This window comes from Ruegeria sp. YTSA108 (assembly GCF_059610185.1).
Genome location: NZ_JBXWND010000003.1, coordinates 112,274 through 338,827, shown reverse-complemented (window position 1 = coordinate 338,827; position 226,554 = coordinate 112,274). Strand labels below are relative to the sequence as shown.

General features: G+C 57.5%; 224 protein-coding genes, 2 tRNA genes and 1 pseudogene (2 of these 227 only partly in view). 108 read left to right on the top strand and 119 right to left on the bottom strand.

What is annotated here, in order from left to right; all coding sequences use genetic code 11:
* From AC2FHW_RS06950 to AC2FHW_RS06940, 3 genes are all read right to left on the bottom strand, one after another.
* Positions 1-409 carry the 5' portion of an HD domain-containing protein gene (locus AC2FHW_RS06950; protein ID WP_271948658.1) on the bottom strand. 182 nt of this gene lie to the left of the window's left edge, so 409 of the gene's 591 nt are visible here — the first part of the coding sequence; the start codon lies at positions 407-409; its stop codon lies beyond the left edge, outside the window.
* A gap of 108 nt (positions 410-517) precedes the next feature.
* Positions 518-1,657: an LPS export ABC transporter permease LptF gene (gene lptF / locus AC2FHW_RS06945; RefSeq protein ID WP_142635808.1), complete on the bottom strand. Its 1,140-nt coding sequence runs from the start codon at positions 1,655-1,657 to the stop codon at positions 518-520.
* Between the two features lie 161 nt (positions 1,658-1,818).
* On the bottom strand, positions 1,819-2,301 hold the full coding sequence (locus AC2FHW_RS06940) for a MarR family winged helix-turn-helix transcriptional regulator (RefSeq protein ID WP_142635806.1): 483 nt from the start codon (positions 2,299-2,301) through the stop codon (positions 1,819-1,821).
* A gap of 77 nt (positions 2,302-2,378) precedes the next feature.
* Between AC2FHW_RS06940 and AC2FHW_RS06935 the strand changes: the two genes are divergently transcribed.
* The gene (locus tag AC2FHW_RS06935) at positions 2,379-3,260 is read left to right on the top strand and encodes an EamA family transporter (RefSeq protein WP_496821680.1); all 882 of its coding nucleotides are present in this window, start codon (positions 2,379-2,381) and stop codon (positions 3,258-3,260) included.
* Positions 3,261-3,333: 73 nt separating this feature from the next.
* Complete coding sequence (locus AC2FHW_RS06930; RefSeq protein WP_496821679.1) at positions 3,334-4,353, top strand: hypothetical protein; 1,020 nt, start codon at positions 3,334-3,336, stop codon at positions 4,351-4,353.
* 145 nt (positions 4,354-4,498) lie between these two features.
* Here AC2FHW_RS06930 and AC2FHW_RS06925 read toward each other — a convergent pair.
* Positions 4,499-4,574: transfer RNA gene (locus AC2FHW_RS06925), tRNA-Trp, on the bottom strand.
* Positions 4,575-4,717: 143 nt separating this feature from the next.
* Here AC2FHW_RS06925 and AC2FHW_RS06920 point away from each other — a divergent pair.
* Positions 4,718-5,425 (top strand): lysophospholipid acyltransferase family protein, encoded by a 708-nt coding sequence (locus tag AC2FHW_RS06920; protein ID WP_496676363.1) that lies wholly within the window; start codon positions 4,718-4,720, stop codon positions 5,423-5,425.
* Here AC2FHW_RS06920 and AC2FHW_RS06915 read toward each other — a convergent pair.
* The 5 genes from AC2FHW_RS06915 to AC2FHW_RS06895 form a co-directional block, all read right to left on the bottom strand.
* Positions 5,422-5,667 carry a MoaD/ThiS family protein gene (locus AC2FHW_RS06915; RefSeq protein WP_142635798.1) on the bottom strand — a complete coding sequence of 82 codons (246 nt, stop codon included), beginning with the start codon at positions 5,665-5,667 and terminating at the stop codon, positions 5,422-5,424. The two genes, AC2FHW_RS06920 and AC2FHW_RS06915, sit on opposite strands and share 4 nt — an antisense overlap.
* Positions 5,660-7,915 carry a xanthine dehydrogenase family protein molybdopterin-binding subunit gene (locus AC2FHW_RS06910; protein ID WP_496676366.1) on the bottom strand — a complete coding sequence of 752 codons (2,256 nt, stop codon included), beginning with the start codon at positions 7,913-7,915 and terminating at the stop codon, positions 5,660-5,662. The genes AC2FHW_RS06915 and AC2FHW_RS06910 overlap by 8 nt, the downstream gene beginning before the upstream one ends.
* Positions 7,915-8,394 carry a (2Fe-2S)-binding protein gene (locus tag AC2FHW_RS06905; RefSeq protein WP_142635794.1) on the bottom strand — a complete coding sequence of 160 codons (480 nt, stop codon included), beginning with the start codon at positions 8,392-8,394 and terminating at the stop codon, positions 7,915-7,917. The genes AC2FHW_RS06910 and AC2FHW_RS06905 overlap by 1 nt, the downstream gene beginning before the upstream one ends.
* Positions 8,391-9,257, bottom strand: a complete 867-nt coding sequence (locus tag AC2FHW_RS06900; protein WP_142635792.1) for an FAD binding domain-containing protein — start codon at positions 9,255-9,257, stop codon at positions 8,391-8,393. Before AC2FHW_RS06900 ends, AC2FHW_RS06905 begins: the two co-directional genes overlap by 4 nt.
* Positions 9,258-9,385: 128 nt before the next feature.
* Complete coding sequence (locus AC2FHW_RS06895; protein ID WP_496821677.1) at positions 9,386-12,598, bottom strand: reductive dehalogenase; 3,213 nt, start codon at positions 12,596-12,598, stop codon at positions 9,386-9,388.
* A gap of 76 nt (positions 12,599-12,674) precedes the next feature.
* Here AC2FHW_RS06895 and AC2FHW_RS06890 point away from each other — a divergent pair, with 76 nt between their 5' ends.
* Complete coding sequence (locus AC2FHW_RS06890; RefSeq protein WP_271948216.1) at positions 12,675-13,580, top strand: LysR family transcriptional regulator; 906 nt, start codon at positions 12,675-12,677, stop codon at positions 13,578-13,580.
* Here the strand turns inward: AC2FHW_RS06890 and AC2FHW_RS06885 are convergent.
* Genes AC2FHW_RS06885 through AC2FHW_RS06870 form a run of 4 tightly spaced genes read right to left on the bottom strand, consistent with a single transcriptional unit; the run spans position 13,567 to position 19,280 of the window.
* Positions 13,567-14,835 carry an NAD(P)/FAD-dependent oxidoreductase gene (locus AC2FHW_RS06885; RefSeq protein WP_271948218.1) on the bottom strand — a complete coding sequence of 423 codons (1,269 nt, stop codon included), beginning with the start codon at positions 14,833-14,835 and terminating at the stop codon, positions 13,567-13,569. The two genes, AC2FHW_RS06890 and AC2FHW_RS06885, sit on opposite strands and share 14 nt — an antisense overlap.
* Positions 14,836-14,876: 41 nt before the next feature.
* On the bottom strand, positions 14,877-15,911 hold the full coding sequence (locus AC2FHW_RS06880; RefSeq protein ID WP_271948220.1) for an ACP S-malonyltransferase: 1,035 nt from the start codon (positions 15,909-15,911) through the stop codon (positions 14,877-14,879).
* On the bottom strand, positions 15,908-18,100 hold the full coding sequence (locus AC2FHW_RS06875; RefSeq protein ID WP_271948221.1) for a dehydrogenase E1 component subunit alpha/beta: 2,193 nt from the start codon (positions 18,098-18,100) through the stop codon (positions 15,908-15,910). The genes AC2FHW_RS06880 and AC2FHW_RS06875 overlap by 4 nt, the downstream gene beginning before the upstream one ends.
* Positions 18,101-18,110: 10 nt before the next feature.
* A complete protein-coding gene (locus AC2FHW_RS06870) occupies positions 18,111-19,280 on the bottom strand; it encodes a pyridoxal phosphate-dependent aminotransferase (protein WP_271948660.1) in 1,170 nt (389 codons plus the stop codon).
* A gap of 98 nt (positions 19,281-19,378) precedes the next feature.
* On the opposite strand from AC2FHW_RS06870, the gene AC2FHW_RS06865 reads away from it, so the two are divergent.
* On the top strand, positions 19,379-20,272 hold the full coding sequence (locus tag AC2FHW_RS06865; RefSeq protein WP_142635780.1) for a LysR substrate-binding domain-containing protein: 894 nt from the start codon (positions 19,379-19,381) through the stop codon (positions 20,270-20,272).
* Positions 20,273-20,327: 55 nt separating this feature from the next.
* On the opposite strand, the gene AC2FHW_RS06860 is transcribed toward AC2FHW_RS06865, so the two are convergent.
* Both AC2FHW_RS06860 and AC2FHW_RS06855 read right to left on the bottom strand, forming a co-directional pair.
* A complete protein-coding gene (locus tag AC2FHW_RS06860) occupies positions 20,328-21,485 on the bottom strand; it encodes an acyl-CoA dehydrogenase family protein (RefSeq protein ID WP_142635778.1) in 1,158 nt (385 codons plus the stop codon).
* 106 nt (positions 21,486-21,591) lie between these two features.
* Complete coding sequence (locus tag AC2FHW_RS06855) at positions 21,592-22,167, bottom strand: TetR/AcrR family transcriptional regulator (RefSeq protein ID WP_142635776.1); 576 nt, start codon at positions 22,165-22,167, stop codon at positions 21,592-21,594.
* Between the two features lie 296 nt (positions 22,168-22,463).
* On the opposite strand from AC2FHW_RS06855, the gene AC2FHW_RS06850 reads away from it, so the two are divergent.
* The 7 genes from AC2FHW_RS06850 (at position 22,464) to AC2FHW_RS06820 (ending at position 30,884) form a co-directional block, all read left to right on the top strand.
* The gene (locus AC2FHW_RS06850) at positions 22,464-22,928 is read left to right on the top strand and encodes a nuclear transport factor 2 family protein (RefSeq protein ID WP_271948226.1); all 465 of its coding nucleotides are present in this window, start codon (positions 22,464-22,466) and stop codon (positions 22,926-22,928) included.
* A 12-nt stretch (positions 22,929-22,940) separates the two neighbouring features.
* On the top strand, positions 22,941-23,561 hold the full coding sequence (locus AC2FHW_RS06845) for a pyridoxamine 5'-phosphate oxidase family protein (protein WP_142635772.1): 621 nt from the start codon (positions 22,941-22,943) through the stop codon (positions 23,559-23,561).
* A gap of 47 nt (positions 23,562-23,608) precedes the next feature.
* A complete protein-coding gene (locus tag AC2FHW_RS06840; protein ID WP_185956647.1) occupies positions 23,609-23,770 on the top strand; it encodes a hypothetical protein in 162 nt (53 codons plus the stop codon).
* 103 nt (positions 23,771-23,873) lie between these two features.
* Positions 23,874-26,354, top strand: a complete 2,481-nt coding sequence (locus AC2FHW_RS06835; protein ID WP_496728572.1) for a heavy metal translocating P-type ATPase — start codon at positions 23,874-23,876, stop codon at positions 26,352-26,354.
* Positions 26,351-26,740: a Cu(I)-responsive transcriptional regulator gene (gene cueR, locus AC2FHW_RS06830; RefSeq protein WP_271948231.1), complete on the top strand. Its 390-nt coding sequence runs from the start codon at positions 26,351-26,353 to the stop codon at positions 26,738-26,740. The genes AC2FHW_RS06835 and cueR overlap by 4 nt, the downstream gene beginning before the upstream one ends.
* Before the next feature lie 97 nt (positions 26,741-26,837).
* On the top strand, positions 26,838-27,710 hold the full coding sequence (locus tag AC2FHW_RS06825) for an NAD(P)-dependent oxidoreductase (protein WP_496821674.1): 873 nt from the start codon (positions 26,838-26,840) through the stop codon (positions 27,708-27,710).
* Positions 27,711-27,818: 108 nt separating this feature from the next.
* Entirely contained in the window at positions 27,819-30,884 is a 3,066-nt protein-coding gene (locus AC2FHW_RS06820) for an aminotransferase class III-fold pyridoxal phosphate-dependent enzyme (protein WP_496821673.1), read from the top strand.
* A 52-nt stretch (positions 30,885-30,936) separates the two neighbouring features.
* Here the strand turns inward: AC2FHW_RS06820 and AC2FHW_RS06815 are convergent, their stop codons facing one another.
* Positions 30,937-31,413 carry a hypothetical protein gene (locus AC2FHW_RS06815; protein ID WP_142635764.1) on the bottom strand — a complete coding sequence of 159 codons (477 nt, stop codon included), beginning with the start codon at positions 31,411-31,413 and terminating at the stop codon, positions 30,937-30,939.
* Entirely contained in the window at positions 31,410-31,577 is a 168-nt protein-coding gene (gene hemP / locus AC2FHW_RS06810; protein WP_142635762.1) for a hemin uptake protein HemP, read from the bottom strand. The genes AC2FHW_RS06815 and hemP overlap by 4 nt, the downstream gene beginning before the upstream one ends.
* A 220-nt stretch (positions 31,578-31,797) precedes the next feature.
* Between hemP and gph the strand changes: the two genes are divergently transcribed.
* Positions 31,798-32,463 carry a phosphoglycolate phosphatase gene (gph, locus tag AC2FHW_RS06805; protein WP_142635760.1) on the top strand — a complete coding sequence of 222 codons (666 nt, stop codon included), beginning with the start codon at positions 31,798-31,800 and terminating at the stop codon, positions 32,461-32,463.
* 324 nt (positions 32,464-32,787) lie between these two features.
* Here gph and AC2FHW_RS06800 read toward each other — a convergent pair whose 3' ends face one another.
* The 6 genes from AC2FHW_RS06800 to AC2FHW_RS06775 all read right to left on the bottom strand — a co-directional run bounded on the left by AC2FHW_RS06800 (position 32,788) and on the right by AC2FHW_RS06775 (position 39,003).
* Positions 32,788-33,543, bottom strand: coding sequence for an ABC transporter ATP-binding protein (locus AC2FHW_RS06800; RefSeq protein ID WP_142635758.1), 756 nt, complete (start codon positions 33,541-33,543; stop codon positions 32,788-32,790).
* A 9-nt stretch (positions 33,544-33,552) separates the two neighbouring features.
* The gene (locus AC2FHW_RS06795; RefSeq protein ID WP_142635756.1) at positions 33,553-34,308 is read right to left on the bottom strand and encodes an ABC transporter ATP-binding protein; all 756 of its coding nucleotides are present in this window, start codon (positions 34,306-34,308) and stop codon (positions 33,553-33,555) included.
* Positions 34,309-34,317: 9 nt separating this feature from the next.
* On the bottom strand, positions 34,318-35,523 hold the full coding sequence (locus tag AC2FHW_RS06790) for a branched-chain amino acid ABC transporter permease (protein WP_142635754.1): 1,206 nt from the start codon (positions 35,521-35,523) through the stop codon (positions 34,318-34,320).
* Between the two features lie 3 nt (positions 35,524-35,526).
* Positions 35,527-36,558 (bottom strand): branched-chain amino acid ABC transporter permease, encoded by a 1,032-nt coding sequence (locus AC2FHW_RS06785; protein ID WP_142635752.1) that lies wholly within the window; start codon positions 36,556-36,558, stop codon positions 35,527-35,529.
* A gap of 96 nt (positions 36,559-36,654) precedes the next feature.
* Positions 36,655-38,001, bottom strand: a complete 1,347-nt coding sequence (locus AC2FHW_RS06780; protein ID WP_142635750.1) for a substrate-binding protein — start codon at positions 37,999-38,001, stop codon at positions 36,655-36,657.
* 792 nt (positions 38,002-38,793) lie between these two features.
* Positions 38,794-39,003 (bottom strand): hypothetical protein, encoded by a 210-nt coding sequence (locus AC2FHW_RS06775; protein ID WP_496712057.1) that lies wholly within the window; start codon positions 39,001-39,003, stop codon positions 38,794-38,796.
* A gap of 117 nt (positions 39,004-39,120) precedes the next feature.
* On the opposite strand from AC2FHW_RS06775, the gene AC2FHW_RS06770 reads away from it, so the two are divergent.
* Positions 39,121-39,606, top strand: coding sequence for a helix-turn-helix transcriptional regulator (locus AC2FHW_RS06770; RefSeq protein WP_496821671.1), 486 nt, complete (start codon positions 39,121-39,123; stop codon positions 39,604-39,606).
* On the top strand, positions 39,606-40,097 hold the full coding sequence (locus AC2FHW_RS06765) for an A24 family peptidase (RefSeq protein ID WP_142635747.1): 492 nt from the start codon (positions 39,606-39,608) through the stop codon (positions 40,095-40,097). Before AC2FHW_RS06770 ends, AC2FHW_RS06765 begins: the two co-directional genes overlap by 1 nt.
* A 13-nt stretch (positions 40,098-40,110) precedes the next feature.
* Here the strand turns inward: AC2FHW_RS06765 and AC2FHW_RS06760 are convergent, their stop codons facing one another.
* From AC2FHW_RS06760 to AC2FHW_RS06720, 9 genes are all read right to left on the bottom strand, one after another.
* Positions 40,111-41,094, bottom strand: coding sequence for a type II secretion system F family protein (locus AC2FHW_RS06760; RefSeq protein ID WP_142635745.1), 984 nt, complete (start codon positions 41,092-41,094; stop codon positions 40,111-40,113).
* A gap of 13 nt (positions 41,095-41,107) precedes the next feature.
* Complete coding sequence (locus AC2FHW_RS06755; RefSeq protein WP_496821669.1) at positions 41,108-42,136, bottom strand: type II secretion system F family protein; 1,029 nt, start codon at positions 42,134-42,136, stop codon at positions 41,108-41,110.
* Positions 42,137-42,147: 11 nt separating this feature from the next.
* Positions 42,148-43,545, bottom strand: a complete 1,398-nt coding sequence (locus AC2FHW_RS06750; protein WP_271948247.1) for a TadA family conjugal transfer-associated ATPase — start codon at positions 43,543-43,545, stop codon at positions 42,148-42,150.
* A 48-nt stretch (positions 43,546-43,593) separates the two neighbouring features.
* Entirely contained in the window at positions 43,594-44,799 is a 1,206-nt protein-coding gene (locus tag AC2FHW_RS06745) for a CpaE/TadZ family protein (protein WP_142635739.1), read from the bottom strand.
* Between the two features lie 11 nt (positions 44,800-44,810).
* Positions 44,811-45,449: a TadE/TadG family type IV pilus assembly protein gene (locus tag AC2FHW_RS06740; RefSeq protein ID WP_142635737.1), complete on the bottom strand. Its 639-nt coding sequence runs from the start codon at positions 45,447-45,449 to the stop codon at positions 44,811-44,813.
* Positions 45,446-45,937: a TadE/TadG family type IV pilus assembly protein gene (locus AC2FHW_RS06735; protein WP_271948250.1), complete on the bottom strand. Its 492-nt coding sequence runs from the start codon at positions 45,935-45,937 to the stop codon at positions 45,446-45,448. Before AC2FHW_RS06735 ends, AC2FHW_RS06740 begins: the two co-directional genes overlap by 4 nt.
* Positions 45,934-47,418 (bottom strand): pilus assembly protein TadG-related protein, encoded by a 1,485-nt coding sequence (locus tag AC2FHW_RS06730; RefSeq protein ID WP_496821667.1) that lies wholly within the window; start codon positions 47,416-47,418, stop codon positions 45,934-45,936. Before AC2FHW_RS06730 ends, AC2FHW_RS06735 begins: the two co-directional genes overlap by 4 nt.
* A gap of 30 nt (positions 47,419-47,448) precedes the next feature.
* Positions 47,449-48,276 (bottom strand): Flp pilus assembly protein CpaB, encoded by an 828-nt coding sequence (gene cpaB, locus AC2FHW_RS06725; protein ID WP_142635731.1) that lies wholly within the window; start codon positions 48,274-48,276, stop codon positions 47,449-47,451.
* Positions 48,277-48,439: 163 nt separating this feature from the next.
* On the bottom strand, positions 48,440-48,628 hold the full coding sequence (locus AC2FHW_RS06720; protein ID WP_271948255.1) for a Flp family type IVb pilin: 189 nt from the start codon (positions 48,626-48,628) through the stop codon (positions 48,440-48,442).
* 381 nt (positions 48,629-49,009) lie between these two features.
* On the opposite strand from AC2FHW_RS06720, the gene AC2FHW_RS06715 reads away from it, so the two are divergent.
* Positions 49,010-50,008: a LacI family DNA-binding transcriptional regulator gene (locus tag AC2FHW_RS06715; RefSeq protein ID WP_496693635.1), complete on the top strand. Its 999-nt coding sequence runs from the start codon at positions 49,010-49,012 to the stop codon at positions 50,006-50,008.
* Here the strand turns inward: AC2FHW_RS06715 and AC2FHW_RS06710 are convergent, their stop codons facing one another.
* A complete protein-coding gene (locus tag AC2FHW_RS06710) occupies positions 50,009-51,142 on the bottom strand; it encodes a Gfo/Idh/MocA family protein (protein WP_496821665.1) in 1,134 nt (377 codons plus the stop codon).
* Positions 51,143-51,179: 37 nt separating this feature from the next.
* Positions 51,180-52,283 (bottom strand): Gfo/Idh/MocA family protein, encoded by a 1,104-nt coding sequence (locus AC2FHW_RS06705; protein WP_496728581.1) that lies wholly within the window; start codon positions 52,281-52,283, stop codon positions 51,180-51,182.
* A 126-nt stretch (positions 52,284-52,409) separates the two neighbouring features.
* On the opposite strand from AC2FHW_RS06705, the gene iolC reads away from it, so the two are divergent.
* Genes iolC through AC2FHW_RS06690 form a run of 3 tightly spaced genes read left to right on the top strand, consistent with a single transcriptional unit; the run spans position 52,410 to position 55,060 of the window.
* Entirely contained in the window at positions 52,410-53,378 is a 969-nt protein-coding gene (gene iolC / locus AC2FHW_RS06700; protein ID WP_282021694.1) for a 5-dehydro-2-deoxygluconokinase, read from the top strand.
* Between the two features lie 9 nt (positions 53,379-53,387).
* Positions 53,388-54,224 carry a 5-deoxy-glucuronate isomerase gene (locus tag AC2FHW_RS06695; protein WP_282021588.1) on the top strand — a complete coding sequence of 279 codons (837 nt, stop codon included), beginning with the start codon at positions 53,388-53,390 and terminating at the stop codon, positions 54,222-54,224.
* The gene (locus AC2FHW_RS06690) at positions 54,221-55,060 is read left to right on the top strand and encodes a class II fructose-bisphosphate aldolase (protein ID WP_496821663.1); all 840 of its coding nucleotides are present in this window, start codon (positions 54,221-54,223) and stop codon (positions 55,058-55,060) included. Before AC2FHW_RS06695 ends, AC2FHW_RS06690 begins: the two co-directional genes overlap by 4 nt.
* Before the next feature lie 49 nt (positions 55,061-55,109).
* Here the strand turns inward: AC2FHW_RS06690 and AC2FHW_RS06685 are convergent, their stop codons facing one another.
* The 9 genes from AC2FHW_RS06685 to iolG form a co-directional block, all read right to left on the bottom strand.
* On the bottom strand, positions 55,110-55,868 hold the full coding sequence (locus AC2FHW_RS06685) for an SDR family NAD(P)-dependent oxidoreductase (RefSeq protein ID WP_496821661.1): 759 nt from the start codon (positions 55,866-55,868) through the stop codon (positions 55,110-55,112).
* Positions 55,865-56,671, bottom strand: a complete 807-nt coding sequence (iolB, locus tag AC2FHW_RS06680) for a 5-deoxy-glucuronate isomerase (protein ID WP_496792729.1) — start codon at positions 56,669-56,671, stop codon at positions 55,865-55,867. The genes AC2FHW_RS06685 and iolB overlap by 4 nt, the downstream gene beginning before the upstream one ends.
* 39 nt (positions 56,672-56,710) lie before the next feature.
* Complete coding sequence (locus tag AC2FHW_RS06675) at positions 56,711-57,892, bottom strand: phytanoyl-CoA dioxygenase family protein (protein WP_496821658.1); 1,182 nt, start codon at positions 57,890-57,892, stop codon at positions 56,711-56,713.
* A gap of 48 nt (positions 57,893-57,940) precedes the next feature.
* Positions 57,941-58,840, bottom strand: coding sequence for a myo-inosose-2 dehydratase (iolE, locus tag AC2FHW_RS06670; RefSeq protein WP_271948269.1), 900 nt, complete (start codon positions 58,838-58,840; stop codon positions 57,941-57,943).
* Positions 58,837-60,669 (bottom strand): 3D-(3,5/4)-trihydroxycyclohexane-1,2-dione acylhydrolase (decyclizing), encoded by a 1,833-nt coding sequence (gene iolD, locus AC2FHW_RS06665; RefSeq protein ID WP_496821656.1) that lies wholly within the window; start codon positions 60,667-60,669, stop codon positions 58,837-58,839. The genes iolE and iolD overlap by 4 nt, the downstream gene beginning before the upstream one ends.
* 83 nt (positions 60,670-60,752) lie before the next feature.
* A complete protein-coding gene (locus tag AC2FHW_RS06660; protein ID WP_142635708.1) occupies positions 60,753-61,574 on the bottom strand; it encodes an ATP-binding cassette domain-containing protein in 822 nt (273 codons plus the stop codon).
* A 1-nt stretch (position 61,575) separates the two neighbouring features.
* Positions 61,576-62,682 carry an ABC transporter permease gene (locus tag AC2FHW_RS06655; protein WP_142635706.1) on the bottom strand — a complete coding sequence of 369 codons (1,107 nt, stop codon included), beginning with the start codon at positions 62,680-62,682 and terminating at the stop codon, positions 61,576-61,578.
* 68 nt (positions 62,683-62,750) lie between these two features.
* Entirely contained in the window at positions 62,751-63,671 is a 921-nt protein-coding gene (locus tag AC2FHW_RS06650) for a sugar ABC transporter substrate-binding protein (RefSeq protein WP_142635704.1), read from the bottom strand.
* A gap of 117 nt (positions 63,672-63,788) precedes the next feature.
* A complete protein-coding gene (iolG, locus tag AC2FHW_RS06645) occupies positions 63,789-64,802 on the bottom strand; it encodes an inositol 2-dehydrogenase (RefSeq protein WP_496821654.1) in 1,014 nt (337 codons plus the stop codon).
* A gap of 365 nt (positions 64,803-65,167) precedes the next feature.
* On the opposite strand from iolG, the gene AC2FHW_RS06640 reads away from it, so the two are divergent.
* From AC2FHW_RS06640 to AC2FHW_RS06615, 6 genes are read left to right on the top strand one after another with little or no spacing between them, the layout of a single operon-like run.
* Positions 65,168-66,595: a tyrosinase family protein gene (locus AC2FHW_RS06640; RefSeq protein WP_271948274.1), complete on the top strand. Its 1,428-nt coding sequence runs from the start codon at positions 65,168-65,170 to the stop codon at positions 66,593-66,595.
* 6 nt (positions 66,596-66,601) lie between these two features.
* Complete coding sequence (locus AC2FHW_RS06635; protein ID WP_496676427.1) at positions 66,602-67,303, top strand: copper chaperone; 702 nt, start codon at positions 66,602-66,604, stop codon at positions 67,301-67,303.
* Positions 67,290-68,897: a S8 family peptidase gene (locus AC2FHW_RS06630; RefSeq protein WP_271948278.1), complete on the top strand. Its 1,608-nt coding sequence runs from the start codon at positions 67,290-67,292 to the stop codon at positions 68,895-68,897. The genes AC2FHW_RS06635 and AC2FHW_RS06630 overlap by 14 nt, the downstream gene beginning before the upstream one ends.
* 7 nt (positions 68,898-68,904) lie before the next feature.
* Complete coding sequence (locus AC2FHW_RS06625; protein WP_496676432.1) at positions 68,905-70,713, top strand: S1 family peptidase; 1,809 nt, start codon at positions 68,905-68,907, stop codon at positions 70,711-70,713.
* A complete protein-coding gene (locus tag AC2FHW_RS06620; RefSeq protein WP_496676435.1) occupies positions 70,710-73,847 on the top strand; it encodes an ATP-binding protein in 3,138 nt (1,045 codons plus the stop codon). The genes AC2FHW_RS06625 and AC2FHW_RS06620 overlap by 4 nt, the downstream gene beginning before the upstream one ends.
* A gap of 36 nt (positions 73,848-73,883) precedes the next feature.
* Positions 73,884-75,866 carry a DNA/RNA non-specific endonuclease gene (locus AC2FHW_RS06615; RefSeq protein ID WP_271948284.1) on the top strand — a complete coding sequence of 661 codons (1,983 nt, stop codon included), beginning with the start codon at positions 73,884-73,886 and terminating at the stop codon, positions 75,864-75,866.
* 37 nt (positions 75,867-75,903) lie between these two features.
* On the opposite strand, the gene AC2FHW_RS06610 is transcribed toward AC2FHW_RS06615, so the two are convergent.
* The 5 genes from AC2FHW_RS06610 to hutC form a co-directional block, all read right to left on the bottom strand.
* A tRNA-Arg gene (locus AC2FHW_RS06610) sits at positions 75,904-75,981 on the bottom strand.
* A gap of 313 nt (positions 75,982-76,294) precedes the next feature.
* On the bottom strand, positions 76,295-76,429 hold the full coding sequence (locus AC2FHW_RS06605; protein ID WP_496676439.1) for a hypothetical protein: 135 nt from the start codon (positions 76,427-76,429) through the stop codon (positions 76,295-76,297).
* Between the two features lie 175 nt (positions 76,430-76,604).
* Positions 76,605-77,981, bottom strand: a complete 1,377-nt coding sequence (locus tag AC2FHW_RS06600) for a formimidoylglutamate deiminase (protein ID WP_496821651.1) — start codon at positions 77,979-77,981, stop codon at positions 76,605-76,607.
* Positions 77,982-78,025: 44 nt separating this feature from the next.
* Entirely contained in the window at positions 78,026-78,829 is an 804-nt protein-coding gene (gene hutG, locus AC2FHW_RS06595; protein ID WP_496821649.1) for an N-formylglutamate deformylase, read from the bottom strand.
* Between the two features lie 96 nt (positions 78,830-78,925).
* Positions 78,926-79,630 (bottom strand): histidine utilization transcriptional repressor HutC, encoded by a 705-nt coding sequence (gene hutC / locus AC2FHW_RS06590; RefSeq protein WP_246097191.1) that lies wholly within the window; start codon positions 79,628-79,630, stop codon positions 78,926-78,928.
* Between the two features lie 216 nt (positions 79,631-79,846).
* Between hutC and hutI the strand changes: the two genes are divergently transcribed.
* From hutI to hutU, 3 genes are all read left to right on the top strand, one after another.
* A complete protein-coding gene (gene hutI / locus AC2FHW_RS06585; RefSeq protein WP_496700799.1) occupies positions 79,847-81,055 on the top strand; it encodes an imidazolonepropionase in 1,209 nt (402 codons plus the stop codon).
* Complete coding sequence (hutH, locus tag AC2FHW_RS06580) at positions 81,052-82,587, top strand: histidine ammonia-lyase (RefSeq protein WP_271948295.1); 1,536 nt, start codon at positions 81,052-81,054, stop codon at positions 82,585-82,587. Before hutI ends, hutH begins: the two co-directional genes overlap by 4 nt.
* A 105-nt stretch (positions 82,588-82,692) precedes the next feature.
* A complete protein-coding gene (hutU, locus tag AC2FHW_RS06575) occupies positions 82,693-84,366 on the top strand; it encodes a urocanate hydratase (RefSeq protein WP_271948298.1) in 1,674 nt (557 codons plus the stop codon).
* Positions 84,367-84,467: 101 nt separating this feature from the next.
* Here the strand turns inward: hutU and glyA are convergent, their stop codons facing one another.
* Positions 84,468-85,775 (bottom strand): serine hydroxymethyltransferase, encoded by a 1,308-nt coding sequence (gene glyA, locus AC2FHW_RS06570; RefSeq protein WP_271948300.1) that lies wholly within the window; start codon positions 85,773-85,775, stop codon positions 84,468-84,470.
* 103 nt (positions 85,776-85,878) lie between these two features.
* Here glyA and AC2FHW_RS06565 point away from each other — a divergent pair, with 103 nt between their 5' ends.
* Positions 85,879-86,748, top strand: a complete 870-nt coding sequence (locus AC2FHW_RS06565; RefSeq protein ID WP_271948302.1) for a LysR family transcriptional regulator — start codon at positions 85,879-85,881, stop codon at positions 86,746-86,748.
* A gap of 8 nt (positions 86,749-86,756) precedes the next feature.
* On the opposite strand, the gene AC2FHW_RS06560 is transcribed toward AC2FHW_RS06565, so the two are convergent.
* Positions 86,757-87,233, bottom strand: a complete 477-nt coding sequence (locus AC2FHW_RS06560; RefSeq protein ID WP_142635670.1) for a GNAT family N-acetyltransferase — start codon at positions 87,231-87,233, stop codon at positions 86,757-86,759.
* Positions 87,234-87,545, bottom strand: a complete 312-nt coding sequence (locus AC2FHW_RS06555; protein ID WP_142635668.1) for an ETC complex I subunit — start codon at positions 87,543-87,545, stop codon at positions 87,234-87,236.
* 158 nt (positions 87,546-87,703) lie between these two features.
* Here AC2FHW_RS06555 and AC2FHW_RS06550 point away from each other — a divergent pair, with 158 nt between their 5' ends.
* Together AC2FHW_RS06550 and uvrB are read left to right on the top strand one after the other, a co-directional pair.
* Positions 87,704-88,183: an SRPBCC family protein gene (locus AC2FHW_RS06550; protein ID WP_271948305.1), complete on the top strand. Its 480-nt coding sequence runs from the start codon at positions 87,704-87,706 to the stop codon at positions 88,181-88,183.
* An 81-nt stretch (positions 88,184-88,264) separates the two neighbouring features.
* Positions 88,265-90,451, top strand: coding sequence for an excinuclease ABC subunit UvrB (gene uvrB / locus AC2FHW_RS06545; protein WP_496676451.1), 2,187 nt, complete (start codon positions 88,265-88,267; stop codon positions 90,449-90,451).
* An 833-nt stretch (positions 90,452-91,284) separates the two neighbouring features.
* Here the strand turns inward: uvrB and AC2FHW_RS06540 are convergent.
* Both AC2FHW_RS06540 and AC2FHW_RS06535 read right to left on the bottom strand, forming a co-directional pair.
* Complete coding sequence (locus tag AC2FHW_RS06540; RefSeq protein ID WP_142635662.1) at positions 91,285-91,575, bottom strand: antibiotic biosynthesis monooxygenase family protein; 291 nt, start codon at positions 91,573-91,575, stop codon at positions 91,285-91,287.
* Positions 91,576-91,850: 275 nt separating this feature from the next.
* Positions 91,851-92,297, bottom strand: coding sequence for a MarR family winged helix-turn-helix transcriptional regulator (locus AC2FHW_RS06535; protein ID WP_271948315.1), 447 nt, complete (start codon positions 92,295-92,297; stop codon positions 91,851-91,853).
* Between the two features lie 110 nt (positions 92,298-92,407).
* On the opposite strand from AC2FHW_RS06535, the gene AC2FHW_RS06530 reads away from it, so the two are divergent.
* The gene (locus AC2FHW_RS06530) at positions 92,408-92,632 is read left to right on the top strand and encodes a hexameric tyrosine-coordinated heme protein (RefSeq protein ID WP_142635660.1); all 225 of its coding nucleotides are present in this window, start codon (positions 92,408-92,410) and stop codon (positions 92,630-92,632) included.
* Between the two features lie 43 nt (positions 92,633-92,675).
* On the opposite strand, the gene AC2FHW_RS06525 is transcribed toward AC2FHW_RS06530, so the two are convergent.
* From AC2FHW_RS06525 to AC2FHW_RS06510, 4 genes are all read right to left on the bottom strand, one after another.
* Complete coding sequence (locus AC2FHW_RS06525; RefSeq protein ID WP_142635658.1) at positions 92,676-93,029, bottom strand: MmcQ/YjbR family DNA-binding protein; 354 nt, start codon at positions 93,027-93,029, stop codon at positions 92,676-92,678.
* A 38-nt stretch (positions 93,030-93,067) separates the two neighbouring features.
* Positions 93,068-93,469, bottom strand: coding sequence for an excalibur calcium-binding domain-containing protein (locus tag AC2FHW_RS06520; protein ID WP_246097187.1), 402 nt, complete (start codon positions 93,467-93,469; stop codon positions 93,068-93,070).
* 158 nt (positions 93,470-93,627) lie between these two features.
* Positions 93,628-94,035 (bottom strand): universal stress protein, encoded by a 408-nt coding sequence (locus AC2FHW_RS06515; protein ID WP_271948317.1) that lies wholly within the window; start codon positions 94,033-94,035, stop codon positions 93,628-93,630.
* A 71-nt stretch (positions 94,036-94,106) separates the two neighbouring features.
* Entirely contained in the window at positions 94,107-94,427 is a 321-nt protein-coding gene (locus AC2FHW_RS06510; RefSeq protein WP_271948319.1) for an antibiotic biosynthesis monooxygenase family protein, read from the bottom strand.
* Positions 94,428-94,550: 123 nt separating this feature from the next.
* On the opposite strand from AC2FHW_RS06510, the gene AC2FHW_RS06505 reads away from it, so the two are divergent.
* Positions 94,551-95,234 (top strand): hypothetical protein, encoded by a 684-nt coding sequence (locus AC2FHW_RS06505; RefSeq protein WP_246097186.1) that lies wholly within the window; start codon positions 94,551-94,553, stop codon positions 95,232-95,234.
* Between the two features lie 43 nt (positions 95,235-95,277).
* On the opposite strand, the gene AC2FHW_RS06500 is transcribed toward AC2FHW_RS06505, so the two are convergent.
* The 5 genes from AC2FHW_RS06500 to phhA all read right to left on the bottom strand — a co-directional run bounded on the left by AC2FHW_RS06500 (position 95,278) and on the right by phhA (position 101,016).
* Positions 95,278-97,566, bottom strand: a complete 2,289-nt coding sequence (locus AC2FHW_RS06500; RefSeq protein WP_271948321.1) for a glycosyl hydrolase family 28-related protein — start codon at positions 97,564-97,566, stop codon at positions 95,278-95,280.
* 141 nt (positions 97,567-97,707) lie between these two features.
* Positions 97,708-98,109, bottom strand: coding sequence for a DUF4864 domain-containing protein (locus AC2FHW_RS06495; protein WP_271948323.1), 402 nt, complete (start codon positions 98,107-98,109; stop codon positions 97,708-97,710).
* A 48-nt stretch (positions 98,110-98,157) separates the two neighbouring features.
* The gene (locus AC2FHW_RS06490; protein WP_271948325.1) at positions 98,158-99,732 is read right to left on the bottom strand and encodes a lysine--tRNA ligase; all 1,575 of its coding nucleotides are present in this window, start codon (positions 99,730-99,732) and stop codon (positions 98,158-98,160) included.
* A gap of 122 nt (positions 99,733-99,854) precedes the next feature.
* Positions 99,855-100,208 (bottom strand): 4a-hydroxytetrahydrobiopterin dehydratase, encoded by a 354-nt coding sequence (locus tag AC2FHW_RS06485; RefSeq protein ID WP_496707978.1) that lies wholly within the window; start codon positions 100,206-100,208, stop codon positions 99,855-99,857.
* A gap of 7 nt (positions 100,209-100,215) precedes the next feature.
* Positions 100,216-101,016: a phenylalanine 4-monooxygenase gene (phhA, locus tag AC2FHW_RS06480; RefSeq protein ID WP_496728605.1), complete on the bottom strand. Its 801-nt coding sequence runs from the start codon at positions 101,014-101,016 to the stop codon at positions 100,216-100,218.
* A 115-nt stretch (positions 101,017-101,131) separates the two neighbouring features.
* Here phhA and AC2FHW_RS06475 point away from each other — a divergent pair, with 115 nt between their 5' ends.
* Both AC2FHW_RS06475 and AC2FHW_RS06470 read left to right on the top strand, forming a co-directional pair.
* The gene (locus tag AC2FHW_RS06475) at positions 101,132-101,590 is read left to right on the top strand and encodes an Lrp/AsnC family transcriptional regulator (protein ID WP_142635958.1); all 459 of its coding nucleotides are present in this window, start codon (positions 101,132-101,134) and stop codon (positions 101,588-101,590) included.
* Between the two features lie 81 nt (positions 101,591-101,671).
* Positions 101,672-102,094, top strand: a complete 423-nt coding sequence (locus tag AC2FHW_RS06470; RefSeq protein ID WP_142635642.1) for a tellurite resistance TerB family protein — start codon at positions 101,672-101,674, stop codon at positions 102,092-102,094.
* 2 nt (positions 102,095-102,096) lie between these two features.
* On the opposite strand, the gene dacB is transcribed toward AC2FHW_RS06470, so the two are convergent.
* The 3 genes from dacB to AC2FHW_RS06455 form a co-directional block, all read right to left on the bottom strand.
* Positions 102,097-103,578: a D-alanyl-D-alanine carboxypeptidase/D-alanyl-D-alanine endopeptidase gene (gene dacB, locus AC2FHW_RS06465; protein WP_271948330.1), complete on the bottom strand. Its 1,482-nt coding sequence runs from the start codon at positions 103,576-103,578 to the stop codon at positions 102,097-102,099.
* Positions 103,579-103,644: 66 nt separating this feature from the next.
* Complete coding sequence (locus AC2FHW_RS06460; protein WP_271948332.1) at positions 103,645-104,265, bottom strand: nicotinate-nucleotide adenylyltransferase; 621 nt, start codon at positions 104,263-104,265, stop codon at positions 103,645-103,647.
* 32 nt (positions 104,266-104,297) lie between these two features.
* Positions 104,298-104,549: an MOSC domain-containing protein gene (locus AC2FHW_RS06455; RefSeq protein WP_416383917.1), complete on the bottom strand. Its 252-nt coding sequence runs from the start codon at positions 104,547-104,549 to the stop codon at positions 104,298-104,300.
* Between the two features lie 415 nt (positions 104,550-104,964).
* Here AC2FHW_RS06455 and AC2FHW_RS06450 point away from each other — a divergent pair, with 415 nt between their 5' ends.
* The 5 genes from AC2FHW_RS06450 to AC2FHW_RS06430 all read left to right on the top strand — a co-directional run bounded on the left by AC2FHW_RS06450 (position 104,965) and on the right by AC2FHW_RS06430 (position 109,208).
* On the top strand, positions 104,965-105,474 hold the full coding sequence (locus AC2FHW_RS06450; protein ID WP_496821645.1) for a DUF2059 domain-containing protein: 510 nt from the start codon (positions 104,965-104,967) through the stop codon (positions 105,472-105,474).
* 81 nt (positions 105,475-105,555) lie between these two features.
* Positions 105,556-107,211 (top strand): energy-dependent translational throttle protein EttA, encoded by a 1,656-nt coding sequence (gene ettA / locus AC2FHW_RS06445; protein ID WP_271948336.1) that lies wholly within the window; start codon positions 105,556-105,558, stop codon positions 107,209-107,211.
* Entirely contained in the window at positions 107,208-107,954 is a 747-nt protein-coding gene (locus AC2FHW_RS06440) for a hypothetical protein (RefSeq protein WP_142635632.1), read from the top strand. Before ettA ends, AC2FHW_RS06440 begins: the two co-directional genes overlap by 4 nt.
* Positions 107,955-108,264: 310 nt before the next feature.
* Positions 108,265-108,471 carry a cold-shock protein gene (locus AC2FHW_RS06435; protein ID WP_142635630.1) on the top strand — a complete coding sequence of 69 codons (207 nt, stop codon included), beginning with the start codon at positions 108,265-108,267 and terminating at the stop codon, positions 108,469-108,471.
* Between the two features lie 179 nt (positions 108,472-108,650).
* Entirely contained in the window at positions 108,651-109,208 is a 558-nt protein-coding gene (locus AC2FHW_RS06430; RefSeq protein WP_142635628.1) for a L,D-transpeptidase, read from the top strand.
* Here AC2FHW_RS06430 and AC2FHW_RS06425 read toward each other — a convergent pair whose 3' ends face one another.
* Positions 109,209-109,868 (bottom strand): arylesterase, encoded by a 660-nt coding sequence (locus AC2FHW_RS06425; protein ID WP_496728613.1) that lies wholly within the window; start codon positions 109,866-109,868, stop codon positions 109,209-109,211.
* 26 nt (positions 109,869-109,894) lie between these two features.
* Here AC2FHW_RS06425 and AC2FHW_RS06420 point away from each other — a divergent pair, with 26 nt between their 5' ends.
* Positions 109,895-110,590, top strand: coding sequence for an ABC transporter ATP-binding protein (locus AC2FHW_RS06420; protein ID WP_271948339.1), 696 nt, complete (start codon positions 109,895-109,897; stop codon positions 110,588-110,590).
* Positions 110,587-113,115 (top strand): ABC transporter permease, encoded by a 2,529-nt coding sequence (locus AC2FHW_RS06415; protein WP_496676479.1) that lies wholly within the window; start codon positions 110,587-110,589, stop codon positions 113,113-113,115. Before AC2FHW_RS06420 ends, AC2FHW_RS06415 begins: the two co-directional genes overlap by 4 nt.
* Positions 113,116-113,117: 2 nt before the next feature.
* Here AC2FHW_RS06415 and AC2FHW_RS06410 read toward each other — a convergent pair whose 3' ends face one another.
* A complete protein-coding gene (locus AC2FHW_RS06410; RefSeq protein WP_142635622.1) occupies positions 113,118-113,564 on the bottom strand; it encodes an RrF2 family transcriptional regulator in 447 nt (148 codons plus the stop codon).
* Positions 113,565-113,657: 93 nt separating this feature from the next.
* Here AC2FHW_RS06410 and AC2FHW_RS06405 point away from each other — a divergent pair, with 93 nt between their 5' ends.
* Positions 113,658-114,227, top strand: a complete 570-nt coding sequence (locus AC2FHW_RS06405; protein ID WP_271948342.1) for a gamma-glutamylcyclotransferase family protein — start codon at positions 113,658-113,660, stop codon at positions 114,225-114,227.
* 52 nt (positions 114,228-114,279) lie between these two features.
* On the opposite strand, the gene gltX is transcribed toward AC2FHW_RS06405, so the two are convergent.
* A complete protein-coding gene (gltX, locus tag AC2FHW_RS06400) occupies positions 114,280-115,605 on the bottom strand; it encodes a glutamate--tRNA ligase (RefSeq protein WP_271948343.1) in 1,326 nt (441 codons plus the stop codon).
* A 140-nt stretch (positions 115,606-115,745) separates the two neighbouring features.
* Between gltX and AC2FHW_RS06395 the strand changes: the two genes are divergently transcribed.
* Positions 115,746-116,678 carry an MBL fold metallo-hydrolase gene (locus tag AC2FHW_RS06395; protein ID WP_282021615.1) on the top strand — a complete coding sequence of 311 codons (933 nt, stop codon included), beginning with the start codon at positions 115,746-115,748 and terminating at the stop codon, positions 116,676-116,678.
* 3 nt (positions 116,679-116,681) lie between these two features.
* Here AC2FHW_RS06395 and AC2FHW_RS06390 read toward each other — a convergent pair whose 3' ends face one another.
* The 3 genes from AC2FHW_RS06390 to AC2FHW_RS06380 form a co-directional block, all read right to left on the bottom strand.
* Positions 116,682-118,010 (bottom strand): NAD(P)/FAD-dependent oxidoreductase, encoded by a 1,329-nt coding sequence (locus AC2FHW_RS06390; RefSeq protein ID WP_496821642.1) that lies wholly within the window; start codon positions 118,008-118,010, stop codon positions 116,682-116,684.
* Positions 118,011-118,164: 154 nt separating this feature from the next.
* Positions 118,165-118,404, bottom strand: coding sequence for a hypothetical protein (locus AC2FHW_RS06385; RefSeq protein ID WP_496821640.1), 240 nt, complete (start codon positions 118,402-118,404; stop codon positions 118,165-118,167).
* A 288-nt stretch (positions 118,405-118,692) separates the two neighbouring features.
* Entirely contained in the window at positions 118,693-120,351 is a 1,659-nt protein-coding gene (locus AC2FHW_RS06380; protein WP_496821638.1) for an NAD+ synthase, read from the bottom strand.
* Positions 120,352-120,497: 146 nt separating this feature from the next.
* On the opposite strand from AC2FHW_RS06380, the gene AC2FHW_RS06375 reads away from it, so the two are divergent.
* The gene (locus AC2FHW_RS06375; RefSeq protein WP_271948348.1) at positions 120,498-121,967 is read left to right on the top strand and encodes an MORN repeat-containing protein; all 1,470 of its coding nucleotides are present in this window, start codon (positions 120,498-120,500) and stop codon (positions 121,965-121,967) included.
* 6 nt (positions 121,968-121,973) lie between these two features.
* Here AC2FHW_RS06375 and AC2FHW_RS06370 read toward each other — a convergent pair whose 3' ends face one another.
* Positions 121,974-122,639 (bottom strand): SDR family NAD(P)-dependent oxidoreductase, encoded by a 666-nt coding sequence (locus AC2FHW_RS06370; protein ID WP_496821635.1) that lies wholly within the window; start codon positions 122,637-122,639, stop codon positions 121,974-121,976.
* A 283-nt stretch (positions 122,640-122,922) separates the two neighbouring features.
* On the opposite strand from AC2FHW_RS06370, the gene AC2FHW_RS06365 reads away from it, so the two are divergent.
* Complete coding sequence (locus AC2FHW_RS06365) at positions 122,923-124,494, top strand: 2-isopropylmalate synthase (protein WP_142635603.1); 1,572 nt, start codon at positions 122,923-122,925, stop codon at positions 124,492-124,494.
* 181 nt (positions 124,495-124,675) lie between these two features.
* On the opposite strand, the gene rlmJ is transcribed toward AC2FHW_RS06365, so the two are convergent.
* Positions 124,676-125,461 carry a 23S rRNA (adenine(2030)-N(6))-methyltransferase RlmJ gene (gene rlmJ, locus AC2FHW_RS06360; RefSeq protein WP_271948350.1) on the bottom strand — a complete coding sequence of 262 codons (786 nt, stop codon included), beginning with the start codon at positions 125,459-125,461 and terminating at the stop codon, positions 124,676-124,678.
* Between the two features lie 154 nt (positions 125,462-125,615).
* On the opposite strand from rlmJ, the gene AC2FHW_RS06355 reads away from it, so the two are divergent.
* Genes AC2FHW_RS06355 through AC2FHW_RS06330 form a run of 6 tightly spaced genes read left to right on the top strand, consistent with a single transcriptional unit; the run spans position 125,616 to position 132,179 of the window.
* Complete coding sequence (locus AC2FHW_RS06355; RefSeq protein WP_142635599.1) at positions 125,616-126,662, top strand: rod shape-determining protein; 1,047 nt, start codon at positions 125,616-125,618, stop codon at positions 126,660-126,662.
* A 55-nt stretch (positions 126,663-126,717) separates the two neighbouring features.
* A complete protein-coding gene (gene mreC, locus AC2FHW_RS06350) occupies positions 126,718-127,620 on the top strand; it encodes a rod shape-determining protein MreC (protein WP_281972515.1) in 903 nt (300 codons plus the stop codon).
* Positions 127,613-128,146 carry a rod shape-determining protein MreD gene (locus AC2FHW_RS06345; protein WP_496676512.1) on the top strand — a complete coding sequence of 178 codons (534 nt, stop codon included), beginning with the start codon at positions 127,613-127,615 and terminating at the stop codon, positions 128,144-128,146. Before mreC ends, AC2FHW_RS06345 begins: the two co-directional genes overlap by 8 nt.
* Positions 128,146-130,095 carry a penicillin-binding protein 2 gene (mrdA, locus tag AC2FHW_RS06340; RefSeq protein ID WP_271948353.1) on the top strand — a complete coding sequence of 650 codons (1,950 nt, stop codon included), beginning with the start codon at positions 128,146-128,148 and terminating at the stop codon, positions 130,093-130,095. Before AC2FHW_RS06345 ends, mrdA begins: the two co-directional genes overlap by 1 nt.
* Positions 130,092-131,231 carry a rod shape-determining protein RodA gene (gene rodA, locus AC2FHW_RS06335; RefSeq protein ID WP_142635590.1) on the top strand — a complete coding sequence of 380 codons (1,140 nt, stop codon included), beginning with the start codon at positions 130,092-130,094 and terminating at the stop codon, positions 131,229-131,231. The genes mrdA and rodA overlap by 4 nt, the downstream gene beginning before the upstream one ends.
* A gap of 15 nt (positions 131,232-131,246) precedes the next feature.
* Positions 131,247-132,179, top strand: coding sequence for a 2-hydroxyacid dehydrogenase (locus AC2FHW_RS06330; RefSeq protein ID WP_496676517.1), 933 nt, complete (start codon positions 131,247-131,249; stop codon positions 132,177-132,179).
* Here the strand turns inward: AC2FHW_RS06330 and AC2FHW_RS06325 are convergent.
* From AC2FHW_RS06325 to AC2FHW_RS06300, 6 genes are all read right to left on the bottom strand, one after another.
* On the bottom strand, positions 132,176-134,191 hold the full coding sequence (locus tag AC2FHW_RS06325) for a M3 family metallopeptidase (RefSeq protein WP_496676520.1): 2,016 nt from the start codon (positions 134,189-134,191) through the stop codon (positions 132,176-132,178). The two genes, AC2FHW_RS06330 and AC2FHW_RS06325, sit on opposite strands and share 4 nt — an antisense overlap.
* 59 nt (positions 134,192-134,250) lie before the next feature.
* Entirely contained in the window at positions 134,251-135,294 is a 1,044-nt protein-coding gene (locus tag AC2FHW_RS06320) for a HesA/MoeB/ThiF family protein (protein WP_496676523.1), read from the bottom strand.
* Entirely contained in the window at positions 135,294-135,749 is a 456-nt protein-coding gene (gene dut, locus AC2FHW_RS06315; protein WP_271948363.1) for a dUTP diphosphatase, read from the bottom strand. Before dut ends, AC2FHW_RS06320 begins: the two co-directional genes overlap by 1 nt.
* A 15-nt stretch (positions 135,750-135,764) precedes the next feature.
* Positions 135,765-136,961, bottom strand: a complete 1,197-nt coding sequence (gene coaBC / locus AC2FHW_RS06310) for a bifunctional phosphopantothenoylcysteine decarboxylase/phosphopantothenate--cysteine ligase CoaBC (RefSeq protein ID WP_496821631.1) — start codon at positions 136,959-136,961, stop codon at positions 135,765-135,767.
* Positions 136,962-137,024: 63 nt separating this feature from the next.
* The gene (locus AC2FHW_RS06305) at positions 137,025-137,840 is read right to left on the bottom strand and encodes a ChaN family lipoprotein (protein ID WP_271948367.1); all 816 of its coding nucleotides are present in this window, start codon (positions 137,838-137,840) and stop codon (positions 137,025-137,027) included.
* Positions 137,837-138,715, bottom strand: a complete 879-nt coding sequence (locus AC2FHW_RS06300; RefSeq protein WP_271948369.1) for an RNA polymerase factor sigma-32 — start codon at positions 138,713-138,715, stop codon at positions 137,837-137,839. The genes AC2FHW_RS06305 and AC2FHW_RS06300 overlap by 4 nt, the downstream gene beginning before the upstream one ends.
* Positions 138,716-138,815: 100 nt before the next feature.
* Here AC2FHW_RS06300 and cobU point away from each other — a divergent pair, with 100 nt between their 5' ends.
* The 4 genes from cobU to AC2FHW_RS06280 are packed head-to-tail and all read left to right on the top strand — an operon-like array spanning position 138,816 to position 142,412.
* Positions 138,816-139,337, top strand: coding sequence for a bifunctional adenosylcobinamide kinase/adenosylcobinamide-phosphate guanylyltransferase (gene cobU, locus AC2FHW_RS06295; protein WP_496821629.1), 522 nt, complete (start codon positions 138,816-138,818; stop codon positions 139,335-139,337).
* Entirely contained in the window at positions 139,334-139,912 is a 579-nt protein-coding gene (locus AC2FHW_RS06290) for a histidine phosphatase family protein (protein ID WP_496821628.1), read from the top strand. The genes cobU and AC2FHW_RS06290 overlap by 4 nt, the downstream gene beginning before the upstream one ends.
* Before the next feature lie 58 nt (positions 139,913-139,970).
* Entirely contained in the window at positions 139,971-140,855 is an 885-nt protein-coding gene (locus tag AC2FHW_RS06285) for a glutathione S-transferase N-terminal domain-containing protein (RefSeq protein WP_496821627.1), read from the top strand.
* Positions 140,856-140,900: 45 nt separating this feature from the next.
* Complete coding sequence (locus AC2FHW_RS06280; RefSeq protein WP_496821625.1) at positions 140,901-142,412, top strand: YifB family Mg chelatase-like AAA ATPase; 1,512 nt, start codon at positions 140,901-140,903, stop codon at positions 142,410-142,412.
* On the opposite strand, the gene gshB is transcribed toward AC2FHW_RS06280, so the two are convergent.
* Genes gshB through rsmI form a run of 3 tightly spaced genes read right to left on the bottom strand, consistent with a single transcriptional unit; the run spans position 142,409 to position 144,635 of the window.
* Complete coding sequence (gshB, locus tag AC2FHW_RS06275) at positions 142,409-143,341, bottom strand: glutathione synthase (RefSeq protein ID WP_496821623.1); 933 nt, start codon at positions 143,339-143,341, stop codon at positions 142,409-142,411. The genes AC2FHW_RS06280 and gshB overlap by 4 nt on opposite strands.
* 60 nt (positions 143,342-143,401) lie before the next feature.
* Positions 143,402-143,776 (bottom strand): YraN family protein, encoded by a 375-nt coding sequence (locus AC2FHW_RS06270; RefSeq protein ID WP_142635564.1) that lies wholly within the window; start codon positions 143,774-143,776, stop codon positions 143,402-143,404.
* Between the two features lies 1 nt (position 143,777).
* Complete coding sequence (gene rsmI / locus AC2FHW_RS06265) at positions 143,778-144,635, bottom strand: 16S rRNA (cytidine(1402)-2'-O)-methyltransferase (RefSeq protein WP_142635562.1); 858 nt, start codon at positions 144,633-144,635, stop codon at positions 143,778-143,780.
* 87 nt (positions 144,636-144,722) lie between these two features.
* Here rsmI and AC2FHW_RS06260 point away from each other — a divergent pair, with 87 nt between their 5' ends.
* From AC2FHW_RS06260 to murJ, 3 genes are read left to right on the top strand one after another with little or no spacing between them, the layout of a single operon-like run.
* Entirely contained in the window at positions 144,723-145,895 is a 1,173-nt protein-coding gene (locus AC2FHW_RS06260) for a penicillin-binding protein activator (RefSeq protein ID WP_271948380.1), read from the top strand.
* Entirely contained in the window at positions 145,855-148,674 is a 2,820-nt protein-coding gene (locus AC2FHW_RS06255; protein ID WP_496821621.1) for a [protein-PII] uridylyltransferase, read from the top strand. The genes AC2FHW_RS06260 and AC2FHW_RS06255 overlap by 41 nt, the downstream gene beginning before the upstream one ends.
* Positions 148,671-150,212: a murein biosynthesis integral membrane protein MurJ gene (gene murJ / locus AC2FHW_RS06250; protein WP_496821619.1), complete on the top strand. Its 1,542-nt coding sequence runs from the start codon at positions 148,671-148,673 to the stop codon at positions 150,210-150,212. The genes AC2FHW_RS06255 and murJ overlap by 4 nt, the downstream gene beginning before the upstream one ends.
* Here murJ and AC2FHW_RS06245 read toward each other — a convergent pair whose 3' ends face one another.
* Positions 150,213-150,899, bottom strand: a complete 687-nt coding sequence (locus AC2FHW_RS06245) for a rhomboid family intramembrane serine protease (protein ID WP_281995206.1) — start codon at positions 150,897-150,899, stop codon at positions 150,213-150,215.
* A gap of 86 nt (positions 150,900-150,985) precedes the next feature.
* On the opposite strand from AC2FHW_RS06245, the gene trpS reads away from it, so the two are divergent.
* The 13 genes from trpS to AC2FHW_RS06180 all read left to right on the top strand — a co-directional run bounded on the left by trpS (position 150,986) and on the right by AC2FHW_RS06180 (position 162,570).
* Positions 150,986-152,014, top strand: coding sequence for a tryptophan--tRNA ligase (gene trpS, locus AC2FHW_RS06240; RefSeq protein WP_142635552.1), 1,029 nt, complete (start codon positions 150,986-150,988; stop codon positions 152,012-152,014).
* Between the two features lie 60 nt (positions 152,015-152,074).
* Positions 152,075-152,938 carry a branched-chain amino acid aminotransferase gene (locus tag AC2FHW_RS06235; protein ID WP_496700865.1) on the top strand — a complete coding sequence of 288 codons (864 nt, stop codon included), beginning with the start codon at positions 152,075-152,077 and terminating at the stop codon, positions 152,936-152,938.
* Between the two features lie 60 nt (positions 152,939-152,998).
* The gene (locus AC2FHW_RS06230; protein WP_142635548.1) at positions 152,999-153,454 is read left to right on the top strand and encodes a universal stress protein; all 456 of its coding nucleotides are present in this window, start codon (positions 152,999-153,001) and stop codon (positions 153,452-153,454) included.
* Between the two features lie 10 nt (positions 153,455-153,464).
* Positions 153,465-154,052, top strand: a complete 588-nt coding sequence (locus AC2FHW_RS06225; RefSeq protein WP_496700867.1) for a 2-hydroxychromene-2-carboxylate isomerase — start codon at positions 153,465-153,467, stop codon at positions 154,050-154,052.
* Positions 154,053-154,127: 75 nt separating this feature from the next.
* On the top strand, positions 154,128-154,691 hold the full coding sequence (locus AC2FHW_RS06220) for a NifU family protein (protein ID WP_271948391.1): 564 nt from the start codon (positions 154,128-154,130) through the stop codon (positions 154,689-154,691).
* Positions 154,681-155,268, top strand: coding sequence for a tRNA (adenosine(37)-N6)-threonylcarbamoyltransferase complex dimerization subunit type 1 TsaB (gene tsaB / locus AC2FHW_RS06215; RefSeq protein ID WP_271948392.1), 588 nt, complete (start codon positions 154,681-154,683; stop codon positions 155,266-155,268). The genes AC2FHW_RS06220 and tsaB overlap by 11 nt, the downstream gene beginning before the upstream one ends.
* Positions 155,265-155,678, top strand: coding sequence for a GNAT family N-acetyltransferase (locus AC2FHW_RS06210; RefSeq protein WP_496821617.1), 414 nt, complete (start codon positions 155,265-155,267; stop codon positions 155,676-155,678). Before tsaB ends, AC2FHW_RS06210 begins: the two co-directional genes overlap by 4 nt.
* A gap of 159 nt (positions 155,679-155,837) precedes the next feature.
* A complete protein-coding gene (locus AC2FHW_RS06205; RefSeq protein ID WP_142635539.1) occupies positions 155,838-156,836 on the top strand; it encodes a BMP family lipoprotein in 999 nt (332 codons plus the stop codon).
* 92 nt (positions 156,837-156,928) lie between these two features.
* Positions 156,929-158,458: an ABC transporter ATP-binding protein gene (locus tag AC2FHW_RS06200; protein WP_496821616.1), complete on the top strand. Its 1,530-nt coding sequence runs from the start codon at positions 156,929-156,931 to the stop codon at positions 158,456-158,458.
* Between the two features lies 1 nt (position 158,459).
* Positions 158,460-159,551 (top strand): ABC transporter permease, encoded by a 1,092-nt coding sequence (locus AC2FHW_RS06195; protein WP_271948399.1) that lies wholly within the window; start codon positions 158,460-158,462, stop codon positions 159,549-159,551.
* Positions 159,552-159,554: 3 nt separating this feature from the next.
* On the top strand, positions 159,555-160,523 hold the full coding sequence (locus AC2FHW_RS06190) for an ABC transporter permease (protein ID WP_142635533.1): 969 nt from the start codon (positions 159,555-159,557) through the stop codon (positions 160,521-160,523).
* Positions 160,524-160,879: 356 nt separating this feature from the next.
* Positions 160,880-161,800, top strand: a complete 921-nt coding sequence (locus AC2FHW_RS06185; RefSeq protein WP_142635531.1) for a sulfite exporter TauE/SafE family protein — start codon at positions 160,880-160,882, stop codon at positions 161,798-161,800.
* A gap of 2 nt (positions 161,801-161,802) precedes the next feature.
* Positions 161,803-162,570, top strand: a complete 768-nt coding sequence (locus tag AC2FHW_RS06180) for a TIGR02186 family protein (protein WP_142635529.1) — start codon at positions 161,803-161,805, stop codon at positions 162,568-162,570.
* Positions 162,571-162,574: 4 nt separating this feature from the next.
* Here the strand turns inward: AC2FHW_RS06180 and AC2FHW_RS06175 are convergent.
* The 6 genes and pseudogenes from AC2FHW_RS06175 to AC2FHW_RS06150 form a co-directional block, all read right to left on the bottom strand.
* Positions 162,575-163,301 (bottom strand): annotated as a pseudogene (locus tag AC2FHW_RS06175) (SDR family oxidoreductase).
* Positions 163,298-164,830: an ATP-dependent DNA helicase gene (locus tag AC2FHW_RS06170; protein WP_496821614.1), complete on the bottom strand. Its 1,533-nt coding sequence runs from the start codon at positions 164,828-164,830 to the stop codon at positions 163,298-163,300. Before AC2FHW_RS06170 ends, AC2FHW_RS06175 begins: the two are co-directional and overlap by 4 nt.
* A 61-nt stretch (positions 164,831-164,891) precedes the next feature.
* Positions 164,892-165,530, bottom strand: coding sequence for an acyl-homoserine-lactone synthase (locus AC2FHW_RS06165; protein ID WP_496676560.1), 639 nt, complete (start codon positions 165,528-165,530; stop codon positions 164,892-164,894).
* 82 nt (positions 165,531-165,612) lie between these two features.
* Complete coding sequence (locus AC2FHW_RS06160) at positions 165,613-166,332, bottom strand: helix-turn-helix transcriptional regulator (protein ID WP_142635521.1); 720 nt, start codon at positions 166,330-166,332, stop codon at positions 165,613-165,615.
* A gap of 367 nt (positions 166,333-166,699) precedes the next feature.
* On the bottom strand, positions 166,700-167,986 hold the full coding sequence (gene ccrA / locus AC2FHW_RS06155; protein ID WP_142635517.1) for a crotonyl-CoA carboxylase/reductase: 1,287 nt from the start codon (positions 167,984-167,986) through the stop codon (positions 166,700-166,702).
* A 115-nt stretch (positions 167,987-168,101) separates the two neighbouring features.
* A complete protein-coding gene (locus tag AC2FHW_RS06150; protein WP_271948408.1) occupies positions 168,102-169,487 on the bottom strand; it encodes a 1-acyl-sn-glycerol-3-phosphate acyltransferase in 1,386 nt (461 codons plus the stop codon).
* A 129-nt stretch (positions 169,488-169,616) separates the two neighbouring features.
* Here AC2FHW_RS06150 and AC2FHW_RS06145 point away from each other — a divergent pair, with 129 nt between their 5' ends.
* The 3 genes from AC2FHW_RS06145 (at position 169,617) to deoD (ending at position 172,770) form a co-directional block, all read left to right on the top strand.
* A complete protein-coding gene (locus AC2FHW_RS06145) occupies positions 169,617-171,599 on the top strand; it encodes a protein meaA (RefSeq protein ID WP_281286264.1) in 1,983 nt (660 codons plus the stop codon).
* 125 nt (positions 171,600-171,724) lie between these two features.
* The gene (locus AC2FHW_RS06140; protein ID WP_271948410.1) at positions 171,725-172,042 is read left to right on the top strand and encodes an H-NS histone family protein; all 318 of its coding nucleotides are present in this window, start codon (positions 171,725-171,727) and stop codon (positions 172,040-172,042) included.
* Positions 172,043-172,059: 17 nt separating this feature from the next.
* The gene (gene deoD / locus AC2FHW_RS06135; RefSeq protein ID WP_142635510.1) at positions 172,060-172,770 is read left to right on the top strand and encodes a purine-nucleoside phosphorylase; all 711 of its coding nucleotides are present in this window, start codon (positions 172,060-172,062) and stop codon (positions 172,768-172,770) included.
* 39 nt (positions 172,771-172,809) lie between these two features.
* Here the strand turns inward: deoD and AC2FHW_RS06130 are convergent, their stop codons facing one another.
* The 3 genes from AC2FHW_RS06130 to AC2FHW_RS06120 all read right to left on the bottom strand — a co-directional run bounded on the left by AC2FHW_RS06130 (position 172,810) and on the right by AC2FHW_RS06120 (position 174,114).
* Positions 172,810-173,007 (bottom strand): hypothetical protein, encoded by a 198-nt coding sequence (locus tag AC2FHW_RS06130; RefSeq protein WP_142635508.1) that lies wholly within the window; start codon positions 173,005-173,007, stop codon positions 172,810-172,812.
* Positions 173,008-173,057: 50 nt separating this feature from the next.
* Positions 173,058-173,198: a hypothetical protein gene (locus AC2FHW_RS06125; RefSeq protein WP_185956642.1), complete on the bottom strand. Its 141-nt coding sequence runs from the start codon at positions 173,196-173,198 to the stop codon at positions 173,058-173,060.
* Between the two features lie 136 nt (positions 173,199-173,334).
* The gene (locus AC2FHW_RS06120) at positions 173,335-174,114 is read right to left on the bottom strand and encodes a succinate dehydrogenase iron-sulfur subunit (RefSeq protein WP_142635506.1); all 780 of its coding nucleotides are present in this window, start codon (positions 174,112-174,114) and stop codon (positions 173,335-173,337) included.
* Between the two features lie 254 nt (positions 174,115-174,368).
* On the opposite strand from AC2FHW_RS06120, the gene AC2FHW_RS06115 reads away from it, so the two are divergent.
* Positions 174,369-175,340, top strand: a complete 972-nt coding sequence (locus tag AC2FHW_RS06115) for a glycosyltransferase family 4 protein (RefSeq protein WP_271948416.1) — start codon at positions 174,369-174,371, stop codon at positions 175,338-175,340.
* Positions 175,333-176,199 (top strand): FkbM family methyltransferase, encoded by an 867-nt coding sequence (locus AC2FHW_RS06110; protein WP_271948418.1) that lies wholly within the window; start codon positions 175,333-175,335, stop codon positions 176,197-176,199. The genes AC2FHW_RS06115 and AC2FHW_RS06110 overlap by 8 nt, the downstream gene beginning before the upstream one ends.
* Before the next feature lie 78 nt (positions 176,200-176,277).
* Here AC2FHW_RS06110 and sdhA read toward each other — a convergent pair whose 3' ends face one another.
* The 8 genes from sdhA to AC2FHW_RS06070 all read right to left on the bottom strand — a co-directional run bounded on the left by sdhA (position 176,278) and on the right by AC2FHW_RS06070 (position 182,456).
* Complete coding sequence (gene sdhA / locus AC2FHW_RS06105) at positions 176,278-178,086, bottom strand: succinate dehydrogenase flavoprotein subunit (protein ID WP_142635500.1); 1,809 nt, start codon at positions 178,084-178,086, stop codon at positions 176,278-176,280.
* A gap of 25 nt (positions 178,087-178,111) precedes the next feature.
* Positions 178,112-178,483, bottom strand: a complete 372-nt coding sequence (locus tag AC2FHW_RS06100; protein ID WP_142635498.1) for a succinate dehydrogenase, hydrophobic membrane anchor protein — start codon at positions 178,481-178,483, stop codon at positions 178,112-178,114.
* Between the two features lie 11 nt (positions 178,484-178,494).
* Positions 178,495-178,878: a succinate dehydrogenase, cytochrome b556 subunit gene (gene sdhC, locus AC2FHW_RS06095; RefSeq protein WP_496676572.1), complete on the bottom strand. Its 384-nt coding sequence runs from the start codon at positions 178,876-178,878 to the stop codon at positions 178,495-178,497.
* 199 nt (positions 178,879-179,077) lie between these two features.
* Positions 179,078-179,740, bottom strand: a complete 663-nt coding sequence (locus AC2FHW_RS06090) for a DUF1194 domain-containing protein (protein WP_142635494.1) — start codon at positions 179,738-179,740, stop codon at positions 179,078-179,080.
* Positions 179,741-179,790: 50 nt separating this feature from the next.
* Complete coding sequence (locus tag AC2FHW_RS06085) at positions 179,791-180,819, bottom strand: MaoC family dehydratase (RefSeq protein ID WP_496821612.1); 1,029 nt, start codon at positions 180,817-180,819, stop codon at positions 179,791-179,793.
* A complete protein-coding gene (locus AC2FHW_RS06080) occupies positions 180,819-181,025 on the bottom strand; it encodes a DUF1737 domain-containing protein (RefSeq protein ID WP_142635490.1) in 207 nt (68 codons plus the stop codon). Before AC2FHW_RS06080 ends, AC2FHW_RS06085 begins: the two co-directional genes overlap by 1 nt.
* A gap of 12 nt (positions 181,026-181,037) precedes the next feature.
* Positions 181,038-181,592 (bottom strand): NnrU family protein, encoded by a 555-nt coding sequence (locus tag AC2FHW_RS06075; protein ID WP_271948422.1) that lies wholly within the window; start codon positions 181,590-181,592, stop codon positions 181,038-181,040.
* 6 nt (positions 181,593-181,598) lie between these two features.
* A complete protein-coding gene (locus tag AC2FHW_RS06070) occupies positions 181,599-182,456 on the bottom strand; it encodes an HpcH/HpaI aldolase/citrate lyase family protein (RefSeq protein WP_271948424.1) in 858 nt (285 codons plus the stop codon).
* A 171-nt stretch (positions 182,457-182,627) separates the two neighbouring features.
* Between AC2FHW_RS06070 and AC2FHW_RS06065 the strand changes: the two genes are divergently transcribed.
* Positions 182,628-182,927 carry a hypothetical protein gene (locus AC2FHW_RS06065; protein WP_496821610.1) on the top strand — a complete coding sequence of 100 codons (300 nt, stop codon included), beginning with the start codon at positions 182,628-182,630 and terminating at the stop codon, positions 182,925-182,927.
* Here the strand turns inward: AC2FHW_RS06065 and AC2FHW_RS06060 are convergent.
* Positions 182,924-183,679, bottom strand: a complete 756-nt coding sequence (locus AC2FHW_RS06060; protein WP_271948427.1) for a sulfite exporter TauE/SafE family protein — start codon at positions 183,677-183,679, stop codon at positions 182,924-182,926. The genes AC2FHW_RS06065 and AC2FHW_RS06060 overlap by 4 nt on opposite strands.
* A gap of 161 nt (positions 183,680-183,840) precedes the next feature.
* On the opposite strand from AC2FHW_RS06060, the gene mdh reads away from it, so the two are divergent.
* From mdh to lpdA, 13 genes are all read left to right on the top strand, one after another.
* The gene (gene mdh / locus AC2FHW_RS06055; RefSeq protein WP_496707986.1) at positions 183,841-184,803 is read left to right on the top strand and encodes a malate dehydrogenase; all 963 of its coding nucleotides are present in this window, start codon (positions 183,841-183,843) and stop codon (positions 184,801-184,803) included.
* Between the two features lie 69 nt (positions 184,804-184,872).
* A complete protein-coding gene (locus tag AC2FHW_RS06050; protein ID WP_185956640.1) occupies positions 184,873-185,721 on the top strand; it encodes a putative nucleotide-diphospho-sugar transferase in 849 nt (282 codons plus the stop codon).
* A 216-nt stretch (positions 185,722-185,937) separates the two neighbouring features.
* Positions 185,938-187,131, top strand: coding sequence for an ADP-forming succinate--CoA ligase subunit beta (sucC, locus tag AC2FHW_RS06045; protein ID WP_496696438.1), 1,194 nt, complete (start codon positions 185,938-185,940; stop codon positions 187,129-187,131).
* A gap of 214 nt (positions 187,132-187,345) precedes the next feature.
* The gene (locus AC2FHW_RS06040; RefSeq protein ID WP_281972548.1) at positions 187,346-187,594 is read left to right on the top strand and encodes a hypothetical protein; all 249 of its coding nucleotides are present in this window, start codon (positions 187,346-187,348) and stop codon (positions 187,592-187,594) included.
* 72 nt (positions 187,595-187,666) lie between these two features.
* Entirely contained in the window at positions 187,667-188,548 is an 882-nt protein-coding gene (gene sucD / locus AC2FHW_RS06035; protein WP_109312903.1) for a succinate--CoA ligase subunit alpha, read from the top strand.
* A gap of 36 nt (positions 188,549-188,584) precedes the next feature.
* The gene (locus AC2FHW_RS06030; protein WP_496700904.1) at positions 188,585-189,238 is read left to right on the top strand and encodes a hypothetical protein; all 654 of its coding nucleotides are present in this window, start codon (positions 188,585-188,587) and stop codon (positions 189,236-189,238) included.
* Positions 189,235-189,777: a DUF805 domain-containing protein gene (locus AC2FHW_RS06025; protein WP_496821607.1), complete on the top strand. Its 543-nt coding sequence runs from the start codon at positions 189,235-189,237 to the stop codon at positions 189,775-189,777. The genes AC2FHW_RS06030 and AC2FHW_RS06025 overlap by 4 nt, the downstream gene beginning before the upstream one ends.
* 57 nt (positions 189,778-189,834) lie before the next feature.
* A complete protein-coding gene (locus tag AC2FHW_RS06020) occupies positions 189,835-190,533 on the top strand; it encodes a sulfotransferase family 2 domain-containing protein (RefSeq protein ID WP_496821606.1) in 699 nt (232 codons plus the stop codon).
* Between the two features lie 37 nt (positions 190,534-190,570).
* Entirely contained in the window at positions 190,571-193,528 is a 2,958-nt protein-coding gene (locus AC2FHW_RS06015) for a 2-oxoglutarate dehydrogenase E1 component (RefSeq protein WP_496688989.1), read from the top strand.
* Between the two features lie 2 nt (positions 193,529-193,530).
* Complete coding sequence (gene odhB / locus AC2FHW_RS06010; RefSeq protein ID WP_496693571.1) at positions 193,531-195,033, top strand: 2-oxoglutarate dehydrogenase complex dihydrolipoyllysine-residue succinyltransferase; 1,503 nt, start codon at positions 193,531-193,533, stop codon at positions 195,031-195,033.
* 2 nt (positions 195,034-195,035) lie between these two features.
* A complete protein-coding gene (locus AC2FHW_RS06005; RefSeq protein WP_142635953.1) occupies positions 195,036-195,305 on the top strand; it encodes a hypothetical protein in 270 nt (89 codons plus the stop codon).
* Between the two features lie 43 nt (positions 195,306-195,348).
* Positions 195,349-195,738, top strand: coding sequence for an MAPEG family protein (locus AC2FHW_RS06000; protein WP_496700912.1), 390 nt, complete (start codon positions 195,349-195,351; stop codon positions 195,736-195,738).
* Between the two features lie 84 nt (positions 195,739-195,822).
* Positions 195,823-197,211 carry a dihydrolipoyl dehydrogenase gene (lpdA, locus tag AC2FHW_RS05995; protein WP_142635460.1) on the top strand — a complete coding sequence of 463 codons (1,389 nt, stop codon included), beginning with the start codon at positions 195,823-195,825 and terminating at the stop codon, positions 197,209-197,211.
* 16 nt (positions 197,212-197,227) lie between these two features.
* On the opposite strand, the gene AC2FHW_RS05990 is transcribed toward lpdA, so the two are convergent.
* On the bottom strand, positions 197,228-197,806 hold the full coding sequence (locus AC2FHW_RS05990) for a TetR/AcrR family transcriptional regulator (protein WP_271948447.1): 579 nt from the start codon (positions 197,804-197,806) through the stop codon (positions 197,228-197,230).
* A gap of 99 nt (positions 197,807-197,905) precedes the next feature.
* On the opposite strand from AC2FHW_RS05990, the gene AC2FHW_RS05985 reads away from it, so the two are divergent.
* A complete protein-coding gene (locus AC2FHW_RS05985; protein WP_142635456.1) occupies positions 197,906-198,499 on the top strand; it encodes an NAD(P)H-dependent oxidoreductase in 594 nt (197 codons plus the stop codon).
* 102 nt (positions 198,500-198,601) lie between these two features.
* Here AC2FHW_RS05985 and AC2FHW_RS05980 read toward each other — a convergent pair whose 3' ends face one another.
* From AC2FHW_RS05980 to AC2FHW_RS05960, 5 genes are all read right to left on the bottom strand, one after another.
* A complete protein-coding gene (locus tag AC2FHW_RS05980) occupies positions 198,602-199,654 on the bottom strand; it encodes a sterol desaturase family protein (RefSeq protein ID WP_142635454.1) in 1,053 nt (350 codons plus the stop codon).
* A 91-nt stretch (positions 199,655-199,745) separates the two neighbouring features.
* A complete protein-coding gene (locus AC2FHW_RS05975; protein WP_271948452.1) occupies positions 199,746-200,351 on the bottom strand; it encodes a pyridoxamine 5'-phosphate oxidase family protein in 606 nt (201 codons plus the stop codon).
* Positions 200,338-201,078, bottom strand: a complete 741-nt coding sequence (locus tag AC2FHW_RS05970) for a lysophospholipid acyltransferase family protein (RefSeq protein WP_142635450.1) — start codon at positions 201,076-201,078, stop codon at positions 200,338-200,340. The genes AC2FHW_RS05975 and AC2FHW_RS05970 overlap by 14 nt, the downstream gene beginning before the upstream one ends.
* The gene (locus tag AC2FHW_RS05965) at positions 201,078-201,980 is read right to left on the bottom strand and encodes a cell division protein FtsX (RefSeq protein WP_281995228.1); all 903 of its coding nucleotides are present in this window, start codon (positions 201,978-201,980) and stop codon (positions 201,078-201,080) included. Before AC2FHW_RS05965 ends, AC2FHW_RS05970 begins: the two co-directional genes overlap by 1 nt.
* Positions 201,977-202,654, bottom strand: a complete 678-nt coding sequence (locus AC2FHW_RS05960; protein WP_142635446.1) for a cell division ATP-binding protein FtsE — start codon at positions 202,652-202,654, stop codon at positions 201,977-201,979. Before AC2FHW_RS05960 ends, AC2FHW_RS05965 begins: the two co-directional genes overlap by 4 nt.
* Positions 202,655-202,836: 182 nt before the next feature.
* Between AC2FHW_RS05960 and AC2FHW_RS05955 the strand changes: the two genes are divergently transcribed.
* The gene (locus tag AC2FHW_RS05955) at positions 202,837-203,571 is read left to right on the top strand and encodes a zinc-ribbon domain-containing protein (RefSeq protein ID WP_496821603.1); all 735 of its coding nucleotides are present in this window, start codon (positions 202,837-202,839) and stop codon (positions 203,569-203,571) included.
* On the opposite strand, the gene AC2FHW_RS05950 is transcribed toward AC2FHW_RS05955, so the two are convergent.
* The 5 genes from AC2FHW_RS05950 to argH all read right to left on the bottom strand — a co-directional run bounded on the left by AC2FHW_RS05950 (position 203,572) and on the right by argH (position 209,286).
* Positions 203,572-206,109, bottom strand: a complete 2,538-nt coding sequence (locus AC2FHW_RS05950) for a TIGR02302 family protein (RefSeq protein ID WP_496821602.1) — start codon at positions 206,107-206,109, stop codon at positions 203,572-203,574.
* Positions 206,110-206,146: 37 nt separating this feature from the next.
* Positions 206,147-207,412, bottom strand: coding sequence for a diaminopimelate decarboxylase (lysA, locus tag AC2FHW_RS05945; protein ID WP_271948459.1), 1,266 nt, complete (start codon positions 207,410-207,412; stop codon positions 206,147-206,149).
* A 65-nt stretch (positions 207,413-207,477) separates the two neighbouring features.
* Positions 207,478-207,633, bottom strand: a complete 156-nt coding sequence (locus tag AC2FHW_RS05940; protein ID WP_185956656.1) for a hypothetical protein — start codon at positions 207,631-207,633, stop codon at positions 207,478-207,480.
* 82 nt (positions 207,634-207,715) lie between these two features.
* On the bottom strand, positions 207,716-207,898 hold the full coding sequence (locus AC2FHW_RS05935) for an argininosuccinate lyase (protein ID WP_281972558.1): 183 nt from the start codon (positions 207,896-207,898) through the stop codon (positions 207,716-207,718).
* Positions 207,898-209,286 (bottom strand): argininosuccinate lyase, encoded by a 1,389-nt coding sequence (gene argH / locus AC2FHW_RS05930; RefSeq protein ID WP_281972559.1) that lies wholly within the window; start codon positions 209,284-209,286, stop codon positions 207,898-207,900. The genes AC2FHW_RS05935 and argH overlap by 1 nt, the downstream gene beginning before the upstream one ends.
* Positions 209,287-209,307: 21 nt before the next feature.
* On the opposite strand from argH, the gene AC2FHW_RS05925 reads away from it, so the two are divergent.
* The 11 genes from AC2FHW_RS05925 to yddG all read left to right on the top strand — a co-directional run bounded on the left by AC2FHW_RS05925 (position 209,308) and on the right by yddG (position 217,671).
* Complete coding sequence (locus AC2FHW_RS05925) at positions 209,308-209,874, top strand: TlpA disulfide reductase family protein (protein WP_271948463.1); 567 nt, start codon at positions 209,308-209,310, stop codon at positions 209,872-209,874.
* A gap of 66 nt (positions 209,875-209,940) precedes the next feature.
* Positions 209,941-210,306, top strand: a complete 366-nt coding sequence (locus AC2FHW_RS05920; protein ID WP_281972561.1) for a hypothetical protein — start codon at positions 209,941-209,943, stop codon at positions 210,304-210,306.
* Positions 210,307-210,423: 117 nt separating this feature from the next.
* Positions 210,424-210,810, top strand: coding sequence for a hypothetical protein (locus AC2FHW_RS05915; RefSeq protein WP_281972562.1), 387 nt, complete (start codon positions 210,424-210,426; stop codon positions 210,808-210,810).
* Positions 210,807-211,778 carry a sterol desaturase family protein gene (locus AC2FHW_RS05910; protein WP_282021645.1) on the top strand — a complete coding sequence of 324 codons (972 nt, stop codon included), beginning with the start codon at positions 210,807-210,809 and terminating at the stop codon, positions 211,776-211,778. Before AC2FHW_RS05915 ends, AC2FHW_RS05910 begins: the two co-directional genes overlap by 4 nt.
* Before the next feature lie 88 nt (positions 211,779-211,866).
* The gene (locus tag AC2FHW_RS05905; RefSeq protein ID WP_281995235.1) at positions 211,867-212,055 is read left to right on the top strand and encodes a hypothetical protein; all 189 of its coding nucleotides are present in this window, start codon (positions 211,867-211,869) and stop codon (positions 212,053-212,055) included.
* Between the two features lie 85 nt (positions 212,056-212,140).
* Positions 212,141-212,974 carry an EAL domain-containing protein gene (locus AC2FHW_RS05900; RefSeq protein ID WP_271948473.1) on the top strand — a complete coding sequence of 278 codons (834 nt, stop codon included), beginning with the start codon at positions 212,141-212,143 and terminating at the stop codon, positions 212,972-212,974.
* A 179-nt stretch (positions 212,975-213,153) separates the two neighbouring features.
* The gene (locus AC2FHW_RS05895; RefSeq protein WP_142635424.1) at positions 213,154-214,329 is read left to right on the top strand and encodes an acetyl-CoA C-acetyltransferase; all 1,176 of its coding nucleotides are present in this window, start codon (positions 213,154-213,156) and stop codon (positions 214,327-214,329) included.
* A 7-nt stretch (positions 214,330-214,336) separates the two neighbouring features.
* Positions 214,337-214,723 (top strand): hypothetical protein, encoded by a 387-nt coding sequence (locus AC2FHW_RS05890; protein ID WP_496821599.1) that lies wholly within the window; start codon positions 214,337-214,339, stop codon positions 214,721-214,723.
* A gap of 113 nt (positions 214,724-214,836) precedes the next feature.
* The gene (gene phbB / locus AC2FHW_RS05885; protein WP_271948478.1) at positions 214,837-215,559 is read left to right on the top strand and encodes an acetoacetyl-CoA reductase; all 723 of its coding nucleotides are present in this window, start codon (positions 214,837-214,839) and stop codon (positions 215,557-215,559) included.
* A 301-nt stretch (positions 215,560-215,860) separates the two neighbouring features.
* Positions 215,861-216,808, top strand: coding sequence for a transcriptional regulator GcvA (locus AC2FHW_RS05880; protein WP_496821597.1), 948 nt, complete (start codon positions 215,861-215,863; stop codon positions 216,806-216,808).
* The gene (gene yddG, locus AC2FHW_RS05875; protein ID WP_496821596.1) at positions 216,805-217,671 is read left to right on the top strand and encodes an aromatic amino acid exporter YddG; all 867 of its coding nucleotides are present in this window, start codon (positions 216,805-216,807) and stop codon (positions 217,669-217,671) included. Before AC2FHW_RS05880 ends, yddG begins: the two co-directional genes overlap by 4 nt.
* Here yddG and AC2FHW_RS05870 read toward each other — a convergent pair.
* The 3 genes from AC2FHW_RS05870 to AC2FHW_RS05860 all read right to left on the bottom strand — a co-directional run bounded on the left by AC2FHW_RS05870 (position 217,668) and on the right by AC2FHW_RS05860 (position 218,939).
* A complete protein-coding gene (locus AC2FHW_RS05870) occupies positions 217,668-217,832 on the bottom strand; it encodes a YdcH family protein (protein ID WP_142635414.1) in 165 nt (54 codons plus the stop codon). The two genes, yddG and AC2FHW_RS05870, sit on opposite strands and share 4 nt — an antisense overlap.
* Positions 217,833-217,953: 121 nt before the next feature.
* Positions 217,954-218,727: a tRNA1(Val) (adenine(37)-N6)-methyltransferase gene (locus tag AC2FHW_RS05865; RefSeq protein ID WP_496821594.1), complete on the bottom strand. Its 774-nt coding sequence runs from the start codon at positions 218,725-218,727 to the stop codon at positions 217,954-217,956.
* Positions 218,724-218,939, bottom strand: coding sequence for a putative signal transducing protein (locus AC2FHW_RS05860; RefSeq protein ID WP_496696474.1), 216 nt, complete (start codon positions 218,937-218,939; stop codon positions 218,724-218,726). The genes AC2FHW_RS05865 and AC2FHW_RS05860 overlap by 4 nt, the downstream gene beginning before the upstream one ends.
* 56 nt (positions 218,940-218,995) lie before the next feature.
* On the opposite strand from AC2FHW_RS05860, the gene AC2FHW_RS05855 reads away from it, so the two are divergent.
* Positions 218,996-219,994: a polyprenyl synthetase family protein gene (locus AC2FHW_RS05855; RefSeq protein ID WP_142635408.1), complete on the top strand. Its 999-nt coding sequence runs from the start codon at positions 218,996-218,998 to the stop codon at positions 219,992-219,994.
* On the opposite strand, the gene AC2FHW_RS05850 is transcribed toward AC2FHW_RS05855, so the two are convergent.
* From AC2FHW_RS05850 to soxR, 4 genes are all read right to left on the bottom strand, one after another.
* Positions 219,987-220,808, bottom strand: a complete 822-nt coding sequence (locus AC2FHW_RS05850) for a 4-(cytidine 5'-diphospho)-2-C-methyl-D-erythritol kinase (RefSeq protein WP_496821592.1) — start codon at positions 220,806-220,808, stop codon at positions 219,987-219,989. The genes AC2FHW_RS05855 and AC2FHW_RS05850 overlap by 8 nt on opposite strands.
* Complete coding sequence (locus tag AC2FHW_RS05845; protein WP_496821590.1) at positions 220,798-222,606, bottom strand: tetratricopeptide repeat protein; 1,809 nt, start codon at positions 222,604-222,606, stop codon at positions 220,798-220,800. The genes AC2FHW_RS05850 and AC2FHW_RS05845 overlap by 11 nt, the downstream gene beginning before the upstream one ends.
* Positions 222,607-222,613: 7 nt before the next feature.
* Positions 222,614-224,260 carry an electron transfer flavoprotein-ubiquinone oxidoreductase gene (locus tag AC2FHW_RS05840; protein WP_271948491.1) on the bottom strand — a complete coding sequence of 549 codons (1,647 nt, stop codon included), beginning with the start codon at positions 224,258-224,260 and terminating at the stop codon, positions 222,614-222,616.
* A gap of 136 nt (positions 224,261-224,396) precedes the next feature.
* On the bottom strand, positions 224,397-224,852 hold the full coding sequence (soxR, locus tag AC2FHW_RS05835) for a redox-sensitive transcriptional activator SoxR (protein WP_142635400.1): 456 nt from the start codon (positions 224,850-224,852) through the stop codon (positions 224,397-224,399).
* Between the two features lie 86 nt (positions 224,853-224,938).
* Between soxR and AC2FHW_RS05830 the strand changes: the two genes are divergently transcribed.
* The 3 genes from AC2FHW_RS05830 to AC2FHW_RS05820 form a co-directional block, all read left to right on the top strand.
* Positions 224,939-225,319, top strand: a complete 381-nt coding sequence (locus AC2FHW_RS05830; protein ID WP_142635398.1) for a VOC family protein — start codon at positions 224,939-224,941, stop codon at positions 225,317-225,319.
* A 238-nt stretch (positions 225,320-225,557) separates the two neighbouring features.
* Positions 225,558-226,028 carry a transcription elongation factor GreA gene (gene greA / locus AC2FHW_RS05825; protein ID WP_142635396.1) on the top strand — a complete coding sequence of 157 codons (471 nt, stop codon included), beginning with the start codon at positions 225,558-225,560 and terminating at the stop codon, positions 226,026-226,028.
* A gap of 17 nt (positions 226,029-226,045) precedes the next feature.
* A protein-coding gene (locus AC2FHW_RS05820) for a hypothetical protein (RefSeq protein WP_496821588.1) crosses the window boundary here: on the top strand, positions 226,046-226,554 show its 5' portion. It continues 484 nt past the right edge of the window; the window shows 509 of its 993 coding nt (coding positions 1-509); it begins with the start codon at positions 226,046-226,048; its stop codon lies beyond the right edge, outside the window.

The following is a 226,554-nucleotide window of genomic DNA, read 5'->3' as shown; positions in this document are numbered from 1 at the left end:
GGGCGTTGCGGTCTCCGCCCAGGTGGTGATTGTAGTAATAGCCCTGGAACACGCAGTGATGTTTGAGGATCCAATGGGTTTTCTGGCTGACATAGGGCTTCATCATCGCCGCTGACAGCTCTCCATGGTTATAGGGAGACAGGATATCGCCGGTGTCGTGGATCAGCGCTGCGACGACCAGCTCTTCTTCCGCCCCATCCTCATAGGCGCGCGTCGCGGCCTGCAGGCTGTGCTGATAGCGGTTCACGGGATAGGGCGTCCAATCCTCGTCCAGCGAACGGATCGCATCCAGTATCCTGTCCGGCAACGCGGCGTTATAGGCCTCTTCGTATTCCATGACGGCGTCCCAATCGGCCTTGGTCGCCTCTTCAAAGCTGGTCCAGGTGGGTTTGTGGGTTTTGTCCAGCATGGTCCGGTCCTTTTGACTGATCATCCAACCGCAGCCTAACGCAGAAAACCTGAGCGAAAAAACGAATTAGCTTGGCCGAAGAACATTGCGCCGAAATGCGCCGTAGCTTCAGGCTTGGGACAATGCCCGCGAGTGTTTTCTTGCGCGCACGCGCAGAAGCGGACGACCTGCAATCAAAAGAAACAGGCACGAGATCAATATGCCCATGACAGCAGGCAAATAGAGCAATAGCCACAATTTCGGGTCTTCGATCACCAACGGAGACACAAAGCCGCGCATACCTTCCAAAAGGACCAGAATTATGAATGCTCCAAAAATCTGTGGCCACAGGCCAAATCTGGAAAAGCTGCCCAACATAAGGGTTGCATAGCCCGCCATCGCGACCGCGATACAAATGGTGATCCACGAAAATCGCTGATGCAGCTCGTCGATCAACGCGCCCTCAGTGAACCCTTCTGCAGCCGCGATCGCAGCCCGGTCGCGCAACAGCTCTGCGGTGGGAATGGCCTCGAGGCTTCGCTCGGCCGCGTTGTCGGTACTCGTCAATTCTGAGATGTCATAGGACGCGTCCTGAAACAGTGTAGACGACAGGGTACGTCCCTGCCTGTCCTGACGCAGGGCAACTCCGTCAACCATCACCAGATGAATGCCCGAGCCGTTATTGACCAGATAAGCTGTTTGGCTGGAATAGCTGACCGGGCTGGTTTTATCCCGCCGGTCCGAAACAAAAACTTCGCGCAAAGTCCCGTCCAGATCAATCCCCCCAATATAGACGGTCACGTCACTTGCAGGATGCAGGAATTCGCCTTCATTCAATAACTGCGCTGTGACGTCACCCGCCACTTCGGCCTGCCGTTTTTCCAGTAAATCGACCGAGGCCGGGCGCAGGAAAACACTGATCGAGGCCATCATCAGACCAGCAACAAGACCGAACAGAACCACAGCGCGAGCCAGCCGCCACGGGCTGGAACCTGTGGCCAGCATCACCGTAAGCTCGCTTTCACGGCTCAGGCGGTTGGTGGCATAGACGGCCGCTGCGAACACGGCCATGGGCATCACCGTACGGATCAGCGTCGGCAAAGTAAGAGCGGTAAATTCAAGAAACACCATGGCCGATTGACCACCGCTGATGACACGGTCAAACAGGCTTACCGAGCGGGTGATCCAGAAAACCCCCACCAGAATCAGAGTGAAAAAGCCGAACAGAATCAGCAGTTGCCGCAGGAAGTATCCATCGAAGCGCGACATGTATCCTCATCCGGCTACCTGAAATTCGTTTGAACAATATGCCAATCCCCTGACCGAGGAAACCGCATAGCCCAAGAATTATAGAAATTGAGCCGTGCGCACTAAAACGGCTATGCCATATCGGAATTGGCACCCCGATCCAGAATGCTTACCTGCCTGGATCAGTCCAGCGTTTCAGACAACGATCTGAGCAGGTGATTGAGTTGATCGCGCTGTTGCAGGGACAAACCCTGAACCAGGCGCTGCTGAGTCTCTATATGATCCGAAACGGCGGCCTCAATCGCTTTGAATCCGTTTTGGGTAAGACGGATCAGGAAGCCCCGGCCATCCTCAGGGTTTTGCACTCTTTCGACCATCCCCGCCTTAACCAGTTGATCGACGCGATTCGTCATTGTGCCGGACGTCACCATTGTAAGCTCCAAAAGCTCGCCAGGTGAAAGACCCTCTGGCTTGCCAGACCTTCGCAACGTGGCAAGGACATCAAAGCTGGCAGCGTTCATGTCATGAAGAGCCCAGGTATGCTCCATCGCCCTTCGCAACTGAACCGCCAACCGCGTCAGTCGACCAACGGTTTCCATCGGCCCCACATCCAGGTCGGGCCGGGCACTGTTCCACTGCGCGATAATTCGCTCCACATGATCCATGAGTTCTGGCTAGCCCAGATTTATCTTGACGTCAAGATTTTACAATATATCTTGACGTCAAGATAAAGGGATTCGCCATGAGATACCAAACCGACATCGCCCTAACTGCTGTTGCCCCTTTGATCTGGGGTAGCACCTATTATGTTACGACCGAATTTTTGCCCGTCGGATATCCGATCACGATGGCCGCGCTGCGTGCGCTGCCTGCCGGACTGCTGCTGCTAGTTTTGTCCCGTCAACTTCCAAGGGGTCATTGGTGGGGCCGCATATTCATTCTGGGCGCGCTCAATTTCACCGTGTTCTGGACCCTGCTTTTCGTCGCGGCTTACAGGCTCCCCGGTGGGGTCGCAGCCACTGTCGGCGCGGTACAACCTCTTATTGTAGTCTTCCTGTCGGCATTTCTGCTGAACACCCCGGTTGGGCTGAGATCGGTCGGCGCAGCGCTGCTGGGGGTGATCGGCGTCGGGTGCCTTGTCCTCGGAACAGCTATCAATCTTGATACGGTTGGCCTGATCGCTGGACTGGGTGGCGCCCTTTCGATGGGGGCAGGAACTGTCCTGACGCGCAAATGGCAACCGCCAGTGCCGCTGCTGACATTTACCGCTTGGCAACTAACCGCCGGCGGGCTGTTGCTGGTGCCGCTTGCACTGATGTTTGAGCCCGCCTTACCAGCGCTTGAAAAAAACAACCTTCTCGGAATTGGATATCTGAGCGTCATCGGGGCTGCCCTGACCTATATCCTGTGGTTCCGAGGCCTCGCCCGGATCGAACCCTCTGCGGTCTCGGCACTTGGCTTTCTCAGCCCGCTATCCGCCGTAATGATTGGTTGGGTCATGCTTGGGCAAAACCTGACCTTTGTGCAGATCGCCGGTGTCTGTATTGTACTTCTGGCGGTCTGGCTGGGGCAAATGGGCAAACGTACCGGCCGTTCGATTGTCACCATCAGAAAGCCCGCCTGAAACTCCAGGCATCGATGTACGAGTTTTGTGCTAAACTGTGTGCTGTGCAACGCCCGGGCTAGAAAGGTATCACGTGTCAAAAAGCCGAGTAAAACCGCGCTATTTTGCCATCGCCCTGCTGCCGGTATGTGTTTTCGCAATCCATAAACTGATCCAGAACCAAATGATCGCCAATGAACTGGACGTACCAGTGAACTTTGTGTTGAGCGGTAGCTCTTGGCAGGAAGCCGTTGGTCGGTTTCGGTTTCTTGCCGCGTCCTGGTTCTTTTTATCGCTGGCCTTGTTGCCCGTGGCAGTCTTGTTCCGGACCCTGTCACGCCCGATCGAAAAAAACACCCGGATCGCGGCAATCGCGATTGTAGTCGCCATCGTGTTTCTGGCTCTCGTGCCGACCATTCAAAAGCATATGACCGACCAAAGCCCGCAGATTTACCACCAGATCGGCAAAGCCGTTTTTGAAACAGCATTGTCGCAAGGCACCTTACCGGCATGTTCCGGTTCGGAAGATAGCTGGATGTTTGGGAAATGCGGGCAGGCCCCTGTTCTTTCACTGTTCAACCGTATTCTGGACCTGGTGAATGCAATGGCCGGCCTTGCGATCGGGTCGCTGATTGTCGGAATGATATTGTGTCTTGGACGGCATGAATCTCAGGACATCGAAGCAACAGCAGTTGAGCTGGCGCAAAACCTGCGGCATATGCGGCAGCAACTCTACCTGTCCAGTCTGGTGCTGACCTTCGGCATGTTCTTTGCCGCAAGCTGGATGTACTGGCCCTTGCCCATGATCGCTGAATCAGAAAGGGCCGCCTATAGCGCATTGCTCAACGCATCGGCCGTGTTCACCGGCACATATTTTTGCTTGCTAATGCTCAGCTACTTTCTTCCCGTGGCAGTCCTTCTGGACGGAAGAATTTCTAACCTCGCTTTGGCTGCCCGAAATCAGGGCGGCACAGACCAGGCATTCGACATTGATGACTGGAGATCGTCGCATAAGCTGACAGAAGGAACAGGTGACATCATCCGCGCCGGCTTCGCCCTGACGGCCCCAATCTTGGCCGCTTTTGCCGGTGGCATATCACCGATTTTGGGTTAGACCGTGATTTGTTGAGCAACCAGAACACGGTTTATCGCATCGGTCGAATGCTCTGCTGGTCCAAGTTGTAACAGCTAGGCTGCGCAAACGGTCACGCGTGTCCCATTCCGCCCAAGCTGGCACAAACTTCTGGCAATGGAGAGAATGGCAGGGGCAGCAGGGTTCGAACCCGCGACCTACGGTTTTGGAGACCGTCGCTCTACCAACTGAGCTATACCCCTAAGGTGCGCCTCAAATATGCCAGCCGCGCGGCGGACTCAAGAGGCTTTTTCAGATTCCTCCTTAGTTATGCGCACGACAAACAAGTTGCGTATGGCGTTGAGTTCTATAAGACACGGTTTGATCAATATGAGGGTCACCATTAGTGAGTATCCGCAAGAAAATCGCCGATAGCGAGGCCGTCCTGAATTGGACCGCCCGCCGCATCGCGAGCTATATTCGGATGGTCAACCGCAACACCCAATGGCAACGCATCGGCTATGAAGAGCTGGACCAGCTGGCCGATCAGGGCGAACCGGTCATCGTTGTCCTTTGGCATCAGCGGCTGGCGCAATCGCCCTATTTCTTCCCGCTGGACAAGGGGAGCATCTGCTCGATCACGTCTTCGGCACGCGCTGGCAGCATGGTTGGTCGGGTGCAGAAACTGTTCGGCATGGACACCATCGCCATGACCAGCAAAAACGCCAACAACATCGCGGTGTCACGCGAAGTGATCGGTAAGATCAAGCGGGGCATTTCCATCGGTATCGCCGCTGACGGCCCGCGCGGTCCGGAACGGGTGCTGTCGACAGTGCCTCTGGTTTGGGCACGCACCTCGGGCAAGCGAGTCTTCGGTATCACTTATTCCGCCCGCCACGGCAGCGAGGCCGGTACCTGGGATCGCCTGCTGATGCCGCGCCCCTGGCGCAACAAAGGCGTGTTTCTGTGCCGGGAATGGACCGAAAACGTTCCCCGCAAGGCCAGTGAAGAAGAACTCGAGGCCCTTCGCCTCAGCCTTGAGGCGCATATGAACGACATCACCGCCGAAGCAGACAGGATGGTCGGTCGCGAACCTTGGTCTCCCCAAGGCTAACCGCCGCGCAGCCTTTGCATCAGATACACTTCGCTGCCCTCGGGGATCGGTTCGGTCAGCCCGCTGGCGATCACGCGCCCGTTGATTGAGATGGAAACCCCGGCATCAATCGGCGCCTGAAGCTGCGGATGAACCCGCGCAAGTTCCCGCAGCAGCTCGCCGGTGGTTTTGGCCTCGACCTCGACCACCTGTTGACCCCCGGTCAGAGACCGGAGGCCGGACCAAAGGTGGACCTCAACCATTGTCCTTGAGCGCCGCCAAAATGCGCGGCGGTGACATTGGCAGTTGCTTCATCCGCACTCCTGCAGCGTTCGAAACCGCGTTGGCGATGGCTGCCAGCGGCGGCACAATGCCGGTTTCACCCACACCACGCACCCCAAACGGGTGGCCGGGGTTGGGAACTTCGACGATCACCGTATCGATCATCGGCAAGTCGCTGGCGACCGGGATACGATAATCGAGGAAGATCGAGTTCTGCAGACGACCATCCTCGCCATAGACATATTCCTCGTTCAGCGCCCAACCGATGCCCTGCGCCGCGCCACCCTGATACTGGCCTTCCACATAGGTCGGGTGGATCGCCTTTCCGGCGTCTTGAATGACCGTATAGCGGGTGATGCTGGTCTTGCCGGTTTCCGGGTCGACCTCGGCATCGACGATATGTGTGCCGAATGACACGCCTGCGCCTTCCGGGGTCGCTTCGAAATGGCCCGAGATCGGACCACCGGTCGCACCCATATCGGCGGTGATATCGGCCAGCGGCATCGGATCGAAATCGCCCGCATTGGGGCCCGAGGGCACCGCGCAGCCGTTTTCCCATTTCACCGCATCTACCGAGATGCCCCACTTGGCCGCCGCGCGTTCGCTCAGCTTTTCAACCGCATGCCGGGCCGCCTTGATCGTGGCCAGCCCTGAGGCATAAGTCACGCGCGAGCCGTGCGAAACGTCGTTATAGCCGAGTGTTGCCGTGTCCGCGATGGTTACGCGAATATTCTCGTAGGGAATGCCCAACACCTCGGCTGCCATCAGCGCCATCGACGCGCGCGAACCGCCGATATCGGGCGTGCCGACCATCAGCTGGGCCGAACCATCCTCGGACAGGGCCAGCGACACGGATGTCTCGCCCCCGTGATTGAACCAGAATCCACAGGATATCCCACGCCCCTGCCCTGGTTTCAGTGGCGCAGAATAGTGCGGATGCGCCTTGGCGGCCTCAAGCGTTTCGACCAGACCGATGCGTTCGTAGCGCGGGCCATAGCTGGCCTTGGTACCTTCGTAGGCGGCGTTTTTCAGGCGCACATCCACGGGGTCCAGCCCCAGCTTCTTGCACAGCTCGTCAATCACCGATTCAACCGCAAACGCCCCCATCGGCGCGCCGGGCGCGCGATAGGCGGCCTGTTTCGGGCGGTTGGCCATGACATCATAGCCCACCTGCTTGACGTTAGTCAGGTTATAAGGAGCAAAGGCACACATGGCCGTCATATCACCCGGCGCGCCGGGGAAGGCCCCACCCTGCAGGCGGAACACGCCTTGCGCTGCGGTGATCGTGCCGTCATTCTTCATCCCGATCTTGATATCCATCGACGCGGAGGCCGTCGGACCGGTGGCCCGGAATACCTCGGATCGGGTCATCACCAGCTTGACCGGGCGGTTGGCCTTGCGGCTCAGCGCCAGCGCGACCGGCTCGATGAATACGGTTGTCTTGCCACCAAAGCCGCCGCCAATCTCGGACGCCGTCACCCGCAGTTGCGATGTTTCGATCCCCAGCAAAGCCGCACAGGTTTTCTGCGCGATCCAGTGCCCTTGGGTGGTGCACCACAGCTCACCCTTGCCGTCATTTCCCAGCGTCGCCAAACAGGCATGAGGTTCGATATAGCCCTGATGGGTTGCCTCGGTGACGAAGCTGTCTTCAACGACCAGATCCGCTTCGGCAAAACCGACCTCGACATCGCCATGCCCGCTTTCGTGATAGCGCACGACGTTTGGGTGCATTCCTTCGGGCACGGAATAATCCGCCGCCCCCTCGCGTATAACCGGAGCGTCCGGAGCCATCGCTTTGTCGACATCGGTCACATGGGGCAGCACCTCATATTCGACCTCAATCAGTTTGAGTGCGTCACGCGCCGACAGCGCCGAAGTTGCCGCAATAGCTGCCACCGCGTGGCCGTCATACAAGGCCTTCTCGCCTGCCATAACGTTTTCCAGCACGTTCCAGAACTCACCTTCAAGACCGGGCTTAAACGGCACCTCAGCGAAATCGTCACGGGTCACAACGGCTTTGACGTCTTTATGCGCTTGGGCCTTGGAGGTGTCGATCTTTACGATCCGCGCATGGGCATGGGGTGAGCGCAGAATAGCCCCGTGCAACATGCCCGGCGCGGTGGCGTCAGCGCCAAATTTCGCGCGCCCCGTGACCTTGTCCAGCCCGTCAGGGCGGTTCGGTCGGGTGCCAACGAAAGTGAATTCAGATTTGCGATCGTCGAGTGCCATTACGAAGCCTCCCGAAGTTCAGCCGCTGTATCCATCACGGCGCGAATGATCTTGTCATACCCAGTGCAGCGGCAGAGATTACCAGCCAACCAATACCGTGTCTCTTCCTCGGTCGGGTTCGGGTTCTTTTCCAGCAACGATTTGGCCGCGACCAGAATACCGGGGGTGCAGATACCGCATTGAAGAGCAGCATATTCAATCATCTTCTTCTGCAGCGGATGCAGAACGTCCCCGTCTGCAATACCTTCGACCGTCTCGATCTGTTTACCCTCTGCTTCGATCCCAAGCATCAGGCAGGAACAAACCAAACGGCCATCGACAGTTACCGAGCAGGCACCGCAATCGCCGGTGCCGCAGCCTTCTTTCGCACCGGTCAGGTTCAGCTTGTCGCGCAGACAGTCCAGCAGGGTCTCGCGTGGGTCACACAGGTATTCGACCGTGTCACCATTGACGGTGGTGGATACGTGGAACTTGCTCATGCTTGCTCTCCCTTGGCGCGGGCATAGGCGATTTTCGCGGCGCGTTTGGCCAGAACCCCGGCCACTTCGGTACGGAATGCGATTGTGCCGCGCTTATCGTCGATCGGGTTACAGGCAGTAGATGCGGCAGCGGCAAGCGCGTCCAATGCAGCATCGTCAAGGGTGCTGCCCATGATCGCCTTGGCGCAGTCTTCGACAAGCAGAACAGTCGGAGCCACAGCGCCCAGCGACACGCGGACCTCGGTGATGGTATCCCCGTCCAGACGGAGATTCACACCTACGCCAACCACCGCAATATCCATCTCGGTCCTGGGGATGAACCGCAGATAGGCATCACCTCCGTTTTCGCCGCGTGCAGGAATATTGACCGCCGAGATCAGTTCACCCTTGGCCAAGGACGTTCTGCCCGGGCCGGTCGGAATATCTTCGACGGCAACCTCACGTGTGCCACTTGGTCCGGTGACTGTCACGGTCACGCCCGCTGCCACCATGGCTGGCACCGAATCCGCCGCAGGCGAGCCATTGCACAGGTTGCCAGTCAGCGTCGCCCGCCCCTGCACCTGAGTCGATCCGATCAAATCCATCGCTTCGACCACGCCGGGCCAGTCGAGGCCCAACCCAGGATGTTCGCTCATTTCCGCACCTGTCGCCGCCACGCCCAGCGTCCAGCTGCCGTCAGCATTGCGGGTGATATCGCTTACGCCATTGATTTTCTTGATGTCTATCAATGTATCAGGCGTCACCAATTCCGAGCGCAACTGCACCAAAACATCGGTGCCACCGGCAAGAAACCGTGTAACGCCTTTTGCATTTTCTGCCAGAGCCGACGCCTCGGCAAAGCTGGCAGGGCTGTGATAATCCATGATTTTACCTCGCGCCTGTTGGTCAGGATCCACTGGGGTTCGCAGGGACGTTAATGCAGCAACACACTGGCGTCCATGGCAAGAACGACCTATTTTTCGATCCCGAAATGACGTTTCCAGACCTCGGATCAGAGGTCGATCTCGACCACCCCGTCCGGGTCCGCAGCACGGCTTTGGCACAGGATGATTGCGCCTTCGCGCTGCTTGTTCGACAGCACGAAATCCCTATGCTCGATTTCACCCGAAATCACACCGCATTTACAGACGCCGCAAATTCCGTCCGAACATTTCACATCGACCTGAATTCCGGCTTCGTTCAGCACCTGCGCCGCGTGTTTGTCGGCGGGAACCTGCAGCTCTCGCCCCGATTTGGCCAGTTTCAGCGTGAAAGAATGGTTCTCATACTCGGGCTGCTCGGGAACGGAGAAATACTCCAGATGCCGCGCCTCGTCTGGGAACCCTTGACGTTCCGCTGCCTGCATCACGCCTTCCATGTACCGATCCGGGCCGCAGGTATAGACATGCCAACCTACCTGATATCCCGACAGGATTGACTGTAAATCAGCGCGCGTGCCTTCGTCCGAGAAATGATAGTGCACGTGATCGGCCCAGGGCATTGCAGCCAGATCGTCCAGATACCCCGCCCCAGCGCGGGTACTGGCCGAGTAATGCAGGTCAAAGGGTTTGCCCAGACTGTGCAGGCGGTGGGCAAAAGCGATCATCGGCGTGATACCGATCCCGCCGCCCATCAGGAATGTCCTGGTGGCGGTCTCATCCAGTTCGAAATGGTTGATCGGTTTCGAGATGAAAACCTTGCGCCCTTCGGTAAAAATCCGGTGCAACAGGGCCGAGCCGCCCCGCCCCTCATCCTCGCGCAAGACACCGATCTGATAGGTCGCTGGGTTCGCCGGATTGCCGGACATTGAATATTGCCGCAGGAACTCTGGCGCGACCAGCACGTCCAGATGGGCGCCTGCGGTCCACTGAGGCAGCGGCGCGCCATCCAGCGTCGCGAACTCATATTTGGTCACATCATCCGTCATCCGGTCGACCATGCTCAGCTCGACCCGCATGACAGGGGCATCACCTGCGATGGAATAGTTGTGAACAACAGACATGTCCCCGGCGGCCTTGCGTGCCTTGTACTCCTCTGCCGTGACCATCGCTTCATAAGCTGCAATCCCGGCTTCGCGGTCCATGGCAAAAGGATAGGGCCAGGGATGCGGGGCCAGATAGGCGGGATAGACCGCCAGCGTCTGATCCTCATATTTCAGGGCAAGGTCCGTCTGCAGGTTGCGCCGGTTCAGCGGATGCTGGGTCGGGCGATACGCGCCGTCGGGCTGCAATTCGATATCCCACCACCATTTCTTGGTGTCGTTCAAGCCACCATTGCCCACCGCATCGTCCAGTTTCGCCAGCGCTGGCGCGGCTTGGGGGAAGTTCATCGCGGCCCAACGGAAGGGACGTTCCTTGAAGATGCCTTCCAGATTCCATGGGCAGGTCTTCATGCACCGCCCGCACATCGCACCACCCGATGTTGTCACCCGGTAAGTGGCGCATTTCTGGCTGTCGGACTTCCAGATTTCATAGCCGTTGAACATCAGTTTTGGCCCGGCGGTGATCGCCCCCGAGGGGCATTCTCGCGCGCATTTATTGCAGCTTTCACAAAAACTCTGCAGTCCGAAATCTATCGGCTTGTCATGAGCCAGAGGCATATCTGTTGTGACCGCACCGGATTTCAGACGCGGGCCCAGATAGGGGTTCAGGATGACCTCGCCAATCCGGCTGACCTCTCCCAGTCCCGACAACAGCAAAAGCGGAGGCTGCAGCACCTCGCCATCCATCACCGTATGGGCCTTGGCCTTATACCCAAGGTTGCGGATCTGCTGTGCAACGACCCCACCCAAAAGCGAGAACCGCAGATAGGCGCGCATGGATTGAGCGACCGCAATCCAGTCGTCACCGCTGGATCCCTCCATCGTCTCATAACCTTGGTCGATGATCATGCTGATGGCTTGATCATGTGGCGGTGTAATCTCTTCTCCGGCGGCATCATGTGAATACCACGCCCATTCGGGGCAGCGGCTGAGGCCCACCGCATCCGCACCCAGAAAATAGGTCGTGGCCTTGATATTAGCGGCGTTCCGGGCGGCATCTGTCGGCGGCGCTGTCTCGGCGCTATCGCCATCCTGCAGCAGAACAAACGCGCCCAGCGCGCGCCGTTGCGCGAAACTGGGGGCCGCCTTGCGCACGTAATGCCCACCCTTGGCGGCGTCCTGCAGAGTCTTACCCATGTCGCCGAATTGCGCCCGGGCAAACATGTCAGCCCGTTTGGGGACGCGTGCAACGTTTTCCTCGTCAATATAAGTTGTCGGCGTTTCGACACGCTTAAGCTTTTCGAAGGGATGCGCGCCGTCGACATAGCGCCGTTTGGCATAGGAGTCTCGGTTCAACGCATTCTTGGCAAAACCCGCCCCCAACCACCATGCCGGTCCTTGTGTGCGAAACCACGGTTGCTGAGCCATCGGGCACAGCGGGCGGTCATGAGCGATCTCCAACTCGGTCGTCACCACGGCCAGCCCGAACCGAGTCCCAAGCCAGGGGGCAACAAGCTGCCCACCTTCGACCGAGGCCAATCCTGCGGCGACCGCCAATTTGCCCAGATCAACATCCGACGACATCGCCGAATGCGCCCGCGCATCAAAGCCAAGCAGGCGGATGTAGTTGGCAATAACCACCGCATTTTCGGTCGCCAACAAACAAGCGCGATGATCCTGCGCATCCGCGATCCAATCGGCTCCGGGCTCGGACGGGTCCGGGTCACGGTTGTGTTCATATAGGAACACGATTGCATGGCGGTGGCTGTCAATCGGCTTGGGTGCAGCCTCGATACTGTCCTTCAAATCCGCCATGATGACATCAATGCCCGAGGCCAGCGTCTTGGTTTGCCGTGTCCTCAGGGCATCAGCCAGCCGGTCTATATCAGGGTTGCGGCGCGGCTCGGGCAACAGTGCTTCGGGCGGCAGTGGTCCGCACCCGATCATCGACGCATCGTTGAAATAACCAAAGGCTTTCAGATGGTTGGCGCGCGCATTCGGATCTGACGGGATATCGCCCATTGCCGGGTTCACCAACCCGTCGCGGATCGCATCCATCATCGCCTGAAACTCACCCATCGCATTGACGATGCTGTGGGGCTGATCGGGGCGGCGAAAACTAAGATCGCCCATAGGCGGCACCTGTGACAGGTCCGGCATTGTGTCTTGCCGCGCCAACCGCTCTAGCGGGTAGCCGCCCATATGAACTGGCCTGTTCCGGTCTGAAAAGAAACGGATTCCCATAGCGTGCCTCCCCTAGCCCGTCTGACCCTTAATGCCCGGTAGACAGCAAAACCATTCATACTTAATCATAAATAATATGAATAAAAATGATTTTACTGATTTGGACGGCAAAGTCCTGCGGGTCTTTCTGACAATACTCGAGGAAAGCTCGGTCTCGAAAGCAGCGGATCGGCTGGGGGTCACGCAATCGGCAATCAGCCACACGCTGTCCAAACTGCGGCAGGTGCTGGGCGATCCGTTGTTTGTACGTTCAGGTCAGGGCCTGACCCCGACCGAACGTGCCTTGTCCCTGAAGGACCCTATTCAAACGGTGCTGGACGGGATGCGTGCCTTGACTGACGGTCGCCCCTTTGACCCGTTATCCGAACAGATCGACATTCGCATCGCCACAAATGACATGCCACGCGAAGTGATATTCCCAAGGCTGTTGCGCGACACACGCGCCGAGGGTGCACGGCTACGGTTGGAGTTCATCCCATCGGGCGTTCCCGATCCGGACCTGTTGCGCAGCGACCGGTGTCAGTTGATGGTCACCCCTCTGCCGCCGGATGGGCCGGACATTTACCAGAAACGGCTGCTCGAAAGCCCGCTGATGATGTTTTATGATGCCGGCCATTGCACCCCGCCAAACAGTTGGCAGACCTACTGCGAGAGCGAGCATATCGAGGTGCGCTTTTCCGATGGCCGCAACGCCCGTGCCGTCATGCGGGGTGTTGATCAAAGCCAGATCAGAGCGCCGATTGTTACCCTGCCCCATTTCAACGCGATACCGGCCTTTGTGCGGGGCAGTTCGTTGATCTCGACCGATACCGCCTTGATGAGACAAGGTCCTCTGGCCGGGTTGGACTGTGCGCATTTGCCCTTCGAATGCACCCCGGTTCCGCTTTACATGGTCTGGCACCAAAGGTCGGCCAATGACCCGGCGCATCGTTGGCTGCGCAGAAGGATCGAAGCCATAGCAGCTGACATCAGCGCGCCTTGATCAAATGGGTCAGTGCAGCACCGGTTTCAAAGTAGGCGTGACGCAGGCGGGTCCAGCGTTCAGTATGTTCCGCCACAGCGGGAACTGGCAGCAACGCTGGATCCCCGGCCAAAAGGCTCTCAGCCGCCATACGGCCAAACACCGTGCCCGGCCCGATACCCCGGCCTGAATAGCCATGGATCGAAACCGCATCCGGTCCGATCCGAGTGATCTTGGGAATGTGGTCCGAGGTCATCGCAATGCGGCCATGCCATCCCTGCTGCAAGGGTTGATCCGCAAGCTGAGGATAAAGCTCTGACAGTTTGCGCTTGATCCATCCGGTGTGCGCGGCGCTGCCCGCATGTTCTAGATTGCCCATTGCGCCGAGGATAAAGCGCCCTTCGTGATCCATTCGGAAAGAGGTCATGATCAGGCCGGTATCCCAACATCCTTCGGCTCCGGGAAGAATACTCGCGCGCAGATTGTCGGACAACGGCGCAGTAGTGAATTGAAAATACGAGACAGGAACATAGGCCGGTGCCGTATCGGGCAGGTTCCGATGATACGCGTTGGTGGCCTGGATCACTGATTTGGCGCGCACCGTGGCCTGCGGGGTTTCCAACAGCCACTGGCCATCGACATGGCGCATCGTCATCACTGGGCTATGCGTGTGAACGCGTGCCCCCGCAGCGGCAGCCGCACGGGCCAGACCGCGCACATATGCCATCGGCTGGATCGTTCCGGCGCGCGGATCGAACAGAGCTCCACGAAAGGTGGCGCTGCCCGTGCGCTGGCACGTCTTGTCCGACGACAGCAACTCGACCGGAGCGCCTGCCTGACGCAACTGTGCATGGCGTATTTTCAAATCAGCAAGACCAGAGCCAGAATGCGCACAATGCAACGTGCCCTTGCGCATCGGCTCGCACTCGATCCCATGTGTCTGGATCACGCTGAATACTTCACTTGGGGCCGCCGCAAGGATTTCGATCAGACGCGTTCCGTCCGCATCCCCCAGATGGGCGCAAATGTCAGCAGGGCGCACCCAGAGTCCGGCATTGACCAGCCCCACATTGCGCCCGGATCCCCCATGCCCGATCTCCTGCGCCTCCAATACACAGACCGAGGCTCCGGCCCGTGCGGCCGTCAAAGCCGCGGAACAGCCAGTATAACCGCCGCCGATCACCGCAAGGTCCACAGACAAATCGCTGGTCAGCGGGGCGCTCTCCACATGCTCGCGGCAGGTGTGTAGCCAAAGGGATTGATCGTAGTCGCTCAATGCGGGCTCCTTGCGGTGTCAAAAACCATTAGGACGCGGGATCAGGTCGTCGCAAGAGCCCTTTGATCCTCACGCCCCATCGCGATCAGGAAAGGCCGCGCCTCTTGCTGCGACTGAAACGCTGCCCGATCGCACATCCCCTGCCACCCGGCCAGAACCAGCGATTGCGCAACGGCACCGCCCAAAGTCGCTCCGGGGCCTGTCACGATGAACAGGTCAGGCGCGAATTCGCGCGCGGCGGTCTGGATTGCGCGGGTGAAGTCATAGGCCGCGGTCACCTGATGTCCCAGGGTGTAATCCCACAGTGCCTGCGTGTCCGTCGCACCCGGCCACCAGATTTTGCCACGCCCGTCGATCAGAGGCCGGTCAGGCTGTTTGAACAGCTCCGCACCAAGTTGCGTGCGCCCTTCCGCAGCCACCGGAGCTTGAAGGTGGGTGTGAAATGCGGCGTGATTTGCCAACCTCATGGGGAACCTGTCTTGCACACTCGGCCACGATGCCTCGAACGCTCGTAAGCCCTCTTCGTTGCCCGCCAGAACCAGCATTCCACCCAGATCAATCGACAATGCCAGAACCTGACCGTCCTGCGCGTTGATCCGCGCCACATCCGCCAGCAATTCAGCCTTACGCTGAGGATCAGCCACCCAGCTATCGTCTGAAAACGGGTATACGAGCTGCCCACCAATTAGGTGGTCCTGCATCAGCGTCCCCATTGTGTTCACCACACGAAAGCCATTCTCGGGCGACGCCGCGCCTCCGACGGCGAGGGCGATGTACCAGCCCATCGAGTTGCCGGTTACAGCCACCACTTCAATGTCATCGGCCAGCACCTGAGCATCAGCCAGAGATGCCGCGTAGATCAGAGGTGAGGCCATATCTCCACGCGAATACTTGCTGACCGTGAACCGATCGGCACCGTCCAGCTCCGTGACCGTCTCTTGCCCCGCACTGGCACGGATAGCGTCAAAATTGCCAAACATTTGCATCCGGCTTGCGTGATGACGGTGTAAATAACCCAGCTCGGCCTTGTTATAGGTGCCCCGACCCGGGCAGATCACAACGGCGGTACGGGTCATGAGCGGTTTCCAGTCAGATTGAGCGCAGCGGCGACAATATTATCCTTTGACGGCAATGGCGCAGCATATGCAGACCCGGTCGCGATAAAGCTGTCTTCTGCCACTACTCGGGCGATCAGGGTGTCGGGGCTTTCTTCGACGAAGAAAGTTGTCAGCGCCTCTGACTGGCTTCCGGTCCGACGGCATTCGTCAACGACCAGAATATGCGCACAGGTTTTGGTGGCCTCGCGCAACGCTTCTGCAGGTAATGGAGCCAACCATCGCATGTCGATAATCCGGGTTCGGATCCCTGCGGCCTCAAGTTCGGGCAAGGCTTGCTGCGACAGGTAGTGGCCGTTGCCATAGGTCACAATCGCCAGATCGGTGCCATCGCCTTGCACCCCAACCTCACCCAGTCGAATGCTGCGATCCGGTGAGGGGTAGGTCGTCATCCACCCGGCATCCTGCGCCTGATGCAAGTCCCGCATCGGATAAAGCGCGATGGGTTCCAGGAATACTACAACGCGTTGTTCTTCGCGCGCCAACCTTACGCATTCGCGCAGCATCTGCACCGCGTCCGCACCGGTCGAAGGGCAGGCAATGATCACACCGGGAATATCGCGCAGTACTGCCAGCGAGTTGTCGTTGTGGAAATGCCCTCCAAACCCCTTCTGATATCCCAGCCCCGCGATCCGCAGGACCATCGGGTTGGTGAATTGCCCGTTCGAGAAAAACGGCAAGGTCGCGGCCTCACCCCGGATCTGATCCTCGGCATTATGCAGATAGGCCAGAAACTGAATCTCCGGGATCGGGACGAAACCGTTATGTCCCATGCCGATGGCCAGCCCCAGAATGGACTGTTCATCCAACAGCGTGTCGATCACCCGATCCGGACCGAACCTCTGTTGCAGCTTTTGGGTCACGCCATAGACGCCACCCTTGCGCCCGACATCCTCGCCCATACAGACGATCTCGGCATGGTTCAGCATCAGATCGGTCAGCGCCCAGTTGATAAGGCGGCTCATGGGTTGGGGGTCGTCCATCGCGCGCATATCGCTGCCAAAAGCGGCTGCACGGGCCTCGGCCCCCGGACCATTGGTGGGTTTGCAGGCACGTTTGGGCGGGATCAGGCTGGCCATGACCTCGGAAGCGGTAGTCAGATGCGGGCGGGTCACGGCCTCGGCCGCGATCCTGTCGGTGCGGGCGCAGGTATCCTGATATATCTTTAGCGCCTGATCCGACGATAACGCCCCAGCCTGATCCAACAGCCGCACCGAATGCAGAAGCGGATCATTAGCCTCATCAGCTTCGACCTCGGATTTCGCCATATAGGTCGTCGGGACGTCCGCCCCCGCATGGCCATAAAGCCGAACGGTTCTTAGATGCAGAAAAGCCGGTTTGCGCCGAGTGCGCACGTATTCCGCTGCCTCTTTCGCAACCGCATAGGTTTCGAAAATATCCAAACCGTTGGCCTGAAAATATTTGATCCCCGGCCGGTGCTGCATCGACGCTTGAATCCATCCCTTTGGCGTTCTGACCGAGATACCGATCCCATTATCCTCACAGACGAACAACAGGGGCAAAGGGGTCGACTGTATGCTGGTCCACCCCGCCGTATTGATCGCCCCCTGCGCAGTGGAATGATTGGCCGACGCATCCCCGAACGAACACATCGCGATCCCGTCCTGTGGCAGCTCGCGATGTTCGGGCGGGTGCCGCCGCGCTGCACCCAGGGAATAGGCCGCACCCACAGCTTTCGGCAGATGACTGGCGATGGTCGAGGTCTGCGGCGGGATCATCAGTGCCTTCGAGCCCAGTACCTTATGCCGACCGCCCGAGATCGGGTCCTCTTTCGAGCAGGCGAAACTCAGCAACATATCCCAAGCGATTTGCTGGCCCGGCACTTGTTCCGAACGTGCGATCTGAAAGGCGGCATCCCGGTAGTGCAGAAACGCGATGTCTGTGGGCCGCAGAGCATGGGCGACAGCCGCCATGCCCTCATGCCCGGACGAGCCGATGGTATAGAACCCCTGCCCCGCCTTCTGCATCGCGCGGCTGGTACGGTCCAGTGCCCGGCTGAGAACCTGAGACCGGTACAGCGACACCGCATCGGCGTTGCTTAATCCCGGTCGCGGTGCGGCGCCGTCAGGCAGGTGGTGCTGCGCCACACGTGTCAGGAAATTCTCATGAACGATCTGAGCGCGATCCATGGCGGCCCCTCTACTTCAATCTGGCGGTCGCAACAGAAATGCGCCGCAACCCTTCTTGCAGGCTTTCGGTGGCATAAGCAAAAGAAAGCCGCAGATGGCCCGGCAAACCAAAGGCACGCCCCGGCACCAGTGCCACCCCGACTTCGTCCAGCAGATACCGGCAGAATTCATGATCGACCGGCATTTCAGCCGGTGTTTTGGGAAAGACATAGAACGCGCCATCCGGAACGGCACACTCCAGACCCGCGGCATTCAACCTAGCAACCACAAGATCACGGCGTGCTCGCATCGCCTGCAGGCGTTCGCCCAAAAGCGTTTGCGGCCCGGTAATCGCAGCCAATGCTGCCGCCTGCGCGATGGAACATGCGCCTGATGTAATCTGCCCCTGAACAGCGGTCATCGCCTTGATCAAGGGTGATGGCCCGATTCCCCAACCGATCCGCCACCCGGTCATCGAATAGGCCTTGGAAACTCCATTTACGGTCAGCACTCTATCCGCCAGATGCGGCACGGCCTGAACAAATGGCGTGAAGGGAACATAGGTCAGGTGTTGGTAAATCTCATCCGAGATCACCCAAACATTGGGATGCCTGTCCAAAACACGACCCAGGGCCTGCATTTCCGATTCAGTATAGACCGCGCCGGTCGGGTTTGAGGGCGTGTTCAGCAAAAGCCAGCGAGTGCGCGGCGTAATTGCGGCCTCAAGCTGTGCTGGGGTCAGCTTGAACCCCTGAGAAACCGGACAGTCCAGGACAACCGGAATACCGCCGGACAGCCTGACCATATCCGCATAGCTGGTCCAGAACGGCGCCGCGGTAATAACTTCATCCCCGGGATCGAGCGTGGCCATCAGCGCCCCGGACAATACCTGTTTGGCCCCGGTCGAGACGATCACGTTTTCCGGCTGGACACTGGCCCCGACGGCGATAGCCGTCCGAAGGTCCGGCGCCCCTGCCGTCGCCGGGTACCGTGTTTGCCCGGCCAGCGCCGCTTTATGGGCCGCCTCGACCACATGTTCAGGGGTCGGAAAATCAGGCTCGCCAGTACTGAGCGCGACCACATCGACACCCTGCGCCTTAAGGCGCGCAGCCTGCTCAGAGATCTGAACAATCTCTGACAACTCAATCCCGCGCAGCCTGTCTGCACGCCTAAAACTATCTGCTGCGATTTCCCTGGACACTGCCAACGTCTCTCTTGACCAAAATATTCATTTGGTATCGGGCTGGCGGGCCCTGAAAGCCAGTGATATTCCATCCGAAAGGTATGAGGAATTATCATATGATCGCTCCCCGTCGTTTTCTGCCGTCTATCCCCTCTCTGCTGGCACTCGAGGCCGTTGACCGCCTTGGCAGTGCTTCGGCGGCAGCGGAAGAGCTTTCGCTGACCCAAAGCGCCATCAGCCGACAGCTCAAGTCGATGGAGGAACAGCTGGGCATCGAACTGATCCAGCGAACCCAGATGCGGCTGCAGCTTACCCCGGCGGCAAAAGAATACGTTCAGGTCGCGCGCAAAAGCTTGCACCAACTGGCGCAGGCCTCCCTAAAACTCAGAGCCAATCCGACCGGAGGATCGCTGAACCTGTCGATCCTGCCGGCGTTTGGGATGCATTGGCTGGCGCCGCGTCTTCAGGACTTTGCTCGCCGACATCCCGAGGTGACCGTCAATCTGAACACCCGGCTTCGCCCCTTCGATTTCGAAACGGAACATTTCGACGCCGCGATTCATTTCGGACGTCGAGATTGGCACGGCGTCAACTACCTGCCGATCATGCGTGAAAACGTTGTACCGGTTTGCGCCCCGGAAATTCTGCCAAAAAACCCGGAACAGATTGACTGGCTAATGAATGCCCCACTGCTGCACCTGGAAACGCGCCCTGACGCCTGGGAGCAATGGTTTGCCGCACAAGGGCTTGTGGCATCAGGGCTTGGCGGCATGTTGTTCGACCAATTCTCGACTATGGGACAAGCCACAATTCATGGGCTTGGGGTGGCGCTGCTGCCCAGCTATCTGGTCGAAGACGACTTGAAAACCGGGCGGCTTGTTCCCGCCTGGAAAGGCCCGGGCGTCAGTCTGGGCGATTTCTTTCTGGTCTGGCCGCAATCCCGGGTGGCATCCGAGCCGCTGAAGTCGTTCTGTTCTTGGCTGCAAGGCCAAGTCGACCAAATCTCGTGACCGGGCCATTCCGACCACCCTAGAAAACTGCGGGGCGGGAGCGTCCCGAACAGGATTATGTGTCCAACGACCGAGCAATGAGTTCCTTCATGATCTCATTTGTCCCGCCATAGATCATCTGAACCCGCGCATCCGCGTAAAGCCGAGCAATCGGATATTCCATCATGAACCCATAGCCACCAAACAGCTGCAGACATTCGTGCATGATCTCATTCTGCACCTCTGACCCCCAGTATTTGGCCATCGACGCGGTCGATGCATCCAAAGTTCCAGCCTCAAGCCGGGCAATACAGTCGTTGACAAAACTGCGCAGCACTTCGGCCTTGGTTTTACACTCGGCAAGCTTGAAGCGGGTATTCTGGAAATCCATTACGCGCTGACCGAAGGCTTTGCGCTCCTGCGTGTATTTCACTGTTTCGGCAATCGCGAAATCAATCGCACCCAGGGCACCGATTGCAATCGTCAGGCGTTCCCAGGGAAGTTGCCGCATCATCTGGTAAAAACCCTGCCCCTCTTCCGCACCAATCAGGTTTGTCATCGGGACCTTGACGTCCTCAAAGAACAGCTCGGCCGTGTCATTGGACTTCATGCCCAGTTTCTTGAGGTTCCGCCCCTTGCGGAACCCATCTGCGCCCTGCGTTTCGACCGCGACCAACGATACCCCTTTCGACCCTTGGGTCTTGTCGGTCTTTGCGGCCACAAGGATCAAGTCCGCAGATTGCCCATTGGTGATAAAGATCTTGGATCCGTTCAGACAGTAGGAGTTACCGTTCTTTTCCGCAGTTGTGCGGATCGACTGCACATCCGAACCGGTTCCGGGCTCTGTCATGGCCAGCGCGCCAACCATCTCGCCCGAGGCGAGTTTCGGCAGCCATTTCAACTTTTGATCTTCGCTGCCATAAGCGGTGATATAGTGGATGACAATCGACTGGATCGCATAGCCCCAACCGGAATCTCCGTGCGAGGTCTGGGCGTACATGGTCAGAGCATCAAATCCCATGCCACCACCGACACCGCCGTGTTCTTCGGTGATCGCGCCAGCCATCAGTCCCATGTCACCGGCCTTGCGCCAGAACGCACGATCAACAACCCCGTTTTCGGTCCAGCGCTCGATATTGGGCACCAGTTCGTCCTGCATGAAACGGTTCGCCATTTCGGCAAACATCTGGTGCTCTTCGGACACCCAGCTGGATGTAGGGGTAATAAGAGACATTGCGCATCCTCCAAGATCAACTTGCCGCCAGCGTAAGTTGGACCGCCAAGTAATCCAATGCGTTGGATGAAACGCTACGCAACGTCTTTTGGAAGATTTCGCCGGGTCACTGGATCGGTGCGGCCAACGCGTTTTCCAGCAAGACCCGCGCTGCAGCTTTGGCATCTTGCGCGGGATCACAGCTTTTCAACAGAACCGCCGTCACGATTGCCCCTTCTTTCAGCAGAAGAATCTGACATCCCAGGCTTTCAGGGTCGAAGGCACCGGCTTTGCGGGCCAGATCCGTGAAATATTCCAACAACAACCGCTTGTGCTCCGCCGCCTGCACGTGGATCGGGTGCTCTTTCTCCTGGAACTCGGCGCCAGCCTTGATGAACATGCAGCCGCGAAACCCGTCTTCGGCGAACCACTCGCCCAGTGCATCAAAGCTTGAAATCAACTGGTCCGCAGGGGTGTCGGCCAATTCCTCGACACGACGCATGAACCAGTTGCGGAAATTCTCGTCCCGCAGGCGCAAAGCCGCCAGTATCAGATCTTCCTTGGTGCGGAAATGTTTGTACATCGAAGTCTTCGACACACCCGTCTCAGCCACCAGCTTGTCCATGCCGGTCGCATGAAAACCGTCGCGATAAAAGACCTTCAGGGCCTTGCGGACCAGCTCATCCCTTTTGTTTGGGCGCATGATTCGCCTCCTATACGTACCGATCTGTACATAATTGTACCCTCCATAATCCGCAAGGGCCATCAATGTTCAGAAAATTCTCTTTATTTTCCACCTGGATAGAGAAAAATTTTAGATATTTTACAGGCACCCCTTGCAAATAGGTACCGATCAGTACACCTTAACAACATGATGTACCGATCAGTTAACTATGGAGCCGTCATGAAACGCCGTACCAGCCCCTTCAACCGCCAGTACATCCCAATTCTGTTGACCCTTGCGCTGCTCGCTGCATCGCTGACCTGAAGGATCATGACATGAGCCGCCCCCCTCTGCCGCCATTCACTGCTGAGACCGCTACACAAAAGGTCCGCATGGCTGAAAATGCTTGGAACAGCCGTGATCCGGATATCGTGACGCCCGCCTATACCGAGGACAGCCAATGGCGGAATCGGGCCGAGTTTGTCGCGGGCCATGCTGAAATTCACGCGCTTTTGACCCGCAAGTGGAGAAATGAGCAGGAGTACCGGCTGATCAAAGAACTCTGGGCCTATTCCGAAAACCGTATTGCCGTGCGCTATGCCTATGAATGGCGGAGCGACAGCGGCCAGTGGTTCCGCTCATATGGTAACGAGAACTGGGAATTCGATAGGGATGGTCGGATGGCCAAACGTCATGCCTCGCTGAACGACCTTCCGATCAGGCAACAGGATCGGGTTTTCCTTTGGCCTCTTGGTCCGCGCCCTGACGACCATCCCGGCCTGTCTGATCTGGGCCTGTAGAAAGGACCTATTATGCCACGTGCTTTTTCCAAACTAACCTTCACGCCTGCCGTTCTCACCCATCAAGAAAGGATGGGATCGGCAAAAACCTATGCGAAATTCCTGGAAAGCGGCCCTGTGCAGGGTCACGAAATCAGAGCCGCCGAAAAAGAGTTCATCGAGGCCCGCGACGGGTTCTACCAATCAACCGTGTCCGAGACCGGCTGGCCATATGTGCAGTATCGTGGCGGACCCGCGGGGTTTTTACGAGTACTTGATGCGCAGACCATTGGGTATGCTGATCTTTCGGGCAACAAACAGTATATCTCGCGCGGGAATTTGGATGGCAATGACCGGGTTGCGCTGATCCTGATGGATTATGCCAACCAGCGACGCCTGAAAATACTTGGGCGTGTCGAAATTGCCGAAGGCGCTGCGGCGGCTGCCAGCCTCTCCCCCGAAGGCACCCAGACCCCGGCCGAACGCGCCGTCATTATCAAGGTCGAAGGTCTGGACTGGAATTGCCCAAGTCACATTACCCCACGATTCACCGAGGCCGAGCTGCGCCCCCACCTGAACGAATTGGGCCAGCAGCTGGCCCAACTTCAGGCGGAAAATGACCGGCTGAAACGGGAACTGGAAAATAAGAAATAAGCCCCAGTGCCAAGCATTCCCCAACTTGTGATTCAAGGACTGACACCATGATAACGTTAACGCTTCACCGAGCCTTCATAGTCCTGTTTGGTTTCGCTCTGTCGATTGCCTTTCTTATGCTGGGGTTTTTCGCATCTCCCGAAGCTGTTCGGACATCCCCGCCCGCGCTTTATAATTCGCTGCTGCTGGAAAAACTGGCCCAAGACTAAGAACCGTACGGCCCTCGAAACAAAAGATTGTGCCTGAATCATGATCTCTGCCCTTGACCTTCCTGTGACTGGAACCCCCATCTAGGGTTGAAAACAGGACAGGATGAGTCGATTGGCCAACTCACATACTATCAGACTGAAGGTCACCGGAATGAGCTGCGCATCCTGCGTAGGCCGCGTGGAATCTGCGTTGCGCAATGTTCCCGGGGTTACCGAGGCTTCGGTCAACTTCCCAACCGAGACTGCACAGGTCACTTATGACGGGCCGATCAGCGACCTGACCGGCGCGCTGGACAAAGCTGGTTATCCGGTGTCAGTGGCAGAAGCCGTTCTGCAGATTGACGGAATGAGTTGTGCTTCTTGCGTCGCAAGGATTGAACGAGCACTCTGCGCAGATCCGGCCGTCATAAGTGCTCGGGTCAACCTGGCCACTGAAACCGCGACCATTCGTTTTGCCGACGGGGCAACTGATCCTGTGAAGCTGGCGCAGCTAAGCACTAAAGCGGGCTATCCGGCGCACCCTTCCAGGATGGCCGAAAGCAACGATGAGAAACCGGGCGAAGCCTCTGCGCTGATCCGCACCACCCTGATCGCTGCGGCGCTGGCTTTGCCCGTGTTTATACTCGAGATGGGTGGGCACATGATCCCAGCCTTTCATCACTGGGTTCAGGCAACAATCGGGATTCAGACCAGCCATATCATCCAGTTTGTCCTGACGTCGGTTCTGCTGATCGGCCCCGGAAGGGTGTTCTATGCCAAGGGTATCCCGGCCTTGCTGCGCGGGACACCTGATATGAATGCTCTGGTCGCGATGGGAACCGGTGCCGCCTATCTGTATTCCGTCCTGGCCACCTTTGCGCCTCAGGTTCTGCCACAAGGCAGTGCAAATGTGTATTACGAGGCCGCCTCGGTCATCGTGGTCCTTATCCTGCTGGGTCGCGCGATGGAGGCGCGGGCAAAAGGCCGGACCGGGGCCGCCATTCGCAAACTGGTCGGGCTTCAACCGAAAACAGCCCGGCTAGAACAGGACGGGGGCACGGTCGATCGACCCATATCCGAAATACTGGTTGGCGATGTGCTGCAGATCCGACCCGGAGAGCGCGTCCCAGTCGATGCTCAGGTGTTGGACGGCACCTCATACGTGGATGAAAGCATGATTACCGGCGAACCCGTTCCTATAGGGAAATCGGCCGAAGATCAGGTGATAGGGGGCACGGTCAACGGCACGGGCGCGCTGCGCGTGCGCGCCACGCGTGTTGGGTCCGAAACGGTGCTGGCGCAGGTCATCCAGATGGTTCAGCAAGCTCAGGGTGCCAAGTTGCCGATACAGGGGCTAGTCGACCGGATCACGGCGTGGTTTGTTCCCGTTGTGATTGGCGTTGCCCTACTGACCATTGCGATCTGGCTGATCTTTGGCCCTGCGCCTGCCTTGCCGATGGCGCTGGTCGCAGGGGTTTCGGTTTTGATCATTGCCTGCCCCTGCGCCATGGGGCTGGCGACTCCGACGTCGATCATGGTGGGCACGGGGCGCGCGGCTGAACTGGGCGTGCTGTTCCGCAAAGGCGATGCTTTGCAGCAGTTGCAACAGGCCAAGATCATCGCTTTGGACAAGACCGGGACTCTGACACTGGGGCGCCCTGAACTGGCGAATGTCACGACCATAAATGGGTTTGACCGCGATACCGTTTTACGGCTGGCCGCTGCGGTCGAGGCGCGATCCGAGCATCCGATTGCCACGGCCATCACGCGGGCCGGACCGGCGGACCTGCCCCCTATCGCCGGCTTTGAATCGTTGACTGGGCTGGGCGCCCGCGCGTCTGTCGATGGGCACGATCTGCTGATCGGCTCACCCAGATTAATGGCGCAGAACGGCATTGATCTATCCGCGCTGAGCCAACAGGCCGACCAGCATGCCGCCGAAGGGGCAACCCCCGTATTCGTCGCGATCAACGGTCAGGCTGCGGCACTTCTTACGGTCTCGGATCCGGTCAAACCGGGCACGATCGAAGCTTTGCACCGGCTGCACACTATGGGCCTAACGCTGGCGATGGTCACCGGGGACAACGCCCTGACTGCGCAGGCTTTGGCAGACAAGCTGGGCATCGATCATGTCACAGCCGAGGTCCTGCCGGACGGAAAGCTCGCTACAATCAACGCCCTGCGCGACCAGTTCGGAGAGCTGGCCTTTGTCGGTGACGGGATTAACGACGCCCCGGCATTGGCTGCGGCGGATGTCGGCATCGCTATCGGCACGGGTACAGATGTGGCGATTGAAACGGCGGATGTGGTGCTGATGTCGGGCGATCTGCGCGCGGTTGCCAATGCAGTCGAAATCAGTCGCCGGACCATGAGCAATATCCAACAGAATCTGGGCTGGGCGTTTGGATATAATGTTTTGCTGATCCCTGTCGCCGCCGGGATTCTGTATCCTTTTGGCGGCCCGCTTCTTTCCCCGGTTCTGGCGGCTGGAGCCATGGCTTTGTCCAGCGTCTTTGTCGTCACCAACGCGTTGCGACTTCGCAGGGTTCGCGCCAGCCTGCCCGAGGGATCACACCCGGCGGCTCCACAAATGGTGACGTCATGAATATCGGCGACGTTTCCAACCAAACCGGTCTCCCGGCCAAGACCATCCGCTATTACGAAGATATCGGACTGATCAAACCGCTGCGCGATGATAATGGCTATCGCCGGTTCCGCAGTCAGGATGTGCACAAACTGAACTTTTTAGGCCGGGCCCGCGCATTGGGATTTACGATCGAAGATTGCCGGACCCTGATGGCCTTGTATGAGGATGAAACCCGCGCAAGTGCTGATGTGAAGAAGGTTGCCCGCGCGCATATGGTCCAGATCGAAGCGAAGATTGCCGACCTTAATGCGATGCGCGATACGTTGGGTCATTTAATTGACGCCTGCGCCGGCGACGACAGGCCTGATTGTCCGATCCTGAAGGATTTGGGCCGACAACCCTGACACGGGGTTGCCCTTTGTCTTCAGCTTTGCTTTGTCTCTGCCAAACAATCCGGCTTGCGGCGTCTGACCGGACCCGGACAGCAGAGAGGTTCACCAAATGGCAAAAGTTGCGTTCCTTGGTTTGGGTGTCATGGGATATCCAATGGCCGGCCACCTGCAGGCTGCAGGTCATGAGGTCACGGTTTTCAACCGAACCACCGCTAAGGCCGAGGCTTGGGTCGCCCAATATGGCGGCTCAATGGCCGCTACCCCGCGCGAGGCGGCTGAGCGAGCCGAGTTTGTCATGGCTTGTGTGGGCAATGATGATGACCTTCGCATGGTCTGCGCCGGCGACGATGGTGCCTTCGGCGCAATGTCAAGCGGCGCGGTTTTCGTCGACCATACGACCGTCTCAGCAAAGGTAACCCGAGAGCTTTATGGCGCGGGCAAAGCCGCAGGGATTGTCTTTGTGGACGCGCCGGTTTCGGGCGGTCAGGCCGGGGCTGAAAACGGCGTTCTGTCGATCATGTGCGGGGGGGATCAGGCTGCCTATGACGCGGCCGAGCCCATTATGCAGGTCTATTCCAAAATCTGTCGCCGCATTGGGGACAGTGGCGCCGGTCAGATGACCAAGATGTGCAACCAGATCGCCATTGCCGGACTGGTTCAGGGCCTCAGCGAGGCGCTGCATTTTGCCGAAAAAGCCGGGCTGGATGGCCGGGCGGTTGTGGAAGTGATCAGTCAGGGGGCCGCAGGCAGTTGGCAGATGGCGAACCGCTATGAAACCATGTTGGACGATCATTTCGAGCACGGTTTCGCGGTGGACTGGATGCGCAAGGATCTGGGAATTTGCTTGGATACCGCAGATGAAACAGGGGCATCCCTGCCGGTGACGGCTTTGGTTGATCAGTTCTATAAGGATGTGCAGAAAATGGGCGGGAATCGGTGGGATACTTCCTCGCTTATTAAACGGTTGCGCGCATTGGGGTAACGGGAAAAGGGGGCTGTCTGCCCCCTCTTGGCCCGCAGGGCCAATTCACTCCCGAAGATATTTTTAGCCAGATGAAAAGGACCCCGGTTTACTGGGACAGGGTTTCAAATGAACGACATCATCGCATTTTGGGCTAATGCTTTGCGGCAAAACTGGGGGCTGGACGCGCGGCTGACCCGATTGGACGGCGAATACGATCTTAATTTTCTGGTCCGGGCAACCAACGGACAGGATTATGTGCTGAAAGTCATGCGCCCCGGATGCGAAGCAGAGCTTGTGGACCTGCAGGTCAAAGCCTTAGAACATATCGCCTCAGAAGCACCAGGGCTGCCATTTCCTACAGTGTTTCCCGATTTGCAGAGGGGCTATCTGCCCCGAATCGAAGATCACGAGGGGGTACCGCGCCTTGTTTGGTTGCTGGAATGCCTGCCTGGGCAATGCTATGCGAAATCGGCACCCAAATCCGAAGAGTTGATCCTAAAGCTGGGTCGCGTTCTGGGTGCTACAGACCGCGCATTAGAGCGGTTCACGCATGAGGGTTTGGCCCGGGGCGATTTCAAATGGAATCTGACGCAGGCAGGGTGGATCGAACAGCATCTGGACGCCGTTAGTAGCCCCGCGCGGCAGGCAGTGCTGGCCGAGATATGTTCCGAATTCAATGCGATATCGGGCAAGTTGGCAGGCTTGCCCAGTCAGGCGATTCATAATGACGCCAATGACTATAACGTTCTGGTCGAAGCAGAGCCTGGCCAGCGCCCGGGGGTGTCGGGCTTGATTGACCTTGGCGATATGTGTGCCGCGCCACGCGTTTGCGATCTGGCGATTGCCGGGGCCTATATCGTATTGGATCATCCGCAACCCGAACGCGCATTGGCGGCACTGGTGCGCGGCTATCAGGCGGCAAACCCCCTGCGCGCGGACGAAGTCGAACTGATCTGGCCTCTCTTGCGTATGCGACTGGCTGTGTCGGTTGTGAACTCGACCCTGATGGCCCTTGAAAACCCGGATGATCCTTATGTCACCATCAGTCAGGCGCCGGCCTGGCGGTTTCTTGAGGACCAAAGCGTCAATGGCGGATTGATGCCAGCGCGCCTGCGCGTCGCCTGTAGTCTACCGGTCACCGATGGGGCCGAGCGCATCCACGCCTATCTGTCCGCGCATCGCGGTCAATTCGCCGAGATGTTTGGGCAGGGTCTAAAAGATGTGCCCATTGGCTCGCTATCGGTCGAAAACTCGGTGTGGCCGCAAAATCCTTTCCACATGCCCCTGGCCGAGGCGGCACGTGTTGGCGAGGAATATGGCACAGAATTCTGGTTGGGATATTACAATGAACCCCGCCTGATTTACGCAGAGCCGGGGTTCCGCAAAGGGCCATGGAAAGCTTCGGACCGACGCACCGTGCATCTGGCGGTGGATGTGTTCGCGCCTGCTGGCACTGTCCTGAATGCCCCGATCAGTGGCCGGGTCGAGGCGGTCGAGAATCGCGACAGTCACCTTGACTATGGCGGGGTGGTGATCCTGCATCACGAAACACCCCAAGGCGATCCGTTCTATACACTCTACGGACATTTGGACCCCGAGGTCTGCGACAGGCTGAACCCGGGCGATCCAGTCGCACAGGGAGCGGCGTTTGCACGGCTTGGGGATGTCACACAGAACGGGGGCTGGGCCCCACATGTACATTTCCAGCTGGCCCTGACTACGAACGGGATGCGGGCCAACTGGCCGGGTGTTGGCGACCCTGACGAGCTTGAACTGTGGCACGCCGTCTGCCCGAATCCGGCGGCTCTGCTGAACCTTCCCGATGACAAGGTGTTCTATCGGCCGACCGATAAACAGGCGATCCTGCAGGGACGGCAGGACCACTTCGGAGGCAACCTGTCCCTGACCTATGACGATCCAGTCATGCTGGTACGCGGTTGGAAGCATCACCTGTTTGACGAATGGGGTCGCCCTTATCTGGATGCGTATAACAATGTACCCCATGTGGGCCACGCCCACCCGCGCATTCAGGCTGTCGCAGCAGATCAGCTCAAGCGGATGAATTCCAACACCCGGTATCTGCATCCGGCCCAGACGGCTTTTGCCGATAAGGTTCTGTCCAAGCTGCCCGATCACCTCGAGGTCTGCTTCTTTGTGAATTCCGGCACCGAAGCCAATGAGCTCGCCCTGCGGCTGGCCCGCGCCCATACCGGCGCCAAAGGGATCGTGACGCCCGATCATGGGTATCACGGCAATACCAACGCCGCCGTGGCAATTTCGGCCTATAAGTTCAACAAACCGGGCGGAGTTGGTCAGGCGGATTGGGTGGAACTGGTTGAGGTCGCGGATGACTACCGAGGGTCTTACCGGCGCGACGACCCCGATCGCGCCCAGAAGTTTGCAGATCTAGTGGACCCAGCGATTGCAGCCCTACAGGACAAAGGTCAGGGCGTTGCCGGTTTCATTGCCGAGACCTTCCCTTCAGTTGGCGGGCAGATCATACCACCCAAAGGCTATCTGCCCGCGGTTTATGAGAAAATCCGCGCCGCTGGTGGTGTCTGCATCGCCGACGAGGTGCAGACAGGTCTGGGGCGTCTGGGCGAATATTATTTCGGCTTTGAGCATCAAGGCGCGCTGCCGGATATCGTGGTCATGGGCAAACCCATTGGCAACGGTCATCCATTGGGCGTTCTGGTTACTACCAAAGAGATCGCCCGCAGCTTTGACAACGGGATCGAGTTCTTTTCGACCTTTGGCGGATCGACCCTGTCCTGCCGCATCGGCAAAGAAGTTCTGGATATCGTCGATGATGAAGGCTTGCAGGACAATGCCCGCCTGATGGGCGACAGGTTGATGACAGGCCTGCGTCAGATCGAGACCGATTTCGGATCTGTCGGTGATGTGCGCGGCATGGGCCTGTTCGTTGGAGTCGAACTGATCAACCCCGATGGCTCTGAAGGCCGTGAGATCTGCAAATATGTCAAGAACCGGATGCGCGACCACCGGATTCTTATTGGCAGCGAAGGCCCAAAGGACAGCATCCTGAAAATTCGCCCGCCGCTGACGATCGAGGCGGAAGATGTGGACATGATCCTGTGGGCATTACGGGATGTGCTGGCAGAAGTTGGTGATTACAGCCCGCCACCCTCATGCGATCATGACCATCACCACGCAGGGTGCGGCTGCTGCTGAGGGCACGGAACCCCGGCGCGCATTCGCCGGGGTTCTGCACCTGCCCTGCTGCTTAGTGCAGCGTGGCAGTGGGGTTCTGATGTCTTGGGGTTGGCATCGGGATCGAGACCGTCATGCGTCGCAAAGCCAGCCCTAATTCCTCAGACAAAGCGGCCAATGCGGGGGCAAAATCGGGACGGACGATCAGGGACGCCATCATCATAGCGTCTTCGCGCGCGCCTTCTGATGCCGCCGCAATCATCTGGGCGAAACAGTTTTCATCCGCGCCAAGGCAGACACAGCCCAACCCATGCCGGATCAGCGGGCGCCGCCCGTGATGGGCACAAAGCGAGCACAGCCGGTCCAGCGTCAACATCGCTGCCCGGCCCTGATCCGTACCCAGGGCGATTTGAAAGTCCTGCGCCGCATCCATACGCGTTTGCATTCCGTCCCCCCAGAGGCGCAGATACATGACCGCACCGGCCTCGACAGGGCTTAGGTCGGACAGACGGCCAACGGTCGCGCCACCCCGGGCTGCAGGCGCGCTCATTTCGTCAAGATCAGTTTGCCCGCGCGCGTGATGCGCAAGGTGTACAGCTGATCGCCCAGCTCGATATGGGCCAGATTGCCCCCTTTGGTCAGATCTTCAGCCTTATGTGCAGGCAGCATTGATACGGCAAAAGACTGGCTGGGATTCGGGTTCTGAACATTCATCAGGATCACTCCGGAAGGTTTCGGGCAATGCGCCTTATCGGTTTACTTTTCAGGTATCTGGCTGGCCCGTTTCTGGGGTTGCTGATGGCTTGAAATATAATCTGATTATTTTAGTCAGGTATGTCAAGCCTCAATATCCCACTCTCGCAACCGGGTTGAATTGCACTGCCTGAACACACCAGTTAGGACTTGCGGTGCAGCTTCAGAGGCAAGGATTTCAATGAGCGCTACAATTATGTTCGATTTGGACGGAACACTGGTCGACAGCCTTCCGGACATCACCGCCGCTGCGAATGCAATGCTGCGGGACACTGGTGTCTCGCCCCTGCCCCAGGACACGATCAAACAATTCGTCGGCAATGGCCTCCCGAAATTGGTAGAACGCATGATGTTTCATTGCGACCTGCCTATGGATCGCCATGCCGAGCTATCGGAACTGACGCTGACCCACTACAACGCAGCCTCCAGCGACAAAACCGTCGTCTACCCCGGCGTGGCCGAAGCGCTTGAACAGCTGCGCCAGATGGGATGTGTTCTGGGTGTTTGTACAAACAAACCCAAAGCACCGGCTGACCATGTTCTGAAGTCGATGGGCCTGACCCATCATTTCGATGCCACCCTGGGTGGTGACAGCCTGGCCACGCGCAAACCAGACCCAGCCCATCTTGAGGCAAGTTTTAGAGCAGTGGCCGCTATAGGTCCGCGCCTGTTCGTGGGTGACAGTGAGGTCGATGCAGAAACCGCTGAACGGGCCCAGGTGCCATTTTTGCTATTCACGGAAGGTTATCGGAAAAGCCCGGTTTCTGAACTGTATCATACCCGTAACTTCGCCGACTGGCACGAAGTGCCTGCGCTTGTAAGTGAGCTTTTGGGGGAATTGGGTTGATGTCCCCCAACTAGTGAGGGGCCGGCCGAGGGGGTAAGTAGCCAGCCCCTCAAGGGGGAAAAGTGGTAGGTCCTTGGAAACTCCTTGGATGATTTGAAGTTAACGAATCGCTCCAATCAAAGATATAGGGGGTTTCCCGTAGCCCTAGATAGGGTATTGAAATTACATAATAAACTATCCGTAAATTCCAGAAATTCGTTGAATATTGTCATTTTCCGTTGGTGACCCGGCCCCAGGACACCGCCAATCGAAAGCTGAACAACGAAAAAGGGCGGGGATGAACACCCCGCCCGACGGTTCAGAACAATTGCTGAATCCGCATGTTCAGATTGCCAGATATTCCTCGCGCAGCTGTGGATTCTCTAACACCTCGCTGGCGGCTCCATCAAACACGATGCTGCCCGTATCCAGAATGATCGCACGGTCCGCCAATTCCAGGGCGCGCACCGCGTTCTGCTCGACAATGATCGTGGTCATACCCTGCTGTTTGACGTGAAGCAGAGTCTTTTCGATCTCATCCACAATCACCGGGGCAAGCCCCTCATAGGGTTCATCCAGAAGCAACACCTTGATGTCCCGTGCCAAAGCCCGCGCAATCGACAGCATCTGCTGCTCTCCGCCAGACAGGGTAATTCCTTCTTGCTTGCGGCGCTCACCCAGCCTTGGGAACAGCTCATAAAGCCGTTCCAGCGACCAGCCGACAGGTGGAGCGATCTGGGCGAGTTGCAGGTTCTCTTCGACCGTCAGACCGGGGATGATACGGCGATCCTCTGGCACAAGGCCAAGGCCTGCGGCGGCGGCCTCATAGCTGGTCATTTTGTGCAGCGGCTTGTGATCCAGCCAGATTTCACCATGACGCACCTCGGGGTCACTGACCCGCGCGATGGATCTGAGCGTCGAGGTCTTGCCAGCACCATTCCGGCCCAGCAGGGCCAGAATTTCACCTTCGTGCACGTTAAAGCTGACGCCCTGCACGATATAGCTTTCGCCATAGTATGAATGCATGTCCCACACCGACAAAAACGCAGGGGCGGTGCTGGCCATATTGGCGTTTTTCGAAAAGTCAGGTTTCTCGTTCATTGCTTTTCCTTACGCGGCCTCACCCAGATAAGCTTCGCGAACCTTGGGATGCCCGCGGATGTTTTCTGGCGTATCTTCGACCAGAGGTGTTCCCTGCGCCAGAACGGTGATGCGCTCGGCCAGGCTGAACACCACATGCATGTCATGTTCAATGATGGCGATGGTAATGTCACGCTCGTCCTTGATCTGTTTGAGCAGGTCGATCGTGTTGTTGGTATCTGCCCGGGCCATCCCGGCGGTGGGTTCGTCCAGCAAAAGCAGGCGCGGGTTCTGGCTGAGGCACATGCCGATCTCAAGTCGTCGCTTGTCCCCGCGTGACAGCGATGCCGCGTGCATCTCGCGTTTGTCAGCCATGTTCATCTCTAACAGCATCGCCTCGGCCTGCTCGACAATCGCCTTTTCACTGGAGATGGTTTCATAGGCGTGCATCCGAAACGCGCCGTCCCGCATCGCAAAGATCGGGATCAACATGTTCTCCATCACAGTCAAATCGCCGAAAATCTCGGGCGTCTGGAACACACGGCTGATACCCATCTGGTTGATCTGATAGGGTTCCAACCCCAGAACAGAATTGTTGTCGAACAAAACAGAACCGGTATCCGGCATCAGCTTTCCCACCAAACAGTTCAGCAAGGTTGACTTGCCCGCACCGTTCGGGCCGATGATCGCGTGGACCGAGTTTTCTTCGACGTTGAGGTTCACATCCGACAGCGCCTTGAGGCCACCGAAGCGTTTGCTGACGTCTTTGACTCGTAGAATTGCCATGGTGCCCCCTTATTCCGCTGGCTCGGTTTTGCCCTTCGGGGCATCATCGGCGCCCGGTTTCTTACGCTTGAACCAGCCCATCAGCCGCTGACCACCTTCAACCAGCCCACCCGGCAGATAGATCACCACCAGCATGAACAGGATACCCAGCGTCAGATGCCAACCCTTGCCGATGAACGGATGGATCAGGAACACAACCGCGTCCTCAAGCCCATCGGGCAGGAAAGCGAACCAGCTGTGCAGAACATTGTCGTTGATCTTCGAGAAGATGTTTTCGAAATACTTGATAAAGCCTGCTCCCAGTACCGGCCCGATCAGAGTCCCTGTACCGCCCAGAATGGTCATCAGAACCACCTCGCCCGAGGCGGTCCATTGCATCCGTTCGGCCCCCGCCAGCGGGTCCATCGCGGCCATCAGCCCCCCCGCCAGACCGGCATACATGCCCGAGATCACAAAGGCCGCCAGCGTGTAGGGTTTGGAGTTCAGGCCGGTATAGTTCATCCGCTGCTGGTTGGATTTCACCGCCCGCAGCATCATGCCAAAGGGCGAGCGGAAGATGCGAATAGAGAGATAGAACACCGCCATCATGATCACCGCACACAGGTAATAGCCCGCGTTAAAGTCAAAGCTCCAGGCACCTACATCCAACGTATAGGTCGCGCGCATGGGAATGCCGAACAGATGCGGTAGGTTCGGCGCGCTGGCCGATTGCAGGATCTGCGGATCGTCCGCATAGACCTGCAAGCCGGTCTCACCATTTGTCAGGTTGAATTTTGGGTTCGAAAGCACCGAATAGGCCAGTGCAAAGCTCATCTGTGCAAAAGCCAGCGTCAGGATCGAGAAATAGATGCCCGACCGACGCAGGCTGACAAATCCGATCAGCAGCGAAAACACCCCGGCGACAAGAACGCTGAGCGCGATGGCCGGAACGACGTTATAGCTGAGCAGTTTGAACATCCACACTGCGGAATACGACCCCACCCCAAGAAAGGCCGCATGGCCAAAGGACAGGTATCCGGTCAATCCAAACAGAATGTTGAAGCCGATCGCAAAGATCCCAAAGATCACGAACCGCTGCATCAAATCGGGATAGCCCGCGTTGAACTGCGCCATGGCGCTGCCTTCGGGGAACGGGTTCAGGATAAAGGGCGCCAACAGGGTCAGTATGGCGACGATGATCAGCAGGCTGGTATCTCTCTTGTTCAGTCCCAACATGGCTTATTCCTCCATCACGCCTTTGCGCCCCATCAACCCGCGTGGACGGGTCAAAAGCACGATGATGGCGACAAGGTAGATGATGATCTGGTTGATGCCGGGGATCGTGGTCGTGGCCCAGGTGGTCGACGCAAAGCTTTCGAGCACGCCCAGCAGGAACCCGGCCAAAACCGCGCCCGGCAATGAGCCCATCCCCCCCACAACCACAACCACAAAGCTGAGAACCAGAAAGTCCATGCCCATGTGATAATTCGGGGGGTTGAGCGGCCCGTACATCACCCCGGCAAGACCCGCGACCGCGGCCGCAATCCCGAACATGATGGTAAACCGCCTGTCGATATTTATCCCCAGCAGGCCCACCGTTTCACGATCTGCCATGCCAGCCCGCACGACCATGCCAAAGGTTGTGAATTGCAGGAACGAGAACACCGCTCCGATAATGCCAACGGCAAACCCGAAATAGACCAGCCGCCAGATCGGATAGATGATGGCGTTGGGATCGAATCCAACCATGATGCCAAGATCAACAGACCCACTCAGCATATCGGGGGGCGGGGTCTGGATCGGATTGGCACCGAAGAAATATTTGATGATCTCCTGCAGCACGATCGCCAGGCCAAAAGTCACAAGGATCTGATCCGCATGAGGGCGCTTGTAAAAATGTTTGATCAGCCCGCGCTCCATCACGTAGCCGACAAACAACATGATCGGGATCGCGAACAGGACAGCCAGAGGAACGGACCAATCTATGATTGACGCGCCAATCTCGGGGCCGAACCAGGCCTCTATATACGGGGTTTCAACCTTCAGCGGGTTGCCCAGAAAATCTTTCTGACTTTCATCAAGGGTCACGTAGCTCAAGTTAAAGAGTTTTTGCAAAGACACGGCGCAGAACGCACCAATCATGAACAGCGCCCCATGGGCAAAGTTCACAACTCCAAGCGTTCCGAAGATCAGCGTCAGGCCAAGCGCGATCAGCGCATAAGCCGACCCCTTGTCCAACCCGTTCAGAATTTGCAGAAGAATGGCGTCCATAGTCCCCACCTTTGGCCTGTCCAGTGGACTCCCCCATAGGCGGGAGAGCCCGTTTTCTAGGTCAGAGAATTTTCGTCGAAAATTCTCGCGCTTGTGTTACGCGCCCGGATTGCATTTACCCAGTTCGCCACCGGCAAACATCGGGTGCTCGGGATCGTATTCGACCTGCGCGCGTGGGGTGATCTCGACGATCTCCAGCGTGTCATAGGCGTTGGTCGGGTTCTCGTTGCCCCGCACCACCAGCACATCCTTAAAGCACTGATGATCTGCACCACGATACCAGGTCGGCCCGTTGCCCAGACCGTCGAACTCGAAATCTTCCAGCGCTTCGGCGACACCACAGGGGTTGAAGGTACCCGCTCGTTCGCACGCATCTGCATAGAGCAGAACCTGTGCATAGCAGGTCTGAGCCGAATTGGACGGCGGCTTGCCGTATTTCTCACCAAAGGATTTCACAAAGGCCTTGGTGCCTTCGTCTTGCAGCTGCCAGTTCCAGTTCATCGAACCCAGCACGCCCTTGATGTTCTCGCCAGCACCGGCAGCCATCAGTTCGGAATACAGCGGCACGACAATCTTAAAGTCTTTGCCGTTGGCCACCTTGTCGAGCAGGCCGAACTGAATCGCATTAGTCAGCGAGTTCACCATGTTACCGCCATAGTGGTTCAGAACCAGCACATCCGCGCCCGAGTTCAGAACCGGCGCGATATAGGACGAGAAGTCCGTCGACGCGAGCGGTGTTTTGACCGTGTTGACCGTTTCCCATCCCAGGGCTTCGGTCGAGGCCACAATCGACTCTTCCTGAGTCCAGCCCCAGTTGTAGTCAGCGGTCAGATGATAGGCCCGGCGTTCACTGCCCATTTCGGCAGCAAGAACCGGCGCCAGAGCAGCGCCCGACATATAAGCATTGAAGAAATGGCGGAAACCGTTCGCCTTCTTGTCCTTACCGGTCGTGTCGTTGGCATGGGTCAGGCCAGCCATGAAGATCACGCCCGCTTCCTGACACAGACCCTGAACTGCGACAGCCACGCCCGAGGACGAGCCGCCGTTGATCATGATCGCACCGTCTTTTTCGATCATCGACTTGGCCGATGCGCGTGCGGCGTCCGATTTGGTCTGGGTGTCGCCGGTTACGAACCCGACCTTTTTACCAAGAATCCCGTTCCCTTTCAGGGCCTTGGACGTAAAGGTGTTCAGGCAACCGCCATCTCCCTCACCGTTCAGATGCTCGACTGCAAGCTGCTGTGCCAGCAGTTCATCATTACCCTCTTCTGCATAAGGCCCGGTCTGCGGAACATTGAAACCCAATGTGACAGACGACCCAGAAGGTTCGTTAGTATATGCAGCAGCCGACGATGCAGTAAAAATCGTAGGTAGGGCCAGACCGGTACCGGCAACAGCACCAGACTTCAGCACGCCGCGGCGTGTGACAGATTTATTAGTCATTCATTCCTCCCAGTTCCCTGTTTTACGTCTGTTGGCTCCTCTTCCAGCAAACGATTGCGCAGGTTTACGCACCGCGAGTATGGCGGGGGTTCTGAAAATTTCTCAATAACCTATTCAAAAAGCAGCTATGTTATGTAAACAAATGAACACCTGGGTACGGAGTCTTGTAAATTTTCAAACATATTCCGCTTCTTAATAATTGAAATTAAAAGGTATTATTTGAAAACATGCCGGTGATCGCCATGCAGGCAGTGCCGCTCTGCTCGGCAAGCAAGAAGTCGTTGCTAAATCTAAAGGAGAGCCCAGGCCGTATGATACAGCTCAAATGGTCACCGGGACGAGCCGACATCCCTTGCAAATCAAGCCGTTTGAACCTGGGTTCTCAAACCCGAAGCATCGTGCAAATCAAGAATTGTGACAAATTGAAAAACGGTTAATCCCTCCACGGCTGCATCGGTGAATACAGGCAACCGCCCGACCAACCGACGACCAAACAAGCGCAATAACCTTACAAAAAAGGCATAAACCACTACGCTTCACCCCGCATTCCGCGAATAGGTCAAAGAAATAGTCCGCGGATTTTGTGCAGTTTGTTTACTGAAACGCGACGAATTGATCGTACATAATTAGGTTAATGATTTTTTAGATGAGTTTTAGACGATTATATAGAACTATAGGAATGTAAAGAATCGGTAGGAGGTTGCGCACTCTTATATTGCAAATGCGCGTTTATGTTTGTTCGAGTACAGGTTGTTATCTATGGTCCGGGGGAATGCTCAGAGCGCTGCGTGGTTACCAAACGCGCTTCATGCCAGAGCCATCATTAATTTCATTCATTGGAGCCAGGCAGGCGTCGTTCTTGATGCCGCGCTTGAAGGTATCGTCAAAGCATTTGGCGCCGATTGTGCTGTCATCAGCCGTGTGTGGCTGAACAAAGGGGCCCATCGTGTTGCCGCACGGGCTGACACACGGGATCCAAAATTCCAAAGACCATTGTTTCATTCTTTCGCCAACGACGCCCTCGGCCCGTTTCGGAACAAACCAAAACGCGCCTCGGTGTTTAGTCTGCGAGATGACGGGGCAGACCCCAGTGATATCTCCGCAGTTTTGTTAGATTGGATGTCGCACCGCAAGCTGGATGACATTCTGTTCATATGCCTGGACCATAACGGCGGCGAAATCGACTTTCTGGAACTTCATTTCGGGCAGAGTTCCGAACCCGGTTACCGCGAAGCTATTGAACAGGTGGCTCCGCAACTATCCGAGACCTATCAGGCCCGCCGAGCCGGACTGATCACTGAATCATTGTCTCGGCAATCAGTCACCGCACTCAGAAAATCATACCGTGAAGCACCTATTCTCAGCACCGAGAACCCAACGGGCCTGACCCGTGCCGAATGGCGTGTTTGCGTTCTTGTTTCACGCGGGCTGTCGCCTCAGTCTATTGGTGCCGAACTTGAGATCGGACCAGCGACAGTTCGCACGCATCTCAAGCATATCTATTCAAAAACGGCGCTGGACACCTTCCACATGCTGGCCCGGCGCTTAGTATCGGTAGAAGAGCGCGAGGCCCTTCATGGGAAACCTAGCCAGGCACGTGCCTGATGCCTGAACTGGACTGGCAGTCCTGGCTGACATTGTGGGTATTCACACCGCTGTTCGTAATGATCGCCTGGACGGATTTCACCCAAATGCGCATCCCTAACCTGTACTGCCTGCTGGGCGGTGCAGTCGTGCTTGTGACCGCGCCGTTTCCGGATTGGAACCAACTGCTGCTGCGCCTTCTTGTGGCCGCAGCGTGTTTTGCGATTTGTTTCGGCCTGTTTGCAGCGGGTTGGCTGGGCGGTGGCGACGCCAAGATATTGCCAATCGTATTTGCCGCAATTCCGGTCCCGGTCGTATCGACCTATCTGCTAATACTGGCAGGCTGCATGGCAGCGGGGCTGATCGGAATGTCGCTGTTTCGGCGTCTCGCCCGACAAACTTCCCCGCATATCAAGTCGACCGCCCAGTCGCGCGAATTTCCTCTTGGAATTGCTATCGGATCATCCGGGGTGATCCTTGCAATCTGGTCGGCTACTGCGCTTTGGTTCTGACCATGTCAGCGTCTTAGGGGCCAAACGCATCCATATAACGGATCACGATCGGGGCCAGGATCAGCCCGGCGATTGCAGGCAGCATAAAACTGGCCATAACCGCCGACATTTGGACAGGCAACTTGTTGGCCTTTTCCTGTGCCCGCACCTCGCGCAGTTCACGCATTTCTTCGGCATAGGTGTTCAAAGCCGCAGCCAGGGGAACGCCAAACCGGGTCGATTGCAGCACAACGCTTACGAATGAGCTCATTTCCTCGATACCGGTTCGACGCGCCATACGCATCAGCGCGGTATCTCGGTCGCGCCCTGCCTGAATCTCGGAAAGCGCAATCAGCATCTCTTCGGACATTTCCGGCGCGACGAGCTGCATTTCGACCGCCACTTTCAGCAAGGCCTGATCAAAACCGAGGCCAGCCTCGATACCGATCTGAAGCAGATCCAGCATGTTCGGAAACGCATTTTCCATCAGACGCTTGCGCTCTTTGATCCGGGCGCCCATCCATAACTGCGGTATGAGATACCCGATTCCGCACAGTACGCCGACATTCCGGATAATCTCGAACGCGTTCAGGCTGGACGTATATTCCGCGATCCGCGCACCCAAGTTGTTTGCCGGTTGCCAGGACATCAGGAAGAGGAAGGCCAGCGGCAGGAACGTCGCCAGCCCCAAACGGATAAGATAGAAATTCACGATTGCGTTTTTGCTGCGAAATCCGGAACGCGCCAACACCTGCCCAACTTCGAAACGTACACTGGCATCGCTGGGTATCAGGGCCGCACTCAGCCCTGTCGGCGCTTCGCCCTCGACTTTTTCAGGAACTGCCCGTGACAAAGCCTGACGTGGTCGGCTTGACACCATGCGCTCTGCGGCTGTGGACCGTTCGCTAAGCGAGGACGAGATACCAAGAAACGCTACGACCGCACCTATCAGCACACAACCCAGAACCAGGATCTGCGTTGATAATTCGCTATCAAAAATCGAACTCAAATACTCCATCGAATACGCCTCTTCAAATCCGGAAATTCACAAGCTTGAACATCACAATCGCGTTCAGGACGATGGTCACTGCGATAACGCTCATGACTGGCACAAAGGCCGGAGAGTCCGCGACATCGCCATAATATGTCGGCGTCATGATGGTCATGAACACGGCAATGCCAACGGGAATGGATGACAGGATATAAGCCGTCATGCGGCCTTCGGCCGAGATGGCCTTGACCTTGCGACGCAATGACATTCGCGCTCGGATCACGCGGGCCAGCGTGCGCAAGATGCCGGCCAGGTCACCACCTGTGCCGTGCTGCATCATCAGCGCAACAGCTAGATACTGGATATCTTCTTCATCGATGCGGTCAGCCATGCTTTTGATCGCAGTCGTCAGTTCTTCGCCATAAGAGACCTGATCAACGACCAGCCCAAACTCAGTTCCAATTGGGTCAGGCATTTCTTCGGCGACACTTTGTAAGGTTGTGTTCAGTGGGTGCCCCACCTTCAATCCACGGGACATCAGGTCCAGCGCATCGGGCAACTGCTTGATCAACGCCGCCTTGCGCTTGCGCAACGTCACCCCCAACGCAACCAGTGGCGCGATCAGGAAAACAAGGGCGCAGGTGGGGACCACTTTCAACGGATCAGCCACCATAGACCCACCAATGGCCGAGATCAGAAAGGCTGCGCCACAACCGGCCAGAAACATTTCGGGAACCATGTTCAGGCCCGAAACCTTCAACGCCAGAGGCAAATCCCCCACCAGCGGGAAACTCCGCAACAGTGGCTTGGCTTCCTGCGGTTTCAACAGGCTGAGGACATCCTCACCCGACTTCCCCTCGGACAGCATCTGAATTCGGCGGTTGATCGCCTCTTCGCGGTTTTCGCCACGCCGCATAAACTGACGCAGCCCTTCAAAAGCAATCAGCGCACCCAGGAAAACCGCAAGCGCCAGAACAAACCTGACATCGAACCCGGCAACTTCCATTTCCGGGCCGATCAGGTTGTTGATGTTCAGGTTGGTCAGATATGACCTGATTTTCTCGAACATCCCGGACCTCCTTAGTTGAACTTGACCGTGGACAGGTCGACCCCGGCAGCCGCCAGTGCATCACTGGATTTTGGCCGAATTCCCGTGGGCATGAACCGGCCCAGAACCTTGCCGTCTTCATCCTTGCCTTCGCGCTTGAAGACAAAGATGTCCTGCATGGTGATGATGTCGCCTTCCATTCCAGTCACTTCCGAGATCGAAGTAACCCGGCGCGTCCCGTCTGACAGTCGGTTCAACTGAAGCACAAAGTGGATGGCCGAAGCGATGGTGGCCCGGATCGCCGAATGCGGCAGCTCCATCCCGCCCATCTGTACCATCTGCTCGACCCGAGACAGCGCATCGCGGGGACTGTTGGCATGAACGGTCGTCATCGAACCGTCATGGCCGGTATTCATCGCCTGCAGCATGTCGAAGGCCTCTGATCCGCGCACCTCGCCGACCACAATACGGTCAGGGCGCATCCGCAGCGCGTTGCGGACAAGATCACGCTGCGCCACAGCACCGGTCCCGTCCAAACCGGCTGGGCGGGTCTCCATGCGGAGAACATGTTCCTGCTGCAGTTGCAGTTCAGCTGCGTCTTCGATGGTCACGACCCGTTCGTTGCCACCGATATAGGAAGACAAGGCATTCAGCATCGTCGTTTTACCTGATCCGGTTCCTCCAGAAATCAGGACATTCATCTTTGCCTCGACCAGACCGCGCAACAACGCCGCGGCACTGTCATTCAATGCATCGTTCTTAACCAACCGCTCCATCGTCAGCGGTACGCGCGCGAATTTACGGATCGACAAGGCCGGCCCGTCCAGCGCGCAGGGCCGAATGATCGCGTTTACACGGCTGCCATCCTCAAGCCGCGCATCCACCCAGGGTTGGCGTTCATCAATACGACGGCCGACACGACTGACAATCTTGTCGATGATCCGAAGCAAATGACGTTCATCCCGAAAACGCGCCGAGGTTTTTTCCAGAATACCTGAACGTTCGACGAAAATCTGCTTGTGACCGTTCACCAGAATATCGTTGATCGAAGGGTCGGCCAGCAAAGGCTCCAGTGGCCCAAGCCCAAGCACCTCGTGCATCAGTTCTTCGACCAAAAGCTTGATTTCCTCAGACCGCATGGCCCGGCCCTCGGACCGCAACAGATCAGTTGCGTGTTTGCCGATTTCGCCCCGCAATGTGTCTTCTTCGACCTTGTCGATCACAGCCAGATTCAGCTTATCAAGCAGCGAGTTGTGCATCCGGGCCTTGAGGTCGATACGGTCCATCTCGCGCTCGCGCTCCATGGCACGGCGTTCGGCGTTCTTGACCTCGATATCAGCAACATTTCTGTTCGGCTGTTTCGTGTCCAACGGCACAACTTTTGGGGATTGGGATGTTGTGCGACCCGTTCTGTCAAATTCACGAAACATTCTGCTTTACCTTTTACTTAACTGATCTTCACATCTTCGGACTTCGATTTACTGTTTGCCCACGCGTGGCGGCAGAGAAACTGTGGTTTCCTGCGCGATGCGGCGGATGGCCCGTGTCAGAGGCGCCCGGTTTGAGACCTCTTGCAGAGGTACGCCCCGATCCACGCATTCACGAACGGTTCGCTCATCCTTGGGGATCCAGTGGGCGAAATCCTGTTCCAACAGCTTTGCCGCTGCGCGGTGGTGCGCGGCCGGGATCAGGGGTTTCTTTTCCAGGCTCGCAACCAGCTGGATTTCCAAGGCCGGGTTTTCGGCGTGATAGAAATCCATCAATTTCCGCGCTGACCGGATCGAAGGCACTGCGACATCCGTTACCAAAAGCAGCCGGTCGGCTTGCGACAACACCGGCGTAATCCACTCGACCAGAGCTCGCGGCAGATCAATAATCACATAATCATGGCTGCGCTTAAGGCTGTCCAAAATGGCCGAGATCTGTTCTTCATTAATGGCACTGAGAGGACCAAAGCGCGACGGTGCAGCCAGAACATCAACCCCACAGGGAGATTTGGTCATGGCCTGTTCCAGAAAGGCGCCATCGGGAATGCTCTCATCCATCGCCATCCGCCACATGGCGTCACTTTCCTCAACATCCATCAGGGCGGCAATAGATCCGAACTGAAAATCCAAATCGACAACCGCGACTTCGTTGGCGGCTTTCTTCTTGAAGAACCCTTCCTTGGCCTGTAGCTCGTTGGCCAGATTGGCAGCGACGATAGACGATCCAACCCCACCACGGGATTTGGCCACGGCGATCACTTTGCCCAGGGTTGCTTGACCGCCCCACACGGCCGGCAACTGCGCTTGACGGCGGGCCCGGATTGCGTCCACCTGCGGCACAATTTCCTCGTCGATCCACTTTCTCGGAAGAACGTCGTCGACACCAAGCTTTTTCAGCTGGCGCGCCTTTTCCAAGGGCAGATCCTCGTGGGCCAACGCAATGATGATCGCATTTGGCATACGGGCATCACAGATTTTCCGTGCGGTTTGCAGTAGGTCCCCGGAATTCTCATCCACATCGAACAGAACAACATCATGCTCTGCAGTCAGCGAGATCGCAGAGCCGTTTACCCCCGCAACGGTGTCCTGACGACCGGTGAACCGGCAGTTCGCCTGCCCCCGCAACGAGCCTTCTATGGCCGAGTAAATCTGCTCGTCCGGTGAAATCAACAATACTGAAATCTGCTTGGCACTCATTATGTTTCTCCTTACTCACTCGCCCCGGCCGCCAGATCTTCGGCGGGAACCGATGTGCTCATCGCGGGAAGAGAAATACTGTTGGGGGTATTTGACGCAGGTGTTGTGCCGTTCGACGCAAGAGCGGCCAGACCGGCGATTGGCATCATGAAGTTAAAGTTTACGTTAACAAGTTCGGCGGTAACGACCGGCGTATATGGCCCCCCTAAAAATCCAAGGCGCGCGTCATGCGAATATCCGATCTGTACGTTGGCGGCAGTCGTTCCCGGTGGCAGCAACATGCGGATATCATTCCAGACACGTGCGCCGTAATCCGTCGCGGTATTCAAAGGGCAGGGCGCAGGCAGGGCAGGCACGGCACAGACATTGCCACTGCGGCAGAGCACCCCAAATTTCGTACTTGTAGGAGCGCCGCTTGCCAGCGTGTGCTCGGTCGGCAACGCACCGCAAAGCGGAGGCCCAAGAGTTGCCAGCCTGGATGCTTTTTGCATCGCCTTCTGCGCCATGGTTGTCGACCAGAACAACCGGCCATAATCCACAATGCCGAACATCAGCAACAGGAACAGTGGAATGACCATCCCCAATTCGACCAGGGCGGCGCCACGCTCCTGACGCCGGAAGGTCCGCAGGATATGCGACACCCGGGTCATACGCCGAACACCCGGCTCTGATCCGAAATCACCGTGTCAAGCGTGCTAACAGCCCCGCCGAACAGGCCCAGAACATTGCCCAGGATAAAATCAATCTGGATTTTCGCGGTCACTTCGACCACTGAGGTCGGGTCAATACGATAGCTGCCAGACCGCGATATGCAGGTCGGGGTTACATCCACCAGCGTTGTTCCGACCGGCAAATGCGCCCCACCGCCCAGTCGGTTGGCGACAATATCTGTGGCCATTGCATCATAGCTTGCGACGCCGCCCGCGCTGCATAGATCCAGCGGTGCGATGCGAGCGATCATGCGTGACGCATCCCGTACGCCGGCAGATGTCGCCTGATGTATCCAGGTGATCCGGCTGCCCTCGATGATCACAACAAAGAACAGCAAGATAACCGGCAGAACCATGGCGAACTCGACCATCGGCGCGCCAGACTCGCAGCGCTGAAAGCGTGAGAGGAAGCGACCCAGCGGCTTCATCGGTACAGCCTCACGACATCGCGGAAAATGCCATCAACGGCACTGCCACCAACTCCGCCGCCAACCTGTTTGACCACCTCGACGAAGATGTCGAAATCCGAACCTGTGGATTCTTCAAGCGGCTGAAACAGAAAGACTTTTACGAATTCCTTCACCGGCACATCGGTGGCCCGCCCGGAAACCGGATTCGCGGTGCAGTCAATCGCTGCGGCGATCAACGTACGCCGCTCGGGATCGGTGCTGGGTTGGCCTGAACATTGGGCGCGGCCGGTCTCGTCCCGTCCGGTGACGATATCACCCGACCCGGCCCGGCTGACCTCATCCAGATATACCTGATACCGGGTGTTTCCTGTCGGTGCGCCCTGCGCATGCGGTGTCAGCGTACCGTCCGGTCCAACTCCATAATTCATAAGATTGTAAGCTGCTTGCCCTGACGTCCAGTTGCCATCGCCAAAACGGCTGCCATTGCAAAGACCACTCACCGGGTCAAAGCAATCATCCGGCGGCATTGGAATAGTATTGGTCGACAGGGTCGGATTGTTGTTCAAACATCCCCCACCAGTATGGTCCCAGCCCGAGATCACATTTGGGCCCGGTGCATAGTCTGGATCGTTCTTCAGTTGGTTCATGGTCGCCTGGAACATATCGAACCGCGAATTGTAGATCGCGCTGCCAATCCCGTTACGCTGACCGGGTTCGGTGTCGACACCGCGCTGAGACACGCATTTAGTCAGGTTCCCATTCGCAGCAATGAGGCAGATATACAGCTTTGAGCCGGTCAGACCGGCGCATGGTCCGTTTGGATTGATCCCGATATCCGTTGGATCCAGAAATCCGAAATTCCCCGGCCCCCAGGCCGAGTTGTTGCCGCCAGTACGCAATTTGATGGAAGCGCCGATATTGGCGCTGGAGGTCCAGCCCGACGGGATGCAGAACATCAACGGCGTTACGTCACAGGCATATGCTGAATACCCAGCGATCGAGACTGAATTCACCTCTCCGGACGGGCTGGCGACACCCAGCAAGCTGGCCAGCGATCGGCCAAAAGGCAGGAAAACAGTCCGTGGTGTCGCGGTCACCTCGACCAAGACGGCACGCGCCGGGTCTGTCGTCACAAAGGGCGTAACCGAGTCGTTATCGTCTGGGTCTGCCACCGGAGTAGGCAATCCGGTCAGAAAGCGAAGCGAAAAATCCGCAGAAGTTCCAAGGCTTTGGCTGCCATCCGCGAAAAACTGTTCGTCGTCGATCATGCCGGATGCCGCAGCTGTTGCACGTGTAATGGCGTCAGCATTGCCATCCAGCTCTCCTGCGGCGGCAAGCGCCACGTGGTCGGTATAGGCTTGCATGTCAGTTTGGGTAGAGGCGATACGCCCCAGATCAAAAGTCAGTGCAGCCATTCCGATCATGACGACCATGAACATGCCGACAAAAACCAGAATTGTGCCGTCTTCTTTGTCCCTGATTTTGCGTAGCGAAGTCATATCAACCTCCCTCGAAAGACCAACCTGACCTCAGTTCACCGGCTCAGTTGTTGCACTGGTGTTCCCAAAGACCTGAATTTCCTGAACGTCGGTTGCCCCACGGCGAACTTTCACAATCGGCCTGGGCGTGCCCTCTTCTAGCGGTGATTTTTCAAGGAGGATGTCGCTGAGGCGAACCGCTTCCAGCGGCTTATCCTCTTCTGTTTGCAGAGACCGCAGAGACAGGCTGAGCTGCCCGGCCTTCTGCGCCAGAGCCAACTTCTGACCTTCATCCGGGGTGACCTCGATCGTAACCGTGCGGGCAATGCCGGGTTGGTCAAGCTCTTCATCCGCGGTTTGGTCCACGCCGATGACCCGGATATTCTGCAGGATCGTCACTGCACGCAGTGTATCATTGGTGCCGCGGGTCAGAACAATGTCGACAAAGTCGCCAGGCGTAACAAATCCGCCTACCCCTGTCTGCGCGTCGACATTGATCGCCATCGCGCGGTTATTCTCGCCAATCGTCTGAACGATTGTCACTTTTTCACCAAAATCGGAAACTTTCGAGGTCAAAAGAATTTCGCCCTGCGCCAAAGCGCGCTTGGCCCGGCGAGGTTCTATGCCTGCGGCAGGCAGGACATCATCAAAGCTTGTAAAAACACCTGCAGGCACAGATGCAGTAGGCCAATCAATGGTCGTCAGCTTGTGCCCTTCGATCGGCGTTCCGAATGCGATATCTTCGGCCACGGCCACAACACGAACTATGGTTGGTTCACCCGCTGACTGATTCCTTCGGATCTGATCCTGCGCCAGAATGACTGCGCCACCCGCCAAACCTATTCCCAGGAAAGTCATCAAAAATGATTTAATACGCATGGTATCCTCCAATTCCCGGGAAAACTCAGGATAATTACTTAATTGGGCCTGAATGGCCAAACAGACCGCTTATGCAAATCAAAGGTGGTCTGGTAGGAAACTGACGCCCCACGCTTGCGAATGGGAAGTCAGGTTTTTTTCACTTGGGAAATTGGCGCGCAGCTTAAGGCGTTGTCCGCTGGGCTGCCGAGTTTGCATCACTAAAGTTGCTGCTGGTCGTGCCAGCCAAATTGGTCAGAATTGTCCCGCCGACGACAATCGCAACAAACAGCGCGATGCCATATTCAACTAGGGTGGCGCCACGCTCGTCTTTGCGCAGCTTCAGAAATACTTTGCGAATTCCATTCAACATTACTTGAACTCCAGACTGTTTTACCAAAGTGCGAAATCCCGCACTGACACGAGGAACACACCCCCGTTAACTAAATCGTTACCTATGAGGAGGTGCCGAAACCTCCCCACAAACGAAAAGAAATTCCCGCTTAGGGCGAATTTTCGATCATTTTGGGCGGAAATGCGTCAAATCGCGGACCGATTTACGGTGCGCGGCGGCAGATTTACCTGATCTCCCGTCAGAAAGAATCGACTGGTGAGAAGCTGCTCGGGGTCAATAAACCGGGCCCCGCGTCAAACGAGCAATCATTTGCAACCGATTGCAGCCACCAGACTAACTGGCTTAGTATCACGACATGAAAATGTCTGTCATCCCACCTTTCTTCTGCAGGTACGAAACATGAGCGTCACCCTAAAAGACGTCGCAGCTCTGGCCGGGGTGTCGCGCTCTGCCGTGTCGCGCACCTTTACCGAGGGTGCCTCGGTTTCGGCAAAAACCCGAAGCAAGGTGGAAAAGGCCGCGGCGGAACTGGGCTACAGCCCGAACGCTCTGGCTTCATCGCTGACCACGGGACGGACAAAGCTCATCGGGCTGATCTCGAACAATTTTCACAACCCGATTTTCCTTGAAGTGTTCGATCAGTTCACACGTGCCTTGCAAGAACGTGGATTACGCCCGTTGATCGTGAATCTGACGGATGAGACCGAGCCTGCCAATTCCGTTCGGATGCTGCGCCAATATTCTGTTGACGCTGCCATCGTGGCCTCTTCGACCCTGCCGCCTAGTTTCGCCAAGGCGTTTCACGATGCCGGTGTTCCGGTTGTGCATACGTTCGGGCGCTCGGCGACCTCACCAGAGGTACATGTCGTCGGGATCGACAATGTCGAATGTGGTCGCATGGCAGCCCGCGAGCTAAAGGCGCGGGGTTATCGGCGCGTTGGATATTTAGGCGGGCCAAAAGATGCGACCTCGGCCATGGATCGCTATCAGGGCTTTATGGAAGAGGTCGAAAAGCACCCCGATCTTGAGGTGACATACTCTTTCGCCGGGGCCTATTCATTTGAGGCGGGGCGCGCTGAAATGCTGGATCTGCTAAAGGGTCAACCAGCCGAAAGCTATTTCTGCGGCGATGACATTCTGTCCGTCGGTGCGCTGTCCGCTCTGTCGGATCACGGGCTGAAACCGGGCAAGGATATCGGGATCATCGGCCTGAATGACATGGAGATGTCGCGTTGGGAAAGCGTGAATCTGACGACCATCCACCAACCGATCAAGCAAATCATCACCTCGTCTGTGGATCTGGTGGAAGAGATGCTGAAAGACCCCGAGCGTTATCCCGAGGCCCGCATTTTCCCCTGCCGCGTAGTCGAAAGGGGCACGCTGCGCCCCCGCACCTAGTCAGCGGAACATAGGGGGGCGCGCATCCTTCCAGGCTCCGTCTTCATTGCCCGACGCAACGGCAGCATGGACCGCTGCGATAGACCGCACCCCATCCGCTGCGCCTGGCAACCCGTCGCGGGTTTCGCCACGAATGGCATCGGCCAGATCGCAATAGATGTTGGCCACAGCCAAGGGAAACCCTTCAGGATGTGCGATGGCCACCCGCGACAGGCGCTGGGCGTCCTCGTACAAGCCACCTTCGCCCTTTTCAATGATCTGTGTGCGGCCGCTGACCGGTGTATAGAGCAACTGGTTGGGCTGTTCCGAGGTCCAGCGCAGACCGCCGGTTTCACCAAAGACCTGAATGTCGAACCCATGTTGGCGCCCGATCGCAACGGACGAAGTCCACAAGCGCCCGACGGTGCCACGCTCTGTCCGGAAGTTGACCATGGCATCATCCTCCAGCACGCGGCTTGAGATGGTCGAGGCCATGTCGGCGGACAGCGACGTGACCTCATCATCGCAAATGAAGCTGGCCATATGCAGCGCGTGTATACCGCAATCCGCGAACTGCCCCGAGACACCGGCCATCGCCGGATCATACCGCCAGCGCACGCGTGGATTGTCGGCGTCAGTGGCATCCCCGTGGTGGCCGTGGCTGAAATTCGTCACGACCAGACGCACCTTGCCGATATCCCCGACCCTCACCATTGCACGTGCCTGGCGCACCATCGGATAAGCCGAATAGCAATAATTCACGGCGCATAGCTTGCCCGATGCTTCGGCGATGCGCACGATCTCTTCGCCTTCTTCCACGGTCATCGTCATCGGCTTTTCGCACAGAACGTTAAAACCCGCCTCGAGATAGGCCTTGGCAATTTCAAAATGGGTCGAGTTCGGTGTCGCGATTGTAACCAGATCGATGCGGTCGCTACGGTCTTTTTCACCGGCTAGCATCTCTTGCCAGTCGCCATAGGCGCGATCAGTTGCAACGCCCAGACGCTGTGCATATTCACGTCCCACGTCGGGGCGGTGGTCCAACGCTCCGGCAGCGAACTCAAACAGCCCATCGGCCTGTGCGCCAAGGCGGTGCGCAGGGCCAATCTGGCTGCCTTCACCGCCACCGATCATGCCCCATTTCAGCTTTGTCATGGTCTTGGTCTCTCTTTGGAAATTGGGTGGTGAGCTTTCAGAAATCGCTGATATCTGTCCATTGCCGTGCGTCTGACGAGGCCAATGCAGCCGCCAGAACGCGGTTCACATCATGCCCGGTGCGGAAGGTGGGCCAGATGTTCTCTCCCGAATGGATGGCCTGCAGAAAATCCTTGGCCTCGATAATGATCTGATCCTGATATCCTGTCCCGTGGCCAGGGCCCTGGCAAAAGGGCTCGTAATCCGGATGCGCGGGGCCGGTCAGGATCTTGGTGAACCCGCGCGTGGCCTCGGGGCCTTCGCGGCGATACAGCCACAGGGCGTTCTGATCCTCTTGATCGAACCGGATCGCACCTTTGGTACCCGAGATCTCATAGGCGTAACCCATCTTGCGACCCGTTGCGACGCGGCTGAAATAAAGGTTTCCCATGACCCCGTTTTCAAAACGGCACATCATCTGCGCGTGATCATCATTGGTAACTTCGCCGCCGGGGCGATGCCGGTGCACCGTCTCCACATCGGCCATAACCTGAGTGATCGGCCCGATCAGCGCCAACGCACCATTCACCATATGCGGAGCAAGATCGCCGATGGTTCCATTGGCCATTCCCGTTGTGCGCCAGGTTGCCGGGGCCTCGGGGTCGGCATAGAAATCCTCGGTATGTTCGCCACGGAACCATGTGACCTGACCGATTTCCCCTTCAGCAATAAGCTGACGCGCATATTGGCTGGCGGGGGTGCGGATATAGTTGAACCCAACCATGTTGATTGCACCTGTGGCCTCGGCTGCCGCCACCATCGCGCGGCTGTCGTCCAAGGACGCCCCCAAGGGTTTTTCGCACAGCACCGGTTTACCAAGGGCAAACGCCGCCTCAGCGATTTGACGGTGTGTCGACTGAGGTGAGGCGATCACAATGGCCTCGACCTTTGGATCCTCGACCAACATGCGCCAGTCATCGGTGGCGCGCTGGAACCCGTAGGCGGCGCGATAGACTTCCGCGCTTGCAGATGTCGAGGCACAGATCACCTCAAGTCGCGGCCGCAGCGCGGTGTCGAACACCGCACCTACCGCTGACATCGCGACGGAGTGGGCCTTGCCCATATAGCCGCCGCCAACAATTCCTATTCCAATTTCAGGCATCTGCCGCGGCCTCGCACATATCATTTGCAACCGGTTGCAAAATCAGTATCGTGTGAATCGATTCAACGCAAGGATCAACACACCTTGCCGACCCTTTTCGCCGGAGGAAATGACTTGACCGCTTTGATGGACGGTATCAAAGGAAACCGCTTTGGCGTCTTGGGTCGTGCGGGCATGGACCTGTTTGCCGATCCCATCGGCGAGAAAAGTGAGGATGCCGACGCGTTCCGGGCCGATCTGGGCGGTTCATCGGCAAATATATGTGTGGGTCTGGTCAAGCTGGGCAGTCGAGCGTCGCTGATCACCTCGGTATCTGACGACGCGGTCGCGCGGTTCTGCCTGAACCGGCTGGCGCATTACGGCGTCGATACGTCCAACATACGGGTTGTAAGGGGCGAATACCGCATGTCGCTGGCAATCTACGAAAGCCGGACAGAAGATTTCCAGAATGTCATCTACCGCAATGGCGCAGTCGATTTCCAAGTCACCGAAGAGGATATGGACCAGGTCGATTTCAGCTCCTTCTCGGCTGTGATCTCGGCCGGAACCGTCTTTGCGGCCGAGCCTTCGCGCAGCGCCACATTCCGGGCCATCGACACGGCCCGTAAGGCCGGTGTGCCCGTAATATTTGACATAGACTATCGCCCTTACAGTTGGCCCTCACCCGAAGTCGCGTCCGAGGTCCTGTCCCGCGCCGGTGACGCCAGTGATCTGATCGTAGGCAATGACGAAGAATTCGGTTTCATGGCGGGCGGGATAAACAAAGGGTTTGCCAAGGCGCAGGAACTGGCGGCCAAACCAGGCCGCGTGGTGATCTATAAAATGGGTGAAAAAGGCGCCATCACGCTGATGGACGGGCAGGAATTTCAGACAGGCATCTATCCGGTGACCGCCGTCAAGCCGAATGGCGCAGGTGACAGTTTCATGGCCGGGTTACTGGCCTCGGTTGCAGCGGGGTACTCGCTGAAGGACGCGGTGATGCGCGGGTCGGCCTGCGCCTCGATCGTCGTGTCTCAACCCGGCTGCGCGCCCGCGATGCCGACCACCGAACAGCTGGACACGTTTCTGGCCACCCATCCCGGCCCCACGGCATAGGAGATCCCAATGCATATCGCCCCCTATGAGAACCAGAACAAACCCATCGTGGATGCCGATGACCCAATGGTGCCCCTGAACTATTTCAACATCGTCAAACTGAAACAGGGCGAGGCGTTCGAATATCAAGTGCCGGGGTATGAGACCTGCATCGTCCCGGCCACAGGTTCGGTCGATGTGGATGTCGAAAGCGTGCAATTTGCCATGCTGGGTAACCGAGGAGAGGATGTCTGGGATGGAGAGCCAGAGGGCGTTTATGCACCCGTTGGCGCCAAGGTGCAGATCGTCTGCATCTCGGATCATTCCGAAGTCTTCATCGCAGGCGCCAGATACGACAAGGTGCTGGACCCGTTCGATGTCCGCCAGCATGATCTGGTACAATACGGCAGCGACGACACCAAAACCCACCGCAAGATCAAGCACATCCTGGGCCAGAAACAGCACGACAAAGTAGGTCGCCTGCTGGTCAGTGAGCTGTTCACTGTTGGTCAAGGCGGCTGGTCCGGCTTCCCCAGCCACAAGCATGACACGAACCGTCTGCCCGACGAGACGCGGCACGACGAGACCTACAATTTCCGTTTCAAACCCAACTGGGGCTCTGGCCTACAGATGCTGCAGCGCGAGGATAACGAACCGGGCGACGCCTATCATATCATGGACGGATCGACCGTCTGTATCGACAAGGGTTATCACCCCTGCTGCGTCCTGCCGGGGTATGAGATGTATTATTTCACGATCCTCGGCGGCCTGACCCAACGCTCGCTGGTCCAGTATTTCCAGCCCACCCATGCCTATCAGATCGAAACCATACCGGGCATCAAAGACATGATTGCAAAATTCAAATGACCCTCGCCATACTGAAAGACGTTCTGCAACCTGCCTATGATCAGGGCTATGCCGTCGGTGGTCTGGTGACCCTGGGCTGGGAAGACATGCGCGCTTATGTGGCCGCTGCCGAAGCTGAGAACGCGCCCGTGATCCTGCAGGCCGGACCCAGTTGCCGCGAGCACACCCCCCTGCCCGTTCTGGGCAAGATGTTCCGCTATCTGGCCGAAAACGCCTCTGTCCCCGTCGTCGCCCACCTGGACCATGGGTACACCTTCGAGGACTGCAAAATCGCGTTGGACAGCGGCTTTACCTCGCTGATGTTCGACGGGTCGCGTAAGCCATTGCAGCAAAACATCGATGAGACCGCGGCCATTGCCGAAATGGCCCATGCGGCAGGGATTTCATGCGAGGGAGAGATCGGCTTTGTGGGGTATTCCGGTGGCGAAGGCTCAAATGGTACCGACCCCGAGGAAGCCGCGAAGTTTGCACGCGAAAGCGGCGTCGACGCGATGGCGATTTCGGTTGGCAATGTTCACTTGCAGCAAAACAAAGAAGGTGGCCTGGATGAGGCGCGTATCGCCGAAATCGATGCCGTGACCGAAGTGCCTTTGGTCATTCATGGCGGGTCCGGTGTGCCGGTAGAGCAGCGTATGAAGCTGGCGCGCGAGACCTCGATCTGCAAGTTCAATATCGGGACCGAACTGCGCATGGCCTTTGGCACGGCGATGCGAGAGGCCGTCAACCGCGACCCCGACAGGTTCGACCGCGTCACCATCCTGAAGGAAACCCACAACCCGGTCGAGGCAGCCGCCCGCACCGTGATCCGAGCATTCGGCGCCCCGCCCCAGCGTTAGGGCGTCATGTTACCAATCTGCCGGGAGCGCATCGCCAAGCGGCATCCCCTCAGATCGAGCCGCCTTCGACCATGAAGTTCCCCGCGCTGCACATGGCCGCGTCGTCCGAGGCCAGAAACAGGACCATGCGCGCCACAAAGACCGGGTCAATCGGGTCCGGCAGGCATTGGCGATCCAGTTGCTTGGCCAGCGCTTCGGGCGTCACCCATAGCTCTTTTTGCCTGTCTGTCATGATCCAGCCCGGAACCACCGTGTTCACCCGGATGCGATGGTCGCCCAGCTCGCGCGCCATGGTACGGGTCAAGCCGTGGACGGCTGATTTGGCGGTGGCATAGGCCGGGAATCCTGCGCCGCATTCCCACCAGGAATTCGATCCCAGATTGATGATGGCCCCCTTGCCCTTGGCAATCATGCCTGGGGCAACCGATTGGATGGCAAAGAACATATGGCGGATATTGGTGGCCATTCGGTCATCCCAATATCCCGGCGTCACTTCGCGCCAGTCGTGGCGTTCGTCATGTGCGGCGTTGTTAACCAGAATATCCGCTTCGCCCAGCGCGGCGACCAGCCGCTCGAACGCGGCCTGCAATGCCTCAATGTCGCGCAGATCGCATTGGGCAAAGGCATGCTGCCCGTCCAGTTCCGCCAATAGCGCTTGGCCCGCATCTGCGTTCAGATCAACAAACCCGACCCTGGCCCCCTGGGCGGCAAAGGCGCGAACCGTTTCGGCGCCGATCCCACCGGCCCCGCCGGTGATAAAAACTGTTCTTCCCGCAAGACCGGGGTAATTCGCAAAATTCGCGCTCATGCGTCACGCTCCATGATCCATTCTACTTCGGGGGCGGCTACAAAGCGCCATTTCCGCAATGGGCCGGCCATGACGTTCAGGTAGTACATCTCAAACCCATAGGGCGCACCGCAGGGATGATGCCCGCGCGGGACGATCACGACATCGCCATCAGATACAGCCATAGCCTCGTCCAGATCGCCATCATCGGTATAGACCCGCTGAATGCCGAACCCGTTCGAGGGGTTCAGACGGTGGTAATAGGTCTCTTCCAGATAGGTTATGCGAGGAAAGTCATCTTCATCATGGCGATGGCTGGGGTAGGAGGACCAGTGGCCATTGGGCGTGAAGACCTCGGTCACCAGCAGGCTGTCAGCGACGTCTTCGGCCTCCATCGCGATATTGTTGATATAGCGGGTATTCACACCCTTCCCGCGTTCGGTCAGTGTGATGCCACCCGGCCCGATCCGTCGCGCCGGATGGCCACCTTTGCCGGGGGCCGAACACACGGCCACAACACAATCGGTTTCCGCCACAGCCTGCCAATCGGTTCCGTTGGGCAGGTACAGACAATGCGGCGGCGTCTTTTCAAAGACATCCATGCGGTCACCCAGCACACCCCAATCCTGCCCGGCCCCGGTGATATGCGCCTTGCCCTCGACCATGACCAAGATGACCTCATTGTCACCGGTTTCTTCGGTCGCCTTGTCACCTGCGCGTAGTTGGTAAAGACCGAACCCGACATAGCGCCATCCCGCAGAGGCAGGGGTGATGTCATGCACCTTGCCATCGGGGCCGCGTGGTTTCCTGAGCAGGTTGGCCATGGGGCCTCCTTTCTGGGCGCGCCGGCCCGGTTCGTAACGTCAGGCGGATTGTCGGGTTTTCAACGCCGAAAGTGCCGAGGTCAGTTGCTCTGGCGTCCATTCTTCGGCGACCGCACGCCGCAAGATATCCGCCTGGCTTTCCGGAGCATTACCGCCAATCGGGGGATCTGTGTCCAGATTTGTCGGAAACGGATAGCCTTCGGCCGTCGCCGCGATGGCCGCGTCCAGCTCGGACCCAGTCAGCTCGCCGCTTCGCTTCAAGGCCACCAGTGACGGCAGCACGGCCTGCGCCATGGACCGGCGGTCGATGGCCTCCATCGCACGACCAAAAGCGGATGAGATCTGCAACAAGTTCGCCATACGGTCGATATCCGTGCTGCGGTTCTCGCCGGCCGAGTGGAACAGCGCGGGGTTGAAGAATACCGCGTCGCCTTTGTTCAACGGCACCTGAAGATAGCTCTTCTCAAAGTGGTCCCTGTGCGCGGGGTCGTGAAAGCCAATATATCCGGCTGGATATAGCTGTGAAAACGGCAACAGTTTGGTGGGCCCGCTTTCCACCGGCATGTCACAATGTGCCACTGCCCCCTGCAAGGTCAGCGCCGCCGTCAGCAGATGTGCATGCACAGGGTACCGGGCAGCGCTTTCAGCGGTCTGAAAGCCCAGATGGTAGTCCCTATGCGCCTGCTGTGCCTTGCCGCTGGGGCGGACCTGATTGACCTGAGCCGTGACCTGATAGTTCGGCCCCAGCCATGCCTCGCCGGCGGTGGCAACAGCAGCGTTGCCGAAGTATTTTGAAAAACCTTCCGGATCGCGCAGGCAGTGCTTTTGCAGCGCATTCCAGATCCGGTCATTCGCACCCGAGGCGGCAAAATGATCACCCTCGCCTTCGCCGCTTTGGCGTTCCTCGTCGATGATCTGCCGAAAAACCTCGGTCGCCCGGTCGATCACCGACAGATCCTGATAGGCCCCTTTCAGCGCGATCACCCCGGCGGATTGGTTCAGCACATGGCCCCATTCCGCCATCAAAGCGCGCCGTTGCCCTGTATCTTCCAGCGCGGGACGCAGGGCATTCATGTCATAGACGGGGACGTTCTTTTCGATCATCGCGGCCTGCGGAACCATGTCCGAGGTCAGTTTCCGAGAGGTCAACACCTTGAATTCGTCCAGATCACAGGATTCCCGGTCAAAATACCCGACATATCCAATTCTTTGACTTACCATGATTTTCTCCTTCTTCATGGCCTTGGTGTTGCCCCTTGGGGCGGTTTGTTAGTTGGTGATCTCCAATCTTGCCTGAGCGCAGACATCGACAATGTGGTCGTAGCCCATCTTGGAATACTCTTGGGGTGGGGCCTTGGCGGGGTCCTGTTCGGCCTCGACCACGATCCAGCCGCTATAACCCATAGATTTCAACGCATTCGCCACGGCTTGAAAATCAATGCAACCATCGCCAGGCACGGTGAACGCGCCCGCGACGACAGCATCCAGGAAGCTGCGGTTGTTTTCGCGCACATCCTGTACGACCGCCGGACGGATATCCTTGAAATGGACGTGATGCACGCGGTCGCCCCACCGATTGAGGGTCGCCATCACGTTGCCGCCACCAAACAGCAAGTGGCCGGTATCAAAGCACAAGCCAACCTCGGGGCCCGACCCTTCCATCAACCAGTTCACATCCTCTTCGCTTTCGATAATCGTGCCCATGTGGTGGTGATAGGCCATCGGCATGCCCTGATCAGCCATCCATTTGGCCAGCTCGGTGATTTTGGCGGCATAGGCCAACACCTCATCCCGGGATAGTTTCACCCGGTCATTAACCGCGACCCCGATCTGCCCCTGCACGGTGTTCGAACATTCGGCATAGACGATGCACGGGCTGTCGAGCGCTACGAATTGTTCGACCTGCGCGCGCACGGCCTCGCGCTCGGTGGCAAAATCGTTAACCAGAGAAGCCCCAGAACACCAACCGCCACACAGGACGATATCATTGGTGTCGAGATAGGCGCGCAGACCTTCGGTATCGCCGGGCATCCGCTGACCGCGTTCGACGCCGGTATAGCCGATCTCGCGCGCCTCTTTCAGGGCCTGTTCCATCGTGTAAGCCGCGGTCAGGTCCGGCAGATCATCGTTCTGCCAGGCAATCGGAGAGATGCCGATCTTCACGCTCATTTCGTGTTTCTTTCCTTGATGGCAACCTCATAGGCTGCGCGCTTTTCATTCACTTCCGGGCGGATGCTGACCTCGGGCACGGCCACTTCCCACCAGGTGCCGCCATATTCGGTCGACGGGTACGGATCGGTGTCTATGACGACCACATAGGGGCCGGTGACCTCGCCACGTTTGGCCAATGCCTGCTCCAGCTCAACGATCGAGCCCACCTTGACCGAGGTCGCCCCCATCGCCGCCGCATGCGCAGCGAAGTCTATGGCCGAGGGCGTTTCGTGCACCGCATGATCCAGCAGATTGTTAAACTCGGCCCCGCCGGTGCCCATTTGCAGGCGGTTGATGCAGCCAAACCCTCGATTGTCGGTCACGACGACAGTAAAGGAGATGCCCATCATCGCTGCCGTCGCCATTTCGGAGTTCGCCATCATATAAGTGCCGTCACCGGTAAAGCAGATGACGTCGCGATCAGGCTGGGCCATCTTGATGCCCATTGCACCGGCGATTTCATAGCCCATGCAACTGAATCCGTATTCCATGTGATAGGCACCTGGGCGGGGTGCTTTCCACAGCTTGTGCAGCTCACCTGGCATCGTGCCCGCGGCGCACATGACTACCGTGTTATTGTCCGAGGCGCGTTGCACTGCACCCACCACCTGCATATCCGTAGGCAACGCGTTTCCATCACCGGGCGCGTCGGTCAGTGCATCCACCTTGCCAAACCAATCTGCCTTCAGCGTGTCCGCCACCGGGTCGGCCCGGAAGCCGTGCAAGGCTTCGCCAAGTTCCTCTAACCCGACACGCGCATCGCTTTGCAGCGGCATTGCGCCGTGTTTTTCGGCGTCATAGGCGGCTGTGTTCAGGCAGATCATCTCGCGGTTCGGATTGGAAAACAGCCCCCAGGACCCGGTGGTAAAGTCCTGCAACCGCGTCCCAACAGCAAGCACCAGATCGGCCTCGGCGCAGGTGGCGTTGGCCGGTTCACCACCGGTTACACCAACCGGGCCAAGGTTCAACGGATGATCCCAGGCCAGCGCCGATTTCCCGGCCTGCGTCTCGGTGATCGGGATATTGTGGGATTCCACAAAGCTCTGCAGCACATCCGTCGCTCCGGAGTAATGCACGCCACCTCCGGAAACGATAACGGGACGTTTGGCTGATCTGATCGCAGCCACCGCACGGGCCAACTCCGCCTCATCCGGGCGAATGCGGCGCTGATACCAGACCCTCGGCTCGAAGAAACTCTCGGGATAGTCATAGGCTTCGGCCTGAACATCCTGGCAAAAGGCCAACGTCACTGGCCCGCAATCGGCCGGATCGGTCATGGTGCGAAAGGCACGAGGCAAGGCCGTCAACAGATGTTCAGGCCGCGAGATGCGATCATAGTACCGGCTGACCGGGCGAAAACAGTCATTGGCACTAACCGTACCATCACCAAAGCTTTCGATCTGTTGCAACACAGGGTCAGGCCCGCGGGTGGCAAACACATCTCCGGGGATAATCAGAACCGGCAACCTATTCACATGCGCCAACGCCGCCGCGGTGACCATATTGGTGGCCCCCGGTCCAATGGATGAGGTCACCGCCATCGCCCGCGTCCGCCGCATCTGCTTGGCATAGGCAATCGCGCAATGTGCCATTGTCTGTTCATTTTGCCCGCGATAGGTTGGCAGGCTGTCTTTCGCGCCGTGCAGCGCCTCGCCCAGCCCGGCCACATTGCCATGGCCAAAAATGGCCCAGATACCGGCGATAAAGGGCTCGCCCGCTTCGTTCATCTGCGCGCCCAGATAGCGCACCAAAGCTTGCGCTGCGGTCAGTCGGACTGTGTTGCCCATAGTGATACCTTTCAACACAAGGCCATCTCGGCCATTCCTGCAATTTCGAAATTAGCGGGCCTGTGGCCCAGACGGGGGAACGGTTAAACCGTTCCGCCCAAAGAGCCTTCCAGCTGGGCCATTTCCTGACCTCCGGCCATCAGGTCCTGCAATTCCTCGGGTGTGATCTCTCCACGTGTGGCCGTGCCCAGCGTCTTGCCACGATTGAGCACGGTAAAGCGATCACCCACTGCCAGCGCATGGCGCACGTTATGGCTGATAAACACCACACCCACGCCCTGATTACGCACCTTGTCGATGGTTGCCAAAACATTCGATGTCTGACGTACCCCAAGTGCCGAGGTCGGCTCATCAAGGATCAAAACCTTGGCCCCGAAGTAAACCGCCCGGGCAATGGCAACCGTCTGACGCTCGCCCCCTGACAGGGTACCAACGGCCTGATCCGGCCCGCGCAGATTGATACCCATCTTGCGCATCTCGGCCATACAGACCTCATTGGCCTGGTCGATATCGAACCGTTTCAGCAATCCCTTGCCCTTAGTCGGTTCGCGGCCCATGAAGAAATTCCGCGTCACACTCATCAGCGGGATCATCGCCAGATCCTGAAACACGGTCGCAATGCCCGCCTCCATCGCATCGCGTGGGGTGTCAAATTGCAGCGGTTTGCCTTCGAAAAAGATCTCGCCCTTAGTGGGTTTGTGAACTCCGGACATGGTCTTGATGAAGGTCGACTTTCCGGCACCGTTGTCGCCCAGCAGGCAGTGGCATTCGCCAGGCCTGACGTCAAAGCTGACGCCTGCCAGGGCAATAATGTTGCCAAAGTGCTTTTCGATATTCTTCATTTGCACGATCGGCGCGACATCCTTTACCGCATCCCCGTGATGGAACTTGCTGTCTTCAGTCATATCAGCGCTCCCCGGTTACGCGTTTGCGGATGGCGTTGTTGAACAATACCGCGATCAGAAGCATTGCGCCCAGGAACACCTGGAACCAGTCCTGATCGAAATCCGTGTAAGTCAGCCCAATGACCACCATGCCAAAGATGATCGCGCCAAAGAATGCCCCGATGGCCGATCCATAGCCGCCGGTCAGCAGACAACCTCCGATCACCGCCGCAATGATGGCCTCAAACTCTTTCTGGAAGCCACGGCGCGCATCGGTCGATCCCGCGTCGATCACGGTGATGATTGCGACCAGCGCCGCACAGCAGGCGGTTAGCATGAACAAAGACACTTTGATACGGCTCACCGGCACACCAGAATTCGACGCCGCATTGCTGTCGCCACCGGCGGCAAAAATCCAGTTTCCAGCTGGGGTCCGCAGCAAAACATAGGTCGCCGCTAGGGCCAGAACGATAAACCACAGAATCTCGACCGGAATGCCCGGTACTTTCGGCGCCCCGTTTTTGAATGTGTCGATCAATCCGTTTGCAGCCAGCCAGGCAAACAAACCGGCAAAAGCTTCGCCCGAGAAGAACGGGGCCAGCCAGTCGTTTTCGACTACATCGCGCACGCCACGCAGCTGGGTTGACCCGCCAGTGGCTGCTTTGAGACCCACCAGTGAGAGACCGCGCAGAATGAAAAGGAAAGCCAGAGTTACAATAAAAGAAGGTAGGCCCGACCGTATGACGATATTGCCGTTCACCGCCCCAACAAAGGCCGCAAAAACAAATGTCATCGGGATCGCAATGATCAGAGGTAACTGCCAAGTCACCACGCAGACACCAAAGAACAAGCCTGCAAAGGCAACCATCGAACCGATCGACAGGTCAAACTCACCCCCGATCATCAGCAGCGCCGCTCCGATAGCCAGGATACCCAGCTGTGCCGCAGGCGTCATGAAGTTCATAACTCCAGCCAGCGTGAACATGGAATCGTCTGCCGTGAGCGCGAAGAAAATGACCACCAGGACCACACCGGCCATGGCACCAAGCTCTGGACGTTTCATCAGCTTGGTCAGAAACGGTTCTTTCTTTACGCGTTCGTCCGTAGTGACGGGCGCTGACTCACTCATGTTTCCCTCCCAATTCGGTTGAAACGGCGCACCTGGCGCCGTTTCTGTTTTTCACTGTCCCAAACGGATCAGCGGATACCCTGTGCCGACAGGTCGATAACCTGGGCTGCCTTGTCCTGTGTGATCAGGTTCGGACCCGATGGCACGTTGCCACCTGGCATCAGGCCGTATTTGGCATGCAGGCCCATGAAGTTCACTGACAGATAGCCTTGCAGATACTGCTGCTGGTCGATGGCAAATGCCGCATCTCCATCGGCGATGGACTGCAGGAAGTTCGCAGACAGGTCGAACGAGGCCACGTTCACATCACGGCCCGATGCTTTCACAGCCGCTACCGTGGGTTCACCAGCCGAACTTGCACCCAGCGCCATGACTGTGTCGACAGCGTCATTCGCGGCCAGAGCGGCCGAGACCTTCGCTTCGATTTCTGAAGGATCGTTCGAGGTCGGCAGAACTTCTACGCTGCCACCAAAGCCTTCGGCAAAACCGGCGCAACGCAGGTCAAGCGCCACGTTTCCGACTTCGTGGTTCACACAGATCGCATTCGCGCCACCCATCGAAGCCAGCTTTTCGCCTGCGGCCTTGCCCGCATCAAACTCGTCCTGACCGACATGCAGCAATGCGCCCAGCTGTTTGGACACGTCCGAACCCGAGTTGATCGAGATCACTGGAATTCCGGCAGCAACAGCACGTTCGATTGACGGGCCAAGCGCATCGGCATCCGGGATCGAGACAATCAACCCGTCCGGTTCCTGGTTCACGGCGGCGTCGATCAGCTGTGACATCGCAACCATGTCAAAGGTCTCGGGTGCGCGGTATTCCACGTTCACGCCGACATCCTTGCCCGCTTGCTCAACGCCGTTTTTCACGACGTTCCAGAAGGCGTCATTGGCCTGACCATGAGACACAACGACTATCTCCTGCGCGAATGCAGGCGTGGCCATCGCCAGTGCACCAGCTGCCAGTGCGCCTTTAAAGAAATTATTCATATGGTTTCTCCTCCCGTTTGAACAGTGTGTTGGGGTCTTGGCCCCAATCTTCCGATTAAACCGAATCTTCTTCGCCCCGATCCGGGGCGAAGCTGCCCCAAGTTTCCGCATATCCGATCATTTTGCAACCGGTTTCAAAACTTTGGCCAAAACCATCGACTGTCCGGACTGCGCAGAACGGGTTGCGGCCTCGGCCATAGCAAGCGCGGCGACACCGTCGTCCAGAGTTACAGGCACCCCTGATCCAGAATTTACTGACCTAACGAATGCATCCCATTCTGCGCGATAGGCAGACATGTAGCGTTCAAGGAAAAAGTAAGTCGGCTTGGCACCGGTCACGCCATTCGAAGTTGACTTAACCACTGAGTTTTCAAGGATATTTTGCGCCTGAAGCATCCCTTCTGATCCCAGCAGTTCAACCCTCTGATCATACCCATAAGCCGCACGCCGAGAGTTTTTGATCACAGCGATCCGGCCATCTGCATAAGTCATTGTCACGACCGCCGTGTCCACATCACCTGCGGCACCGATTTCGGGGTCAACAACCGATGTGCCCACTGCCAAGATTACTTCCGGCAGGTCACCCATCAGGAAGTTCGCCATGTCGAAATCATGAATCATCATGTCCCGAAACAGCCCTCCTGATACTTTGACATAGCTCACCGGTGGCGGCGCTGGGTCGAAAGATGTAATGGACAACAACTCGGCCTTGCCGACCTCACCAGCCTCAAACGCAGCCTTCAAAGCAGCAAAATTCGGGTCGAATCGACGATTGAAACCGACCATGACAGGTTGGCCGGTGGCTTTTGCAACGGATTGACAGGCAAAAGCCCTCTCAAGGCTCAAATCAACCGGCTTCTCGCACAATACCGCTTTCCCGGCTTGGGTGGCCGCTTCGATCAGGTCGGAATGCGTATCCGTCGGCGTGGCGATCAGCACTGCATTTATCGAAGGATCGGAAATAATCTCTTGTGACTGTCGTGCATTGGCCCCGAATTCCTCAGCCAAACGCGCCGAAGCTTCGGGCAGTGCATCAGACACTGCGCTCAGTTCACTGTAAGGATGCGCCGCAATAGCCTGCGCGTGAACACGCCCAATGCGCCCAGCCCCCAGCAATCCTACTTTTAGCATCCCGCGCCCCCGAATCCCTTTTTTCGACACCACAATGATTCTCTTTGCAACCGGTTGCAAGAATTATTTCACAGCTACGCGAATTCACCCTTGTTTTCGGGTACTCGGCAAGTGTGCCCACTGCAGCTGCGGCCGTCCAATTCACAAATAAACAGTAACTGGCGCCTCTGACTTAGAATGCAAGCGAAAGGCCGCGCGTCACTCTGAAATCACCTTATCTGGGAAACGCACATCGGCACTGTCAACACCTGTCCAGGCCTACCCTGCTATGGCTTGGATTCATTTTGGTTAACATAAAACCACGCAAGTGTTACACTCGGCGCATTATTAGATTCCAAGATTTATTTGCAGTTTGAGGTATTGTTATGGCCACAAGAATCCGCAAAAACGTTTGGACCCTGCCAGCCAACGACGAAACTCTGATCTGGTATGAGCGTGCTGTCGAAGTTCTCTGGGACCGAGATCTGGAAGACCCGACATCGTGGTTTTTCATGGGCGCAGTTCATGGGCAGCCGCAGAATTTTCCGGACATTCCCGGTTCCGGACAATTCTGGAACCAATGCCAGCACCAAAGCTGGTTCTTCCTGCCCTGGCACCGCGGATATATCACCGCATTTGAGGCCGTCGTCGGCAAAGCCGTCGCCGATCTGGGCGGGCCGCAGGATTGGGCGCTGCCTTATTGGGACTATTCCCAACCCCTGTCAGAAAACCCGAATGCGCGCCGCCTTCCTGTGGCGTTCCGTGAGCCGACCAAGTCAGACGGCACGCGCAACTTCCTGTTTTCCCGCCGACGTGTAGTGGTGAATGGAGATTTCGGATTTCCGGACGACGTGGTGTCGCTGGATGCGTTGGATCATGAAGATTTCACCAATGATACGCCCGGCTTCTCATCAGGGTTTGGTGGCCCGCAAACCGGGTTTCACCCCGGCGGTGGGGACAATGGCGCATTGGAAAGCACGCCCCATAACGATATACACGTTTGGATTGGGGGCTCTGGCGGTTTTATGGCAAATCCGGCCACTGCGGCCTTTGATCCGATTTTCTGGCTGCACCATTGCAACATTGATCGGCTATGGGAAGTCTGGCGCAACGCCGACCCGAGCCATGTCGCCCCACCCTCGCCACTGTGGCGCACAGGCCAGACATTCTCGATGCATGATGGCGATGGCGCGGCATTCACCTTCAACAGCGAAGAAATGCTGGACAGCACAAGCGTCCTGCACGGGTTTCAATATGACGGCGTTCCACCAGCAGTAGAACCCGCCATTCCAGCAGAGGAGTTCGTCATGGCAGGCAAGGAACCCGAGCTTGCCGGCGCAAGCGAAGCTCCGGTCAAGTTGCGTGGTGCAATGACCACTGCCGGCGTAAAGCTCGACACTTCAGTCGCGTTGATTTCCGGCGCCGAGGCCCCCGGCACCACCCGGCGCGTTCACCTGCATCTTGAGGGGATCAAGGGCCGTGGCATGCCCGGATCTTACCGCGTCATGCTGGATCTTCCGGATGACGCTTTGCCGCCAGCGATTATCGGCACCTTGTCGCCGTTTGGCCTTGAACAGGCAAGCAACCCGGACGGCCCACATGGCGGCAACGGCCTTGCAGTGACTTACGAGATCACAAAGCTGGCCTTTGCACTGGGGCTGAGCCAAGGCGACGCCAACAGGTTGCAAATCCGGTTTCAACGGATGTTTGATGACAGCGAGGCCTTTGGCCAAGTACCAGGGTTGGAACAGATCGCCCCAACAGAACAGCAGCCAGACATTGAGATCGGCCGCATAAACCTTTATTTCGACTGATCGCCCATGGCGTCGGCTACCGGAATAGATCGCCCTCGCCTGTTTGGACGGGCCGATATCGAAATACGCACGACACTTGGCGTGGCCGCGCTTGCATGGCTTTGGCTTGCTTTGGTGCCCGCGCCCTCATTGCATTGGCCGGCGATGGTTCTGGCGATGATGCTTCCAACGCTTGTTCCGCAGATCGCACATGTCCGCGCGCGCAGCTTCGCAGATCGAAGATCACGCGCGGCACTTCTGTTTGTTCTGCCATATCTGTTGGCCTGGCTGGTCGCAGGCGCGCTTGCTGCGTTTCTTCTGGCGCCGGTTCTGCACCAAACCGTGTTTGCACCGTTGGCTTGCCTGTGCGCCGCAGCATGGCAGTTCAGCCCGCAAAAACGCAGCGCATTAAGGAAATGCCACAGCCGTCCGGTCCTGGCCGCCTTTGGTCCAAGTGGCGACCGCGATGTGCTGATCTTTGGGCTGACCTATGCGCGCGATTGCATCACCTCTTGCTTGCCGATGATGCTTGTCATGCTGGGGACCCACGACTTTGCCGTCATGATCTTTTTGACAGTGATCATCCTGTCGGAGCGCGCCGTTCTTCGCCCCGACCCCCGCGCCAGCGCATTCACCCTGTTGCTGACCGCGCTGGCGCTTACGGCGTTGGCCCATGCGCCCCACCATCTTTTGCTTTTGTATAAGGATATTTGCCATGCAGGAATATGACGCCCTAACAAGGTCCGATGTCTCGCTCGACGGCGATCCGCTAGTCATTGAAGTGGTCTCGGATACACCGCAATCGTTGTCGGCTATTCAAGAACGTGTGGGTAGTGCACTTCCTGATGTTGCCACCAGTACCCAAGCGGTCTTCGACGCAGATGCGGATCGATTTTTCTTTGTTGAATTCCCCGAGATCGATCCAAAAGGCCAAGAGCGTGAGGTTTTTGCATTTGGCCGTGCCCTCCGTATGGCGCTGGACGTAGCCGAGGCCAACCCGGTCTTGCCAGACAGCCTGTACGGGGCTGCACATGTGGGTACGGAAAGCTTTCTCAGTTTCTGCGAAACCAAGCGCGACAACTCTCGGCCCTATGGCTGGCACCACAAACGGATCAAGACACCGCTGGCCTGGCAGCACACCCGGGGTCAGGGCAGCAAGGTCGCGGTGATCGACACGGGCTATTCCGACCATAGCGAACTGGCGGGCGTGATTGAAACCAACGGCATGTGGAATTTTGTCGAAGGGAACGGGGATGCGCGTGACCGGTTTTCAGGCGGCGTCCTAAAACATCCTGGTCATGGCACGCTTGTCACCTCGGTCGTCGGATCGCGGGGCGGGGCCGATATGAATGGCGATACCACCTCGCCCGGGGCAATAACCGGTACGGCCCCTGCGGCCAAGGTTCTGCCGATCCGGGCGATCAAATCGGTGATCGACATGACCCAGCTGCGTATTCCTGCGGCAATCTCTCATGCGGTCAACCAAAACGCCGATGTCATCGTGATGGCGCTTGGCGGGCCGGTGCGGGTCTCTTCAACCGAACAGGCGCTGCGCAATGCGGTACAGGCCGGACTGGTCATCGTCTGCGCCGCGGGCAACTGTTATCCGAACGTGGTCTTTCCCGCCGCCTATGCATCACTGGAAATCTGCACAGCGGTCGCTGCACTGCAGCCCGACAGACGCCCCTGGCGCAAAACTGGGCGTGGCCCCGAGGTCAGCTTTTCGGCCTATGGCGAAAACGTGTGGGGCGCGGCCAAGAACAAGGCGACCGACCCAAACTCGGGTATCCGCGCCAGCCAGGGCACCACGCTTGCCACCTCGATGACAGGCGGTGTCGCTGCACTTTGGGTCGCGCATCACGGCGGTCGGGCGGCGCTGTTGCAAAAGGCCCAGAATGCAGGAACAACCGTTCAGGCGATGTGGTTGCACTGTGCCAAACACGGGATGAACAAGCCAGTCGTCTGGAACGGGGCCACCGATCTTGGCGCGGGCATCATCAACGCTCAGGCGGTCCTGGACGCGCCGCTACCCACAGGCGCCGAAAGCCCGGCGGCACCCGATCCGAATGCGACCCCAACATTGAACATTCTGGTCTCGCATCTTGCGGGAACAGACAGCACCGCCGCCGGAGAGGTTACCCCTGACATGGCCGATTACGCCAATGAGATCATCTGGCTCAGCTATCGCCGTGGGGCCCGCAAACGCATCGCCGAAAGCGATGGTGGGGCCGAGGCCATGGTTGGCGAAGACGCCCCGACCTCGGGGCTGGACACCGCATTGTCGGACAAACCGGCCCTCAGCGCCTATTTGGGCATGGGATAAGCCACGGATGGTGAATGCAGCGCATATCCGGATTGCAATCCGAAAGCATGAACCGATTGTGCGTCATGCTTTGACTGCGCTGTTTCCCGACCCTGATGACCCGGTGAATTATGAAGCCATCGAGGAAAGTGTAGACGAAGATATCGGCGAAACGCTTGCCGATGTCTTGCTGGAAATTCTGGTCGACGCTGCGAAGGTCAAGCAGTTCCTCAATTTTCTGCGCGCGCGCGGCGCGGACCCTGTGCCGCGCGACCGTAACCTGATTTTTGCCGAAAACATCGCTCGGTTTGACGGCACCCTGATCGGCACACCGGCGAATAATTCGTTCGACTTTGCTGCATTGGGCGATTTTGCCCCGCGCGCAGAGAGCTTTCGCTGTCAGATCTGGATCAACAACACATTCGAAGGCTCCGGCGCGTTTGTTGCCCCCAATCTGGTGCTGACTGCAGCCCATGTTCTGGACCCGCTAAACTCCGTGCCCGCCGGGGTCGACCCTCGGCTTGAAATACTTGCCTCGGACGAAAAGCGGTACCGGGCAAAATGCGTAAAGCTCTGGCCCTATCACGACAGTGAAAAGGCCGGGAACCTGCCGCCGGGCGATGAGGTGGATATCGCGCTGCTGCGGATATTCCTGCCGCTGGGGCATACCTATGGCAGTGTCGATGTGACCGGCGATCCCCCCGATTTTGAGGGTGCAGACCTGTTCACATTGGTCCACTACCCCGAAGGTGTCACCAAGGGGTTCATGCCCGGCAAAGTGCACCGAGAACCTGGCGCCAAGCGGTTCCCTCATGACATCGACACATCCGGCGGGTCATCGGGTGGCCCCGGTTTTGACAGCCAGTTCAGGTTTCTGGGCATCCACCAGGGCAAATGGGAGACGACCAAACGGCTTGTCCCTTTCGAGCAGTTCCACGATGACCCCGACTTCCAAGATCTGATCAGCAAGAACTCGAACCAGCGGGACATGTGGTCGCTGAGCCGCGACATTGACGGAACCATCATCATCGGCCGCAACCAATTCGTAACCGGCCTTGCCCATATGCTGGATCATCCCAAATCCAAACTGCGTGGGATCTGGATCAGGCGCGAGGATACGACGTCCATTCGCGGTCTTGGGTTCAGCTATGACATGCTGGAATCCTATCTGCTGATGCAAGAAGCACCTAACACCGCGCCGCAACATCGTTGCATCCGTTTGGGGCCGACCCTGAATACGGACGATTTACTTGCTGATCTGGCCGAGAAGGCCAACGGGACCGTCGCCTCGCCAGACGCTGCTGCTGGAACAACCGCCGCCCAGACCACCGATGTTGCATTCGAGGGCAGCCGCGCGGAGACCCTGATTGCGGACATGGACCTGGCCGCCCAAACCGCAGGGCAAACATGGTGGATCTATTTCGACAACCCGCCCGAAGGGCTCTCACCACGTGCCCAGGTACAGTTCGAGCACATCGCCAAATGCTTGCCCACATCCGAGAACCTGCGCCTGATCCTCGCAGGCTATGAGACCTATCGCCTGTCGCCCCTGCGTTTTGCCAATGTCGGCGCTGTCGACGGCGCGCAGCGCAGCGGCCTATTGGTGGAAGAGCTGGGACCATTCACACGTAGCGATGTTGAGGCTACACTGAACAGCATGATCACCTCGCTTGACCCGGCAAAAGAGCTGACACCGGCTGCTCGACGGGCAATGGTGGACTCTGCTCTGGCCGGGTTGAGTCCTGACAACACAGGTGAATTCGATGGCGAACATCTGGAAACCGTTGTCACCCGTGTTCGCCAAGAGGCCAAACGCTTTCTGGAGATAGAAGAATGAACCAGGCGCAGGAAGAACTTCGTTCGCGCCTGCTGCGCGCCGCCGCCCTTCGAGGGGCATTTGAACCACGGCAGCTTATGCGCGAGGTGCTGAGCGAAGATGAGTACCGCAACCGGGTGCTACGGGCCCGGCTGATGTCATCCCTGCGCGAGTTGAGCCATGTTGATAAGTCGGGCAGCTCTACGAAATGGATACTGCGCCTGACTGCACGACATCGCGAATTATCCGGGATCGAAGAGTTCGACTCGGCGGCAACGCAGACCGAGATCGTGCAGGCTCTGTCGGGACGAGAAGGTTTCGCACCGAGCGCTCTGGATCACCTTATCGAGGCGGAAACAGATGAACAAAACCTGTCGCAGCACCTTGTCACGTTAGAGCGTGCAGGCCAAAAAGCGCCGGGATATGACCGCCTGTTCAGGCTGCGCAGCCGATTGAACCTGCTCAGACGCGAGCGCCGATCAAAAGAGCGCCTGGGCGAAAAATTCGTGGGGCGTGTCAGCGAAATCGACAAGATTCAACGCTGGATCGACCATCCGTTGCGCCATGCCCCTTTGAAAACCCTGCATATCGAAGGTCAGTACGGGATCGGAAAATCCTACCTTCTGGAACGCATCATCCAGATTACAAGCGAACGCAAAGACGTCATCCTGATCCGGCTGGATTTCGATCAGCCCTCATTGCAGACCGGTCCAATCTTTGAAGAGATCTCGCGTCAGATCGGTACCGCAATACCCCAAGCGGCCCCCGAACTCCGCAAATTGCGGCTGCGCTATTCCGAACAGGTCACACGGGAGATATACGAAAGCTCGGACCTTACACCGCGTCAGTTGATCCGGGCGATGATCAATGCGGTGGCTGATGCCGTTCTGCGCCTGGTTATCCTGCTGGATACGCTTGAAGTTCTGGATGGTCAGGGCGCTACTTTCGTGAACAACCTGATGAGCGATCTGGACCGTTTTGTGGAAAAGGAACAGATCGAAGTATCGATCATCTCTGCCGGTCGCGGGCCGATTTTCGGCGATGATCACCCAAGACGGGGCGAATACATCAAGCTCGACCAGATCGAGGACGAGTTGGTCAATCAAACGCTGGATGAGGCCGGAATCCCCGAGGAATTCCGCGATCAGATCATTTTGCGCTGTCAGGGCAACCCGTTGAAATTGCGGCTGTTGATTGACGAGGTGCAGACCGAGGGCCGATTGGCCGAAGTCTCCGAAGACGAGAATGACCCGATTGCTGCAGGCATCGTAAACCGGGCCGTCACATCGCGCCTGCCCGTGCATCTGCGCGGCATTGCCAATTACGGCATGGTTCTTAGCGAGATAAACGCCGACAATCTGAACGGCATCGTCGCACCGGCGCTTGGGCTGGGCGACCTCAGCGACGAAGCAGGCACAATCGTCGCGGATCTTGGTCTGCAATCCTGGCTGATGGACGCCGCTACTGATGGTCAACTGACCCATAAGGCCGATATGCGGCGGGACCTGTTGGAACCGACCTACAGCCAAAGCCCCATCGAAACCGCGCAGGTCAACCGCGCGGCCTGTGCGTATTACGCCGACCGCGATCCGCTGCTGTTCCTGTACCATTCGCTTCAGCTTATGCGCGTCGGAGAAGCCGCGCCAAGCATCGACCCCTCATTGGCCGAACGCTTCCCCGAACATCTTCTGACCGAGCTGCCAATCGACGCGCAGGACCTGATCCGTCAGGCACGCGGCCAGCGTTCGGCCCCGGTGCAAAAGACCGAGCAGCGGGAATACAGCGCAGCCGGGCTGGACAGCGGTTCCGATCTGCCCCCATCGAAACTGGTACAAATTTCCCCAAAAGCGGCCACTGCACGGGCGCAGATTATCAAAAGCCGCGGATATGTCGCCTCACCGGATGAGCGCGCTGTCAATGACCTGCGCGCGATGTTGGAACAGGGCCAGCGTCGCGAAGCGACCCATATCATCCGCGAGGGGCTGCGGGGCGCCTATGATCCGGCAAGCGAGGTTGGTATCCTGATCCTGTGCCACAACTGGCAAAGCGGTCATTGGTCCATGGCACGTGATCTGTTCAACCTTCTGCCCGAAGACACAGTGCTAAGGCAAATGCACGAGCGGCCCGAGCTGGAAGGCCGCATCCTGCTGGAGGTATTGGGGGAGTTCCGGTTCAGACAGTTGATCGAGAACCTGCACGACAAGGAATTCCACGAAGTCGCGTTACGCGTTGTGAACCGATCATCCCGGATTGGAATGCAGTCCGCAGCGCTGGAATTCGCGCTTATCGCAATGGGCATGAGCTTTGAGGGGGATCATGAGGTTCTGGGCCTGATCGCCCCCTATCTGGATCACGGCCCGCGTGAACTAACCTATGAAAGACTGCGCTTCGCGGGGGGTATCCGTCAGGAATTCGGGTTGGAGTATTCGGAACCAGACATGCCCAACCCAGACTTACCGACGGATGATTACGGGCTCGCCCTGGCCCCGTTGAACCCCTATTTCGACCGGATGCTGGCACTTGTCGACGAGTTTCAGGTGAGCGGCCGGGGTCGTGTTCTGAGCGATTTGTCCAACCTTGCCACCGGCCTGTATGAGGCGGCTGACATCTTTGCCCCGGGCCTGCAGGGGATCGATGACGCAATGGCCCAGATGTCCGACCGGCCCACCGACGTGCTGTCATTGCTGCGCGCCATGGGCCTGACCTCGGACTGGGCCGAAGGATACAGCTTTTACCACCCGATTCCCGATCTCCCAACGCTTGCGCGTGCGGCCAGACGTTGGCAGCAGGTCATCGGCGGCTATTGGGCCTTCCCGTCGCCCCCGCCTCCGGAATGGAATTCCTCTCGGAAATGGAGCGACCTGACGTCCAGCCGAACCCTCGAGCTTTTGGAACGTGGCAGTCATGGCCTGGCAGACCGTGTTCTTAGCTTTTGGGCGGACCCATTGAACGAAGGGCGCAAGAAATCCACTCAGACCCTGCAACGCCGTCTGGCGAGTGTTGCCAAAGGGCTTACCCAGGGGTCAGGACCCGAGGCCATCCTGGGTCGGCTGACCAAAAGCCGGGCGCCGGTGGTGTTTCACCCGGCGCTGGCCATGCTTGTCGAAACCGGGATGCGGCCAGATTACCTCGATCCCAAAGGTCAGACCGATTGACTTAGAAAACTTCATATTAGCTGAGGAACCAATGTCATGAGCGATTTCGAAAAGGAAACCTTCAACCGGCTGGAAGGCCTTGGAAATGCCGGCGCGATCGACAAGGCGCGCGAGGTTCTGGATGCCAGTCCCGGCATTCTTGGCGAAATGGGCCTGACGCCGGATCGTGCCCGTGAACTGATGGGCGCGCAGCTGAACAAGCTAGAGAGCTTTGGCTCCACGCCCTCGCAACTTGAAGCCATCGTGCGCGCCGTGGGACGCCCTCCCCTGATTGTGCGTGGCGGAAAGGTTGAAGGCAAACAATCGCTGTCATCCGACTTTCCGCCGGATATCGACATTCGTATCGGCAAGGCCGAAGACAATATCGCCTCGGTCGGGCGGATCGAGTTTATCAATCATGACTTTAGCTGGGGTGGCACTGGCTGGGTGATCGAAAAGAAGGACGACCATCTGCTGATCATCACCAATCGCCATGTTGCCAAGCTGGTCGCGCGGCGCAGTTTCCTGGGCGATGGTGTCTTCATGTTTGCCCCCGGCAATGCCCGCTATGGCGCCCGGATAGATTTCCTGGAAGAGGTCGGCTCGACACCCGACCCCGACCGGCTTTTCGACATTCGCAAGTTCACCTATATCGCCGAAGATGCGGCCGCAGATATCGCGCTTGGAAAGATCGACCTGCCCGCAGATACGGCCAATTTCACGCCTACGCCGATCCCGCGCGCCGATACGGATGCCCAGCACGGCGAATGCGTCGCGGTGATCGGGTATCCCGCCAAGGATTCCCTGCGCAATGACCCCACGCAGATGTCCAACTATTTCAACGACCTGTATGACGTGAAACGCTTTTCGCCCGGATTTCTCATCGAAGATGGCGGCGTGACGATCCTGCGCCATGACTGCACGACTTTGGGCGGCAACTCGGGCTCGCCTGTGATCTCGTTGGACAGCGGCAAAGCGGTTGGTCTGCATTATGCAGGTACCTTCGGCGTCGGAAACTCGGCGGTCAGGATCAGCACGGTCAACGCATTGTTGGACGGGGCGGTGCCGACCTCGATCCCCGGAACTGAAATCGTCCGGCCAGAACGACCTGACGGAAACCATGACGCAGACCATTTTGAACCGCGCGACGGGTACAACCCGGACTTCCTTCAAGTGGCAGAGGTGCCTCTGCCGGTGGTACCGAATGCGTTTGGACTTGCCACTCCGTCGGATGCGACCCCGGAACGCCCCAACGAATTGCGCTATCAGAATTTCGGCATTCTCTATTCTGCGACTTTCAAAACACCGATCATTGCCGCGCTAAATATCGATGGTGCCAAGACCCGACCGCAAAAACGAGGTAGCGACAAGTGGTTCGCTGACCTGCGCATCCCAGCAAATGTCCAACTCGGCAAAGAGGATTATGATCACGCAGATATTGACCGGGGCCACCTGGTTCGCCGTGCGGCGACAAATTGGGGTGTCGATGATGCACAGGCCAAACAGGCCAATGATGACAGCTTTCACTATACCGCTGCTGCCCCGCAGCACCGGGCCTTTAACCGGAGCCACGCGCAATGGTTGGGTCTTGAGAACTTTATCATGACAAATGTGCGCACACATGGATTCAAGGCCTGTGTGTTCACCGGACCAATCCTGACCGGTGACGAGCCGATGTTGAAAGATACCGGATCGCCGGTACCCCTGAAGTTCTTCAAGCTTGTGACCATGCTGGCCGAAGAGGATGGCAGCGAAGGCATTCTTCGCCTTCATTCCACCGCCTATGTACTCAGCCAGGTTGAGGTCATCCAACAGATGCTCTCGAACCAGGGGAGCGTGGAATCTGTCGGTGGATTTGAGTTTGGTGCCTATAAGACATTCCAGATCCGCGTCCGGGATTTGGAAAAATTAACCGGGCTGAACTTTGGCCCCCTTAGCGATGCCGACCCATTGGCGCAGCGTCTGACCGATGCAGAAAGCCTGGCGGGACAACCACGTCCGATCGTCACAGTCGAGAGCTTTGCCAACGTCGTAATCTGAGGGTGGCGGATGTATACTCAATTAGGAATTGTGCATTTGGCGAGCCGTGGAGGACTCGAACCCCCGACCTGAGAATTAGAAGTTCCCTGCTCTAATCCAGCTGAGCTAACGGCCCGCTCATATTCTGGCTGTATCAGCCAAATCCCTCGCCTTGTCAACTTGATGGAGAGATGAGGTTTTGGGGCAAAAAACCTCTCTGATTTCAGCATTATCTCTGACCGGAGCAAGCTTATACAGGTACCTTGATTGCTGGGTGAACTGCACCTCGAAGCCATGCCTCAAAAGGCCCTAACCGAGTCGAACTTACCAGACTAATTCAGGCCGCATATGCAGCCTGTCACGATGACGGAATACATCGGCAAACTGGGATGCCGCCACCTGCATCACTGCAATTTGATATTGCGCCGCGCAGTGGCAAACCTGTTTGATCAGATCTTCTGCAGATCCCAGCTGATTGCGGTGGCCGGAATTGTTAATAGCACCGCACACATGCCCAGACCCGTCATGGGGGTACGGTGATCCAGTTCCGTTTCGCTCAGATCCGCCAGCATCACGCGCGCCATTGATGTGACAAGGTTCAGAAGGCGTGTACCAACTGGAATGTTCGATGCCGATGGGCTGGGTGACAGAAAATTCCTTGGCGATCTCGGACAATGTTTTCAGCCTGACCAGCACCAAGTGCCCCAAGGTTCTTAAGCTCGCGCAGTAATGAGTTCCGTTGGTTCTATTCACCCTTCATCATAGTTTTTGCGCCAACCGACGCATGGTGGAAATATATCCGGCGTCGATGGTCTCGTGATCGGGGTGCTGACCATCTTGAATGACCTTTTGACCAGCAACATAGACGGCAATGATTTCTGCCTGCTGACCCGAGAACATGTGGAAATCCAGCACGGCTCCGGGCGACACCGCCGCCATCAGACCATTCCTATCGTAAGACAATTCTACAAAATCAGCACGGCACCCTTCTGCGATACGGCCGATATTGCGCCCGGCTGCACGCGCTCCACCTTGGGCGGCGGCTTGCCAGAGATAACCGCCGACATTGGGCATGTCCTTGGAGCACATAACATTGCGCTGCCGGTGCAGCAGGCGCTGACTATATTCCAGTGTGCGCAGCTCCTGAACTGCCTGGGTACAGATGTTGCTGTCCGAGCCGATACCAAAATGGCCATTTGCTGCCACGAAATCGACCGCCCGGAAAATCCCGTCTCCAAGATTTGATTCCGTCAGCGGGCACAGACCCACGGTCGCGCCCGAAGCGGCAATGGCCGCAACCTCGGCGTCATCCAGATGGGTGGCATGGATCAGGCACCACGCGGCGTCAATCTGGACCTGGTCCATCAGCGCCGAAACAGAGCGTTTGCCACTATGGGCGATACTGTCTTCCACCTCTTTGGTCTGTTCGGCCACATGGATGTGAACTGGACACCCCGGCAACTGGTCTTGCCGAAGCTCCATAAGCCATGACATTTCATCCTCGGTTACGGCGCGCAGGGAATGCGGCGCGATTCCGAGGTTAAGCTTTTCATGCTGCTGCTTCAGGGTTTCGATCAGCAAAGCGTATTGATCACGTGAATTGGTGAATCGCCTCTGAGCATCTTGCGGAGACACGCCGCCGAAATTTGCGTGTGCATAAAACACCGGAAGATGCGTCAGGCTGAGGCTCGTTCGATCTGCAGCAGAGACAATAGCAGAAGACAGCTCCTCAGGTTGGGCGTAGTGCGCTCCATCCTCTTCGTTGTGCAGATAATGAAACTCGACAATCTCGGTATAGCCGCCTTTGAGCAATTCCATATACAGCTTGGCAGTGATTGCCTGCAGGTCCTCGGGCGATACGTTATGAGCGAAATAATACATCATTTCGCGCCAGGACCAGAAGCTGTCGACCGGATTCCGGCGCACTTCTGTTAACCCCGCCATCGCGTATTGAAAGGAATGACTGTGCAGGTTGGGCATGCCCGGCACAACCGGGCTTTCAATCACCGGATAGGCGTTGGGATTGTCGTCCGCGACCAGTGCTCCGAACTCACCAGATTCCGTGACGGTTACGGAGATATTGCTAAGCCAGCCCTGGTCCGTCAGTGCCTGTTTGAAATGAAATCCAGTTGTCATCCACTTTCCTTTACTTGGATGCCGTATCGGCGAGTCTGTTTGGGTCATCCACGGGTGGTGTTAACTTCATCCAACAACGCGGTAACAAGGTTCTTGATCGCGGCGCCAAGTACCTCTGCCTTAGGGGGCACAAGGTCCCAAGGGGCGTGCTCGATCATATAGGTGGACTGTGCAATTTCGAGTTGCAGCGCATGAATGTTCTGGTCGGGTTGGCCATAGTGCCGGGTAATATAGCCTCCCTTAAAGCGGCCGTTTTTGACAAAGCTGTATTGGCCGGACCCCAGCGATCTTTCGGCGCAGGCCTCAAAGCGCGCGGCTGTGCTGGCCCCGCTATTTGTGCCCAGATTCAAATCCGGCAGCACCCCATCAAACAGCCTTGGCACTTCGGAACGGATGGAATGCAGATCCAACAGAATGCAGGTGCCAAACTGCGCCCTGATCCGCAGAATCTCAGCCTTGAGCGCCTGATGATACGGTGCCCAATAGGATTGGATGCGCGCCTGTGTCTCCTGCCCATCTGGCTCTTGCCCTTCCAGATAAAGCGGCTGACCGTCAAAATCGATTTGCGATATCAGGCCGGTTGTCGGACCGGAATAAAGCGGCGCGTCATCAGCTGAACGGTTCAGGTCCACCACATAGCGCGAATACTGCGCCGCCATGACACCCACACCCAATTCGGCACAAGGCAGCGCCAGCTTGTCCATGTGCCAATCCGTATCCTTCAGCTCCAGCGCGGCGGGTCGCAAACGGCGTTCAACCTCCGGAGGCAGCAAGGTTCCGGCATGTGGGACATTCAGCAAAATCGGCGTTAAACCCGCCTTAAACGTCATTAGATTCTGAACAGCCATCGCGTACCCTTTGTTTGATGTTCTGTCAGCCCATAATTCGGCAGACCGACGAAGACCGACATTTTTTACCGCCCCAAAAGCTGGACTCCGGTCAGATCAGAGATGCGTCGTCATCCGGTATCCCGGCGCAAAGTAAAGCTTGGCATATGTCACCGGCGCGCGACGCAGCCAGGTAATGCGTTCGGCGGTAAAGATCGGGTCGCCAGGTGGCGTGTCCAGGAACTTGGAGATTTCACCATCAGCCTTGGTCGCCATGAAACTAAGCTCCAGATTGCTGAATGGCACCCTGTTAACCAACCAGTCATTCGGCCCCGATTGTTCGAAACTTTCCTCCAACACTTCAGGTACAACGTCGGCAACTATCCATCGCACCTCAAGCTGAAACGCTACGTTGTCGGCATAATGCATACATCGCAGGTGCAAGACGTCCTGCTCTTTTTTCAGGTCGAGGCGTGATGCCAGCCAGGACGGTGCGGGTTGCACCTCTCGGTCCACCAAAGAGTACCGATAGGCCGCACCGGTGGCCGTTATCTCGTCACGCACCAAAGGGATCGCAAATTGCGCCTTTCTGATGGGAGAATTCAGAACCCGCGTGCCGGCCTTGCGTTTTCTTTCCAGGTATCCTTCTTCGGCAAGCTCTCTCAACGCCCGGTTGACCGTTGTTCGTGTACTTGAGAATTCAGCGGCCAAATCCATCTCGCTTGGCAAAATGGAATCCGGGCTCCAGATACCGGTTTGGATTCGATCCAAAACCACCTGCTTGATGTCCCGAAAGCTCATGTTCCCCTGAGGTCTTGCCATAAAACTCCCCAACTCAAAAACCGGCCTTAATTGGCTTATACATACACATAAGACATCTGCAATGAAGCATGTAACTCTGCCCCGCACCTAAGACCTCTACCTAATTTGACTCCAAGAAGGCGGCTTCGGCGCGATGCCTTTCATTATTTTGTGTACACATTATGCAGTAATCAGTATACCTATTTCAGAAGCATTGCAACTTGGGATCAGATTCTCATGACTGGTAAAACAACCCTTCGTGGCGCAAAAATTGCAACACAAGCCAGCCAGCAGGGCCCTTATGGGCTAATCGAGGATGGCATCATCGTAATATCAGGTGAGTTTATCGAATGGGTCGGACCCAGACGCGATCTGCCCGATGAATATACCGAGCTTGAGGCCGAGGATCTGAACGGACGCCTTGTGACGCCCGGTTTGATCGACTGCCACACCCATGTTGTATTTGGCGGCGACCGCGCCCAAGAGTTTGAAATGCGCCTGAATGGTGCAAGCTATGAACAGGTTGCGCGCGCCGGAGGCGGTATTAACGCAACCGTTCAAGCGACACGGGCCGCCAGCCTGGAAGAGCTGATAGAAAGTGCATTGCCCCGCGTCGACGCGATGATCCAAGAGGGCATGACCACTATCGAAATCAAGTCCGGCTATGGGCTAGAACAACAGACAGAGCTGAACATGCTGCGCGCCGCGCGCGAAATTGGAAAACGTCGCCCGGTTTCTGTTCAAACCACATATCTGGGCGCCCACGCGACTCCGCCAGAGTACAAGGGGCGCGATGACGCCTATATCGACGAGGTCGTCATTCCGACCTTGCGGGCCGCCCATATAGAAGGGCTGGTCGATGCGGTTGACGGATTCTGCGAAGGGATCGCCTTTCAGCCCAAACAGATCGCCCGTGTCTTTGACGCCGCCGCTGCGCTTGGCCTTCCGCTTAAACTGCATGCCGAGCAGCTTTCTAATCTGGGCGGGGCGCAGCTTGCCGCCTCCTATGGCGCATTGTCTGCGGATCATATCGAGTATCTTGACGAAGACGGCGTGATCACCATGGCCCAGGCGGGAACAGCGGGCGTAATCCTGCCCGGTGCGTTCTATACTCTGCGCGAAACGCGTCAGCCTCCGATTGAGTTTCTGCGCAAACACGATGTCCCAATGGCACTGGCAACCGATTGCAATCCGGGATCATCCCCCCTGACATCTCTTCTTCTGACCATGAATATGGGCTGCACCCTGTTCCGCATGACGCCAGAGGAAACACTTGCGGGCGTAACCTGTAACGCAGCGCGTGCCCTTGGTTTGAGTGATCGCGGTATGATCGCCGCGGGTCAGCGGGCCGATCTGGCGGTCTGGAATGTGGGCCGTCCGGCCGAGCTTTCTTATCGTATCGGGTTCAACCCGCTTCACAAACGCATCTTTGGAGGTCAAGCGTGACAACTCTCACTCTGGCGCCCGGGCAGGCTACTCTGCCTCAGCTTGAAACCATCTATTGGGATGAAGCCTCGGTCATACTTGATCCGACGTGTCGTCCTGCGGTCGAGGCGGCCGCGAAACGGATCGCTATCGCCGCTGCGGGTGATGTACCGGTTTATGGCGTCAACACGGGTTTTGGCAAATTGGCCAGCCTCAAGATCAAATCTGAAGACACCGCCACTTTGCAGCGAAACCTGATCCTCAGCCATTGCTGCGGCGTAGGAAACGCGATGCCCCGCCGGATGGTTCGGCTTATGATGTCTCTTAAGCTATTGAGTTTTGGCCGTGGCGCATCTGGCGTCCGCTGGCAACTGGTCGAACTTATGCAAGGCATGCTGGAAAAAGGCGTCACCCCTGTTGTTCCAAATCAAGGATCGGTTGGCGCGTCAGGCGATCTGGCACCTCTTTCACATATGACCGCAGTGGTGATCGGTGAGGGAGAGGCGGAATATAAAGGCGAAATTCTTCCGGGTGCCGAGGCGCTTGCAAAGGCTGGCCTGTCCCCGATCGAGCTTGGCCCCAAGGAAGGTTTGGCCTTTATCAATGGCACACAGTTTTCAACGGCCTATGCGCTTGCCGGTCTGTTCGAAGTCTGGCGTGCTGTGCGCAATGCGCTGGTCATCTCGGCCATGTCCACCGATGCCATCATGGGATCAACCGCTCCGCTGCAGCCCGAAATCCATGCGTTGCGAGGACATCGTGGCCAGATCGAAGCGGCAGGTTCGATGCGTGAGATACTGGCGCAATCCGAAATTCGAGAAAGTCACCGGGATGATGATACACGTGTTCAGGATCCCTATTGCATCCGCTGTCAGCCGCAGGTGACTGGTGCGGCGATGGATGTCCTGCGACAGGCCGCACAAACCCTTTTGATCGAAGCGAATGCTGCAACAGACAATCCACTTGTGCTGACCGAAGCGGATATGATCGTGTCCGGTGGTAATTTTCACGCGGAACCCGTTGGGTTCGCTGCTGACATGATTGCGCTGGCATTGTCCGAGATTGGCGCGATCAGTCAACGGCGTATTGCTCTGATGGTCGATCCAACGCTCAGCTTCGATCTTCCGCCCTTCCTGACACCTGAACCCGGATTGAATTCCGGCCTGATGATTGCAGAGGTGACGACAGCCGCTTTGATGAGCGAGAACAAGCATCTGGCCAACCCTTGTGTCACCGATTCAACACCCACCTCCGCCAATCAGGAAGATCACGTCTCGATGGCAGCACATGGTGCGCGGCGGCTGGCCCGCATGGTCGAAAATCTCAACCACATCCTTGGGGTCGAGCTGCTCTGCGCCGCGCGTGGCATCGAATTCCGTGCGCCCCTCCAGACGAGCCCGTTGCTGCAACAGGCCATCGCACGGCTGCGCGAGGATGTTTCGAGCCTGCAAGAGGATCGCTATATGGCGCCCGACCTGAAAGCGGCAAAGGAATTAGTCGCGTCGGGCGCGTTGCTGAACGCGCTGAACGCCTCTTTGCCGGGCCTTAACTGATGGCGGTCTTTGCCATGATGGCGCGCGACCGCAGCCGAAACACATGATTGAAAACTTCAATGCCCTTGCCCTGTCGGGCTCTATCCAATCTGAAGGGAATGATCGATGAGCGATCCTCGTAAGAACAGCCGGGACATCTATCCGCCAACCGGGACCGAACTGAATGCCAAAAGCTGGTTGACCGAAGCACCACTGCGGATGCTGATGAACAACCTGCATCCTGACGTGGCAGAAAACCCGCACGAGTTGGTAGTATATGGCGGCATTGGCCGGGCCGCGCGAACCTGGAAGGATTTCGACCTGATCGTCGACAGCCTGAAAGACCTGGAAGCGGACGAAACCCTGGTCGTGCAGTCGGGAAAGCCCGTCGCCATCGTCAAAACCCACAAGGACGCACCGCGCGTGCTGATTGCCAACTCGAACCTGGTGCCGCATTGGGCGAATTGGGATCACTTCAATGAGTTGGATAAGAAAGGTCTGGCGATGTATGGCCAGATGACTGCGGGTTCCTGGATTTACATCGGGTCGCAGGGCATCGTCCAAGGCACCTATGAGACCTTCATGGAAGCAGGACGCCAGCACTATGGTGGCAGTCTGAAAGGCCGTTGGATCCTGACCGGGGGTCTGGGTGGTATGGGCGGTGCTCAGCCACTGGCTGCTGTGATGGCGGGTGCCTGCTGTCTGGCCGTGGAGTGCGACGAGAAATCCGCCGATTTCCGACTGCGCACGCGCTATGTCGACGAGAAAACCCACAGCCTGGACGAGGCGCTGGACATGATCGAGCGTTGGACCAAAGCGGGCGAAGCCAAATCCGTGGCGCTGATCGGAAACGCCGCCGATATCTTCCCCGAAATACACAAGCGCGGCGTCAAGCCCGACATCGTCACCGATCAGACTAGCGCGCATGACCCGATCAACGGATACCTGCCGCAGGGCTGGACCGTGGCCGAGTGGCGCGCCAAGGCTGAAACCGCCCCGAAAGAGGTCGAAAAGGCAGCCCGCGCCTCGATGAAAGTACAGGTCGCGGCGATGGTCGCCTTTCACAATGACGGTGTTCCAACCGTAGATTACGGCAACAACATCCGGCAAATGGCGCTTGAGGAAGGTCTGGAAGACGCCTTCGCCTTCCCGGGCTTTGTGCCTGCCTATATCCGTCCGCTATTCTGCCGTGGCATTGGCCCGTTCCGCTGGGCGGCCCTGTCGGGGGACCCCGAGGACATCTACAAGACCGATCAAAAGGTCAAAGAACTGCTGCCCGATAACACGCATCTGCACAACTGGCTGGATATGGCGCGTGAACGGATCGCATTCCAAGGCCTTCCTGCGCGTATCTGCTGGGTTGGTCTGGGTGACCGACATCGCCTGGGTCTGGCGTTTAACGAGATGGTTAGAACGGGCGAGCTAAGCGCGCCGGTGGTCATTGGTCGTGACCATCTGGATTCCGGTTCAGTCGCCTCGCCCAACCGCGAGACCGAAGCGATGAAGGACGGGTCTGACGCGGTCTCGGACTGGCCTCTGCTAAATGCACTGGTCAACACCGCCTCGGGGGCGACATGGGTCTCGCTGCACCATGGCGGCGGCGTTGGCATGGGCTTTTCCCAGCATGCGGGTGTGGTGATCTGCGCCGACGGCACCGATGATGCTGCCAAACGCCTGGAGCGCGTTTTGTGGAACGACCCTGCCTCGGGCGTGTGGCGTCACGCCGATGCGGGTTATGACCTGGCCAAGGATTGCGCTCGTGAACACGGGCTGCGCCTGCCTGGAATTCTGGGAAACTAAGCCTGGATCAACCGGAACAGATCCCGGCCATTCATTTGTGAAGGCCGGGATTGAACGATCACAAAACACCGTGCGCGCCGGTTGCTTTCGGAAACGGTGATCTAATGGACAAAGCAGAGCGTGTTGAACGCGCGTCTCCAGGCTGAAACCTCGGAGGCAATCGGCGCGCCTTGCAGACCTTGTTTGATCAACCCCGCCAGACGATCCGCATCGCCTGCGGTCATCCCCCAGCGGACAAGCTCGGGCGTGCCAATCCGCAGACCGTTCATATCACCTTCAACCACCGCCACAGGCAGACCGATGCCACAGGCAAGGAACCCACTTTGGCGTAAGGTTTTTGAGGCCGCTTGCCCGCCCCCGAATGGCTCGGCCAGAACGGCAAACTGGTGAGAGTTGGTAAAGCCCTCGGCCCCAGCGAACACAGGCACATTTTGTGCATCCAAAGCCGCAGCCAATGCCTGCGCCATAGCGATCATCTCTTTCGCATAGGCCGCGCCAAAGTCTTTCCAGTCCAGCATCGTGACCGCAAGCGCGGCAGTTTTCGCCGCATCGAAATTGGCCGTCATGCCGGGAAAGGCGATAGCGTCCAGCGCTTTGACAATTTTTGAATCATTCGAAACGATCAGCCCACCTGCAGGGCCACCAAGACTTTTATAGGTGCTCATCGTCATGAAATGCGCGCCCTCGGCCAGCGGGTTGGACCAGGCGCGCCCGGCAATAATGCCGCATTGATGGGCCGCATCGAACATGACCTTGGCCCCGACCTCATCGGCGATGGACCGCACTTCGGACACGGGATGCTCGAACAGGTTCAGGCTGCCACCAATCGTAATCAGCTTGGGCCGCTCGGCTCGTGCCAGCGCCCGCAGTTGGTCCAGATCAACGGTATAGCCATCGGCATTCACCGGGGCCTCTATGGTGCGCAAGCCGTATAAGCCGGCGCAGCCATCGACATGATGAGTCACATGCCCGCCAATGGATGCGGGCGGCGCAATGATTGTGTCGCCCGGTTTGCATGTGGCCATAAAGCCATAGAGGTTGGCAATCGCACCAGAAGGCACACGAACCTCGGCGAATTTGGCATCGAACACATCCGCGCAAAGCTGGGCCGCGATCACTTCGATTTCCTCGATCGCTTCCAGTCCCATTTCGTATTTGTCGCCGGGATACCCCAAAGAGGGGCGCGACCCTATGCCAGAGGATAATAGCGCTTCGGCTTTCGGGTTCATCACATTGGTCGCAGGGTTGAGGTTAAAGCACTCTTCCTCATGGATCACTCGGTTCTGCTCGGCCAGCTGCTCGATACGGGCCAGCAGATCGGCAGACGTTGCGGACGCCGTCGTGGCCGCTATGTCCTGAATCAGGGTTTCACTGGTGCTCGGCACCCAATCTCGTTGTGCAAGCGTCATTGGACGTCCTCCGTTTTGCAGCATGGTGGCAGCCATTCCGTGACAGCGCAAAGCAGATTTGCTATTTCTTGGCGTAGAAAAACTAAGGCTTGAAATGAGTGTCATGCCCAAACGCCCGAAAGGGCCCCCGCTGAATGCAATGCGCGCCTTTGAAGCTGCCGCACGTCATGTCAGCTTTGTCGCCGCCGCTGAGGAATTGAGCGTCACGCCCGGAGCGATTTCGCAGCACATCAAGACATTGGAGGGCTGGGCAGGTACCGCGTTGTTTCGGCGCAACGCGCAGGGGGTGGAACTGACCAAGGCCGGGGCTTCGCTGGTGGCTGAATTCTCTGCGGCCTTCGACGGGTTGGCCGAGGCGACGCGTGCCCTCCGCAACCTTAAACCCAACGCCGATTTTCATATCGCCGCCTTGCCATCTGTTGCGCAGCTTTGGCTGCCGAAACGGCTAAGCCGGGTCAGGGCGCAGTTTCCGCATATCAATTTTTCGGTGACCGCGATGGAAAACCCACCCAGTCTTGATCGGGAATTGTTCGATCTGGCCATATTCATTGGCGAACCCAATGCTGAGCCCGAGCAGATTTGCATTTGCCCCGATCTCATCTCTCCGGTCGGCGCGCCTAGCCTGATTGAACATATGAACCACTTTGTCGACACCGTCCTTCTGCATGACCAGACCTGGAATGACGATTGGACAATCTGGTCACAGAACACGGGAATTGAACTGCAGGATGCGCAGACCGGGCCGCAGTTCTCTCTGTACAGCCTGGCCGTGGAGGAAGCGAAGGCAGGTGCGGGTATTCTGATGGGGCATCTATGTTTGCTTGAGGATGCCCTGGCAAGCCGCGCTCTTAAGTCTGCAAGCGAATACACCTGCCCAACGGGCCGCTTTCTGTTCGTCCACATACCTGGCGCAACGCGGCAAAGGCCCGAAACGCAACAGGTCGTGGCATTGCTGAACGAAGGTAGTGCCTAACAACCGGCCTATTCTGCGGGCTTTAGATCCAATCGCATGAAGGCGCTGTTGGGGTCGGCCTCATAGCCGTAGATCGGGCCGCAATAGGAATAGCCCAGCGCTTCATACAGCCTGCGCGCGGCGTCGTAGTAGGACAGATGATCGGCGCCCGTCTCAAGAACCAGCGCCGAGGTCCCTTCGACCCGTGCGTGATCAGCAAGATGGGTCATCATCACTCGCGCCAGACCGCGGCCACGTGCGGTTGCAAGGATATGCACGGATTTGACTTCGGCGGTCCCATCCGGCAGCGCCTTGAGCGCGCCGCAGCCCAGCACCTTGTTACCCTCATACAAAGCCCAGAACCGCATTCCGGGCCCGGCCAAGGCACTGGCATCCATCGTGTGATTGCTCTCGGCTGGCCCGGCGGTTTCGCTATGGGCAAAATGCGCCTCGACCACCGGGCGCAATGCGTCGGAGGTTGGGTCAGCCTCGCGAATGTCGATCATTTAATGCGTCCAGGGTGCGCGCCGATCGGTGGCAAAATTCTCGCCATAACCGCGCGCGCGCAGGTTCGGCTTGCGTTTATGCGGTTCACTGACCTGTGCGTCGATACCGTTGTCCTTGGCGTAATCCAGCGCCTCTTCCTTGGTGTCGAAATTCAGACGCACCTGGGTCTGGGTGTCACTGGAAGACGTCCAGCCCATCAACGGATCAACCTCGCGCGTGGATGCTGGGGCATATTCCAACACCCAATGCCGGGTCTTGGCCGTACCCGATGTCATCGCATTCCGCGAAGGCTGGTAGATCCGTGCGCGCATGTCGCCTCTCCGTACTCACTTGGCTGAAGTTGTTTATGCGTCAGAGCGAGGCCTGGGACAAGGTGGCAAATGTCGCGGAGGACAAGGATGTTCTGATGACGAAAACTGTCATTAGGGGAATGGTATAATCATTCAAACGCCACAACAAGGACAGCAAGATGATCCACCACGAACGCAGCCTCGACATTGATACCCGACCCGAAGATATCTGGGCCATTTTGAGCCGGTTCATGCATATCGACGATTTCGCCCCGCAGGTGACATCAGTAGATGCGCTAACACAAGGTGCGGATGGGGTGGGATCGAAACGACGATGCCATTTTGAAAATGGGACGTCTCTGGTCGAAGAAGTCACGGATTGGCAAATCAACCGGGGCTACCGTGTCCGCTTGTCTGAGATGTCTGCAATGCCTCTGACCCAAGCACATGCAGCAATCGCCGTTGAACCCCTTGCCAACAACCAATCCAGAGTAGTCTGGAGCATGGATTATCAAATGAAGTTTGGTCCATTGGGATGGCTGATGGGGCAGACTGTGCTGAAAGCGATGATGGGGCGTGTCCTGGGTGACAACCTGAAAGCGCTTGAAGAAAAGGTGCGTTCGGATCAAATACCGGATCATCGGTTTGCGTATTACTGAAACTGCCGTTTCTAGATCGGATCAGGTCTTGCAGTTGGACAAAATAAGAACAAATGTAGGGGCCTGACCCGGAGCCTGCCCATGCCTTACGCCCATTCCGACAAGACTCAGCTGACTGCTGATGACGTCCGCGCCCGCCTGAAACTGGAAGGCGGTAAAGAATTCGTCATGCATACCGAGTTCTCACCGGCAGGCGACCAGCCCACCGCGATCAAAGAGCTGACCAACGGTATCTTCGACGGCGAAAGAGAACAGGTCCTGCTGGGCGCGACCGGGACGGGCAAGACCTTCACAATGGCCAAAGTGATCGAAGAAACCCAGCGACCCGCCATCATCCTTGCGCCCAACAAGACGCTGGCGGCGCAGCTCTATGGTGAGTTCAAAGGTTTCTTCCCGGAAAACTCGGTCGAGTATTTCGTGTCTTACTACGACTACTACCAACCCGAGGCCTATGTCGCGCGCAGCGACACCTATATCGAGAAAGAATCCCAGATCAACGAACAGATCGACCGGATGCGCCACTCGGCCACGCGGGCGCTGTTGGAACGCGATGACGTAATCATCGTCGCCTCAGTGTCGTGCATCTACGGTATCGGCTCGGTCGAAACCTATGGGGCGATGACGCAGGACCTGAAGGTCGGCGGTGAATACAACCAGCGCCAGATCATGGCCGATCTGGTCGCCCAGCAGTACCGCCGAAATGATCAGGCATTCCAACGGGGCTCGTTCCGGGTGCGGGGTGACAGCCTGGAAATCTGGCCCGCCCACCTTGAAGATCGCGCTTGGAAATTCTCGTTCTTCGGTGAGGAATTGGAAACCATCACCGAGTTCGACCCGCTGACCGGTGAACGCGCCGCGAATATGGAACAGGTGCGGGTTTACGCCAACTCGCACTACGTGACGCCGAAGCCAACGATGAACCAGGCGATCATCGGCATCAAGAAGGAACTCCGCATCCGACTGGATCAACTGGTCGGAGAGGGCAAACTGCTGGAAGCGCAACGTCTGGAACAACGCACGAATTTCGATCTGGAGATGTTGGAGGCCACCGGCGTCTGTAACGGAATCGAAAACTACTCGCGCTATCTGACCGGTCGCGCGCCGGGCGAGCCGCCCCCAACGCTGTTCGAATTCATCCCCGATAACGCCATCGTCTTCGCCGATGAATCCCACGTCAGCGTACCGCAGATCGGCGGCATGTACCGGGGCGACTATCGGCGCAAATTCACCCTGGCCGAACACGGGTTCCGCCTGCCATCCTGCATGGACAACCGCCCCCTCAAGTTCGAGGAATGGGACGCCATGCGCCCGCAATCCGTGTTCGTCTCGGCCACACCTGCCAAGTGGGAGATCGAACAGACCGGCGGCGTTTTCACCGAACAGGTGATCCGCCCCACAGGCCTGCTGGATCCCGAGGTCGAAATCCGCCCTGTCGGCATGCAGGTCGACGATCTGCTGGACGAGGTGCGCAAGGTCGCCGCCGATGGCTATCGCACGCTGGTCACAACGTTGACCAAACGCATGGCCGAGGACCTGACTGAATACATGCACGAACAGGGCATCAGGGTCCGTTACATGCACTCGGACATCGACACGCTGGAACGCATCGAGATTCTGCGCGACCTGCGTCTGGGCGCGTTTGACGTGCTGATCGGCATCAACCTGCTGCGCGAGGGGCTCGACATCCCCGAATGTGGGCTGGTCGCCATTCTGGACGCCGACAAAGAAGGCTTCCTGCGCTCGGAAACCTCACTGGTTCAGACCATTGGCCGCGCCGCGCGCAACGCCGACGGGCGGGTGATCATGTATGCCGACAAGATCACCGGTTCCATGGAGCGCGCGCTGAACGAAACCGATCGCCGCCGCGCCAAGCAGATCGCCTATAACGAGGAACACGGCATCACCCCAGCAACGGTGAAGAAAAACGTTGAGGATGTTCTGGCCGGTCTCTACAAGGGCGACGTCGACATGAACCGCGTCACCGCCACCATCGACAAACCGATGCACGGCGCGAACCTCGAGGCGCATCTGGACGGGCTGCGCGACAAGATGCGCAAAGCTGCCGAGAACCTGGAATTCGAAGAGGCCGCCAATATTAGGGACGAGATCAAACGCCTGGAAGCGGTCGATCTTGCCATCGCCGACGACCCCATGGCGCGCCAATGGGCGGTCGAGAAAGCCTCGGAAGACGCGGTGAAATCGAAGGGCCGGTCAACGGCTGGGAGACCAGGGCAGCGGGGCGGGAATGTGAAGCGGCGGAAGAGGTAGGCTGAGAAGATATCTATTTGCGAACCTTCCATATCGCGCCCGCGTACCTATTCACTCTCATTGCTTCAGTCTCGCAAAAGTTAACTTTTCTGAAACTACCGACGCACGTTCCCTTCGCGCACGACCAAGTTACTTGGTTCTTGCACCAATTTATGCAGGTTGGCGCTTGTGCTTGATAAATTCCCAAATCATGAAAATTACCATCAACGGCATTAGAATCAAAATGCTAAAGTCGGCATATCCTGACCACCCAGACGAATAATAGATTTCAGGGTACACAAATTTCCAAACGACACCTGGGCTCAAGCAAACCAGCACTTTTAGAGCGCCAGAGTTAAAGACACAGAATTCTTTAATCAGGGTTATCAGCCCAATCATCAGATGCTTCCTTTGAAGTTCGACGTATACTGATTCCAAGCTGCGCGTATGAACTATGCGGATACTACTTTACCTGTGCAAGCGATCTGTAGATATCAATCTATTGGAGTCTTACGCACCCGCTCTCTAGTCTATCAGTCGAGCACTGCGAATTTCGTCTATTGCTCGCTCCCATTTTTTCGGATTGCCAACCAAATATGGGTGAAAGCACCACCCAACACGTTCGCAATTCAAGGTACCCGCACTTCAAACTTACAGCCTAGCGCCCTCTCCTCCACGTTTGAAATCACGAATTGTGATCCCAACCTGTTGCCATGACAACCTCCCACACCCTGCCCAGTACCCATGAGTACCAAAGCGCCATTCACCGGGTGCGCGGCACCCGTGTGGTGCTGGCCGAGGATCTGGCACAGGTTCTTTTGCAAAAAAAGGGCGGGAATATCCCGCCCGATACCTTACCCCTTATCCCAATGGGCAATCACATCATACCCAACCGGCGTTGGCGGGCTTTCCATGAACTCGGCGAAATGGCCCCATAGCTCGGCCACTTTGGGTGCGTTTGCGTTCGAGGTCGCCTCGCTTTCAACGACCGAGATCACATAGCCCGACCCGTCCTCGTTCATCACATTGGTAAAGCTGTGCATGCCGGGCATGCCCATGATTTCTGATTTCAATGCGTTCATTTTCGCCGTGGCCGCCTCGCGCGTGCCGGGCTTCATCTTGAATTGAGTAATACGTGCAAACATGATTTTCCTCCCTCGTCCGGCGAAATCGCCATAAGGCGAAACCGGAGCGGCCTCGCCGCATGCAACCTAGCACGGCAGCCCGAAATCTCATATTGATAGGCGTGATTTGTGGCCATTTTCAACCATACGCCTCACTGTATTTGGGCCACTGACACGCCAGAGTTGCTGCCCAGCGCGGAAGGCACGACATCTGAATTCACATATTGTGATTCCACAGCCGCAGCCAGACCGAACCCGAACTACCAAAGCGCCGTTCACCGTGTTTGCGGCCTGCGCTAATTGCCGGCCTGTGACAAGCCGGCTTTCAGCTTCTCCAGCGTATTCAAAAGGCGGTCTAGGTCAGGTTCGTCCAGCCCGGTATCGGCGATCATGCAGGCGGTGATCTCATGCGCCACAGACCGCAAGGCCGATCCCGCCCCGGTCAGAGAAACAACAACCTGGCGTTCGTCCTCTTTGCTACGGGTGCGGTCGACAAGCCCGTCGGCCTCAAGGCGTTTCAGCAGCGGGGTCAGCGTGCTGGTTTCCATCGACAACGCGTTGGCCAACTCACTGACATTTCGCCGGTCTCTCTGCCACAGCAGAGTCAGGGTGATGTATTGCGGATAGGTCAGCCCTAGCGGGCCGAGGTGTCTCTTATAAGCGCGGTTGATCACATGCCATGACGTATAGACCGCATGGCAAAACATCTCGTCGGTCTTCGGTTGGGTCGGAGAATCTGTCACGGCAGCACCTTCGCTCGCTTATATCGTGCACGATATAATTCATTGACACACGCCCACAAGGCAGTTTATATCGTGCTCGATATTATTGTACGCGATATATGAGAGAACACATGTCCTGGCTACCAACGCTCATCACCGAGACACCCGAGGAGGGATTTGACCTGGCAATCAAACTATCACGGATGGCGGTTAAGAAGACGCAGCCCAATGACGAGATTCGTCAGCGCCTGAGGCCGATCTACGAAAACGATGCGGACAGCCTGACTATGGTGTCGCATGTCGTGGCGACAAATTACCAGACTGTGGCGGCAGCGAACAACTATTGGCGCAAGTGAGTAAAGGTGAAATGGGCTGGGTGGCGGAAGGAATGACCCATTCCTATACGCCCAGTTCCGCCCGCATCTTCTTGGTCAGCTTGGCCACGACCAGATCATAGGACGTCACGATATGCTCGCGCAGCGACGTGTCGCTCATCCCGCGGTCCTCATAGACCTGCAGCCATTTCATCCCGCGCGAGGCCAGATATGGCGCAGGGCGAATTCCGGGTTCGTCGCTCAGCACCTCAAAGGCCAGTTCAGTGGCTTTGAAGGTGAAGGCGTCCTGACCGTCGTTCCAGCCGCAGATCGCAAATACCTTGCCCCCCACTTTCCACACGTCTGCGTTGCCCCATTGAACCACATGAGAGCTGGCCTTCAGGCCCGCGCAGAAACTGTTGAACTCTGCTCGCGTCATCGGCTTTGCCTCTTTGTTCCGAAGTCCTTACCCACCTGTCAAGGCCTCACGAATTTGGCATTGCCAACGCGTTTTTGAGGGGCAGCGCTTTGTTCTGCATTCGGGGCAATCACTCCACAGGCCACACCATCCTGATCGGGATCGTTTTGCAGGTGATAGCCCGGCTCGCCCTCCAGAAACGGACCAGGAAGAACCGAGAGCGCAGCACCACATCCGGCAAGGGCAACAAGATGTAAAACCGCCTCATCACGCTCGAATTCTGAAGTGCGCAACCAAACGCTCAGGGCAATGATGCCTGTCGTCAGCGGCAACATGAGGACCATCAGCAGAATCCGCACCGGTGACAATGCGCGCCGGCGCAGAGCTTCAGCGCGTTGAACACGTTTGGCCGATTTCGGATCCGTGAACAGCGCCTTGGGAGTGGTCTTTTCTGGCTGCATTCCCGATCAATACACCAGTATCCGTGGGATGCCGATACCTAAGGGACAAACATATCTGTGAAACTCTGTCACGATGCAGGACGCTCTACGAACCTGGGCCAAGCAAACAAGACAGACCGGCCAATTTCTTGGTTGCTCGCTTGTGATCTGGCAGAGACCTAACGCACCACGTGCACTGAGCATGCAGCGTGGCGGACAACATGGGTAGCGGTGGAGCCCAAAAGCAAATCCTGCATACCTGGTCGATGAGACGCGATGATGATCAGATCCGGCTTATTCACGTCGGCCCAGTCAAGGATCGTCCGACCGGAATGCCCCTCGACAACGACTCCGCGGGCGCCCAAAATATTTTCCGCCAGCGCATCCAACTCGGCCTGAACGGCCTTGCGCGCATCGTCCAGATACCCGACCGGCATATAAGCGCTGGCATAGGCCGGTATATGTTCGACCACGTGCAGCAGCGTGACCTGTGACTCGGGTGCCGCCAACAGTTGCGCCAGTTTCAATGCGGACGGCATATCACGCGCGTCGTCGAATGATATTGGTACAAGAATATTGTGATACATGGCACGCGCCTCCTTGGTTGCTCAAGTATACTGGTCGATTACCAGACGCGTGACCTTGATCCAGGTCAGGATCAGTTGAAGGTTTCCGCAACATCGTACATGACGGGCTCAAAACTCTTGCACAACTCGTTGATTTTACGGTTTCTATCACGCATTTCTGACGTACGCAGCATGGCCAGAAAATCCTCGCGACGCTCCCATTGCGAATAATTGGCAATCCGGGTCTGGGCGTCGTTCACGTGCAATCCCGCTGCAACAAATCCAGTTTGCTTTGAGATGAAGCTGGCATAGGCATCCGTCAACGCCTCAAGCAGATCCTGGCAGGTGCCAGGCGTCATTTCAAATGTTGTGATTACGGTCTGCACAGTAGCGTTTTTGGAAATCTTTGGCATCTTGAAACTCCCTTGTCTGTCTCAAACCTAACACAGGATTCTGAAAGGTCTTGTGTTTCCTTTTGGCCTAGGCGCGCTCATTTCAATTCGAAAAATAAACAAAACGCTAACACTCCGTTAACCATGCTGACGGAAGCTGCAAGCATGTATCGCATTGCCCTGATATTGCACCTGTTGCTGATGGCCTCTCCTGCCTGGTCAGGTGCATGGCTGCGAGAAAAGGATGCAGCATTCACAGCCGCCTCACTGACAGCTTTTCGGCTCCCTGAGGATGGGTACGACTATAAAACCTCTCTCTATGCGGAATGGGGATACAGCCAGAACCTGACGGTCGGCTTTGATTTCGAACAAAACCAAGACCTCTATGGCCATGCACTCATCTTTGCACGTGTCCCAGTAGCGGATTTGGGCCAATGGGGTCGGTTCGCTGCTGAATTTGGTGCCGGTGCATATCACAAACATGAACGGGCCTGGGCACAGTACAAAGTGACGCTGTCTTACGGCAAAGGATTCCAGAGCGCCTTGGGAAGCGGTTGGATCGCGATTGATGCCGCCATCGAAAACCGAACACATGATGACATCTATCGAAAGCTCGACCTGACAACAGGGCTTTCATCGGACAGGTTGATCAATCCCCTAATCCAAATCGAAACGGCCTACAGGTCTGGGCACTCGATATATTGGAAGGCACGCCCCTCGGTCATGATCCGAACCAAAGACAGTTCTACTACCTGGGTTCTGGGGGTGGAAAGAAATGATGCCCGCAAAAACACGGGCATCAAACTGGCTTTGTGGAACGAATTCTAAGCCCAATCCGTTCCTACATTAATTCCGGCAGACGCCCGCACCGTCAGCGCTCCATCCTCAGGATTGCTGAAACCTCGCCCTTCAGACCCTCAGGCCAGCGTAACTGGATATCAGATCCATCCACCCCGTGCTCCAGCAGGACATAGGGGTGCGAATATTTGGTTGACCCAAGCGCTGTCTTCAAAGGTCCCAGAACGGTAACCGAGTCACAACTGCGCGCCTTGCCACCAAAGGGCAACCGGTCCTCAGAAGACACCGTCCACGCCGTTGCAGCTGTGTTCTGTGCGTGCCGTACCCTCAGTGGATTTGCGGTTTTAGCAGTGACACCATGGAACGTATTGTTTTCAAACGTCACGTTCAAATGGGCTGTGTTGTTCAGATCAGCGAATGTCGTGTCCACGCGTTCGGCCCGGTCGATCCCTCCGTTGATGGACCGGAATTTGTTTCCCGTCACGACGACGCCGTTCAGGAAATGCCCGGCGCCATAGGGACGAATGACAATGCTGCTGAACCAGGGCGCGACCTCGTTCGAGTAGAAGATATTGTCGGTAATGCTCATGGCGCTGAATGAGAAGCCAGCGGTGTAAACAGGGTCTGAATCCCGCTCATTTGTCCATTCGACAAAACAGTTATCGACATAGTTCTCGGCGATGGTCGAGCTGTTGTAAGTTCCGATCATGACCAAACCGGCCGAGCGCACCCCCTGAGTGATGCTGTCTCCCTGGAAAAAATGGTTGCCTAGGACCATGTTGTTGGTCCCTGCCAGCACCGCAAAATGCAGGAAACGAACCGCGCGATTGTGGCGCAACTTGATGTCATTGGCCGTTGAGTTCAACGCAATCGACTTGCGATCCGAGACGTCAAAGGACTCTTCAGAAGACAGGAACTGACAATTATCGACCAACATGCCCTGACACCCTGTACCGATCGAGGTGATACCGCGATCCAAAGGTCGGCTGATAAAACAGTTCGTTATGGCAATTGTGCTGCCTGACGGCGCAAGGCGGATTGCGCTACAGCGGCCATTGCATTGAAACTCGATCTCTTCCATTCCGAACTTGCGCAACGTGCTGAAACCGCTGAAATCAAGCAGATATTTGAAAGACAAAAAGGTAAATGTCTGCGTCCCGGATGCGTTATAGATCGGCGCGTTCAAAGTGATCTCTCCCGCCCCCTCATCCTTGGACCGGACATAGATCTCGCGGCCAACGCCGCTGCCCTGCACCAGCGCGCCGACAGGAATGTTGGCAACATTCGCAACATTGGTCAAACGCGTTGGGTCCGACGGGCTGTAGGTTGCCAGAGATGTGAATGTCTCGGTGCCCCAGGCCGAACTGCTTTGAACATCGAACTGGCCATTGCGGATGATCCGGCGTGTCGAAAACCCTGTTTGTTTGTTCGGAACCGCCGCTGCCATGTCAATCGACTCACTCACCGAAATCTTGCGCCCGCCCAGATCCAGCGATTCATGATCCGAGTTGTTCAGCAAAGCCTGAAAGGCCTTTTTGAATGCCAGGTCCTCGGCGCCGAAGGCCGTGATATAGGCCGGCAGGTTAAAGTTCTTCGTCAGCAAGAGCATCTTGTCATCGGGCATTGTGACCATGCCCTCAAATTCAATCTCAGACGAGATCGTCGTGTTTTCCGTCAACAGGTAGGTGCCATCCGAGACAAAGACACGTCGTCCATTCGCTGCCTGATCAGCGGCGACAAACGCTGCTGTGTCATCCGCTACACCATCACCGACCGCCCCGAAATCACGGATATCGACCAGAGAGATCATGTCGCGCAGGAACACATTGGTGACATCCGTAATCTCGATATCGTCGATCCGGACCACAGCGCCGTTGGTGCCTTCAATATCCAGCCCGAAATGCCCGTACAGGGTGGAAACACCCCAAGGCATATCCACACCCGTCCGTTGCCCTGCGCCCACAATCGCAGTGATTTCATGCACGGTGCCGTACCCGGACAGCTGTGTTGCCGGGCCCTGTTCGACCACGCCCGGCACCTGAACATCACCTGCCCCGCCCGCCCAGGCGGCGATACGAACTTCGGGCAAGGGGCCGCTAATCGCTTTTACCCGAGCTTTGATCTGCAAGTAGCATCCCGGCAGCAGCGGTGTCTGGCCCATATAGCGCAGCTGTTGTGTTGCGTTTACCTTCAGGATTTCCAGACATCCGCCAAAATCCGCATCGGCCGGGACATATACGCCGTTCCCCGATCCGTCATAGGTTGGCGAACCCGGAGTACCATCGCCGCTCGACCACACGTTCAGACCGGATGCGAAAACAGGCGGCATGAATACGATGCCGTCAGTGATTGCCTTATTCATAGAAATCCCTTTCCCAATCGCGCTGCGGTCAGTCGCCGTGCGCATAAACCCAGTGCCCAGGGCCACGCACCCCGAACGCAAAAGTCTGAGTATCGAAAAGGAATTAACCGCCGTTCATATCACCGTGACGGTGGTGTTGCGTTACGCCGCCGGATCCGAATTGCCCAAAAGCTGCACGCCATTGATTTTCCAGCCCTCTTCCTGAGGGATCATCTCATAGTCCAGAATGTGAACCTGCCCGTCGCCATCCGTGATCATCACCTTCTGCCACAACGCCCCTGAAATTTCGCGAAGTTCCAGAAACCGCACATCCGCAGGTCGCCAGACCATTGGATAGCCACGCCGGACCATGACCCCGAAATTCTCGGGCGTTCCGAACAGGCGCTGGATGGTGGGGCTGGCAAAGGTAAAGGCGGTTGCGAAATCATCCGCCTTGAATGCCTGTATCTGCCCCGCGATATTCGCCTCGATCTCGGCGTTTTGGGCAAAGGCTCCTGATGCCAGTCCGGCACTCAAAGATACAGCAAGCAATAAACGACGCATGGGGCCACCTCCTGATCGAAGGATAGCCCCACACGCGATCAGGTCAAATCAGACCAGCTCTCCAGCCAGCGCCTTGTCTATCAGCGCAATGGTTTCCGGCACGCCGTAAAGCGCGATAAACCCGCCAAATCGCGGCCCCTGGGATGCGCCCAACAACACCTCGTAGAGCGCGGTGAACCAGCCCCGCATAGGGTCAAACCGCTCGCGCCCGACAGAGTAAACCACCGATTGCAACGCCTCATCGTCAATCGGTCCGTCATACGCCTCAAGTTCGGCTTTGAGCGCCTCCAGCGCCTCGCGCTCTTGCTCCGTCGGTGCCCGATGCAGGCGGGTCGGCTTGACGAAATCATTGAAATACCGCACCGCAAAACCCGCTGCTTGATCCAGATCGGGATGGGTCTCGGCAGTGGCCTCTGGCGCATAGCGACGGATGAACCCCCACAGCGCCTCTTTGTCCTCGGCCCCGGAAACCGAAGCAAGATTCAGCAACATCGCAAAGGGCACCATCAGCGTCGATTCAGGAACCTCCCCACCGTGGATATGCCACACCGGATTGTTCAACTGCGCCTTCAGCTCCTGCCCCGGATAGGCCCGCAGTTGCTGATGATATTCATCATAGGCCTTGGGGATCACATCAAAATGCATGCGCTTGGCGGTCTTGGGCTTTTGATACATAAAATACGCAAGACTCTCAGTCGGTGCATAGGTCAGCCATTCGTCGATCGAGACGCCATTGCCCGAAGATTTCGAAATCTTCTGACCGTTCTCATCCAAAAACAGCTCATAACTGAAATGCTCTGGCGCACGGCCACCCAACGCCCGGCAGATCGCGTCATAGATCTTTTCGTTGGTGGCATGTTCCTTGCCGTACATTTCAAAATCGACGCCCAGAGCGGCCCAGCGCGCACCGAAATCCGGCTTCCACTGCAGCTTTACGTTGCCCCCCGTGACTGGCAGCGTCCATTCCTTGCCGTCGTCGTCATCAAAGGTGACGGTATAGGTCTCGGCGCAGACCTTTTTCATCGGCACGTACAGAACCCGACCTGTTTCGGGGTGGATCGGCAGGAAGATCGAATAGGTCTGCTGCCGCTCTTCTCGCAGGCTTTTCAACATGATGGCCATTACGGCATCATAGTTGTCGACCGCCCGCTTCAGAATCTCGTCAAACTGACCCGAGCGATAAAAGTCGCGCGCCGAATAGAAATCATACTCGAACCCAAAAGTGTCGAGGAACCGGCGCAACATTGCGTTGTTGTATTCGCCAAAGCTTGGGTATTCGCCGAACGGATCAGGGACCGAAGTCAGAGGACGCTGCAAATGCTCTTCAAGCGCTTCGGGATTCGGCACGTTGCCGGGCACTTTGCGCATACCGTCCAAATCGTCCGAGAAACAGATCAGCTTGGTCGGAATATCCGACAGCGCCTCAAACGCACGCTTGACCATGGTGGTCCGCGCCACCTCGCCAAATGTCCCGATATGCGGCAAGCCGGACGGGCCATAGCCCGTCTCGAACAACACATACCCCTTGTCCGGAGCCCCTTTCTGATAGCGTTTGAGCAACCGGCGCGCCTCTTCAAAAGGCCAGGCCTTGGACGACATCGCGGTTTCACGCAGTTCAGACATTTTCTTTAAGCTCCATCGGGAAAACAGCGTCGGCTTTCGTTTGCCGCCGACCGACCCCTCCTATTGTGCCGGTGCAGCATGAGTCAATAAAGCAAGCTGTTTTTCCTGTCTGGAAACTGGCCTCAGACGACTAACTGATCCAACTTGGCCGCCCAGATGAAGTCATTCTCACTAAGGCCGTCAATTTCGTGGGTCGTCAGCTGAACATCCACATATCCCCATCCAAATCTGATGTCGGGATGATGCCCTTGCTGATCGGCCAGCCAGGCGCAAAGGTTTGCCAGATAGGTCGCCTTGGCAAAGCCTTTGAATTTGAAATGACGGCTGAGAATTTTTGCATCCGCATCCAGCGACCAATCGGAGGTCAACTGGGCCAGATGCGCGCTTGCCGCATCACGGTTCAAAGCTGGAATGCCGCCGGAACAAGGGGCACAGGTCCGATCCGATAGGGTGCAGGTTTGTTCTGATGTGGTCATGTCCAGCTTACTCCGCCGCTGTTGCCTTTTCGGGAAACTTATTCGGCAACAGGCCCAGTGATTGCGCCTTATGCACATCCGCCAGCAAATCCCGATCGGCGGCAGCAAACAGTTCCTCTGGGTCGTCCAGCACGAAATAGCCCATCTGGTGCATATCAATCCGGTAGGGCGTGCGCAGGATCGTCAGAACGTCAAAGGGATCCCGGTCGGGTATTTCGCTTTCCACCGCGTAGACAAGTTCGGTCGGGGATGAGGCAAGCCCCGATCCCAACGCCTTGATCGCGCCGTCTTGCCTCCGCAGACCAAATTCGATCGAAAACCAATACAGCCGGATCAGCCAAGCATAGTCCTTTTCACCGGCCCGCACCCCAGCCATTCCGATAGCATGACTGAACGCAGCAAATCGCGGATCGCTCAACAACGGAGCATGCCCGAAAATTTCATGAAAGATGTCCGGTTCCTCGATATAATCGAAATCCTCGCGGGACCGGATGAACGAGGCGGCGGGGAAAACCCGGTTAGCCAACATACCAAAGAAAGTCTTGAACCCGATCAGCGCGGGCACCGGCTGTACCCGCCAGCCCGTCATGTCCAGCAGTCGCTCGGAAATATCCACACAAGATGGAACACGGGTTTTCGGAAGCTCCAGCCGATCCAGCCCCGCAAGATAATCACGCGCCATATAGCGCTGTACGTTCTCTTGCTGAGCGGCATAAAGATCAGCCCAGACAGCATCCTCTTCGTCGGTATATGTGATGTGACCATTGGCATTGGCCACCTTGGCGACGTATTTGGTCGACTTTGGCATGAAGGCTCCTCCTGAAACGAGTATAGCCAGCCATCGTGAAATAAATCGTTTGAATGTTTTTCAAAATCATACAATATGACCGAAACGCTTCACAAATCTATATGAAGTGACGCAAATGCTTCAAAACGCCGATATCGCCATCCTGCAAGAGCTTCAGACCGATGGCCGTCTGTCTATGCAAGAGCTCGCGGATCGTACCGGCCTGTCTGCCTCGCAGTGTTGGCGGCGGGTTCGCGATCTCGAAGCTGCCGGGGTTGTGGCAGGCTATACCGCTCGTGTGCCCGCCAAATCCGTTGGCCTGAACGCAATAGCCTATGTTCATGTTGCGCTGCGCGATCATCAGGAAGACAGTATCACTTCGTTTTTGCGGCTGGTTGAGACCGAGGCTCAGATTGTCGAGTGCGCCTCAATCACCGGGGATCATGACTTCATTCTGAAAGTCTATTCGAAAACACCCGAAGATCTTGAGGCGTTCATCATGCAAAGGCTGTTGAAATCGGGGTTAGTCCGCGACACTCGCAGCAATTTTGTACTGCGGCAGACGAAAACACGTGGCCCTTTGCCCATTCTTTGATCTATCGCTCCAAAATCCGTTGAACCTATTCCCTGCCCCACCTATCGTGCGGGATCAGAACAGTTCAATCAGGACACCCCTATGACCAACCAAGTGCCACACCCGATGTCTCCTCAAGATTGCCTCGTGGCGATTATGGTTGCGATCTCTGCATCAGATGAGACCATCCGCACCGCCGAGCTGGTCAAGATCGAGGGCGCGGTCAACATGCTGCCTGTCTTTGCAGAATATGACATCGACCGGATGTATCGCGTTTCCCAGATCGTCTTCGATCTGTTTGAACAAGAAGATGGCCTGGATGCCCTGTTTGGACTGATCCGCGACAACCTGCCCGAACGCCTGAACGAAACCTCCTATGCGCTTGCATGTGATGTTGCGGCTGCAGATGGTACGCTGGCAGAATCCGAATTGCGGCTGCTCGAGGAAATCCGTTACGAGTTGGACATCGACCGTTTGCATGCCGCTGCCATCGAGCGTGGCGCGCGGGCACGGCACACGACCTGACATCAGCTGCTGCCGGCCAGCTTCCCCCACCTTTCGATCAGTGCGCGCTGCAATTTGCGCGACCTGTTATTCCAGCTCCGCCCGCCTTCGGGCCGTTCACGATACGCTCGGGGGATCGTTGCGCGATGCTCTATGTCGGCCGTGAATATCGCAAAGGCCAGCTCTGCCCCATCCGGTGAGGTTATGAACCCGCCCAGGCCCGAGACAAAGTTCAAGGTTCCGGTTTTCGCATTCACTCTGATCGGATGATCCTTGACCGGCCGCCCCTGACTGTCGGCAAGCGTAAATTTCTTCAGCAAAGGCCGGAGGTCTCCGGCTTTCTGCGCCGCCAGCAGCGCGACCACCAAATCCTCGGGCGCTACGCGTGAATCGCCCCCAAGCCCTGAATGATCGACCATCGCAACCCCGGTCACACCATAGGTCTCTGTGGCCCATCTGTTCATCTCGGCGGCTGACTCCGCCAAAGTCTGCGGTCGCGTACCACGCGCCCTCGAAGCAGCGAGCCCCACCATCTCGGCAGTGAGATTGGTCGAGTATTTCAGCATGCCCTGCAATATGCTCTCGAGCGGGTCGCTTTGTTGAATGACCAAAGGGGTTCCATTCGGCATCTGCCGCGTGACCTGCGTCCGCCCCAGCACAATTCCGTTGGATCGGGCCAATGTTCTGAAAACGTCACCTGCATAAAGCGCGGGCTTGCGGACAGGCAGCCACCGCGCCCCATCGCTACCTAACGCGCCTTTGGCAACAGTCCACCGGTCCTGACGGGCGCTGGGTTCGTAGGTATAGATCGGCAGGTTGCGGCCCTCGACCTTCATGGACGCCACTTCCACTGCAGGGGTATAGCGCGTGCTTCGGGCATCCATGGTCACGTCATAGCTGGCGCCCTGCTTTTTCCACTCGAAATGCACGCGATTGAAATTCAGAGAAATGCCGCTGATCGCAGGGCTGTACCCCAAATGATCTGGCTGCCCCGGATCAATGCTGAACACGTAAGGCAACGCGCCATCATATACTTTGAACGCGCCGCGGACCTCGGTGATTCCGGCCTCGCGCAAGTTTGCCGCCATCGCGGCCAGCGCATCCGTATCCAGCAAAGGATCACCACCGCCAACAAGAACAAGATCGCCGTTCAAAATGCCGTTTTCTATGGGCCCCTCAGCGACCAACGCAGTTTCGAACCTGTAGTCAGCACCTAACACATTCAGCGCGTAAAGCGCGGTCAGGGCCTTGCCAACACTTGCCGGTGGCAAACCCCGGTCGCCACCATAGGCTTCAAGCACCGTGCCTGTATCAGCGTCGGCTACAGCAAAGGCGACTTCGCCGCGCAGGTTCGCGGCTTCGACCAAGCGCACAACACCTACGATCGGCTCATCACGAATCTGAGGCCTCAATGATGTAAGCGGTGCCTCAGCCATAACGGCTACAGGCATCAGGGCCGCACCCAGCCCTGCAATAAATCCTCGTCGCGAATAACGATCATTCATGGGTCAATTAAAATCCCAGAGATCACAGGCAAACAACCTGAGATCCGAATTATGGGCCCACAGGGGCTATTCAGGCAACACCTTGTTGCCCCAAACCCCCTGAATGCGCAACTGGGTCGAACTGACATCCAGCATCGGCACATTCACAAAACACCACGCCGGGGCCTGTGCCCGGCCGAGTAAATGCCGCGCCTGCCCGTCGATGCGGTATTTGGCATAGCGACGCGCCGCAGGGGACATACGTGCAGAGATGCGGTCTCCGGGACGGGCAACAACGCCAACCGGTACGGTTTCAATAATCGACTGCCAATCCTTCCACTTATGGAATTGCGCCAGGTTATCCGCGCCCATCAGCCAGACAAACCTGACCTGCGGATAAAGCTTCTGCAGGGCGGCGACAGTATCCGCCGTGGCGCGTGTGCCGGTCTGGGCCTCGATATCCGTCACCTCGACACGTGGATGCTGCATCACAGCTTGCGCTGCCTTCACCCGCCGCGCCAATGGCGCAGGCCCGCGCTCTTTCAACGGATTACCCGGAGAGACCAGCCACCACACCCGATCCAACCCAAAGGCCTTCATCGCCTCGAGTGTCACATGCACATGGCCCTTATGCGGCGGATCAAATGACCCCCCGAACAACCCCACGACCTGCCCGGGCCGTACATATGGGATAGAGCTACGCTGCATCTCTTGCTGATGTTCAGAACTCGGCGGGGTTGTCAATCAACAGGTTGCACAGCGTCGCCCAACCTGACCCGCCCGGGCCGCACCACCTCGGCGCACCAACCGCCATGACCCCGAACGGCGGAATAACCACACTTGCCCAGCGCCTCCTCCATCCGGCTGCACGGCGCGCAGATCACAGTGAAACGCAGGATGGCCTCGCCCACCTGCACCTCACGCCCCTTGAGCGCCGCCAAATTGATTCCTGATACCACCAGATTGCGTCGCAGGGTTTCAGGCGCAACCAGACCCTACCCGATATAGGAGCCTATCGCAGACAGATGTTCCCGCTGGATCAGGGTCACGGCTCGCTTGCCCGCGCAGCTGCGGTCTCCGTCCGGCCCATTAGCAGAGAACATGGCCCCCTCTACAGCGACTATCTCATTCCGCAGCGCAGGCCGCAAACTAATCCAGTCAGCGCAACCTGCTTGTGAGTAGCAAGAAATAACGTATTGGAATGCCGTTGTTATAGCGGTTCCTTCAGTCTGCGTTACTGAACGGACCTTCTTGCAGTTTCCTAGCTTCCCTCCAAGCCCACAACGCAAGGATTATTTGCAGAGTCAAGGCACTGCCATAGCTTGCAGCACCAGTACTGACTGGATAAGCACTACCCCGACAGAAAAACACTAAATCAATAGGAACAATCTATTGCGCAACCTATCATTGGCCACTGCTTTCCTCGCCCTCTCGTCGAATGTTTTGTATGCAGGCGCACAGGAGGATGCCGATTATGTAGCCAACGTCACCGTAAACGAAGAAGTCATGCAAGGTGTGCTGGTCGCAATGCGTCCGGTCCTGATACAAGCGGTGCAACAAGATCTAATTTCCAGGGGCATAAAAGTATCTGATACCGAAGCGTTTTTCGACATTGTGATGGACGTATTCATGGATGGATTCATCCACGAACTGCGGATTCCAACGGCTCAATTCTATGTTGAAAATTTCTCAGCTTCTGAATTGCACGAAATAGCCCAGTTCTACCACAGCCCGACGGGAAAGAAGCTACTCCGATTTACGCCTGCAATGATGCAGCATGGCGCAAAAACGGGTCAGGTGGCCGGCGCAAAAGCAGCTCAGATGGTTCAACCCGAAATTGTTCGGCGCATCCACGAAGAAAGTCTCGTAATCGAAAGTAGATCTTTCACCGACAAATTGCTGGAAGCCTTCGAATAAGCTCAGAACTATTCTTGCTCGCCCTTGTCGGCTCGGGTATCACACCGTCCAACCAAATTCCTCCGACCCAAAGGACGCGACATGGCCGCCTATCAATATGTCTACCACATGCAGGGTGTCTCCAAGACCTATCCCGGTGGCAAGAAGTGCTTTGAAAACATCCACCTGAGCTTTCTGCCCGGCGTGAAAATCGGTGTCGTCGGTGTCAACGGCGCCGGTAAATCGACCCTGATGAAGATCATGGCCGGTCTCGACAAGGATTTCACGGGTGAGGCCTGGGCGGCCGAAGGCGCCAAAGTCGGTTACCTGCCACAGGAGCCGAAGCTGGACGAAAGCCTCAGCGTGCGTGAAAATGTCATGCTGGGTGTGGCCGAGAAAAAGGCGATCCTCGACCGCTATAACGAATTGGCGATGAACTATTCGGACGAAACCGCGGATGAGATGGCCAAGCTGCAGGACGAGATCGACAGCCAGAACCTCTGGGATCTCGACAGCCAGATCGACGTTTCGATGGAGGCGCTGCGCTGCCCGCCAGACGATGCCAATATCGCCAACCTCTCGGGCGGTGAGAAACGCCGCGTGGCGCTGTGCAAACTGCTGCTCGAAGCGCCCGACATGCTGCTGCTCGATGAACCGACCAACCACCTGGACGCCGAAACCATCGCCTGGCTGCAACAGCACCTGATCGACTACAAGGGCACCATCCTGATCGTCACTCACGACCGCTATTTCCTCGACAGTATCACCGGCTGGATCCTCGAACTCGACCGGGGCCGTGGTCTGCCTTACGAGGGCAACTATTCCGCTTGGCTGGAACAAAAGGCCAAAAGGCTGGAACAGGAAGCCCGCGAGGACAAGTCTAAGCAGAAGACCCTGCAACGCGAACTCGACTGGATGCGCCAAGGCCAGAAGGCCCGTCAGGCCAAATCCAAAGCCCGGATCAACGCCTATAATGATTTGGCGGAACAGTCCGAGCGCGAAAAGCTGACCCGCGCACAGATCGTCATCCCCAACGGCCAGCGCCTTGGCGGTAAGGTGATCGAGGTCGAAGGCCTGTCCAAACACATGGGCGATAAGCAACTGATCGAGAACCTCGACTTTACCCTGCCCCCCGGCGGAATTGTCGGCGTCATCGGCCCCAACGGCGCCGGTAAATCGACGCTGTTCAAGATGCTCACCGGTCAGGAACAGCCCGACGCAGGCACCATCACGCTTGGCGACACGGTTGAACTGTCCTATGTCGACCAGTCCCGCGATGACCTGAAGGACAACGACACCGTATGGGAGGCGATCACCGGCGGGGCCGAGATCATCCAACTGGGTGACGCACAGGTCAATTCCCGCGCCTATTGCTCCTCCTTCAACTTCAAGGGCGGCGACCAGCAGAAAAAGGTCTCGCTGCTGTCAGGGGGCGAGCGCAACCGAGTCCACATGGCCCGCCTGCTGAAAGAGGGCGGCAACGTCCTGCTGCTCGATGAACCGACCAACGATTTGGACGTCGAAACCTTGCGCGCGCTGGAAGACGCGCTGGTCGATTTCGCCGGCTGCGCCGTGGTCATCAGCCACGACCGCTTCTTCCTCGACCGGATCTGCACGCATATTCTGGCGTTTGAGGGTGATGCCCATGTCGAATGGTTCGAGGGCAACTTCGAGGATTACGAAGAGGACAAGAAACGCCGTCTGGGACCAGACGCGCTGGAGCCGAAGCGGTTGAAGCATAAGAAGTTTGCGCGATGAGACGGAAGCTCAAAAGACGGTTGGAAAAATGGCAACGTAGCGCGCTGAAAATCAGCGCGCCGCTGCGCAAGCGCATCCGGCAAATGTACAAGACAGATTACTGTGTGATCGTCGCAAGCAATGGCAGGTCGGGCAGTACCATGACCTACCATGCGCTGCGCGATGCACTGGAAAGGCTGGACCCAAACCTCTCGGGTCAGGCCAGTTTCGTGTCTCGGTTGGACGACGCCACCTTCCAGGCGCCGTTTCTTTACAAGACGCATGATTTTCCGCAGGTTTTGTCAAACTGGTCAAAAGATACCCGAGTCGTCTTTTGCTTTGGCTCGACAAAGGACTCTACCTTTTCAGTCTACACAGCGATGGAAGGCTATGGCCCTGAGTGGATAAAAAAGCACTTCTACAATCTGCATGCGACGGGCACATATGACGAGCTTTTCGAACGGGATGTGCTGCAACAGGCACGGCAGATCAAGGAATGGGTCACTTATGACGACATCCCGGTATTGTGCGTTCACTACGATGCGTTGTGGGAATATCAGGACGAAATCTCTGAATTTACCGGATTGAAATTTGTACCGGCTCCGCGGCGTGAACGGGCTGAAAAAGATATTCCGGAAGATCTGCGAAAGGCCGCGAGCCAGATCTACGATCCGATTGACGAAGTGATTTCCCAGCTTCCCAGATGTTTTGTGGCCTCGCCCGAAATGAACGAGATCGTGGGCAAATTGCCGCTCGCAAAGTGATCCTCGGACGGTCTGGCGCGTGACGTTCTTCCGGGCGCTCGCGAATCCAAAAAATTCAGCTAACCACATACATTGTATAGATTGTTTCAGGATATTCTGATGCGTAGATTCTGATGCCTGGCGCTAGTTTCAGTTGTTCAGGATTGCAAATCCGGCTTGTCACATCTCGTCTGAACTGGCATACTCAGAGTGCTACCGTTTTTCTATTTCGACCCACTGTCTCCTTCTACGGCGTTCAGTCTATCGATACAGACGACGACGCCAGGCTGTCGCAACTCCGTGGGCAGCACCAGATAAGGAGAACACGGATATGCCTTCAGGCACCGTAAAATGGTTCAACACCACCAAAGGCTACGGTTTTATTGCACCCGAAGATGGCGGCAAAGACATCTTCGTTCACATCTCGGCCGTCGAACGCTCGGGCCTGACCGGTCTGGCCGACAACCAGAAAGTCACGTACGAGCTGCGCTCGGGTCGTGACGGTCGCGAAAGCGCCGACGACATCCAGCTGGCGTAAGCCGCTGTAAGGGCAGGGTTTTCCTCTGCCCTTTTCTATTTGTGCCTGAGCGATCACCTGTAAAAGTGTGTCCCTGCGATTACATCACAATTCAGTTACTCTTACCCGACGATTGACCGGATCGGATATCATCCGGACACTATGGTCATGATTTTTCTGTTGTATTGAAGAGAGCTGATATGTTGACACGCCGTACATTCCTGACTGCAACAGCAGCAGCAAGCCTTGTTTCGACCGCCGCGTCGGCAAAGAAAGCCGTCGAATACGACCCCACTCCTCAATTTGTTCGAATCAAAAAGCAATTCCTGCCAGGCCAGCTTCTGGTGGTTCCACGCTCGTTCTATCTGTACTTCGTAACAGAACCTCGCAAGGCAATCCGTTACGGGTGCGGGGTGGGCAAAGCCGGGCTGGAGTTCACCGGAACAGCGACCATAGACGTCAAAAAGGAGTGGCCCACCTGGCGCCCCACCAATGAAATGATCGAGCGTGAGCCAATTACATATGCTCGTTTCAAGGATAACGACTATGTGCAGCCTGGCGGTGACGGCAATCCGTTAGGTGCACGGGCGCTTTATCTGTTCCAGAACGGCGTTGACACTTATTTCCGAATTCACGGGACCACTCAGCCGCAGACCATAGGCCGTGCAGCCTCGAACGGATGTATACGCATGCTGAACACGCATGTCATCGACCTGTACCAGCGGGTGCCGATTGGAACAGTTGTGACGGTCGTCTGATCAATCTTCTGCTGATTTCACAAGTTCCAAAACCTTTGGTCCAAGGTCTTCAACGATGAGGGCCACACCACTGGCGTTGGGATGGATGCCATCTGCCTGCATGTGTTCCCGTACTTCTTCGGGGTTTCCTGCCGCAGTCAAACCTGTGAAAAAACTTGGCACATATCCAGTCTGATATCGATCCGCCAGATCGGGGTAGATCGCATCAAATGCGGCTTTGTAATCTGGGCCATAATTCCCCGGCGCCTGCATTCCGACCAACAACACGGCGACCTCAGCGCCATCTGCTGCTTTCAGGATCGTCTCAAGATTTGCGCGTGCAACTGCCGGATCAAGCCCTCGCAACAGATCGTTCCCGCCCAATGCAACGATCATCCCATCCACGTCGGGCGTCAGTGTCCAGTCTACACGCGCCGCCCCTCCGGCGGTGGTGTCCCCGGATACACCCGCATTGATCAGGCGCACATCCGCCCCGTGATCCTTCAACCAACGACCCAGCTGCGGGACAAATCCGTCTTGCTCGGGCAGGCCGTACCCTTGAGTCAAAGAATCCCCGAGAGCGGCAATCACTACGGTTTCTGCTGTGGCCGCAAAGCCGCAACACATGATAAGCACCGGCATCAAAGCCTTGCGCAACATCTCAACTGCTCCATATCCCATTTGATTACCTCGGTTCGGACCAACCCATGATCGCAACTGTTCTATCGCTTGAAAATGCCGCTTTATCGCTGGATGGCAATGCCGGTCAGGTAGATATCCTGCACGACATCACGCTTTCCGTACACAAGGGCGAGACACTGGGTCTGATTGGGCCGTCCGGGTCAGGAAAATCGTCGTTACTGATGCTGATGGGCGGGCTGGAACAGGCGACGGGCGGCCAGGTAACCGCACTCGGGCAAAATCTGACCCGCATGAACGAAGACGAGCTCGCACGGTTCCGACGCAACAGCATGGGCGTTGTATTTCAGAATTTCCACCTGATCCCCACGATGACTGCCCTTGAGAACGTGGCCACACCGCTGGAGTTGGCCGGTCACAAAGATGCCTTTCAACGGGCCGAGGCCGAATTGGAGTCCGTAGGGCTGACGCATCGACGCGACCATTATCCGGCGCAGCTCTCCGGTGGAGAGCAGCAGCGCGTCGCGCTAGCCCGTGCCTCTGCCCCGCGACCACAGATCCTGCTGGCGGATGAGCCTACCGGCAATCTGGACGAAACAAACGGAGCCGCCATCATTGACCTGCTGCTTGGCCTGCGCGACAGGCATGGTGCTACTTTAGTTCTGGTGACCCATAGCCACAGCCTTGCGCGCAGATGTGACCGTGTTGTCCGGCTGCGCGATGGAAGGATTGCCGATGACACAAGGCAAGAGGCTGCCGAATGAGCCTGCGGATGGCCGGGCGGCTGGCGCGGCGGGAACTGCGCGGAGGTCTGCGCGGTTTTCGGGTGTTTCTGGCTTGTCTTGCACTTGGGGTCGCTGCCATTGCCGCTGTGGGTTCGGTCCGCCACGCCATCCAAACCGGACTGACGCAAGAAGGCGCGGCTCTGCTGGGCGGGGATGCACAGCTGGAATTCACCTATCGCTTTGCGGATGAGGCTGAGCGTGCATGGATGAACGACGCGGCCTTAGCCATCTCCGAAGTCGTCGATTTTCGGTCAATGGCAGTCGCGCAGCAGAATAGTGACCCACAGCGGGCGCTTACGCAGGTCAAATCCGTTGACGACTCCTATCCATTGTTGGGCAAGCCAATACTAGAGCCCCAGATGCCCCTGCGTGACGCCTTTACAGGCCAGCAAGGGGCGCCCGGTGCCGTAATGGCTCCCGCTCTGATCGACCGGCTTCAGCTATCGGTTGGGGATCGGTTTTCACTTGGAACTCAGGAATTTGTCCTGATGGCAGCCCTGATCCACGAACCGGACGGGGCGGCAGACGGGTTTGGATTGGGTCCGCGCACGCTGATCCGCACACAGGACTTGCTGAATTCCGGATTATTGGCACCGGGTACTCTGTTTTCCACCAAATACCGTCTGGATCTGCCGCCGGGGTCTGATCTTACAGCTCTTTCGGCGCAGGCAAGCGAAGCCCTTGAAGGCAGCGGAATGCGGTGGACCGATGCACGGAACGGTGCCCCCGGCATTTCAGAATTTGTTGCCCGGCTCAGCGCTTTTCTGGTTCTGGTTGGACTATCCGGGCTGGCTGTTGGCGGCATCGGCGTATCTGCAGCGGTGCGCGCCTATCTGGCGCAAAAGACTGAAACCATTGCTACCTTGCGTACTTTGGGTGCCGATCGGGCGACCGTGTTTCAGACTTATCTGATCCAGATCGGTATTCTCTCTGGCATCGGCATTTTTCTGGGCATCATATTGGGTGGATCGGTGCCTCTGCTGCTTGCGCCGCTGATCGAAACTCGCCTGCCTGTGCCCGCAGTGTTCTCGTTCTATCCGCAGCCTCTGGCTGAAGCCGCGCTTTACGGCGTGCTCACCGCCTTTTTGTTCACACTCTGGCCCCTTGCCCGTACTGAAGAAGTCCGCGCTGCGACCCTGTTTCGCGATGCGCTGTCTTCGACGCGCTTCCTGCCCCGTGCAAAATACATCCTAGCGACAGGCATCGGGCTTGCGGCGCTGATCGGCGCAGCTGCCTTTTTCAGCGGATCGGCGCGCCTGACCCTTTGGACCAGCGGCGGGTTGGCCGGAGCGCTGGTTCTGCTTTCGATGGCAGCGCTGGCGATCCGCAAACTGGCGCGCCTGACCACAAAACCCGCCCGAGGGAATCCTCCCCTGCGATGGGCCCTGTCGGCCATTTCCGATCCGCGCGAAGGGGCCGCATCGGTTGTCCTGTCGCTGGGGTTGGGCCTGTCGGTACTGGCCGCAGTCGGGCAAATCGACGGCACCCTGCGAAACGCGATTTCAGGAAACCTGCCCGATGTCGCCCCTTCTTATTTCTTCGTCGATATCCAGAAAGAGCAGATGCCTGGCTTTACCGAACGGCTGGAAAACGACCCTGCCGTAAGCCGGATCCAAAGCGCGCCCATGCTGCGCGGAATCATCACGCAGATTAACGGGCAGCCCGCGATTGAGGTCGCCGGGGACCACTGGGTACTGGAAGGCGACCGCGGGGTCACCTATTCCGACGCCCCGCCCTCGAACGCACGGGTCACCGCCGGGGAATGGTGGTCCGAAGACTATTCCGGAACGCCTCAGGTCAGCTTCGCCGCTGAAGAGGCCGAAGAGATGGGCCTGAAGCTGGGTGACCAACTGACCGTCAACATATTGGGGCGCGACATCACCGCAGAGCTCACCTCTCTGCGCGAGGTGGATTTCTCGACCGCCGGGATGGGTTTCATCATGTCCATGAACCCGTCGGCCCTGGCCGGCGCCCCGCATAGCTTCATTGCCACCGTCTATGCCGAAGAGCAGGCCGAAGCCGCGATCCTTCGTGATCTGGCGGGTAAATTCCCCAATATCACCGCAATCCGTGTCCGCGATGCGATTGACCGGGTCTCGGGTCTGCTGGCCGGGTTGGCCGCTGCGACGTCTTATGGGGCTGGTGTATCGCTGCTAACCGGCTTTCTGGTCCTGATCGGCGCCGCGGCAGCGGGTGAACCAGCCCGGCGGTACGAGGCCGCAGTCCTGAAGACCATCGGTGCCGACCGTCGGCGCATATTGATCAGCTTTGCCCTTCGGGCTGTTCTGCTGGGGTCTGCCGCTGGAATTGTGGCCCTGATGGTGGGCATCCTCGGCGGCTGGGCGGTTGCGACATATATTTTCGACACCAGCTTTGACGTCATCTGGCCATCTGCCATCGGCATCGTATTGGCCGGGATCATCGTCACGCTGGGCGCGGGGTTGATCTTTGCCTTGAAACCCCTTGCCGTTCGCCCGGCGCGCATCTTGCGCGCCAGCGACTGAGTTTATCGGACGCAGGCGACGGGCTGCAAAATCGTCAGCAGATTTGCATTGTCACACACCAGCGAATCCAGCGTGATTTCGTCCAGCGAGGCATAAAAGACCTCGGCCGCGTCCCGCAGCGCAAGACGCAGCCGGCAGGCGTTGGTGAGCGGGCATGTATTGTCGGCATCCGCAAAGCACTCGGCAATCGGCAAGTCGCCCTCGATATGCCGAAAAACCGAACCGATCCGTATCTGATCAGCAGATCTAGCGAGTACCATACCGCCATTGCGACCGCGATGAGTGCTCAGATAATCTAACTGGCTGAGTTGGTTGATCACCTGCGCCAAATGGTTTTCCGAGATATTACAGGCCTTTGCGATCTCGGATTTGGTCACCAACCTGTCTGGATTTGCTGCACAATACATCAGTAGGCGCACAGCAATATTTGTCCGCTTGGTTATCCGCATGTTTGCCTCCCTAAGTTCAACATGCTGCCTTATTGCATGTTGGGCAAAAAAGCGGTTTGACATACATCAATTCCCGGTCAGAAGTGATCCCGCATGGCAGACCCCTATTTCTTTGGCTACGGCAGCCTCGTGAACCTCGCGACCCACGATTTCCCCGACCCGCATCCCGCGCAGTTGAAGGGATGGCGGCGGGCCTGGCGGCATACCGATTTGCGCCCGGTCGCTTTCCTGACCGCCATTCCGGATCCCACTTCTGAAATCGACGGCATGATTGCCCATGTCCCGGGAAATGACTGGGACGCGCTGGATCAACGTGAGTGGGCCTACGACCGCGTTCCAGCGACTAAGGCCGTCACCCATTCTCTGCCACACGAGGTTGAGATCGCTGTTTATGCCGTACCTGATGACCGTCAATCCGCGGCCAGCCGGCGCCACCCCCTGCTGATGAGCTATATCGACGTGGTTGTGCAAGGCTATTTGCGTGCGTTCGGGTCCGAGGGCGCCGATCGCTTTTTTGCTACCACTGATGGCTGGGACGCCCCGATCCTGAATGACCGGGCGGAGCCGCGGTATCCGCGCCACCAGGCATTGAAACCAGATGAGACTTGTTTTGTGGATGATCGGCTGAAGCGAATAGCAGCCCAGATCGTACAGACCTTATAGAAAAAAGGCGCGGCCAGCAGACCATGCCTTATCACAATCTAAGGCACTAAGATCAGCCGCGCGCGCGGATCACCTGCAGAAGGGGCAACAGGGTTGCCATCTCGGGGCCGCGCTCCATTCCTGTCAGTGCCTTGCGCAAAGGCATGAACAGACTCTTGCCCTTGCGGCCTGTCGCGTCTTTCACCGCGCTGGTCCACTGCCCCCAGGTCGCGCCGTCGAACGGGCCTTCTGGCAACAACGCCACAGCCTCGGTGATGAACTCTCGGTCTTCATCGGCAATCAGTGGTTCGGCACCGTTAAGGCACAGCTCCCACCACCCTTTCAGGTCTGCCAGAGTGGTGATGTTCTCGCGGGCCATGGCCCAGAACGGTTCGGCCAGTTCGGCCGGTACGCCCGCATCTGCCACAGCATCCGCAACGTCGGCCAATGACAAAGATTGCAGGTGTTTTGCCGTCAACGGAAACAGGTCCTGAACGTCAAACTTGGTCGGCGCGGCACCAAAACGACCAATGTCAAATCCATCGATCAGCTCGGCCATCTCTGTCCGCAACTCAACCGGGTCGGATGAGCCCAGACGCGCCATCAAGCTGAGCAATGCTAACGGCTGTACGCCCTGCTCGCGCAGATCACGCAGAGCCAGCGTGCCCAGTCGCTTAGACAGCGCCTCGCCCTGGGGGCCGGTCAGCAGAGAATGATGTGCAAAACGCGGGCAAGTACCGCCCAACGCTTGGATGATCTGAATCTGCGTCGCAGTATTGGTTACATGGTCCGAGCCACGCACCACATCGGTCACACCCATTTCGGTATCATCGACCACCGACGCAATCGTGTACAGAACCTGACCGTCGCCCCGGATCAGTACTGGATCCGACACCGAGGATGCATCAATCGAGATATCGCCTAGAATACCGTCGGTCCACTCGATCCGTTCATGATCCAGCCTAAAGCGCCAGACACCGTTGCCACGTTCTGCCCGCAGCGCGTCTTTCTCGGCGTCGTTAAGGTTCAATGCTGCGCGGTCATAAACCGGCGGCTTGCCCATATTCAGCTGCTTCTTGCGCTTGAGGTCCAGCTCGGTCGGGGTTTCGAAGGCTTCATAGAACCGGCCCATCTCGCGCAGCTCGTCGGCTGCCTCGGCATAGCGGTCCAGACGCTCGGACTGTCGTTCGACCCGGTCCCAATGCAGGCCCAGCCACTCGAGGTCCTGTTTGATGGCATCGACATATTCTTCCTTCGACCGCTCGGGGTCTGTGTCGTCGATACGCAGGATGAACGTGCCGCCAGCCTTGCGGGCAATCAGGTAGTTCATCAGCGCTGTGCGCAGGTTGCCCACATGGATGTAACCGGTGGGTGACGGGGCGAAACGGGTGGTTGTCATAGGAGTCTCCTGTTGGCGCGGCTCTTCTCACAGGATGGGCAAATTGTCCAGCCACCGCACCGGTTCACGCCAACGTCAGGTGGCAATCCTCGGGCGATACCCTATCTTCAAAGTGCTGGCACACACAGGGAGATCTCAAAATGACCGTTACACTAACTCGTAGGGCCGCACTGGGCGCGGCGGCAGCATTGCCTTTTGCATCAGCTGCTACCCCCATCCTGGCTGCAGCAAGCGATACCAAAGCGAATTCAACCATCGCGAAATCGTTCCAGCTGGGCGATTTCACCGTAACAACTCTGCTGGATGGCAGCCTGCCGCGCGATGGCGCCAAAGAGATTTTCGGCGGCGGTGCCACGGATGAGGAATTTGCAAACGTATCGGCCCAGAATTTTATTCCTGCCGATAAAGCCCAGTTCTTTTTCACACCAACGCTGGTCAATACCGGATCTGAACTTGTGCTGTTTGATACTGGCCTTGGGCAAGGCGGCATTCAGGCGGCATTGGCAGATGCAGGCGTGAACCCGGATCAAATCGACGTCGTCGTCATCACCCATATGCACCCTGACCATATTGGCGGCATGACCACAAATGACGCGCCAACCTTCCCGAATGCGCGCTATGTCACCGCATCATCCGAGTATGACTTTTGGGCCGCGCAGGATTCCGGCAATCGGGTCGGCGATCTGGTCGCCGCCAAAGTGACCCCAATGGCCGAAAAGATGACCTTTGTCGGCGATGGCGGCGAGGTTCTGTCCGGAATAACCGCCGTTTCAGCGCATGGGCATACCCCCGGACACACGGTCTTTCATCTGGAAAGCAACGGTCAACGTCTGGTGCTGACGGCCGATCTGGCCAATCACTATGTGTGGTCTTTTGCTCGTCCCGAGTGGGAGGTAAAGTTCGACATGGACAAAGCCGCAGCCACCGCTTCACGCCGCAATGTGCTGGGGATGCTGGCGGCAGACAAAGTTCCGATGATCGGATATCACATGCCCTTCCCTGCAGCCGGTTACGTCGAGGCGCGCGGCGATGGGTTCCGATTTGTCCCGGTCAGCTATCAGATGATGGGTTAACGTCTAATACCCCGGGTCCGGCCGGATTTTCGACCCGTCAGCAAAGCGGGACAGGCGGAAAACGGCCGGATTAACACAGGGGACGTTGCCCGAGACCAGATCAGCCATCAGCCGCCCGGCACCGGGCCCGATCCCGAACCCATGACCCGAGAAACCCGTAGCGATGAACAGGCCGGGCCTGTGGTCCACGTGCGAGATGATCGGGATCGCATCCGGCGTTACATCAATCATCCCTGCCCAACTCTGAACGATTTCAGCCTGCTTTAGCGCGGGAATACCACTGATTGCGCTTTTCCAAGCCCGCCGCAACACCCGGCGCGATGGTTCGGGATCCAGAGTGCGGCAAAGTTCGAACGGTGTCACATCCGTGGGCAACCACCTCCGATCTTGTCGCGCCTCTTCGGCCCACCGCTTCGACACCCGAAACCGCAGCGACCGCCACTCCTGGCGAAACGCAGGAAGAAATTGCCACGCCAGACGAAGGCTATCCGGCACGATATCAACGGTGTTTTCGTGCCCGGAGGCAATCGTATACCCTCCGTCGTCCCGCTTGCGTATTGCAAAATCGTCCGACCACAAGGCAGCCTCAGGACCGGAAACCGGAGAGGTTCGGAATACGGTGTTCAGCACCTTCAGTTGTGGAAAATCAACTCCAGCATTCCCTGCAAACAAGCGCGACCACGCACCGCCCGCCAGTACGACATTGCCGCAGGCCACGCGACCGCGTTCTGTGAAGACACCGACGACACGGTCCGCCTCTGTATCCAGACTGCGCACTGCACAGTTGGTCATCAACAGAGCCCCCCGGTCACGCGCAGCTTCGGCGATTGCGGGTGCAGCCCATTGCGGTTCCGCCCTACCGTCTTGCGGCATAAACAATGCGCAATCCAACCCCGTCCGATGGTCTGGCATTAGTTCCGCCAACAGAGCCCCGGACACCATCCTTGCCCCAGTATTCAACCCCTCCACATGGCGAAGCCAGCGTTCAAGATTGCCCTGTTCCCGCTTGCCAGAGGCGCCGAACAGGATACCTGCCTGTGTGAAACCTGTCTTGCGCCCGGTGCGTTGATCGAGCTGCGCCCAGATACGCTGTGATTCCTGCATCAGCGGGATTTCCCGAGGATCGCGCATACCCAAACGCACCCATCCCCAGTTCCGTGAACTCTGCTCGGAGGCAATTTGTCCCTTTTCGCACAGAAGGACAGACATTCCCCGCTCTGACAGTTCGAGGGCGGTTGATGCCCCAATAATTCCTCCACCAATGACAACAACATCAACGGCTTTTGGCAGCTTTAGATCGGGTTCAACAGCATTAGGCTTGGGGCCAGGCATCAACCGCTCATAATTCATTGCACGGACCGCAATGAAGGCGCGGGATCACGACAGACGCAACAGAAGAAACTTTGCGTCAATGACTATTGCTCAGGCCTGTGACCATTCGGCCAACGTGGCAAGCCAGCGCATCTAATTCAGGATTTTGAAAACTTCAGGCCGCGCCGCACAATTCAGCCAGTTTCTGACGCAAAGAGGTAGCGGGCACCTCGGCTTCTGTTACCAGAAACTGCGCGCCGGGGCCCACCGTCGTGGATTCCTCTTTGGGCACCTCTTCATTCAACAAATTGGCAATGGCAGCATCTACCTTTGCCTCATCCAGAGACCGACCTTCGGATTGCATAGACCGCCATTTTGGCGGTGAATGAAGCGGTTTATCGTATTCATCGTACATAATGGCACCAAATCGTTAACTCAGACATCCAATTTCGGACGCGTCGCTAAAGACCGAAGGGAAAGCTCATTAACACCTATTTCCCACAATGCGTCGCATCCGCCCCACATGGGGCAACAATCAAGCTAAAATGTGGCAAAAAAAAGACCGGGTATCAAGTGGAGCTCGGATACGCCCAAGAGAATCTAAGCCACTGCACTCAAAATTAAAAACAGTTCCAGAAGCAAGCGGTTATTGCCCATAAAATGGAAACAGTTTTCGCGTCAAAATGGTGATTCCTGTAAGGCGTCAGGTCCTGTCGCGCCAACGATTCACGATAGGATACCTGCGATCCAGCCAGAATGCCCGCTTGGTCAAACGTGTCCCCGGGGCGGACTGAAACCGTTTATATTCGCTGATATAGACCAAATGTTCGATCCGGCGCGCAACGGCTTCTTCGAACCCGGCGGCCACGCAATCCGCGATCGACCCATCCTGATCAACCAATATATCCAGAATGGCGTCCAGAACCGGATAATCCGGCAGGCTGTCACTGTCCTTCTGGTCTTCGCGCAACTCGGCACTAGGAGGTTTGTCGATGACCGAGGGTCGGATGACTTCACCCTCAGGGCCTTTCATCCAGCCGCGATGATTGGCATTGCGCCAGCGGCAAGTCTCGAACACGCGGGTTTTGTACAGGTCTTTGATTGGATTATAACCACCGTTCATATCCCCATAGATCGTGGCATATCCAACGGCGACTTCGGATTTGTTGCCTGTGGTCAGCAGCATCTCGCCGAACTTGTTCGACAGGGCCATCAGCAACAGCCCCCGCAGGCGGGACTGGATGTTTTCTTCGGTCAGATCTTCGTCTCGCCCGGCAAACAATGGGGCAAGCGTATCCGTGATCGCCGCGCGCCCCTGTGCAATAGGGACGAAATCATAGTGAACACCCAACGACTTAGCCACCGCTTCGGCATCATCCAAAGAATCCTGGCTGGTATATTCCGATGGCAACATCACGCAGCGAACATTTTCAGCGCCAATCGCATCCACCGCTATTGCCGCGACAAGGGCTGAATCAACGCCGCCAGATAGACCCAGAACACCCTTTTTGAACCCGGTTTTGGCCATGTAATCACGCAGAGACTGGACCATCGCGCGATAATCCTGCTCCCAAGCATCTGGCTGCGGCACAATCTCTTCCGGAATTATGCGCCAACCTGCGTCGCCGCGTTCAAGATCCACATGCGCTATCGCTTCGTCGAACACAGGCATACGGAATGCCAGTTCTCCGCCTGGATTCAACCCGAAGGTCGCCCCGTCAAAGACCTGATCGTCCTGCCCCCCGACCATGTTCAGGTAAATCAGCGGCAATCCGGTCTCAACCACGCGCGCCACCATATGGTTCAGGCGCACATCATATTTGTTTCGGAAATAAGGCGAGCCGTTGGGGATCAACAGAAATTCGGCTCCTGTCTCCTCCAGCGTCTCGGCAACATCCGGATGCCAGCTGTCTTCGCAGATTGGGCTGCCGATCCGAGAGTTGCCAACCGAATAGGGACCGCCCAGCGGGCCGGAATCATACAGGCGCACTTCGTCAAAGACTGTCTCATTCGGCAGGTGATGTTTCAGCACTTTACTGCTGATCCTGCCGTTCTTGAGGATGAGATAGGCGTTATACAGCCGGTCATCTTCGAACCACGGCCCGCCGATCGCAATCGCAGGTCCATCGGCGCAACGTTCCGCAAGCGCCTCAACAGCTTTCATTGCGGCTTTGTGGAACGCGGGCTTAATCACAAGGTCCTGCGTATTATAGCCGGTGATGAACATCTCGGGGAAAGCAACAAGTTGGGCACCGGCCTCACGCGCCTGCTCCCACGCAGAAAAAGCCTTGGCCGCATTGCCTTCCAAATCCCCGACAATGGGATTGAGTTGCGCCAGAGTGATACGGAAACGGTCGGCCATACTGCCCTCTTGCCCTCGTCTGTCCTATTGCCATTTACCAGATCGCACCGCGAGTGAAAGACCAATAAGGCAAAAGCCGTTGCCCTGCCTGCGTCGGTATCCTAGTTTTGCGCAAAAGCACGATGCTCGCGCAGACAGGACCAAACATGAACGTTTTTCGCACTTCAATCGCCGCAGTTGCATTGACCCTGTCAGCGCTGACCGCCTTCGCGCAGAACGATCAGGTAGTCGTGGCCGATGACGAAGTGGGCGGCGTATACGAAGGCACGTTCCTAAATGGCCTGCGGCACGGAACCGGCACCTACCAGTTGCCGGATGGTTTCGAATACGAAGGCGAATGGATCGAAGGCGAAATTCAGGGCCAGGGTATTGCGCGCTATGCTAACGGGTCGATCTATCAGGGCGCCTTTGCCAACGGTCAACCCGAAGGGTTCGGAACGATCGTCTATGCTGATGGTGGCAGCTATGAAGGGGAATGGGCCGATGGCTCGTTCAACGGCCAAGGAGTCGCCGTCTATGCCAACGGAGCGAAATACGAAGGTGGGTTCAAGAATGCCAGGCACCACGGCCAAGGCACTCTGACCGACCCGACCGGAGAGGTGTACGAGGGCGATTGGGTCGACGGGGTCAAGCAGGGCAAAGGCAAGATCACCTCAGCCAAAGGCAACGTGTATGAGGGCGACATCAAAGACGGCAAGCGTCATGGCACAGGCAGCCTGACGCGGCCGGAAGGTATGAGTTATACGGGTGACTGGTCCGAAAATCGCATGACCGGAAAAGGCCGTCTACTGCAAGCCAATGGCGATTTGTATGAAGGCGATTTTTTTGATGGGCGCCGACAGGGCAAAGGCAAGGCAACCTATGCCAGTGGCGCCATCTACGAAGGTGACTATCACGATGATCGCCGCCACGGCAAAGGCCGTTTTCTGGGCACGGATGGGTTCGACTATACCGGTGAGTGGAAAGACGGCCAGATTGAGGGCCTCGGAGAGCTGACCTATCCTGACGGTTCGACCTATGTCGGTGATTTCAGTGCAGACCTGCCCCATGGCAAAGGAATGCACACCTATCCTGATGGCCTGATTTACGACGGCGACTGGATCGCCGGAGTCTTCGAGGGTCAGGGCAAGGCCACTTACCCGAACGGCGCCATCTACGATGGGCAGTTCAAGAACGGTCTGAACCACGGCACCGGTGTTCTGACATTTGCAAACGGGTACAAATATGAAGGCGATTGGGTCGACGGTGCGCGCCAGGGCGAGGGCAAAGCCAGCTTCCCGGACGGAACGACCTACAAGGGCGATTTCAAAGATGGGCAGCGCCACGGGCAAGGATCGATAACCACACCGCGCGGCTTCACCTATACAGGCGGTTGGGTCGAGGGGAAGATCAGCGGCACCGGAACCGCTACCTATGCGACTGGTGACGTGTACGAAGGTGGGTTTTTGGACAACAAACGCCACGGTGACGGCACGATGCGCTATGCAGACGGCAAAGAAGAAACCGGCGTCTGGGAAAACGGTGTTCTGCCGGGTGAAAACACCAGCGAGCCGCAGGAGAGTGCTCCGGCAGACGACAGCGCGACAACGGCAACCAGCCCTGCCTCTGACGGTTAGCGGGTCTCACCACGGCACAGGTTTTCCAGCCCAGTCGAAGAACCCGCCCGTGTCTGCGGGCACAAGTGCCTTGGCGACGCTCAGCAGGTTTCGCGCGGCTTCATCCGATTCAACGGCCGGGTGTCGCCCGACATATTTGCGCGTGAATTCTGTACGCACTGTGCCCGGATGCAGGGCCACACAGATCGCCTGTTTGTGGGTGCGGGCCAGCTCAATCGCGGATGTGCGCACGATCTGATTGGCCGCCGCTTTTGCGGCCCGATAGCTGATCCATCCCCCCAGCCGATTATCTCCGATTGATCCGACGCGGGCGGACAACACCGCCACGACAGATCGCCTTTCCCGTGGCAACAGCCGCGCGGCCTGTGACAGCACAAGGGCCGGGCCAACCGCATTCAGGGCAAACTGGTCCATCATTGCTTGCGCTGAAATTGATCTGATGGACTTCTCTGGCTGTGCACCATTGATTTCCAAAGCACCCGTCGCAACGAAGATCATGTCAAACGGGCATTGCAATGCTTCCAGAGCCGGGCCGACAGCTTCGACATTCGTGAGGTCGAAACCATCAGCAGAACGCGACAAGGTGGCTACGTCTACGGATTGCATGGTCAACAGCCTTTGCAGCGCGGCACCGATACCACCCGAGGCACCTATGATGAGAGCTTTCTCCATTCCGGATCAACTAGCGGTCTTCACTCGGCAATCAACCGTCACGATTCGTGCAGGTTTTGACGTCTGCATGAAATTCCTACTTTTCATTCCCCGCATGCGCTGTATAAGCTCAACCCCATGATCAACCGCGCAGATATCCTTGTTGCCGACACCGCCCCCTGCGGTGCGTCTCTGCGTGGCCTACTGATCCTAATCCGCCTCTGAGCGTGCCACCCGGCGCGCCCGCTCAGAGGAGGACGCCCGCGCGCCATAGGCTTTAGGACAGAAGAAGAAAGAGAATCCCATGACCAATGTGACCGACCAAGACCGCGTCTTGATCTTTGACACCACTTTGCGCGACGGCGAGCAGAGCCCCGGCGCGACCATGACCCATGCCGAAAAGCTGGAAATCGCGGAACTGCTGGACGAGATGGGTGTCGACATCATCGAGGCCGGTTTCCCGATCGCATCAGAAGGCGACTTCAAAGCCGTCAGCGAGATTGCCGAGCGATCGCAAAACAGCCGCATCTGCGGGTTGGCCCGTGCGAATTTCGCTGATATCGACCGCTGCTGGGAGGCGATCAAACACGCTGGCAAGAACCGCATCCACACTTTCATCGGCACCTCTCCACTGCACCGTGCCATTCCGAACCTGACCATGGACGAGATGGCCGACAAGATCCACGAAACCGTCAGCCACGCCCGCAACCTGTGCGAAAATGTACAGTGGTCGCCGATGGATGCGACCCGGACCGAGTGGGATTATCTGTGCCGTGTGATCGAGATCGCGATCAAGGCCGGTGCCACGACGATCAACATACCCGACACTGTCGGTTACACGGCACCTGTCGAATCCGCTGACCTGATCAAGCGCCTGATCGAAACGGTTCCGGGCGCGGATGAGGTGGTGTTTGCCACCCATTGCCACAACGATCTTGGCATGGCGACGGCGAACTCTCTGGCGGCTGTCGCTGGTGGTGCGCGTCAAATCGAATGCACCATCAATGGCCTTGGCGAGCGTGCGGGCAATACTGCGCTGGAAGAAGTTGTGATGGCGCTGCGCACCCGCAATGACATCATGCCGTGGCACACTGGCATTGATACCACCAAGATCATGCATATTTCGCGCCGGGTTGCGACGGTTGCGGGCTTCCCGGTTCAGTTCAACAAAGCCATTGTCGGCAAGAATGCCTTTGCGCATGAAAGCGGAATCCATCAGGACGGCATGCTGAAGAACCGAGAGAATTTCGAGATCATGCGCCCTGAAGATATCGGCCTGTCGGGCACCTCTTTGCCGCTTGGCAAACACTCGGGCCGGGCTGCGTTGCGCGATAAGCTGGAAACGCTCGGCTTTGAGGTCGGTGACAATCAGCTCAAGGACATCTTCGTGCGGTTCAAGGATCTGGCCGACCGCAAGAAAGAGGTTTTTGACGACGACCTGATCGCGTTGATGAGCCAGGATGATGAGGCCGACGATCGCCTGCAGTTGGTTTCGATGAAAGTCACCTGCGGCACCGGCGGTCAGGCGGAATCGACGGTCGAGCTGGAAGTGGATGGCAAGGACATTGTCGCGACCGAACATGGCGACGGTCCAGTCGATGCCACCTTCAAAGCCGTTCGCCGAATCTATCCCAACACCGCCCGCCTGCAACTGTATCAGGTCCATGCTGTGACCGAGGGTACTGATGCGCAGGCAACCGTATCGGTTCGGCTGGAAGAGGACGGCATGATCGCCACCGGTCAGTCAGCGAATACCGATACGGTCGTGGCATCCGCCAAGGCCTATATCCACGCACTGAACCGCCTGATCATGCGCCGTGAAAAGGCCGGGCCAGGTGCAGACACGCGTGAAATCAGCTACAAGGACCTGACCTGACCGCCAGATGAAACTCCCAAGGGCTCCCGCACCCGCGGGTGCCCGGCTACACCGGACGCCCTTGCGGCTTTGGGCCCGGCAGCGCGCCTGCGGCGCGCTGCCGGGCCCAACACGTTTGACGGCATCTTTAGATGCTGGCAGATGAGGCGGGAGAACCTTGTGGTCCGAAATCAGACTGGCGTCACAGCCCTTTGAACAGCTCTGACAGACGGTCCATTTCATCTTGGATGCCAAAGGGCGCGTTCAGCAGGAACATCCCTGATCCGACCATTCGGTGACCTTCCCGCGCAGGTGCAAACCGGACTTCATGACGGATCGCCTTGGGAAAACCCTGCGCCTTCAACGCGGCAACCATCGGGGCCTGACGTTGATCGGTCAGGATCGGATACCACAGCGCGATGACGCCCACATTCCATTTACGGTGCAGTTTTGAGATCACGCCCGGCAGCCGGTCATAATCCGCCTTCACCTCATAGCTGGGATCGATCATCAGCATCCCGCGCCGCGGCGTTGGCGGCAGCAACGACTGCGCCAGCTCAAACCCGTCCTGTTTGTACTCCTTTGCCCCAAAGGGGGACATGGTCATCGACAATGCCGCGTATTCCTGCGGGTGCAGCTCTGCGAAATGCAGGCTGTCCTGATCCCTCAGCAGGTTGGCCGCGATCAGAGGTGAACCGGCATAGCTGTTTTCTCCGTGCCGTTCATGAACCTTGGCCAGCGCCTGCGACAAAGGATGATCAGACGGAAACCACCCTTCGCGCTGCGCTCGCTTGATACCTACGGCTGCCTCACCTGTGCGCACGGCTTCTGCTGCGTCTAACTGGTACAGGCCACGCCCGGAATGGGTTTCCAGATAGGTTATCGGCTTATCTTTTCGCGTCAGATAGTCCAGTACCCATGCCAAAAGAGCGTGCTTTTGAACATCAGCCAGATTCCCGGCGTGGTAAATGTGTTGATAAGAGAGCATGTTGCCTTCTAAAGTCCCTCTCAATAAGGCGGAAAGGTGCTGAGTTACGCGGAATCAGCCCTTTTACCGGGCGAGATGGCACCCTATAAGACATCCGTCCCGGAACCGTCGAGTCGCGGGCAGTAGAAATTCTGACGAACGGGATCAGTACAACATGGGCATCTTTGGCAATCTGGGCGGCTTGTTCTCAGCGGACATGGCGATCGACCTTGGAACAGCAAATACGCTTGTTTATGTCAAAGGGCGCGGTGTGATCCTGTCGGAACCTTCAGTTGTGGCTTACCACGTCAAGGATGGGGTTAAGAAAGTCCTCGCCGTCGGTGAGGATGCCAAGCTGATGCTGGGCCGAACCCCTGGTTCGATCGAAGCGATCCGCCCCATGCGCGAAGGCGTGATTGCGGATTTCGACACTGCTGAAGAGATGATCAAGCACTTTATTCGTAAGGTGCATAAACGCTCCACCTTCTCAAAGCCCAAAATCATTGTCTGTGTCCCCCATGGTGCTACGCCTGTTGAAAAACGGGCCATTCGCCAATCGGTTATGTCCGCTGGCGCTCGCAGGGCGGGACTGATCGCCGAACCCATCGCTGCGGCTATTGGTGCAGGAATGCCCATCACTGACCCGACCGGCAACATGGTCGTGGATATCGGCGGCGGCACCACCGAGGTTGCCGTTCTGTCGCTGGGCGACATTGTCTATGCCCGTTCGGTCCGCGTTGGCGGAGACCGAATGGATGAGGCGATTATCTCATACTTGCGCCGCCAGCAGAACCTGTTGGTGGGTGAATCCACCGCCGAGCGGATCAAGACCACCATCGGAACCGCCCGTATGCCTGATGACGGGCGCGGCCAGTCGATGCATATCCGTGGCCGCGATCTGTTGAATGGCGTGCCCAAAGAAATCGAAATCAGCCAGGCGCAGGTCGCCGAGGCCCTGTCGGAACCGGTTCAGGCAATCTGCGAAGCCGTTATGACCGCACTTGAAACCACGCCGCCTGATCTGGCCGCAGATATCGTGGACCGCGGCGTCATGCTGACCGGTGGCGGTGCTTTGTTGGGCGATTTGGATTTGGCACTGCGGGAACAGACAGGTCTGGCCGTGTCAATTGCTGATGAAAGCCTGAACTGTGTGGCTTTGGGCACCGGCAAGGCACTGGAATACGAAAAACAGCTGCGCCACGCGATTGACTACGAAAGCTAAGGCGCGCACCCTCTAAAGGGTACATTCGGGCGCGAGCAGCACGGGAAGGAGTCCTGTGGCAAAGGACCGATCACAGCGCGATGAATACACCACCCCGCTCCGCCGTCTGCTGCTGGGGATCGTGGTTCTGTGCCTTCTGGGCATCTTTCTGGTCTGGCGCATTGACAGCCCTCGCGTCGAACGGTTTCGGGCGCAGGTTGTTGACAACGTGGTGCCCTCGATGGATTGGGCGATGGTTCCGGTTACCGCTGCGGTCAATCTGGCACGGGATTTTCAGAGCTATCAACGCCTGAGCGAGCAGAACCAGGAATTGCGCAGCGAGTTGCGTCTGATGCGCGCCTGGAAAGAGGCCGCACTGCAACTTGAGCAGGAAAATGCCCGGCTTCTGGATCTAAACAATGTGCGTCTCGATCCGCGCCTGACCTATATTACCGGGGTCGTCATGGCCGATAGCGGTTCTCCGTTCCGACAGTCGGTTCTGTTGAACGTGGGCGAGCGTGACGGAATCATGGATGGATGGGCCACCATGGACGGGATTGGCGTTGTCGGTCGTATCTCGGGTGTTGGTCCAGATACCGCGCGGGTGATCCTGATGACCGACGCATCCAGCGCGATACCTGCCACGATTCAACCGTCGGGGCAGACCGCTCTGATTGCCGGGGACAACACCGCCGCGCCTGTGGTTGAGTTTCTGGAGAACCGCGAACTGGTGCGCCCGGGCGACAGGGTTGTGACCTCGGGGGATGGCGGCGTTTTCCCTGGCGGCCTGCTGATCGGTCAGATTACTGCTGATCCGGGTGGCCGCCTGCGGGTGCGGCTGTCTGCAGATTTTGAACGGCTCAAATTTCTAAGAGTGCTGCGCTATCAGTCTGCGCCACTTATTCAGGACCCCGGAGGAATTGTCGGCCCACGCCAACCCGAAGCGGCACTGACACCGACGGAGACCGGCGATGGATAGTGCCGCATCCAATCTGTGGCTCAAACGTGGCCTGTATCTGCTGATGGCGCTGCTGGTCTTGTTCCTGCACCTGCTGCCACTGGACACGCAGCCGGATCGCTGGCCGTTTCCGGATTTCCTGATTGCGTTGACCTTTGCCTGGGTTCTGCGGCGCCCCGAATATGTGCCAACCCTGCTGGTCGCCCTGATCATGCTGGCAGCCGACCTTCTGTTTCAACGTCCCCCCGGCTTGCTGGCCGCGCTTGTTGTGTTGGGTACTGCCTATCTTCGGTCCGCAACTCCCGGGTTGCGCGACGCGGGCTTTTTGGGCGAATGGACCACCGTTGCCGTCGTGATCACAGCTGTTTTTTTCCTGAATCGCGTCATTCTTGCTATTCTGTCCGTGCAACAAGCGGCATTGGGGATGGTCGTGGTGCAAGTGGTTCTGACAATCGGGATCTACCCATTGATCGTTCTGCTCAGTCAGAACGGTTTTGGTGTGCGTCGTGTCGCACCTTCTGACCCTGGCCTGTCGGGAGGGCGGTAATGAAACAGCGCAAACCTAAGTCACAGGGCCTCGCCTATAAACGTTTGCCACGCCGTGCGCTGATCCTTGGAGGCCTGCAAGCCGCCTTTATCGGGGGTCTGGCTGCCCGGATGCGGTTTATGCAGGTAGATCAGGCTGACGAATACCGCCTGTTGGCCGAGGAAAACCGGATTAACATCCGCCTTATCCCGCCCACACGTGGTCGAATATACGATCGCAACGGGCAGATCATCGGGCAAAACTCTCCGTCCTACCGTATCGTCATGGTGCGCGAAGATGCAGGAGATGTTGAAGCCGTCATCTCCAAGCTTTCTGAACTGATCCCACTGACCGAGGATGAGATCGAACGCGCCATGACCGAAATGCGCAGATCGGCCCCGTTCCTGCCGGTCACTCTGGCCGATCAAGTCACGTGGGAAGATATCTCGAAAGTTGCCGTCAACGCCCCCGCCCTGCCCGGTGTCACACCCGAGGTCGGGATGACCCGGCAATATCCCAGATATGAGGATTTCGCGCATATCGTCGGCTATGTCGGACCGGTCAGCGATTACGACCTCAGTCAGATAGAAGATCCGGAACCCGTTCTGCGCATTCCCCGTTTTCAGATCGGCAAGGTCGGGCTTGAGGCCAAACAGGAAATCAGCCTGCGCGGCAAAGCAGGCGCCAAACGCGTCGAAGTGAACGCCACCGGCCGCGTGATGCGTGAACTTGACCGTCAAGAAGGTTTGGCCGGGGCCGATTTGCAACTGTCGGTCGATGCCGATCTTCAACAATACGCTCAGGCCCGTTTGGCTGGTGAAAGCGCCGCAGCAGTGGTGATCGACTGTGAGACCGGTGATATCCGCGCCATCAGTTCCGCACCCAGCTTTGATCCCAACCTTTTTGTGCGCGGAATCTCGGTTGCCGATTACCGGGCTCTGACACAAGACAACTATCGCCCGTTGGCCAACAAGACAGTACAGGGCACTTATCCACCCGGCTCGACCTTTAAGATGATCACCGCAATGGCCGCGCTTGAGGCTGGGGTCATCGGTCCTGGAAACACTGTTTACTGCCCCGGCCACTTGAAAGTCGGCAGTCGCCGGTTCCATTGTTGGAAACGCGGCGGGCATGGTACAGTTGATCTTGGTCTGTCTCTGAAACGCAGCTGCGATGTGTATTATTACGACGTTGCCCTGCGCACAGGCATCGACAATATCTCCGACATGGCTCGTATCTTTGGGCTGGGCGTGAAACACGATATCCCGATGTCCGCAGTGGCTGCAGGGCTTGCCCCCAATCAGGCTTGGAAAGAGCGTGTCCACGGCGAAGAATGGCTGGTAGGTGACACTGCCAATGCCTCAATCGGTCAGGGCTTTATGCTGGCCTCACCGCTGCAACTAGCCGTCATGACAGCCCGGATTGCAACTGGGCGTGCGGTCTCGCCACGCCTTGTGCGTTCGGTCAATGGGGTTGAACAACCCTCGGGCGCGGGGGAACCGCTCGCGGTCAATCGGACTAATCTGGAATATGTCCGCAAGGCAATGTTTTCGGTCTCGAACGACCGGCGCGGCACGGCTTATCGCAGCCGTATCATCTCGGATGAGTTCCGTATGGCGGGCAAGACCGGCACCAGCCAAGTCCGCAATATCACCAAGGCAGAACGTGCGGCTGGCGTTATCCGGAACGAAGACCTGCCTTGGGAACGCCGTGACCACGCGCTGTTCGTCAGCTTTGCCCCCTATGACAACCCGAAATACGCCGTAGCCGTCGTGGTGGAACATGGCGGGGGGGGGTCGAAGGCCGCGGCACCAGTTGCACGGGATATCATGCTGCAGGCGCTGTACAACGGTACGCCACCACTCGAAGCCTATCCGGCCGCCGATCGTGAGCGTATCAAGGAACAGCAAAAACGGCTGGAGGGCGACCGCCGCCCCAAAGCGCGTCCGCCCCAGAAGGACCGCGCATGAGCTATCTTGAATATGCCGTCAAATCCACGCCATCGGGGTTCCGCAAGTTCCTGTATATGAACTGGCCCCTGACCCTGCTGCTGATCAGCGTGGCCAGCGCAGGGTTCCTGATGCTGTACTCGGTGGCGGGTGGATCATGGACCCCTTGGGCCGAACCTCAGATGGAACGCTTTGGGTTGGGCTTGACCGCGATGTTCATTGTGGCACTGGTCCCGATCTGGTTCTGGCGAAATATGTCGGTTCTGGCTTATCTGGCCTCGATCGCTCTACTTGTGGTGGTCGAGTTGTTCGGAACAGTTGGCATGGGCGCGCAACGCTGGATCGACCTGGGGTTCATGCGCCTGCAGCCATCAGAGGTGATGAAAGTAGCACTGGTGATGGTGCTTGCGGCCTATTACGACTGGCTCCCATCGCATAAAACGTCACACCCCCTTTGGGTTCTGATCCCTGTCATCCTGATCCTGATCCCCACCTTCATGGTGTTGCGTCAGCCAGATCTTGGCACCTCAATCCTGCTGCTGGCGGCGGGGGGAGGCCTGATGTTTCTTGCCGGCGTTCACTGGGCCTATTTCGCTGCGGTTATCGCCGCGGGTGTCGGTCTGATCGCCACGGTCTTCAACAGCCGCGGAACCGAGTGGCAGTTGCTCAAGGATTACCAGTTCCGCCGCATCGACACCTTTCTTGATCCCTCCACCGATCCGCTGGGCGCGGGGTATCACATCACCCAGTCCAAGATCGCGCTGGGGTCCGGAGGCTGGAACGGGCGCGGGTTCATGCAGGGCACACAATCGCGCCTGAACTTCCTGCCCGAGAAACACACAGATTTCATCTTTACGACGCTGGCCGAAGAATTCGGATTTGTCGGCGGCATCACCCTGCTGGTTCTCTATGGGCTGATCCTGATCTTCTGCCTGGTTACGGCCCTGACAACCAAAGACAGGTTTTCCTCTTTGGTCACGCTGGGTATCGCACTGAACTTCTTCCTATTCTTTGCCGTGAACATGTCGATGGTCATGGGCTTGGCCCCAGTCGTAGGAGTTCCCCTGCCGATGGTCAGCTATGGCGGTTCGGCCATGCTGGTTTTGATGGCAGCTTTCGGCATCGTCCAAAGTGCCCATATTCACCGCCCCCGCTGATCCGAAAGGCCTGTTATGACTGCAAACATCCTGTTCTCGGCACGCCCCGAACTATGGCCCGTGTATCAACCTTTGATGACACAATACCTGACTAATGCCGGGGTCGCGTTTCAGCTAGGCACCAAGTTTGAACCAGATCAGGTGGATTACGTCGTCTATGCGCCCAATAGCGGCTTACGGGATTTTGCACCTTACACCCGCCTCAAGGCCGTGCTCAGCCTTTGGGCTGGGATCGAAAGCATCGTCGAGAATGACACTCTGACCGTGCCGCTGGCGCGAATGGTGGACCACGGGTTGACGCAGGGAATGACCGAATGGGTCGTCGGTCACGTGCTGCGCTATCATCTGGGTATGGACCGGCACATCACGGTTCAGGATGGGGTTTGGGCCCCAGATCCACCACCGCTGGCCCCGGACAGAACCGTCTGCATCCTGGGCCTTGGCGCATTGGGAGAGGCCGCAGCCCGCGCGCTGTCTGTACTGAAGTTCAACGTTACCGGCTGGAGCCGCTCGGCCAAGGCCATCCCCGGGGTCACCTGCTTTCACGGTGAGGATGGGTTGCGTGCGGCACTGACACAGGCCGAGATCGCGGTTTTATTGCTGCCCGATACGCCTGCCACGGAAAACACACTGAACGCCGAAACCCTGTCCCTGATGCCCAAGGGTGCGCATATCATCAACCCGGGCCGAGGACCGCTGATCGACGATTTAGCCTTGCTGGCAGCTCTGGATACGGGCCAGATCGGTCACGCAACGCTGGATGTTTTCCGGGTCGAACCGCTGCCTGCGAACCACCCGTATTGGACGCATCCAAACGTCACGGTGACGCCTCACATTGCCTCTGAAACCCGCCCCGTTACATCGGCGCAGGTGATCAGTGATAATATTCGCAGAGGTGAGGCGGGCGAGCCTTTTCTGCACCTCGTTGACCGCGAATTGGGATATTAGGCTGCGATAAGGCCGCGCCCCTTCAGCAGGGCCTCGACCCCCGGCAAACGACCGCGGAAGGCCAGATATAGTTCTTCGGCTTCGCGGGAACCGCCGGTGGACAGGATATTTTCCTCCAGCGCTTTTGCGCGTTCGGAATCAAAGGCGCCCCCCGCCTCTTCGAACGCGGCGAAGGCGTCTGAATCCATGACCTCGGACCACATATAGCTGTAATAGCCAGCGCTATAGCCGTCACCAGCAAACACATGCGCAAAATGCGGCGTGGCATGGCGCATCCCGATTGCCGCGGGCATTCCCAGATCCGCCAGAACTTCTGCCTGTCTCGCCATCGGCTCGTCGGGCGCTGCGCCCTCATGAAAGGCCAGATCAACCAGCGCCGAGGCCACATATTCTACAGTCTGGAACCCCTGATCGAAATTGGCGGCCTTGAGCACTTTCTTTAGCATCTCCTGCGGCATCGGCGCGCCGGTTTCGGCATGAGTGGCGAATTCGGCCAGAACCTCTGGGACTTCAAGCCAGTGTTCGTATAGCTGGCTGGGCAGCTCGACAAAGTCGCGCGCAACGGAGGTGCCCGAGATGCTTTCATAGGTCACGTTCGACAGCATCTGGTGCAACGCATGGCCGAATTCATGGAACAAAGTCCGAGCGTCGTCGTAAGACAGCAGCGCCGGATCACCCTTGGCGAAATTACAGACGTTGATCACGACCGGAGTCTGCACCTTGGGAAACTTTGCCTGCCCGCGCATCGCGCTGCACCAAGCGCCTGACCGTTTGGAGCCGCGTGCAAAGTAATCCCCAATGAACACCGCGATATGTTGCCCGTTCCGTGTCACCTCCCAGGCCCGGCAGTCCGGATGGTACAGCGGTATGTCCAACTGCTTGAATTCCAGCCCGAACAAACGGTTCGCGCAGGCAAAAGAGGCCTCGATCATGCGATCCAACTGCAGGTACGGTTTCAGCGCCGCCTCATCGAGATCGTGTTCAGCCTTGCGGCGTTTCTCGGCGTAGTAACGCCAGTCCCACGCTTCCAAGGGCCCATTGACCCCATCATTCTGCATCATCTGCGTCAGGATTTCGGCATCAGCATTGGCGCGCGTTTTGGCAGGCTCCCAAACCTGCATCAGCAGATCACGGACGCGGTCGGGCGTGCGGGCCATTTCGGTTTCCAGTTTGAAATCGGCAAAGCTTTCATAGCCCAGCAGCTTTGCACGTTCCTGACGCAACTGCAGGATTTCGGCGGCAATTTCCCGGTTGTCAGTCTCGCCGCCATTTGCCCCCCGGGCAGTCCATGCGCGATAGGCTTTCTGGCGCAAATCCCGGCGCGGTGAAAACTGCAGAAACGGTACGATCAGTGACCGGGACAGGGTGACAACCGGTCCTTTTGCACCCTTTTCCTCACCCGCTGCCCGGGCAGAATTGACCACAAAATCAGGAAGCCCCTGTAGGTCATCTTCGGACAATTCCATGAACCAATCGCGCTCATCGGCAAGAAGGTTCTGGGTGAAGGACGTCCCCAGCGAGGCAAGCCGCGCTTTGATCTCTTGCATCCGCGTGTCTTCGTTTCCCTCAAGCGCCGCACCAGCGCGCACAAACCCGCGATGCGACAGCATCAGAACGCGTGCCTGCTCATCCGTCAGGCCCAGTTCATCCTTGCGCGCCCACAGATCGGCAACCCGCTGAAACAACGCCTTGTTGGACGAAATCCCCGAGAAATGCGCGGCCAGCTTGGGTGAAAATTCGCGCTGCAACTCCTCACGCAAGGGATTGCTGTCTGCGCCCGCGACCGTGAAGAATACCGACAGAACCTTGTCCATCATCTCTCCTGCAGCTTCCAGCGCTTCGACCGTGTTGGCAAAAGTCGGGGCCTCCGGGTTAGAGGCAATCGTGCCAATCTCAGCGTTATGGGCCTGCATGGCCGCGTCCAGGGCCGGGGCGAAATCCGTGTCGGATATCGTGTCGAACGGTGCAATTTCGAACGCGCTGGTCCAGGCGGACAGAATCGGGTTGGTCATTGAAGTCTCCTTTGTCCCCTACCTAAGAACGACGGCGCGTTCGATCCAGAGCAGGGGGGTTATCCTTTGCCACAAACGGGGCAATCTGCACGGCGAGGCAGTGTAATCTTGCGGCTTTCGCCATAGAGAGCGTCGTAAATCAGCATCTCACCCATCAGTGCCAGACCCGCCCCGGTGATCACCTTGATCGCCTCAACAGCCATCATCGAACCGACGACGCCAGGCAAGGGGCCGATCACCCCAGCCTCGGCGCAGGACGGGGCCAGACCTGGAGCCGGAGCCTCGGGGAAAATGCACTGATAACAAGGCGCATCGTTGGCCGGGTCGAAAACGCTGAGCTGGCCTTCCCATTGCGACAGAGCCCCCGAAATCAGCGGCTTGCCCAACGCGACCGCCGTGCGATTGGCCAAATAGCGCGTGTCGAAATTATCAGTTCCGTCCAGGATGACGTCAAAATCGGAAAATAGCTCGGTGGCGACCTCTTCGGTCAGTCGGCGGTGATAGGGCAGAACAACCACATTCGGGTTTTGCGCCAGCATGGCCTGCTGGGCCGAAAAAACCTTGGGCATGCCGATATCCGCATCCTGGTGGATCACCTGACGCTGAAGATTGGCGTTCTCAACCTCATCATCATCAATCACCCCGATCGTGCCGACCCCGGCCGCAGCCAGATACTGCAAAGCGGGCGCCCCAAGCCCCCCGGCGCCGATCACAAGCACGCGGGCCTGCTTCATCTTTTTCTGCCCTGGCCCACCAATTTCGCGCAACACGATATGGCGGGCATAGCGGTCAAGCTCGGTCTCGGAGAATTTGTCTGAGGGCATGGCTGGCTCCTTGTTCGAGGCCGGCGCCGCGCGTTTTCGCAGCGCTTTCAGTCCCTTTCCATAGATCAGAACCAGAACCGCCGTACCAACCAAAATCAACCAGGTCGCAGCAGAACCACCCGTGGCCTGACGCAGGGGGTTACCAAGGGGCAAAACCAGCTGTGCCGAGATTACCCCCAGCAACAACACCCCAACCGAAATCATCCGTGCATTGCGTGACACGCCAGCCAGATAGCCGAGCCCCCAAAGCGCTGCGGCGATGATCAGGACAAGTAACATCAGCCGCGCCCGGTCGAACCGAACCCGCCTGCACCGCGGTCAGTATCGCTGAGTGTATCCGTGGCCTCGAATGACGCCTGCACCACCGGGGCGACGACCAGTTGGGCGATACGTTCCCCATGGGTGATTTCAAAGCTCTCCTGCCCAGCGTTCAACAGGATCACCCCCAGAGGGCCGCGATAGTCGCTGTCGATCGTACCCGGCGTATTGGGCAGCGTGATCCCGTATTTCAGCGCAAGGCCCGAGCGGGGCCGGACCTGCACCTCATACCCTTTTGGGATTTCAATCCGCAGTCCGGTGGGAACCAGAGCCCGCTGACCGGGCAGCAGCGTGATCGGCGTCTTGTCCGGGAAGTTTGCACGCACATCCGCGCCTGCCGCTCCGGTGGTTTCATAAGATGGCAAGGGCACCGAAGGGTCGGCCCCGTCCTCACGGATCACACGAATTGCTACCATCGGATATCCTCTTGTCTAACCGGCCAGCGCGTCGGAAATCTTGTGTGCCAGTCTTTCTGCCACTGCGTCTTTGCCCATACGTGGCCATTCCTCAGCCCCATCATCGGAGATCAGGATCACCGCGTTTTCTGCGCCCCCCATGATCCCGGTCCCCGGGCTGACATCATTCGCAATGATCCAGTCGCACCCTTTGCGGTCGCGTTTGGCGGTCGCATGTTCGATCACATTGTCCGTTTCCGCGGCAAAGCCAACAACTAGCGCGGGGCGTCCATCGTCCAGCTTGGCGACCCGCTTCAGAATGTCCGGGTTTTCAGCAAAATCCAGCGCCGGAAGACCGTCGCGTGTCTTTTTCAGCTTGCGGTCCGACGCGCTGGCCACCCGCCAATCCGCCACGGCGGCGGCAAATACCCCGGCATCGACAGGCAAGGCTGAATCCACCGCGTCTGACATCTGCTGGGCTGTTTCAACCCGCACAACCTCGACCCCATCGGGTGCAGGAACCTCGGCAGGTCCGGTTACAAACACAACCTCTGCACCCAACGCAGACAGAGCACGTGCAATCGCTGTGCCCTGCGCCCCGGATGAGCGGTTCGCGATATAGCGCACCGGGTCAATCGGCTCGTGCGTGGGACCCGAGGTCACAAGAATGCGTTTACCGCTGAGCGGTCCGCTGCCCAGCGATGCCTCAATCGCGGCGACGATCTCAAGCGGTTCCGACATGCGGCCCGGACCATATTCGCCACAGGCCATGTCGCCTTCGTTCGGCCCGACAAAACGAATGCCGTCCGCCTGCAACTGTTCAAAATTACGACGCGTCGCCGGGTGATCCCACATACGGACATTCATCGCAGGCGCACACAGAACCGGTGTGTCAGTCGCCATCAATAGGGTCGAGGCCAGATCATTCGCCAACCCACCTGCCATTTTGCCCATTAAATCCGCAGTCGCCGGAGCGATCACGACAAGATCCGCAGATCGGGACAGCTGGATATGCCCCATCTCGGCCTCATCGGTCAGATCGAACAGATCGCGATAGGCCTTCTCGCCGGCCAGCGCGGCAACAGACAGAGGTGTCACGAATTCTTCTGCTGCGCGGGTCAGGACCGGCGTAACGGCGGCGCCGCGTTCCTTCAGTCGCCGGATCAGATCCAGTGACTTATAGGCAGCAATACCGCCACCAATGATCAGCAGAATCCGTTTCGATGCCAGCATGTTGTGCCCTTCCCGTCTCGGTCGGCCCCGACATTAGGCAAGCGCGCCCGACAGTTCCAGCGGTTAATTCTGCGGTTGAAAGGCCAGGCAGGGGTCTTCTCGGTCCACGGTGGGGCTGTCGATGACTGCATCATAGTCCCCTTGGATCGTACCGTCTTCAGACTGACCCAGGACATACACTTTAAGACCCGGACGCAGACGCGACAGGAATGTCGGAATACCGCGGTCCTTTCGCGCATGGCCATTTCCGGTGATAACTGCAACCGGGCCACCAGTTTCGTCAACGGCACGCAATATGGCCCGTGCCAGCACCGCATCGCGCAACCTTTGGATCGCAACCAGCTGCGGCAGAGCGCTTTCCGGCAGCGCATCGCAATGCGCCGCCATCTGGTCAGCCTCGCGCGCCGCCTGTTCCGCCTTTGACAGAGGAACGGTCAACCCAAACCGCGCTGCGTCAGCGCCCAGCGCAGTTGCAGCGCCACGTTCCATCGCTGTACGCGCTGCCTTACGCGGGACCATTGCGCCATAGACCGGCGCATCCGTGGCCTGAAAGATCGGGTAATACAGGCTGAGAGGGGGCCAGCCGGATTCCGCCCAACGCAGGATGCGTGACAGTTCTTCGGGATCGGACGCCGCTTTTTGCGCCAGGCGCTGTGCGCCTTCCTCGGTGACCATTTCCCAGACCACGGCGGAGGGGTCGATCAATGTAATCGCCTGTTCCTGAACCAGATGATGGCGAGGATTGTCATGGGTTTCGCCCAACAAAACAACGTCTGCCATTCGCATCGCGGCCGTAACATCGTCAGGGATCAGGTCATCGGCATGACCGGACCCAGCCATAACCATCAGCGTACACATCAGAATCGCAATCTGTTTCATGCGATGAAGTGTTGCACCTCGCGCGATTGAGCTTCAAGGTTCTTACGCATTTTTACAAAAGCCGCGGCTTCAAGCTGACGCACCCTCTCTTTCGACAGGCCCAGTTCCTGACCCAGGCTTTCCAGTGTGCGCACCGGTTCACGCAGCTTGCGTTCGCGCACGATGAAGCGCTCTCGGTCGTTGAGGGCCTGCATCGCCATCACCAACCATTCGCGCAACTGTTCGGTGTCGTGCTTGTTTTCAACGGTTTCAGCGGCCTGTTCCCGTTCATCCTCTAACGCGTCGATCCATTCGCGCCCGTCTTCATCCGTGGATTGCACAGCGTTCAACGAGAAATCCGACCCTGCCAGCCGGCCTTGCATCATCTCAACGTCGCGCAACGGAACACCGATCTCGGCTGCTATCATCTGGTGCAACTGGTGACGGTCCAGCGCCATCCCATCAGTGGCCGCTTCGCGTTCAAGCCGGGCCTGGACGCGACGCATGTTGAAAAACAGGGATTTCTGGGCAGAGGTGGACCCGGTCCGAACCATTGACCAGTTTCGCATTACATAGTCCTGGATACTCGCCTTGATCCACCAGACGGCATAGGTCGAGAACCGAACCCCGCGATCCGGGTCAAATTTGTCAGCGGCCTTCATCAGACCCAATCCGGCCTCTTGGATCAGATCGTTCATCGGCGCGCCATAACGTTTGAACTTGGCCGCCATCGAAATTGCCAACCGCATATAGGCCGTGATCAACCGGTGCAGCGCCTTTTCATCACGCTGGTCACGCCAGGCATAGGCCAGCTTCAACTCGGTTTCTGCATCCAGTAACTCGGCCTTCATCGCCCTGCGCGACATCGAGAAATCGTTTGCGCTGTCCAGTGCCATGGAAATCTCCCTTTTTCGCTGGCGCGGCCCGGGCTTGCCTTGCCGACCCATGGTCGATACGCAGAACAACACCAGGTGGATCACTTAAAAGGTAATGATCGTGGGTTCGGATTTAACCTTTGTGCTGGGCGGAGCAGCCTCAGGCAAGTCGGCATTCGCCGAGCAACTTGTTGTTTTATCAGGGAAAAGCCGCGTTTATCTGGCCACATCACAAGTGTTTGATGATGAGATGCGCGATAAGGTTAAGCGCCATGTTTCACAGCGCGGCAGCGGTTGGGAAACGATCGAGGCCCCCTTGGACCTTGGCGCGCCCCTGGCCAAGCTGACCTCGGATCAGGTCTGTCTGATCGACTGCGCGACCATGTGGCTGACCAATCACCTATTGGCGGAACATGATCTGCGGCAGGCCCAGGCTGCACTGCTGTCGGCTCTGCAAGACTGCGCTGCCCCCATCGTCTTCGTCTCGAACGAGGTCGGCTACGGGATCGTGCCGGACAACGCCCTGTCCCGCCAATTCCGCGAGGCGCAGGGCCGCCTGAACATCGCGCTTGCCGCGCAGGCTGATCTGGTGGTTCAGGTCACCGCCGGGCTGCCTCTGGTGCTGAAAGGGCAGTTGCCATGACGCGGCTGCACCTTGTCAGGCACGGGCCGACCCATGCCAACACCATGGTCGGCTGGTCCGATCTGCCCGCTGACCTCAGCGATCAGGCCGCCATTGACCGGTTGCACAGCCACCTGCCAGCCGACGGGCTGGTGATCTCATCCGACCTGAGCCGCGCCTCGGACACGGCCTCGGCGATACAGGGCGCGCGACGACGCCTGCCCCACCACCCGGACCTGCGTGAGATCAATTTCGGCAGCTGGGAATTGCGCGGTTTCAAAGAGATCGAGGCAGAAGACCCCGAGCTGACCTTCGCCTATTGGGATAATCCCGGTGATGTCCGCCCGCCAAACGGCGAAAGCTGGAATGAGGTCCGAGCCCGTGTCGACACGGTTATCGACCGGCTGATCACCGACCACACCGGACACGATCTGATCATTGTCGCCCATTTCGGTGTCATCCTGACCCAGGTTCAGCGCGCCATGGATGTGGACGCGCAAGAGGCGTTCAGCCACCGGATCGACAATCTCTCGGTGACAGAAATCACCCATCACGGCGACCGCTGGTCTGTCGGTCGGATCAATCACTGCCCGTGATCGTACCGCGCACAAATCTCTGTTTTACGGATTGAATAGCCTGAGCCATCCTAGGCCCATGACCTATGATTTGTTTATCGGAGACCGCCTGTTTTCCAGTTGGTCCTTGCGTGGCTGGTTGATGCTGGAAAAGTTCGACCTGCCCTATCGAAACCACATGATCGGCCTGTATTCAGGCACCATGGCCGAGGAGATGAAACCCCTGTCCCCGGCACGTCTGGTGCCCGCCTTGCGCCTGCCAGACGGAACCGTGGTTGGCGAAAGCCTCGCCATGGCCGAGACCTTGGCAGAGCGCCACCCCGAGGCCGGATTGTGGCCCAGCGACGCCGCCGCCCGCGCCACTGCGCGCTGGCTTTGCACCGAGATGGTCGCCGGGTTCTCAGCTCTGCGCGGGGAATGCGCGATGCAGCTCCTGCACTGCTGGAAGGGGTTCGAACCCGCGGACGAAACGCTTGCCGACCTGCGCCGGATCGAAACCCTTTGGGATCATGCGCGCCAAGTGTCTGGGGCGAACACCGGCCCTTTGTTCGGTACATATTCTTTGGTGGATGTGTTTTACACGCCCGTTGCCGCGCGGATCATCGGTTATGGGCTGCCTGTTTCGGACGCCAACCGGGACTATTGCCTGACCCTCCTGTCGGATCCGGTTGTCAGGCAGTGGCGTGCGATGGGTCTGACAGTCCAGTACGACCCTTTCCCGTATTCGCTGGACCTTCAATCGGATCCCTGGCCAATCGGCGGGGCATCGTCTGCTGTGGCCGCCCAGAGCGGCCCCTCGGTCAACCAGACCTGCCCCTATTCCGGAGAGCCCGTCACAGATTTTCTGGACCTGGACGGTCAGCGCTGGGGATTCTGCAATCGGTTCTGCCGCGACAAAACCCTCGCCGATCCGGAAGCATGGCCGAAATTCACTCAAATGGTCAGCGCCGTTAACGATTCCTAAACCGGCGGCGTGCCAGTAACGACCTGTTAACCAAGCAGGTCGTTCATGGTCGCTCGTTCTCATACAGTCGCCTTTCAAGGTGTCGACGCCCGCCCGGTCGAGGTGCAATGCGCGGTTTCACCGGGGTTGCCTGCCTTTTCCATCGTCGGCCTGCCTGACAAAGCAGTTTCAGAGGCCCGCGATCGCGTCCGAAGCGCGCTAAGCTCGATGGCCATTGCCCTGCCGTCAAAGCGTATCACTATCAACCTATCCCCCGCTGACCTGCCCAAAGAAGGCAGCCATTTCGACCTGCCCATTGCGGTGGCTCTGCTGTCAGCCCTGGAAATCATTCCCAAGGACGCGGCTGAAGGGGCCGTTTCACTGGGGGAATTGTCACTGGACGGGTCTCTTGTGCCTGTTGTCGGGGCGCTTCCTGCCGCGATGACCGCCGCGGCCGAGGACCGAACCCTGCTGTGCCCTCGGGCCTCCAGCGCCGAGGCGGCTTGGGTTGACGCTACTCAGGTGATCGGCGCTGAATCTTTGGGCGATGTTGTCCGCCACTTCTCGGGCCAAGCCCCTTTGCCCGCTGCCCTGCCCGGCGAGGTCAACCTTTCCCCCAGCACCCGCGACCTGCGCGATGTAAAAGGGCAGGAGCGGGCGAAACGCGCGTTGGAGATTGCCGCCGCAGGGCGGCACCACCTGATGATGATCGGCACGCCGGGGTCCGGGAAATCCATGCTGGCCGCGCGCCTGCCGGGGATATTGCCGCCGCTGACACCGACCGAGGCGCTTGAAACCTCGATGATCCAATCCCTGTGCGGCCTGCTTGACGAAGGCGGCATCAGCCGCACCAGACCGTTTCGCGAGCCGCATCATACGGCATCGATGGCGGCCATTGTTGGTGGAGGGAAAGGAGCCAAACCAGGAGAAATCTCATTGGCCCATAACGGGGTTTTGTTCATGGATGAATTTCCCGAATTCCCACGAACCGTTCTGGAAACCCTGCGCCAACCCATCGAAACCGGAGAGGTCATGATTGCACGTGCCAATGCGCATGTGAAATACCCCTGCCGCTTTATGCTGGTTACCGCCGCCAACCCCTGCAAATGCGGCTACTTGACAGATCCGGCGCGGGCCTGCTCGCGTGCGCCGGTCTGCGGCGAGGATTATCTGGGGCGCATTTCAGGCCCGCTGATAGATCGGTTCGACCTGAGGATCGAGGTGCCTCCGGTCGGGTTCACCGACCTTGACCTGCCTCCATCCGGGGACAGTTCGGCCACGGTTGCCGCGCGTGTCGAGCAGGCGCGTGCGGTTCAAGCGCAAAGATACAATGGAACGTCCGCGCGCCAGAATGCGGATGTTGAGGGCAATGTGCTGGAAGAAATCGCCGCGCCGGATGCCGAAGGAAAAGAGCTGCTGTTGAAAGCGGCCGAGAAATTTGGTTTGTCAGCGCGCGCCTTTCACCGCATCTTGCGGGTCGCGCGCACCATCGCCGATCTGGACGGCGCATCAGATGTCCGAAGACCCCATGTGGCCGAGGCGCTGAGCTTTCGCATCAGCGCCAATATTGCATCTTAAAGCCTGGCTTCGATGGCCTGCCAAATCTTTTCTGCGATGTTCACGCCATCAAACCGTTCCAATTCCTGAATTCCGGTTGGCGAAGTCACGTTAATCTCGGTCAGGTAATCGCCGATTACATCGATACCAACAAAAACCTGCCCTTTTTCCTTCAACAAAGGTCCAATGGCTGCGCAAATCTCAAGATCGCGATCCGTCAGACCAACCTTTTCGGGCCGTCCCCCCACATGCATGTTGGATCGTGTTTCACCTTTGGCGGGAACACGGTTGATTGCACCCACAGCCTGACCGTCCACCAGAATGACCCGTTTGTCGCCATTGCTGACATCGGGCAGGAATTTCTGAACGATCAGAGGTTCGCGCGAAAACCCGGTGAACAATTCGTGCAAAGATGTCAGGTTCCGGTCGTTGCCATCCAACCGGAACACCCCCGCACCGCCATTTCCATAAAGCGGTTTCAGGATAATATCGCCGTGCTTTTCTTTGAACGCCTTAATCGTCTGCAGATCGCGGGCGATGGTTGTCGGTGGCGTCAGATCGGGGAAATCCAGCACCAGGAGTTTTTCGGGATAGTTCCGAACCCAGAACGGATCATTTACCACCAGCGCCTGTCCCTTAAGCCGGTCCAGCAGGTGGGTGGAAGTGATATAGTGCATGTCAAACGGGGGATCCTGACGCAGCCAGACCACGTCGAACTCGGCCAGATCAACCTCGCGCTCGGGCCCCAATTCTGCCGGGTTTCCAGCCAGGCGCTGCACCGTCATATCGTGGCCGCGGGCCGTGATCCGGCCCTCCTGATAAGCCAGTTTGTCAGGGCTGTAGAAGAACAGCGTATGCCTGCGCGCCTGTGCCTCTTCGGCCAGACGGAATGAGCTGTCGGCATTGATATCCACGGCCCCGATCGGGTCCATCTGAAAGGCAATTTTCATGGCGTGTCCCTCAGTTTCACGCCAGATACATGGCCCAGCCAGGCCGGGGGTTCAATGGGGTCAGACCTGATCAAAGGCGTTTTCGATGATTTGCACCGCGCCGAACGCATCCACCAAAGCCGCATCAAACCGAACATTTGTCAGCTGGCCGTTGGGTTCCCCTTCCAGAAATTGGGCAGCCGAGGCACAGATACGGTCCATCTGGCGCCGTTTGATCCGGGCAGCAGCCATCTCAAAGCTTGTGCTTTTCTTGACCTCGACGAAAACCAATCCGTCGCCGTTGCGGACGATCAGATCAATCTCGCCCCCTGCCCCGCGCCAACGGCGATGTGCTATGGAATATCCCCGCCGCTCGTAATCTGCCGCAACCTGCTGTTCCGCCGCCTGACCCGCATGATAAGAAACCGAACTTCGGACAGTGCTGCGTGAGGTCATCTTACCCTTTCCCGAGTTTCAGCGCCTTCTGATAGATCGGTCGACGCGGCAGTTTATACATCTGCGACACCAAATCCGCCGCATCGCGTACTGAATGAGTTTCCAGGGCGCGTATCAAAGCCTCTTCTATGTCTGAATCGTTAACAGTTTCCGAAGCGCCACGGTCTACCAGCAGAACAATTTCGCCTTTGACCGTCTGACTCGCCAATTCTTCTGCCAGCTCTGCCAGCGACCCGCGCCGAACTTCTTCGAATTTCTTGGTTAATTCGCGGCACATCGCGGCCTGCCTGTTTTCCCCTAGAACCTCGGCCAGATCCGACAGACAGGACGCCACACGTTTCGGAGATTCATAAAATACCAACGTCCCAGGCACATCTCGCAGCGTCTCGATCCGCGTCCGGCGCGCGCCTGAGGCATTGGGCAAAAACCCGGCAAAGAAGAAGGCATCCGTCGGCAAACCAGCCAGCGTCAGCGCCATCAGCGCGGCGGAGGGGCCCGGCGCGCAGGTCACCATTTGCCCCGCCTCGGCCGCCTGCCGCCCCAGGTCATAGCCCGGGTCCGCGATCAACGGCATCCCGGCCTCGGACGCATAAGCCACTGATTTCCCCTCTTTCAGCGCGTCCAGGATTTTGCCGCGGGCGCCTGCACCGCTGTGATCGTGATAGGCAAGGATGCGGCGCCCCTCGAGAGGAACGCCGTGAATCTCCATCAACCGACGCAGGCTGCGCGTGTCTTCGGCGGCAATCATGTCCGCCGACGCCAACACGTCTAGCGCCCTGAGCGTAATGTCGCGTGCCGCCCCGATCGGAGTGGCAACAAAATACAGGCCCGTGCCCAATTTGACTTTTTGAAAATTCAAAGCTGGACCCTCACAGCGTGACGTCTATTATCGCGGCGCAAATAATGGCAGCATCCCAAGCCGCCGGATCAGGGAGTTTTCATTTAGATGTTTACCGTTTGCAAGCCCGTTCGCAAGTTGGCGCGTGCAGCCGCCGTCTTGGCCACCGCGACCATTCTGACGGCGTGTGACGTCAGCAGTATCGGCGGAGGCCCGTCGATCAACACTTCAAAACCTGTACCGGTTGCTTTGCTGGTTCCGGCTGGATCTGGAAATTCCGGGGACGCTGAACTGGCGCGCAGCCTTGAAAACGCAGCCCGCCTGGCGATGTCCGATCTGCAGAATGTACAGATTGATTTGCGGGTCTACGACACCCGGGGCAATTCGGGTACCGCCGCAACAGTCGCGCAGCAAGCCGTGGCAGACGGTGCAAAGATAATCATCGGTCCGGTCTACGCCCAGGCGGCAAACTCAGCTGGTCTTGCGGTACTGAACAACAAGGTCAACCTGCTGTCGTTCTCGAACAATACCAGCATCGCAGGCGGCAATGTCTTCGTGCTCGGCCCCACTTTTGAAAACACCGCCAACCGGTTGGTCAACTATGCCGGTTCGCGCGGCAAGACCGGAACGGTCATCGTGCATAGCAACGATGCCGCAGGGCGGCTTGGACAATCGGCTATCGCAACCGCGCTGAGCAACAGCCGAGTGGGTAATGCAGGCACGGTCGGCTATGACCGCTCTCAGCAGGGGGTCATCAACTCGGTGCCGACAATCAAGGCTACTGTAGCGTCCTCGGGGGCGGATTCGATCTTTCTGACTTCGACCACTGCAGGGGCGTTGCCGCTGTATTCCCAGCTTCTACCAGAAGCGGGCGTCTCCCCGGCAACCACGCAATATATGGGTCTGACCCGCTGGGACATCCCGGCCCAGACACTGGAACTGCCAGGCGTTCAGGGTGGCTGGTTCGCATTGCCGGACCCATCCAAGGCACAGGCTTATCGTCAGCGGTACAACAACACATATGGCGAGGCACCACATCCGATCAGTGGCCTAGCCTATGATGGCATAGCCGCGATTGCTGCCTTGGTCAGCCAGGGCAAATCCGACGCTCTGACCGTATCTGCCCTAACTCAGAACGCCGGTTTTCAGGGCGTTGGCGGTATCTTCCGTCTGCGACCCAACGGTACGAATGAACGTGGTCTGGCCATTGCCACGATCCAGAACAAACAGGTGGTTGTGATTGACCCTGCCCCCCAAAGCTTCTCTGGCGCCGGATTCTGATCGGCTGGCTCTGACACTCATCCCAAGGGGTGACCTGATTTGCCAGCCCGAAGAAATCTTTGACAGCGCAACCGTTATGGCACAGCTGTCAGAGGCCTTCGACAAGACATCTGATAACGCCGAAAGGCGCGGCGAAACCGTGCGGATTTTGCGCAACGTCCAGAAATCCGGTCGTCAGGCAATCGCCGATGCCTTCGTCCGCGATCCATTTGACGCGCGACGGCTGACCCATTCCTATACCTACCTGACCGACGGGCTGGTCTGCACCGCGATGCAAGTGGCCAGTCGCGAGCTTCACCCGCTGGCCACGCCGACACAGGGAGAAAAAATGGCCGTGCTGGCAGTGGGCGGCTATGGGCGCGGGGAAATGGCCCCGTCCTCGGATGTCGATCTTCTGTTTCTGACCCCCTACAAAATCACTGCCTGGGCAGAGAGTGTGATCGAATCCATGTTGTATATCCTGTGGGATCTGCGGCTGAAGGTCGGGCATTCTTCGCGCACCATCAAGGATTGCCTGCGCCTGGGATCCGAGGATTTCACCATTCGCACCGCGATGTTGGAACAGCGCTATTTGGCTGGCGACGCCGATCTGGCAAATGAGTTGGAAACGCGCCTGAAAGACGATCTGTTCAATGGCACTGAGCGCCAGTTCATCGAGGCTAAGCTGCAGGAACGCGACGCGCGCCATCTGAAACAGGGCGAGCGGTATATGGTCGAGCCCAACGTAAAAGAGGGCAAAGGCGGATTGCGCGACCTGCAATCGCTCTACTGGATTGCCAAATATATTTACGGCGTTCAGGACGTGGCCGAGTTGGTACCGCTGGGTCTGTTCACCCCCGAGGAATTCAGCACTTTTGTGGAAGCTGAGGATTTCCTGTGGGCCGTTCGCTCGCATTTGCATCTGGTGACCGGGCGCGCAACCGAACAACTGTCCTTTGACATGCAGGTCGAGGTTGCTTCCCGTATGGGATACGAAGACCGGGCGGGTCGTCGGGCGGTCGAAGTGTTTATGCAGCGCTATTTCCGCGAGGCCACGAAGGTTGGCGAGCTGACGCGCATCTTCCTGACCAAACTCGAGGCGACGCATATGAAAGGCGCGCCTCTGCTAGAGCGTATTTTCCGCCGCCGCCCCAGGATCAAAGCCGGATATAAAGTCGTCCATGGACGTCTGGACGTAGCCGATCCGAACAAGTTTCTGGCGGACAAGCTGAACCTTCTGCGCCTGTTCGAGGAAGGTCTGCGCACCGGCATGCTGATCCACCCGGACGCGATGCGGCTGGTCAGCGCCAACCTGAACCTGATTGATGACGACATGCGCGAAGACAAAGAGGCGCGGCGCATCTTTCTCGACCTGATGCTGAAACACGGGAACCCGGAACGCGCCCTGCGCCGCATGAACGAACTGGGGGTGCTGTCGGCCTTTCTGCCCGAGTTCGAACACATCGTGGCGATGATGCAGTTCAACATGTACCACAGCTATACGGTGGATGAGCACACCATTCAGTGCATCGTCAATCTGGCCCAGATTGAACGCGGAGAGTTGGGGGAATCCCTGCCGCTGGCGTCTTCAATCCTGGAGGGCGGGGTCAATCGCAAGGTTCTGTATGTTGCCCTGCTGATCCATGACATTGCTAAGGGGCGACCCGAGGATCATTCGATTTTGGGCGCACAGATGGCCCGAAAGATTGCACCTCGGCTGGGTCTGAACAAATCGGATTCAGAAACCGTGGAATGGTTGGTGCGGTATCACTTGTTGATGTCGGACATGGCGCAGAAACGCGATATTTCCGACCCGCGCACGGTGCGCGACTTTGCCAAGGCCGTGAAAACGGTCAAAAGGTTGGACCTACTGACCGTGTTGACCGTCTGCGACATTCGCGGCGTTGGACCCAACACCTGGAACAACTGGAAAGCCACCCTGCTACGCGCGCTACATGCAGAAACCAAGCGCGCGCTTGAGACCGGGATGGAAGACCTCAACCGTGCCAATCGCGGTGCCGGTGCCAAAAAGGCGTTGCGGGCCGAGCTGGCGGAATGGACCAAAGCCGCCCTCAAAACCGAGACGGGTCGGCACTATGACCCCTATTGGCAGGGCCTGAACCTTTCGACCCATGTAGAATTTGCCGAGATGCTGAAAGAGCTGGACCGCAGCGGTGATGCTGGCGCGATGGAAATCCGTCTGCACCCGGATGAAGACCGCGACGCGACGCGGGCCTGCTTTGCCATGGGTGATCACCCCGGCATTTTTGCCCGTATCGCAGGCGCTTTGGCGCTGGTCGGGGCCAATGTGGTTGATGCGCGCAGTTACACCACCAAGGACGGCTATGTCACCGATGCGTTCTGGATTCAGGACGCCGATGGCCACCCGTTCGAGGCCAGCCGCTTGCCGCGCCTGACACAGATGATCCACAAGACCCTTAAAGGCGAGGTCGTGGCGCGGGATGCCCTTAAATCACGCGACAAGATCAAGAAACGCGAACGGGCCTTTAACGTGCCGACCCATATCATCTTCGACAATGACGGGTCCGAGATCTACACGATCATCGAGGTCGATACCCGGGACAGGCCCGGCCTGCTTTATGATCTGACACGAACGCTTGCTGCCGCCAATGTCTATATCGCCAATGCGGTGATCGCGACTTATGGCGAACAAGTGGTGGACACCTTTTACGTCAAGGATATGTTTGGGTTGAAATATCACTCGGAAAGCAAGCAGCGCGGGCTTGAGGCCAAGCTGCGCAAGGCCATCTCCGAAGGCGCCGAGCGCGCGGTCTCATGAAACAGATCCGGCTGTTTTCAGGCCTGTTCACTGTCGGGTTCTGGACCCTGGCCAGCCGTATTCTGGGCTTTCTGCGGGAAATCCTGCTGACCGCCTACATCGGGCCCGGGCCAGTAATGGATGCATTCGTCGCCGCCTTTCGCCTGCCCAACATGTTCCGCCGCTTCTTTGCCGAAGGTGCGTTTAACGCAGCCTTTGTGCCAATGTTTTCCAAACGGCTCGAAGGCGGGGAAAACGCGCAAGGCTTTGCACAGGACGCGTTCAACCTGCTGGCCGTGGCGGTGCTGGTGCTGGTCGGGCTGGCGATGGTTTTCATGCCTGGCCTGGTCTGGCTGACGGCCGAGGGCTTTTACGGTGACGACCGCTTCGACCTTGCCGTGGATTATGGATATGTGGTCTTTCCCTACATCTTTTTCATGTCGCTAGCGGCGCTGTTCTCGGGCGTGCTGAACGCAACCGGCCGTTTCGCGGCTGCCGCCGCCGCGCCGATTTTACTGAACATCTTTGCCTGCACAGCACTGATCGCCGGCGCTATATCAGGCGGAGAAGTCATCCGTTGGCTGATCGCCGTCATCCCCATCGCTGGTGTTGCGCAGCTAGCGCTGGTCTGGATTGCAACCGAACGTGCGGGCATCCGTATCCGCCCGGGCCTGCCGAAACTCAGCCCTGAAATGCGCAACATGGTCCGCATTGCGGTTCCGGCCGCCTTGGCCATGGGGGTTACACAGGTCAATCTGGTGGTGGGCCAGCTGGTTGCTTCGAAAACCGAAAAGGCCGTCAGCTGGTTGTTTGCAGCGGATCGCTTGTACCAGTTGCCATTGGGCGTCGTGGGCATCGCCGTCGGCATCGTCCTGTTACCCGATCTATCTCGCCGCCTGCGCGCTGGGGACAAATCGGGCGCCCGCGATGCGTTTTCTCGCGCAGGTGAGTTTACGTTGCTGTTGACCATCCCGTCGACCGTTGCCTTTGTGCTCATCCCCACCCAGCTGGTCTCGGTTCTGTTCGAGCGCGGACAGTTCACCCCCGAAGACACCGCCGCCACCGCACTTGCCGTGGCGATCTATGGCATCGGCCTGCCCGCGTTCATGCTGCAGAAATTGTTGCAGCCTTTGTATTTCGCGCGAGAAGATACACGCTCGCCCTTTCACTATGCAGTGTTTGCGATGGTCGTGAACGCTGCACTGGCTTTCGGGCTGTATCCGTTGGTGGGATGGTTCGCGCCGGCGATTGCCGCCTCGGTGGCCGGATGGGCCATGGTTGGACTGCTGGCCTTGGGCGCGCGAAAAATGGGGAAAGAAGCGCAGTTTGACGACCGGTTCAAGAACAGGGCATGGCGGATCATTGCGGCGTCCATGGGGATGGGAGCTGTCTTGTATGCCGCTATTGAGCTGTTTGGCTGGGCCTTTGCCCTGGAAGGCTGGCGTTACCTGGCACTGCTCGGTTTGATCATCGTTGCTGCAGTCACGTATTTCCTGCTCGGCCACCTGATTGGTGCATTCAAACTTTCCGAGTTCAGAAAGGCTCTGCGTCGATCCTGATCAGTCGCGCCGAATACGCCTGACGATCCGCGCCCACCCACCCGGAGCAACCAGGAACGACAGGGCAAAACCAGTGGCAAAACCGCCCAGATCAGCCACCCAGTCCAGCGTTCCGCCAAACAGCAGGCCGAACAACAACTGAATGCCCATCAAAACGGCGATCAGGCTGAAGGCGCGGGATTGGTTTGCGCCCACCAGCGACAGCTTGCGCCATAATATCCACGTAAACGCTCCGATCAGCCCATAGACCGGAGGGAACCCACCCACCAGCGGAAAGCGCGGATCCAGCAACAGTGCATAAGCCAGCGCACCACCCACGCCCGACAGCACAAAGATCACCAGCATCTGAACACTGCCAAAAACCTCGGCCACCATTTTACCCATGGCCAGCACAAAGACGCAGACAAAGATGGCCTGTGTGAACGTACCGGATACAAACGGATAGGTGACAAAGCGGATCAGATGCTCGAACGGCCAGCGCCCGTTTTCCACCATCCAGTCGAAGATATCCGGCGAAAACGAATAGTGCTGCAAAGCGTCCAGGCGCCAGCCTACAGCAGTTGGCCCCCCAATGATCCCGCGCGTACCTAGAGTAAATGCCAGTTCAACCCCCATGATGAACACACACAAAGCCACCACCACGGGCGGCAGAGGGTTCACGGCGGGTGTATAATGCTCACTGCTCATTGGGCGGGCCTTTCGCGGCTGTTGACGTCCCTTTGCCTCATGGGTAAGCGACGGGGGCTGATTTTTCCAGACGGGAGTTCCCTTCGATGACCGATTCCAAGTTCACGCCGCGCGTGTTTTCCGGTGCACAGCCATCCGGTAACCTGCACCTTGGCAACTATTTGGGCGCATTGCGGAACTGGGTCCGGATGCAAGGGTCCGACTATCAGACAATCTACTGTATGGTCGATTTGCACGCGATCACCGTTTGGCAGGACCCCAAAGAGTTGCAGCACGCAACGCGTGAGCTGTGCGCGGGGTATATCGCATCAGGATTAGATCCCGAAAAATCGATCCTGTTTAACCAAAGCCAGGTTCCTGAGCACGCGCAACTTGCATGGATTTTTAACTGCGTTGCCCGGCTTGGCTGGATGCAGCGCATGACACAGTTCAAAGATAAGGCTGGCAAGAACGCACAGAATGCATCGTTGGGCCTATTCGCCTATCCGGCGCTCATGGCCGCAGATATCCTTGTATATCACGCGACACATGTACCCGTCGGAGATGATCAAAAGCAACACCTGGAACTAACCCGAGATATCGCAACTAAGTTCAATCATGACTATGGCGTCGATTTTTTTCCGTTGACAGAACCCGTCATCAAAGGTGCGGCAACTCGGGTCATGAGCTTGCGCGATGGGTCAAAAAAGATGTCCAAATCCGACCCCTCTGACATGACCCGGATCAACATGACCGATGATGCCGACACGATCGCCAAGAAAATCCGAAAGGCCAAGACCGACCCGGACGCTCTGCCTTCGGAAGTCGATGGCTTGGACAACCGCCCCGAGGCCCGCAATCTGGTGAATATCTACGCCGCCCTCAGCGATCAGACGGCGGATCAGGTTCTGGCCGACGTTGGCGGCAAGCAATTTGGCGAGTTCAAACCGATGCTGGCCGATCTGGCGGTTGCCAAACTGTCTCCGATCTCGACCGAAATGGCCCGCCTGATGGGTGAAGAGGCCGAGATTGATCGCATTCTGGCCAATGGCGCAGAAAAGGCGCGGGCGATTGCAGCCCCGATCCTACAGCAGACCTACGACATTGTGGGCATGGTTGGTGCGAAACGGGGCTGATTGGCTCTGGACGTTGCCTTAACGCCTTCCTAGGTTTGCCGCAAAGCTTGGGAGGGCGTCATGGCAGTCGGCAAGAACATCCGCACCTATTTCAACGGGCAATGGCATGATGGGGATGCACCGATCATGCGCGCTGCGGATCATGGCGCATGGCTGGGATCATCCGTCTTTGACGGCGCGCGGTTCTTCAACGGGCTGACCCCGGACCTGAACGCCCATTGCGCCCGCGTGAACCGCTCTGCCGAGGCGCTGATGCTGACCTCCACCGTCACCACAGACCAGATGGTCGAGATCGTGCTGGAAGGGCTTGAGACCTATGCGCCCGACGCGGCCGTGTATATCCGCCCGATGTATTGGGGGATCGACGGAGATGCGACAGCGATCGTACCGCAGGAAAACAGCACCGGGTTTGCTGTCTGCCTGGAAGAGATTCCGATGGCGCCTGAGACCGCCTCGGCCACGCTGGGACTGACCCGATTCCGCCGTCCGGTACTGGAATCCTCGGTGGTGAATGCCAAGGCCGGGTGCCTGTATCCCAACAATGCACGGATGCTGAACGAGGTACGTGCGAACGGGTTTTCGAATGCTCTGGTGGCTGACGCATTGGGCAACGTAGCCGAAACCGCAACCGCCAATATCTTTATGGTCCGCGACGGCGAGGTCTTTACCCCCGTCCCCAACGGCACCTTCCTTGCCGGCATCACCCGTGCACGACATATCAAAAACCTGCGGGCCGACGGCGTGGCTGTGCATGAGGCGGTTCTGAGTTTCGAGGATTTCTACGGGGCCGACGAGGTATTCATGACTGGCAACATGAGCAAGATCACCCCGGTGACTGCGCTGGAGGACACCCGGTTTCAGGTCGGTCCCATCGCCCGGCGTGCACGCGACCTGTATTGGGACTGGGCCGCCAGTGGGCGTTAGGCTCTGGTTGCCAGCACGCACCTAGTCGGGCATGATCCCCGGAAATGAATGAGGACACCCATGCGCAAGTTCCTAGTGGTTCTGGATGACAGTCGCGAATGCCTGAATGCGATGCGATTCGCGGCTATGCGCGCGGCCCATACCGGCGGCGGCGTAACAATCCTGTCGGTAATCCCACCGGACGAATTCAACCATTGGATCGGCGTTGCCACCGTCATGCGTGAAGAAGCGCGCGAGCGTATCCATGCGCATTTTGAAGTTTTCGCAAAATGGATGCGCGACAAGCAGGACGTTGATCCTGAACTGGCCATCCGCGAAGGCGAGCCCGTTGCCCAGATCATCGAGCATGTGCAATCCGATCCTGATATCGGCGTTCTGGTTCTGGGTGCAGGCACCGACAAAAAGGGACCTGGCCCATTGGTGACTCAACTGACCAAAAACTCAGGCAGCCTGCCGATCCCAATCACTATTGTTCCTGGTGATCTGAGCAAAGAAAAACTCGAAGCGATTACCTGAGGCCACACCGATGCAACGCAGCATTCAATTCTGGTTCGAATTCGCCTCGACCTATTCTTATCTCAGCGCGATGCGTATCGAAGAGGCTGCCACCCGCCAGGGCGTCTCGGTCGAATGGCAGCCTTTTCTGCTGGGGCCAATCTTTGCCGCCCAAGGGTGGGACAATTCTCCGTTCAATCTGTACCCGGCAAAAGGCCGGTACATGTGGCGGGATATGGAACGCCTGACCGCCCAGCGCGGCTTGCCATTTGTCCGGCCCGATCCTTTTCCGCAGAACGGCTTGAAAGCGGCCAGGTTAACATTGGCGATTGAAGATCAGGGGCAAAAAGCTGCCTTTGTGCGCGCCGTCTATTCTGCCGAATTTGCCCAACGGCAGAACATCGCGGATGAGGCTGTTTTGGCCGGATGCCTCAGCTCAGCCGGGCTTGCCGCTGATTTACTTTCCCAGACCCAGAATCCGGCGATCAAATCAGCGCTTATCGAACAAACAAAAACCGCACAGGCCAAAGGGATTTTTGGCGCGCCCAGCTTTCTGGTCGGGGACGAGCTGTTCTGGGGCGATGATCGGTTGGACGACGCGATAAGCTTGGCTGCCTAAATTTAGAATCGTTCCAATTCTTGACTTCCAGCTCGCGGACCCGCATATCAGAGACAACAGATACGGAGCCGCGCCATGTTCATCCAGACCGAATCCACACCGAACCCTGCAACCCTGAAATTCCTGCCCGGCCAGACCGTGCTGGAAGCGGGCACTGCGGATTTCCCATCGGCTGAGGCTGCAGAGAAATCGCCGCTGGCCAACCGCATTTTTGCTGTAAGTGGCGTGACCGGAGTGTTTTTCGGCAATGACTTCGTAACCGTGACCAAAGCGGACGACGTCCAGTGGGATCACATCAAACCCGCCATTCTGGGCGCGGTGATGGAGCATTACCAGTCCGGCCAGCCGATCATGGGCGCGGATGCCAATGCGGGTTCGGGCCATGCTGAACACAGCGGTGAGGACGCCGAAGTGGTCAATCAGATTAAAGACCTGCTGGACAGCCGGGTGCGCCCGGCAGTCGCGCAGGACGGGGGCGACATCACGTTTCACGGTTTTGACCGCGGCGTTGTCTACCTGCATATGCAAGGGGCCTGTGCAGGCTGCCCATCCTCGACACTGACATTGAAGATGGGGATCGAAAACCTACTGCGTCATTACATTCCCGAAGTGACCGAGGTTCGCCCTGTTGCCGTCTGATCCTATCATTCTGGCGTTTGACACATCGGCCGCGCATTGCGCGGCCGCTTTGTTGCGCGGTGACCGGATTGTGGCGTCTTGTGTCGAGCCCATGTCGCGGGGACAAGCCGAACGTCTGATGCCGCTGCTCGAAGAGGTGCTGTCATCAGAACAATGCTCATGGCGCGACCTGTCAGCGATCGGCGTTGGAATAGGCCCCGGTAATTTCACCGGAATACGCATCTCGGTCTCGGCCGCGCGGGGTCTGGCCTTAGGTCTGGGTATACCGGCCATTGGCGTATCGGGCTTTGACGCGCTTGCTGTCCTGGACAGCGATGCGTTGCCCGCAATTCGCGCGCCCAGAGATCAGGTCTATGTTTCGCAGCCTGATATGGAACCGGCACTGATCCAGCTTGATCAGGCAGAATCGCTGGGTACGCTGATGTTCAACGACAACCCAAAGGCTCAGGTCTGCGCTATTGCCCGCGTGGCAGCGCAAAGATGGCAGACTACGACCGAGGCACCGGCCCCCCTGTACATACGCCCCGCAGACGCGGCGCCCTCCAAGGATCAACCGCCGATGTTGCTGGACGGATGACCCCGGAAGACCTAGCCGATACCCATGCGGCGGCTTTTACGCAAGCGCGCCCCTGGACCGCCACAGAGTTTGCAGAGCTGCTGCAGAATCGCTTTACCCATATCGTAGGTGATGCCCAGTCCTTTGCCCTTTTCCAGGTAATTGCAGACGAAGCCGAACTGCTGACGATTGCCACCCATCCCACAGTTCAGCGGCAGGGACTGGCTAGGAAACGTATGGTCGAATGGCACGCGGCTGCCAAAAAACTGGGCGCTATCCGGGCGATTCTGGATGTTTCCATCGCCAACCAGCCCGCGATTACACTTTACAAGCATTGCGGGTATCGTGTGTGCGGCACGCGCAAGAATTACTATACGGTTGAAAATAATCAGAAAATTGATGCCATCGTCATGGAATGCAATTTAACCTGAGACAGGCCGCGAATTTTATTGGACCAAATGGTCAAAAATCTGTTGACCGCGGCGGTTGCAAACGGCCTTAATTCCCGCCATCACAACGGTTATGCTCGCTAACAGTGGGTAAACGGGGCTATCTTGGCTCCGACCGAAAAAAACAAACGGGAGTAACAAATGACCCTGATGAAATCCTTGATGGGCGCCGCAGCGGCGGTTGCACTGACAGCGGGTGCCGCACTGGCCGAACCGGCACTGATCTTTGATCTGGGCGGCAAGTTCGACAAATCGTTCAACGAAGCCGCGCACAACGGCGCCTCACGCTGGGCGGAAGAAACGGGCGGCACCTACCGCGAGATCGAAATGCAGTCCGAAGCGCAGCGCGAACAGGCCCTGCGCCGCTTTGCCGAAGCAGGCTCGAACCCGATCATCACCATGGGTTTCGGTATGGCTGACCCGCTCAGCGCGGTTGTTGCCGACTATCCGGACACGAAATTCGTTGTTGTCGACGTAACCTGGCTGGACGCGCCCAACCTGCGTCAGGTTGGTTTCGCTGAACACGAAGGCTCGTATCTGGTTGGTATGATGGCTGCGATGGCGTCCGAATCCGGAACCGTTGGCTTCATCGGCGGCATGGATGTTCCGCTGATCCGTCACTTTGGCTGCGGCTATGCTCAGGGTGCCAAGGCGGTGAACCCCGATATCAACGTGGTTGCCAACATGACCGGCACAACGCCTGCGGCATGGAACGACCCGGTTAAGGGCTCGGAACTGACAAAGGCACAAATCAGCCAGGGTGCCGACGTGGTCTATGCCGCAGCTGGCGGCACCGGTGTTGGTGTTCTGCAAACCGCTGCTGACGAAGGCATCCTGTCAATCGGTGTCGACAGCAACCAGAACCACCTGCACCCGGGCAAAGTTCTGACCTCGATGCTAAAGCGCGTGGACGTCGCTGTTTATGAGGCGATGAGCGCAGGCGAGAACGTTGAGACCGGCGTATATATCATGGGTCTGGCCGAAGACGGCGTTGGCTATGCGATCGACGACAACAACGCTCCGCTGGTTTCGGATGATATGAAAGCAGCAGTCGACAAAGCCCGTCAGGACATCATCGACGGCAATGTTTCAGTTGTCAGCTATTACGAGAACGACAGCTGCCCAGCACTGCAGTTCTGATATCGCGCGGGTCGGGGGTGATGCTCCCGGCCCGATTCCACTTTGCTGCACCGGGATGACCGGGCAGTCCTTTCGGCAACTGAGGACAAGACATGACCGTCCCCGCCATTGAGCTCAAAGGGATATCCAAATCCTTTGGGCCGGTTCAGGCCAACAAAGACATTTCCATCAGCGTCGCCCCCGGTACGATCCATGGGATCATCGGTGAAAACGGTGCGGGCAAATCCACGCTGATGAGCATTCTCTACGGCTTTTACAAAGCCGACAAAGGTGAGATTTGGATCAACGGTCAAAAGACCGAAATCCCTGACAGCCAGGCCGCGATCGCCTCGGGCATCGGGATGGTGTTTCAGCATTTCAAACTGGTCGAGAATTTCACCGTTCTGGAAAACATCGTGCTGGGCGCCGAGGATGGCGGGCTATTGGCCCCGTCCCTGACCAAGGCCCGCAAAGAGTTGAAAGAGCTGGAAGAAGAATACGAGCTGTTCGTGGATCCCGACAAACGGATCGACGAGATCGGTGTGGGGATGCAGCAGCGGGTCGAGATCCTCAAGGCGCTGTATCGCAAGGCCGAGATCCTGATTCTGGACGAACCAACCGGCGTGCTGACCCCATCTGAGGCGGATCAGCTGTTCCGCATCCTCGACCGGCTGCGGGCTGAGGGGAAGACGATCATCGTGATCACCCACAAACTGCGCGAGATCATGGAAAACACCGACACCGTGTCGGTCATGCGCCGCGGGCAAATGACGGCCACCGTGAAAACCGCCGAGACCAGCCCCGAAGAACTGGCCGAGCTGATGGTGGGCCGCAAGGTTCTGCTGCAGGTCGACAAGGTTCCGGCGCAGCCCGGTAAGCCCATCCTCGAGATTGAAAACCTGCGTGTTTTCGACAGCGCGGGCGTCGAGCGTGTCAAAGGCATCGACTTGAACGTGCGCGCTGGTGAGATCGTGGGCATCGCAGGCGTCGCCGGCAATGGCCAATCCGAACTGCTAGAGGTTCTGGGCGGGATGCGCCCGGGCCAGGGCCAGATCAAACTGAACGGTACGCCGCTTGCGCTCAGCGGGGCGGGGTCAGATGGCCAGGCGCGGCGCGCGCAGCACATTGCGCATGTGCCCGAAGACCGCCAGCGCGAAGGCCTGATCATGGATTTCCACGCCTGGGAGAACGTGGCCTTCGGCTATCACCGTGACCCGGCCTATAAACGTGGCCTCTTCATGGATAACGCCGCCCTGCGCGCCGATACCGAAGCCAAGATCGAAAAATTCGATGTGCGCCCGCCGAACCCCTGGCTGTCGGCCAAAAGCTTTTCGGGCGGCAATCAGCAGAAGATCGTCGTCGCGCGTGAAATCGAACGTAACCCGGACCTGCTGTTGGTCGGTCAGCCGACCCGAGGCGTGGATATCGGGGCGATCGAATTCATTCACAAACAGATCGTCGATCTGCGCGACCAGGGCAAGGCGATCCTGCTGGTCTCGGTCGAGCTGGAAGAGATATTCTCGCTGTCGGATCGAATCGCTGTCATGTTTGACGGACATATCATGGGCGAACGCCTGCCCCATGAAACTGATGAAAAAGAACTTGGCCTGTTGATGGCCGGTGTTGCGGGAGAGGCAGCGTAACATGGAAAAAATGCCCAAATGGGCCGATGTTGTTCTGATCCCGGTGATCAGTCTGCTTCTGGCCGCAATCCTGTCGGCGCTGGTCATCCTCGCCATTGGCGAAAACCCGATCGAAGCGGTGAACCTGATGGTCACCGGCGCGCTGGGATCGACCTATGGCTGGGGCTATACGCTGTATTACGCCACGAATTTCATGTTCACCGGACTCGCTGTGGCGGTCGCCTTTCACGCACGGCTGTTCAACATCGGTGGCGAAGGTCAGGCGATGCTGGGCGGGCTTGGCGTGGCCGTGGTGTGCCTTTACATCGACTGGCCGCATTGGAGCATCGCCTTGCTGGCCGCCTGTGCCGCATCGATGATGTTCGGGGCCGCTTGGGCGGCCATTCCGGCCTATCTGCAGGCCAAACGCGGCAGCCATATCGTGATCACCACGATCATGTTCAACTTCATCGCTGCTGCCTTGCTGAACTATATGCTGGTCAACGTCATGCGCCCGCAGGGCTCGCAAGACCCGGCAACTGCACGCTTCCCCGAGGCGGTGCATCTGCCGACGTTCCAGTCGATGTTCTCGACCGCTGAAAACGTCGTATTCCGTGGCGCACCTGCCAATATCTCATTCTTTGTTGCTGTCCTGGCCTGTGTGATCGTTTGGGCGCTGATCTGGCGCACCCGGCTGGGCTATGAGATCCGCGCCTATGGGCATTCGGAAACCGGTGCCGTCTATGCCGGTATTTCTCCGGTTCGGATCACCATCATCGCCATGCTGATCTCGGGCGCGCTGGCTGGTCTGATGGCCACGAATAACGTGATGGGTGAGGCAGAGCGGCTGGTTCTGAACTCGACCGAGGGCGCTGGCTTTATCGGTATCGCCGTGGCGCTGATGGGCCGGTCCCATCCGTTTGGCGTGTTTCTGGCGGCGCTGCTGTTTGGTTTCCTCTATCAGGGCGGGGCCGAGCTGGCGCTGTGGACGTCGATCCCGCGCGAGCTTATCGTGGTCATTCAGGCCCTGGTGATCCTGTTCACCGGCGCGCTGGACAACATGGTCCGCATGCCGCTGGAAAAGCTGTTCCTTGCCATGCGGAAGGAGGGCTAAACGATGGATACTTTCGTTACCCTCATCCAGGTCCTCGATTCGACCGTCCGCCTGGCTACGCCGCTGTTGCTGGCCTGTCTGGCCGGTCTGTACTCCGAACGCGCCGGTATTTTCGACATCGGGCTTGAGGGCAAGATGCTGATCGCGGCGTTCTTTTCTGCCGCCGTCGCCGCCGTGACCGGATCGGTCTGGCTGGGATTGCTGGCCGGGATCGCGGCCTCTCTTGTTCTGTCCGCCCTGCATGGGGTGGCCTCGATCACCTTTCGGGGCAACCAGCTGATTTCAGGCGTCGCCATCAACTTTCTGGCCTCTGGGCTGACGGTCCTGATCGCGCAAAGCTGGTTCAAACAGGGCGGGCGTACCCCCTCGCTGTTCGGCGGAGGGCGCTTTGAACCGATCACCTTCCCTTTTGCGGATGCGGTGAGTGATGTCCCATTTCTTGGGCCAATCTATTCCGAGCTGCTGTCCGGCCATTCGATCCTGGTCTATGTGTCTTTCCTTCTGGTCCCGACAACCTGGTGGGTTTTGTACCGCACCCGCTTTGGCCTGCGCCTGCGCGCGGTGGGTGAAAACCCAGCCGCTGTGGATACGGCCGGGGTTTCTGTCGTTGGGCTGCGTTTTGCGGCTGTAGCGATCTGTGGCGTGCTGTGCGGCATTGCCGGTGCCTATCTGGCCACGGCCCTGCAAGCTGGATTCGTCAAGGAAATGACTGCCGGTCGCGGGTTCATCGCGCTAGCGGCGCTGATCTTTGCAAAATGGCGGCCATGGCACGCGATGTGGGCTTGCCTGCTGTTCGGACTGTTGCAAGCCGTTGCGTTGCGGTTCCAAAATATTGACCTGGGTGGCGTGGTGATTCCTGTGCAGGTCATGGATGCGCTGCCATATATCCTGACCGTCGTCATTTTGGCCGGCTTTGTCGGCAAGGCCGTTCCACCGAAAGCCGGTGGCGAACCCTATGTAAAAGAGCGGTAATAGGTCCAGTTTGAAACACACGTCAGTCCTGTTCGCTGCATGGCGGCATGTAGAGTTGATTTTACATGCCGCAACGGCTCTAAAGGGGCATGGATGTGTTTCCAGTGACAGCTGATTTGAGAGAGTTTCTCGCCGGGGTGCCGGATGCTAGGTCTTGCGCTTGGTCTAAGGGGATACTCCCTGTCAAAACGCCTTTTGCGGATGCACAGTTTCAGACTGGTCCAAGCCGCCAGCCCTGCTTTACCCTGCCTCGCCAAGGGCGTGATTCTGCGCGTCAGATACGAACCCTTTCACAAATTCCAGAAGTCGAATGTGTCACATTGCGCGACGCAGCTGGCCCTAATTACTAGTACCTCATGCAAATTTACCTTCCTATCGCTGAAGTTTCCGTAAACGCCTTTCTGCTGCTGGGGTTGGGCGGCATGGTCGGCATCCTGTCAGGGATGTTCGGGGTCGGCGGCGGGTTTCTGATGACCCCGCTGTTGTTTTTCATTGGCATCCCACCAGCAGTTGCCGTAGCCACCGAAGCGAACCAGATTGTCGCCTCGTCCTTTTCTGGGGTTCTGGCCCATTTCCGCCGAAAGACGGTCGACCTGAAGATGGGCACGGTATTGCTGGTCGGGGGACTGATCGGTGCTGCGTTCGGGGTGGTGATCTTCAACTATCTCAAAAGCCTCGGACAAGTCGATTTGCTCGTAACCCTGTGTTACGTGGTCTTTCTGGGCGTCGTCGGCAGCTTGATGTTCATCGAAAGCCTGAACGCGCTGCGTAAATCCAAAAAGGGCACCGCCGCCCCTGTTGCACGTCGTCAGCGCGGCTGGATTCACGCGATGCCGTTCAAAATGCGGTTCCGTACATCGGGCCTCTATATCTCGGTCATCCCCCCCGTCCTGGTCGGGCTTAGCGTAGGTATCCTTTCTGCGATCATGGGTGTCGGAGGCGGCTTTATCATGGTTCCTGCCATGATTTACCTGCTGGGAATGCCCACCAAAGTCGTTGTCGGCACCTCCCTGTTCCAGATTATTTTCGTAACAGCGTTCACCACGATGCTGCACGCGACAACCAACTACACAGTCGACATTGTTCTGGCTGTGTTGTTGCTGGTCGGCGGCGTGATCGGGGCGCAGATCGGAACGGTGATCGGCGCACGAATGCCTGCCGAGCAGCTGCGCGTATTGCTGGCTGCACTGGTCTTGGTGGTTTGTGGCAAACTGGCGCTGGATCTGCTTCTGGAACCCTCCGAGCTCTATTCGCTCGGCGTTGCAGGGGGGCACTGATCATGCTGAGACGGTTGATCCTGCTACTCGCCCTCTGTGTCACCCCGGCCATCGCCGAGGAGGAACAGGTCGTGCTTGGCCTAAGCCAAGACCGGGTTGCCATCACGGCGAATTTCGATGGCTCGGAAATTCTTATTTTCGGTGCCGTGAAACGTGAAACGCCGATCCCTTCCGGCCCACCGCTTCAAGTTATCGTGGCCGTTGCAGGCCCCTCGAGCCCAGTGACGGTCCGGCGAAAAGAACGCAGGCTGGGTATCTGGGTCAACACCGACAGCGTCCTGGTCGACCTTGCGCCCAGTTTTTATGCGGTTGCCACCAGCGCTCCCCTTACAGAAATCCTGTCAGATACAGAAGACTTGCGGTACAGGATCTCGATTGAACGGGCCATTCGGTCAGTGGGTGCCGCGATGAATATCCGGGGCGCGCAGAATTTTGCCGAGGCCGTCGTTCGCATCCGTGAGGATGAGGGCCTGTATTCTATCCGCGAAAATACGGTTGCGGTGGACGAGCAGACATTGTTCCGAACCTCAATCGACATGCCAGCCGATTTGACCGAAGGCGCCTATTTCGCGCGCATATACCTGACCCGCGGCCGAGAGGTTGTTTCCCAGTTCGAGACCACAATCGACGTGCGGAAGGTCGGGCTGGAACGGTTCCTCTACAACATGTCCCGTCAGCAGCCGGTCTGGTATGGCCTGATGTCTTTGGTCATTGCCATCGCGGCGGGTTGGGGAGCGTCCACAGCCTTCCGACTATTGCGCGAGAACTAAAGCCCTATCCACGCCCGATATAGGGCATCGTAGTGGCCATGACGGTCATGAACTGGACGTTTGCCTCTGCAGGCAAAGACGCCATGTGCAGTACAGAACGTGCGGCATCGTCAACAGCCATCGTCGGGTCGGGCTGCTGCCCTCCCGCGATGGCGTTTTCAACCAGGTTTTGCACCATCTGTGTTCGCGCGTTGCCAATATCGATTTGACCACATGCGATACCAAAGGCGCGCCCGTCCAGTGATAGGCTGCGTGTCAGGCCTGTTATCGCGTGTTTCGTAGCGGTGTAATGGACCGAATTCGGACGCGGTACATGCGCGGCGATCGAACCGTTATTGATGATCCTTCCCCCTTGAGGGGCCTGATGCCGCATAATGCGAAAGGCCGCGCGCGCTTAGGAACATCCCGTTCAGGTTCACGCTGACGCTCTGGTACCAATCCTCCAACTGGATTTCGTCTATCGTGCCGCCGGGGGCAAAGATTCCGGCATTATTGAATAATACGTCAAGACGTCCCGCCTCATTCTGGAATGTCTCGAAAGCACCCGAAACAGCGGTGGGGTCGGTAACATCGGTCACCAGGGGGATCGCATTCTTGTGCCTTTCAGCCAATTCGTTCAGCACATCCGCGCTGCGCGCCAGCAGCCCAACCGCCCAGCCCTCGGCCAAAAACAGCTCGGCAGTTGCCCGTCCGATGCCTGAACTGGCGCCTGTGATGATGATGGATTTCATATCTCTTCCGCCTCCAGGGTCAGCGTCGCCGCCGGAGCCGCGCGCAAATCATCCACGCGCAGCGGATAAGTGGGCTTGGCCAGCCTGTTGCGCACCACCCAAATCAACCTTTCTTGCGCCCGCGTGATCGCAACATAAGCCAGACGTTTCCACAAAGGTTGCCCAGCCTCGGTTCGCCCCATCCGGGCAGCCGCATATATATCCGGCGCAAACACCTGTACCGTGTCCCACTGCGACCCCTGCGCCTTGTGAATGGTCACTGCTGCGCCATGCAAAAAGGTTGCCCCCATACGCGCAGCAAATGGAATAAACGGTTCTTCCTCATCAGGCATTTCGATTTTGACAATCGACGCTGCGCTGACCTGCGGATCCTCGGCCCCCATCACATGCAGGCGCGAAAACCCCGGTTTTCGTCCTGGCCCCAGATAGATGACCTGAGCACCCTTGATTAGCCCGCGCGCCTCAAGATCCAGCCTTTTCTTGCGGTGCTTCAGCGGCAGTTCGATTCCATCGCAAATCAGCGGCTCTCCCGCCAGAAGCTCGGTGTCGGGTGCCGCGTGAACATTGCGGAAGGCCTGAATCAAGCGAATTCGGGTGGCATTTCGCCAGACCAGAACCGGGCTGCGGGCCATCAGGTCAACTTCAACACGCTGCCCCCAAACAACACGGTGATCCTGTCGGGCGGTCTGTTCGACGAGCCGTTCAAAATCCTCAAACCCCATCTGAGGGTCGGCCAGCGCATGCGCGAGGTCCAGGATCGGGTTGTCTGCCGTCTGCCTGTGGACCCTGTGCAATACCTGCTTTCGCGGCTCGGGTAGCGTCTCAAATACCATGCTGCCAGACTGATTGACCGGGGCCAGCTGCGCCGGGTCGCCAAACAGCAACAGGGTCGGGAAGATCTCTTTCAGGTCTTCGAACTGCCGGTCATCCAGCATCGAGGCCTCATCTACAAAGCCTATGTCCAGCGGCTCCTCCCGACGTTTCCAGCCGGTGATAAAGTCGGACCCACGCAGGCCCGCAACGGCCAGCGCGCCGGGGATAGACTTGTTGTTCTGATAAAAAGCAGCCGCCCGGTCCAGGGCTTCGTCAGTCAGCCCTTCAACCTCGGGGCGTTCATCGTTGCCCGCCAGCCATTCGGCAATGCGTTCATATTCCGGGTCATAAACCGGCGTATAGAGGATGCGGTGGATCGTGGTCGCAGGCACACCCCGCAGGCGCAAAACACTGGCGGCCTTGTTCGTTGGCGCAAGAATGGCCAAGCTGCGTTTCTCGCGCGCTTTGCGGCTTTCGAAATCACCGGAAACGATCTGAAGACCCGCGTCAGCCAATGCTTTGTAAAGCTCTGCCAGCAGTAGCGTTTTCCCTGAACCCGCCTTGCCGATCACGGCCATCACCCCGGATTCGCCATTGCCGGGCATTTTCAGCAGGGCATCATCATCCAGGTCCACACCAGCAGATTTCAGCATCTCGGAAATGCTGTCATAGGCGGCGGCTTGATCGTCGGAAAAGGTGACTGTGGGTATAGACATGGCGCGACCCTACAGGGCCACGCCAGCTATCGCCAGATATGGAATTGGCTTTCAGACCCCGTCAGGCGGACAGGGCAAACCGGTGTTGCCGGACAGTGCCGAACGCGGCTTTGAACCACATCCTGGACAGCTCACGTGGGATGCCCGCCCGTTCAGCCACCCGATTGCAATCCTCGGACGAATAGGGCCAGAGCCCAACCGAAATCTGATCACGCCCTTTCCCTTGTGACCCCAGAACGACTGGAGACGATCCGATCAGACGGTAGATCCGAATCATGCGCGCATCAAAGACGCCAGCAATATGGGTCAGCCCGAACCCTTCCATGATTTCGCCGCCGCTCAGCATGATGGCACCGGCAGTATGGGCGCTGGCCGTTCGGGACAGGCAGAACCGCGTTACTTCCCAGATCAGCGGGCTGTGGACCGGCTTACCCCCTGTCAGGTGCCCAAACACCTCATTCACCATGACAGGTCCTGTCGTCGGCAATACCCGCATCGACCCCCCATGGCTGCCATCCTCTTCTTCCCAGATGACATAGAGCGGATTCAGGTCATCATACTGATCCCGCTCTTCTCCTTTTTCGTCCACGTGAACATCCCAGCCCAGACGTGTTTTGAACTGATCCGCTCGATCCCGGAACATCCCTTGGGCCAAATTCGGAAACTTATGTAGTTCGTCGGCAAACAAATAGCGCAACATGACTTTTCCCCTTTTCGTCCTGTGCAGGAACGAAGGGGGTACAAAGTCGTGGTTAATTTCCCGTTTTTGGCGCGCGCGCTTGTTAAACCACTATTAATCCACGGCTGAGTGCTGTTGCGATGGCATGGGTTGTGTTCTGCGCCCCAAGCTTGGCACGCGCACTTTCAATATAGACACGCAGCGTATGTTCCGAGATTGACAGTGAGTGCGCGACTTGTGCCCGGCTGTATCCAAGCGCCAGCAAGGTCATGGCATCCGTCTCACGAGGCGACAGGCCTCGGGTCGTATCCGGCTGCCTGTCGGTTTCGAACTCCAGAGCCTTTCGGTTAAAGTAATGCGCGATCAAAATCAGCTCGCGGCCATGGGCCTCGATGAAGGACTTCCATTTCTCATCATCACATGAGTGATTCACTGTGAATAAGGCAAACTGGCCGTTCGGCCCCCGGATGGGGATCGAATAACCCTGATTGCCAACCCCATGTTCAAGGGCATCCTGCAAAAAGGCTTTCGCCACTTTTCCAGACCAGTCCAGAAATTTCCAGTCAACCGGGTGGAACCGTTGGAAACACCCCAGGATCACTGGATCTATGCGGTGATAATTCCGCTCCCGGTATCGCTCGGCCCAAGCGTCCGGGTAAGTTGTATAGCCGTATTGATCCCCGGCACCATCAACCCAATGATAGATAAGATGTTCAACCTGCAGCCGGTCGCGCAATCGAACGGCTACATCGCCCAACTCGTCAAGCGTGTTGGTGCTTTCCAAGTCCTCTAGGACCTGACTCATGTCGAGTTGTGTTCCCATTCGCGGGCGCCTGTGCCTTATCTTGCATGGACGCAATCTCGGCCGCTGCGATCAACTTGGTATCATCAAGCTGCTCGGCAAGTGCGGTCAAACCGTTTTCAACAGCGAAGGCGTTGAGGTCCGACAAAACGTCCAGTATCCACTCATTATGCGCCATCTAAAGTCACTCCGAAACGGTTAACGAAGGGTTAACACAACCGTAACATGTGAGATGATTTTAAGCCTATTCACTGGTTTCTACTCCCCAAAACTAGCGGGTCACGATTCTGTAACCCACTGTAATTATTTCCTTATGCCTCGAAATAGATACACCCGCGCTCGCTCGATGCGATTCGCGGGTGCTAATATTCTATTTTTTTTGGGGGGCTCAGCCTTTTGCGTCTAGAACCTCTTCAAGCGTGCGCAAGCCCGTCTGCGGCGCCTGAACCAGAACCGACATGTTGCCTGGTTTATGCTCATTCCGCATCATCTTCATATGCGCGTCGGGCAATTCACCCCAGGCAAACACTTCGGACATGCAGGGATCCAGACGGCGTTCGACCATCAGTTGGTTCGCGGCAGCAGCCTGCTTGAGATGCGCAAAATGCGAACCTTGCAGACGTTTCTGATGCATCCACATATAGCGAACGTCGAAAGTCAGGTTATAGCCGGTGGTACCGGCGCAGATCACAACCATACCACCTTTTTTCACGACAAAGGTCGACACCGGAAATGTGCTTTCGCCGGGATGTTCAAACACCATGTCGACATTCTTGCCTTTGCCGGTGATTTCCCAGATCGCCTTGCCGAATTTGCGCGCCTCTTTGAACCAGTCCGCATATTCCGGTGTGTTTACTGTGGGCAACTGACCCCAGCAGTTAAAGTCTTTGCGATTCAGCACGCCCTTGGCGCCCAGACCCATGACAAAGTCACGCTTGCTTTCGTCCGAGATCACGCCGATTGCGTTGGCGCCTGCGGTATTGATCAGCTGGATCGCATAAGAGCCAAGGCCGCCCGAGGCACCCCAGACCAGAACGTTCTGGCCCGGCTTCAGGTCATGCGGCTCGTGCCCGAACAGCATCCGATACGCGGTCGCCAGCGTCAGAGTATAGCAAGCGCTTTCTTCCCAGGTCAGGTGCTTGGGGCGCGGCATCAACTGCTGGGCTTGAACATTGGTGAACTGTGCAAAAGACCCATCCGGCGTTTCATAACCCCAGATCCGCTGGCTGTCCGAATACATCGGATCGCCACCATTACAATGTTCGTCGTCGCCATCGTCCTGGTTGCAGTGAATGACAACCTCGTCGCCCACTTTCCAGCGCGTTACTTTCGAACCCACGGCCCATACGATCCCCGAAGCGTCAGAACCGGCGATATGATACGGGGCTTTGTGGCCGTCAAAGGGCGAGATCGGCTTGCCCAGGGATGCCCAGACGCCGTTATAGTTAACGCCCGCCGCCATCACCAGAACCAACACCTCGTGGCTGTCCAGTTCTGGTACGTCCACGACTTCCTGGACCATCGCAGTATCCGGTTCCCCGTGGCGTTCCTTACGGATTGCCCATGCATACATTTTCTTAGGCACAAACCCCATCGGAGGGATTTCACCCATTTCATAGAGGTCTTTTTCCGGCGCGTCGTAAGTTGCGATACCGCTGTCGGTGTCCAGAGCCATGTTGGCCTCCTTATTTCTCATTCCTGTTTGCCGCGATGCAGAAGCGCTTGCGTTGGATGATGAGATATTGGCCTGAGGGAAATAATGCAATAGATTTTGCATCATTTTTGTAATTTTATGACCCAGCGCCTGCAGAAACTTCTTTCGCTGCCGCAGCATCAGGCCAGCCGTCGCCAATCGGGGCTGAGGCTGCATAGTAGTCGAGCAGATCAACCCTTTGCCCGGATTGAGATATTTTCCCACCTTCTCGTTTCAGAATTCTGCGTTCGACCAGCTGATCCAAGGCAGCTGAAACCGCGGACTCATCCTGATCACCCAAAGTTCCGTCACGTTGCAAAAACCCGGTGATCAAGCTTTTAAGCTCGTCTTCGGGCATTCCTCCTTTGGTGCGAACCAGCCAGCACGCTGCAGGAACAGGCGCCTGCGGAATCGCTTCTTTGATCCGTTGCATGAGTTCGCGCGCGAGATCAGTCATCACATCGTCATGGGCGGTGCGGAATTCCTTCAATGAGATAGGGTGACCATATCGCACTCCAGCAAATCCAAACCGCTGGTAGCGACCGGTCAGACGCCTGCCTATCTGTTTCAACATCCACCCAGTTATAACCCCGATTCGGGCACGAAATTGCCTTTGATTGCCAAGTGCGGCCTTGGTCAGGATCGTATCTTCAAGAACCCGGTCATAGTTTAGCGCAACGGGAACAAACACCACATCCGCCCCATCCACCCTGGCACCATCGATTATGTATTTCAAAAGCCCCAGCTTGGGGCGTGCCATGGCCCCCGTCAGGCTCAGCCCGCCTTCAGGGAACATGGCCTGTGTAACACCGGCATCGGTGGCATGCCGGACATAGCAGGCCAATACCTGACGATAGAGTTCGCTGCCGGACTTGCGGCGAATAAAATAGGCCCCCATCGCACGAATCAACCGACTGAGCGGCCAAACACGCGCCCATTCGCCAACAGCATAAGACAAAGCCGATTGCTGGGCCGCCAGATAGGTGACCAGCACATAATCCATGTTGCTGCGGTGGTTCATCACAAAAACAACTGTCGCATTTGGATCAATATCTTTCAGGGCATCTTCATCCTGATAACTAAGCCGTACATCATAAAAGGCGTTGCTCAGAATCCGCGCCAACCGGATGGCGATACTGAAATAGGCAACGGCGGAAAAAGAAGGCACGATCTCGCGCGCATACCGCTGGGCCTGCTCAAAGGCGACCGCTTCGGGAATGCCTTCTTCACGTGCGTGCTGCTGCACGGCCTGCCCTACCTGAGGATCATAGATCAGACGTTGAATCATATCGTGGCGTCGGGCCAGCTTGAACGGCTGTATCGGGCGCTGCAGGCGCGTGTTCAGGCGTTTGACCGCGCGCTCCAACCTACGGCGAAAAAACCACCGCACTGACGGAAACAGAAAATGCGAGGCCAGTGTGACCGCGGCGAATACCAGGATCAACAAAAACAGCCAAAGCGGAAGTTCCACGGTCTGTGTCATAAATGCACCCTGCCACCAATCGCTGCATCCCACAATCGGCACAACCGGAAATGCCGCGGCGCAGCGAATTGACATGTCCCGAAAATTGCGCTTTAGAACCCATGAACGTAATTTTCTTGCCCACCCGCAATACGAGGCCCAGTTATGACGCAGACGCAGAAAGATCGCCCCTGGCTCATCCGAACCTATGCCGGTCATTCCACCGCCAAAGCGTCCAACGCGCTGTATCGCGGGAATCTGGCCAAGGGTCAGACGGGTCTGTCAGTGGCCTTCGATCTGCCGACGCAAACCGGCTATGACAGCGATCACACGCTGGCACGCGGCGAGGTTGGTAAAGTGGGTGTGCCGATCAGCCATCTGGGCGACATGCGGGTTTTGTTCGACCAGATCCCGTTGGAACAGATGAACACGTCGATGACGATAAACGCCACGGCTCCTTGGTTGCTGGCGCTCTATATAGCGGTTGCCGAGGAACAGGGCGCTGATGTCTCTAAACTGCAGGGCACGGTTCAGAACGATCTGATTAAGGAATACCTGAGCCGCGGAACGTATGTCTGCCCGCCGAAACCGTCGCTGAAGATGATCGCCGACGTGGCCGAGTATTGCTATACCAACGTGCCAAAATGGAACCCGATGAACGTCTGTTCCTATCACCTGCAAGAGGCTGGCGCGACGCCCGAGCAGGAACTGTCCTACGCCTTGGCAACAGCGATTGCAGTTCTGGATGAGTTGCGCCCACGGGTACCGGCCGAGGATTTTCCGGCGCTGTGTGGCCGGATTTCGTTCTTTGTGAACGCCGGCATACGGTTTGTTACCGAAATGTGCAAAATGCGGGCTTTTGTCGACCTTTGGGATGAGATTTTGCAACAACGCTATGGCGTTGAGGATCCCAAATTCCGCCGCTTTCGCTATGGCGTTCAGGTAAACTCGCTGGGTCTGACCGAGCAGCAGCCTGAAAACAATGTCTACCGCATCCTGATTGAGATGCTGGCCGTAACACTGTCGAAAAGGGCCCGCGCCCGTGCGGTGCAATTGCCCGCCTGGAACGAGGCGCTGGGATTGCCGCGGCCCTGGGATCAGCAATGGTCGATGCGGATGCAGCAGATTCTGGCCTATGAGACCGACCTGTTGGAATATGGCGATCTGTTTGATGGCAACCCGGCTGTTGATGCCAAGGTTGAAGAGTTGAAAGAAGGCGCGCGTGCGGAGCTGGCAAACCTGGATTCGATGGGCGGCGCTGTCGCTTCGATCGAATACATGAAGTCACGCCTGGTGGATTCGAACGCAGAGCGCCTCAACCGGATCGAGCGCAACGAGACCATTGTGGTCGGCGTGAACAAATGGACCGAGGGCGAGCCCTCACCCCTGGAAACCGAAGACGGCGGCATCATGGTCGTTGATCCGGCAGTAGAGCAGGAACAGATCAACCGCCTGAACGAATGGCGCACCGAACGGGATGGCGCGGCAGTTGCAGCAGCGCTGGCCGCTTTGCGTGAGGCCGCACAATCCGGTGCGAATGTAATGGAGCCGTCAATCGTCGCCGCCAAGGCTGGCGTCACCACCGGCGAATGGGCCGAAGAGATGCGCAAAGTCTATGGCACATATCGCGGCCCGACCGGCGTTTCCGGCTCGGTCTCAAACAAAACCGAAGGGCTGGAGGACTTGCGCTCGGCCGTTGACGCGGTCAGCGACAAGCTTGGACGTCGCCTGAAATTCCTGGTCGGGAAACCCGGTCTGGACGGCCATTCAAATGGCGCTGAACAGATCGCCTTCCGCGCCCGCGATTGCGGCATGGACATCAGCTATGACGGCATCCGTCTGACACCCGAGGAAATTGTGGCCGCCGCAATCGAGGACAAAGCCCATGTGATCGGCCTGTCGATTCTGTCCGGCAGTCACATTCCGTTGGTTCAGGACGTTCTGAACCGTCTGCGCGAGGCGGGCCTGAAACATGTTCCTGTTGTTGTCGGTGGCATTATCCCAGATGACGATGCTGAAAAGCTCAAAGCGATGGGTGTGGCCAAAATCTACACGCCAAAAAACTTCGAGTTGAATGCAATCATGGGCGACATAGTTTCCTTGGTTGATCCGCAAAACCTGGCCGCTGAATAACCGCCGATTTGCCACCCATTTTCCCCGTATCTATCGCCTTCGCGAAAGGGATAGATAATGGATGCTTTTAGAACTACGGTGACTCTTCGGGGACATTGTAATTCGGTAACATCAGGGGAATGTAAATGGGAATGAATCTCGAAAAGATGACGCGCAATGAACTGTTGGAATTGCGTGCCAATGTAGATGTGGCGCTGAAAGCAGCCGAAAGACGTGATCGGAAAGAGGCTTTGAAAGCTGCTCAGAAAGCCGCAGCGGAATTTGGGTTTTCCCTTTCCGAACTTTCTGATGGGTCCTCGAAATCTCTTAAGCTTTCGAAAACAAAAGAAAAATACCGAAATCCATCCAACCACGATCAAACCTGGTCGGGGCGCGGTCGCAAGCCGCATTGGGTACACGAAGCTTTGAAAGCCGGAGCGGATATTTCGGATATGGAAATCTGAATGGAATTGATAACGAAATGACGATTCATATAGGCGCCGAAAAAGGCGAAATCGCTGAAACAGTTCTTTTACCCGGTGATCCTTACCGGGCAAAATGGGCGGCAGAAACTTTTCTGGATAACGCCAAACTGGTGAATGACGTGCGTGGCATGTTGGGCTTCACCGGAACCTGGAAAGGTAATCCGGTCACGATTCAAGGCAGCGGTATGGGAATGCCCTCGCTGTCAATTTACGTGAATGAATTGATCCGCGATTTTGGCGCCAGAACTTTGATCCGTATTGGGTCATGTGGCGGGATGCAGGACAGTGTGAACATTCGTGATGTCATTTTGGCGATGACTTCGACCACGCTCAGCACGCCGTCTCGGGGGATCATGAAAGAGCTCAACTTTGCACCTTGCGCGGATTGGAGCCTGTTGCAGGCCGCCTTTGAGGCTGCGGCAAACAAAGGAACACCAACTCATGTTGGCGGGATTTATTCCTCGGATGTGTTCTACGATGAACGTCCCGATCTGAACGAACAGATGGTGCGTCACGGCATTCTGGGCGTCGAAATGGAAGCCGCCGAACTTTACATCCTGGCCGCGCGCCACAGGTGCCGGGCCCTTGCCGTGCTGACCGTTTCCGACCACTTGCTGACAGGAGAAGCTCTGCCATCGTCCGAACGTGAAAGCAGCTTTGGCGACATGGTTGAGATCGCACTTCAGGCGGCGTTTCCAAAGGCTTAGAAAACGGGTTGGGGCAGGGTCGACCCTGTCCCGCATCGGCTATCCACCGGTCGATCCCTTTAAACACTGCTTGGGGCTTTCCGCCCCATCGGTCTGAGCACCGCAAAACGAACAGACCCATTGCCCTTCTTTTCGGTGCTGGCGCCAACGGCATTCACGCGTCAGTGACGAAGTACGGGCGCGCCACAGAAAATAGGCGAATACGGCGGCGGCAAGAAGCAGAAGAAAAACAGGCATTCTCCTGCTTTGCTGATCAGTCGGTTGTTTTCAAGCCCTGCAATCGCAGATCAGGCAGCATTTGCGTATTCGAACAGCTCTGGCATCCGCTCTGAAGTGGGGATTACCGTTTCTGGCGTATAATAGGCCCATGCCTGTTCCAGCAATTCCAGGGCTTCGGCGGCATCAGCGGAGTTGGTTTTGGTTCTCATCGGAGTGATCCCATTGTGACATAATCACTCCTCCCTGAGCCAAACATAGGACAGGCTGCAGGCGTTCACACCACATATTCTTGCAAATGGGAATTGCACCTGCCGCAACACAGCAGGCACATGGATCAAGCCCGCCTCACACCGTGCGTTCGACCATCATCTTTTTGATCTCGGCGATTGCCTTTGCAGGGTTCAGACCCTTCGGGCAGGTTTTGGCGCAGTTCATGATCGTGTGGCAACGATACAGCTTGAACGGATCTTCCAACTCATCCAGGCGCTCACCAGTTGCCTCATCTCGGCTGTCAATGATCCAACGATATGCATGCAGCAGAGCCGCCGGGCCAAGATAGCGATCGCCATTCCACCAATAACTTGGGCACGAGGTCGAGCAGCTGGCGCACATCACGCATTCATAAAGACCATCCAGCTTTTTGCGGTCTTCAATGGATTGCTTCCACTCTTTCGCCGGCCGGTTGGTCTTGGTTTCTAGCCAGGGCATGATGCTGGCGTGCTGGGCATAGAAATGGGTCAGGTCCGGAATCAGGTCCTTGACCACAGGCATATGGGGCAAAGGATAGATTTTCACATCGCCCTTGATCTCATCCATGCCATAGATGCAGGCCAGCGTGTTGATCCCGTCGATATTCATCGCACAGGACCCACAAATGCCCTCGCGACAAGACCGGCGGAAGGTCAAGGTTGGGTCGATCTCATTCTTGATCTTGATCAGCGCATCCAAAATCATCGGACCGCAGCTGTCCATATCGACGAAATAGGTATCCACCCGGGGATTTTGACCGTCGTCAGGATTCCAGCGATAGATCTGGAACTTGCGCACATTCGTCGCGCCCTCTGGCTTGGGCCATGTCTTTCCGGTGGTAATCCGAGAATTTTTTGGCAGGGTGAGTTGTACCATTTCCGACCTCGCTAAATTCCCGTGTATAGATACACGCTGCAAGTGCGAAAGCCAACCATTTAGCCTTGAAAACAGTCAATAAAGATGGGTGATTTCACCTTTACATTGAGCTTATGTGCATGGAGTCTGCACCCGAGAAAGCAAAAGCTGAGTGCCGTATGCAGACACGAGTATTGAATATTCCCTACGGCACCAAAAACCCCTATCAAAACATGATGTACAGCGCATGCGAGCCAGAGTTTTCTCTAGCTGCAATGAAACAGCTGAACTTTGCAGAGATTGCGAAACCAGAATTTCAGACCGAACACGGAATCCTGCATATCCAATGGGATGACAGGCTGTTTCCGATCAAGGATGGTGAAGATTCCGCGAACAACGCCCTGTTTCAAGATGCCGTGTCGGGACTTGAACTGTATAAATCAAACGGTGGTCGCGTCATCTGGACCATTCACAATCGCACCGCGCATTCAGCGCGTGAGGGCAACGATGGATTTCACGCAGCGCGACGCAAGTTGGCAGAGCTGGTCGATATGATCCATGTCCATACCCCAAATGCGCGGCAACATATGATCGCCCAATATGACGCGGAACCGAATAAGATTTGCCTGATCCCTCACCCAAGCTATCTAGGCGTTTATGAAAGCGCCGAAATCACGCTTGCACGCCTGATGCAACCACGCGATCAGACCCATTTTTTGACATTTGGCGCGATGCGCGGAAACCGCGAGTTGGACCGGCTTCATTTCGCCATCCGGAAGCTAACCAACAGGGGTTTCGACTTTCATATGTCAGTGGTAGGCCGAGTCTTTCGGCCCAGTCGGCGATTGGTACGACGGCTGGACGCCATTTCAAACGTAACCGTGATAGGCGAACGCATAGAAGATGAGGCCATTCCGAGTGTTTTTTCCCAAGCTCACGCCTATGTTTTGCCGTCTACACAAACCTTCACCTCTGGAACCGCAATGCTTGCCATGACCTTCGGCTTGCCAGTTGTCGCTCCTGACATTGAACCCCACCGGCAGACAACCCCGGAAACCTGTCACGATCTATTATATCCGGCACAAAACCCACGAGGCCTGATCCGCATGATGATGAAGGTGATGGAAATGTCCGATTCAGAACTGGCTGAAAAACGTAGGGCGTGCTTCGAATTCGCTCAGGAACGCGCGCCAGAGCGGATCAGCCGCAAGTTGGCCGAAGCGCTTACGGTTCTAAGAAATGGATAATCTTTTCAGCGCCCGCATTTCCGCTTTGTACGATCTTCTGGACTTGACCAGTTTTGTGCGCATTGCGGATATTGGCGCCAACCCAATGCGCCATGACGCCCCTTACCGTGATTTGCTAAAGAACGACCTCTGCAATGTCGTCGGTTTTGAACCTCAGGAAGACACGATGAAAGAGGTCGTACGCAATAAAGGTGCAAATGAAGAGTATTTCAACTTTGCAGTCGGAGACGGCAAACCGGCCTTGTTGAATATCTACAAGGGCTCGGGTTTGACATCCTTGCTGAAAATAAGGGAAAAAACACTTTTTTACCTACGTGGCCTACGCAATGCTGCAAGGCAAATTGGCAGTATGGAGATGCAAACCCAGCGGCTGGATGATATCGCAGGTTTGGGTCCAGTGGATTTTCTGAAAATTGACATTCAGGGTGCCGAACTTTCGGTGTTTACCTCGGCGGAAAACACGCTGAAAAATGTCGCCGCCATACAGACCGAAGTATCGTTTTTTCCATTGTACGAGAATCAGCCAGGTTTTGGCGAGGTTGACACATTTCTCAGAAAATTGGGGTTTTTGCCCCATAGTTTTGCGCATATCGAGAACAGGCTGGTCGTATCGAAATGGTCGGGAGTTCTTTCGGACTTTGAATCGACACAAATGCTGGATGGGGACATTATCTATCTCAGGGACTTGTCTGATCCTGCAGAGCTGAACAGCCAGATACTAAAGCGACTGGCAATTCTAACCGAAGGTGTTTTTGGGTTCACAGATGTCAGCCTGAAAATTCTCGACATATTGGCACAGCGTCAGGAAATCTCTGAAGCCGATGTGAATCAGTACATTGAAACATTCATCTCGCCATAGCCGATTGGCTAAGTACAGATATTACTTACCCATAGAATTTGAGCAGTCCGGTGGTTGGTCGCGGACTGCCCAATCACATCAGAAAGTCCGCGCCTTGGGCGCGATTTTCTTCAGGCTGATTCCACCTTCTGCTTCGGTGCTCAGCGGATCGACGATCACCGGGCGATAGCTGAGGTTCACTTTATTACCGTCCACGCGGGACACCGTGTGAACGCGCCAGTTTTTGTCGTCGCGTTCGCTGAAATCCTCATGCGCATGGGCACCACGGCTTTCCTTGCGCGCTTCGGCACCGACGATGGTGGCCAGCGCACTTGGCATCAGGTTGGTCAGTTCCAGCGTTTCCATCAGATCGCTGTTCCAGACCAACGAGCGGTCGGTGACTTTCAGGTCGTCCATCTTGGCGGCAATCGCCGTCATCTTTTCAACACCTTCGGCCATGGTTTTGGCGGTGCGGAATACGGCCGCGTCAGCCTGCATGGTCTTTTGCATCTCAAGCCGCAGATCGGCGGTCGGGATCGCTCCGCTGGCGTTACGGACGGTGTCAAAGCGATCAAAGGCTTTGTCGACCGACCCCTGGTTCAGAACCGGGTTGGCGCTATCGGCATCCACAACCTTGCCGGCCCGGATCGCCGCCGCGCGGCCAAAGACCACCAGATCGATCAGCGAGTTTGAGCCCAAACGGTTCGCCCCATGGACCGAGGCGCAGCCAGCCTCACCCACAGCCATCAGGCCCGGGACCACGGCGGTTGGGTCCTTGGCGGTGGGGTTCAGAACCTCACCCCAATAGTTGGTCGGGATACCGCCCATGTTGTAGTGCACGGTCGGCAGAACCGGGATCGGCTCTTTGGTCACGTCCACACCGGCAAAGATCTTGGCGCTTTCGGAAATACCCGGCAGACGCTCGGCCAAAGCCTCGGCAGGCAAGTGGCTAAGGTTCAGGTGGATGTGGTCGCCCTCTGCACCCACACCGCGCCCTTCGCGGATTTCCATAGTCATTGAGCGCGAGACATAGTCGCGCGGTGCCAGGTCTTTGTACTGAGGCGCATAGCGCTCCATGAACCGTTCGCCTTCGGAATTGGTCAGGTACCCGCCCTCACCCCGCGCCCCTTCGGTGATCAGACAGCCCGAGCCGTAGATGCCGGTCGGGTGAAATTGAACGAACTCCATATCCTGCAGCGCCAGACCCGCGCGGGCCACCATACCGCCACCGTCACCGGTGCAGGTATGGGCCGAAGTGGCGCTGAAATACGCCCGGCCATAGCCGCCGGTCGCCAGCACCACCATCTTGGCGTTGAAGACATGCATGGTGCCATCGTCCAGCTTCCAGCAGACGACACCCTGACACTGTCCGTCGTCGGACATGATCAGGTCGATGGCGAAATATTCGATGTAGAACTCGGCGTTGTTTTTCAACGACTGACCATAGAGCGTGTGCAGGATCGCGTGGCCGGTCCGGTCAGCAGCGGCACAGGTCCGCTGAACCGCGGGGCCTTCGCCGAATTCCGTTGTGTGGCCACCAAAAGGACGCTGATAAATCTTGCCTTCTTCAGTCCTGCTGAAAGGCACACCGTAATGTTCCAGCTCATAGACCGCTTTGGGCGCTTCGCGGGCCAGATACTCCATCGCGTCGGTATCACCCAGCCAGTCCGAGCCCTTGACCGTGTCGTACATATGCCACTGCCAGTGGTCAGGACCCATATTCGACAGCGACGCCGCGATGCCGCCCTGTGCGGCAACCGTGTGCGAGCGGGTCGGGAACACCTTGGTCACGCATGCCGTACGCAGACCCTGTTCCGCCATACCCAGCGTTGCGCGAAGACCTGCACCACCTGCGCCTACGACAACGACGTCGTATTCGTGGGTTTCGTATTCATATGCTGCTGTCATTGTTCTTATTCCTTACCGCGCATCATCACAGGGCGAGTTTCACCAGGGCGAACAGCCCTGCAACCATCAGCGTGTAGCCAAACGCCCACATCGCAACCAGCGTCACTTTTTCGGCGACACCATGGATATAGTCTTCGATGGCCTCCTGCGCTTCGTACATCAGCTGCAACAGGGCAACGATCAGTGTCAGCGCGCATACGATCGCCGGGAAGGGGCGACTGAAATAAGCCAGAACCTCTTCGTAGGTTCCGCCCAGACCCGCACCAAATGTGAAGATGAAGAGAGGAATCAGAACAGTCAGGATCATGGCCCGGACCATTGTGTTCCAATGTGTTTGGGTTCCGGATTTGCCCGCTCCCAGACCCTCGGCGCGTTTACGGTCAGTCAGGTATCGCATCGAACGTCTCCTTAAACCACAAAAACGGTGATGATGGTCAGGATCGTGGCACCAACGAACATGCCCCATCCCAGCTTTTCAGATAGATCGACATCCAGGCAGTAGCCGAAATCCCAAAAGACATGACGCAACCGGCCCAATGTGTGGTACCACAAACCCCAGGCCGCTCCGGTCATGACAAGATCACCGAACCAGCTGCGCAGAAACCCGTCTATGCCTGCAAAGGCCGCCTCAGAGGTTGCCGCCGCCAACAGCCACCACACCACAAGTGCTGCGATTGCGAACACGGCCAATCCAGTCATCCGAACCATGATCGACGACAAAGACGTCATCTGTGGGCGGTAGATGCGGATATGCGGTGAGAGCGGGCGGTTGCCCCGATTTACATCGCTCATGGCGGCTCCTTTTCGGTTGGCTTCCGAAGGTTTTACTGGTTTTTGCGACACTGTCACGTGCTGCAGCTGCAAAAAAGCTCAGAATTCGCGCAAAATGACAGATTAAGCGATAAAGTGATCACACAAAATATTCTTGTGATCACAAATCAAATCAGACGAAACAGATGTTAGCGCCTGCAGCTCCGAATCCCTGCCACACTTATTTCAGACCGGCCGTTTGCTGGGTCACTTCCCGCAACAGTTTCTTTCGGATGCGGGCCGGATAATCCTCGAACCCGGCCGCCGAAACGACAAACGCTCCCTCACCTACAATGACGTTCTCAAAGAAATAGGCCGTCAAGTCGGGTTCGCTTTCCTCGATGGCGATGGCATTTACCGTGACACCTTTTCCACGCAACACATCGTGAATCTCGGACGGTTCAACCCCTTCGTTGGAAACCCCATCACCCGAAATATCAATCAGGTGCCGTTTGCATTCGGTTACCTCGCTGAAACTGGACATTGTGGTCTCAAGCGCCTCACCGATTGCAGTCGAAAAATTGCGCCAGACTCTGGCATCCGCAGCCACCTGTCTGGCGAAGCTATCTATGGCTTCAAAGCTATCCATATGTGTCCAGGGGATCGTCACCTTCTGACGAGAGGCTCCGGTCCATTGGACCAGCATCAACCGCGCATTCCCGCGCACCAGCGCCTCGGAGACGATGGGGTCACGCAATCCAGCGGCCAGGCCGTCCATTTGTATGCGGTATTCGTTCGAATCCACCGATCCCGAGACATCAACGGCCAGAGCCAAAGCAAGATCACACGCCTCGGCGGTCGGGGCCAGAAAGAAACAGGCGACGAAAGAGCGAAGCAGAGACATGGTTGCAGCCTAGCACGAATATTGCAGGCTGCGTTCAAATGAATGTGGGGTCAGACTGGCATCAAAGCCCAGTAGTCGAGGTCCAACAGAACGTTGGGCAGATATCGGCCATCGTCATTTTTCAACTCGAATGGCTCTCCACCCTTCGTGGCGACCAGCCGCAACCGGACCGCCCCAACGCCGGGGATGCCAGTTTCGGCTTTGTCCAGCACCTCAGACCAGGCCTTAATGGTATCGCCTGAGAAGCAAGGGTTGGCATGGGCGCCACCGTTCAACCCGACGATCATCTGCGCATTTGCCAATCCATTGAACGACAGGGTCCGCGCCATCGAGATCACGTGCCCGCCATAGATCAGACGGCCTTCGGGGCGGAAGGTCAGATCGAAATGAACCTTGGCAGTGTTCTGCCAAAGCCGCGTGGCCAGCATATGCTCGGCTTCTTCCACCGTGACGCCGTCCACATGATCAATCTTTTCACCAATCGCGTAATCGCCCCACCGATGCGCTTCACCGGCCTGAACAAATTCATAGGAGGAAAAGTTCAGCCCTTGTGGCACTACCAGATCCTGAGGCTCCAGCGCCTGTTTCAACTCGGGCACCACCGTGTCCGGGGCGGGCGCGTCAGGGTTCGATTTGCGCACCATCACCCAGCGGACATACTCAATAACCACCTCATCGCGCTGGTTCAGGCCACGGGTTCGCACCCACACCACACCGGTTTTTCCGTTCGAGTTCTGCTTGACCCCAATCACTTCGGATTCCGACCGCAGTGTATCGCCGGGATAAACCGGCTTCAGCCAACGCCCCTCAGCATAGCCCAGATTGGCCACTGCATTCAGCGATACATCAGGGACAGTCTTGCCAAACACCACGTGAAACGCCGCCAGATCATCGATCGGGCTTTGCGGCAGGCCACAATTCCGGGCGAACTCATCCGAGGAATACAGAGCATGACGCGCCGGATAGAGCGCATGATACAACGCCCGTTCGCCATCGGTCACGGTGCGAGGCACCGCGTGGTGCAGCACTTGCCCTACAAAATAATCCTCGAAGAAACGGCCCGGATTGGTTTTTGCCATTATTGCTGTCCCAGTTTCATTTCAGGGGAATAGTCGGTCGCAACCTCTTTGGTCACGGCCTGCGCACAACGCATCACGTTGTTTGCAGTGTCAAAGGCATAGGACGGGTCGCCATACAGCTCCCACCCTTTTGCCAGCGCGTCCGACACTTTGTGACAGAAGGCTGCGGTGTCTTCCTCGGTCAGCAGACGATAGAGTGTTGCCATGTTGTCAAACCTTTATGAACCAAACGGCGACGGACCAACCAGCCCGTGAATATAGCCGATAATGCCCAGCAGAACGATCGACGCGACAAAGAACATCGCATCCTTGCCGTAAGTGCCCGGCTCGCCCGGTGTCCAGTCCGGCTCGGATTTGTTGATCACGATCACTTCGACCACCGCCCAGGCCAGCAAGCCGCCGAACAGGACGATTGAGGCCAGATCACCATTGACCAGCAAATGCGCAAAGGCCCAGAGCTTCATGCCGCCCAGCATCGGGTGACGCAGCTTGTTCAGCAGACGACCCTTTTGGCCTGCGGGGCTCATCATATAGATGGCCATCAGCACCAGCAGGTTGTTGACGTGGATCAGAAAGGTCGGCGGCGACCAGAATGGGATGAAATCGGTCATACGATAACCGAAGATCATCAACAGGATTGACGCCAGCAGTGCCAACGCCACCGCGCCCGCACCGCCTTTGCCCATCGCCGCGCGCTGGTCCGGCATCACGCGTTTGAACAGATGTGCGGCCCACCAGAGCGCCACACCAAGAATCAGAAGAACAAAGCCCATGCTGGCTTACCCCGCTTGCAAAGCTGAAATCGCCTCTGCTTTTGCCAGAATTTCACGGGCGGTTGCAACGTGCAGGTTTTCCACGATCTTGCCATCGACGACCGCGACGCCCTGCCCTTGTGCTTCGGTCTCTTCAAAGGCGGTGATCTGGCGGCGGGCCAGATCAATTTCCTCATCCGATGGGGCGAAGGCGTCGTTGGTGACATCGACCTGTGCGGGATGGATCAGGGTCTTGCCGTCAAAACCCATATCGCGGCCCTGCGCGCATTCGGCCGCCAGGCCTTCGCTGTCCTTGAAGGCGTTATAGACGCCATCGACGATGATCAGCCCCTCGGCCTTGGCGGCTAACAGGCACAGGCCCAGCGACGTCTGCAACGGCAGGCGGTCTCGGCGGAACCGTGTTTGCAATTCCTTAGCCAGATCGTTGGTGCCCATGACGAAGCCCGCCATTTGCGGATGCGCGGCAATTTCGGCGGCGTTCAGCATCCCGCGCGGCGTCTCCATCATGGCCCATATCGGCAGATCACCGGTTATTGCGGCCAACGCATCCACATCTGCGGCAGAATTCACTTTGGGCAGCAGAACCACATCCACGTCCATGTCCCGCACGGCTTGGGCATCGGCCCGGCCCCATTCGGTATCTAGGCCATTGATTCGTACGATCTTGACCCGCGCCCCATAACCGCCAGCAGCCAAGGCAGCCCCCAGCGTTTCACGCGCGTTGTTTTTTTCGTCCGCCGCGACCGCATCTTCGAGGTCAAAAATAACCGCATCAACAGGCAGGTTGCGGGCCTTGTCCAACGCCCGGTCTTTGGAACCGGGAATGTACAATACGGAACGGTAGGGTCGCTGACGGGAGTCCATTGGCTTCGGCCTCTTGAAATAATGTTGCGCAGAATGGGGCATTTTCTGCAGGAAAGTTCAAGCGCAAACTTGCCGCACCGCAGCATCAACGACGCAACGTGCGTTCCTTTAACCGTATTTCGGTCTGCACCGGTCACCGTCTTGGCAGATCGCAATCAAAAGGGTTCACCGATGAGCAAGACGCTGTTCAATATGACAATGGGGCTGGGTATCATGGTTCTGGCCGCCCAGCAGGTGCAGGCTCAAAGCTGCGCCCCCCGCGACGAGGTCATAACTCGACTGGCCGAGACTTATGGCGAAACGCGTAAGAGCATTGGCATCGCCCGACAAGGTGCGGTGATGGAAGTCTTTGCCTCTGATCAAAGCGGAAGCTGGACTATTACGGTGACATTACTGGATGGAATGACCTGCCTTGTGGCTTCGGGCCAGTCCTACGAAGATATGGCCGAAGCACTGCCACCCAATGTCTAGCTCAGGGCCTCCCAGATCAGTTTTGTTCCGGTCAGCATCAGCAAAACGTAGGCAATACCGAAGAACAGGCGTTCGGATATCATGAAATGCGCGCGCACACCTAGCCATGCACCAAGCACGGCAAATGGAGCCAGCAACAAGTCGGCCAGCGCAGTGTGCCATGTGAACAGACCCAGATAGGCATACGGAATGAATTTAGCGACATTGATAACCCAGAAGACCAGCACAGTGCTCGCCTGAAACTCGGTTTTCGACAGACGCTGCGAGATCAGATAGACGGCGGCGGGCGGGCCGCCCGCATGACTGACAAAGCTGGTGAATCCGGCGACCAACCCCGCAAGAATTCCCGCAAATGGCGGCAGGCGATTGGCAAAGCCGCGGATCCAGCCCTTTCTCTGGGCCACATGCCAGATCACGAACCCCACTGAAATCCCTCCGATCAGCAGGCGCAGAAGGTCGTCATTCGTGGCGCGATACAGCCAGGCGCCCACTGCCACACCCGGCACTGCCCCTACGATCAGCAGGCGTGAATCCGGCCAGCTCCAGCGTTTCCAATAGGGGCCCAGCGTAGCGACGTCGATTACCATCAGAATTGGCAACATCAGTGCAAGCGCCTGTCCCGGTGTCAGGATCAGTGCCAGAATCGATGACGCGGCAAACGCCACCCCCGAGCCGAACCCACCCTTCGAGATGCCGGCGAAGATCACAGCAGGGATCGCCACGGCAAAAAACATCAGGTCCATCTCGAACATGCGGCGTCCCGTAAATATGCATGAGTCACAGGCGGTTTAGCGCAATCGGTAGGAGACATGCAAACGGTATGCGGTGGCATGCCGCGCCGCAGAAGGCTTGCGCAGCGCCGGTTTTAGGACTAGCAAAACCGCGATTTCAATACCGACCGGAGATTTTCCAAATGGCCAGACCCAAGATCGCGCTGATCGGCGCAGGTCAGATCGGCGGCACGCTCGCCCACCTCGCAGCAATGAAGGAACTCGGTGACGTCGTGCTGTTCGACATCGCCGAGGGCACTCCGGAAGGCAAGGCGCTGGATATCGCAGAATCCGGCCCTTCCGAAGGGTTCGACGCCAAGCTGAAAGGCACCCAGTCCTATGAGGACATCGCAGGCGCCGACGTTTGCATCGTCACCGCAGGTGTCCCACGCAAGCCAGGCATGAGCCGTGATGACCTGCTGGGCATCAACCTGAAAGTCATGAAGTCGGTCGGTGAAGGCATCGCCGCCAACGCGCCCGATGCTTTTGTCATCTGCATCACCAACCCGCTGGACGCGATGGTCTGGGCTCTGCGTGAATTCTCGGGCATGCCGCACAACAAGGTCTGCGGCATGGCGGGCGTTCTGGACTCAGGCCGTTTTGCCCACTTCTTGTCGGAAGAATTCAACGTGTCCATGCGCGACGTCACTGCCTTTGTTCTGGGTGGCCACGGCGACACCATGGTTCCTTCGGTTCGTTATTCTACCGTTGCGGGCATCCCACTTCCCGATCTGGTCGAGATGGGCTGGACCACACAAGAGAAACTGGACGCAATCGTGCAGCGCACCCGAGACGGCGGGGCTGAAATCGTTGGCCTGCTGAAAACAGGTTCGGCTTTCTATGCGCCTGCCACATCGGCAATCGAAATGGCCGAAGCCTATCTGAAAGACCAGAAACGCGTCCTGCCCTGCGCCGCTTATTGCGACGGAGAGCTGGGTGTCGATGGCATGTATGTCGGCGTCCCCACCGTGATCGGCGCAGGCGGTATCGAGCGTATCGTCAACATCAAGCTCAACGAAGAAGAGCAGGCCGGTTTCGACAATTCGGTCAACGCCGTGAAGGGCCTGATCGAAGCATGCAAAGGCATCGACAGCTCTCTGGCCTGATCCGTCTTATACGGTTAAACAGAACCCGGCTCACCCATGGTGGGCCGGGTCATTTTTTGGAAGATTGCCATGTCGTCTCAGGGATTTGTCATTGCCGCAAGCGGAAAGGATTACATCGAAACAGCGGTGGCAGCGGCTCGGTCGTTAAAGGTCGCCATGCCGGATGTACCGGTCGACCTGTTCACCGACCTCGAAAACATCCCGGGAACAGAAGTGTTTGACCAAATCCACATGCTGGACAAAAGCTGGTTCCGACCCAAGTTCGAAAGCCTTGTGCGGTCCCGGTTCGAAAAGACGGTCTATTTGGATGCCGATGTGCGCTGTCTGGCAGATATGTCGGATATCTTCACCGTCTTGGAGCAGTTTGATATCGCGATGGTCCATGACCCATTGCGCAACTCGGCCCATGCGCAACGTGTTTGGAAAACTCCGCTGCCCAACGCATTTCCCCATCTCAATGGTGGGCTGGTTGGCATTCGCACTTCGGACGCAGTGCTGGATTTCCTGCGAGATGTACAAGAGACTATCATCTCGGAAAACCTGACCTCAGATCAGGCGCTGATCCGCGAAAAGCTGTTTGCCAGCGCGTTGCGACTGGCAGTTCTGCCACCCGAGTACAACTTCCTCGATTATCGTCAGGCCGAGATGTTTGGTTTTCTGCACAGCGCCCCGCGCCTGCTGCATCACTACAAATTTCACAGCCGTCATGACAAGCGGCTGGACAGCGCTAGAACTGTCGCCGGTTTGGTAGGGCCCGATCTCGAACGTCATATCAACAGCCTTATCGAAGCCGACGCACAGCTCACGCCCGGCGCGTCGAAAAAAGTCCGACCACTGGTCGACAAAGGCTTGTTGGGCAAACTGCGCAAACTGGTGATGTCTGTGAAAAAGGGTATCGTCCGCCTCAGACGCGGATAGGTTAGCGCTAGCTTGAAAACGTCATATTCTATTGGGTGAATTTCCTGCCGAATCAACGCTCAATACCAGCTCAAGTTTTGTGATCACACCCTGAAATGCTGTGATCACAAATAATGAAAATCTTCGTGAAAAACCTACTCAACATCAAAAAAGCCTTTAAACTTACCCCTTAGACACGCCTATATCGGTCAATCGTAGTCAGACGGGACAGTTTCGATGAACATTCACGAATATCAGGCCAAAGCGCTTCTTCGCAGCTATGGCGCCCCGGTTTCCGACGGTCGCGCGGTCCTGCGCGCCGAGGAAGCTAAAACCGCAGCCGGTGAGTTGGACGGACCTCTTTGGGTCGTCAAAGCGCAGATCCACGCGGGCGGCCGCGGCAAGGGGTCTTTCAAGGAATCCGATGCCGGGGAAAAAGGCGGCGTCCGTCTGACCAAATCGGTTGAAGAGGCCGCCGAGGAAGCCAAGAAGATGCTGGGGCGCACGTTGGTCACCCATCAAACCGGCCCCGCAGGCAAACAGGTCAACCGCATCTATATCGAAGCAGGGTCCGGCATCGAAACGGAATTGTACCTGGCCCTGTTGGTAGACCGCCAGACCAGCCGCATCTCATTCGTCTGCTCGACCGAAGGCGGCATGGATATCGAAGAGGTGGCCGCAGCCACGCCCGAGAAAATCTTGTCCTTCTCGGTTGACCCAGCCACCGGTTATCAGGCCTATCACGGCCGCCGCATCGCATTCTCACTGGGTCTGCAGGGCGCACAGGTCAAACAATGCGTCAAACTGATGAGCCAGCTCTATGCCGCCTTCGTCGAGAAGGACATGGAAATGCTGGAGATCAACCCGCTGATCGTCTCCGACAGCGGCGACCTCAAGGTGCTGGACGCTAAGGTCAGTTTTGACGGCAACGCGATGTATCGCCACCCTGATATTTCAGAACTGCGCGACACGACCGAGGAAGACCCCAAGGAACTGGAAGCGTCGAAATACGACCTGAACTATATCGCACTGGATGGTGAGATTGGGTGCATGGTCAACGGTGCCGGTCTGGCCATGGCGACGATGGACATCATCAAGCTGTATGGGGCCGAACCTGCCAACTTCCTCGACGTCGGCGGCGGCGCCACCAAAGAGAAAGTCACCGAAGCGTTCAAGATCATCACCTCGGACCCGCAAGTCAAAGGCATTCTAGTCAACATCTTCGGCGGTATCATGCGCTGTGACGTCATCGCCGAGGGCGTTGTCGCCGCGGTGAAAGAGGTCGGTCTGCAGGTTCCGCTAGTCGTGCGTCTGGAAGGCACGAACGTTGAGAAGGGCAAAGAGATCATCAACACCTCTGGCCTGGACGTAATCGCGGCGGACAACCTGAAAGACGGTGCCGAGAAGATCGTGAAGGCGGTTAAGGGGTAAATTCGTGGGTCTTTTCAGTAAGCCACTGTTGTTTGCAGGCGCACTGCTTGTCTTGGCCGCCTGTCAAACAACAACTGAGAGCACGTCGCCGTCGAACCCGCCAGAAATCAAGCGGTCATCAAACGCGGGTCCAGGCGCCAATCCGGTCTCGGCCGGACAAGCTACGGCGTATTTCCGCGCGCTGTGTGGTCAGGCAGAATTGGGACGCAGTGCTTTGGAAGACGCAGCGGCGGCAAATGGATTTGTCCAGAACTCGAAAACAACGACATACTTTCATCAGAAACAAGATCTTTCGGTCAAACTGACCGATACTGCCTGCTCAATTGTGTTTGTGTCCAACGAAAATCCATCAACGGTCAATGGGACTTTTAACGCTTTGCAAAGCGACTTGGGTCCGATCAGCATCCGGGACGTGGGTGTACTCGGCGGCGAACACTACTTCAGCGCACGGATCAAAGTTTGAATGGGCGTGAGCCTACAACCAATACCTTAAGGGTCACCTGACCCATCAATGGTAAAAATAGGAGAACGCCAAATGGCAGTCCTCATCGACGAAAATACCAAAGTGATCTGTCAGGGCTTTACCGGCTCGCAGGGCACATTCCACTCTGAACAGGCCATCGCCTATGGCACCAAGATGGTTGGCGGTGTGACGCCGGGCAAAGGCGGGATGACCCACCTTGACCTGCCCGTGTTCAACTCGGTCCACGAAGCTAAGCATGTGACCGAGGCCAACGCATCGGTGATCTATGTTCCACCGCCCTTTGCGGCGGACTCGATCCTTGAGGCGATTGATGCCGAGATGGAAGTGATCGTCTGCATCACCGAAGGCATCCCGGTTCTGGACATGATGAAGGTGAAGCGCGCTCTGGAAGGCTCTAGCTCGCGCCTGATTGGCCCGAACTGCCCCGGTGTCATCACGCCCGACGCCTGCAAGATCGGCATCATGCCCGGCCACATCCACAAGCGCGGCTCGGTCGGCGTTGTGTCGCGTTCGGGCACCCTGACCTATGAGGCCGTCAAGCAGACCACTGATGTGGGTCTGGGCCAGTCCACCTGTGTGGGCATCGGCGGCGACCCGATCAAAGGCACCGAGCATATCGACGTGCTGGAATGGTTCCTGGCCGATGACGAAACCCATTCGATCATTATGATCGGTGAAATCGGTGGTTCCGCCGAAGAAGAAGCCGCGCAGTTCCTGGCGGATGAGGCCAAGAAGGGCCGTTCCAAACCCACGGCGGGTTTCATCGCTGGCCGCACAGCCCCTCCGGGCCGCCGCATGGGTCACGCGGGCGCGATTGTCGCCGGTGGCAAAGGCGGAGCCGAGGACAAGATCGAAGCCATGCGCTCGGCCGGTATCGTCGTGGCCGAAAGCCCCGCACAGCTGGGTGAGGCTGTGCTGGAAGCGATTGGGTAGACTGTGGCTTGGGGTTGCAAACTCCTGGTTGGTTTTGTGGCTGCCATTGCGGCAGCCGCAACCGTTCCCGCGGCAGCGAAAAACTCGGACTTGGCGTCGGAAACCACGGCTGCATGCCAGTCAACAACTGATTTGGAGGCCTTAGCCGACGCCCTAGTCAAGATCGGCTGGACACCTAGCCTGCCCGCCGATCTCGAAGAACGCGCAATTCGCTCATATGCAGCTACCTTTTTATACCACCATCTTGGCTTTAGCGATGTCCCTGACCCAAGAATTGCGAGTGCATGGGCACGGGCGCTCAAGAATGCTTCCGGAGCGCGGAATCTGAAACAGATAAAAGACTCTCAAAAGCAAGACCTGTGGTTTGTTCGAACACAAACCGGAAGCGTTTTGCGCGTCGATAGTTTTGAGAACGCGTCCTATAGCCAAGTGAGTTGCGTATTTGCATTCAAAGAAGAAGATTCACCAACTACGTTTCGGAAAATGCTTGGCGATTCAGATCGCGATCCTCAGACCCTTCCGCCGCTCTACCATCTTCGGCCTCAATCATCCGAAAGCGCCGGCCTCAAGCGAAGGCTAAATGGAGCGATACTCAATACCGAGCGGATTTCGACTGTTTCGGGGTCCGAAATTGACGTGGCATCCGTTTTCTTGACGTTCACATCGAAACAGCCAGAGGCCCCCGAATGACCTTCTCTGACGCCATCCGCACCTGTTTCGCCAAGTTCTTCACCTTCTCAGGGAGAGCCTCGCGGCCTGAATACTGGTTCTTTTTCCTGTTCATCGTGATCTGGAGCATCATCGCCGGGATCATCGATGCGCAGTTTTTCACACAGGTCGCCGTGAGCGAAACAGAAACGTCCAAATCTGTTTCCGTCACGTCCTCGCAGCCTGTGCAAAGCATCGTCAGCCTGATCGTCTTCTTCCCGCATCTGGCCGTCGCCTGGCGGCGGATGCATGATACCGGGCGCAGCGGGCTGTATGCGCTACTGCCGATCCTGCTGTTCTTTAGCGCCGGGGCCGTGATGGTCTTTGGCATCGGCCTCGCCTCGCATTTCCAGCATGGTGGCAATCTGGACATCCTGTTCACCCGTGCCACTTTGCTGATCGTCATTCCGACGCTTCTGATCCTGTTTGTGTCGCCCCTCCTGGTCCTATGGTGGCTGACCCGCCCCAGCCAGCCAGGCACCAACCAATACGGTCCCAATCCTTCAGAGGTCCCTCAATGAACCTGCTGAGCGTAAACTCTCTACAAGCGGCCCCTGTGGCCAGAAAGGCCATCTGACATGGTTTTGGTTTGCCATGAGCACAAATTCATCTATCTCAAGACGACGAAGACTGCGGGAACCTCTACCGAGATAGCGCTACAGCCTTTATGCGAAGAACCCGGTCTTCCGCGGCTTGAAAATGGGCAAATCCGCGTATCGAAATACGGTATTGTCGGTGCTCGTGGGAAAACTGCAGGTTTGGTCCGGCCAAAATGGCAGTTTTGGCGCAAATACGCATGGCGCAACCATATGCCTGCGAAACAGGTTCGAGCCAATCTTGGGGCAAAGACCTTTGATTCCTATACAAAGATCGCCAATGTGCGGAATCCTTTCGATCGTGCTGTATCCGACTACCACTTTCGGAAGCATCAGCAAGGATTGCCCTCAGAAGACCCGCAGACCGAAATTGCTCAGTTCAAAGAGTTCATCCGGTCAAAGGCCTGGGGCAATAACTGGGAGATAGTCTCGATCAACAACAAGCTGATCGTGGACAAGTTCGTCCGCAAGGAAAACCTGCAGTCAGATCTGAAAGAGATTTATCGCTCCTTTGGGCTGCCGGAAGACAGCTTTGAATTGCCGCACGAAAAGTCGATGGCCGAACGACGAAAAGGCATTCCAGTGCCCGATTATTTCGACGCAGATACGATAAACATCGTTCGACGAAGAATGGCCTGGGTATTCGAGGCCGGAAACTACCCCGAAGATCCGCAAAACTAAATCCTACCAAATCCGAAATCGCATTTGAGGTCCTACAATGACCGAACATTCGCCCAACTCTGCCTTCCACGCCTCAAGCTTTATGCAGGGGCATAATGCCGAATATCTGGAGCAGCTCTACGCCCAGTATACCAAGAACCCCGGCGCGGTGGATGCCGCCTGGGCCGAGTTCTTCAAGGCCATGGGCGACGCCTCGCCTGATGTCCAGCGCGAGGCCGAGGGACCTTCGTGGGCGCGGTCCGACTGGCCGCCGATGCCGACGGATGATCTGACCGGTGCGTTGACTGGCGAATGGGCCGAGATCGACGCCAAGGCGGCGGGCAAGAAGATCAAGGAAAAAGCCGCCGACAAAGGTGTTGCCGTCAGCGAAGACCAGATTAAACGCGCAGTTTTGGACAGTCTGCGGGCGCTGATGCTGATCCGGGCCTATCGTATTCGGGGTCATCTGGCCGCCGATCTGGACCCGTTGGGCATGCGGGCTGCCAGCACGCATCCGGAATTGGACCCCAAGACTTATGGGTTTACCGATGCCGATATGGATCGCCCGATCTTTATCGACAACGTGCTGGGCCTGCAGATGGCCAGCATGCGCCAGATCGTCGAGATCGTGAAACGCACCTATTGCGGCACCTTCGCGCTGCAATACATGCATATTTCGAACCCGGAAGAGGCTGCCTGGCTGAAGGAACGGATCGAAGGCTATGGCAAGGAAATCGCGTTCACCAAAGAGGGCCGCAAGGCCATCCTGAACAAGATGGTCGAGGCCGAAGGGTTCGAAAAGTTCCTGCACGTGAAATACATGGGCACCAAGCGCTTTGGTCTGGACGGCGGCGAAGCATTGATCCCCGCGATGGAACAGATCATCAAACGCGGCGGGGCCCTAGGCCTAAGCGATATTGTCATCGGCATGCCACACCGCGGACGTCTGAACATTCTAGCGAATGTAATGGCCAAGCCATACCGCGCCATCTTTAACGAATTCCAGGGGGGCAGCTTCAAGCCTGAGGACGTGGATGGCTCGGGCGATGTAAAATACCACCTAGGCGCCTCAAGCGACCGCGAATTTGACGGCAACAGCGTACACCTGTCATTGACCGCTAACCCAAGCCACCTTGAGGCGGTGAACCCTGTTGTTCTGGGCAAGGTCCGCGCCAAGCAGGATCAGTTGAACGACACCGACCGGACCAGAGTCATGGCCATTCTACTGCATGGCGATGCGGCCTTTGCCGGTCAGGGTGTCGTTGCCGAAGGATTCGGCCTGTCCGGCCTGCGCGGTCACAGGACCGGCGGCACCATGCATATCGTGGTGAACAACCAGATCGGCTTTACAACCGCACCGCATTTCTCGCGCTCCAGCCCTTATCCCACGGATATCGCACTGATGGTTGAAGCCCCGATCTTCCACGTGAATGGCGACGACCCCGAGGCGGTGGTACACGCAGCCAAGGTTGCGACCGAGTTTCGCCAGAAGTTCCACAAGGACGTGGTTCTGGATATATTCTGCTATCGCCGGTTCGGGCATAACGAGGGCGACGAGCCCATGTTCACCAACCCGATCATGTACAAGAAGATCAAGACCCATAAGACCACGCTGTCACTATACACGGAACGGCTGGTCAAGGACGGGTTGATCCCCGAAGGCGAGATCGAAGATATGAAAGCCGCCTTCCAGGCCCATCTAAATGATGAGTTCGAAGCCGGCAAAGACTATAAGCCCAACAAGGCCGACTGGCTGGACGGGCGTTGGGCGCATCTGGATAAGAACAAAGACGAATATGTTCGCGGCGATACTGCGATTGCACCAGAAACCCTGGCCGAGGTTGGCGCATCGCTAACCCGGGCCCCCGAGGGATTTGCACTCCATAAAACTGTCGGCCGCCTGCTGGACCACAAAAAGCAAATGTTCGAAACCGGCAAAGGCTTTGACTGGGCCACGGGTGAGGCGCTTGCCTTTGGATCATTGCTGACCGAAGGCTATCCAGTTCGCCTGTCGGGACAGGACGCGACGCGCGGTACGTTCAGCCAGCGCCATTCCGGCTTTATCAATCAGGAAACCGAAGAGCGGTACTATCCACTGAACAACATCCGGGCTGGTCAATCACAATATGAGGTGATCGACTCGATGCTGTCGGAATACGCGGTTCTGGGCTTTGAATACGGCTTTTCCCTGGCTGAACCCAACGCTCTGACCCTGTGGGAGGCGCAGTTCGGCGATTTCGCCAACGGTGCGCAGATCATGTTCGATCAGTTCATCAGCTCGGGCGAAAGCAAATGGCTGCGCATGTCCGGTCTGGTGACCCTGCTGCCGCACGGGTTCGAAGGGCAAGGGCCTGAACACTCGTCCTCGCGTCTGGAACGCTTTCTGCAGATGTGTGGTCAGGACAACTGGATCGTAGCCAACTGCACGACGCCTGCGAACTACTTCCATATCCTGCGCCGTCAGCTGCACAGAACCTTCCGCAAGCCTCTGATCCTGGTGACACCGAAATCGCTGCTGCGCCACAAGCTGGCGATCAGCACGGCCGAGGATTTCACCACCGGCTCCAGCTTCCACCGGGTGCTGTGGGACGACGCGCAAAAGGGTAACTCGGACACAACCCTGGTCAAGGATGACAAAATCAAGCGGGTCGTGATGTGTTCCGGCAAGGTCTATTTCGACCTGCTGGAAGAGCGTGACGCGCGCGGTATCGACGATGTCTATCTGATGCGGATCGAACAGTACTATCCGTTCCCCGCGCATTCGCTGATCAATGAACTGGAACGGTTCAAGGGAGCCGAAATCATCTGGTGTCAGGAAGAGCCCAAGAACCAGGGTGCATGGTCCTTTATCGAACCCAATATCGAATGGGTCCTGACCCGGATCGGCGCCAAACATACCCGCCCGGTCTATGTCGGCCGCGCCACCTCGGCCTCACCTGCGACAGGTCTGGCCAGCCAACATAAAGCCCAACAAGAAGCGCTGGTGAACGAAGCGCTGAGCATTGAAGGAAAGTAATGATGTCCATTGAAGTTCGTGTTCCCACGCTGGGCGAATCCGTTACCGAAGCCACCGTCGCCACCTGGTTCAAGAAGCCCGGTGACGCGGTCGCCGTCGATGAAATGCTGTGCGAGCTTGAGACCGATAAGGTCACGGTCGAGGTCCCCTCGCCAGCCGCTGGCGTGATGGGTGAGGTTGTCGCCGCCGAAGGCGAAACCGTTGGTGTTGATGCCCTGCTGGCGACAATCGTCGCCGGAGAAGGCGCCGCCCCGGCCCCAGCCGCCGCACCTGCGCCTGCCGCAGCACCGGCAGCCTCGGGCGGCAGCGTTGATGTGATGGTGCCCACGTTGGGCGAATCCGTGACCGAAGCGACGGTCTCGACCTGGTTCAAACAGGTCGGTGACAGCGTCGCACAGGACGAGATGCTGTGTGAGCTGGAAACCGACAAGGTCTCGGTCGAGGTTCCCGCTCCTGCGGCGGGTGTTCTGGCAGAAATCGTTGCCCCTGAAGGCGCAACTGTAGACGCCGCTGCCAAGCTGGCGGTGATCTCGGGTTCAGCAGCAGGGGCAGTAGCCGCTCCGGCAGCGGTTGCACCTGCAAGCGGAAGTGATTCCGTTGGCGGCAAAGATGTGGCCAATGCACCCTCGGCCGAAAAAGCCATGGCCCAGGCTGGCCTGTCCGCCGATCAGGTCACGGGAACCGGACGCGACGGACGTATCATGAAGGAAGATGTGGCCAAGGCAGTCGCGGCCCCAGCGCCCGCTGTCGCGGCACCCGCACCTGCGATCCAGGCGCCACGCGCACCCGTTGCTGCACAGGATGCCAGCCGCGAGGAACGTGTGCGCATGACACGCCTGCGCCAGACCATCGCCAAACGCCTGAAAGACAGCCAGAACACCGCCGCCATGCTGACCACCTATAATGAGGTGGACATGACCGAGGTGATGGCCCTGCGAAACCAGTACAAAGACCAGTTCGAGAAGAAGCACGGCGTCCGTCTGGGCTTTATGTCCTTCTTCACCAAGGCCTGCTGTCATGCACTGAAAGAAGTGCCCGAAGTGAATGCCGAGATTGATGGCACCGACATAGTCTATAAGAACTTTGTGCATATGGGTGTCGCCGCAGGCACGCCGACCGGTCTTGTTGTTCCGGTCATCCGTGATGCGGATTCGATGTCATTTGCCGCGATCGAAAAGGCCATCGCCGAAAAGGGCAGGCGCGCCCGTGACGGCAAGCTGAGCATGGAAGAAATGCAGGGCGGCACGTTCACCATCTCGAACGGCGGCGTCTATGGCTCGCTGATGTCCTCGCCGATCCTGAACCCGCCGCAGTCGGGTATTCTTGGTATGCACAAGATTCAGGACCGTCCCATGGCCATCAACGGTGAGGTCAAGATCCGCCCGATGATGTATCTGGCTCTGTCCTATGACCACCGGATCGTGGACGGCAAAGGTGCTGTGACCTTCCTAGTGCGCGTGAAAGAGGCGCTGGAAGACCCACGTCGTCTGCTGATGGATCTATAACCATGGCAACTCATGTTCTCTGGCAGGCTGACGTTGCCGATTTCGATGTCTGGTTAAAGGTGTTTCGCGAAGACAAGCCAATGCGGGAGGCCGCGGGTATCCGCGACCTCCACATCTGGAAAGACCCCGATCAGCGTGATCATGCGGTTGCAATGTTTGAGGTGGTTGATCTTGAAAAGGCCCTGAGTTTCTTTGATTCCGAGGAATTGGCCATGCATCACGAACGCGGCGGGATCGCGCATATTCAGGTGAAGCTTCTGACGCCAGTTTAAACCGATTTATCGCATCCGTTCCTAGTGCGAGGAAACAAGCTGAATGACCACGGAATTGACCGTCTTGTCGCTGGCAGCCCTTCTTTGGGTCGCTCAATTTGTCGCCTATTTGATCTCTGGCCACGGCAAGGTCGATGTGCTGCACGCGTTGGGGCCACGTGATACCCCGTTTGACAAACCTGCTGCAATGGGACGATTGCACCGGGCGCTTAGCAACCATTCCGAAGGGTTGGTTTTGTTCGCTATCGCATCTTTGGTCATTACGGCCTCGGGGCAATCCAGCGCTTTTACTGCCGCCTGTAGTTGGGTCTACCTGATCGCACGCGCTTCCTATGTTCCGGCCTATGCATTTGGCTGGACACCATGGCGTACGGTGATCTGGATGATCGGGCTGCTGGCGACCACTGCAATGCTGTTGGCAGCTGTGTTTTGATTCGAGCTGCCGCATAGATTATTCAATGGGGGTGCATTGCGCAGACAAGCGTATCCGACCCCACCAAATACAAGGACCGGACAAATGGCAAACTATGACGTCATCGTAATCGGAGCAGGCCCCGGCGGCTATGTCTGCGCCATCCGCTGCGCGCAGCTGGGGTTGAAAACCGCCGTGGTCGAAGGGCGTGAGACGCTGGGCGGCACCTGCCTGAACGTGGGCTGCATCCCGTCTAAGGCGTTGCTGCATGCCAGCCATCAGCTGCACGAGGCCGAGCATAACTTTGCCAAGATGGGCCTCAAGGGCAAAAGCCCTTCGGTCGATTGGAAGCAGATGCAGGCCTATAAGGACGAAGTCATTGACGGCAACACCAAGGGCATCGAATTCCTGTTCAAGAAGAACAAGATCGACTGGCTGAAAGGCTGGGGTTCGATCCCGGCCGCTGGGCAGGTCAAGGTGGGTGACGAGGTGCATGAAGCCAAGAACATCATCATCGCGTCCGGGTCCGAGCCATCCGCGCTGCCCGGTGTCGAAGTGGACGAAAAGGTTGTCGTGACCTCGACCGGTGCGTTGGCGCTGGGAAAAATCCCGAAAAAAATGGTCGTCATCGGCGCAGGTGTGATCGGGCTTGAACTGGGCTCGGTCTACAGCCGTCTGGGCGCCGAAGTGACAGTTATCGAATTCCTCAAGGAAATCACCCCGGGCATGGACCCTGAGGTTCAGAAAACCTTCCAGCGCATCCTCAAGAAACAGGGCCTGAACTTTGTCATGGGTGCTGCGGTGCAAAAGACCGAAGCCACCAAGACCAAGGCCAAGGTAACTTATAAGCTGCTGAAGGATGACAGCGAGCATGTGATTGACGCCGATACCGTCCTTGTCGCTACTGGGCGCAAACCGTTCTCGGATGGTTTGGGGCTGGACGCTTTGGGTGTTGAAATGACACCCCGCGGTCAGATCAAGGTAGGCGCCGATTGGCAGACCAACGTCCCCGGCATCTACGCCATCGGCGACGTGACCGAAGGCCCGATGCTGGCGCATAAGGCCGAAGACGAAGGCATGGCCGCTGCCGAACAGATTGCGGGCAAGCATGGGCATGTGAACTATGGCGTCATTCCGGGCGTGATCTACACCTGGCCCGAGGTCGCCAATGTCGGCGAGACCGAGGCGACGCTCAAGGAACAGGGCCGTGCCTATAAGGTCGGAAAGTTCATGTTCATGGGCAATGGCCGCGCCAAGGCGAACTTTGCCTCGGATGGTTTCGTCAAGATTCTGGCAGACAAGGAAACCGACCGCATTCTGGGCGCGCATATCATTGGCCCGGCTGCGGGTGATTTGATTCACGAGGTCTGCGTGGCGATGGAATTCGGCGCCTCGGCCGAAGATCTGGCGCTGACCTGTCACGCGCATCCGACATATTCCGAAGCGGTGCGTGAGGCGGCCCTGGCCTGCGGTGACGGGCCAATTCACAGCTAAAAAAGGACCCCGGTGACTAGGTCGCCGGGGTCAACCATGCATCGAGATAGACCCTCAACCGGTCGGTAAAACCGGTCGAGGCGTGCAAGGCGCAGAACTTAAGGGACATGGCCTGAATGGCAAAGGCCTGAACACCTTCGGCCAACAGCTCGGTCGGAATGTCCTGTCGGACATCCGCAGCGTCAAGCCACATCATCACCACACGAAAGTAGCGCTCAAAGCAATATGCGATTGGTCCGATATCGGCGATAGCCGTCGCCCCCGAATATCTTATCAACAAGTCAAAGACATACCGTTCGGATGTCATGAAGCTGTGAACCGGCTGCAGGGCGGTCATGATATCATTCACCGATTTGGGCGCTGTCCCAGCCTCGGCCTGACCGAGGCAGGCATTCAGCCGATCTGCGATCAGAAGCTCCATCAAGGCATCCTTGTCGCGAAAATGCGCGAAGAACGTCCCTTTGGCGACGCCAGCGCTCTGGACGACCTCTTCTACCCTCAGCGCCTCGTATCCGCTGTTTTCAATGAGCGCCTCGGCAGCCGCCAAAAGCCGGGCCCGAGTTTTGAGAGTTCGTTTCTGGGGTGGTTTTTGCATATGGTTTGCTCGCATGTTTTCTGACCATGGTCAAATTTTTATTGACCGCGGTCATTTTCTGATTCTATAAGTGACCACGGTCATTTTCAGGAGAGCCCCATGCAACCGAAGAAAATACTCGTCCTCGACGGACACCCCGCCGATAGCAGCCTGTCGCGGACCTTTGCTGAAACTTATGCCGACGCCGCCCGAGGCAAGGGACATGACGTACGTCTAGTCCATCTGAGTGAGATGCAGTTCGACTTTGATTTTGGCCAGGGCAATTATCACGATTTCAAACCGCTAGAACCGGTTCTTGAGCAGGTATTGCAAGATTTCGAATGGAGCGAGCATCTGGTCTTGACCACACCAATGTGGTGGGGCGGATTGCCCGCAAAACTCAAAGGTCTGATCGACCGGATGTTCATCCCCGGACGCACCTTTGACACGCGAAACACCACTAAGATTGGATTGCCCGCCCCGATGCTGAGCGGACGCACCGCGCGCGTCATTCTGACATCAGATACGCCGGGTTGGTTCATGCGCCTGATCTATCGCCAGGCCCTGATCCGCCAGGTACGCGATCAGATATTGGGATTTGTTGGCTTCAAGCCGACCCGGTTCACCTATTTTGCCGGGGCAAGTTATCCCAAACCGGGTCACGTGGACCGCTGGGTCAGCAAGATCGCCAAGATCGGAGCCGCCGCGGCTTGAGGGCGTTTGCGTCACTATGCCCAGCCGAAACCACCGCCAAGGCGTTGGCGGACACAGGCGATCAGCGGATCACGTCAGGCCGGCAACCACCTCAGATGCTCGCTATTTGACCGAATGGCGACTGGCGGCATCTGCATCGGGCGCTTGGTAAGACGATGGGCGCCGTTTCTTTTTCAGAATACGCCACGCATCTCTGAACGGCAGGAAATAGAGCTTCATGCAGGTGTCCATCTCGTGACCCTTGTCCTTCTCGGTCACGCCGAATTTCACGTCCCTGTTATCCTCGGGCATGATGTAGGTGCCGAACAACACATCCCAGAACGGAAACATGAAGGCGAAGTTTTTGTCCAGATGGTCCGGGTGGCAACTGTGATGCACGTGGTGATGCGCAGGCGAAGGAAAAACTTTCGACCACACACCCGGCCAACGCAACCAGATATGGGAATGTCGCAGATTATAGCCTCCGACATTGAACAAGAACATCAGCACCGGCACGCCCAGCAATGCCGGCATGTTCGGCTGGTACCCTAACAGTCGAAACGCAAACCCGGTTACTGCGCCGGCACCAAACCCAATCGCAACATTGTAGAGGATATTGTCTATCGGATGTTCGCGAAAATTCGACAACGGGTGCATCACCTCGGCGCTGTGATGAACTTTGTGAAATTGCCACAACAGCGGGACCTTATGCTGCAGGTAATGGGCTGCGTAGCCGATGAAATCCATAATCAGGAATAGAATGAGCATGTAGGTGAAGGTAGCCAAAGCCCCCAACCAGCCAACCAAGGGCTCTGCCCGGGGTGAGTTATTGGGGTCAAGCCCACCGCTTGCCCATTGATAGGACAAGGCGGCTGATCCGGCCAGCAGACCCAATATCAGGAAATGCCCGATCAGTTTGTGGAAAAAGAAATAGCGGATATCGAGCCATGCAGAAGGATGGTTCCAGACCTTGCGGGGAAACAGGAACCCCAGAAAGCTGCTCTCTCCGTCTACATGTGACGCGTTTCTGCGCTTCACGGCATAGATGGCGAAGGCAATCAGCAGAGAACTGCCGACATAGACATAGAAAATCCGGTTCGTGGGATCCAAAGGAGACGTAAACACATAGCGGGCGTGGTTCAGAAAAGAATCCCAAACTGAACTAAGCTGCTCCATTGACGGCTCCTGTAACCTGTATTTGCCTCACGGTTCTCTACTTACCTATCCGTGTGACGATTCTTTGACCAAACCTTGATAAGTAAACAGGCTACCACATCGTTTTTGCGGCGCGTTGCCCCCAGGCCTCATCATATTGCGTGCCACCTTCCTCGCCGTCTGACGCTTCGGCCAGGATTTCACCCATTGTCGGCAATATGGCGGCTTCGTCCCCGCTGCTCCAAGTCCGCGCACGCATCAGCGCACGGGCACACTGAGTGTAGACCTCGGTAATGTCGATGACGATCACGGTGGCCGGAAGCCTGCCTTGTTTTTCGAACCGGGTTCGAAGGTCTTGGTCCGCTGTCAGTCGGGCCGACCCGTTGACGCGCACAACATTGTTCGACCCTGGGACCATGAACATCAAGGACACACGCGGATCGCGCACGATATTGCGCAAGCTGTCCAGCCGGTTGTTTCCGCGCCAGTCGGGCATCGCCAATGTCTTTGGATCCAGTTCCAGAACCACCGAACCATCATCGCCACGTGGGCTGCCATCGACCCCTTCGGGCCCAACCGTACTGAGTACGCATAGCCGCGAAGCCATGACCCATTGCCGGTACATAGGCGTCAACCGGTACGCTACTTTACGCAATGATGGGGCGCCCGGTGCGCCGTAATGTCCCTCGAGCGTTTCGATATCGTCAATGAACTGCATCAGGATCAAACCCCACTTCTGTCATCAATGCGTTCGAGCGCGTCTCGATCACATCTTCCAATCGGTCCAGAAAGCGCGCACGTTCGACGCCGGGTTCTATCGGATCAAGGAAGTCGACGATCGCAAGGCCGGGTTTGCGCATCACGCCGCTTCGGGGCCAGAACACTCCGGCATTTGTTGCAACAGGTACGCAAGGGATTCCCAAGCCTTCGTACAGGACGGCAGTTCCAACCTTATACGGTTTGTGAACGCCTGGCGCGACACGGGTGCCCTGCGGATAGATCACCAACTGGCCAGGTTCTGTAAATTCCTTTGCCACATCCTGGACCATCTTGGCCACAGCAGCGCCCTTCTTGCCGCGATTGACCGGGATGCACCCCAGGCGGCTAGCGTAAAGCCCAATGACTGGCGTCCACAGTAATTCGCGCTTCATAATGAACTTGCCATGAGGAATCGCGCTAAAGATCATGATGATATCGAGGAAAGACTGGTGTTTGGCCCCGATGACCACCTCGTCCACTGGCACAGTCCCGCGAACTTCGCATCGAATACCAACCATCCAACGCGCCAGCCACATGGTTGTGCGCGCATAGGTCTTGCATGCATGTAACGCTCCGCGCTTTGCAAACATGGCGTAAGGAGCAAACACGAGGCCAAGGACCAGCATCCACATGTAGATCACGATCATGAAGACCAGTGAGCGGATCCATTGAATTGGAGTGGCCATTACGAAAGCTCCTTCAATTTGCGGTTTGCCGCAGTCCATGTGGCTAGAAAGGCCACCGCAGCACCCAGTACCGGGATGAGGGCTGGCAACAGCCACCCTGCCCCCTGAAAGCCCAGGCCCGTCAGAAAGCCGCCCTCGTCCGACGATGCCTCGGGCAGCAACAACACACCTGTCATTCCGAACAGCACACCAACCATCGCGCCAAAAAATGCGCGGTAGGTGAAGCGGCGAACAAACGCATTGGCAATAAATCGATCCCGGGCCCCGACTAGACGCAGCACCTCGATAATCTGCGCGTTGGCTGCCAGCGACGCATTGGCCGCCAATGTGATCATGGCGGCGGTCGCTCCGCCAATCAGAAGGATTGAGACCCAGCCAAGCCTCCGGAGCGAGCGGGCCGCATCAACCAAAGGTTCGCGCCAGCGCGAGTGGTCGTCCAGAACGGCTCCGGGCACCTCGGCCCCAAGACGCAGGCGCAATCCTGCTGCATCCAGACCTGGCTCACCTTCGACAATTTCGATCAGCTGCGGCACGGGCAGCGTGTCCAGTGGCAAATCCGGGCCAAACCAGGGCGACAACAGCGCAATCTGCTCCTCGATGGTCAACGCCCGGGCAGAGGCGACACCGGGTGTTTGCGACAACACCGTCAGCGCGGTTTCAGTCTGGGCGGCCATCTGGTCGGCCGGGGCATTGATCCGCACCGTGGCAGCGCCGGCAAGTTCGCTTGCCCAGCGGTCTGCCACTCGCCCCGACGCCAATGACAGAGCCAGCGCGAACACCGCAAGAAAGCCCATCGCACCGGACACGAACAGTGTGAGATGTGCAGTATAGCCAGTGGGCGGAACAACTCGGTCGGCACGACCATCACGTTTCAACAGGTTGCGGAAAGTTTCCACGTTCATAGATCCGCCCCCGCCAGTTGAATTTGGCGCTGCGAGATGCGCAAAACACGCGCCTGCACCTGGCTTTTCGCCGCACGGATCAGGCTAAGATCATGGGTCGCAATCAAGACTGTCTTACCCATCTTGTTCAACTCGACCAGCAGGCGCAAAAGGCGCTGAGACATTTCCCAATCCACATTGCCCGTCGGCTCATCGGCCAGCACGACATCGGGCGACAGCATCACCGCACGGGCCAGCGCCGCACGCTGGCGTTCACCGCCTGACAGCTCTGGTGGCAGCGCGTCAAGACGCGCACCCAGCCCGACCCAGTTTAACAGATCTGACAGATCTGTTTGCTCGGCAATTTCCGCCTTACCGGATACCATCAACGGCAAAGCGACATTCTCGGCCAAAGTCATGTGATCCAGAAACCGGCAATCCTGATGCACCACACCTATCCGGCGGCGCATCAGGGCCATCTGATCGCGGTTAAGGCGGGCGATATCCTGATCGAACACGCTCAGCCTTCCCGATGTGGGCAGCAATGCGCCATAGCAGAGCTTTAACAGGGTTGTTTTGCCAGCACCGGACGGCCCGGTCAGGAAATGAAACGACCCCGGTTGAAGCTTAAGCGATACGTCGCTCAGCAATTCACCTCCACCATAGGTGTAGCTGACATGGTCCAGCTCGATCACGGGGGCCCCCAATTTTTGTGCCGCTCTTCTTGCCCCAGCGCGGTTCAGGTTTCAATGCCCGTACCGGGTCCAAATGGTGACACTTGGCCCGCGAAACCGAAAACGCGCTTTGCTGTTTGGTTCTAACGGAATATCATTCTTAAAAAAACTATTATCAGGCCAACCCCCGGCCCGGAGGCAGCATGCGTCTTACTTGTCCCAACTGCAGTGCCCAATACGAGGTGCCAGACGAGGTCATTCCAGAGGAAGGCCGCGATGTTCAGTGTTCGAATTGCGAGAAAACGTGGTTCCAGGCCAAACATCCGGCGGATCCAGCCGTTGAGCAACCTTCAGATGAAACGTCTGCCGAGGATAAGGTTGTTCCACCGGCGGAGTCAGAAACCGCCGACCAGACCGAGCCCGAGCCCGAAGCCCTACCAAAGGATGGTGCGCCGGTCAGCAATGTGGATCCTTCGGTCGCCGATATTCTGAAGGAAGAAGCCGCACGCGAAGCCGAATTGCGGGCCCAGGAAGGCAGCAGTCTTGAAAGCCAGCCTGATCTTGCCCTTGATCCACCTTCCGAGCCGGAACCAGACCCCGAACAGGCGGTCAAGGAACTGACAGCTACAGAAACCGCTAAAGATTCCGGGCAAGGTGACGCCCTGCCCGATGTCGAGACGATCAATTCCGGATTCCGCGGCGACGCCTCTGCAGATGCGCCCGAGGTATCAGCGCCTGCGCCCCGCAAATCCGGCGGCTTTCTGCGTGGGTTCGCTCTGATCTTGATACTTGGTGTGATCCTGTTCCTGATCTACGGCAATGCTCCGCAAATCAGTGAGGCTGTTCCTCAGGCGGATGCAGTTCTCAAACCTTATGTGTCTTTGGTGGATCAAGCCCGGCTTTGGCTGGATACCCAGGCTGGCGCCTCTCAGAACTGATCAGAACCGTTCAAGCAGGCGCTTGAGATATTCCAATTCAATCTCGGGGCGTTCGGATTCACCGGTCCGGCGGCGAATTTCGTCCAGCAACTCGCGCGCACGGCGATAGACGTCCTCACCCTGCAGCAGGCTCTCATCGGTTGACATCGACCCGTTTGCCCCAGGGTTGCGGCCCAGTGGATCGCGGTTGTTGGCCTGCATATCGCCTTCCTGGCTGCCTTGACCTGGTTGATTCTGCTGGTTCTGGGCCAAGGCCTCACCTAACGAGCGCATCCCTTCCCGCAGCGCATCCATCGCTTCGGACTGGTTGTCGATAGCATCAGCCAGCTCGTCATTCCGCAGAGCCTGCTCAGCCTCATTCATGGCGCGGCCAGCGCGCCCAAGCGCATCACGGGCGGCTTCGCCTTCCGGGGTACCGGCACCGGGCAGGTTTTGTTGCTGGCGGCCCAGCTCATCGCGCAGGGCCTGTTGACGATCGGCCAGCGAACCCTGACCCTGCTGACCTTCATCAGCCTGGTCCGCACCCTGCCCCTGTCCGCCCTGGCCTTCGTGGCTCTGACCACGGCCCTGACCGCCATTGCGGCCCTGATTGCCCTGGTTTTCACCAGTCTGCGCACCGGGATTGAACTGCTCTTGCAGATCGCGGAAAGCCTGATCGCTCAGCCCCTGTTGATCGCGCAATGTCTCTGCCAAACCCTCCATTGCCTGTTGGCCTTCGGATTGCTGACCTTGACCCTGACCTTGCGTGACGCGCATGTTCTCCATCATCTGCTGGAATTCCTCCAGCGCCTGCTGCGCCTCGGCCATACGGCCCTGCTCCATCAGATCCTGAATTCGATCCATCATCCGTTGCAGATCATCCTGCGTCATTTGCAAGGATTCACCGTCTTGCCCCTGCTGACCTTCTTCGCCGTTCTGCTCTGCCAACCGCTGTAACTGTTGCAGATAGTCCTGGGTGGCCTCGCGCAGCTCTTGCATCAGCTCAGCGATCTCTTCGTCGCTTGCCCCGTTCTGCATCGCCTCCGTCAGGCGCTCCTGCGCCCGGCGCATCCGCTCAAGAGCGTCGGCAAGCGTACCGTCCTCGATCAATACGGCCAGCTTCCATAGTGAGGCCGCGATTTCTTCCTGCTGCGTCGGCTTCAACCCGTATTCGGTAAATGTCTCAAGCCGCCGAAGTGTCACCCGCAGGCGTAAATAGGCCGTATCCGAGCGGAACAGGTCCTCGGGCAGGTACGATACCGCCCGCAGAATCTGAGATACCCGTTTCGCGTTGTCCCGTGACCACAGCAGATCGCGCCGCTGTTCAACGATCGCAGCCGCCAGCGGATCAAAGAACCGACGCGCCGGAAGTGCTGTTGTATAGGGTTCAGACTGCCCTTGCTGATCGGCAGCATCACGCGCCATCAAAGTGATCTTTACTGGCAGATGCGCCCAGGGATGTTGTGAGAAATCCTCGATCAGATTCTCGGTGAAATCGGCCCGGTCGCCTGTAATGGGCATCGGTAACTCAACCTCGATCACCTCACGCGGTTCTGGATTCGCCATCAGACCATAGCGGCGATCAATTGCATCCAGATCCAGTTCGATCAGGGCAGAGCCTGCTATCACACCGTAATCATCTTTGGCCGCAAAGGGCAGTTTCATCTGGCCGCCTGCTTCGGATTTGGCAACGTCCGACACGGTGATCTGCGGAGACGTATCTGCGATCACTTCCAACGCCCAATCGCGTCCGGAAGGCCCGTCTATCGTCATTCGGCCCGAACGTTCGACGACAAATTCCTGTTCAGGGTCGGTGACCGCTTCCGTGCCCAGCGGTGTCGAGGTTTCGGTCAAGCTGTGCGCACCGACCTCGCCGTAGAATCGCAATGTGATGCGGCTGCCTTGCGGGACCGAAAGTGTCGGGGCGGATTGATCTGCCAGATAGAGCGTTGGCAAGCCGGTATAGCGTGGCGGCTCGACCCAGCCTTCCCAACTTGGTCCCTGACCGGCAACAGCTGCACCCGGTGTCATCTCTGTCACGGATCCTATGCGCCAAAATGAGCCGAAAAGCACAGCAATCACCAGCGCCAGCAAAGCTATGAACCTCAGAGCATAGGGGTCGCGGTCGGCCAGTCGGAGATCCGGCTTTACCGGCGCAGCCTGTGCGGCACGTTCCGCCATACGCGCCTGATGAGCCCGCCACAGGGCCACAGAATCAGTATCCATCGCGCCGATGGCCTGTTCATCCATCAGAGCCTGGATAGGACGCCCTGGCAGGGTCTCATCCATCCGGATCAACGCTTCGTTTCGTGTTGGGATACGGAACCGCCGCACGCCGTGGATCAGTGCAACCAACAGCCCAATCAACGCCGCCGACCCCGCGACCCAAACGGTTTCCACCCCGACATGGTCCTGCAGTCCGAGCATCAGCGCGGCCAACAGCGCCATGGAAATTGAGAAAAACGGCCAGAAAGACCGCCAAACCTGCTCGCTTAGCATCCCCACCTGCGTTAGCAGCAAAGACAATCTGGGGATCGGCAAGGTTTCTCTTGCGGTCAAGTCGGGCCTCCGTTCACCGGCCCGCGCGTCTATTGCGTCAGAGCCACTCGGGTATGGTATCGCGGTTTATGATTTCGTCAAAGCTCGGACGTTCACGAATTACGGCAAATTGATCTCCGTGCACCAGAACTTCGGGTATCAGGGGCCGCGTGTTGTATTCGCTGGACATGACCGCGCCATAGGCCCCTGCGCTGCGAAAGGCGACCAGATCACCAGCACCCAGTGACGGCATCTGCCGTTGCTTGGCAAATGTATCGCCGCTTTCGCAAACCGGACCGACGATATCATAAGGTTGCTGTTCCGTGCCCGGCACGGGTTCGATCACCGGTACGATATCGTGATAGGCTTCGTACATGGCCGGGCGGATCAGGTCGTTCATGGCACCGTCGAGGATCAGGAAATCCCGGCCCTCGCCGGATTTCACATAGATCACTTTGCTGACCATCAAACCAGCATTACCGGCAATCAGGCGGCCCGGCTCTATTTCGATTTCGCATCCCAGATGACCCAGAGTGTCTTTGATCAGCGCACCGTATTCCAAAGGCAGCGGCGGCGCGTCGTTCGAGCGCGCATAAGGAATGCCCAACCCCCCACCCAGATCAAGGCGGCGAATATTGTGGCCCTCACTGCGCAGCGTCTCGGTCAGCTCAGCAACCTTCTGATAGGCCAATGCAAAAGGCTCCAGCTCGGTCAGTTGCGAGCCGATATGGACGTCGATGCCAATGACCTTCAGCCCGGGCAGGCTGGCAGCGTGGGCATAGACTTCTGACGCACGGGCGATCGGAATGCCGAATTTATTCTCGGATTTTCCGGTGGCTATTTTGGCGTGGGTCTTGGCGTCCACATCCGGATTTACTCTAACGGTGATCGGAGCAACGACGCCCAAATCAAGCGCAACGGCGTTGATCACCTCCATCTCGGGTTCGGATTCCACGTTGAACTGACGAATGCCACCGGTCAGAGCAGTGCGAATTTCTTCGGCTGTTTTGCCAACGCCCGAAAACACGATCTTATCGCCGGGCACTCCGGCAGCTTTGGCCCGCAGGTATTCCCCACCCGAAACAACGTCCATCCCCGCGCCTGCCTCGGCCAGCGTCTTCAGGATCGCCTGATTGCTGGCGGCCTTCATCGCATAACATACGAGGTGGTCGGTCCCGTCCAACGCCTCATCGAACAGCTGGAAATGACGCAGCAGCGTCGCCGTCGAATAGACGTAAAAGGGTGTCCCAACCGCAGCTGCGATTTCGGAGATCGGGACATCCTCGGCGTAAAGCGCGCCGTCGCGGTAAAGAAAGTGATCCATAAAGACGCGCTTAGACCAGAATGCCCCGGCGGATCAATGGATTCTACGCAAACAGGGGTGTCGCGTCATTCAATATGCGAAACGCCGACCCGCCCATAACCGGATATCGAAATTCCAGATCCGCCGGATTGGGGTTCGGGATCGGGTCGCGGTTTATAGGATGGGTCGCAAGCCGCAAGAATGGCGAGGCCAAAGAACAGGCCTAAAATCTTCATATTCATTTCTTTTTCCAAGGTTTACGGCCAAGCGCCATTGATCGGTCTGAAATGGGAACTGAGTGCTGAAACTGCAACTCGGGAAACACTACCGCCCGAGAAAAACGCTCAGGGGGCCGCGTTGCAGGCCAACGCCGCCCCCGACATAGGCACCGCTGGTGCCGACGCCGATATTGGCGCTCATCGTTGGTTGGATCGGTTCACCATCCGCACCGCATCCGGCTAGGGTTACCCCGGCCAGAATCAACAGAACCGCAGTCAGAATTCGCATTACACCAACGCCTTCCATCGCTTGACCTGAGCCCGCACCTGATCCGGTGCCGTGCCGCCGTAAGACTGGCGCGAGTTTACCGAATTTTGCACCGTAAGGACAGAAAAGACGTCATCGGTGATCTGCGCATGCACTGTTTGCATATCCGCAAGCGTCAGGTCCGGCAGATCGCAGCCCTTGCTCTCGGCCATCGCAACCAGCGATCCGGTGACGTGATGGGCATCGCGGAACGGCAGGCCCAGAACGCGCACCAGCCAGTCGGCCAGATCAGTCGCGGTCGAAAAACCCGACCCTGCAGCCGCAGCCAGGCTTTCGCGGTTGGCGGTCATATCCTTGACCATGCCTTCCATCGCTGCCAGCGCCAGCATCCAGTTATCGGCAGCGTCAAAAACCTGTTCCTTGTCTTCCTGCATGTCCTTGGAATAGGCCAGCGGCAAGCCCTTCATCACCATCATCAGCGCGGTGTTGGCGCCATAAATGCGCCCGACCTTGGCACGGATCAGTTCTGCCGCATCCGGGTTCTTCTTTTGCGGCATGATAGACGAGCCAGTCGAAAAACGGTCAGACAGGGTGACAAAGCGGAACTGGGCAGAAGACCAGATCACCAGTTCTTCGGCAAAGCGCGACAGGTGCATTGCGCAGATCGAAGCAGTTGACAGAAATTCCAGCGCAAAATCGCGGTCACTGACGGCGTCCAGCGAATTGGCAGCGGGACGGTCAAAGCCCAGCGCCTCGGCGGTCATGACCCGATCAATAGGGAACGAGGTTCCAGCCAGCGCGGCAGCCCCCAGTGGGGATTCGTTCATCCGCGCGCGGGCATCGCGGACGCGCGACAGATCACGCCCGAACATTTCGACATAAGCCATCATGTGATGACCCCAGGTCACAGGCTGGGCGGTTTGCAGATGCGTAAAGCCCGGCATGACCCAGTCCGCCCCGGCCTCTGCCTGCGCTAAAAGCGCGCGGATTAGGGCCAGCAGACCGGTATCGGCGGCATCGAACTGATCACGCACCCACAGTTTAAAATCGGTTGCCACCTGATCATTGCGCGACCGGCCTGTGTGCAAACGGCCTGCAGGTTCGCCAATGACCTCTTTCAGCCGTGCCTCGACATTCATGTGGATGTCTTCCAGCGCGGTCGAGAACTGGAACGCCCCGCTCTGAATTTCTGACAATACGGTGAGCAGCCCTTCCCGAATAGCTTCAGCATCACTATCAGTTATAACGCCTGTGGCAGCCAACATGGCGGCATGGGCGCGCGAGCCTGCAATGTCCTGGGCTGCCATCCGCTGATCGAACCCGATCGAGGCATTGATTGCCTCCATGATCGCGTCTGGACCGGCGGCAAAGCGGCCGCCCCACATCTGGTTCGAAGATTGATCGGTCATGTAAGAAAACCCGGAGTTGATATGCGCCTATTTCGTCTGATCCCCCTTTATATGGCCCTTGCGCTAGGTGCAAACGCGGCTTTGGCCACAGATGCGGAAACTCTGGGTCCGCTGCGCGAAGGCACCCTGAAGCGGTTGATCCTGCACAAAGAGCCCAAACCGCACACCTTGGTCGAATTTCAGTTGGAAGATGACGGTGGCACCGCAACGCTTGCCGACTATCAGGGCAAATACGTTCTGCTGAACTTTTGGGCCACATGGTGCGCACCGTGCCGCAAGGAAATGCCTCAGATCGCCGAGTTGCAGGCGGAATTCGGGGGTGACAAATTCGAAGTCCTGACATTGGCCACCGGGCGCAACTCACCCGCGGGGATCAAGAAGTTTTTCGAGGAAAACAACATCGAGAACCTGCCGCGCCATCAAGATCCGGGCTCGGCTGTGGCACGTGAGTTCGGTGTCATTGCCCTGCCAATCACGGTCATTCTTGACCCCGATGGCAATGAAGTCGCCCGCCTGATCGGGGATGCCGAGTGGAATTCAGACAGTGCCAAGGCGATCATTGCGGCACTGGTCGCGGAAGAAAGCTAAGGTCGTTTTCCTGAAGTCCTGAATTTATGATAGCTTCCCCGTCGTTGTAACGAGGAGGCTTTCTTTATGAAGAACGTATTCACTCTGGCCATTGCTGCCTGTCTGGTTTTGGGCTCGGCATTGGTTGCCGAGGCCAAAGACATCAAGAAAGAACAAGATTTTCTGAATGCTGTTGCCGGTAAGAAACTGGTGAATGGCGGCACCTGGGTGCTTATTTCACCCGACGGGAAGATTTCCGGGCAAACCAGCGACAAGGTCAAATTCTCGGGCGCATGGGCCTGGAACAAAAGGTTTTGGTGCCGAACGCTTGTTGTTGGCGGAAATCAGATCCCGCAGGATTGCCAGAAAGTAACGATAGAAGGGAACCAGGTGACCTTTACCCGCAACAAGGGCAAGGGTGATTCCGGGGGGACCTATACGATTACCAACTGACCTCTTTACAAAGGCGCCGTGATTCCCAACCGGTGCCACAGGTCCAATTCCAGCTTACGCGACGCCACCTTTGACAGCCGCGCATCTGCTTTGCAGTTTGTCGGTCAGGAGGATGTCATGCCGCTTGAGATATTGTTGGTTCTGGTCGTTGGGGGGATCGGCGGAATTACTATTCTGCTGCATCTGACGGGCCGTTCGCGGCAGTTCGCCCTGACGCCTGATCTGGCCCGCGCGCAATGGTCGCGCCATTTCCCCGATGACGTGATCGCAGATGTAACCGTAGCGCATGACGAACGTTCCGCGCTGATCCGAACCACAACCGGTTCTGGCCTTTTGTGGTCGTTCGGCGCGGATACCGTGGCTCGCCACCTGCAGGATTATGACTGGATCGAGCATCCGGACGGATTCGAAGTTCAGTTTCATGATTTCGGAACCCCCTCAACCCGCATCCACCTCGATGACATCGAACGCGCCCACTGGCGACACCTGATGGAGCCCGCATGACCGACCAGATTTCCTTTCCCGATGCCGTGCAATGGGCAGTCCCGTTCTTTATCGCCGCAATTCTGGCCGAGTTCGTCTGGATCGCTTTCAAAGGCCGGGGCGGGCGCTATGAAACGCGGGATGCGGTCACCTCGCTGATCATGGGCGCGGGCAATATTGCCTCGGGGTTTCTGCTCGGTTTCATCGCCTACGGGTTCTTTATGTGGTTGTGGCAGATTACGCCGCTGAACCTGGGCACCTCGATCCCGGTGATTATCCTGTGCTTTTTTCTGGACGATTTGCGGTACTATTGGGTGCATCGGTTCGGGCACCGCATCCGTTGGGTCTGGGCCAGCCATGTGAACCATCATAGCTCTCAGCATTACAACCTGACCACGGCGTTACGTCAGACCTGGACTTATACATTCACCTTCATGATGGTCGTGCGCGCGCCGTTGATCCTGCTGGGGTTTCATCCGGCAATGGTTCTGTTTGTCGGCGGTCTGAACCTGATCTATCAGTTCTGGATTCACACCGAGGCCATCGGCAAGATGCCCCGCTGGTTCGAGGCGGTTATGAACACCCCCAGCCACCACCGCGCCCATCATGGCCGCAACGCGCGCTATCTGGATTGCAACTATGCTGGCGTGTTCATCATCTGGGACAAGATGTTCGGCACCTTTGTGCCAGAGCAGGTCGATGACAAGGTCGACTATGGGTTGGTTCACAATATCGGAACCTTCAACCCGTTGCGCGTCGCTTTTCACGAATGGGTCGGAATCTGGCAGGATGCCACGCAATCGGGGCTAACTTTGCGCCAGCGGTTGGCCTATTGCTTTGCCCCACCCGGTTACAGCCATGACGGCAGCCGGGATAGCTCGGAGCAGATCAAAGCCAAGCATATCTCGCGCAACCCCAGGGATCGAGGGACGCCTGGATTTGAGCATTTTGAGACCGAAACGCACAAATCCGAAGCAAAACAAGCTTGAATCCGCCGGTCATGTGCTGATTTTCTTGAAAATTAGCTTAGCCTGCACATATCCAAACGATGTGCATTACGAGTGACCGGAGATTATCATGACCCGTTGGACAACATTTTCCACAGTTTTAGGACTGATAGGCCTGCTTGTCGCAATGCTGACAGCGCTGGCCGCCGGGACCGCAACGCTGATCGCGTTTGGACTGGCCATGATGGTGCTGGGTTTTACGGGTGCAGTTATTGGTGCCGCGAGATCTCTGGGACGTGTTCTGGACGCAGCCCGCTGACATTTTCATTTCCATTAACCGCAGATTCACATCTTTGCCCTGAAATTGGATCCTGACCGACGACGGTAGGGAAGCGATTTCGATCATGCGGGACAGGAAACTGGCAGATTTACCCGAAGGATCAGACAGCCCGTTAAACGCGGCTGTGCTGTCGCGCGACAACTCAACGATCCAGATGGCTACGGATGCTGTCAAACACAAACAGTGCAAACTGGCCTTTCAACCGGTCATGCAGGCTAACGCGCCACATGGTATCGCCTTCTACGAGGGCTTCATCCGGGTGCTGGACGAAACCGGTCGTGTCATCCCGGCACGCGAGTTTATGCCTCAGCTTGAAAACACCCCGATTGGCCGCGAATTGGACTGCATCGCGCTTGAAATGGGCCTGCGCACATTGGCACGCACCCCGGACATCCGCATGTCGATCAATATGTCCGCACGGTCGATCGGATATGGACGTTGGTCGCGTGTTCTTGACCGGTTCATGAAAAAAGATGCCAGTATCGGTGAAAGGCTGATCCTTGAAATTTCCGAAAGTTCGGCCATGACCGTGCCGGAACTCGTGGTCGATTTCATGGACCGGTTGCAACCACGTGGCGTTGCATTTGCGCTGGATGATTTTGGGGCCAGCAATTTCTGCTTCCGCCATTTCCGCGAGTTTCTTTTTGATGCCGCCAAGATTGATGGCCAGTTCATCCGCGGCATCAGTGAAAACCCGGATAATCAGGCGCTGGTTCGTGCCCTGATCGCAGTAGCAAGGGAATTTGAGATTCTGGTCACGGCCGAATCGGTCGAAACCAAGGCGGATGCTGAGTTTTTGGTGGCCAATGGCGTCGATTGTCTGCAAGGATTTCTGTTCGGCGCACCTACGGTTTCTGCGCCCTGGAAAACGGAAAACGAACAGAAATCGGCGGGTTAACCCCAAAAAACTAGGGACCTTGGGTCCTGAGACAAGCTGCCCGTTGCTGCAAATGCAGCATTGCGCTATTGCAGTGATACTTGAGCGGGGGATTACGGGGCGCTCTTGTTGCGGGGGGAACCTCTCGACCTGCGCCGTCAGACATTCCGCCGGACCATGACGGTAAAGGACTGATCATAATGACCAATGTAGTTATCGCATCCGCCGCACGTACAGGCGTCGGCAGCTTTGGTGGTTCGTTTGCGAACACCGCAGCCCATGATTTGGGCACAGCCGTTCTTGAAGCCGTTGTCGAACGCGCCGGAATCGAAAAAGGCGAAGTCAGCGAGACAATTTTGGGTCAGGTTCTGACCGCAGCCCAGGGTCAGAACCCGGCGCGTCAGGCACATATCAACGCCGGTCTGCCGCAAGAAAGCGCGGCCTGGGGCATCAACCAGGTCTGCGGATCCGGCCTGCGCGCCGTGGCACTGGGCGCACAGCATATCCAACTGGGCGATGCTGATATCGTCGCTGCTGGCGGACAAGAGAACATGACCCTGTCGCCCCATGCCGCCGCTCTGCGCGCCGGACAAAAGATGGGCGACATGAAGTATATCGACACAATGATCCGCGATGGACTGTGGGATGCGTTCAACGGGTATCACATGGGTCAAACCGCCGAAAACGTTGCTGAAAAGTGGCAGATCAGCCGCGATATGCAGGATGAATTCGCCGTCGCAAGCCAGAACAAGGCCGAAGCTGCGCAGAAGGCAGGCAAATTCGCCGATGAGATCACCCCCTTTACCATCAAGACCCGCAAGGGTGACATCGTGATGGACAAGGACGAATACATCCGCCACGGCGCAACCATGGAAGCCATGGCCAAACTGCGCCCGGCTTTTGCTAAGGACGGATCGGTCACCGCCGCCAATGCCTCGGGCCTGAACGACGGCGCGGCTGCGACCCTGCTGATGTCGGCGGCAAATGCCGAAAAGCGCGGGATTGAGCCTCTGGCGCGGATTGCATCTTATGCTACCGCTGGTCTGGACCCGTCGATTATGGGCGTCGGCCCGATCTATGCCTCGCGCAAGGCGCTGGAAAAGGCGGGCTGGTCGGTTGACGATCTGGATCTGATCGAAGCCAACGAAGCCTTTGCCGCACAAGCTTGTGCAGTGAACAAAGACATGGGCTGGGACCCGTCCATCGTGAACGTCAATGGCGGCGCCATTGCCATCGGTCACCCGATCGGCGCCTCGGGCTGCCGCGTTCTGAACACTCTGTTGTTCGAAATGAAGCGGCGGGACGCGAAAAAAGGTCTGGCGACTCTGTGCATCGGTGGCGGCATGGGCGTCGCCCTATGTGTCGAGCGCGACTGATCTAACAATGCCTTCTCGGCCCACTCTTATTTCGGCCCTTGTGATTTGCTTTGCAGGGGCCGCAGACGCACAGAACCGTCAACCGCTTTCGACCAGCCTGACGGAGTGCAGCGTCATCTTTACAGAGCAGGCCGATCTGAGAGCACGCCGGAACAAGGACCAAACAACCACAGACGCCGTGCTTGCCAGCGCGGCGTTATTCGTTGTGGAAGCTCGTGATCAGGCCGCAATAGAAGGCATTAAGAACCCCTACAAACACATCCAGTCCGCGCAGGTTCGATTGTCCGAGACATGGCACGTTCGCTTTGGCAATTTGGCTCTGCTGAACGAAAATAAGGACTGGATCGACTATTGCCGTGCATTGGGTAAAGATCGTGGCCTCACACTACCCTGAGGCGAAACCAAAAACCCCAGCGCTGCGGCAACTTGCCTGCGCAATATTGTTGCGCTGGTTGGTTCGGAATAGTAACAGCATTACCAAGACGACTTAAATTGGAGGATTCCTAAATGGCACGAACAGCACTCGTCACCGGCGGTTCCCGCGGCATTGGCGCAGCAATTTCCAAGGCGCTTAAGGCCGAAGGGTACAATGTTGCAGCCACCTACGCGGGGAACGACGAAGCCGCCGCGAATTTCACCGACGAGACCGGAATCGCCACCTACAAATGGAACGTTGCGGATTATGACGAATCCAAAGCGGGCATCGAAAAGGTCGAAGCCGAGATTGGCCCGATCGACATCGTTGTTGCCAATGCCGGCATCACCAAGGACGCCCCATTCCACAAAATGACACCCGAGCAGTGGCATCAGGTGATCGACACCAACCTGACCGGCGTATTCAACACCGTTCACCCGGTTTGGCCTGGCATGCGTGAGCGCAAGTTTGGCCGTGTCATCGTCATCAGCTCGATCAACGGTCAAAAGGGTCAGTTCGCTCAGGTGAACTATGCCGCAACCAAGGCGGGTGACCTGGGAATCGTGAAGTCGCTGGCGCAGGAAGGCGCGCGCGCGGGCATCACCGCCAACGCTATCTGCCCCGGCTATATCGCAACCGAAATGGTCATGGCTGTCCCCGAGAAGGTTCGTGATTCCATCATCAGCCAGATTCCGGCGGGCCGACTGGGCGAACCGGAAGAGATCGCACGCTGCGTTGCTTTCTTGGCCTCTGAAGACTCGCAATTCATCAACGGATCGACCATCTCGGCCAATGGTGCTCAGTTCTTCGCCTAAGTTGGCTGCCAAAATGCAAGCGGGCCGGTTCTAAGCAGAACCGGCCCTTCTTTTATCCCGTAAGACCGCGCGCGCTGCGATCAGCGGGAACCGAAAATCCACTTCAACACATTCAGAACCGCTTTGCCCCGCGCCTCATGCGCGCGCAGAATCGCCGATTGTGCAGCTGGATTTGTTGTCATCTCAATCATGGCAGCCTCTCAATTCAAAACAGTTTTCCTTGACTTATGAGCAATATGAACTCTAGTTGGCAAAGCCGCAAACGAGCTTTTTTGAACATTCAGTTAAGAATTTCTATACTATGAGCGACTACCTGCCGCCCTTGACCGCTTTGCGTGCCTTTGATGCCGCCGCCCGGCACATGTCTTTTGCCAAAGCCGCGGCAGAGCTGCATGTAACGCCTGCGGCCCTGTCCTTTCAGATCAAATCCCTTGAGGAGCATTTGGGCCGCCCTCTGTTTCACCGCCTGAACCGCGCGGTGGAGCTGACAGAGACTGGGCGCACCCTGGCCCCGGGCGCCGCGGATGGATTTGCCACGTTACAAGCCGCATGGCGCGCCGTGAGCAGACAGGGTGACGACACTAGCCTGACCGTCACAGCGGGCCCTGCCCTGACGGCCAAATGGCTGGCGCCCCGCCTGTACGAATTTGCCCGCGCACATCCCGAAATAGATCTGAAATTCTCGGCCACGTTACGCATCATCGACCTTGAACGGGATGATGTGGATGTGGCCATTCGATTTGGCGAAGGTGCGGATAAGGGGCTGTATTCCGTGCCAGTGCGCCGGGAATGGCTGACGCCGGTCATGACGCCCGAGCTCGCCCGCCAGTTCACCACGCCGGGAAGCCTGCGGGATGCACCGTTGATCCATGACGCCTCGATCCGCTTTCTGACCCCACCCAGTGATTGGCCCGCCTGGTTCAGGGCCGTGGGCATCGCACATACCCCGACCCATGGTGCCGAGTTTTCGAACGCCGATCACGCAATTGACGCGGCTGTTGCGGGCGTTGGCGTCGCGCTTGGCCGCCGGGCCATGATCCTGAAAGATCTGACCGAAGGCACGCTGGTCGCACCTTTCAAGACCGCCATCGAAACAAAGGGGCGCTTTCGCTTCCTGTGCCTCTCGGGGGCCGAGAACCGCCCTCAGATTGCGGCGTTTCGGGATTGGTTTCTGGCCGAGATTGAAAAGACCGCACATATATCCGATGAGTTCGACATCATTCCAGTCGAGGACCTGTCAGCCGCATGACCCGAAACCGCGCCACTACTATCGGTTTTGTCGCCGTTTTACTCTGGTCCCTTCTAGCCCTGTTCACCGTCGGTTCAGCACCGGTTCCTGCGCTGTTGCTGAATACGATCTGCTTCTCGATCGGGGGTACGCTGGGGCTGGTCTGGGCCTGGGCCAATGGTGGGCTGGGGCAGTTGCGGTCCGTGCGTTGGACCACCTATCTGTTTGGCACCATCGGGTTGTTTGGCTATCACGCACTCTACTTCTCGGCCCTGCGCATGGCCCCTGCAGCCGAGGCCGGGCTGATTGCCTATCTCTGGCCCCTGTTGATTGTGCTGTTCTCAGGTTTGCTACCGGGCGAGCATCTGCGTGCAGGGCACCTGATCGGAGCCTGCCTGGGCTTTGCTGGGGCCGCTGTGATCATCGCCGGGGGTGGTGGCGCAGGATTTCAGGCCAGCCACCTACCCGGTTACGGGCTGGCGCTGCTGTGTGCTCTGACCTGGTCGGGCTATTCCGTTATGTCCCGTCGTCTTGGGGATACCCCCACAAGCTCTGTCGCTGTGTTCTGCATCTTTACCGCCATCGCCTCGGGTGGTCTGCATCTAGCCATCGAAGAAACCGTTTGGCCGGACACGGCCTTTGGCTGGGCCTCGATCGCGGCACTTGGGTTGGGGCCTGTCGGTCTGGCGTTCTATGTCTGGGATATCGGGGTCAAACAAGGCGACATTCAGATTCTTGGCACCGCGTCTTATGCAGCGCCCCTGTTGTCTACCGTCGTTTTGGTGGTTGCCAGGATCGCAGCCCCATCCTGGGGCCTGGCAATCGCAGCCGTCCTGGTCACCGGCGGCGCGGCCATCGCCGCGCGCGCCAGCCTTAAAAGTTAACTGGAAAGTCGCTCTATCTCTTCCTTAAGCCTCAGCTTCTGTTTCTTGAGTTGAGCGATATGGAGATCGTCGATGCCTGGCGCGCGCTGGGCTTGTTCTACTTCGAGACCGAGAGTTTCGTGCTTCTTCTTCAGTTCCGTCAGATGTGCGCTCACGCTCATGGCGATACTCCTTCATTGGTGTCTCTGAATAACGTAGGAAGTTGAGCACATCGTTTCCAGCCTGTCACGCTGCAGACGCACAGATTCTATAATAAATCTGACAAATTCGGCTGGTTGGCGCCTATTGATCCGAAAACCCGTTCAGCGCAGCACCGTCGCGCAAAACGGACGATATCTGAGAGGTATAACTTTCGCCGTCTTTTTCGTGGCGCACACCCTTGTGCAAAATCAGCGGGGCATGCAGTTGAAACGCAGACCGACCGCCTTTTCTGGCCCTAATGATCCCCAATTCAGCCTTCCGACCTGCCCGCGCGGCCAGGGGCAGAACTTCGACTGAGCCAAGCCGCCCCGCACAGGCTGACAGCATGTCGGGCAACCGATCGGCCTTTTGGATCATGTGCAGATAGCCCCGCGGTGCAAGGCGCTTTGCCGCACAATCGAACCAATCGCACAACGGGGTATCCTCGCCCAAGGCAATTCCGCGACCTGAGTCCGCCGCAGGGCTGTGGGCACCGGCCAAGTAATAGGGTGGATTCGCAATCACATGATCGAACTGCTGTTGTTTCAGCTCAGTTGGCAGTTTGCTCAGATCGGCCTGCACCACTGTCAGCGCCTGCGCATTCTGATCCGCGTTGCGGGTGGCCAGATCGGCATAGGGCGATTGCAGCTCAACACCCGTGGCGTTCAATCCCGGCACGCGCGCCATCAGGCACAAGATGGCGGCACCAGCGCCACATCCCAGCTCCAGCACGGATTGCCCAGCCTTGGCCGGTACCGCTGCCGCCAGCAAGACAGGATCGACCCCGGCGCGATAGCCGGACAGGGGCTGCCAAAGCCGAACGCGCCCATTCAAAAAGTCGTTCAAACTTAGCTCTGGGTCAGTGAATTGCGTCATCGGCCCAGCGGGATCTCATTGTCGCGCATCACCCGTTCCGCGCGGGTCAAATCATCTGCCCGCACCATAAGGCGACGCGGGAAAATACCGATGCCGCCTTCTAGGATGCTCATATTTACGTCCATCTGAAAGCAGTCTATATCCTCGCCCTGAAGTAGGGCGGATGCAAAGGCCAGGATCGTCGGATCAGTGCTGCGCAAAAGTTCTTTCATGGGGATGGATGTAAGGGCAAGGTGAGGCGGAAGTCGAGCCTTGTATCAGGAGTGTGATGAACATCAGCACAGTCTCAAAACCGCATGAGCGGCTGGCCGAGATTCTTTCGGGTGAAATGGACGCGGTCAATGACCTGATACGCACGCGCATGGCCTCAGAACACGCGCCCCGCATTCCCGAAGTCACCGCACATTTGGTCGAAGCGGGTGGCAAGCGCCTGCGTCCGATGCTGACACTGGCCGCGGCGCGGCTGTTCGACTATGCCGGGGACCATCATTTGCGTCTGGCGGCAACGGTTGAGTTCATCCACACCGCGACCTTGTTGCATGACGATGTTGTTGACGAAAGCGCACAAAGGCGCGGACGGCCAACAGCGAATCTGCTTTGGGACAACAAATCCAGCGTTCTGGTTGGGGATTACCTGTTCTCGCGCAGCTTCCAGCTTATGGTCGAGACCGGGTCTCTTAGGGTTCTGGACATCCTTGCCAATGCGTCTGCCACAATCGCCGAGGGCGAAGTGCTACAGATGACTGCTGCAACCGATCTGGGCACGGATGAGGCCATCTATCTTCAGGTTGTGCGCGGCAAGACCGCAGCCTTGTTCTCAGCCGCAACCGAGGTGGGCGGGGTCATCGCCCAAGCGTCAGAGGCCCAGGTCAAGGCGCTCTTCGATTATGGCGATGCGCTGGGGATTGCCTTCCAGATCGCTGATGACCTGCTGGATTATCAGGGCGACAGCAAAGCGACCGGTAAGAATGTCGGCGACGACTTTCGCGAGCGTAAGCTGACGCTGCCAGTGATCAAGGCGGTGGCGCAGGCCACCCCCGAAGAACGCGCCTTCTGGCAGCGCACCATAGGCCGGGGCCGTCAAGAGAGCGGTGACCTCGAAACCGCTCTTGGTCTCATGGGTAAATACGGCACGCTTGCGGCGACGCGAAAAGATGCGCTTGGCTGGGCCAACAAGGCTAAGGCGTCGCTAGGCATCCTGCCCGACCATGAGATCCGCACCCTGCTGAGCGATTTGGCAGACTTCGTTGTCGCGCGCCTTAGTTAAGCTGAACCGCACGGCACCACCAGTTGGGGTGGGCTGCGCCAATCTCATAGGCGGCGAAATGGGCAGCTTTCATCGTCGGGTACAGCGCGAAACAGGTCGATCCTGACCCTGACATGCGCGACAACAGCGTCTCTTTTGTATCCTTTAGTGCGTCCAGCACCTGCGCGACGTCGCGAGCCAGAGATGTGGCCGGACTTTCCAGGTCGTTTCGCTGTTTTCCCAACCATTCGGCGCAATCCTGAGGCCCCTCAAATACCGGGATATCCTCTGCCATGGGCGGGTTTTCCCTGCATTCCAAAGCCGCGAATATCGCAGGCGTTGGAACCTCTACACCCGGGTTGACCAGCAAGGCTGGTAGATGTGGGAGGGTGACCGGGTTCAGACACTCTCCGATCCCACGCATACGGCTTGATCTGGCTGCCATGCAGACAGGGACATCCGCACCCAGGCGCAGTGCTGTTTCTGGCGGGACGTGCCCACCCTGGCCCTCGATCATCCGCAAAGTTGCGGCGGCATCGGAAGAACCGCCACCGATCCCGCCTCCATGCGGCAGCACTTTGTTCAGGTCAATATGCCCAGTCCAGCCTGCAGCCTCGGCGGCTTTCCACACCAGATTGCGACTATCGCTTGGCACACCCACCGCATGTTCGCCGGTGACAGAGATCGACAGCGCCTCACCTGCGGTGAAATGCAGCGTATCGCCCAGATCGGCAAACACCACGAGCGAATCCAACAGGTGATAGCCGTCCACGCGCTGGCCGGTGACGTGCAAGGTAAGGTTGATCTTGGCGGGCGCGAAAGCCTTAGCCTTCATTGGCGATCTTCAGCGGCGCGGCACCTTCTTCGATCAGAACCTCGTCCAGCCCGACCTCGATCTTGCGGCGAATACGCTCGGGGTCGGCCTCACCATCGGCGTCTTCGAGGTCAATGAAAGACAATGCCCGCTTCCACTGGAACTCGGCTTCGCGTGCGCGGCCCACGGCCCAGTAAACGTCACCCAGGTGATCATTCACCACTGGGTCTACCGGCATCAGCTCGACGGCACGCTCCATATGCTCGACCGCCTCTTCATAGCGGCCCAGTCGAAACAGAACCCATCCCAAGCTGTCGACGATATAGCCGCTACCAGGGCGTGCGGCGACGGCGCGTTCGATCATGCCAAGCGCTTCGTCCAGATTTTCGCGCCGTTCTACAAGCGAATAACCCAGATAATTCAGGACCTGCGGTTGGTCGGGGTTAAGTTCTAGCGCACGGCGGAAATCGGCCTCAGCATTGTCCCACTGCTTTAGTCGCTCGTACGAGATACCACGGGCGTAGTGCAGGAACCAGTTGCCGCCACCATCAGCATCAATCAATTCAATCGCTGTGCTATAGGTTTCGACAGCCGCAGCATAGTTTTCTTCACGTCTTTGCAAATCAGCCAGCGCCACGTGAACACTTGGCAGATCCGGTCTCTGCGTCGCAAGGGTCTGCAAGACTTCTTCCGCCGCATCGGTTTTGCCTGCCGTGACAAGCACCTCGGCCCGGCCCAGTTCAGCAGCGTGATAGTCACTGCTGCTCGCGGGCACTTTGCGATAGGCCTCGACGGCAAGATCGTATTGCTCCAACTCGTCCAAAAGTTCGGCACTCAACAAGATTGCGTCCACGTGATCCGGGCGCAGAAAGGCTGCGACCTGCGCATAAAGCAGGACGTAATTCTCAGCCGCCTCACTGCTGAGCGCGGCTCCCACGGAAAAGAACACTTCTGCGATACCGTCCTGCGATGTGCGGACATGAGTAAAGGGCAGCGTTTCGCCAGCGCTCAGACGCGATTCGTACCCTTCTATCGAGGGATCAGAGCCGGACTCGAACACGTCATCCAGAAACTGCAGCGCATCCTCATTGCGGTCCAGCTGCGACAGAACCTCGGTCCGTGCCAGCGCTGCGCGGCGGGTAAATCGCGCCACAACACCGTTATCGGCCGCAAAGACTGCCTCGGCGCCTTCAAAGTCTCCGACTGAGGCCAGTGCCAAAGCTTTGTGGTAAAGCGCGAACTCGCGCAGACCTTCCTGCGCTGCAACTTGGTCAAACTGCTCCAGCGCGCTGGTCATCGCACCCTGGCCCATATGGGCCCAGCCCAATATTAACCCGTCAACCAGCGGCCCGACGCCTTGCGTTTCGGGGTCGCGGGCCAGCAGTTCATCCAGCTTGCCTTCAGCCACCAGATTAGCGGCAATCGCCATTTTCGCGGGCTGGTTAGGCAGGCCTAACTCTTCGATGGTTTGGGCAATCGGCAAAGCGCGCTTAACCTCGCCCAGCGACAAGCGCGCAACGACGACATTCTCCAGCAACCGGTCGTTTTGAGGATCTGCGCGCAATGCTTGCGCAAAGTATTTCTCAGCCGCCGTATAGTCGTCCTGAAAAATCGCCTGACGCCCGGCAAGATACGCACCGAACCCAGTGTCGGCATAAGCCGGAATGGCGAATGACGTGGTAAACAGCACAGCCAGCGCTGTGCGACAAATGAGAAAAGTCACCAAATTCCTGCCTTGCGATTGTCGGTTGCGCAATAAGCTAGGGCTTTGACCAGAAAGAGGCAATGGCAGAGCCTTCACGACGCCGCCATTGCCCATTTTTCGCTTACATATTGGGATAGTTCGGACCATCCCCTCCCTGCGGCGTGGTCCAGGTGATATTCTGGCTGGGATCTTTGATGTCGCAGGTCTTGCAGTGAACGCAGTTCTGAAAGTTGATCACGAATCGCGGACCATTTTCATCCTCGACCATCTCATACACCCCCGCCGGGCAATAGCGCTGTGCCGGTTCGTCGAATTCGGGCAGATTGACACTGACCGGAATCGCCGGGTCCGACAGTTTTAGATGGCAAGGCTGACTTTCCTCGTGGTTCGTCATCGCGAACGAGACGTTGGTCAGGCGGTCGAAGGACAGCGTGCCATCCGGCTTTGGATAGTCGATCGGTTTATGTTTACTGGCTTCTTCAGTCGATTCCGCGTCGTTCTTGCCGTGGCCCAGAGTGCCAAACAGCGAAAAGCCCAGAGTGTTTGTCCACATGTCCAAACCGCCCAACGCCAGCGAGGGCATCAGACCCCACTTCGACCACATCGGTTTGACGTTGCGCACTTTCTTGAGGTCTTTTCCGATGGCGCCTTCGCGAACATCTGCTTCATAGACAGTCAATTCATCGCCCGAACGCTCGGCTTTGATGGCATCAAATGCCGCCTCGGCCGCAGCTTTGCCAGACAGCATCGCGTTGTGGTTGCCCTTGATGCGCGGCACATTGACCATGCCCGCCGAACAGCCCAGCAGCGCCACGCCTGGCGCGACCAGCTTGGGCATCGATTGATATCCACCCTCAGTAATCGCACGAGCGCCATAAGCCACGCGCTTGCCGCCTTTCAGCAGCTCGGCCACCATCGGATGATGCTTAAAGCGCTGGAATTCCATATAGGGGTACAGGTGCGGGTTCTTGTAATTCAGGTGAACCACAAACCCGACATAGACCTGATTGTTTTCCAGGTGATAGATGAACGACCCGCCGCCCGCGTTGCTGCCCAGGGGCCAGCCCATCGTATGGGTGACGGTGCCTTCCTTGTGCTTGGCCGGGTCGATCTCCCAGATCTCTTTCATGCCGACGCCGTATTTCTGGACTTCTTTTCCGGCTTGCAGATCGTATTTCGCGATCACTTCCTTGGACAGCGACCCGCGCACACCTTCGGACAAGAAGACATATTTGCCGTGCAGCTCCATGCCCGGCTCGGTGTTCGGGCCGTAGGAGCCATCGGCCTCAAGGCCGAAGACACCGGCAACAACGCCTTTGACTTCACCATTGTCGCCATAGACCAGCTCGGAACAGGCCATGCCAGGGAAGATTTCCACGCCCAGCTCTTCGGCCTGTTCAGCCATCCAGCGGCAGACATTGCCCATCGACACGATATAGTTGCCGTGGTTGTTCATCAGCGGCGGCATCGGGAAGTTCGGAATGCGGATTTTTCCGGCCTCACCCAGCATATAGAAGTTATCTTCGGTAACCGGCGTGTTCAGCGGCGCACCTTTTTCCTTCCAGTCCGGTATCAGCGCATCCAGGCCGCACGGGTCCAGCACCGCACCTGACAAGATATGCGCACCCACCTCCGAGCCCTTTTCCAGAACGACGACGTTCAAATCGGCATCCAGCTGTTTCAGACGGATGGCCGCCGACAGTCCCGCGGGGCCGGCGCCCACGATCACCACGTCATATTCCATCGCTTCGCGTTCAATCTCGGCCATTGCGGGCTCCTTCGCTAACTTTCCGAATTGGCGCATCTAACGCACGGTCGGCGCAATTTTGTTTCACGGCTGATTACATGCTGGGAAAGCCACAGGTCAATCGAAACACGGCGTAACTATGCCGCTATGCGGCAGATCACGTGTCCGGAGTGTCACCCATCAGGTATCTGGGGCCACTTCCCTTGGATTTGGCACGGTCATCAGGATTGTAAAGAGCACATTTGGGCAAACTAAGGCACCCACAACCAATGCATCCGTCCAGATTGTCACGCAGGCGCATCAACGTATCGATTCGCTGATCCAGATGCGACCGCAGATCCTTGCTGATGTTTTTCCAATCCTGCGGCGTTGGTGTACGATTTCCGGGCAAGCCGGACAGGACTTCTCGGATTTCGGGCAGGGTTAGTCCGAATTGCTGCGCTATCATCACAAAACTCAACCGTCTTATGTCGGCGCGCTGATATCGCCGCTGCCCACCCGCATTGCGCCATGGGGCGATCAGACCCTGCGCCTCGTAATATCGGATCGCTGAAACCGCCAGCCCGGTGCGCTGGGCCAAAGCGCCTATTGCCAGCCCCTCTGAAATCGCCATCTCGCCCTCAAAAAATTCCTTGACCTAAAGTTAGGTTTAGAAATTACGGTGAGTCGGGACAAGCCTCAAATTGAATAGGAGATCCCATGATGGCGACACTTGAACACACCAATTTCACCGTCCGCGACCCGCAGGCTTCGGCAAAATGGATGCAGGACGTCTTCGGTTGGAAAACCCGCTGGGAAGGCCCTGCAATCGCGGGTGGCTATACCGTGCATGTCGGTAGCGCACATACCTACCTGGCGCTTTATGCACCCAGCGATCCCAAACCATCGGGTGAAAGCAGCTATGACATCATCGGGGGGCTGAATCATGTCGGCGTTCTGGTCGAAGACATCGACGCAACCGAAGACAAGGTGGTCAAAGCAGGTTTCACCCCCAAGTCGCATGCAGATTACGAGCCCGGCAGGCGGTTCTATTTCGATGATGAGAACGGCATCGAGTTTGAGGTGGTGCAATATGCTTGAAACACTCTGGATGGCCTCAACCACCTGGAAATGGCAGCGCGGTCAGCTGTTTGGACAGCGTAACAGGTGCCCACGGCGCCCAATTCAACGGCGTTAAGTCGCAAATCCTGCTTGCTGTCTTCTTTGACCTCTTGCATTTCACGCATCATTTGGGTCAGGTATTTGCCAACCCATCAAATCGCCCCGACGCTGGTTCCATGCGGCGGGGCGTTACAATTTCAGCGTGGACGACAAGAATATGGAAAAAATTCCCATGACGCCTGCGGGCAATGCTGCGCTTCAGGCCGAACTCAAGAACCTAAAATCCGTCGAGCGGCCAGCTATTATCGAAGCCATCGCCTCGGCCAGGGAACTGGGTGACCTGAAAGAAAACGCCGAATATCATTCGGCCCGGGAAAAGCAGGGTTTTATCGAAGGTCGCATCAAAGAGTTGGAAGGCATCCTTTCACTGACCGATGTGATCGACCCTGCCAAACTGTCCGGTGCTATCAAATTTGGCGCCAAGGTCACGCTTGTTGACGAAGACACTGACGAGGAAAAGACCTGGCAGATTGTAGGGGAATATGAGGCCAATATCGAAGCCGGCCTGCTGAACATCAAATCCCCTATTGCCCGCGCCCTGATTGGAAAGGACGAAGGCGACAGTGTCGAGGTACGCACACCTGGCGGCGTACGTTCTTATGAAGTCCTGAGCATCACCTACGCCTGAGCCCCGGAGCGTTCCCAATGTCCGAGCCCACGCCAGAGCAGGAAGCCAATCGGCCAACCTCACTGGGCATATATGATAGGCCAACCAAGCCTTCGATAACCGAGATCGAAATTGCAGCCGTCGCCCTCAGCGTGATCTGGCTGATCGTCTCGGTTGTTTTTCTGGTGCTGCCCGACGAGGTCGACGGCGGAGGCTTTGTCGTGACCTTGCTGGCGGTCTTTATGCCGGTGGCGATGATCTGGGTCGCAGCAATGGCCATGCGCGCCAGCCGGATCATGCGCGAGGAAAGCGCACGACTACAAACCTCGATTGACGCCATCCGAAACGCATATATCGCTCAGCAACAGCGATCTTCCAGCACCTATGAGCCAGCCGTATCCAAAAAGCTGGATCAGATCGCGGAAACGGCCAAGAAAGCCGATAGCGCGCTGGCCACGTTTTCAACCAAGCGCAGGGAACCCGCACAGCAACCGACAGCCGTGGGGAACGGCGATCAGACTTCACTGGAACTGGGTACACAAGCTGG

Excerpts from the sequence above, each read along its gene's own strand:
- lptF (WP_142635808.1), bottom strand. The coding sequence starts at position 1,657 with ATGTCGCGCTTCGATGGATACTTCCTGCGGCAACTGCTGATTCTGTTC.
- AC2FHW_RS06940 (WP_142635806.1), bottom strand. The coding sequence starts at position 2,301 with ATGGATCATGTGGAGCGAATTATCGCGCAGTGGAACAGTGCCCGGCCC.
- AC2FHW_RS06935 (WP_496821680.1), top strand. The coding sequence starts at position 2,379 with ATGAGATACCAAACCGACATCGCCCTAACTGCTGTTGCCCCTTTGATC.
- AC2FHW_RS06915 (WP_142635798.1), bottom strand. The coding sequence starts at position 5,667 with ATGGTTGAGGTCCACCTTTGGTCCGGCCTCCGGTCTCTGACCGGGGGT.
- AC2FHW_RS06910 (WP_496676366.1), bottom strand. The coding sequence starts at position 7,915 with ATGGCACTCGACGATCGCAAATCTGAATTCACTTTCGTTGGCACCCGA.
- AC2FHW_RS06905 (WP_142635794.1), bottom strand. The coding sequence starts at position 8,394 with ATGAGCAAGTTCCACGTATCCACCACCGTCAATGGTGACACGGTCGAA.
- AC2FHW_RS06900 (WP_142635792.1), bottom strand. The coding sequence starts at position 9,257 with ATGGATTATCACAGCCCTGCCAGCTTTGCCGAGGCGTCGGCTCTGGCA.
- AC2FHW_RS06895 (WP_496821677.1), bottom strand. The coding sequence starts at position 12,598 with ATGGGAATCCGTTTCTTTTCAGACCGGAACAGGCCAGTTCATATGGGC.
- AC2FHW_RS06890 (WP_271948216.1), top strand. The coding sequence starts at position 12,675 with ATGAATAAAAATGATTTTACTGATTTGGACGGCAAAGTCCTGCGGGTC.
- AC2FHW_RS06880 (WP_271948220.1), bottom strand. The coding sequence starts at position 15,911 with ATGACCCGTACCGCCGTTGTGATCTGCCCGGGTCGGGGCACCTATAAC.
- AC2FHW_RS06875 (WP_271948221.1), bottom strand. The coding sequence starts at position 18,100 with ATGGATCGCGCTCAGATCGTTCATGAGAATTTCCTGACACGTGTGGCG.
- AC2FHW_RS06865 (WP_142635780.1), top strand. The coding sequence starts at position 19,379 with ATGATCGCTCCCCGTCGTTTTCTGCCGTCTATCCCCTCTCTGCTGGCA.
- AC2FHW_RS06860 (WP_142635778.1), bottom strand. The coding sequence starts at position 21,485 with ATGTCTCTTATTACCCCTACATCCAGCTGGGTGTCCGAAGAGCACCAG.
- AC2FHW_RS06855 (WP_142635776.1), bottom strand. The coding sequence starts at position 22,167 with ATGCGCCCAAACAAAAGGGATGAGCTGGTCCGCAAGGCCCTGAAGGTC.
- AC2FHW_RS06850 (WP_271948226.1), top strand. The coding sequence starts at position 22,464 with ATGAGCCGCCCCCCTCTGCCGCCATTCACTGCTGAGACCGCTACACAA.
- AC2FHW_RS06845 (WP_142635772.1), top strand. The coding sequence starts at position 22,941 with ATGCCACGTGCTTTTTCCAAACTAACCTTCACGCCTGCCGTTCTCACC.
- AC2FHW_RS06840 (WP_185956647.1), top strand. The coding sequence starts at position 23,609 with ATGATAACGTTAACGCTTCACCGAGCCTTCATAGTCCTGTTTGGTTTC.
- AC2FHW_RS06835 (WP_496728572.1), top strand. The coding sequence starts at position 23,874 with ATGAGTCGATTGGCCAACTCACATACTATCAGACTGAAGGTCACCGGA.
- cueR (WP_271948231.1), top strand. The coding sequence starts at position 26,351 with ATGAATATCGGCGACGTTTCCAACCAAACCGGTCTCCCGGCCAAGACC.
- AC2FHW_RS06825 (WP_496821674.1), top strand. The coding sequence starts at position 26,838 with ATGGCAAAAGTTGCGTTCCTTGGTTTGGGTGTCATGGGATATCCAATG.
- AC2FHW_RS06820 (WP_496821673.1), top strand. The coding sequence starts at position 27,819 with ATGAACGACATCATCGCATTTTGGGCTAATGCTTTGCGGCAAAACTGG.
- AC2FHW_RS06815 (WP_142635764.1), bottom strand. The coding sequence starts at position 31,413 with ATGAGCGCGCCTGCAGCCCGGGGTGGCGCGACCGTTGGCCGTCTGTCC.
- hemP (WP_142635762.1), bottom strand. The coding sequence starts at position 31,577 with ATGAATGTTCAGAACCCGAATCCCAGCCAGTCTTTTGCCGTATCAATG.
- gph (WP_142635760.1), top strand. The coding sequence starts at position 31,798 with ATGAGCGCTACAATTATGTTCGATTTGGACGGAACACTGGTCGACAGC.
- AC2FHW_RS06800 (WP_142635758.1), bottom strand. The coding sequence starts at position 33,543 with ATGAACGAGAAACCTGACTTTTCGAAAAACGCCAATATGGCCAGCACC.
- AC2FHW_RS06795 (WP_142635756.1), bottom strand. The coding sequence starts at position 34,308 with ATGGCAATTCTACGAGTCAAAGACGTCAGCAAACGCTTCGGTGGCCTC.
- AC2FHW_RS06790 (WP_142635754.1), bottom strand. The coding sequence starts at position 35,523 with ATGTTGGGACTGAACAAGAGAGATACCAGCCTGCTGATCATCGTCGCC.
- AC2FHW_RS06785 (WP_142635752.1), bottom strand. The coding sequence starts at position 36,558 with ATGGACGCCATTCTTCTGCAAATTCTGAACGGGTTGGACAAGGGGTCG.
- AC2FHW_RS06780 (WP_142635750.1), bottom strand. The coding sequence starts at position 38,001 with ATGACTAATAAATCTGTCACACGCCGCGGCGTGCTGAAGTCTGGTGCT.
- AC2FHW_RS06775 (WP_496712057.1), bottom strand. The coding sequence starts at position 39,003 with ATGAAACAATGGTCTTTGGAATTTTGGATCCCGTGTGTCAGCCCGTGC.
- AC2FHW_RS06770 (WP_496821671.1), top strand. The coding sequence starts at position 39,121 with ATGTCGCACCGCAAGCTGGATGACATTCTGTTCATATGCCTGGACCAT.
- AC2FHW_RS06765 (WP_142635747.1), top strand. The coding sequence starts at position 39,606 with ATGCCTGAACTGGACTGGCAGTCCTGGCTGACATTGTGGGTATTCACA.
- AC2FHW_RS06760 (WP_142635745.1), bottom strand. The coding sequence starts at position 41,094 with ATGGAGTATTTGAGTTCGATTTTTGATAGCGAATTATCAACGCAGATC.
- AC2FHW_RS06755 (WP_496821669.1), bottom strand. The coding sequence starts at position 42,136 with ATGTTCGAGAAAATCAGGTCATATCTGACCAACCTGAACATCAACAAC.
- AC2FHW_RS06750 (WP_271948247.1), bottom strand. The coding sequence starts at position 43,545 with ATGTTTCGTGAATTTGACAGAACGGGTCGCACAACATCCCAATCCCCA.
- AC2FHW_RS06745 (WP_142635739.1), bottom strand. The coding sequence starts at position 44,799 with ATGAGTGCCAAGCAGATTTCAGTATTGTTGATTTCACCGGACGAGCAG.
- AC2FHW_RS06740 (WP_142635737.1), bottom strand. The coding sequence starts at position 45,449 with ATGACCCGGGTGTCGCATATCCTGCGGACCTTCCGGCGTCAGGAGCGT.
- AC2FHW_RS06735 (WP_271948250.1), bottom strand. The coding sequence starts at position 45,937 with ATGAAGCCGCTGGGTCGCTTCCTCTCACGCTTTCAGCGCTGCGAGTCT.
- AC2FHW_RS06730 (WP_496821667.1), bottom strand. The coding sequence starts at position 47,418 with ATGACTTCGCTACGCAAAATCAGGGACAAAGAAGACGGCACAATTCTG.
- cpaB (WP_142635731.1), bottom strand. The coding sequence starts at position 48,276 with ATGCGTATTAAATCATTTTTGATGACTTTCCTGGGAATAGGTTTGGCG.
- AC2FHW_RS06720 (WP_271948255.1), bottom strand. The coding sequence starts at position 48,628 with ATGTTGAATGGAATTCGCAAAGTATTTCTGAAGCTGCGCAAAGACGAG.
- AC2FHW_RS06715 (WP_496693635.1), top strand. The coding sequence starts at position 49,010 with ATGAGCGTCACCCTAAAAGACGTCGCAGCTCTGGCCGGGGTGTCGCGC.
- AC2FHW_RS06710 (WP_496821665.1), bottom strand. The coding sequence starts at position 51,142 with ATGACAAAGCTGAAATGGGGCATGATCGGTGGCGGTGAAGGCAGCCAG.
- AC2FHW_RS06705 (WP_496728581.1), bottom strand. The coding sequence starts at position 52,283 with ATGCCTGAAATTGGAATAGGAATTGTTGGCGGCGGCTATATGGGCAAG.
- iolC (WP_282021694.1), top strand. The coding sequence starts at position 52,410 with ATGGACGGTATCAAAGGAAACCGCTTTGGCGTCTTGGGTCGTGCGGGC.
- AC2FHW_RS06695 (WP_282021588.1), top strand. The coding sequence starts at position 53,388 with ATGCATATCGCCCCCTATGAGAACCAGAACAAACCCATCGTGGATGCC.
- AC2FHW_RS06690 (WP_496821663.1), top strand. The coding sequence starts at position 54,221 with ATGACCCTCGCCATACTGAAAGACGTTCTGCAACCTGCCTATGATCAG.
- AC2FHW_RS06685 (WP_496821661.1), bottom strand. The coding sequence starts at position 55,868 with ATGAGCGCGAATTTTGCGAATTACCCCGGTCTTGCGGGAAGAACAGTT.
- iolB (WP_496792729.1), bottom strand. The coding sequence starts at position 56,671 with ATGGCCAACCTGCTCAGGAAACCACGCGGCCCCGATGGCAAGGTGCAT.
- AC2FHW_RS06675 (WP_496821658.1), bottom strand. The coding sequence starts at position 57,892 with ATGGTAAGTCAAAGAATTGGATATGTCGGGTATTTTGACCGGGAATCC.
- iolE (WP_271948269.1), bottom strand. The coding sequence starts at position 58,840 with ATGAGCGTGAAGATCGGCATCTCTCCGATTGCCTGGCAGAACGATGAT.
- iolD (WP_496821656.1), bottom strand. The coding sequence starts at position 60,669 with ATGGGCAACACAGTCCGACTGACCGCAGCGCAAGCTTTGGTGCGCTAT.
- AC2FHW_RS06660 (WP_142635708.1), bottom strand. The coding sequence starts at position 61,574 with ATGACTGAAGACAGCAAGTTCCATCACGGGGATGCGGTAAAGGATGTC.
- AC2FHW_RS06655 (WP_142635706.1), bottom strand. The coding sequence starts at position 62,682 with ATGAGTGAGTCAGCGCCCGTCACTACGGACGAACGCGTAAAGAAAGAA.
- AC2FHW_RS06650 (WP_142635704.1), bottom strand. The coding sequence starts at position 63,671 with ATGAATAATTTCTTTAAAGGCGCACTGGCAGCTGGTGCACTGGCGATG.
- iolG (WP_496821654.1), bottom strand. The coding sequence starts at position 64,802 with ATGCTAAAAGTAGGATTGCTGGGGGCTGGGCGCATTGGGCGTGTTCAC.
- AC2FHW_RS06640 (WP_271948274.1), top strand. The coding sequence starts at position 65,168 with ATGGCCACAAGAATCCGCAAAAACGTTTGGACCCTGCCAGCCAACGAC.
- AC2FHW_RS06635 (WP_496676427.1), top strand. The coding sequence starts at position 66,602 with ATGGCGTCGGCTACCGGAATAGATCGCCCTCGCCTGTTTGGACGGGCC.
- AC2FHW_RS06630 (WP_271948278.1), top strand. The coding sequence starts at position 67,290 with ATGCAGGAATATGACGCCCTAACAAGGTCCGATGTCTCGCTCGACGGC.
- AC2FHW_RS06625 (WP_496676432.1), top strand. The coding sequence starts at position 68,905 with ATGGTGAATGCAGCGCATATCCGGATTGCAATCCGAAAGCATGAACCG.
- AC2FHW_RS06620 (WP_496676435.1), top strand. The coding sequence starts at position 70,710 with ATGAACCAGGCGCAGGAAGAACTTCGTTCGCGCCTGCTGCGCGCCGCC.
- AC2FHW_RS06615 (WP_271948284.1), top strand. The coding sequence starts at position 73,884 with ATGAGCGATTTCGAAAAGGAAACCTTCAACCGGCTGGAAGGCCTTGGA.
- AC2FHW_RS06605 (WP_496676439.1), bottom strand. The coding sequence starts at position 76,429 with ATGGCGCGCGTGATGCTGGCGGATCTGAGCGAAACGGAACTGGATCAC.
- AC2FHW_RS06600 (WP_496821651.1), bottom strand. The coding sequence starts at position 77,981 with ATGACAACTGGATTTCATTTCAAACAGGCACTGACGGACCAGGGCTGG.
- hutG (WP_496821649.1), bottom strand. The coding sequence starts at position 78,829 with ATGGCTGTTCAGAATCTAATGACGTTTAAGGCGGGTTTAACGCCGATT.
- hutC (WP_246097191.1), bottom strand. The coding sequence starts at position 79,630 with ATGGCAAGACCTCAGGGGAACATGAGCTTTCGGGACATCAAGCAGGTG.
- hutI (WP_496700799.1), top strand. The coding sequence starts at position 79,847 with ATGACTGGTAAAACAACCCTTCGTGGCGCAAAAATTGCAACACAAGCC.
- hutU (WP_271948298.1), top strand. The coding sequence starts at position 82,693 with ATGAGCGATCCTCGTAAGAACAGCCGGGACATCTATCCGCCAACCGGG.
- glyA (WP_271948300.1), bottom strand. The coding sequence starts at position 85,775 with ATGACGCTTGCACAACGAGATTGGGTGCCGAGCACCAGTGAAACCCTG.
- AC2FHW_RS06565 (WP_271948302.1), top strand. The coding sequence starts at position 85,879 with ATGCCCAAACGCCCGAAAGGGCCCCCGCTGAATGCAATGCGCGCCTTT.
- AC2FHW_RS06560 (WP_142635670.1), bottom strand. The coding sequence starts at position 87,233 with ATGATCGACATTCGCGAGGCTGACCCAACCTCCGACGCATTGCGCCCG.
- AC2FHW_RS06555 (WP_142635668.1), bottom strand. The coding sequence starts at position 87,545 with ATGCGCGCACGGATCTACCAGCCTTCGCGGAATGCGATGACATCGGGT.
- AC2FHW_RS06550 (WP_271948305.1), top strand. The coding sequence starts at position 87,704 with ATGATCCACCACGAACGCAGCCTCGACATTGATACCCGACCCGAAGAT.
- uvrB (WP_496676451.1), top strand. The coding sequence starts at position 88,265 with ATGCCTTACGCCCATTCCGACAAGACTCAGCTGACTGCTGATGACGTC.
- AC2FHW_RS06540 (WP_142635662.1), bottom strand. The coding sequence starts at position 91,575 with ATGTTTGCACGTATTACTCAATTCAAGATGAAGCCCGGCACGCGCGAG.
- AC2FHW_RS06530 (WP_142635660.1), top strand. The coding sequence starts at position 92,408 with ATGTCCTGGCTACCAACGCTCATCACCGAGACACCCGAGGAGGGATTT.
- AC2FHW_RS06525 (WP_142635658.1), bottom strand. The coding sequence starts at position 93,029 with ATGACGCGAGCAGAGTTCAACAGTTTCTGCGCGGGCCTGAAGGCCAGC.
- AC2FHW_RS06520 (WP_246097187.1), bottom strand. The coding sequence starts at position 93,469 with ATGCAGCCAGAAAAGACCACTCCCAAGGCGCTGTTCACGGATCCGAAA.
- AC2FHW_RS06515 (WP_271948317.1), bottom strand. The coding sequence starts at position 94,035 with ATGTATCACAATATTCTTGTACCAATATCATTCGACGACGCGCGTGAT.
- AC2FHW_RS06510 (WP_271948319.1), bottom strand. The coding sequence starts at position 94,427 with ATGCCAAAGATTTCCAAAAACGCTACTGTGCAGACCGTAATCACAACA.
- AC2FHW_RS06505 (WP_246097186.1), top strand. The coding sequence starts at position 94,551 with ATGCTGACGGAAGCTGCAAGCATGTATCGCATTGCCCTGATATTGCAC.
- AC2FHW_RS06500 (WP_271948321.1), bottom strand. The coding sequence starts at position 97,566 with ATGAATAAGGCAATCACTGACGGCATCGTATTCATGCCGCCTGTTTTC.
- AC2FHW_RS06495 (WP_271948323.1), bottom strand. The coding sequence starts at position 98,109 with ATGCGTCGTTTATTGCTTGCTGTATCTTTGAGTGCCGGACTGGCATCA.
- AC2FHW_RS06490 (WP_271948325.1), bottom strand. The coding sequence starts at position 99,732 with ATGTCTGAACTGCGTGAAACCGCGATGTCGTCCAAGGCCTGGCCTTTT.
- AC2FHW_RS06485 (WP_496707978.1), bottom strand. The coding sequence starts at position 100,208 with ATGACCACATCAGAACAAACCTGCACCCTATCGGATCGGACCTGTGCC.
- phhA (WP_496728605.1), bottom strand. The coding sequence starts at position 101,016 with ATGCCAAAGTCGACCAAATACGTCGCCAAGGTGGCCAATGCCAATGGT.
- AC2FHW_RS06475 (WP_142635958.1), top strand. The coding sequence starts at position 101,132 with ATGCTTCAAAACGCCGATATCGCCATCCTGCAAGAGCTTCAGACCGAT.
- AC2FHW_RS06470 (WP_142635642.1), top strand. The coding sequence starts at position 101,672 with ATGACCAACCAAGTGCCACACCCGATGTCTCCTCAAGATTGCCTCGTG.
- dacB (WP_271948330.1), bottom strand. The coding sequence starts at position 103,578 with ATGAATGATCGTTATTCGCGACGAGGATTTATTGCAGGGCTGGGTGCG.
- AC2FHW_RS06460 (WP_271948332.1), bottom strand. The coding sequence starts at position 104,265 with ATGCAGCGTAGCTCTATCCCATATGTACGGCCCGGGCAGGTCGTGGGG.
- ettA (WP_271948336.1), top strand. The coding sequence starts at position 105,556 with ATGGCCGCCTATCAATATGTCTACCACATGCAGGGTGTCTCCAAGACC.
- AC2FHW_RS06440 (WP_142635632.1), top strand. The coding sequence starts at position 107,208 with ATGAGACGGAAGCTCAAAAGACGGTTGGAAAAATGGCAACGTAGCGCG.
- AC2FHW_RS06435 (WP_142635630.1), top strand. The coding sequence starts at position 108,265 with ATGCCTTCAGGCACCGTAAAATGGTTCAACACCACCAAAGGCTACGGT.
- AC2FHW_RS06430 (WP_142635628.1), top strand. The coding sequence starts at position 108,651 with ATGTTGACACGCCGTACATTCCTGACTGCAACAGCAGCAGCAAGCCTT.
- AC2FHW_RS06425 (WP_496728613.1), bottom strand. The coding sequence starts at position 109,868 with ATGGGATATGGAGCAGTTGAGATGTTGCGCAAGGCTTTGATGCCGGTG.
- AC2FHW_RS06420 (WP_271948339.1), top strand. The coding sequence starts at position 109,895 with ATGATCGCAACTGTTCTATCGCTTGAAAATGCCGCTTTATCGCTGGAT.
- AC2FHW_RS06415 (WP_496676479.1), top strand. The coding sequence starts at position 110,587 with ATGAGCCTGCGGATGGCCGGGCGGCTGGCGCGGCGGGAACTGCGCGGA.
- AC2FHW_RS06410 (WP_142635622.1), bottom strand. The coding sequence starts at position 113,564 with ATGCGGATAACCAAGCGGACAAATATTGCTGTGCGCCTACTGATGTAT.
- AC2FHW_RS06405 (WP_271948342.1), top strand. The coding sequence starts at position 113,658 with ATGGCAGACCCCTATTTCTTTGGCTACGGCAGCCTCGTGAACCTCGCG.
- gltX (WP_271948343.1), bottom strand. The coding sequence starts at position 115,605 with ATGACAACCACCCGTTTCGCCCCGTCACCCACCGGTTACATCCATGTG.
- AC2FHW_RS06395 (WP_282021615.1), top strand. The coding sequence starts at position 115,746 with ATGACCGTTACACTAACTCGTAGGGCCGCACTGGGCGCGGCGGCAGCA.
- AC2FHW_RS06390 (WP_496821642.1), bottom strand. The coding sequence starts at position 118,010 with ATGCCTGGCCCCAAGCCTAATGCTGTTGAACCCGATCTAAAGCTGCCA.
- AC2FHW_RS06385 (WP_496821640.1), bottom strand. The coding sequence starts at position 118,404 with ATGTACGATGAATACGATAAACCGCTTCATTCACCGCCAAAATGGCGG.
- AC2FHW_RS06380 (WP_496821638.1), bottom strand. The coding sequence starts at position 120,351 with ATGGCCGACCGTTTCCGTATCACTCTGGCGCAACTCAATCCCATTGTC.
- AC2FHW_RS06375 (WP_271948348.1), top strand. The coding sequence starts at position 120,498 with ATGAACGTTTTTCGCACTTCAATCGCCGCAGTTGCATTGACCCTGTCA.
- AC2FHW_RS06370 (WP_496821635.1), bottom strand. The coding sequence starts at position 122,639 with ATGGAGAAAGCTCTCATCATAGGTGCCTCGGGTGGTATCGGTGCCGCG.
- AC2FHW_RS06365 (WP_142635603.1), top strand. The coding sequence starts at position 122,923 with ATGACCAATGTGACCGACCAAGACCGCGTCTTGATCTTTGACACCACT.
- rlmJ (WP_271948350.1), bottom strand. The coding sequence starts at position 125,461 with ATGCTCTCTTATCAACACATTTACCACGCCGGGAATCTGGCTGATGTT.
- AC2FHW_RS06355 (WP_142635599.1), top strand. The coding sequence starts at position 125,616 with ATGGGCATCTTTGGCAATCTGGGCGGCTTGTTCTCAGCGGACATGGCG.
- AC2FHW_RS06345 (WP_496676512.1), top strand. The coding sequence starts at position 127,613 with ATGGATAGTGCCGCATCCAATCTGTGGCTCAAACGTGGCCTGTATCTG.
- mrdA (WP_271948353.1), top strand. The coding sequence starts at position 128,146 with ATGAAACAGCGCAAACCTAAGTCACAGGGCCTCGCCTATAAACGTTTG.
- rodA (WP_142635590.1), top strand. The coding sequence starts at position 130,092 with ATGAGCTATCTTGAATATGCCGTCAAATCCACGCCATCGGGGTTCCGC.
- AC2FHW_RS06330 (WP_496676517.1), top strand. The coding sequence starts at position 131,247 with ATGACTGCAAACATCCTGTTCTCGGCACGCCCCGAACTATGGCCCGTG.
- AC2FHW_RS06325 (WP_496676520.1), bottom strand. The coding sequence starts at position 134,191 with ATGACCAACCCGATTCTGTCCGCCTGGACCAGCGCGTTCGAAATTGCA.
- AC2FHW_RS06320 (WP_496676523.1), bottom strand. The coding sequence starts at position 135,294 with ATGTTACTTGTCCTGATCATCGCCGCAGCGCTTTGGGGGCTCGGCTAT.
- dut (WP_271948363.1), bottom strand. The coding sequence starts at position 135,749 with ATGGTAGCAATTCGTGTGATCCGTGAGGACGGGGCCGACCCTTCGGTG.
- coaBC (WP_496821631.1), bottom strand. The coding sequence starts at position 136,961 with ATGCTGGCATCGAAACGGATTCTGCTGATCATTGGTGGCGGTATTGCT.
- AC2FHW_RS06305 (WP_271948367.1), bottom strand. The coding sequence starts at position 137,840 with ATGAAACAGATTGCGATTCTGATGTGTACGCTGATGGTTATGGCTGGG.
- AC2FHW_RS06300 (WP_271948369.1), bottom strand. The coding sequence starts at position 138,715 with ATGGCACTGGACAGCGCAAACGATTTCTCGATGTCGCGCAGGGCGATG.
- AC2FHW_RS06290 (WP_496821628.1), top strand. The coding sequence starts at position 139,334 with ATGACGCGGCTGCACCTTGTCAGGCACGGGCCGACCCATGCCAACACC.
- AC2FHW_RS06285 (WP_496821627.1), top strand. The coding sequence starts at position 139,971 with ATGACCTATGATTTGTTTATCGGAGACCGCCTGTTTTCCAGTTGGTCC.
- AC2FHW_RS06280 (WP_496821625.1), top strand. The coding sequence starts at position 140,901 with ATGGTCGCTCGTTCTCATACAGTCGCCTTTCAAGGTGTCGACGCCCGC.
- gshB (WP_496821623.1), bottom strand. The coding sequence starts at position 143,341 with ATGAAAATTGCCTTTCAGATGGACCCGATCGGGGCCGTGGATATCAAT.
- AC2FHW_RS06270 (WP_142635564.1), bottom strand. The coding sequence starts at position 143,776 with ATGACCTCACGCAGCACTGTCCGAAGTTCGGTTTCTTATCATGCGGGT.
- AC2FHW_RS06260 (WP_271948380.1), top strand. The coding sequence starts at position 144,723 with ATGTTTACCGTTTGCAAGCCCGTTCGCAAGTTGGCGCGTGCAGCCGCC.
- murJ (WP_496821619.1), top strand. The coding sequence starts at position 148,671 with ATGAAACAGATCCGGCTGTTTTCAGGCCTGTTCACTGTCGGGTTCTGG.
- AC2FHW_RS06245 (WP_281995206.1), bottom strand. The coding sequence starts at position 150,899 with ATGAGCAGTGAGCATTATACACCCGCCGTGAACCCTCTGCCGCCCGTG.
- trpS (WP_142635552.1), top strand. The coding sequence starts at position 150,986 with ATGACCGATTCCAAGTTCACGCCGCGCGTGTTTTCCGGTGCACAGCCA.
- AC2FHW_RS06235 (WP_496700865.1), top strand. The coding sequence starts at position 152,075 with ATGGCAGTCGGCAAGAACATCCGCACCTATTTCAACGGGCAATGGCAT.
- AC2FHW_RS06230 (WP_142635548.1), top strand. The coding sequence starts at position 152,999 with ATGCGCAAGTTCCTAGTGGTTCTGGATGACAGTCGCGAATGCCTGAAT.
- AC2FHW_RS06225 (WP_496700867.1), top strand. The coding sequence starts at position 153,465 with ATGCAACGCAGCATTCAATTCTGGTTCGAATTCGCCTCGACCTATTCT.
- AC2FHW_RS06220 (WP_271948391.1), top strand. The coding sequence starts at position 154,128 with ATGTTCATCCAGACCGAATCCACACCGAACCCTGCAACCCTGAAATTC.
- AC2FHW_RS06210 (WP_496821617.1), top strand. The coding sequence starts at position 155,265 with ATGACCCCGGAAGACCTAGCCGATACCCATGCGGCGGCTTTTACGCAA.
- AC2FHW_RS06205 (WP_142635539.1), top strand. The coding sequence starts at position 155,838 with ATGACCCTGATGAAATCCTTGATGGGCGCCGCAGCGGCGGTTGCACTG.
- AC2FHW_RS06200 (WP_496821616.1), top strand. The coding sequence starts at position 156,929 with ATGACCGTCCCCGCCATTGAGCTCAAAGGGATATCCAAATCCTTTGGG.
- AC2FHW_RS06195 (WP_271948399.1), top strand. The coding sequence starts at position 158,460 with ATGGAAAAAATGCCCAAATGGGCCGATGTTGTTCTGATCCCGGTGATC.
- AC2FHW_RS06190 (WP_142635533.1), top strand. The coding sequence starts at position 159,555 with ATGGATACTTTCGTTACCCTCATCCAGGTCCTCGATTCGACCGTCCGC.
- AC2FHW_RS06185 (WP_142635531.1), top strand. The coding sequence starts at position 160,880 with ATGCAAATTTACCTTCCTATCGCTGAAGTTTCCGTAAACGCCTTTCTG.
- AC2FHW_RS06180 (WP_142635529.1), top strand. The coding sequence starts at position 161,803 with ATGCTGAGACGGTTGATCCTGCTACTCGCCCTCTGTGTCACCCCGGCC.
- AC2FHW_RS06170 (WP_496821614.1), bottom strand. The coding sequence starts at position 164,830 with ATGTCTATACCCACAGTCACCTTTTCCGACGATCAAGCCGCCGCCTAT.
- AC2FHW_RS06165 (WP_496676560.1), bottom strand. The coding sequence starts at position 165,530 with ATGTTGCGCTATTTGTTTGCCGACGAACTACATAAGTTTCCGAATTTG.
- AC2FHW_RS06160 (WP_142635521.1), bottom strand. The coding sequence starts at position 166,332 with ATGGGAACACAACTCGACATGAGTCAGGTCCTAGAGGACTTGGAAAGC.
- ccrA (WP_142635517.1), bottom strand. The coding sequence starts at position 167,986 with ATGGCTCTGGACACCGACAGCGGTATCGCAACTTACGACGCGCCGGAA.
- AC2FHW_RS06150 (WP_271948408.1), bottom strand. The coding sequence starts at position 169,487 with ATGACACAGACCGTGGAACTTCCGCTTTGGCTGTTTTTGTTGATCCTG.
- AC2FHW_RS06140 (WP_271948410.1), top strand. The coding sequence starts at position 171,725 with ATGGGAATGAATCTCGAAAAGATGACGCGCAATGAACTGTTGGAATTG.
- deoD (WP_142635510.1), top strand. The coding sequence starts at position 172,060 with ATGACGATTCATATAGGCGCCGAAAAAGGCGAAATCGCTGAAACAGTT.
- AC2FHW_RS06130 (WP_142635508.1), bottom strand. The coding sequence starts at position 173,007 with ATGCCTGTTTTTCTTCTGCTTCTTGCCGCCGCCGTATTCGCCTATTTT.
- AC2FHW_RS06125 (WP_185956642.1), bottom strand. The coding sequence starts at position 173,198 with ATGAGAACCAAAACCAACTCCGCTGATGCCGCCGAAGCCCTGGAATTG.
- AC2FHW_RS06120 (WP_142635506.1), bottom strand. The coding sequence starts at position 174,114 with ATGGTACAACTCACCCTGCCAAAAAATTCTCGGATTACCACCGGAAAG.
- AC2FHW_RS06115 (WP_271948416.1), top strand. The coding sequence starts at position 174,369 with ATGAAACAGCTGAACTTTGCAGAGATTGCGAAACCAGAATTTCAGACC.
- AC2FHW_RS06110 (WP_271948418.1), top strand. The coding sequence starts at position 175,333 with ATGGATAATCTTTTCAGCGCCCGCATTTCCGCTTTGTACGATCTTCTG.
- sdhA (WP_142635500.1), bottom strand. The coding sequence starts at position 178,086 with ATGACAGCAGCATATGAATACGAAACCCACGAATACGACGTCGTTGTC.
- AC2FHW_RS06100 (WP_142635498.1), bottom strand. The coding sequence starts at position 178,483 with ATGCGATACCTGACTGACCGTAAACGCGCCGAGGGTCTGGGAGCGGGC.
- sdhC (WP_496676572.1), bottom strand. The coding sequence starts at position 178,878 with ATGAGCGATGTAAATCGGGGCAACCGCCCGCTCTCACCGCATATCCGC.
- AC2FHW_RS06090 (WP_142635494.1), bottom strand. The coding sequence starts at position 179,740 with ATGTCTCTGCTTCGCTCTTTCGTCGCCTGTTTCTTTCTGGCCCCGACC.
- AC2FHW_RS06085 (WP_496821612.1), bottom strand. The coding sequence starts at position 180,819 with ATGGCAAAAACCAATCCGGGCCGTTTCTTCGAGGATTATTTTGTAGGG.
- AC2FHW_RS06080 (WP_142635490.1), bottom strand. The coding sequence starts at position 181,025 with ATGGCAACACTCTATCGTCTGCTGACCGAGGAAGACACCGCAGCCTTC.
- AC2FHW_RS06075 (WP_271948422.1), bottom strand. The coding sequence starts at position 181,592 with ATGGGCTTTGTTCTTCTGATTCTTGGTGTGGCGCTCTGGTGGGCCGCA.
- AC2FHW_RS06070 (WP_271948424.1), bottom strand. The coding sequence starts at position 182,456 with ATGGACTCCCGTCAGCGACCCTACCGTTCCGTATTGTACATTCCCGGT.
- AC2FHW_RS06065 (WP_496821610.1), top strand. The coding sequence starts at position 182,628 with ATGAGCAAGACGCTGTTCAATATGACAATGGGGCTGGGTATCATGGTT.
- AC2FHW_RS06060 (WP_271948427.1), bottom strand. The coding sequence starts at position 183,679 with ATGTTCGAGATGGACCTGATGTTTTTTGCCGTGGCGATCCCTGCTGTG.
- mdh (WP_496707986.1), top strand. The coding sequence starts at position 183,841 with ATGGCCAGACCCAAGATCGCGCTGATCGGCGCAGGTCAGATCGGCGGC.
- AC2FHW_RS06050 (WP_185956640.1), top strand. The coding sequence starts at position 184,873 with ATGTCGTCTCAGGGATTTGTCATTGCCGCAAGCGGAAAGGATTACATC.
- sucC (WP_496696438.1), top strand. The coding sequence starts at position 185,938 with ATGAACATTCACGAATATCAGGCCAAAGCGCTTCTTCGCAGCTATGGC.
- sucD (WP_109312903.1), top strand. The coding sequence starts at position 187,667 with ATGGCAGTCCTCATCGACGAAAATACCAAAGTGATCTGTCAGGGCTTT.
- AC2FHW_RS06025 (WP_496821607.1), top strand. The coding sequence starts at position 189,235 with ATGACCTTCTCTGACGCCATCCGCACCTGTTTCGCCAAGTTCTTCACC.
- AC2FHW_RS06020 (WP_496821606.1), top strand. The coding sequence starts at position 189,835 with ATGGTTTTGGTTTGCCATGAGCACAAATTCATCTATCTCAAGACGACG.
- AC2FHW_RS06015 (WP_496688989.1), top strand. The coding sequence starts at position 190,571 with ATGACCGAACATTCGCCCAACTCTGCCTTCCACGCCTCAAGCTTTATG.
- odhB (WP_496693571.1), top strand. The coding sequence starts at position 193,531 with ATGTCCATTGAAGTTCGTGTTCCCACGCTGGGCGAATCCGTTACCGAA.
- AC2FHW_RS06005 (WP_142635953.1), top strand. The coding sequence starts at position 195,036 with ATGGCAACTCATGTTCTCTGGCAGGCTGACGTTGCCGATTTCGATGTC.
- AC2FHW_RS06000 (WP_496700912.1), top strand. The coding sequence starts at position 195,349 with ATGACCACGGAATTGACCGTCTTGTCGCTGGCAGCCCTTCTTTGGGTC.
- lpdA (WP_142635460.1), top strand. The coding sequence starts at position 195,823 with ATGGCAAACTATGACGTCATCGTAATCGGAGCAGGCCCCGGCGGCTAT.
- AC2FHW_RS05990 (WP_271948447.1), bottom strand. The coding sequence starts at position 197,806 with ATGCAAAAACCACCCCAGAAACGAACTCTCAAAACTCGGGCCCGGCTT.
- AC2FHW_RS05985 (WP_142635456.1), top strand. The coding sequence starts at position 197,906 with ATGCAACCGAAGAAAATACTCGTCCTCGACGGACACCCCGCCGATAGC.
- AC2FHW_RS05980 (WP_142635454.1), bottom strand. The coding sequence starts at position 199,654 with ATGGAGCAGCTTAGTTCAGTTTGGGATTCTTTTCTGAACCACGCCCGC.
- AC2FHW_RS05975 (WP_271948452.1), bottom strand. The coding sequence starts at position 200,351 with ATGCAGTTCATTGACGATATCGAAACGCTCGAGGGACATTACGGCGCA.
- AC2FHW_RS05970 (WP_142635450.1), bottom strand. The coding sequence starts at position 201,078 with ATGGCCACTCCAATTCAATGGATCCGCTCACTGGTCTTCATGATCGTG.
- AC2FHW_RS05965 (WP_281995228.1), bottom strand. The coding sequence starts at position 201,980 with ATGAACGTGGAAACTTTCCGCAACCTGTTGAAACGTGATGGTCGTGCC.
- AC2FHW_RS05955 (WP_496821603.1), top strand. The coding sequence starts at position 202,837 with ATGCGTCTTACTTGTCCCAACTGCAGTGCCCAATACGAGGTGCCAGAC.
- lysA (WP_271948459.1), bottom strand. The coding sequence starts at position 207,412 with ATGGATCACTTTCTTTACCGCGACGGCGCGCTTTACGCCGAGGATGTC.
- AC2FHW_RS05940 (WP_185956656.1), bottom strand. The coding sequence starts at position 207,633 with ATGAATATGAAGATTTTAGGCCTGTTCTTTGGCCTCGCCATTCTTGCG.
- AC2FHW_RS05935 (WP_281972558.1), bottom strand. The coding sequence starts at position 207,898 with ATGCGAATTCTGACTGCGGTTCTGTTGATTCTGGCCGGGGTAACCCTA.
- argH (WP_281972559.1), bottom strand. The coding sequence starts at position 209,286 with ATGACCGATCAATCTTCGAACCAGATGTGGGGCGGCCGCTTTGCCGCC.
- AC2FHW_RS05925 (WP_271948463.1), top strand. The coding sequence starts at position 209,308 with ATGCGCCTATTTCGTCTGATCCCCCTTTATATGGCCCTTGCGCTAGGT.
- AC2FHW_RS05920 (WP_281972561.1), top strand. The coding sequence starts at position 209,941 with ATGAAGAACGTATTCACTCTGGCCATTGCTGCCTGTCTGGTTTTGGGC.
- AC2FHW_RS05915 (WP_281972562.1), top strand. The coding sequence starts at position 210,424 with ATGCCGCTTGAGATATTGTTGGTTCTGGTCGTTGGGGGGATCGGCGGA.
- AC2FHW_RS05910 (WP_282021645.1), top strand. The coding sequence starts at position 210,807 with ATGACCGACCAGATTTCCTTTCCCGATGCCGTGCAATGGGCAGTCCCG.
- AC2FHW_RS05905 (WP_281995235.1), top strand. The coding sequence starts at position 211,867 with ATGACCCGTTGGACAACATTTTCCACAGTTTTAGGACTGATAGGCCTG.
- AC2FHW_RS05900 (WP_271948473.1), top strand. The coding sequence starts at position 212,141 with ATGCGGGACAGGAAACTGGCAGATTTACCCGAAGGATCAGACAGCCCG.
- AC2FHW_RS05895 (WP_142635424.1), top strand. The coding sequence starts at position 213,154 with ATGACCAATGTAGTTATCGCATCCGCCGCACGTACAGGCGTCGGCAGC.
- AC2FHW_RS05890 (WP_496821599.1), top strand. The coding sequence starts at position 214,337 with ATGCCTTCTCGGCCCACTCTTATTTCGGCCCTTGTGATTTGCTTTGCA.
- phbB (WP_271948478.1), top strand. The coding sequence starts at position 214,837 with ATGGCACGAACAGCACTCGTCACCGGCGGTTCCCGCGGCATTGGCGCA.
- AC2FHW_RS05880 (WP_496821597.1), top strand. The coding sequence starts at position 215,861 with ATGAGCGACTACCTGCCGCCCTTGACCGCTTTGCGTGCCTTTGATGCC.
- yddG (WP_496821596.1), top strand. The coding sequence starts at position 216,805 with ATGACCCGAAACCGCGCCACTACTATCGGTTTTGTCGCCGTTTTACTC.
- AC2FHW_RS05870 (WP_142635414.1), bottom strand. The coding sequence starts at position 217,832 with ATGAGCGTGAGCGCACATCTGACGGAACTGAAGAAGAAGCACGAAACT.
- AC2FHW_RS05865 (WP_496821594.1), bottom strand. The coding sequence starts at position 218,727 with ATGACGCAATTCACTGACCCAGAGCTAAGTTTGAACGACTTTTTGAAT.
- AC2FHW_RS05860 (WP_496696474.1), bottom strand. The coding sequence starts at position 218,939 with ATGAAAGAACTTTTGCGCAGCACTGATCCGACGATCCTGGCCTTTGCA.
- AC2FHW_RS05855 (WP_142635408.1), top strand. The coding sequence starts at position 218,996 with ATGAACATCAGCACAGTCTCAAAACCGCATGAGCGGCTGGCCGAGATT.
- AC2FHW_RS05850 (WP_496821592.1), bottom strand. The coding sequence starts at position 220,808 with ATGAAGGCTAAGGCTTTCGCGCCCGCCAAGATCAACCTTACCTTGCAC.
- AC2FHW_RS05845 (WP_496821590.1), bottom strand. The coding sequence starts at position 222,606 with ATGGGCAATGGCGGCGTCGTGAAGGCTCTGCCATTGCCTCTTTCTGGT.
- AC2FHW_RS05840 (WP_271948491.1), bottom strand. The coding sequence starts at position 224,260 with ATGGCCGAGATTGAACGCGAAGCGATGGAATATGACGTGGTGATCGTG.
- soxR (WP_142635400.1), bottom strand. The coding sequence starts at position 224,852 with ATGGCGATTTCAGAGGGGCTGGCAATAGGCGCTTTGGCCCAGCGCACC.
- AC2FHW_RS05830 (WP_142635398.1), top strand. The coding sequence starts at position 224,939 with ATGATGGCGACACTTGAACACACCAATTTCACCGTCCGCGACCCGCAG.
- greA (WP_142635396.1), top strand. The coding sequence starts at position 225,558 with ATGGAAAAAATTCCCATGACGCCTGCGGGCAATGCTGCGCTTCAGGCC.